A 230,686-nucleotide genomic window follows, 5' to 3' on the forward strand; every position below is an offset into this window, starting at 1 on the left:
GTTCAAGGGCGGGCATCAAACTTAAGACAAAAGCGGCCAACTGGTTTCAGAACAGCTTCATGAACCAGAACAAGCTGCCCTTAAGTTTTCTTGGGGAAAATTTTTTAGGTTGTATTGGCGGCCTTTTTCTTGACCGGCCGTTATATTACAATGCTTATGTATCCGGTGACCTGTACCGCAATTTCAAATCAATTTCAGACATTACAAAAACCAACACGGCCCTGGAACAGATAATGGCCCTGGATACGGTTTTAGGAAAACTTAATATTGATCTGGAATCTTTTAAAGAAGGTGTCTTAACCTATAAGACATTAATCCTTACCCTCTGGGCAAAGGACCGGTTGAAGCAGGCCATGAACCTTGAACCTATTGATATGGTTTTATTTAAAGAGTTCTTTGCGGCCCTGTTTTCAAAATCCGATTCTGATGCAATAGAACACATTCCGTTAAATGACCTGATTATCTGGACATGTGAAGCAACCGGCATGAAAGAAACAGATCTGCCGGAAAAATTCTTTGAAGTGTTAACGGCTTTGATCAATGAGCTTAAAGATGAATACGGTTCGGTTGATCCTGAAAATATTGATCCCAGGTTTATCCCCCATTTTCTTTTGCGCAAAAAGAAAAACAAAAGAAAAGACAAATGACGTTAACGTTTCAAAATAAAAGTTTCATAAACACCCTGACTTCAAAACCAGGCATAATCATCTGGTATTCCAGGATACCGGATATCCTCAGGTCAATCGTCAGCAACAGCAAGTATCACCACATCCGGCCACAGGCAAATGAAATATTTAAAAAAGAGGATTTTATTTGCCCTGTTTTCAGCAAAGAAGAAATCAACACCATCAATGGTTTCAAAGCCCTTAAAAAACAGATCGAATGGATAAGCGGCAGATACCTTATCAAACAGATGGTGCAGCACATTTTTTTAAAGACAACACGCCTTGATCACATCACACTTTCCTATCTTGATCAAGGAGCGCCTTATGTTACAAACTGCCCTGATATTCCTGTTTCATTGTCCCACAGCAACGATTATACAACAGTTGCATGCTGTAAAAACAAACACCAAACCATTGGCATTGATATTGAAAAAATAACCAAAAAACCGGATATTTTTTTTTTAAAAACCGCATTTACACAAAATGAGATTCTGAATTTAACAGACAATGCAGCCCATATTTTTAAAAACTGGACCATCAAAGAAGCCTATTTAAAATATATTAAAAAAGGATTTAATGAAAGCCTGCACAAAGTTGAGGTGATCAACAATGAAATCGTGCATAATCAAAAAAAAATTAATGTGGATGTATACTCAACCTTTCTTAACGAGTATGTTTTATCCCTTATTTCTGATTAGGCTTTCTGGTTAAGATTATGATCAAACAGATCATTTGTCATGCTCAAAAACATACCCCACAGACCTGCGGCTGATAAAATGAACCGGGGTTTTGGGATTTTTTTCAAAATATTTTCTAAACCGGACAATAAAATTATCCACTGTTCTTGTGGAAGTACCCCTTGAATATCCCCAGCCCGCAGTCAACAGCATGTCTCTTGATAACGGCTTTCCTTTATTGGCAATAAATAATTTTAACAGAACAATTTCCTGATCCGTTAAAACAATTTCACCGGCAGCACATCTGGCTTTAAAAGAGACAAAATCAATATGATTGTCACCAAAATCGTATTGATCGCCCTCAAAAATTTTATACTCCTGGGTTTTGTCTTGTTTATCCTCTTGATACCAGGTCTTTTTTTTGATTAACCGTTCAACCCTTAAAAGAAATTCTTCCAGATCAAATGGTTTTGACAGATAATCATCCACACCGTATCGAAGCCCTTTGACTTTATCCTTTGTATCACCCCTGGCAGAAAGGATGAGTACGGGAATTTTTTCATCTTCCCGGCGAATGGTTTTCAGAATAGAGAACCCGTCAATCATGGGCAGCATAATGTCCAGAATAATCAAATCCGGTTCCCAGGATCTCCATTGATCAAGCCCTTCAATACCGTCTGCGGCAATCTTCACATCAAACCCCTGGAATGAAAGGTTTAAACGTATTCCGTCTGCGATATGCGCTTCATCTTCTATTACCAGGATACGCTTTTTTTCAACCGTTTCCATAATTTTTTTTCCCTGACATTGGCAATGCTTGCCCTTGGAATTGTAATTTTAAAGGTTGCACCTTTTCCTTTTCCCTTACTTGTGACCGATGTTCTCCAGCCATGGATGCTGGCAATACTGGAAACAAGGTAAAGTCCAAGCCCCGATCCTGAAACATCGTTTTTATGGATTTGATCGGATTGATAAAACTTTCTGAAAATTTTTTTTGCTTCCTTTTTGTCAACACCGATTCCATTGTCTATAAATTCAATGGTAACTTTTTGTATAAAGCTTTTAAACCGGATAATGAGCTTTGGTGCCTCTGAATCGTTATATTTTATGGCATTGGAAATAATGTTCATCAAGAGCATTTCAAACAAAAACAGATTCACCGGATAAACAATCGGCTTGCCGGATTGATTTTCAATTTCTATATCCATGTCCCTGAACAAAGAGGCATTTTTTTTACAAAAATTTTCCACCAGTTTTACAAGACTGTCCCGGGTAACTTCAGAACCAAAATTTTGACTTTCAATCCTGGCAAGATTAAGGATACTGTTGATATTTTCCGTAAGCCTATTAATATCTTCCAACATGTTTTTACTGTATTTTTTGATATCATCCGGCTCCATGGGGTGGCGGATAAAGGTTTCAAGATAAATCCGCAACGAGGTCACAGGAGTTTTTAATTCATGTGTGAAATTATAAATAAAATTATGCTGGAGCCTGAAAAGATTGACTGTCTTCTGATAATAGATAAAGGCAAGTAAAATGCCGATCAATACCACGACAATCAGAGCGCTTAAAATCAGTATGGTCATACCGGTCTTTGAAGGAAAAATTGATGTTGGATCAATATGAAACTTTAGAATAATCACCTCAAGGGCAGAGGTGATTTCCATGTACCAGCTGACCGTCAGCACAAGGAATGTGGCCAGGGCAAAAATGGAACAGGCAAAGATAAAAACAGGGTGAAGATACCATCTGGAGGGATTTAAAATCTGCATATCAACCTGTCTTTCCAATGATCCTGGAATTTCACGGCAAAACAGATACCCTTGCCTGGACAACCTTTATTCTCAACCATGCTTTTCATTGATCTGCTGTTACCTGTTTCAAGTCGGCAATCCTTTATCCGGGCGCTTCTGTTTTTTTAAATTGCGATAGTTGATCCTTTGTTTTCTCAAGGGCTTCCAGAGTATCTTTCAATTCTTTCCTGGCTTTTTCAAGCTCTTTTTGATACCGGCGTCTTTCCTCCATAAATTCAGACCGCTCAAATGCCTTTTTCACAGCATGATATAATACATTCATATCCTGCATGGGTTTAATAATATAATCCCACGCACCCAGCCTTAAGGCTCCCATGGTATCTGAAATATTGCCCGCCCCGGAAATAATAATAATCGGAATTTTTGAATTGATTTGTATAACCTTTGCAAGAACTTCCAGCCCGTCCATTTCCGGCATTCGCAGATCACACAGCACAAGATCAGGGTTTTGCTTTTCAAACAGCTCCAAACCCATTTTGCCATTTTCAGCATCAATAACGTCAAATCCGAAATCTTCGAGAAACCCAATCATACTGTCCCGGATATATTCTTCATCGTCAATAACAAGAATTTTTTTTGCGTCCGTATTGTCCATGACTGTTCTCTTTTTGTGACTGTTATCTTTAGTGATTGTTATAATTAGTTTTATGATTATCGGCTTACCAGATCTAACACCAAAAGAACCTTATTCTTGGAATGGTTTGTCTGTCAAGGATTAATCACCTTGACAGATAAAAAATGGAGCATTGACACGCCCGGCATGGATATAGTATCACATACCGGTATTGGGTCAGTCTGTTTTCTTAACGAAAATTAACATTAACCTGTCTTTACAACAAATCCAATCGGAAAATAAAATATTGAATGGAGAAAAATGAAATTTTTTATAAAATATGCAGCAATTGCAGCAGCGCTTCTGGTATACCTTATGCCTTCAAATATTTTTGCAAAGTCCCTGGTTAAAGTTCATGTCAGCATCCTGCCTCAAAAATATTTTGTTGAACAAATCGGCAGGGACAATGTTAAGGTCGATGTTCTGGTAAAACCGGGTAAAAGTCCTTCCACCTATTCTCCCTCTCCTGACCAGATAAGAAACCTTGCATCGTCTGATGTCTATTTCAGAATCGGAGTACCCTTTGAAAACGGGATTTTGAACAAAATAGAATCAATTGCCAATGCAAGAATCGTGGATACCCGCAAAGGAATTGCTTTAAGGACTGTGGAAAAACACTATCACGGCAAAGCCGCCCACACCCATGACTCTGTTCATCAAAATGTTAAAAATGCAATCGGAAAAGACCCCCATATCTGGATGAACCCGTTAATGGTAAAGAAACAGGCCCATACCATATTTCAAACTCTTTCAAACATTGACCCTGATCACAGGAATATATATAAAACCAATTACGACCTGTTTTCTCTGGAACTTGATGCCCTTGACAAGCGGCTTAAAAAAATACTCAAACCTTTAAAGGGACAAAATCTGTTTGTTTTCCATCCCAGTTTCGGGTATTTTACGGATGCTTACGGATTGAAACAGGTTGCCATTGAAACCATGGGGAAAGCACCCAAGGGAAAAGAGCTTTCCAATATTATAAAACTTGCGAAAAAACAAAAAGCACGGATAATTTTTGTCCAGGCCCAGTTTGACCGGAATGCAGCAGAAAAAATAGCATCAGCCATAAAGGGTACGGTGGTATCCATTGATCCTCTTGCCTATGATTATCCGTCCAATATGGAAAACATAGCACAAACCATTATCCGGGCATTGAAAAAACAAACAAATGAAACTGAATAACGACCCTGAAATCATATTGGATAATGTCTCATTTGCTTACAAACAGCGCAATATTCTGGAGGATGTGAATCTTCAGATCAAGCAAAATGAATTTGCAAGCATTGTCGGCCCCAACGGCGGCGGAAAAACCACCCTTCTAAAACTGGTACTGGGCCTTATCAAACCGGATAAAGGCAAAATAAGCATATTCGGAAAAACTCCCGACCAAGTCAGACAAAGGATCGGATATATGCCGCAATACGCCCACCTGGACATGGATTTTCCAGCCAATGTCATGGATGTGGTCATGATGGGCAGGCTTTCAAAAACGACCCTGTGGTTTTCAAAAAAAGACCGGGTTGAAGCCTTAAATTCCATTGCTGAAGTGGGTATGACTGATTTTATTGATACGGAATTCAATGAACTTTCCGGCGGCCAGAAACAGCGCATCCTCATTGCCAGGGCTCTTTGCAGCCGCCCGGATATAATGCTGCTGGATGAACCCACCGCCAATGTTGATCTAAAGACAGAAGAAAACCTGTTTGCCATTTTACAAAAACTCAATTCAAACATGACCATTCTGCTGGTATCCCATGATCTGGGATTTGTTTCAAAATATGTCAAAAGCGTGATATGCGTAAACCGCCGGGTGGTAATTCACCCCACAACACTTATGGACGGGACATTGATAAAAGACATTTACCATGGCGATCTTAGAATGGTGCGCCACGACCACAGATGCAGTGAAACAGGACACACCTATGATTGAGATAATGCATGCTATCATGGACCCGGACAACCTGTTTTTAAAGTACGCGTTTATCATGGGCGGACTGGCCTCAATTTCTTTTGGCATCATCGGTACATTTGTAACAACCAAACGAATCGGATACCTTGCCGGAGCCATTTCCCATTCCGTGTTCGGCGGCATCGGGCTTGCACTTTTTCTGCAGGTAAGGGCAGGACTGACATGGTTTGATCCGATTTTAGGAGCTGTCCTGGCTGCGATTATTGCCGCCGTGATTGTAGGGCTTGTGAGCATTCATGCAAAAGAACGCGAAGACACCATTATCGGAACTCTATGGGCACTGGGAATGGCATCCGGAATACTGCTCATAGACAAGACCCCAGGTTATTTCAATCTCAGTTCTTACCTGTTTGGGGATATCCTGCTGATTTCAGGCAAAGACCTTTTGTATGTGGGGTGCCTGGACGCACTGGTTCTAAGCCTTTCCATTCTTTTTTTCAACCAGTTTTTCAGTGTTTGCTTTGACAGTGAGTTTACGTCTTTGAGGGGAATCAACACCACTTTTTTCTATCTTTTACTGCTGATTCTTACTGCTCTTACCGTAGTTCTCCTGGTCAGAATTGTCGGAATCGTGCTGGTTATTGCATTGCTGACCATCCCGCCTGCCATTGCCTCATTTTATGCCAGGCGACTGTGGCAGATGATGCTCTATTCCATTTTATTGTGTGCATTTTTCACATGGGCAGGCCTTGGATTGAGCTATTCATTCAGCCTTTCCAGCGGGCCTGCCATCATTGTTTTGAGCGGTTCGGTCTATCTTATTCTACTGGTTGTCCATAATGTATTAAAAAAATATTAAAGCAATCATGAAGCGATCGCCTTCCCCGGAACAATTGCTGCCGGCAGTTGCCGATCTTTATGCAAAAATATTATCCGGCTTGTAGGGATGTGTGCCTTCAATCACCTCAACCCCTGCTTTGGCTTTGATTTTATTAATGAGTACTTCTTTATGGGGACAATGATCCGTGATACAGGGTGCCACATGAACTTTAGTTATTTTTTCATCCATGGGTTTGTTCCATAAACTGATCTGGGCCAGGCGGGTGACAATGGTTGCTCCGGGGCAGTCCCCACAGTTTAAAAGTCCGATAAGCTGTGCATCCTGATCCTTGTATGCGGCAAACTCACCTTCTCTTCTGTTGAATCCCACCATGCATCTGCTGCATCCGATACAAACGTCGTCCATTGCTTTTTTACACCCAACTATAAGTATTTTTTCCATTTAACTCCTCCGAAAGAATAGCATTATTGATTGCTTTCTTGTATTTGCAATGCCTGTGCCAGTCAAAAAAAAGGAAAAAAATTAAAAATTACTCTTTTCATATCAAGCTGTTATCTCCTGCCCACCTTTGAAATAAGGCGTTACAAATTGATTGAGAAATCAAAATAGTCGCATAAGGGAAACTTAAATTCTCAATCTTGCAATCAATTAATGCACCAAACTTATGGATATTTTTTTGTCCGATATGGCTTTGAACTTGAAAATCAGCAGTGCAACCGGAGGATCAATAAATAAAAATTTTACGCTGAAAGGATTGCAACTTTAAGTTCTCAAAGTTGCAATCAGACGCTGCGGGATATTTAAAAACCCAAACATATCCAAAACATGCTTAATGACAAGGTCCGATGACAGCAAACAATCACAGGACAGTCCTTCCTCCTGCAACACGGCAATCCCGATGCAGGCCGCTTTAAGCATCATCCTGTCATTTGATCCGTTGCCAACGCAAAGGGTATGCTGTGTTCCAAGCTTTTGAATATAATCAAGCTTGCTTTGGGCCTGGTCTTTTTCCGGGATAATGGTCAGGGCACAGTCAATACCGTTCAATTGTTTTTTTACAAACCCGAAGGTGTCGGCTGTAATCACATGAAACCTGACCTTGTCTGAAAATTGTTTTATCCCATCTTTAACTCCTTTGATCAAAACACCATCTTTTGCAATGGTTCCATTATAATCAAACACAACATGCTCGATAGTCTGTTGACCGAATCCTGGAATATTTATATCTATCATAAGCAATCCTTTTTAAACCTTATAAAAGTCCTGTTTTATTGTTGTTTGAACTGCCGGTCAGATAAAACCAGCTTATTGTCGGCAATGCGTTTGACCTGATCCATATAATGTGACACCAGGATAATGGTACACCTGCTTTTTAATTCCAGAAGCAATTGCTCAATCACCCTGACAGATGTTTCATCCAGAGATGAGGTTGGCTCATCAAGCAGCAAAACCTGTGGTTCAAGAACCATTGCCCTTGCAATGCAAAGCCTTTGCTGCTGTCCGCCTGAAAGTGTCCGGGCGTCCTGGCAAAGCCTGTCTTTAACCTCCTCCCAGAGAAAAGACCGTTTCAATGCCTCTTCCACTTTTGCCGATATTTGATCCTGATCCTTTTCTCCCATAAGTTTTAAGGGAAAAGCAATGTTTTTATAAATGGTCATGGGCAGAGGATTGGGAACCTGGAACACCATCCCCACCTGCCGGCGAAGCAGGGAAAGAGAATATTTTTTATGATAGATATCTTGAAACCCATTCCCAAAATCAATTTCAACGGTTCCTGTTGCCGTGGCACCATCAACACTCTCCCAAAGCCGGTTAAGGGTCATCAAAAAACTTGATTTTCCCTGGCCTGACGGTCCGACAATAGAGGTTATCACGTTTTTCTCAATCTCAATATTAATATTTTCCAGTATGGATCTGCCATGATAATAAAACCACAGATCTTTTATGTGTATTTTTATTTGTTTTTTCCCCATTATGGTTAAAACCGATTTGGTATTTTTGTGGCAAACCTGTTTTTAATCCCGTATGAAACGCCAAACAGTCCGGCACTGATGATCAGCAAGATTAAAGCGGCCCCATAGCCTTGCATAAGTTCCGAATGATCGGCATATTCCGAGGCCATATAATAGATATAAAACGGCAGGGCCTCAAAGCTTGAAAAGATTGATTTTGGGACTCCCGCCGTTGCAACGGCCCCGGTGAGCATTATGACGGCCGTATCTTCCGCGCACCGTCCAATGGCAAGAACAATCCCGCTGATAATCCCGGACATGGATGAAGGCAAAAGTACCAGAAAAATATTTTCAAGTTTGGTTGCCCCAAGACAGGGTGCTGTCAGCCTTACCTGCAAAGGAAGACTTTCAAGGGACATCTGGGTTGTCCTGATGATATAGGGCAAAACAAGGAATGACAGTGATAATGAAGCTATCAAAAGGCAGGGAAAAATCTGCTCACTGAAAAAATGATGCAAAAATATAGTGATGGAAAACCCGAACAGCCCCACGACAATGGACGGTATTCCGGCAAGAATATCAAACAGCAGGCTGAAAAACCATTTTACTCGAAACGGTGCATATTCCGCCAGAAATATACCCGAGGCAAGCCCTAGGGGAAGGGCAAACCCCATGGATAGGACAACCAGAGACACGGTTCCGGCCATTGCCGGAAAAAGTCCGCCAAACACCTGGCGTTTAAGCAGCAGTGCATCAAAGGGACGGGTATCGGCAAAAATCAGTTCCAGGCTGACTGCCTTATATCCTTTTACGACAAGAAATCCGATGACCATAAAAACCGCCGTGACCAGCAAAAAGGTGCAGATCCACGAAAAAATTTTAAGCATCTTGTCCCAGCAGTTGTTTGCCATTATCCAGGTTTCCGGTCTAAGCTGCGTGCAAGGATAATACCGCAGCTTGTCATCAAATAAAGAGTGATCCCGCAGATAAAAAGAATTTTAAATTCAATACTGTCAAAATCAGCGGCAATGATCAAAGCAATGTGTGCGGTAAGGGTTCTGGCCGAATCCAGCACAGAGGACGGCAGAGCAACACAATTGCCGCTGATCATCAATGCGATGAGCGTATCTCCCATGGCCCTGCCAAATGCCAGTATAATCCCGGTCAATATGCCGCGCCAGGCATTGGGCAGGATCACATACCATAATTTTTGAACCATATTTCCACCCAGGGCATCCACTGCATTTAAATAACTTTGAGGAACCCGGGCAAAACTTTGAGAAAAAAGCAGGATCATTGTGGGTGCAATCAAAAGTGCCAGCATCAAGGAAGCCGACAGAATGCACATCCCGGAGCCGTAGACAAACCATTCGCGTATAATGGGGACCAGCAAAAACACCCCAACAAATCCATAGACGACTGTTGGAATAGCTGTCATGAGCTGAACGATTTTCTTTAACAGCCTGCCCGGTCCGTCCGGCCTTACAAGTTCAATAAAGATGGAGCATCCAAGGCTTAGCGGGAAACTGATCAACAAACTTACAAGGGAAATATAAAGGGTCCCTACAATCATGGGCAGAATACCGAACTGCCCGTGGTCCGGTGACCAGGGCGCTGTAAGAACATCAAAAAAAACAGCGCTCTTTAACACCGGCAGGCTCAACACGATCATAAAACCCAGTACGGCAAGGGTTACGGCAGCACTAAAAACAGATGCCCCTGAAAATACAAACCCGGCTATGGTGTCTTTACACCGCATCAGTTAACAGGAATAAATCCTTTTTCCACAACAATTTTGCGTCCTTCCGAGCTTAACAGATATTCCATAAACTTTTCAGCAAGGCCTGATGGTTCGCCTTTTGTGTTGCTGTAAAGCCCTCTTGCAACCTTGTATTCCCCGGATTTAACCGTATCCAGTGTTGGTTTCACACCGTCCAGTGTTACAGGTGCAACGGTTTTATCAATATACCCGACAGAAACATACCCAATGGCATAAGGATCATTGGTAACAGCAGATTTCATGGCACCGTTTGAGGTAACAAAATTGGCCTTGTCAGATATATCCCCTTTGTTCAAAGCTTTTTTCCAGAACACCGACCGGGTGCCGCTGGACTTGTCCCGTGTATAGATATTGATTGGTCTGTCATCACCGCCAAGAGCTTTCCAGGTGGCGATTTTCCCGGAAAAAATATCCTGCAATTGTTTGCCGGACAGAGCCTTAACCGGGTTTTTGGGATTCACCACTGTGGCAACCCCGTCAACCGCCCATTTGACCATGCCAAGCCCGTATTTTTCAATCTCTGCATCGCTTGCCCGTCTGCCGGAATTTCCTATATCAACCAGCCCTTCTCCCACCTGTTTGATCCCGGCCCCGGAACCACCACCTGCAATGGTGATCTGTAAATCCGGGTTAATGGTCATGATACGTTTGGCCGCCTCCTTCATGACCGGAATATGTGCGGTTCCCCCGGAAATCCGCAACACCTGCTTTTCTTCTGATTTAAAATCATCAAGAGCTGCTGCAAAACAAAAGCCTGCCTGAAAAACAATCATTGCCAGGATCAAACTCCATTTAATCGTGCGGTATCCTTTTTTCATTTTTTTCTCCTTTATTCAACACTTGATCATAAAATATCGTCATCCAATCCAAAGGGCTATTCAGTATCCACATCTAAAAAACAAATCAAATTGATTATTGTGATACAAATCAGGCAAACATATCAGATATATCTATACACCCCCACAAAAAAAACACTTGCCGGGTACCTGCAGTCTTCCAGAAACTCCCTGGCTGAAAAATTTGTCTATACTATACCTGGTATTCTTGCAAATTTTTAAATACCGAACTTAACACGGTCATATTATTGTCTGGATTAATTATTAGCCTGGATTACAGTTCCAAAATAACTCAACCTAAATTGAATTATCCAATTAAATAATTGGTATTGTTATTTGTTTAAAATATTAAAGATACAGTTTGAATTATTGAATATTGGAAGAGTCAACCTTAATGCAAGTATGTTTGACTTTTGGAATTCGAAAAAACTTCTATGTTGTGGTTTGAATGATTTCAAATTTTCAAATAAAGTGTGGACTGACAAAGATAGTCTGGGGGTGTTCATTCTGTTAAGAAAAAAGAACCTGTAGGTAAATATTCTTCTATCCAATTTACCTCGGTATGGTCAAACAAAACTTTAGATATTTGATCAATATTAAAATGGCGCCATGGGATTCTCCAAATTTTCGTCCCGGGAATTCGGAGAATCCGATGAATTATTATTTTACCGCAATAAGTTCAACCGTGAAAATCAATGTAGAATATGGTTCAATCATCCCCCCACTTCCGGTTGGACCATAGGCAAGTTCAGATGGAATATACAGCTCATATTTTGAACCCTCAGCCATAAGTTGAAGCGCTTCTGTCCAGCCTTTAATGACGCCATTCAATGGAAAAGTTGTTGTTTTTCCGCGTTTGTACGAGCTGTCAAAGATTTTACCTTCAAGTGTCTTACCTTCATAATGCGTTTCAACGGTATCTGTGGCGGCGGGTTTTTTTCCGCTTCCTTTAGTGATAACTTTATACTGAAGCCCGCTTTCAGTTGTTTTAACCCCCTCTTTTTTACCGTTTTCTTTCAGAAATTTTTCTCCGGCTTCAATGTTTTTTTTCCCGGCTTCCATCTGCTCTGCCTGCTTTTTGTCCTGCATGGCTCTTTGAAAATTTTGCATAATGTGCTGCATTTCACCAACAGGCATCTGGGGTTGTTCTCCTTTGAAAGCCGCAATAAATGAATCCACAAAAATCTCAGGATTTATTTCAAAGCCCTGTCTTTTAAAGTCACCACCGATACTTTGCCCAAGAACATAACTAACCTTATCTAAATCAACTTTCATTTTAATTCCTTATATACAAATATTTGATGAAAAGTTTATTAATATACACAAAAACCAATCAGATTGCATTATGCTAAAATTATTTTTCGACATAATTTCAAGAATGAATATACTTGGTAACCTGAAGATGTTCTGGCCGGCAATTTCACAGGCCCGGGCCATGCCTTTGATGGCATGGTTGTTGGCTTCAGTGCCACCGGATGTGAAAAAATTTCATCTGCCCGGCAGTTCAAAAAAGCGGCCACCTGCCTGCGCGCTGCTTCTACGGCTTTTTTGGCTTGGATGCCGTACCAGTGCGAGCTGGACGGGTTCCCGAATTCAGTTTCAATAAATGGCCGCATGGCGTCAATGCCCCTGGGATCATTGGGCGTCGTGCCGTTATAGTCAAGATAAACCGGATGTGTCATGGATGCGTCCCCTCTGATGGTTTGTCGATTATTATTGCGGCATTTTCCAGATCATCTAAAAAAGAGCAAAGATCCAGGCCGTATTTTGCTGCAAAAGTGTCAAGGGACTCGAACAGTGCATTGCAGCATATGCACTCCCCGGTTTTTTCTTCCCATAGCTTGAATACGGCTTGGGTCGATTTGAAAGTTGAAACAATATCCAGCACGATCATATTCTCCCGGATCAGGGTTGAATTGGGATGGGGGCAGTCGCTCATCTTTTCTCCTTCGATAGTCTGGGATAAGGCCTTTGGAATCTGGTCCAGAAAATAGACGGGCGGGGTCAACTGCCGGGGGGCCTTTGGACAACTCCAGGTCAAAAGATGCCTCCATCTCTTCCCTGGAAAGGTCCATGCCGTTGAATTCCATCACAACCTGGTCTTCACATAATACGCTGATTTTAAATTTTGAATTCATTTTTTTAACCTCTAATTTTAACCCCCTCATCCAGTATCCTTCCCAGGAACTGCCGGAGCCGTTCATGAGCCGGCCGGGCAAAAAAATCCCGGGTATTATTTTTTTCTACAATCCGGCCCTTGTCCATAAACACAATCTCATCGGCAGCCCTGCGGGCAAAGCCCATCTCATGGGTAACCACCACCATGGTCATACCGGACCGGGTGAGGCCGGCCATGACATCAAGCACCTCTTTGATCATCTCCGGGTCCAGGGCTGATGTGGGCTCGTCAAAGAGCATGACCTGGGGTTCCATGGCTAAGGCTCGGGCGATTGCTGCCCGCTGCTGCTGTCCGCCTGAGAGAGTGGCCGGATATTTGTTGGCCTGGTCCGCAATCCCCACCTGCTCCAGAATAGCCATTGCCTTTTTCCGGGCCTCGGTGCCTGTCATCTTTCTTACCTTAACCGGGGCAAGGATGAGATTGTCCAACACGGTTTTGTGGGGATAAAGTTCAAAATGCTGAAACACCATGCCTATGCGGGCTCTCAGATCATAGATATCCGTGTGCCCGCCCTGGACAGAAAAATTGTCCACAAAAATTTCGCCGGACTGGAACCGTTCCAGGCCATTGATGCACCGGAGCAGTGTGGATTTCCCCGATCCGGAAGGGCCGCATACCACCATGGTTTTGCCCTTTTCAACATGAAGGGAAACATCTGACAGGGCCAGATGATTGCCATAGCTAAGTCCCAGATTTTTGATTTCAATCACTGCGTATCCTTTACCCTGGGTTGGCTTTCCAGATAATAGCCCAGAAAAGTTCCCAAGGCACATAAAATAAAATAAACACACGCTGCAAACAAATAGAGTTCCACAGACCTTGCCTCCCTGGCATCCACAAGGTTGACCCGGCGCAAGAAGTCCCGAAGCCCAATGACATAGGCCAGGGAAGTGTCCTGGAACACCACAACACAATGGGTAACCAGGGCCGGCACCATTTTTTTCAAGGCCTGGGGCAGTACCACATGAAGGGTTATCTGTAGGGGCCTAAGCCCCGTGGCAAGCCCTGCTCTTTTCTGCCCCACAGGGACCGACTGGATGCCTGATCGGACAATTTCTGCAAAATAAGCTGCCTCGTAAAGGATAAACGAAAGAACCACCGCAGGCAGTTGACCCATGGACTTGCCAAGGAAGACCGGGACCAGGAAATAGATCCAGAAAATTACCAGAATCAGGGGAATTCCCCGGAAAAAATGAACATAAAGGCTGGCCGGATAGTAAATCAACCGGATGGAAGAAAGCCTGCCAAGCCCCAGAAAAATTCCCCAGGCAAGGCCGCCTGTAACGGCCATTACCGCTATCTCAAAAGTCAGCCACAATCCGCCGGCCATATAGTTCAGGTTGTCGGAAATAACGGAAAAATCCATAGACTTAGGAATTATCCTCTCCGCCGAATCAGGCCGGGAACGGCCAATTGCTTTTCCACCCGCCACATGCCCAGAGCCACAGCCTGAGCAATGGCCAAGTAGCAGAGGCTGGCGGCTGTTGTGGTTTCAAGGCCGTGCCAGGTAAAAGAGTCAATGACATAGGCCGTATGGGTAATTTCCATAACACCAATGGTCATGGTCAGGGCGGAGTTTTTAAAACAGGTGAGAAACTCTGTCGTAAAAGCCGGTATGATGATCCTGAACGCATAGGGCAGGATCACATATCTATATACCTGGCCCGGCCGCAACCCCGTTGCATATGCGGCCCGATATTGGTCTTCGGGGATGGCCAGAAGTCCGGCCCTGAACTGCTCAGCCACCCTTGATGCCGTATACATGCCAAGCCCCACTGCCCCGCATAAGAAGGCATAATCCGGAACCGTGTCATAGACCCAGGCCTGGACGGTCCGGGGCAAAAGCAGAGGAGCGGCAAAGTACCAAAAAAACAGCTGGACCAGGAAAGGAATATTCCTGAATATCAGGACATAGCCAAGGGCTAAGACACGGGCTGTCTTGCTGGGATAAACCCGGCAGGCGGCTATGCAGATGCCAAGGATCAAAGCCAGACACCATGCGACCAGAGAAAGTCCGAGAGTGGTCAAGATTCCCTTGATCATCATAGCGCCATATGGCTGGCACCACAGAACAGACCAGTCAAAAGTATAATTCAGCAAAACATATCTTTGAGCCTAAAGTGGCTATTCAGGATAGCTTAAGGATTTAAGCAGCACCTTGTATTCGTCGGTCATGGGCAAAGGAACCACTCCGTCTGGACCGAACCATTTGGTATACAGCGCCTCAAATCGACCATCCTTTAGCATGTGGATAAAGGCTTTGTTGACAAAGTCACGCCATTCCCCCTGATTTTCCGGCAGGATGATGCCGTAGGGTTCATAGGTCAGGTACTTGCCAACGATCTTCCAGTCTTCTGGTTTTTTGGCTTTGGCCCGCATCCCGGCCAGTTGACTGGCATCAGTAAAATAGGCATCAATCTTTCCCTGCTGGAGAGCAAGAAATCCCTTGTTATGCTCTTCAAACAGAATTTTTTGGCAGGCCGGCTTTATCTGCCCCTGGGCAATGGCACGGTCCATCCCTTTGATATTAGCTGTTGACCCGGACCCCATGCCTACCCTTTTGCCTCCGATATCGGCAAAGGAGGAAACAGGGCTGTCCCTGGGTACCAGAAGCCGGGTTCCCGTCAGGAAATAAGGCAGACTGAAATCTACAACATCTTCCCGGGCCAGGGTAATGGTAGTAGAGCCGATGCCCATTGCCACCATGCCGTTGGCCACCATTGTGATCCGGGTTTTCGGATTCATGGGATGCTTAACAAGTTTGATGGGTTTGTTAAATTTCTTCTCAAGTTCCCTGACCACTTCGGCTCCCATATCAAGACCAAAACCAACCCAGGCACCGCCCTTATCCATAAAACCAAAGGGAACCGATCCTTCCCGGAACCCCATGTGAACTTCACCGGAATCCTTGATGGTTTCAAGCAGGTTTTTGTTTCCGGCAGTTGCACTGTCAGGGATAATAGTAATTCCCAATATGAGTGTCAGACACCAAAGAACTGCAACAACACTATTCAACATTTTTCTCATGTTTTCTCCTATTTATATCAGTTATAAATCGATACAAAAAAAGGACAAACTCTTGGGCTAAGGCGCAGTATCAAATCAAAATGTTCCATCGGCTCAATTTGCTTATAAACGGTTTGGTCACAGCCCACTATTTCCAAATTTCAGACAGCAGCTACAGAATTTTCTTGCGGGCTATTTATTGATGATATTGCGCCTAAGAGCTTTCTAATTAAGATTCGTATTCCTTTTTTGTCAAAAATCAGAATTTATATGGCATAGAGAATAAGAATTATCCAATTGATAATTATGATGAACGTTTGTAAGATTATTGAATTCTCCTATGTAGGCAAGGCATCTGATCAGTTGTTTATCAGCACTTCCATACTAAAAATTGTTTTATCAACACTGGTGAGTTGGAAGCGATAGAGTGGGAATAGGAATTAAAAAAATCATCGTCAAATACTTTTAGTCAGGGCTGGTTCGGACAAAACAGCACTAATTCATCAATAATTATTATGTTGTGAAAAACAAATAAGTGATATTCTTTTGAATGGTTTTATAAAGAAAGTTGTGTTGACCATAATTTTTGATAACAATATTCATGGATTTTTCATAGGATAAAAGTGCCTCATCCCATGCACCAGATTGATAGTATAGTATGCCAAGGTTATTAAGGAGTTTGGCGACAAGGCATTCCTTTTTTAATTCCATGGCTAATGAAAGAGCCTGCTTGCAATTATGAAACGCTGAATCGAAATCACCATTATTCCCGGCAACCATACCTGAACGACTTAAGGTGCCGATCAATTTAAGCATTAATTTCAGTTTTTGTTTAGGCAATCCATAATTATTTGATTTTTTGTTAAAGGACATTGACGACCTCCTCTGACCATTTTTTAATTACCAGAACTTCAGGGGTACCATCAATTAGGAGTAAACTTCTATTACATCTAAAATACCACAAAAATAGGTATATGTCGATTCCTTATAACAAGGGCTTCATGGTGATCGCATATAAGTTTGGCATGGATTTTGAGAATGGATATGGATTTTGATATTTGTAAATTCATTTGAGTGTAACCTAAATGCGTAGAAGTTTAAAAAACAGGGCGTGTCCCACCTTTTACATAAGGGGATTATTGGGTTCGACAAAGCAGGCTCAAAATTAAAGACATAAGCAACTTTTATGAAAATTTGATCGTTTTTTCAACTGACTGAAGAAGATAAAAGGTACAGATATCGGTTCTGAGTTGCCTCGATATCTTTAATATTTTTCACTGAGGACTATGTCAAAAACAAAGTTGCCTCAATGCTGAATTTCAAAACCCCGGACTATTATTAAATAGTCTGGGATTTTAAAAACTGGAAACAAGTCCCGCATTTTTCGGTTGGTGGGGATTTTATCCATCAAACAGATAATCAACCTGTTAATAGAAAAAAAATTAGTGATTGATTACAGTTGTGACTAATTATACCTGCATTAACTACTTGAGAGCCTTAAGTATAAAAGATATCAAAAGAATACATCAATGGATCTTTCATATCCAAATAAAATAGATCTTTCTTGATATAGATCAATGCAAGACCAGTTAAAAAATGATAGTGTTTGATTATAATAATAAAAAAGATGCATTTATCTCCGGTTGATTTAAACATTACTATTGAGTGCTTTTATTATATTATGTTTTCCGCGTGAACTGAGAATGTTTTTACCAAGGGCTTAGACCCTTAAAAAAAAAGGTGCATAAGATGACTATCCCAGGCAAACTATTAACAACAGCAATGGCGGTCATGCCGCATACAGATATAAATCAGGCTCTTAAAACTGCTTTAAGCCTTGATATTCCATTCTGGCCACAGTTACCGAATTACAGTTACTATGAAGATATGTATGTGCAGGCAGCAGAACATTTTCCGGGAATACTGCTTGATATGGAAAACAAAACGTTACGGTTCTCCATGGATAAATTCATAGATGAATTTGAAGAGACCATGTCCCACTTTGAAGACCTTGAATATTTTGATGTCAGCCCTGCTTATTCTTCAGTGTATCACAAATTTTTAAACGTTGATCTCGTGGATAGGCCCGCGATCAGAGGGCAACTTGAAGGCCCTGTCAGTTTCGGCTTTAATGTTCTGGATCAGGATGACCGCCCGATATTGTTTGACGATAATATCAGGCCTTTCATGTTTGAAATCATGGCAAAACGGATTAATATCCAGCTAAAAAAACTGAAAGAAAAAAACAGCAATGCTTTTATGTTTATTGACGAACCCGGCATGCAATTCATCTTTTCAGCAATGTCCGGATATGGAGAACAAAAAGCCAAACAGGATTTAGATCTGTTTTTTTCCACAATTGATGGTCCACGGGGAATACATCTTTGCGGTAATCCGGACTGGGATTTCCTTTTAGGCCTTGATATGGATGTGTTGTCATTTGATGTTTATACCAATGCCCAGGTATTGGCATCCTGCCATCGTTCCATAAAAAGTTTTTTGGACAGGGACGGAATATTGGTCTGGGGGATAGTTCCAACCGGTATTGAAACCTTTGAAAAAGAAAATCTCGACCTGCTTGCATTTAAATTAAATACTATCTGGAATACGTTATCTAACAAAGGAGTGCCGCTGGATCAAATTTTGAATCAAAGCCTGATATCACCTGCTACCTGTTGCCTGGTCAACCAGGATAAGGAAAAAACAGTTGAAAAAGCATTCCAATTAACAAAAAGACTCTCTGAAAATTTAAGAGAACACCACAAATTAATATAAAAGGAAGTCTTCATATATGGACCAGAATGGAATCGAAAATATTAAAAAAAGAATGGCAGAACTTGAAATTTTGATTAACAAAACCAAAAACAGACTGCCTGCTCATTCAACCAAGCCTCCTGTCATGATGGATCTGCTTGAGTATGAAGATGAATATGATATGTTGTTTAAAAAGCTGAATGAATTGAAATCCGATCAATAAACATAAAAAATGACTCAAAATTATCCTTAGTATGTAAGAAAATTAAATTTTCTTGTTATTTCGATAGAGGGGTTGACAGACCCAGCCTTGTTCGGTTATTCGTCCCTTCAATAAAAACGACTGATATTGAAAGTTTAAATATAAGGTAAATTATGTTTGCTAAAACTGCTGATGAACTCAGGGAAATGATACGGCTAAACCCAGGTGCCTCCCCTTCCACCTTCCTTATGGACGATTCCTTTGCAGCCTGGTGCTATGACAATAGAGACCCTTTATGGCTCAAAGCTGCATTCAACCGGGATGCAGACCTGAATGACTGCCGCAATTGGGGTATTTCCGCCTCTGAGTGGAAGACCAACGTGGAGATGGCAGGCCTGGCCCTGGCGGGAAAATAATAAAAAAAAGGGCAAGAATAATTATCCCTGCTCATACGATTCAACCTGATAGAAGCCCATTATGAATCTTTGATTCAGGAGTGGAGCATTCACCTTCCTGTGTATCATAAGCTTGGTATTGCATTAATGAATAAACTTAAAAATAAATATATTCAGCAATGTTTTTTTCTGATATAAAAAGCATCCGAGTATTTCACAGCAAATTAATAGGAAATAAAAAATGAAAATATGTTTTCCGGTTGAATCAGATAAAGGATTAGAGAGTGAAGTTTTCGGCCATTTTGGTTCGGCTCCACTCTTTGTTGTTTTTGACACAAAAGCACAATCAACAGACACAATTAGCAATCAAGACTTAGGTCATGTACATGGCATGTGTAACCCTCTAAAAGCTTTAGATGGAAAAATGGTTGATATTATTATTGTTGGCGGTATTGGTGCCGGTGCTATCAACAAATTAAATAAAATGGGGATCAAAGTTTATAAAGCTTTAAAAGGCACGGTTCAAGACAATATCAAATTGTTTGAAAGTAACACAATGCCTGAAATGACTTTAGAACAAACCTGTGGAGGTCATACGGGTGGATGTGGACACCTATAAAAATATCTGATTTTCCACAGGCACTCAAAAACCCTGACCAAAGAGATATTTCTTTTTCTTGCAACCCACCCATTAGATATGGTAATTTTACCGTTTTTTTTGGAGCGGTAAAATGGTTCATCTGACAAACATCTCAAAACAGCACGGATCTCAGATTCTTTTTAAAAATGCCAGCCTGCAAATCTTAACCGGTACACGGACAGGACTTGTGGGTGCAAATGGCACAGGCAAGACAACAATCTTCCATCTGATCACGGGAGAAGAAGAAGCAGATGATGGAGAGATCTCCTGTTCAAAAAAAATAAAAATCGGTTACTTTTCCCAGAATGTGGGGGAGATGTCCGGCGGCTCAGCCCTCTGTGAAGTAATGTCTGCGGCGTCCGACGTGGTGATGCTGGGTGAAAATATGAAAAAGATGGAAGCCGCCATGGCAGAACCCATGGATGAAAGCGCCATGGAAGTCCTGCTTGAAAACTACGGAGATGCTGCCGAGGAGTTTGAAAACCGCGGCGGATATGATCTTGAAACCCGTGCCCAGACCGTTCTAACAGGCTTGGGAATAGGACCTGACGACTATAATCTTCCTGTGGAATCCTTTAGTGGCGGATGGAAGATGCGCATTGCCCTGGCAAAGATCCTGATCATCAGCCCGGATGTCCTGCTTCTGGATGAGCCCACCAACCATCTGGACATGGAGTCCATCATCTGGCTGGAGAACTGGCTGATAAATGATTTTAAGGGCGCCCTTCTGATGACATGCCATGACCATGATTTCATGAACAAGGTTGTGTCCCGGACTGTTGAAGTGGCAAACCACACCACCACCACCTATGGCGGAAACTATGATTTTTATATTCGGGAACGGGAAATCAGGTTAAAGCAACTTGTGGCAAGCCACAGGCGCCAGCAGGAGATGCTTGCCAAGGAAGAAAACTTCATCGCCCGTTTCAAGGCCAGAGTATCCCATGCTGCCCAGGTACAATCGCGTATCAAAAAACTGGAAAAAATAGAACGAATTCAACTGCCGGAACAACAGAGGGTCATTAAATTTGAATTTTCAGAGCCGCCACGTTCAGGTGATGACGTTGTACTTCTGGATAAGCTTGCAAAAACATGGGAAACCCCGGACAGAAAACCCAAAACCGTATTCAGTGATATTTCCGGGCTGATCAGCAGGCAGGATAAAATTGCCGTGGTCGGAGTCAACGGTGCTGGCAAATCCACATTCCTGAAGGTTCTGGCAGGAAAAACAAATCCGACACAAGGCATCGCAAGAGTCGGAGCAAGTGTCAATATCGGTTATTTCAGCCAGCACTCCATGGATATTCTCGATTCAAAGAGAACCGTTTTTGAAACTGTTCAAAATGCCCTGCCCCGTGCTGGAATGGGTGTGATAAGAAACCTGTGCGCCGCATTTCTCTTCTCGGGTGATGACGTGGAAAAACGGATAGACCAACTATCAGGCGGAGAAAAAAGCCGGGTGGTTCTGGCAACTCTCCTGGGACAGCCGATAAATTTTTTAATTCTTGACGAACCCACCAACCACCTGGATATCCAGTCCAGACAGATACTGCTCCATGCCCTGAAAAAATTTACCGGAACCCTTGTTCTGGTAAGCCACGACCGGCATTTCCTCCGCTGTCTTGTGAATCGGGTTTTCGAGATCGACCGGGGAAAAATGACTGTATACAAAGGTGATTATGAATACTATCTTTCAAAGACCGGACGGGATCACAGACAAATATAATCATCCTTCTTTGTAATTTCATTTTTTTTAAAAAGGTGCATTAATGGTTAAGTTAAATATTGTGTTATTAGAGCCGGAAATACCTCAGAATACCGGAAATATCGGCAGAACCTGTAATGCCATGGGTGCAGTTCTGCATCTGATAGAGCCTTTGGGATTCTCCATAGAGGATAAATATTTAAAACGTGCCGGGCTTGATTACTGGAAAGAGCTTAATGTTAAATATTATAAAAACTATGCGGATTTCCTTGCAAAAAACCCAAAGGGACAGAAAGTATTTATCTCGGCAAAAGCCAATAAAAGATGCGATCAGTTCTGTTATGAAGCTGAAGTCTACCTTATTTTCGGCAAGGAATCAGTGGGTCTGCCGGTCGAAATGCTGCTTGGAAATCAAGATTTCTGCGTACGAATACCAATGTTTGCTAACACCAGATCCTTAAATCTGGCCAACACCGTTGCGATCATAAGTTATGAGGTAATGCGGCAACACTCTTTCGCCGGGCTTAAGACCGAGGGCGGCTTACACCATTCTCACGGAAAAGTTCGGAAAAGCATTTTATGACCATTCCGGTCACACCATTATAGGTGGGATGCACCCTGTATTATACTTATATTTTTTCTGACTGATTATACACCTTTATACTGATGGTAATCTTAAACAATACGGTCAAAATAAACACTCCAATGGCAGTCACACCGGCTGAGATAATAAGTTCGTGCATTGTGGGCACATATTCTGTGACATGGTGCAGGGCCGAGGGCACAAATCCACCGGCAATCATGCCAAGACCTTTATCAATCCAAGTGCCGACAAAAACAAGGATGCAGGAAAAAAACAGGATAACACTGTTCTTTCTTGTCCTCGGGATGACCAGAAGAACAATGGCAAGTCCCATGCAAAAAACCGAAGTCCACATCCAGGGCACTAAAACACTGTGGCCATGCAGACCGACATACAGATATTTGATATGATCCATGTGGGATGGAATCCCTGAATAAAAAACCACAAACACTTCGCAGAAAAGAAAAAAAACATTGGCGATAAGACCATAGGCAACAATCAGGGCAAGGGTGTGGATGGCCTCTTTACCTGGATCGAATTGGGTCATTTTCCGGACAAACATGCACAACAGGATCAAGATGGCTGGGCCAGCTGCAAATGCAGAGGCTAAAAATCTTGGAGCTAAAACAGCTGTCAGCCAGAAGCCTCTTCCCGGCAGGCCACAATAAATAAAGGCGGTAACCGTATGAATGGAAAAAGCCATAGGAATAGACAGATAAATTAACGGCTTGATCCATACCGGCGGAGAGGAGCCATTACGTTCCGCTTCAAGAACATTCCATCCGATAATAATGTTTAATACAAGATATCCAAACAAGACATTGCCATCCCAGAAAAGCATGGAACCAGGGGTTGGATATAAAAAAATATTTAAAGCCCGCATGGGTTGCCCAAGGTGAACCAGAAGATAAAGCAGGCACATGACTATGGACGCAACAGCTAAAAATTCACCCAAAATCGTGATTTTACCAAATTTTTTATAGTTATGCAGATAATACGGCAGCACGAGCATCACCCCGCCAGCTGCCACACCGACAAAATAAGTCATCTGGGCAGTATAAAAACCCCATGATACATCACGGCTTTGACCGGTTACCATCAATCCGTATTTAAGCTGATCCGCATAATAGAATGCACCGGCTCCCATGACAGCCAGTAATCCTGCCATCCATATCCAATAAGTCCTGTTACCTTTTAAAGCAAGTTCAAGCATAATTATCCTCCCGGCTATTGGCGTTATCATATAACTGCTATGGGCAAATTTGGTCTTTCACCCAGATTTGTCCACAACAAAAATTGAAAGTCTCTGTGTGAATTTTTTAAGACTTTCATATAAAAAAATTAAATATTGAAATAGTATAGCCTGGAGGACTAAATTTTGACTAAACTGAAGGACTGGTCTGACAGATTTTTTTAACCCTGTTTATTCAGGAGGCCTGATTCAGATGGTTATACAGATCCTTTACATCAGAACTGACAGGGCAAGCTATCTGCTGAGTCATTGTTTTATATAAAGTATAAATTTTTTTTGTTTCAGGCAGGTTGTCTAATTGGGCGTAAAAAATCATCAGTTTTTTAAAAGCATATTCTTCAAAGGGATCTGCTTCCAGTATTTTTCTGGCGTACAGGATAGCCTTATTGAATTTTTTTTGAGTTTCATAAATGCTCACGATGGCCTTAAGCACTTTAAGATAATCACTAGAAAACACTTCTCTTATTTGAAAGCACCAGTCTTCATAGCGATCCTCTTCAAGAAAGGGTCCCCGATAAACTGACTGGGCCGCAAGATATGTTTCAAGGGCTTTTGCAGGGGGGAATTTTTTATTTTTTGTAAGATGATAGTGGTGTAAAAATTGTTCCGTATCAATACGGATTCTATTATCGCCATAAAGCCTGTATGTATCTTTTTTCCGCTCAATATAGGTGGACGGTGCTTTGGGCGAAAGATCAGGCTCCAGCGTTTTGCGCAAAGCACTCATGGCCATATTAAACCGGCTGCCTGTTTTTTGCAGGTTTTCATCGGGCCAGAGAATTTCAATGAGCATCTCTCTTGGGATAAATCCCCGACATCTTTTGGCAGCAAGATATTTTAAAATCATCAGGGCTTTTGAACTTTTCCATTGAGATAGAGGGACAACCCTTTTGCCAATGTTCAATTCAAAGTACCCCAGCAACTTGATGTCCAATAAAGGCGGTTCCTTTACTATATGATTTTTAAACAGCTGTTTCAAATAGGCATGGTTTTTTTGTTTGAGCGGAATCTGCTTTAACAACGGTCCGTTTAAAAGTGGAATCAGCCATTCTCGCTCCTTTTCAACAAATCGGTCATAATTCTTACTTTCAGACAAAGACAGGGCAGTTGATAAATGTTTTATTGCATGTTTGTTCCGGCCCAGTTCAAAAAAAGATCCGGCTGTCAACAGGTGGTTGTTAAACACATAAAATGCGGCTCCATCAAGCTTTGGCCTGGCATACGCCAGGCAGTCAAGACTCTGCTGATACTTTTTTTCGATCTTCAGAAGATTGGCACAACTATTATTAAGGATGCCTTCGGTCAGCGTCAGTTCAAACCCTTCTATAATATCCAGGGCCTTGTTTAACGTTTGTTCGGCCAGTTTAATTTTTCCCTGGGCAAGATAAACCAGGTGCAGACAATCCAAGGCATTGGCAATGGCCCATCGATTTCCCGGATCTTCAAACAATTCAATGCCGCAGCTGATCAGCTCGATTGCCCTATCATACTTCCCAAGTCCAAGACAGTTCTGGGCCCAGGCAATATAGATCCATCCCTTTTTGCTGTCCAGAAGGGATATCTTTTCACAGATTTCAATGCCTTTTTTTGCAAATTCTATCCCTTTTTCAAATGTTCCCAAAAAGAAGCCAGTAGCACTCAGTTGATAATAAACAAGGGGCAGGCATGGGGTAAGCTTAAGTTCAAGAACAGATTTTAACAGTCTTTTGTTAACCTGTTGGGCCGGCTCAAATTCTCCTTTGATATAAAGTGTATAGGTATAAGAGGTATTGATCAACGCATTTGATGTCAGACGTTCAAAATCAGGATAATATTCCATCTTTTCCCGGACGGTTTTATAGTAAGTTCCGGCTGTTTCAAACTCACCTAAAACAGATGATAAAAAAGTCAGATATGTCATTGCGATGATGTAGGTTGGGGACGAAGGTTCCAATTCATTGAGTACCTGTTCCATCAAAAGCTTGGCTTCCTTGACATGACCTGTAACATAATACTGGGAACCCAGTTCAACAAGGCATTTCACCCTTTCTTCCGTGGATTCTTGATTTTTAGACAACCGGCATGCCCGGGTCAATAGTTCAATTGCCTGCCGACAATTGCCAAAATAAGAATGGAGTTTGGCTTTTGCCAGCAGCAATTTCGGATGTTTTTCAATTATCTTTTTGGGAATTTTTTCCAGACACTGACCTAAGAAGTTAATTTTGCCTTTGATCAGAAATTTCATTTCATAAGATTCAATAAGCCGTATGGCTTCATCAAATGCATGCCCGGCAATAAAATGGTGAAGGGCCTGGAAAATATCATCTTCTTCAGTTTTGTGTGCGATCCTGCAATGCAACCGATCAATCTGAATTGCTGTGAAATTCTCTTTCAACCGGGTGATCAAAAATTCTTTGAACAGGTGGTGAAGATAAAAAACAGTAGCTGATTCATCCACAGGAAAGATCATCAAATGATCTTCAATCATCTGTTTTAAAATGGCATCCGGATTATCCATCTCAAAAATATCATTGAAACGCCGGGTGTCTATTTCCGGCAAAAGGGCTGCTTTCATCATGAAGGTTTGAATATGTTCCGGCTGGATATCAAAAATATTTTCTTTTAAATATGAAAAAATGTAACGGGGACTTTGTTTGAACGAGACCAGCCGTCTGGAAATAGCCCCGGGAACTTTTTTATTAAACGCATACCGCAAAAGAACCAGGCTTGCGGCCCAGCCCCCGGTACTGGCAAGGATGTCTTCTATATACGGATCTGTCAGCATGAGAGAATCCGCAAAAAACTGCTTAATTTCTCCGGAGGTAAATGACAGATCATGTTCACAGATTTCAATTAATTGATCTCGCGCCCGAAATGTTGACAATTTTAAAGATAGATTTTTCCGACCAATGATAACCAGATGAATGTTGTCCGGCAAACGGTTAAGAATAAACTCAATGGCATGATTGACCTGCTGACTGCTCTGTACCAGATGATAATCGTCCAAAACAAAAACGGTTGGCTGGTTGATATTTTGTTCAACAAAGGCCAGCCATTCAAGTAAAAGATCATGGTCTTTTTTTAAACATGTCATCGGCATCTTGTCATCTGTACGATTATCTTTAAGACCGGAAAAATGTTGTTGAACCGCAGAATAAAGATATGAAATGAAGACCGGAAAATCAGTATCCTGCTCGTCAAGCCGGTACCAGACAGGAATAACACCCTGCTTTGCCAGGGCATCCATGACAAGAGTTGTTTTTCCGTATCCTGCTCCGGCTGTTACTGCAATAATTTTTTTTTGTTGGATATCTTCAAAGTACCGGATAAGCCTTTCCCGGTGGAGGATATGCCGACGCCTGGGCGTTTGGAGTTTGGAATTTAACAAATTCATGATTTGATCCGTCAATTAAACTTGTTGCCAAACAAAGAAAATAAAAAAGGCTTTCAGTAAAAATGCCTGAAAGCCTTTATTTTTTTGGTTGGCTCCCCAGCACGGACTTGAACCGCGGACCCATTGGTTAACAGCCAATTGCTCTGCCAACTGAGCTACTGGGGAGCAGCGTCTTTCGAAGAAGACTCGCAATGTATATACCACTGAATTTTCTTTGTCAATAAAAAAATAACAAAAAAAATTGACATCAGTATCCAACAGGTTTATTCTTTGAAAAATAAAAGGCAATCATAACCTAAGGAAGGAGCATTATGAATATTAACAGCTTGCAAGGCTCAGCAGCCTATACAAACACTCTGAATGCAGCCCCCCCGGTTGACAACACAAAACCTGAAGATCAAAATACTGAACTTGACGGGACCAATCCCAATAAAAAAGAGACCGGTGCTTCCTCAAAAGCCTTTGAAGTAAGCATTACCCAGGAAGCTCAAAAAAAAATGGCCACTGAAACGATTCCAGCTGATACAACTCAAGCTCAAACTGCGCCCCAGCCCCTTGAAAACAAACAAGGACAAAATATGGCGCAGGCTTATGAAAGAAGCAGGATTGTTAATATTGTTGCCTGATATAAATTACCTGAGATAAAGAAGATTCAATAATGATTACTGAAAACGGAATAGTCACAAATGCAGACAAGTCCACTGCCTGGATAACAACAACCCGATCCGGTGCCTGTGAGGCCTGTGCTTCCAGGGAAAGCTGCGGAGCAGGAGACAATAAAAAAGAGATCACCGTTACAGTTAAAAACACCCTTGATGTTAAAAAAGGGGATCATGTGATCATTGGATTGGAAACAAAGCCCATTCTTTTTTTGACATTTCTTTTATATGTGTTCCCCATCATTTTATTGACCATCGGTGCTGTCATCGGCAATAGCCTTGCACCCTATTTTCAAATGAATCCATCCCTTGTTTCCATGATTTCAGGATTTTTCTTTTTTGGACTCTCTTTTTATTTTATTCGAAAAAAAAACAACTCGCTTGCGAATCGAGAAGAGTATAAACCCTTTCTTGTCAGAAAAAAATCACAAGTTATTCCAACCGCTTGTTCCATGCCTTAAATTTTTTTTTCTCTTGCCAATATAGCTGCAATATAATATAAACGCTGCCTAGTTGTGGGTTTGTCGGATGAACTGTAACCCCTAAAATAAGCGAGAAGTATTATGACATCACAACGAGACCTAAAAATAGCCATATATATCATGATCATATTTTTGATCACAGGGATTATATGCTATGCCTCTTTTACCTCCCCTGTACCTGAAAATCCAGTAAGGATGATGTTTCAGAACAAAGCCGGTAAAGTTTTATTCACCCATTCGGTACACTCAGACGATTATACCCAGGATTGTCTGGACTGCCATCACAACATTGAAGATGATGAAACCTACAACTGCAGTGAGTGCCATGAAGAAACAGGTGATGAAGACTTGCCATCGAGAGCTGACGCATTTCATGCTCAGTGTAAGGGATGCCATGAAGACCTTGGCGCAGGTCCGGTAGAATGTAATTCGTGTCATTCATTATAGTCAATTTAAGATTTTAACATCTTAAATCTTACTATATATAATGAATGATTTAAGCTTTTTACAAAACAAGGACTTATTATGATTAAACGATCTTTTTTCACGTTAACCCAACCAAGGCTTAACTATGATCTTGTGGAACCGGATCCTAAAGAGCCTGAGTTAATCCCTGTTCCGTCCAACCTTATTTTATTATTAAATGAGCCCATTAACAGCACAAAAGAAGCTTTAATAAAAAAAGGCAACACTGTTGAAAAGGGAGAAAAACTCTATCTTTATACTGACAGCACCGAGTACACAATATCGCCTGTATCAGGAACCATTAACACCATAGACACCTATTCAGATGTTTTTGGCAACACATCAACTTATCTTGTTATCAAAAATGATCAAACCCAGACAAACCAGATAACATATGATTTAAAAGATAATATTGCCTCTGCTGATGAATACTTGAGAACACTGCCGGGGGCTCCGCCGCTGAAACTGCTTGCAAATGATGACACAAGAATTGATACCATTGTCATTTCCTGTGGTGATACAGATCTTTTATCCACAACCAACCAGTATGTAGCCTCTAAATTTTTGGATGAGCTAAAACAAGGTGCCCAAATTTTAAAGGACATAACTAATGTGACAAAACTGTGTGTCACAGTCCCGGAAAACATTAATATTCAAGGAGGATTTGATGCAATTCAAGTATTGAAAACCTCAATTGAATATCCTTCCAATTTACCGGCAATGATTTTAAAAGACCATTTAGACTTGGCACTCCCACCTGGAAAAACACCGGAAGATATTGGGGTCTGCTTTATCAGCGCCGAAGCTGCGGTTTCTCTGGGTAAAGCATACAAAACAAAATCTGCCGGATTTGAAAAGATTCTGACAATTATTGGAAAACAGGGAATTAAATACAGGGTCAAGGCAACCATTGGAACGCCGATACGCAAAATTTTTGATGCCTTCAACCTTAATGTCAGTGAAAAGGACAGAATTATCATCGGTGGACCCATGAAGGGATTTTCAACATTTACCCCTCATCATCCTGTCCAACCGGATATGGATACGGTAATTATTCAAGACAAAAAAACAATACCTGAATTATCCGACAATCCCTGCGTCAATTGCGGCAAATGCCTGCGGATCTGCCCTGTCAATATTCCGGTGAACATCCTTGTCCGATATCTTGAAGCGGACCAGTATGAAGAGGCCGCCGACAAATATGATCTTGAGTCTTGTATTGAATGCGGTCTTTGTTCTTATGTATGCACCGCAAGGATACCCATATTCCAATACATCCGGCTTGGAAAACATGAGCTTTTTAAACTTAGAGCAGATGCTTGAAATGGAGACTGCGAATGAATAATTACAAATTAACAGTATCCCATGCTCCTTTCTGGCACGATGGAGACAGTCTTTTTCAAATGAACCTGAATATAATGATTGCCACAATTCCGGCAATCCTTTTCGGGATTATTCAGTTCGGCGCACCAGCCTTTGGTGTACTTTCACTGTCTCTTTCCAGTGCCATGATCTGGGAACTTATCATGAATCTTGTGTCCAAAAAGAAACTCACCATCGGCGATCTGGATGCTGCCGTTATCGGGCTTCTTTTTGGAATGATGCTTCCGGCTACCTCCCCTTGGTGGTTTGTCATTACCGGAACATTTGTAGCCGTCGTTATCGGAAAAACAATTTTCGGCGGTATCGGCGCAAATCCTTTCAACCCGACACTTATTGGAATGGCCTTTTTGATGCTTTCCTGGAAAACTTTTTTTGATTTTGATGCAGCATATGTCAATTATGAATTTGGTTTTACAGCACTGGCACCATTGGCAGCCCTCAAATTCCAGGGTGCATCTGCGGTTGCAGATCTGTTCCCCATGGGTGACCTTATTATGGGCAAGCAGGTGGGTGCCATCGGGTCCACCTTTGGGCTCGGCCTGATCATCGGCGGGATCTACCTGATCTTAAAAGGATATATCCGCTGGGAAATTTCGGTTTCCTTTATCGTGGGCATTATTGTCAGCGCCTTTTTTTTCAACATGGCAAACCCTGACACCTATGCCGGCCCAATGATCCATCTGTTTTCAGGATATACGCTGCTGGGTGCCTTCTTCCTTGCCACTGAGAATTCATCCTCACCGGCAAACAAGATTCCCATGTTGCTTTACGGATTTTTTGCTGCGGTAATGATCATCCTTATGAGAAACATCGGTGTTTATGAGGATGGTACTGTATTGGCAATCTTGTTATTGAACCTTGTGAACCCCCTCATCGACACAATTAGACCAAAAGTTTTGGGAAAGGGTGTAACCAATGCGTGAAATGATTAGTATGATTGTTGTTTTAACAGTATTGACCGCTGTTTCCGGTGGACTGCTGGCTGCGGTTCAATCGGGAACCGAGGTTCAAATTGAAAATCAGGTCTTGAAATTTCAGAAAGCACCGGCCATTCAAGATATATTTCCGGAAGTAACCAATGATCCATTGGCGGAAAGGTTTACGATCAAAGCTGACGACATTGAATTGCAGGTTTTCCCAAGTCTTCTTGCCGACGGTTCAAAAGCGGTTGCTTTTGAGACAAAAGGAACTGCTTTTAGCGGTCCCATCGGACTTATGGTGGGCATAAACCTGGATACGGATAAAATTATCGACGTTCGGGTAACCACCCATGCTGAAACCCCGGGTATTGGATCAAGGGCCAAAGAGGATCTTTCCTTTGTTTCTCAATTTTCAGGCCTTGCAATAGACACAAATTTTGCCTTAAAAGGTGAAGGCGGCTCAATTGATGCCATGTCCGGTGCAACGGTTACATCAAAAGGACTCAGTATTGCGGCAATCCAGGCAAAACAAATCTATCAGAAACTTAAACCTGAAATTGTCAAACAGATGAAATAAGGCGAACTACTTTAGGAGAAACTATACTATGGCACAATCCTTAGCAAAAGAATTTACCAAAGGACTCTGGGCTGAGATACCTCCTTTCAGGCTGGTATTGGGACTTTGCCCGACCCTGGCTGTAACAAAATCGGTTGAAAACGGAATCGGGATGGGGGTTGCAACCACCTTTGTTCTGGTTTTTTCCAACCTTTTAATATCTCTTCTCAGAAACGTTATTCCCTCAAAAGTCAGAATTGCCTGTTTCATTGTCATCATCGCTACTTTTGTTACAATTGTGGAGCTGATGATGCAGGCATATACATATGAATTATTCCTGAAGCTGGGTATTTTTATCCCGCTTATCGTTGTGAACTGTATCGTTCTGGGCCGGGCAGAAGCATTTGCCAGCAAGAACGGCCCTGTTCTGTCCATTGCCGACGGACTTGGTATCGGTATCGGATTTACCATGTCTCTTTCCGCTCTTGGAGCTGTCAGAGAATTTTTAGGTAACGGAACCATCACCATCTGGGGCGGAAATCCGATTTTTGAAATGGGAGCCAATTTTCTTCCTTTCCAATTCATGCTTGAAGCACCCGGTGCGTTTGTCGGCCTTGGACTGATGCTGTGCATGATGAACCTTATTGGTAAAAAATAAAAAGGAGATAATACTATGGGTGATCTATTCGTCCTTGCAATAAGCTGTATTTTTATCAACAACATTCTCCTTGCCCAGTTTCTTGGACAATGCCCCTTTATGGGTACATCCAAAAAAATGGAGACTGCCGTGGGCATGGCAATGGCAGTTGTGTTTGTCCTTGTCATGGCTGGTATCATCACATGGATAGTGGATGTTTACCTGTTAAAAGCGCTGAATGTTGAATATTTGCGAACGGTTTCCTTTATCCTGGTCATTGCATCCCTGGTTCAATTTGTGGAAATGTTCCTGAAAAAAAGCATTCCGGCCCTGTATGCAGGACTTGGAATTTTTCTGCCGCTGATCACAACCAATTGTGCGGTCATGGGTGTTTGTCTAATCAATATTAAAGAAGAGTATTCTTTTCTTGAAGCTGTTGTTTCTTCCTTTGCCTATGCAGTCGGTTTCGGCCTTGCCCTTATCCTTTTTGCAGGCGTCAGGGAAAGAATCAACCTGGCAAGAGTTCCCAAACCCTTACAGGACACCTCCATCGGCCTTGTTACAGCTGGTATAATTGCATTGACATTTATGTCCTTTAAAGGAATGGTTTAAAACAAATTGGAATAGTCCTGAGGCTGAGGCGATTCATGTCCAAGGATATGGAATATTTCAAAATATAAGGTGATATTATGATCCCAGCTTTATTGTTCATGTTAGGCATAGGTGCCCTTTGCGGTATTGTCCTGAGCCTTTCATCCAAAATATTTTATGTATATGAAGATCCAAGAATTGCACTTGTGGAAAACAATCTTGCCGGAGCAAACTGTGGCGGTTGCGGTTATGCGGGATGCTCTGCCGCAGCCGAAGCCATTGTAAACGGCATTGAACCACCTTCTTTGTGTGTCGTATCAGGCAAGGAAGATGTGGAAAAAGTTGCCAGAATAATGGGGGTGGATGCAGGCAGTGCTGAAAGCCCGTTATCTTACAATATGTGTGAAGGCGGTTTTCGTGCAGATGATAAATACCATTATATGGGAATTTCCTCCTGTAAAGCCATGGCAGCCATGTATGGAGGCAAACGGGTTTGCGGCGTGGGATGTATCGGCCTTGGCGACTGCGTAAAAGCGTGCCAGTTTGATGCTGTCAAACTTGGCCCCAAAGGTTTTCCCGTAGTTGATGATAACAAATGTGTCGGTTGTGGTGCCTGTCAGCAGGCATGCCCGAAAGACATTATCCAGGTAAATACCCTTTCTGAAAAACTCATGGAATTTAATCAGCTGCATGCACCTCTGGCACCGTGTGCCCAGACTTGTCCTGCTGAAATCAATATTCCAAGATATATCAATCAGATCAAAGAAGGCAAATACAAAGAAGCCGTCCAGACCATCCGTCTGAGAAATCCCCTGCCCCTGGCCTGTGGAAGAGTCTGCCCTCATCCCTGTGAAGACATGTGCAGAAGGGGAATTGAAGACGAGCCTGTCTCCATTAACCAGCTCAAACGATTTGCTGCTGATTATGAAATGAATTCAGGATCCAGGATTCCCATTACCTGCGCACCGGATACAGGCAAAAAAGTGGCTGTTATCGGTGGCGGGCCTGCCGGGCTTTCCTGTGCATTCTTCCTTAGACGGCTGGGCCATGAAGTCAATATTTTTGAAGCCATGCCCAAACTCGGCGGCATGATCCGTTACGGTATCCCTGAATACCGGCTTCCCAAAAAAGTTCTGGATTGGGAAATCCAGGGGATTTTAGATCTGGGCATCAAGTCGTTCTGTAACGTTAAATTCGGTATTGATTTCGGTCTGGGATCTTTGATGGCTTCGGGCTATAATGCGGTATTTCTGGGCGTTGGTGCCTGGGAGGATTATACCCTTGGCATTGAAGGCGAAAACTTGGACGGTTGTTTTACCGGAATTAACTTTCTGCAGAGAATTGCAGGCGGTGAAAAAATCAAACTGGGAAAAACTGCTGCGGTTGTAGGTGGTGGAAATACTGCTGTCGACTGTGCCAGAACTCTTTTAAGACTTGGTCTTGAAAAAGTGTACATGGTTTACAGAAGAACCAGAAAAGAGATGCCTGCCAATGAAGTTGAAATTGTTGCATCAGAAGAAGAAGGCATTGAATTTGTTTTTCTGGCCGCACCCACAAGGGTCGTTGGTGATGAGAACGACAAGGTCACCCATCTTGAATACCTTCAAATGCAGCTGGGAGAACCGGATGCCAGCGGCAGACGACGCCCCGAACCAATTGAAGGCTCTGAAACCCTCCTGGATGTGGACATGATTATCTCAGCCATTGGCCAGGCCCCGGAAACCTCTTTTAAGGAACTTGATCCCCATACAAGAATGAAGGAACTGGAAATAACCAGATGGAATACCATTGATAATGATCCGGCAACCCTTCAGGCCTCCATACCCTATATTTTTACAGGAGGCGATTCCGCTACTGGAGCTTCCCTTGTTGTAGAGGCCATTGGCGGCGGAAGACGTGCTGCAAGGTCCATTGACCTGCACCTGAAAGGTGAACCGGTTGAGCCGGTGCCCAACTCTTTACAGAAAAAGCACATTCCTGAATCCATTTTCTCAAAAGTAGACGGAATCAAAAAGAGCCCCAGAGCAAAAATGCCGGAAATTCATGTTGATCAGCGGCTTGATTCCATGATTGAAGTTGATCTTGTTCTGCCCGAAGAACAGGCTCTCAAAGAATCGGAAAGATGTTTGAACTGCTGCAGGATCTGCTATAACCCGGATACTGATTTTCCAATGGCAAAAGCCAACTAAACTATATACTGTAATTTAAAATAAAATAGCATAATAACAATAAAAGGGTATCTGAACAGATACCCTTTTATTGTTATGGATCACAACATAATATGGTCAAAACTAAATCAAAAATTATCATTATATTCAGTTTCATTTTTTTTGTCTGCCTGTTTGGCTGTGCGGGATTTTTTTTTCTTGAAATATCCTCTTTTATGAAAACCCCCTTCAACCCTTTGGCCAAAGAAAAGCTGTTTACTGTCAAGCCCGGTCAAAGCCTTAAAAGCATTGCTAAAAACCTTGAAAAAGAAGCCGTCATATCCAGTCAAACATATTTTATTGTCTTCACAAAATTTAAAAAAGCCGATAAAAAGCTTCAGGCCGGAGAATATAGCCTGTCAGGCTCTAAATCACCGGAACAAATCCTTGAGATATTTTTAACAGGGAAAGTAAAATTACACCGGATCACCATTCCGGAAGGCCTGAATATACGAGAGGTAGCCGCTTTGGTTGAAACGGCTGATTTTTGTACTCAGTCAAAATTTATGGCACTGTGCCGTGACAAAACATTTATCCGCTCTATAGGCATCAAATCCACAACCCTTGAAGGATACCTTTTCCCGGACACCTATTTTTTTCCTAATGCCGCATCCTGTGAAGATATCATTACCACTATGGTCGAACATTTTAAAACCGTTTTTACTGAAAAATGGCAGACCCGGGCAAAAACCATGGGATTTTGTGTCCATGACATTGTCACGCTTGCATCAATTATTGAAAAAGAAACCGGGGATGCATCGGAAAGACCCTTGATATCTTCTGTATTTCACAACCGTTTGAAAAAAAACATGCGCCTGCAAAGTGATCCAACCGTTATATACGGCATAAAAAATTTTGACGGCAACATTAAAAGAAAACACCTGAAGACGGTCACCCCATATAATACCTACCAAATCAAAGGGCTTCCCTTGGGTCCCATTGCAAACCCCGGCGCCCTGTCATTGCAGGCAGCCTTATACCCGGCGCAAACCGAGTATCTTTTTTTTGTGTCTAAAAAAGACACTACCCATCAATTTTCAAAAACAATCCAGGCCCACAATCAGGCGGTTAAAAAGTACCAGTTAAGAAAAAAATAATCATTCAAAACGTTCAAAGTGTTTTATATAAACAATCACAGCACCACTTTTTGATTTCTTTTTTTTATCCCATTCATACCAGATCACCAGATCCTGCTTTTTCAACTCCTGCAATACATCCTCTACAACATCGGGCAACACAGGCCCTATATCTGAATGAAGACCCTTTCCAACAATGATTCTTAAGGTAAAAATTCCCTGCTGCTTGCAGGTATGAATAAAGGACTGGGCTTTGACCTGGGCACCAATGGCAGTATAACCATGAAGATCCAACTCAATTTCAACCGGAGGATACCTCTTCAATCTTTTTTTGACCGGCACGGAGGGCGGTTTCTTTACCGGTTTTGCTTTCCCTTTTTTAAAAGAGGCTTCCAGTAATTGGATAAACTCTTCCCTGCTTGAAACCTCAGTAAAGTCATGTTCTACAGACAGGGCATCCAGCACCGGCATACCATGCTTGTCAACTTTATTTTTTTCACCGCAATCAATGGTATTTTCCGCCCCCCCTGTCTTTGCCTCCTCCTTTTTTTCAAATTCCTTCAAAAAATCATGGTTGGAATCAAAAACAGGCAGATCATTTTTATTCCGCTTTTTCAAATGTTTTTTCCCTTTGTTTTTCATGGCATTGTTTTATAATATGTTATGATAATTTTCAAGATTTTCAAGCACCTGTTATTTGACAATCCCCCCCCTTCCTGCTATGGTCGAAATCATGAATACAGGGAACATTGTAGAGTATATTGACCAGCAGAAAATTATTTCAGCGGTTATCATACAGGAAACAAAAGGCAAATTAAGATTACTGACCGAAAATAATCGGGAAGTCAATTCTTCCGAAAAAAGGCTATCACATGTATCACAGACATGTCTCGATACCCATGTGCCAAGGGATAGCATCGTTATCCAATTAAAACAGCTCACACAAAACCGTAAAAAACTATCCGAAACCATCAACATCAGGGAATTATGGGAACTGCTTCATGAAGAATCGGAAGACATTGATATTCCGACCATGACCCTTTTCTGCTTTGACCCCCCCCTGACCTGCGACCATGAAGCAGCTGTTATCCGGGCCTTTTTTCATGACAACCTGTATTTTAAATTCAACAAGATTATTTTCACTCCGTATACCCCTCAACAGGTTGAAGCTAAAAAAAGACAGATCAAAGAGGAAGAAAAAAGAGAACTCCTGATTCGGAAAGGCGCGGCCTGGATCAATGATGTCTTGAACAATAAAAACGGCAGTAACACTGAGTGTGATCAGGAAATTATTGATATATTAAAATCCTATTACCTGTTTAACAACAATTGCGCTTCCTATATGACTGCCAAACAGATCATCAAAAAATCATCTATAAATTCACCTGAACAATTGTTTAATATCTTTGTAAAGGCAGGCATCTGGGATCAAAATATAAATGTCGATTTGTTGGCCATGCAAATTCCCACTGTCTTTTCCAAAAATGTAATGGACCAGGAAAAAAACCTGGCCCGTACCCGGATTAACTTTTTTGATGACCCGTTAAGAAAGGATTTGACGAACCTTCCGTTGATCACTATTGACGGCCAGTCCACACTTGATTTTGATGATGCCATCAGCCTTGAGAATACCGAATCCGGGTATACACTGGGTATCCATATTATTGATGTGGATGCCTATATTAAATCCGATGATCCAATTGATCTTGCGGCACGGGAGCGTGCCAGTTCCATTTACATGCCGGACGACAAACTTCCCATGATCCCGCCCAATCTTTCCGAGGATCTTTGCAGCCTTAAAGAAAACGAAATACGACCGGGTATCAGTACCATTATTAAACTAAGCCGTTTTTTTGAAATCAGGGATTACAAAATTGTACCCAGTATCATCAAGGTTCACAAGCAGATGAGCTATTCCGAGGCAAACCTGTTAAACGGCAAGGATGACCCCATTACCACTCTTTATAAAATAGCCATCCGCCTGCGGGAAAAAAGACTTAAGGCAGGTGCAACTCAGATTACCCTGCCGGAAGTAAATGTATGGCTCGAGGAAAATCAGGAGATTGGATATTTAAAAATTGATCGGGAAAATCCGTCCCGCATGCTAATCTCTGAAATGATGATCTTTGCCAATTCCCTGATGGCAGAATTTCTTGCATCCAATAATGTCCCTGCTGTTTTCCGATCCCAGGCCCAACCGAAACAACGTCTCTTCAAAGGCATTGAAACCTCTTTGATCTTAAATTTCATGCAAAGAAAACAATTGAGCCGGGCCATAATCGGAACCGAGCCGGATATCCATTCGGGCCTTGGTGTCAAAGCCTATGCCACGGCAACCTCCCCCATACGAAGATATCATGATCTGCTGACCCAGCGGCAGATAAAGTCCATTTTCGGTTATGACAAAGCTTATACCAAGACCGAACTTGAAACGATTCTACAGTCCATTTCCGTAGCCATTGCAAATGCAGGCCGAGTACAGGCTTCAAGAAAGCGATACTGGATCATCAAGTACCTGGAATCCAAGAGGGGCAACACTTATGAAGCACTGGTGCTTGACTGTCACAGAGATCATTATAACGTGCTGATCAAGGAATTCATGTATGAAGCAAAGCTTCCTGTAAGCGGCGTCAAACTCAAGCACGGGGATATCATTCAGGTGACCATCCAGCATGCCGACGCCAGAAGAGACCAGTTGTCTTTATTCTTATAATTCAAATTGGGTTTTGAGTAAAGATAATAGAGCCGGAAGTTTTTGTTGTTGAAATTCCGGCTCCAAACAAATGAAATGTCAAATCTTAATGTTTAAAACTTCTCTGACCTGTGTAAACCATTGTTGCATCATTTTCATTACACGCTTCAATGGACTGGTAATCGTTTAAAGATCCGCCGGGCTGAACAACGGATTTGACTCCCTGCCGCAGTCCCACGTCAATACCATCCCGGAAGGGAAAAAATGCATCAGACACCATGGCAGATCCGATCAGACCGCCTTTGACGTCCTTTACATCCTTTTCAATCTGGACTTTCTTATCAGCATCCGTTAAATCCGCAAAAGAGACCTGATACCGTTCAAAGCAGTACCGGTCAGCCAGTTTTCGATAAGCCTTGTCAACGGCGATTTCCGCCACACCTACCCTGTCCTGCTCACCAGTGCCGATCCCGACGGTGACATTGTCTTTCACATAAATCACGGAATTGGATGTAATACCGGATTCCACAAGCCATCCGAACAGCATGTCTTCGTATTCCTGGGGGGTGGGTTCACGGTTGACCGTGTATGTTTTCCCCTTGTATTCGGTGGATGCCACAACCAGATCTTTTTCAGACAGGGTCTGGGGTACAAAAGACCACTGGGCTACCATCCCACCGTCCATAAGGGTTTTAAAATCAATGACCCGTTCGCCGATAAAACTCTGGAGCTTATCAATTGCATTGATCCTGATCACACGCAAGTTTTTCCGGGCTCCAAGGATGTCAATGACCCCGTCTTCAAATTCCGGGGCCACCACAACTTCTGCATACTGGTTGGCAATGGCCTCGGCCGTGGCCTTATCCACCGCCTTGTTCAACGCAATAGTGCCGCCAAAAGCAGCCACGCGGTCTGCCATATAAGCTTTGTTATATGCATCTTCAAGACTCTGTGCCCTTGCAGCCCCGCAGGGGTTGTTATGTTTGACAATCACGGCACAGGGGGTATCTGTAAAATATCGCAAAATATTCAATGCATTGTCTGAATCGGTCAGATTGGTTTTACCAGGATGCTTGCCGGATTGAAGCAGTTCAATGTCAGACACCAGATATTTGCCAGGAACAATGGTTCGGGCATCCCCCAAAACGAGATTTCCGTTGACAAGCCGGTAAAGTGCCGCTTCCTGTCCTGGATTTTCACCATAACGCAACCCCTTGTTAACCCCGTCAATTACCCATGACACCTTTTCATAAAACAGGGTCTGCCGGTTGTCACCATCCACAAAAGAGACCTCCAGCTGCGGGGTGAAATGATCATCCATAATTGTCTTATACATTTGTTTGAGATCTTTGGACATGGTTTATTCTCCTGATGTATAGCATGATTTAATGTCGTTGATAGATCTTGCGGCCAAATAATCAGCAATGGTGCGGTCATAGATTGCTGTATGCTCAAACGCTTTCTGGGCAAGCCCAAACCTGTCTTCAAGAGATAAAGCTCCGTTATTGACTTTAAGATTTTCCAGTATAGCCGGATATGTGGCAGGATCAACCACCGATGCCACCCGGATAAAATTTTTGGCAGATGCACGGATCATTGTAGGGCCGCCAATATCAATATTACCCCTGGCATCTTCACAGGTTACCCCCTCCCTGGCAATGGTTTCACTGAACGGATAAAGATTCACAACTACCATGTCAATGGCACTGGCATCGGTTCTTTTTAAATCGTCCTGGTGGGCAGCATTATAGGTTTCCGTCAACAGACCCAGATAAATTTTAAAATCAAGGGTTTTGACAAGCCCCCCCTGAGTTTCCGGCTGGCCTGTATAGTCAGACACCTGTTTTAAACATGTATCGGCTTTTTTCCCTAAAATCTCTTTTATCTTGCCATAAGTTCCGCCGGTTGACAGGATCAAAATCTCCGGGTTTAAATCGATCAGCCCCGGAATAAAGGTGTCCAAACCGGATTTATCAGACACACTCACCAGAATAGTCTTGATTTTCACCTGGTCATCAATTTTTTCGACCACATTCTTGCCCATAATTTTTCCTTAGATTTATTGTAAACAGTTAATATTTTTCTTTTTATGATCCAGATAAATAATATAATTAACCCCTTAAAGTCAAGTTTCTATACATCGGCGGAGTGGATAAGGGTCGTTCGATCGCACTATTGTTGAGGATCTTAACCTTCGCTACTTTATTAAAAGAGAAAATTTTCCGGTCCATATGACCCCGGATAATTATTCCGGTCTTTGAAGAATAACGACATATTCCGGCGTCATTAACAACGACATCCGTCGTGTCATGAATGTGAGGTTAAAATCACCTTGATTAGGGACTTGAACATGCTGAAAAAGAATTTAAACTTCTTGCCCAAGCTGTTGACCAGGAACTGAAACAGGGTGAGAGTCTTGCTGAACATGCTGCTAAAACCGCCAACACTGAAGAAGCCCGGGAATAATGTAAAAAAATTAATAACTCCCTGAAGGCTATTGAAAAATACCATACCAGCTATCAAGAACATGTCCACCAAGTATTTACCCTGATCAATAAAGGCAAAATTCATGAAGCAGAAGCACTGGCAGAAAAAATAGAAACAGAAGAAGAAAACCTTGACCATGAATTGGAACAATTCTTAAAAAAAGTTGAAAACTTCACACAGAAAGCAACTCTCAAAGCAGAACATGCCGGAAATGCGAATGCTCTGATGAAAGAAGCAAATCAAAGAATAAAAACAGCCAATGCATCCATGGATCAACTCACCCATTCCATGGAAGATATTTCCAGGGCCAGCAAAGAAACCTCTAAAATCATAAAAACCATAGATAAAATAGCGTTCCGGACAAATTTGCTTGCATTGAACGCCGCTGTAGAAGCAGCCAGAGCAGGGGAAGCGGGAGCAGGCTTTGCTGTTGTAGCCGATGAAGTAAGAAATCTTGCCATGAGAGCGGCAAATGCTGCAAAAAACACAGCAGCACTCATTGAAGGCACTGTCAAAAAAATGAATGACGTGTCAACCCTTGTGTCTATCACCAGTGAAGCCTTTGGCACGGAAGCGGAAAGTACGGGCAAGGTTGGACAGATAGTTGCGAAAATTTTTAGAGCATCCGAGGATCATGCCAATGGCATTGAAAAGATTAATATCGCCATCAGTGAAATGGACAAGGTGGGCCAGCAGAATGCTGGCCCATGCTGCAAAAGCAATACGACCGGAACAAATGATACCATTTGATGACGATGACAGCTTTAAAGATTTTTAATCAAGGCAGTCATTACCGAGTTAGAAGCTTTTTTGCCGCTGATGTTTGTTTAAAATTAAAAGAACATCTAAAGGGAAGAAAGCTTCTTCCAAAAAGACTTAACCCTTTCTCGATGCTCGAGCGGGATCATTAAAACCGGTATTTTTTCATTAAAAACGAATCTGCCGTCATCAGGTATCCCGGCTGGATCTGAAAATCTCATAAAAGTGTTGTCCGAGAGAAACAGAGTCAGCATGTCGGATAAATTCCCAAAAAATCCATTTTCATCCACATGCTCGATGACTTGTGAAAAAAGGGTATTGAATGTCAAAACAATAGGCGGGACCTGTGCATACCCTTTTTCACTGCAATGGACCTGGGACATCAATGCCCTACAGCCAAAGGGGCGGACCTCATACAAGACACACAAGTCATCCGCAAGCAATGGGCATTTTCCCCAGGAAGGGTCATTTTCTTCTTCAGGAACTTCTTTGCCTTCAACACACAGCCGGGCAAACCTGTTTGTAGTCATCTTTGGAATATATCTTTTTTGTGGAAAACAATGGTTGATCCGGGCCTGAAGCTCTTTTTTTTCCCGTTGGGTTAAAGCCTCAATCAAAAATTCAGCCTCAAGTGTTGTCAGGGTGACATTACAGGTACAGCAGGACGAACATTTTTTTTGGCATACCCCCTCCATATGATCCATGGCTTCATCATAAAGCGAATAAATTTTTTTCAACCGTTCAATACCGGGATTACTCATTTGCTTTTTCATTTAAAACTCTTTATTTTTTTGACAAACTTGATTATTTTTAAATTAATTTTGTATTGCATTGCATTTGTATATGAAAATATTAAAAAATTCAAACAGTGACTTTCATGTTTTATTGTGAGCAAAACAAGGCGAAATAACAACTCTGCCCTTGGCAGTTACTCTAATTTATTGAAACAGTCAAATTTCTTGCCCTGACTTGGATAAAAAAACTGGTTTGAATACAAGAACTGGTTTGAATACAAAAAAAGGATATAAAATATGATTCCATCAAGAATGCATCAGTTTCTGCACGATGCCCTGCCCGACCTTATCTGGAAAAACCGCCTGATCAAGGATGGTCCTTTCAGATTCCTTGAGTTCGGCCCTCTGGATGTTGACCGTCTTCAGCGCTTGGGGATTAAAGTGGACCGCTTGGGGCCACGGCTGGTATCCTGCATGTGGAATGATGAGAGCCCTGTGGAAATCGGCGGATTTCTTGTGGTGGACAACCTTGCCATGGGGCAGCCCTCCATGGGTGGAACAAGGATGTTGCCGGACATCACCCCGGATACCATCCATAACCTGGCAAGGGGTATGACCCTTAAAAATGCCGCTGCCGATCTTCCCTTTGGAGGTGGCAAATCAGGTATTATCCGGCCTGAAAATCTTAGCAAGGAAGATCGGTATGAGGTAATCAAAGGATTTGCCAGGCTGTTACGGCGGTACAAAAAAATGTATATCCCGGGTCCGGATGTGGGAACCAATGATGCGGACATGAAAACCTTTGCCATTGAAAACGGCCTGAACAATGTGGTCTCAAAACCGGCAGATATGGGCGGCAACCGGATTGATGAACTGGGAGGAGCCGCCAACGGCATTGTGGTGGCCACAAAAGCACTGCTCGAACAACTTCCCCGGTTGAAACAATTGCCCCAGTTTAAAAACCTGATCATCCCCAAACCGTCTGACCTGGATATTATTATCCAGGGATTCGGTGCTGTAGGTGCCAACGTGGCAAGGCTTTTCCATGAGTATGACCAGGACAACTGTCCTGTTATCAAAGGAATCAGTGACGAAAATGGTTATCTTTTAAATTCAAAGGGCCTGCCATGGAAACAGCTGTTTGACATGTGGAAAAAGGTGGGTGCCGTTACACAAAAATATTTCCATGATCACATCCTGCACAATAAGACCCCTGATTTAAACCGAATGGTATTTTCCAACTCCTGCAACAACCTTTTAACCGAATCCGCGTTTTGCATGATTCCTGCCTCGCCAGTATTTAATTATCTGGATGTGGATGCCTCGAGCAACCCCGCCATGACAACCGACAGGATGGGTACCTGGCAGATCATTGTCGAAGGAGCCAACACCTATTCACCGAACCCGGCAAGAAAAGCCGAGCGCAAAAGGATGGAACGTCATGTCTACAGGGACAAAGGCGTTCTGATTGCAACAGATTACCTGGTGAACTCGGGAGGAGTCATTTATGCGGCCCATGAAAGGATTATTCCCACACCGGATCACCTGCTTATTCCAAAAGATATTTTAGGCAACTCAACCGCCATTAAAGGCTGGCTTGAAAAAAACCGGGATGAGTTTGAAACGCTTGCGGAACGCCGCAGAAAAGCTGCAGTTGAAAAACTTGAAACAGTTATCCGGCGAAACATGAAAGAACTCATTGACGGCCTTTGCAAGGATGCCGACAGCCTGCCCTGTGAAATTGCAGAACAAATAAGTGTCCAGCGGATTGCCTCCATGGAAAAATCAAGAACAGCCCGGGATGTCATGGAAAATGCGCCTACCATAGGCGTTGATAAAAACATGACAGATGCAGCCCGTTTATTAGTAGATGCTCATGCTCCAATTGTTAACATCGTATCTGAAAACGGCAAACTCATAGGCATTGTGACCAACTGGGACATTACCAAAGCCATGGCATCAAACCTGCCCATGGATTCCCCTTTAACCCGCGTTATGACGGCTGATGTCATCACCAACCATCCTGATGCCACCATTATTGACTGTATCCGAAAGCTGGAACACCATGAAATTTCCGCAATGCCCATTGTTGAAGAAAACAAAGTCGTTGGATTTATTTCAGGTGACATTCTGGCCAGGCAGACCCTATTCAGGCTGTTGCAAACCATGAAACCATGAAACAAAAAATCTCAGTCCGCATCCGCCAAAGAACAATCGCTTGTCAGGTTGCTTTCCAGCATGTTAAGCAACTTGACTTGCCAATTCATTTTTTTTTTAATGTCACCATTTCTTATCCAAAATTTTTAGCCCCAACACTTATCCCCAACACATAGTGTTTCAATGCCATCCGGGATTTGTTTGCCTTATTTTTTCTATTATTCCGAAGCATTGGTACTGTTATTGCTCTTATAAATCACAGGTGTCAAAAAAACCTGTTTGTTGGGGTGGTAAATATTTATTCATGTAAGGAGAAAAAAATGAATCAAATTTCAGAAGAAACCGGTTATAAACCTGGATATTATGGCAAAAAAAGACTGAGTGCCGCAGCCTGGACAGATGCGAATATCAAAGAATGGAACAAAAATCAGGAAAACAAAAAACAGGAAGAAAAAACCCCGGCAACATACCATAATATTTGTTTTTCACGACAAATCGGAGTGGGGGCGCTGGAAATTGCAGACCTTCTGTCTGAAATCATTCACTATCGTGTGATTGACAGGGAAATCCTGGAGCATATGGCGCAGGATACCAATCTGACACAAAAAATAATTGGATTTTATGATGAACGTTACCCCGGAAAAATGAGTGAGTTGTTCTCCATGCTCATCAATGAAAAAACCTTTATAAAAAGTGATTATGCACGGCAATTGGTAAAGACCGTCACGGCCCTGGCCAATACCAAACCCACTATTTTTGTGGGCCGGGGAACCCATCTGATCCTTCCCCGTCAAACTGTTTTGGCGGTAAGATTTATCTGCAGCAAGGAATACCGGGTGGAACGTCTGGCCAAAATGATGGATATTGATCCGTCAAAGGCTGAAAAACAATTAAAGGTCATTGATAATGAACAACATCAATTTTTCAAGACTGTTTATCAAAAAAAAGAAGCCCCTGTCGAAGAATTTGACCTGGTGATCAACCGGGATCATATCAGCGGGGCAGCTCAGGCAGCTAAAATAGTGGCATGCGCTTATGAACAAAAGTTCGGATAATACCATCAAAAACCGGCACCTTCATTAAAAGGGCAGGAGTATCACTCTTGCCCTTTTGAAGGACAAGGCCATTGCAGGGTTTGCCCTCCTTGATAACCCGGTTGCTGCTATATGATTTTACCAGTCAATGGGAAAATAGTCCTTTAAAAATTTACCGCACCAGTGTTTTCCCGTCAGGATGCCGTGGAAAAACGGGTCGCAGATCCTTGCTGCACCGTCCACAATATCAAGGGGCGGCTGAAAATCATGGCGGTCTTGTTTGAGTCTTGCCAGGACAGCAGGATCTTCATCCGTTACCCAGCCTGTATCCACGGCATTCATAAAAATCCCGTATTTGGCCAGATCACTTGCTGCCGTATGGGTGAGCATGTTCAATGCAGCCTTTGCCATATTTGTATGGGGATGTCGACTGCCTTTTTTAAACCTCAAGAACTTGCCTTCCATGGCAGAAACATTGACAATGTGCTTTTGACCTGTGTAATCATGTTTCATCAAATCTGCCAGCCGATTGCACAAAACAAAAGGAGCCACGGAATTGACCAGTTGAATTTCCAGCATTTCCGAAGTCTGGATATCCCCCAGCCTCAACCGCCAGGAATTGGTTTTCCGAAGATCCACCTGCTGGAGGTCTGCATCCAGCTTTTCTGCGGGAAAGGCCTTTGGCACATCCAGGGTATGATCATAGGAATAAGGAATCTGGGACAACCGGGCAGACATGCGCAAACCCACGCCGGGCGCAGTGCCGTTCCAGGTAACAGGCAGTGCCTTTTCCGTACCCACATTTTCTGTCTGCCCGTATTCCAGCCGGGAAATACAGGTCTGGTACTGACCCAGAAGTGACTGGGCATCCTTTGGCAACTGGGTCACCGCTGCTGTTTCATTTTCCATGAGATGGGCATAAAACCCGGGTGGCCGCCTTACTGTCTGGGCTGCATTGTTGATGAGAATATCCAGGCGCTGATAGTTTTGCTTGATATAATCACAAAACAACTCCACACTGGGGGTGTGGCGAAGATCCAGCCCGTAAACCTGGAGCCTGTGTCCCCATTGGGAAAAATCAGGCTCCCTGGAAAACCGAAGGGCAGAGTCGTTGGGGAAACGGGTGGTGGCAATCACCCTTGCCCCGGCCTTGAGCATCATCAAGGTGGCCTGGTAACCGATCTTTAGCCGTGAGCCTGTTATCAATGCCACCTGCCCTTTTAAGGATGCCGTCTGGAAACGTTTCTGATAATTGAGTTCCGCACATTCCGGGCACATGGCATCATAAAAATGATGCAGCCGTGTAAATTCAGCTTTGCACACATAGCAGTTCCTCGGTGTTTCCAGATGCTGTTCATTTGCTTTTTTATCGGTTTGCCTTTCCTGGAATGAAATCTGCCGTGGAGCGATAAAAACATCAGTTTGCCTGGCCTTGCGAATCCCTGTACCCGCTCTCATCCGACGCTCTTTTTCCACAATGGCAAGGCGCTTTTGTCGTTTTCTGTCTTTTTTGCGTTTTTTAATTTCCGCCCGGTCAGGCCTGGATATTTTTCCGGCCGCAGTGATCAGGGCAATCCTTTCTGGGTCCGGCAGGCAAGCCAGAAGTTCAGACCGGTCCGCAAGTTTTTCCAAAAAAGGAATACAACTGCGCAAGGCTGCCAGAATTTCCAGTTCGTCTTTGTTCATTGTATCTGTACCATTGAGATTTGTATGATTAGGATTTGTACTGATATTGCTCACCTTATATTACATCCTTAGTTCCGGTCCAAAACACATAGTGACCTTGTTTAAAAGAATGAAATTATTATAGATTTTCAATGAATTTGTCAATCAAACTTATCACGAATATCAACACAAACCAAATGCCGGAGTATTAATAAATACTTAAATTCAATAATAATGCACGATAAAAAAAACAAGAGTCCAAATCAATCCTAAACAATTAATACCAACAATTAATACTTGACATGACAATTATTATTATATACTAAAATAGGCTAATAAATTCAGATATGAAATCTGGAAAAAACTAGTATTTTTTAAATAAGCAATATAGCCAGGAAGGCATTATACAATGAGTGTATAATTGTTTTCCCGGCTTTTTTTTTGTTAGGTGACTATACTATTATAAGCAAATTAGAAGGGCAGCCTTTCCTGGCGAGGATAAGCGGCTGCCCTCCATGGAAATCCCCTTGAAAAGGAATCCTTAAAGATTTTATAGAGGAATCTTGATTTTTGGTCAACGGCTTAATTCTTTATTGATCAAATTCATGGGGAATCAACAAAGGGGACCGGTAACTTAGGTATGGTACCCTCAATGCTTTATAACTGACTATATTTTCCCCTGATACAATGTTCACACCAAAATTTATGGAGAATAATTATGCCAAAAATCAGAACCTTAATCCTTTGTATAACGTTGACTGCAATTTCATTTTCCAATGCCTTTGCACACCACTACTGGATAAGCCCGGAAACCTTTTCACCAAAAGAAAACACCACGGTCAAAACCGCTTTCACCGCCGCTCATACATTTTTTACAAATGAAGAGATCCCGGATGTTACAAAATTTGAGATGTTCGTGGTCAACCCCATGGGAAGAGTATTTCCACTTGCCTATTCAAGGGCTACACCAGAAGCTGCCCTGGCAGACGTTGCAATATCTGGACAGGGCTCTTATATTGTTTGTGCCGTATCCACAAGCCCTGGGTACTGGAGCCAAACAAAGGAAGACTGGCAGCCCGGAAAAAAAAATGAGGTTCCAGGTGCCATCAAGGGCTGGAAATACGTCAAATCAATAAAAACCTTTTTAAAATGCAAAAAATCATCTGATTCCTATGATGATCATCTCGGATTTGAGATTGAAATAATTCCGCAAAAAGATCCGTCAACACTGAAGTCATCCGACTCCCTGCCGGTTCTGGTTGTTTTCCGGGGCAAACCGATAGAGAACACACAAGTGTCTGCAATTTACGAAGGATTTTCTTATAATAAAAACAAATCAAAATCACCGGTTGAAACAAAAACCAATTCCAAAGGCATGGCAATAATAAAGCTGAACAAACCTGGAAAATGGCTGATCTTTGCAAAGCATGAAGAATACACCCCCAAAAGTCCTCTGGCGGATAATGAAAATTACCGTGCTTATATGATGTTTGAGGTAAAATAAACCCAAAGCGTCTCTTGTAATCAAAAAAATTTAATGGTTCTAAATAGGTGCATCTAAATCCGTTATTTTTGTTTACTCAATTTTTGTACCTCTCTTTGATCGCTGAACAAACTTTCAGAAAAAGCATTCATTCAAAATTAGCATGCATACAAAAAAAATGAGCTATAAAACGGCTTTTTATACACCCAATCTATAAACATATCTGAATAATAAATTTATAGGATTAAGCCATTAAAAATGGGGATGATCTATTAATAAGGAACTTATCAAAATGAAATTCAAACGATTTTTAGTACCACTGTGTTTTAGTTTTATATTGTTCATAAGCTTTCAAATTCAAGAAGCCTTTTGCCAGGAAACAGATAAAAAAAATGAAAAGACAAAAACCACCTCAAAATCACCAGATGTATCATTTTCCATAGGAGAAATTGTTGTCACAGAACAAAAAGGGGTATCGGCTAAGATAGATTTACCCGGATCAGTAGATGTTCTCAACTATGACAAAATCAAGCATGAAAATGTGGACAATGCCATGGATTTGCTGTTAAAAATCCCTGGAATCGCTGTTGGTGATTATGGCAGCGGCGGTTATCCCAATGCGTTTACCCTCAGGGGACACGACATGATGAGCCACGGAAACCACACAGTTATCACAATTGATGGTATTCCCATCAGCACACATCTTGAAGGTGCAGATGGAGGATCAGACCTGAACCAGCTTGCACCAGAAGAAATCCAGAGCATGGAAGTTGTAAAAGGCCCCATTGACGCCCGGTATGGAAACTGGAACAGGGCTGGTGTCATTCATTATAACACCAGACAAAGAGGAGATTTTTTAAAGGCCAAAACTTTCATAGGCAGCTGGGATACGAAAAAACTCTATGGATCAATCGGACAGGAGCATTTGGACAACAAATTTAACCATATCTATTCTGCAGAGTATTATTCCACCGATGGTTGGCGGGATCACTCCCAGCGGGAAAGAAAAAACGGCTATGGAAAATGGTTTTACAGACCCAGCGACGAACTTGAAATCGGTTTTACCACACATGCCTACAAAGGCACATGGGATTCTGCAGGATATATTTCCCAGGAGCAATGGGACAAAACTCCCCGACAAAGCGCCTCTGATTCCGATGATGGCGGGTACAAGGAAATCCTCGAAGGGGCATTGCACATAGACTTGGATATCACACAAGCCATGATGCTTGAAACAAAAATCTGGATGATGGACAATTCATTTGCTCGATTTTCAAGCTGGGGGGAATCCCAAAGTGAAAGCTTCCGGGACAACAGAACCTATGGTTTTCTGACAAATCTGGCATGGGAACCTGCCATGAAAAACAATAAAAATCTGAGACTTGACTGGGGAGTGGATTATCGGAAATTTGATGATCATACTGAAAATTGGGATACTCAAAACCGTATGAGAATAAATAATACCGCCTATGGTGATTATATCTTCAATAATTACGGAACGTATTTTAAAGCTAATTATGACCCGGTAAAATTCCTGCGTATCTTTGCCGGTGTTCGGCAGGACTGGTTTAACGGAGATAAAACCGACAGCAGTGATCTGATAAAAAAAGACATGACAAAATTTGAAGTCACCTCCTGGAAGTCCGGTGTCATAATCACCCCTCTTCAATGGTTCAGTGTTTACGGAAATTTTGCAACCACTTTTCAGCTTCCCTATGGCACCCGCAAATATGATGAAAATTCGGGGGATTCACGAGAATTTTTTTTCTGGGAAACCGGCATCAAGGTAAACCCTGTAGAATGGCTTCTTTTAAGATATGCATACGCAGAACAGGAAGAGGAACGGTATACCCAGGACAATATCACCCTGGAATGGATATATGAGGGAGATGCCATACGCAAAATTCATGAGGCAGAGTTAAATTTGATTCCCCATCAAGACGTTGAAATTTTCACATCATATACATACCATGACACCGAATATACGGGTGGCTCCAATGCTGGTAACGATCTGGCTTACATACCAAATCATATCTGGAAAACAGGTGTCAACTATACCCTTCCCTGGCGAACAACCCAGATCCGGGCATGGTATAATCAAGTTGGCCGGTACTTCACTAATGCCGCCAATACTTATTCTTACGAAGGATACGGCACCATTGATCTGAAAATTATCCATCAGTTTAATGAGAAATGGACAGTGACGCTTGATGGAAAAAATCTGGCGGACAAAAAATATGCCGGATTTGTGTGGGCAGGTTCTAACGGTAACCAATATGCAGTCGGTAATCCAAGATCTGTTTACCTGACATTAAAATATGAATTTTAATGTCAATAACTGCCACAGGCAGATCTGTCATTTTGTCTTGGCTTGTACTCAAAAAAACATGAAAGCCGCTGTTAGTATTTTTTAAAACTTTCACATAAAAAATCTTTTACTGCTGGGATCTGCCGCTTTTCATCTGCGGCAGATCCCCATTTTTATCCCCCTGGCAAATCAAACTTGAGTACAAAGCAAAACACATATAAACCCAAGCAATTTCTTTAAAAATAACTGGAGCCATCCCAGCAGTGTGTACAAAGTTTATTTTTGGGAAGACCAATGGCAGCAACCAGATCATCCAGTTTCTGGAACCTGATGCTGCTCAGGTTTAACCGGTCAATAATTCTGCCGATCATGGCTGAATGTTTTTCAGATCCATCCACGGCATAATCTGTCAAATCAATATCTTCAGTTCCTTCAATATCATAAATAGCTTTCCTGCCCGCAAGGTCAAGGGTTGATCGTGAGGTTGAAAAATTCAAAAACTCACAGGGGTGTATAAGGCTTGGGCAGGCAACTCGCATATGAACTTCCTTTGCACCATATTCATATAAAATCTGTGTATTTTCTTTTAACTGGGTGCCCCTTACAACGGAATCATCACAAAATATAATACGCTTTCCCTCAATAAGTTCTCTTACGGGAATCAGTTTCATCCTGGCCACAAGATCCCTCATGTCCTGGTTCTGGGGCATAAAGCTTCTGGGCCAGGTGGGTGTGTACTTCACATAAGGCCGCATAAAAGGAACCTTGCTGGCATTGGCAAATCCAATGGCATGTCCGATACCTGAATCAGGTATACCCGCTACAAGATCCACGTTTTCAGTTTCTCTTTTGGCCAGGGCCGCACCACAATTATACCTTACCTTTTCCGTATTAATTCCTTCATAAGAAGATGCCGGATAGCCATAGTATACCCATAAGAATGAACAAACCTGCATCTCTTTACCCGGCGGCTGAACCTGTTCAATCCCTTCGGGTGTTATTTTTATGATTTCATTTGGGCCGACATAATGTTCAACCTCAAAACCAAGATTTGAAAACGCACTTGATTCTGAACTGGCTGCATAGGAATCCTCGCCTTTGCCTATCACAATGGGAGTTCTGCCCAACTTATCTCTGGCAGCATAGATTCCTGAATCGGTTAAAATCAGCATTGAACAGGAGCCTTTAATCTTTGACTGGGCATTTGCAATGCCTTCTTCAAAAGACCCTTTCTGGCTTATCAGAATTGCTACAAGCTCTGAGGGATTGATCTCACCCTGGCTGGTTTCCGCAAAATGAATATTCTGTAAAAATGCTTGCTGGGCAAGCTCATCAAGATTTGAAATCCTACCCACTGTAACAACGGCAAATTTTCCAAGATGAGAATGAATGATAATCGGCTGGGAATCGGTATCGCTGATGACCCCTATCCCCATATTTCCAGTGAGTTTATCAATATCCGACTCAAATTTTGATCTGAAATATGCATTTTCAAGGTTATGAATTGTCCTCTGAAATTCTTTTTTATCCACAGTTGCCATGCCACCTCGTTTGGTTCCTAAGTGTGACAAATAATCTGTCCCATAAAAAAGCTCTTTATTACACGACCTTTTAAAAGCACAGCCGAAAAAACCGCCCATAATGTCTCTCTTTCATTTTTTAAAATTGATCTTTCCCATTCTAGTTCACATTTCTATTTTCATACCACCCCGATCAATTAATCATTATTATTTAAGATGTCAAACAAATAAAACTCTTTAAACTGACTGAAACATGCTTTTATATTGTAATTCTCAACTGATTAACGTATTTAATAAGAGTTTGTATGGAACAAAACTAAATTGACAATATATTCTTACAATCGAACCATATACCCCCTGTCAGGAGAAAAAAATGACTGCCGATATATTTTATATGGATTTAGAGGCCACTTCCAGAGAAAATCTTCCCCAAAAGCTTTCAAGACTGATTAAAAAAGCAGGTATTGAAAACATTTTAAATGAAAAAGATCTGACTGCCATAAAAATCCATTTCGGCGAACAGGGTAATACAGCCTATATCAGACCGGTATTTATCCGGAAAATCATCCAGACAATCAAAGAATTTAAGGCAACCCCCTTTCTTACCGATGCCAACACCCTGTATGTGGGAACGCGATCAGACTCGGTGTCTCACATTCATACCGCCATTGAAAACGGATTTTCTTATTCCTCAATGGACGCCACCCCCATTATTATTGCCGACGGATTAAGGGGAAAAGGCGAAACACCAGTCACTGTTGACCAGAAACACTGCAAACAGGTTTATATCGGTTCTGAAATCATCAATGCGGACGCACTGGTTTCCGTGGCCCATTTTAAAGGCCATGAACTGTCCGGGTTTGGCGGGACTCTCAAAAACTTAGGTATGGGATGTGCCTCCAGGCGGGGAAAGCTTGATCAGCATTCCAATGTGAGTCCCAAAATCAAAAGGAAAACCTGTATAGGATGTGGAGAATGTGAAAAACACTGCCCTTCCGGGGCCATATGCCTGGAAGAAAAAAAAGCCTACATTGACAAAAAAAAATGTATAGGGTGTGGCGAATGCATTGTCAGGTGCCCGACTGAATCTGTAAATATCAACTGGAATCAGACGGTCCCTGTTTTCCTGGAAAAAATGATGGAATACACCATGGGGGTTCTTAAAAACAAAGAAAATAAAAAAATTTTCATCAATTTTATTACGGATATTGCCCCTAAATGCGATTGCCTGTCTTATACTGAATCCCCTATTGTAAGTAATATCGGAGTCCTTGCATCCACCGACCCTGTAGCCATTGACCAGGCAAGTGCCGACCTTGTCAACCAGCAGCAAGCGCTTCCCGGAACTGTTCTTGCGACAAACCTTAATCCGGGTGAAGACAAATTCAAAGGACTTTATCCGTCTGTTGACTGGGAGCATCAACTGGAGTATGCCGAGAAACTTAAACTGGGCACTCGAAAATACAAACTGATCAAATTAGAAACACTCTCATATAAAAAATAAAATCACGGATAAGGAGAGTCCCATGTCCATTATTAATTTTCTTGAACTCAAAGAAAAATTTGAGATTCAGGCCTACCGGAAACCAGACACACTGGATAAACGAAATCATATTCCATTTTCCGGTTCCCCCCGAAAACATCCATATGAAAAATTCAGGGTAATTTTAATTGCCGACCCGTTTACGGACAACACCTTTTATTATGAATTCAGAGTTGAAGATATTGCCTTTGCTGAAGAACTGCCCAGCATCGCCAACCTGGAAGGTGAATCTGTTTCAATGGTCCGTATCTGGGTAAAAAAACAGAGCATCGCGATTCGATGTACCCCGTTTATTGTAGATACGATACGTCGCAGATGATTTCAACAAATACCAACTAACGGCCATGGCAGATTAAACTGCCACAACAAACAAAAGAGATCTACTTCCAACAAGTTAGAAGTTCTTTCATATGACTGCCACGGGCAGACTTGTTCGTTCACCTTGGTTTGCCCACAACAAAGATTGAAAGTCGCTTTATTAATTTTTTAAGACTTTCATGTGAAAACGGTCTTAGCTATGTGTTTATTCAACATGATGAATCTTGCCGTTTATGACAAAAGACAATTGCCCGTTTTTTTCTTCCATGAATTTTGAAATTTTTAACAAAGCGCGCGGGGTAAATTTAACCATGTGTTCAGGGGTTTGAAAATAGAGGTTATCATCTTTGACAAAAAGTTGTTCCGAATCAAACTCAACTGTATCATTATTATTTAAAACAAAAATCATTCCTTCTTTTTCTTTTATATCAACCACAAATAGTGCTGTATCTTCATAGTGAAAATATACTTTTTCTTCAACCTCATCGCTTACCTGGTGAACATAGTAACCCTTTTCATCTTTTTTTATGGATGAATTAAAATATTTTATGATTTTAGGGTGTTCAAATTTTCCGTGTTCGTTATTCCAGTTGCCGTTTTTATCCATCCAGAAAACAGCTTCTTCTTTTGATACAATAATCTGTTTACGCATTTGTGACACCATCCATAGCACCTTCAATTTTACAATTTTATATCGTTTTGCTTACCATTACACCGGTGATATCATCCTCACTAGCACAAGGCAATTAAAACATTATTGACCGGAATAAAAACGGGTGCAAAAACAAGATATTTTTGCACCCGCTAAAATTCCGGATGGCCCGGTCAAAAAAATCAAATTTAAATCAAAGCATCAGGCTCCATAATACACCCGCAGCAATGGCTGATCCGATAACACCGGACACATTGGGTGCCATGGCATGCATCAGCAAAAAGTTAGTCGGATCTTCTCTTTGACCAACGATTTGAACAACACGGGCTGAATCAGGTACGGCAGAAACCCCGGCAGCTCCTAACAGCGGATTGATCTTGGATTTTAAAAACAGATTCATAAATTTTGCAAAAAGCAGACCGCATGCGGTTGCCAGCCCAAATGAAAACGCGCCAAGAGCAAAGATACCAACGGAACTTGGAGTAAGGAAAACATCACCCTGGGTACTGGCACCAACTGTAAGTCCCAATAGTATGGTGGCAATATCAATGAGTGAATTTCTTGCCGTATTGGCAAGCCTTTCAGTTACAACAGCCTCTTTTAAAACATTTCCAAAACAGAGCATTCCCAGCAGCGGAAGAGCGGCAGGTGCTATAAAGCAGCAAAGAAGAAATGCAACAACAGGAAAAATAATTTTTTCTCTTTTTGAAACTTCCCTGGGTTCTTCCATTCTGATCAGACGTTCTTTGCGGGTTGTCAAAAGCTTCATAATCGGCGGCTGGATAACGGGAACCAGAGCCATGTAAGAGTAAGCAGCCACGGCAATGGGACCAATCAAATGCGGTGCCAGTTTTGCCGTTAAAAATATAGCGGTAGGACCGTCAGCGCCACCGATAATACCGATGGAAGCAGCTTCAAGCGGCTCAAACCCAAGGGCAAGCGCCCCTAAAAATGTAATAAAAATACCTGCCTGGGCAGCCGCACCCAGCAGCATAAGAACCGGCCTGGCCAACAGGGTTGAAAAATCAGTCATAGCACCGATCCCCAGAAAAATGAGCGGGGGATAAATACCCTGGGTAACACCGAAATACAGGTAATGAAGCACTGAATTGGGTTCATAAATCCCTAATCCCAGCCCAATAAAAATCGGAATGTTTCCAACCAGCATACCAAATCCGATGGGCACTAAAAGCAATGGTTCATAATCCTTGGCAATGCCGAGATAGACAAACACCAGCCCAACAACGATCATGATAATATTACGGTAATCACACAGATAAAAACCTGTGTTTTGAAAAAAATCTAAAAATAACGCATCCATATTATGTCCTCTTAACTTATCAATTCCTTCAGATCAATTCCGTCATGAAACAGCTTTATCAAACCGCTCTTTATCCCAAGTGAAAAGCCCTGCTCCATCGGAAATAATTATCCGTGTTGCCAGAAGATTATTCAAATTCTCATGGGGATCTTTTAAATCACTGGTTTTGGCAAGATGAAGCAGCCTGGACAATGAAAAATGATCCTCCATTGTCCTCACAAGAAGAGAAAATTGTTTGGCAACTTCCTTGAAACCAGCCAGATCCTTGATATCCTCTATCTTCATTTCCGCTGGTATATCTATCGATACTTCTTCAAAATCATCTTCCGGCTTTTTTGCCGAAAAAAACTCTTTGATCAAAGAAGGGTTTTCCCACAAGGCAAGAACCTTGTAGAGTCTAGAGATCACCAAAGAAAGCGTGACCAGGCCTGAAAATACGATTGATACACCGACAACGGAAATAGCCCACCCGTTGTTGGCATTAATTGCTTCTATTCCGTACAAACGTATACCTCCATTAAAATTGTTCAGGAAGACTTATGTCTTCAATATTTTTTGCAAATGATGCGGTGTTATCAAGATACGCCTGCCAGGCATTCATAATGGCCTCTGCACAAGCCGAATCCTCCCTGATAACGGTTAAAAAATTCTTCCGCGACACCGCAAACACATATCCTTTTTCAAGGACGCTTAAAGTGGTTTTATATATCCCCTTGACAGACAAGAGTTCCATCCCGATAAAATCCCCGGGTGTTTTCAAAACAACACCCTTGCCTTTATCCATAGCCAGCAGAACAGTTCCTTTTCCTAATAGAAAAAAGTACTCTGCCTTATTTTCAGCTTGTGCAAGGATATCTCCCGGATGTATTTCACGTCTGTCAAAAAGTGCTTCCAGCCTTTCAATATCAGTTTTTTCAAGAGAACCAAAAACCAATGATGCGGTTAGAATGTCTTTAAGATCGTCCATGATTTCCTCATAAAAAAATTAACTGTTTTTTTTTTGCAAAAAGCGGTTTATTCAAACATATTTTATGGGTCCTGTCGATAGAAAATATTACCTTTTAAGCATATAATTTAATTTCACCGATTAAACGTTTATTTCCTATAAAAAAGTCCCTGAATCAAACAGATCATAACAGTTAACTGTCATCACTTAACTGTCTTATTTTTCAAAGAATTTTAATTATATCAGCAAAGAATTGGATAGGACGGGGTCAAAGATAACAAACCTTTTGACTTTTCATTAGATATTATTGATAATTAAAAGTCATTTTTCGTTTCATATAAACTGCCACGGGCAGAACTGGTATTTCATCCTGGTTTGCCCAAGACAAAACATGAAAGTCACTGTTTGGATTTGTGAAGACTTTCATATAAAAAAAAAGAATAAGGAGACACTATGTCCAAACCAATAATATCCATTGATGAAATCTCAAAAATATTTTTAAAATCCGCCCGACAGACCCTTGAAGCCACCACCAAACAGAATATAACCTATTCTTCAACCATCCAGAAAACACCTAAAATTTCCATGAAACCCGATCTGACCTGTTTTGTCCAGTTCAATGGAGATTATAACGGACTTGTGGTGATGAACTTTTCAGCTGATGCCGCATTTGCAATCTATGAATCCTATATGACGGCCATGGGAATACCCAAAGAGGAACTTGCCTCAACAGTTGCCTCCCCGGAAGTTACGGATACCATCGGCGAGATTACCAACCAGGTCATGGGTCATCTGATCCAGGAAGTTGAAGAACACTACAACCTGAATACCGTCTTGGGACAACCCAAAGCCCTTACTCTGAACAGCTCCATCACCCTTGTCATTGATTCCGATTACGGCGAAAACCGTAGATTGTCTTTTAAAATAGGCAATTACAGTTTCCGGATTGAAATTGCAATGGAACATACAGAATTTATAATCATTTAACTGAAATACCTTTTTTTATGAATCCCATTAAATCTTTTTTTATTTTTTTAAGCTTTCTTTTGTTCTTTTCATTTCCTTTGAGCAACAGCCTTGCCATATCCATTCCGGAAGAAAATGAAGTTGCCAAAAAATTCATGACAATGATACAAAAGCAACAGAAGATATTGAATGATCCCATTGCCAATCATATGATAAGACAGGTTGGCAACCATATCCTGTCTTTTCTGCCGCCCCAGCCCTTTAAGTATTCATTTTACATTGTAAATGATGACGTGTTTAATGCATTTGCAGGCCCGGGTGCCCATATTTTTGTCTATCGGGGGTTGATTACATCCCTTGATTCCATTGATGAGCTTGCAGGCATCATTGGACATGAGATTGCCCATGCTGCAAGCCGTCATGTATCCGAATCCATTGACCGCTCAAAATTTATCAGTATCGGGAGCCTTGCAGGAATGCTGGCAGGTGCCATCATCGGTAGCCAATCAGGTTCCGATAGTGATGCCGGTGCCACACTTATGAAAGGGTCCATGGCCATCGGCCAGACTGCCATGCTCGCCTTTACCCGGGAAAATGAAACAGAAGCCGATGAAAAAGGGATTATGTTTTTAAAAAGAAGCTGTTTCTCACCGGAAGGTCTTCAATCAGGCCTGATGAAAATCAGGGCCTTGGACTTTCGGGGAACAGAAGGAATACCGGATTATGTCAAAACCCATCCTGGAACAGCCAGCAGGATTGCCCATGTTGAAACTATTTTATCCGACTATATCCCGCCTGAAAACAAGGCTGACTGCGATACTGATTTCAGATTTGATATGGTAAAATACAGACTTTTAGGACTTTATGCAGAAATTAAGCCCACATTTAACACATTAACCACACAATTAAAAGACAACCCTTCAGGCACTGATGCTGCCGCTATCCATTATGGTCTGGGTCTTGTTTATGCCAGAAAATCCATGAGAGAACAAGCTATCTTTCATCTGAAAAAAGCGCTTTCCATTAATATTTTCGATCCAATGGTCCTTGTTGAACTGGGCAGGATCTATCTGATGAATGGTGAGCCCCAAAAAGCACTCAACACCCTTAAAGGAATTGAGTCAGAACCTGTCATGGGGGTGATGGCCAAATTTCATCAGGCTGCGGCACACCTTGAACTGCGTAATCTGTCAACGGCAAAAGATCTTTTCAATACTGTTTTAAACCAGGCACCTGAAACTTATCCCAAAGCATACTACCACCTGGCAAATATTTTGTCCCTTGAAAAGAAAAAAGGCCTTTCCCATTATTATCTGGGCCTGTATTATGCTGAAATCAACAATAATAAAACCGCTATTATCCATTTAAACAAGGCATTAGAACATTTAACGGATAAGGACGACATCAAAAAGGCAAAAGACCGCCTCCATCAATTGAAAAAAGAATTTTCCAAAAACCGGGAAAAAGAACAGCATTAAACCTTATAAAAGATCATTAAAACTTGTCAAAATTTATTAAACTTTGTCAAATCGGGAGAATTGCATGGAAAAAGTTCCCCTGCCCTGGCTGGCTGATCGAAGTGCTGTGGAATATCCAAACATTTTGGCCAGCGGCACCACGGCTTTGACAACTTGAATGCCTGCTTTTGGATTGATGGATTCCACCTTCCCCCCTCTTGCATTAAGATCTGATATGGCATCCCCCATGTGGGCGTCAGGAACAAATACTTCAACCTCCATGATGGGTTCAAGAAGACCTAAAGATGCTTTTTCCAAAGCATCCTTGCATGCCATGGACGCGCCTACGGAAAAAGCAAGCTCTGAACTTCGCTCATCAAATCCTCCGTCTTCCAGCACAATGGCGACATCAACCAATGGATATCCTTTAAGATATCCGCCGTCCAAACTCTCACGAATGCCTTTTTCAATGGCAGGAATATATTGCTCAGGAACCTGCTCCTGCGTGACTTTTGATTCAAATGTAACGCCCTCCCCCCGGTTTAACGGTGAAAGGCTGATACTGACACTTGCATAATGAGATTTTCCGGAAATTTCTCTTTCAAAAACAGCACTGCCCTTTGCCTTTGCAGTAACGATTTCCCTATACACGACTTGAGGATTTCCCACATTCACATTGGTTTTAAACTCTTTGAGCATCCTTGAAATAATAATCTCAAGATGGAGTTCGCCCATACCGGATAGAATGGTCTGGCCAGTCTCCTCATCCTTGCTCACCTTTAAGGTCGGATCTTCAATAGTGAACTTTTCAAGCACTGTATCGAGTTTTTCCTGGTCGGCATGGGTTTTGGGCTCAATGGCAATGGAAATAACAGGATCTTCGTATTCCATTTTTTCAAGAAAAACAGGATAGTCCTGTGAACACAGGGTATCCCCGGTTCCGGAATCCTTGAGACCGACAATCCCGATAATATCACCGGCTGTTGCCTCTTTGAGCCGCTCTCTTTTGTTGGCATGCATTTGCAGAATTCTGGATAATTTTTCTTTTTTCTTCAACAGAGGATTAAACACCTCTGACCCTGCCTCAATTCTACCGGAATAAATCCTTGCAAAAGAAAGTTTTCTGCCTTCAATCATGGAAACTTTAAAAATCAAGGCCGCCAGGGGACCGTTTTTTTTGGGTAAAAATTCCAGTTCTTCTTCCGTATCCGGATGCAGTCCTTTAACCGGGGGAACATCCAGGGGACTGGGCAGATATGCTACAATGCCGTCCAACAGCGGCTGAATGCCTTTATTTTTCAACGCACTCCCGCAAAAGACCGGTACAATCTGCCTTGAAATGGTGGCAGACCGTATGGCGCTGATCAACTCTACAGCGGAAATATCTTCTTCTGAAAGATATTTTTCCATTATTTCATCATTGACTTCGGATATGGCTTCAAGCAGTTTGTCCCGATAGTCTGCTGCAATATCTTCAAATTCAGGGGCAATATCTTCTGTTGAATACTCGGCTCCCTGAGTTTGATCAACCCATTTGATCTGCTGCATATGAACCAAATCAATGACACCGGAAAAATTATCTTCCGCCCCCATGGGCAATTGAAGCATCACGGGATTTGCAGCCAGTTTTTCTTTGATGGATCTGACAGCGGCAAAAAAATCCGCACCTGTCCTGTCCATTTTGTTGATAAAGGCCACCCTGGGCACCGAATACCGGTCTGCCTGACGCCATACTGTCTCGGATTGAGGCTCAACACCGCCCACGGCACAAAAAACCCCCACAGCACCGTCAAGGATTCTCAATGCTCTCTCCACCTCAACAGTAAAATCCACATGGCCCGGAGTATCAATAATCTGGATAAGAGATTTTCCCCATTCACATGTGGTCACAGCAGAGGTGATTGTAATACCCCTGTCCTGTTCATCCTGCATCCAGTCCATGACCGCTTCTCCATCATGAACTTCCCCGATTTTATAAGATTTTCCAGTGTAGTAAAGAATTCTTTCCGTTACAGTGGTTTTACCCGCATCAATGTGGGCCATGATCCCTATATTTCTAAACTGACTGATATTTTTTTTTTTGCTCATTTCACAATCATCATATTTGTTTGATAAAAAAATTCAAGGTCGATGTGACCGGCAAGGGTCAAGGCATCCTTACCCTGAATCAGTATTTTAACCATTTTTATTTTTGGAATATTCAAGGTCAGGGAATTCACCAGTGAATATATGGCCAGCAACTCTGACCCGGTATCCATATTTTCAATCATTTCCTTTTCCAGGTACAGATCAACATATGCTTTTCCGTCATCTGTAATAAAAAAAGAATTTATTTTTGCATCTCTTGGCCAGGTTGGCTCAAGCAAAGGCAGTGAAGGACCTGCAATCAGGGCTTTTATGATTTCCCGGCCCAGCTGGTGCGAATCCAGTGTTGAAGAAAATCTTATGTTTACTGATTTCAAGCCGGTTTTCTGCTGGTCTGCATAATAAACAAAGCCCTCAAAAAGATCTTCATAAGCCAAAATCCCATCCTCATCCACTTCCATGCCGTTTTGTGCAACACACACACCTGACAGCAAAAAACCGGTCAGAAAAACAAATAAAATAAATCTTTTTTGCCTGGATTTCATGCTTACACTCTTGATGGATACTTTACCTTAAAATGATATCTGATACAGTATTGCCTGATAGGTGTCAAGAAAATATCCCTTGCAAATCGGTTAAGGGTTTAATAAAATTATAAGCTTAAAAAATTGCATATCAAATATTTGATACTATAATTTAAGAACAGGAGTAAATAAAATTTTATGATTCCGGGATTTGAAGCAATTGTTGAAGAAAGAATAAAAAAAGCCCAGAAAGAAGGTGCGTTTGACAATCTGGAAGGTAAAAACAAACCATTGAAGTTTGAGGATCAGCATGTTCCGGAGGAGTTTCGTCTTGCTCACAAAATACTTAAAAATGCAGGGTTTCTTCCCCCTGAAGTTGAAATTAAAAAAAAGATTACACAGACTGAACAATTGCTTGAAGCAGCACAGATTGATTCCCCGGAAAGGATGAAAATCCAAAAAAAACTCAACTACCTTTTAACCAAACTAAACACCACAAGGGGAGACAGACAATGCTCTCCAATTCTGACCGATGCATATAGGGAGAATTTAATTAAAAAGATATCATGAATTTTAAAAATAAAGATAAAGACGGACTTTTCAAAAGTATTTTCACTGCCTATTTCATTTTGCTGTTACATGTTTTTTTACTGGCAGGCGTGGGTGTTTCCATAATATTGTTCAAAGGGGTATATCACTATCTTCCCTGGATAATGGCAGGTATCGGCATTTTAGTATTATCCATTGCCTGGATTTTCTACCGGCGGATGAAAAACAGCACAACCGACATTAAAGATATCCTGTCCATGCCGGAGTTTCAGGACAGAACAGTTGAAGTCAAGCTCATGGGGGGACTTGCATCTTTTAAAATAACTCCGAAAGACAATCATGCACTTCGCATCGGCCATCACATGCCAGCACATCCGAACAGACTGCTCATTGAAGACGCCGTCAACAGGACCGAACAAAAAATTCTTGAACTGACCGCACTTTTTGAAAAAGATCTCATCACCCGGGAAGAATTTGAGAAGGCAAAACAAAACCTTATCCAGGGATAAATCAGGAGTTGACAATGGAAAAAATCAGGTTGGCGCTTTTATCCGGTGGTGTGTCTTCAGAAAGACAGGTTTCCCTTAGCAGCGGCAAACAAGTATTGGATGCCCTTGACAAGAACCGGTACGATATCGCCTTGTATGATCCCAAAACCGATTTAAAACAGCTTGTTATTGATGCGGAACAAATCGATGCCGCCCTGATCATCATGCACGGTCCCTTTGGTGAAGATGGAACTGTTCAAGGACTTTTAGACCTGCTTGACATTCCTTATCAAGGTGCCGGGGTGTTAGGCAGTGCAATGGCCATGAACAAACTTGTGGCCAAAAGACTTTATGAAGGTGCAAAGGTTCCCACCCCCTCGTATCTGTCTTTTTCACTGACTGACAAAATCAACTTTTCAGCCATTGTGGAAGCCATGGGCCTGCCGCTGGTAGTAAAACCGGCCTGTGCCGGATCAAGCGTGGGAATGAGCCTTGTCAAACAGGCAAAAGACCTGGAATCAGCCGTTGCTTTGGGATTTGACCATGACGACTGCATCATCATAGAAAAATATGTCAAAGGTATTGAACTGACCTGTGGTGTTCTGGGCAATGACACACTTGAAGCGTTGCCGGTCATTGAAATCGTTCCTGGAAAAAATCATGAATTTTTCGATTACACAGCAAAATATACCGCCGGAGAAACCAAAGAAATCTGCCCGGCCCGCATTGATGAAACAACAAGAAAAAAAGTCCAGGAACTTGCCGTCAAAGCGCACAAGGCACTTTTTCTGAAAGGATATTCCAGGACGGACATGATCCTTCACAACTCTGAATTATTGGTTCTTGAAACCAATACAATTCCGGGAATGACCGCAACCAGCCTTTATCCCCAGTCTGCACAGGTTGCAGGATACACGTTTACAGAACTCTTAGACAGACTCATTCAACTTTCAATTAAAGAACATACAAAACAAAATCTAAGGAGATCAACATGAAGATTCTAGTGGTTGGTGGTGGTGGCCGTGAACATACACTGGTATGGAAAATATCAAAAAGCCCGATGGTGGAAAAAATATATTGCGCACCGGGAAACGCCGGCACCCAAACGCTTGCACAATCTGTCCCCATCAATGCCGACGATATTGACGCATTGGCTGCTTTTGCCCTGGAAAATGAAATTGATCTGACAGTAGTAGGCCCGGAAGGCCCCCTGGTAAAAGGCATTGCAGATGTTTTCCAGGAAAAGGGGTTAAACGTGTTCGGTCCCAGCAAAGCTGCTGCAAGACTTGAAGGCAGCAAAGTCTTTTCCAAACAGCACATGCAAAAGTACAATATCCCCTGTGCCGCAGGAAAGGCATTCACTGATGCCAACAAAGCCAAAACCTATGCCAAAGCCCTTGGGGCTCCCTGCGTGGTTAAAGCAGACGGCCTTGCAGCAGGAAAAGGCGTGATCATCTGTTCCACCCTTGATCAGGCCAATGAGGCAATTGATGCCATGATCAATGAAAACGCATTTGGAGAGGCCGGTGCTGTTGTGGTTGTAGAAGAATGCCTCAAAGGGGAAGAAGCCTCTTTTATTGCATTAACAGACGGAAAAACCGTTTTGCCATTGCCAGAATCACAGGATCACAAAAGAATTTTTGACAATGATGAGGGTCCCAATACAGGCGGTATGGGCGCTTACTCCCCTGCACCGGTTCTGGATCACATGCTTCGCCAGAAAGCCATGAACGAGGTTATGATCCCGGCTGTTCAAGGCATGGCAAAAGAAGGCACACCTTTTAAAGGAGTCCTTTATGCAGGCCTTATGGTGAATAAAGACCAGATAAAAGTCCTTGAGTTTAACACAAGACTGGGGGACCCTGAAACACAGCCCATTCTCATGAGACTTAAAAATGACCTTGTACCCTTGATGGAAGCCTGTTGTGACGGAACCCTGCACCAGCACTCCACCCAAATAGACCCGAGAGCTGCCATGTGTGTTGTAGTTTCTTCAGGCGGTTATCCCGGCTCCTATGAAACAGGAGAAGAGATCTTAGGTCTTGATGAAGCCGGCCAGGTTCAAGATACGGTTGTCTTTCATGCAGGCACTGCACTAAAAGAGGGAAAAGTCGTGACGGCAGGCGGCAGAGTCCTTGGGGTAACCTCCCTGGGCCAAACCGTCAAAAGAGCCATTGAAAAGGCATATGAAGCGTGTGAAAAGATTTCTTTTAACAATCATTTTTACAGAAAAGATATCGGGGCAAAGGCTTTACAAAGGCTGTCCATACCTCCTCAAGTGGGAGTGATCATGGGAAGCGACTCTGATTTCCCGGTCATGGAAAAGGCATTGTCCATACTGAAAAAATTTGATATCCCCTACACTGTCACAGTGGCTTCCGCCCATCGTACCCCTGACAGGGCAACCGAATTTGCAAGTGAAGCAAAAAGAAAAGGGATTAAAGTTATCATCTGCGGTGCAGGTCACGCCGCCCACCTTGCAGGTGTTATTGCAGCCCATACAACACTGCCTGTTTTGGGTGTTCCCATAGACTCATCCGCACTCCAGGGAATGGATTCCCTTCTGGCAACAGTACAGATGCCTCCGGGAATTCCGGTATCCACCATGGCCATTGGAAAACCAGGGGCATATAATGCCGGTATTTTTGCCGCCCAGATCCTTGCGGTCTCAAATCCCCTGCTTGCGGAAAAACTTTCAGCCTTTAAACAGGAAATGGCTGACAAGGTCAATAAAAAGGCGCAGTCGTTTGCATGATGCAAATAAAATAATTGCTGTTGATCCGGTAAATCCGGAACCCGAAAACATTATCAAAGCCGGGAAAATACTCCGGAACAATGGAGTCGTCATTTTCCCGGCCAAATGTCTTTATGGAATTGCAGCCAGGGCTTTGGATGAAAAAGCCGTAAAAAAAGTTTTTGACTTAAAACAGCGGCCGTTGAACAACCCTATTCTTGTCCTTATCCCTTACAGGGCAATGCTTAAGGATCTGGTCAAATCCATCTCAAAACCGGCTGAAAAACTTATGGACACATTCTGGCCCGGAAATATGACCCTTGTGTTTGAAGCCAAAAATAATATTCCAACTCTATTAACTGCCGACACAGGCAAGATAGGAGTGAGACTCCCCGTGCATCCGGTTGCCCGGGCCCTTGTTGAATTAATGGGCGTTCCCCTTACCGGCACCAGCGCAAATCTGTCCGGGCAGGCAGGCTGCAGCCGGGCTGACCGGCTGAATACTGCTGTGATTGACCAGGCAGACCTGGTATTGGATGCCGGTATTCTAAAGGGAGGGGCCGGATCAACCATTGTAGATGTTACCGGTTCAAACATTCATATTATCCGGGAAGGAGAAGTTACGGCTGACCAGATCAAAAAAATCCTGACAAATTGATATCACAATACAGCATAAATTCATTGACAAAGTTCATATTTTACCTTAAATAAGAAAACGATTCATGCCGGAGTGGTGGAATTGGTAGACGCAGAGGACTCAAAATCCTCCGGGCGCAAGCCCTTGCGAGTTCAAGTCTCGCCTCCGGTACCAGCTAATAACAAGGGTCTTGAGAGTTTTTAAATAATCCTCAAGACCCTTTTTTAATGTTTTGGTCAACGTTTGCCATTTTGGTCAACGTTTTTATTGACCCTACCCTCCTGTTCTGTCAGAAAAAAACTTAATGGATGCCCTGAAATATTCAATACAGATCAGGGAAGCCAGTTTACCAGTGAATCGTTTACAAATGTATTAAAGAAAAACAATATTAAAATTAGTATGGACGGCCGGGGCCGGTTCCAAGATAATATTTTTATTGAAAGATTATGGTGGACAGTGAGGACTGGAAACCGGATGAAATATATTTTATGAAACAAGAGTTAAAGAAAGTAGCATGAAAAACCTACGGCTTCTGGCTGACTTTTTCCACGCCCTGCGGGCGCATAAAAAGTAAGGCCAGACGTTGCAGTTTTTTCGATTTTAATTTTTTTTTAAAAAAATTTAAAGCTTATTTCAGCATTTAAGCTGTTCAGGCTTTGAGGTCCACCGTAGTGTTCAAGGCTTCTGCAAGCGCCCGTGTCCGCACATATCAAACTCAAGGAATGAAAGTCAAGCATAGACCACCGCTGTTCTTGGGCGATAAAGGCGGTTGCTGAACCGGATCTGAAAAAAACTTCAAAACTAAAGTTTTTTACCTATTTACGGGTGAGTGGGTTAGGTCCTTGGGCTTTCACCCCCATGGTGGCCTTGGGAGTAGGGTTCACTGTTTCTTTATTCTTTCCTCAAGGTTTGGTGGAGACATAAAAACAAAAGATTTGCCTGCTTTAAATTTAACAAGTAACTTAGTGTTATCAGACATAAATAGCAAATCTTTTCGTGCCGTCTCATATGATATGCCATGGGAATTTTTATGCTCATTGATTTTGTATGTAAAGCCTGGGTGCTTTAATGCGTGTCTAAGCAAAGCAAGTTGCCGAAAGTTTAGTTTTTTGCCAAGGTTTTTGGCATCTTGAAGCATGTCTTGTGCTTGTGTTATACCTTTTGTCTTTTTTTCTAAATAAAGGTGTAAATCGCTTATTGCTTTTTTAATAACCTCTAATTGATGAATTATAAAATAAGTAACATCATTGCCATCTGTTTCAGTATATAAAAAAGCTTTTCCATATTGAACAGGGGCCTGTTTTAAAATTCTTGATATAGAAATGAATTCAGCCAGCCAATACCCTTGATTTACCATGGACCAATAAAACAAGGCCCTTGCTGTCCTTCCATTTCCATCCACGAATGGATGATCATATGCTAACATAAAATGCAAAGCAATAGCCCGAACAACAGGGTGAATAAAAACCCCTTTAACATCTAATATTTTATTGGCAAAATCACATAAGATATCCAATCGCTTTTCTAAATCAGAAGCTTTTGGCGGTACATGCAATACTGTATTTGTCATCGTGTCAACCACCTCAATATCATCTTCTTCTAATCGCAACACACCAGCCTTATCAGGGTTCTTCAATGTTTTTTCTGTGAGAATCCTATGTAATTCTAAAATAAAAGATGGGGTTATTGCCTCTGTCTTGAAGTCTCGAATAAACTGCATTGCATGATAATTATTTAATATCATCTGTTCGCTTTTGTCTTTTGGCCCTCTTCTTTGTCTAAGCATTTCCTTTGCTACGTTTCGTGTTGTGACTGCTCCCTCAAGTTGACTGGAATTAATAGCTTCTTCAAACAGAGAGCTGATTAAATAAGTACCTTGCATGTTTGTGTTGATCATTGGTTTGTCCGCAGAAATCGTTCCTGCTGCATTCAGATCCAACCAATGCAAATCTTTTTGCATGGAATCAATTATACAAAACTTAAATCCGTCACCTGATTTATTTAGAAAGGGCAAATTTTTCGATAAGAGACTTCTCTGTATCTTTATTCCTGCCCACAATTCTTCAATACCAATCGTTTCAGGGGGGGATAAATGCCTAAGCTTATCCCAATGCAAATAACGCCCCTTATTATCAGTCGGGCCTATATTCATTTGAAAAATCTTGGGCAACACATCGAGATTTGCTTTGATTATTTGATCTAAATCAGGTGGTGTTACCGGTATTTTCAAAACAACAGCTCCTATATAAAGATTATTGGTATATCCTTCTCATTATGTATCAGAAACTTTTCCGGCTGTAAATACTAATTTTTGAAAAATAGTATTTGATCTAAGAAGCCTATAATAAAAGGGTCCCAACAATTCGTATTTTACCCTCAAATCGATTGAAACTATTTTTAGTGAATAAGACCAGGGGTGATTTTGGGAGTGATGGCAATTTTTTTCTGTCTGAAACATTCTTTCTTCACATGCTGAAAGTAGAGCATGTGAAATAATTCTAACTTCCCCTTCAAAATTCAAAGATGCAAAATTATTTGGAAATCCTTAATGAAGAACCTCAAATATCACAACCTGCCAACCCAGCTCCTACACCACTGTATAGTATCCATGAGGACATCCCATGCCCTGGCAAGCCAACAACCCCATAATTGAAGCGGTTAAGTGTGTGACGCAAATCGACACCCCAGGTCATCTTTTATATGGCACTCGGTCGTTTTATTCATTTATATAACGAATTAAAAAAGCTGATATTAACCGGGTAAGATTGAGTGACCGGGATTAGCAGGAACCGGAGCCGGTTAAAGTGGAGGATTTGCCATATTGGAATCATTCAAGGGGTGTCACTTTTTTAATTGTCCTCTCTCGGGACATTTGGATTTTAAACTTTTCTAATCAAAATATAACCGATTTAATAAAAGCATATCTTTTTACTTGGTCAACGTTTGGTCAACGATTACCCAAAAACATGTCCCTTTTTTTAGGTTTTTGTATGTTTTTGTTTTTGTCTGGATTATTTAGGTAAGATATTGATATTATAGAAAATAAATATTAATATTTCTCTGAATTTTTTTGTATCTATTTGTGATAAATTACCGTCAATTAGGACTCAAAATCCTCCGGGCGCAAGCCCTTGCGAGTTCAAGTCTCGCCTCCGGTACCAGCAAATAACAAGGGTTTGGGACTTTTCGAAAAAAAATTTCAAACCCTTGTTTTATGCCCGAAACAAATTCAGCCATCAAAGACCTCCATGAACCTTTCACAGACAGTTCTACAGCCCCAAGGGATAATACTATATTGTGGTTTGATTTTTTTAGAAAAGCCACACAGTCACGTTATAAATTCCACTACCACCTTGATCGCTTTTTCTTCCTTATCAAGACTGATTTCAGCCCTTCTTTTGCAACCCGTTTGCCTTGAGTTTCAATGGATAGTATAAAATTTACGGCATTTATCACATCAATATTTTTCTTGCTGTTATTCTCAAAAGGTTCATGATTCACAACTTCAATAAAAATAGCTTTAAATTCCAACAGTCTTTCGTTTGTAAAAATCTTCTTAAAAATATCTTGAGGCAGTCCTGTGTATCCTGACTCCATGAAACGTTTTTCTAAATATGTGAGCGTTCTGACCGTAGGTTTAAAGCCAAAAGTCTTTTTCAGCAAAACTGGAAATGCAGGGGTTATGGTTTCCTGAACAGGCACTTGGACAACCTTGCTTTTAACTTTTCGGGTTTTTGCTAACCTATGCGCCTCTGCTTGGCGGCATATATGCTCTGCTTGAAGGGCAGCGGCCTGAAGGTAAGCGCTCAAGCTATAAAAACCCGTGTGTATATACTCTGGAAGGTCATCTCCCCTTCGACTGAACACATATCTGTATTTATGATCAATTTCACCCCAGGCCTCCTCAAGAATCGTCCTCAATTGAAACTCAATCTGAAGTCCTTTCAATTCATCGTCAGCACCTGAATTCTCTCCCAGTTCGACTTGATAATGAATGGATGAGTATCCGCTGTATCGAAGATCAAGACCCTCGGGAATTGTCTTTCCGGGATCAACTGGAAGTATGAATGATCTTTTATGATCCGGTTCCCGGATGAATCTCAATATTTTTTCATCCGCCAATAGTTCAAGATACGTTTTGACTCTGTCGATATCTGAAAGTCGAAGACAGATCAGTCTGATACCCAGCAGGTCTTCGATTTTTTTTTGAAAATTTTTTTGTGTGATAACTGCTGTCTTATTCTCAGGTTTTTTGTTCTCTTCATCTATTTTCTCTATGAGTCGAATTTTATCTTTTATGCGGTATTTAATTGTATGAAGGCTTTCTTTCGGTGCTGAAGGATCATCTCCGATCAGAGAAACAATATACTCGGCCAGTTTTTCATATTTTTCTTTTTCTTTGAAAAATGAAATTAAAATAGCGTCTTTCTGACGTTTTCTCATGTATCCTTTGTCCTTTCAGTCGGTTCATCATATTACCTTGCATAGTAGAATTAATAAGCTTATCATACAATAAAAATCAAAGAACTATTCCTTTATTCTTTAATAAAAATCGGAGGTTTTGAGTGTCAATTTTTCAACGGGCCATTTTAACCCATGGCGGTGCAGGTTCGGACCCACAAAATTTCGATGGTCCCAAGACTGCTGCAAAAATAGGAATGGATTTAATGGCAAATGGCCAAACAGCTTTAAATGCAGTGGTTCAAGCGGTGAGATATTTAGAGGATGATCCACGGTTTAATGCCGGAATCGGTTCTCAAATCCGGGCCGATAACACCACAATTCAGTTGGATGCGTCATGTATGACAAGTATCGGCAAATTTGGGGCGGTTGCCTGTGTCGAAGGCATTCAAAACCCTGTTGATTTAGCCCTGGGGGTATTGATGCATTCCCCGCATTTTCTCATTGTTGGTGATGGCGCGAAAGCCTTTGCAGATGAAAACAATATTCCCATGATACCGATGGGGGATATGGATCGTAGCATTTCACTGCCTTCTTCCTGTGATACGGTGGGTGCTATTGCCTTTGATGGGACAATATTTGCTGCCGCCTTAAGTTCAGGAGGTTTGGAAAAAGCAGCTATCGGACGTGTTGGTGACGTGCCTTTGCCTGGATGCGGTCTTTTTTGCGGTCCATCAGGTGCTGTCGCCTGTACCGGAGATGGTGAATCCATAGCACTTAAAATCCTGGCAAAGGAAGTATACGGCTGGCTGGAAAATAATATTAGCCCCAAAAAAGCGGCACTAAAAGCCATGGGACTGTTTGATGACCGGGTTGATATCGGACTGATCATCTTAACCCAGACTCAATTCGCATTAAATTCCCGAAATGGCATGGCATGCTCTCATCTTATGGAGATCAGATAATTATGGCATTGAATCCTTTTTTTTTAGGACGTCTGATTGCAATTGGCGGGAATGAAGATAAAGCAAATGAATTGGTCGTCCTCAAAAGGGTTGTACGGGAAATTGGAAAAACCGATTATAAAGTTGGCGTTATCACTACGGCAAGTGAAGATCCCGAGCAACGGGGCAAAGAGTATCATACGGTATTTACCAAGCTCGGCGCTTCCAGCATTGAAATATTGAACATAACACAAAGAACCCAGGCAAACGATAAAAAATTGGTCAAAAGTCTTGAAAATACCGATTTGATTTTTATTACAGGTGGCGACCAATTAAGACTGACAACGATATTGGGAGGATCACAAGTCCTTGCCGCCGTTCAAAGCCGGCTTGAAGCAGGGGCTCTTATCGCTGGAACCAGCGCAGGGGCAACCGTGTTTTCAGATACCATGATCTATGAAGGAAAAAGTGAGGACGGTTTATTCAAAGGCAGCGTCCTCACCACATCAGGATTTGGTTTTGTTGAAAAAATTATTTTTGACACCCATTTTATGGCAAGAGGTCGTATTGGACGCCTGATGCAGATTATTACAACCAATCCAACCTGTATAGGGGTCGGTATCGGAGAAGATTCAGCAGTGGTTCTCAAAGGGGACGGAGTTGCCGAGGCGGTGGGTACAGGACAGGTCATTATCGTGGACGGCAGAGATATCGGGCATTCAAACATTATGGATATTAAGCCGGGTGAGCCCATTGCCGTTGAGAATGTTAGAATTCATTCGTTAGTGAACGGATATGGTTATGATTTCAAGAAACGACAATTTTTAACTTCCACAATAAAATAGAGGAATATGAATGATTACCATAAAAGAGTTACGGGCACTGCGAGGTCCAAATCGGCATACTCGCCATACAGCTATCTTCATGGTTTTGGATATCAATGAGTATGAGAGCCGACCTTCGGATAAAATAAAGGGATTCTCAGATCGTTTATTAACGCTTATTCCAACACTTCAGTCGCACGGTTGTTCCATTGGAAAACCCGGCGGATTTATCCAGAGACTTCAAAACGGAACCTGGGCCGGTCATATTATTGAACACATTGCCATTGAGCTTCAATGTCTGGCTGGAATGGAAGTTGGATATGGGAAATCGCTGAGTACACCCCAAAAAGGAACATATATTATTGTCTTCCGCTATCTTGTCGAATCCGCAGGATTAAAGGCGGCCAAAGATGCCGTATCCCTGTTCGAAGCGGTTGCGGAAGGCAAGGAGTTCGATGTCAACAAGATCGTATCCGATCTCAAGATTCTGCGTGAAGAAGATATGCTTGGTCCCACCACCTGGAGTATTGTTAAAGAAGCAAAATCCAGAGGCATTCCTTTTATTCGACTGAATCAAGACAGCCATATCCAGCTGGGTTATGGTGCCGGCCAAAAACGGATTCAAGCCTCCATAACCAGTAACACTTCTGCCATTGCCGTGGAAACCGCCGATGAAAAAACAGCAGTAAAGGTGTATCTAAAGAAAGCAGGGATACCGGTTCCCAACGGACGGGTGGTTACAACCCAGGATGAGGCCATGGATGCGTTTAATGAAATCGGCACGGCTGTTGTTGTAAAGCCGGATGTGGGGAATCATGGCAACGGGTCTACGATTAATATTACCAATCCTGATCAATTAAAGAAGGCTTTTCAAGCAGCGAAAGCTTACCACCCCGACGTGATTGTTGAAGAATATGTTCATGGTGGAGATTATCGGCTCTTGGTTATAGATGGAAAATTTATTGCGGCAGCCAGGCGGGAACCAGCCCATATCATTGGTGACGGAAAATCGTCCATCAACGATCTGATTAAACAGGTAAATTCAGATCCGCTTCGTGGATTTGGACATGAAAAAGTGCTGACACAAATCGAAGTTGACGAAATGACTGAAAGGCTCTTATCCTTGAACGGGCTGTCTATAAATTCCGTTCCACAAGAAAAACAGATCGTTTATCTTAAGGCCACAGCCAATCTCAGCCAGGGAGGGACTGCCACTGATGTTACAGATGAGGTGAACCCGGATATCCGGCTTATGGCGGAACGGGCTGCCCGTATCATCGGATTGGATTGCGTTGGCATAGACGCTCTGGCCGAGGACATATCTCAACCCCTTGGGCCATCCGGCATAAAAGTTGTTGAAGTAAATGCCGCTCCAGGATTCAGGATGCACCTGGAACCCACAAAAGGTCGGCCCCGGAACGTGGCAAAACCAATAGTAGACATGCTCTTTCCTGAAGGTTATACCCAAGTTCCAGTTTTGGCTGTAACAGGAACAAATGGTAAAACCACTACCTGTAAACTCATTGCCCATACATTGAAATATTCGGGGAAAAAAGTCGGCCTGACCTGCACAACCGGGATTGCAATTGATGGAAATTCAATTTTAACAGGCGATTACAGCGGGCCGGAGGGGGCCGGAATTGTTGTCAGGGAACCAACAGTAGACCACATTGTTCTGGAAATAGCCCGTGGTGGAATTGTACGCAGAGGCCTTGGTGTTGATGAAGTGGACGTAGGAGTATTGTTAAATATTGGAGAGGATCACCTTGGAACAGACTGGATTGAATCCCAGGACGAATTATGTATGGTAAAATCAACAGTGGTAGAAGTGGTCAAAAAAACGGGAACCTCTGTTTTGAACGCAGATGATAACGCTTCAATGAGTGTTCTTGAACGAGCCCGCGGAAACATAATTTTATTTTCCTTAGACCCCGAAAACCCGAAGATAAAAAAGCATATAAGGGAAGGGGGAACCGTTATCATCCTGGATGGGAGAAATGCTGTTATCAGAACGATGGTATTGGATATCATCGTCTGCACACTCGAAGAGATTCCCATTACATTTGGTGGTATCATTGATTTCAACACGGCCAACGCCCTTGCCGCCATTGGTGCCCTTCACGGACTTGGGCTGACCCTTGAACAGATTCGAAACGGAATCATGACATTTTATCCATCGGCAAACCAGAATCCGGGCAGAATGAATTTATTCGATTTCCAAGAATATAAGGTTTTATTGGATTACGGCCATAATACTGATTCAGCCCGTGCATTGGCAAGGTTATTACCCCGCCTATCGCCAGGAAGAAAGATTGGTTTATCCCATGGAACAGGCAACCGGACAAATGAACAACTGATAGATTATGGCAAGGCGCTGGCTCTGGTGTACGATTATATTATGCTGACTGATTTCGATCCCCGTAACAGACCTTTGGGAGAAACCCCAAAACTGGTTTATGAGGGACTCATCAGGGGTGGATTCAGCAAAGAAAATATTGAAATAATTCAAGACCCTGAAAAAGCAGTGGATTATATTTTTTCAAAGGTAAAAAAGGGTGACCTGCTCGTCATTCAGCCTGATGAACTCGAACCTGTCATGGGTCAAATAATGGAAAGATACCGACAGACGATCACGTTGCCAACTTGAAAATAATTCATTTTTTTTTTTGCTTGCTCAGATTTTTTTTTGACAAAATTTTGTGATCAGATTATTCTATTATGACTACGACGTGAAGGATTCATCAATGCCGGAAGTTTTTTTTGAGCAAAAAGCCTTTTTAGATATTTTCACCAAATTCCTGGATTCGATCCGCGAGCCTCTTTTGCTTCTTGATCCTGATTTAAAGGTTGTTAAAGCCAATCTCTCCTTTTACATGACGTTTTGTGTGAAACCTGAAAATACCGAAGGGGTATTAATATACGATCTTGGCAACCGGCAATGGAATATCCCCAAACTCAAGGAACTGCTTGAAGAAATTCTTCCCCAAAATACCGTATTCAATAATTTTGAAGTGGAACATGATTTTGAAATAATAGGGACTAAGGTTATGCGTCTCAATGCCAGAAGGATTTACAAAGACACAAAACATACCCAGTTGATTCTGCTGGCTATTGAAGATGTAACCGAACAGGAATATTATAAACGACATCTTGAAAAAATCGTTGAAAACCGTACTGCGCAGCTTGCTACTGCGAAACAAGAGGCGGAACAGGGGAGGCATGCCGCAGAAACCGCTCTGTGTGAAATAAAAGCGCTCAAAGAACAATTGGAAGCAGAGCGGGCGTACCTGAAAGAAGAAATCAAGCTTGAACATAATCATGAGAATATTATCGGCAACAGCGACGGGCTCAAATACGTCCTGTATAAAGTTGAGCAGATTGCGGACAGCAATACCACCGTACTGGTCCTTGGGGAGACCGGAACAGGTAAAGAACTGGTTGCCAGGTCCATTCACGGTTTCAGCAAGCGAAAAAACAGGTCGCTGGTAAAAGTCAATTGTGCGGCCTTGCCTCCGAATCTTATCGAAAGTGAATTGTTCGGTCATGAAAAAGGGGCATTCACCAGTTCTAACCGCCTGCAGCTGGGGCGATTTGAGATTGCCGATGGTGCTACCCTTTTTCTGGATGAAATAGGTGAACTGCCTCTGGAATTGCAGTCTAAACTGCTTCGTGTTTTTCAAGATGGTGAATTTGAAAGGGTGGGAAGTTCAAAAACCATCAAAGTGGACGCAAGAATTATTGCGGCCACAAATCGAAATCTCGAAGAAGAAGTTGAAAAGGGGCGTTTTCGAAAAGATCTGTGGTATCGGTTGAATGTGTTCCCGATTACAATGCCCCCACTTAGAGAAAGAGTAACCGATATCCCCCTGCTTGTTGATTATTATGTCCAAAAAATATCCAGACGGTTGGGAAAAACCGTTGATCTTGTTCCCCAAAACGTAATGAGTACAATACAAAACTATCACTGGCCCGGCAATGTCCGCGAGTTGGAAAATGTCCTTGAGCGCGCTGTGATAAATTCTTCGGGCCCAAAACTGCACCTGGTTGATGACCTTGACAAGTCTTATAAACATTTAAGTAAAAATCAAAAAACACTGAAGGCGTTGGAACGCGATTATATCTTGGACGTGCTTGAGCAGACCAATTGGAAAGTCAGTGGTGCCAACAGCGCCGCCCAGATTCTCGGTCTCAACCGCAGCACCCTTCGCGCCCGTATGCGAAAGCTTAACATCGTCAAACCCTGATTTTTTAATTCTGCCCGGCCATTTATTGACTGTCGTTCTGTCAGACCAATTAATTAATGGGTCATATATGACCGATTAATCAAATAAGACCTTTTCCTGGTCTTGACAGCATCGTATCAAAACAAACCCTACAAGGGCTTTATCTTAATAAATCAATATGATAGGAGAAATGAACCAAAGATCACACCCCTGGCACAATGATTGCCTTATATCCTTTTATTGAAGGTTTTACCCCCAGCAAATCGTATCATTTAAAAGGAAAAACTAATGAAACAAACAGATCAAAAATACAACTGTGACGTTTGCGGCAGTCAGATTGAAGTGCTCCGTGGTGGAGAGGGAAACCTTATGTGCTGTGGAGAAAACATGAAATTAGTTATGGAGCAAGCTGTTGATAATGATATGGTAAAAAAGGTGCCGATATTTGATATGATGAAAATCAGACCTGTATCAGATGTCGCCGGCACTGCACCGCTCATTGCTGAAAAACCGAATGTAACGGCATTAAAGGATCTTTTAATCTATGTGCTGACTGGATTGTCACAGGTTGTTCTATTCGGACAAAAATCAGACATTACCGATCATAGGATAAACAGGTTTACCGTCAAAGCCCTTTTCTCAACATTGACCGATGTAAACTATGATCCTGATCGATTTTTCAAGCTGATTCATGAAGCAGTTTTACTTCGAGATACCCTTAAATTAAAAATTCGAACCAATTTGATAGAAGGATTCCTGCCTGACGGCCCTGCCCGGTTTATGCCTTCATCTGGCCTTGAGAAAATGATCAAAATAGGAGAATCGGTCGGGATGCAAAATTACCGGTCAGATACACCGGATATTACATTGCTCAAGCAAACCGCTCTATACGGGATAAAATGGCTGAGTGCCTATGCGGATCACGCCCTGAGGATTGATCAGGAAGATGATCGTGTTTATGCATTTATTCATGAAGGATTAGCCGCTGTTCAACGGACAGACTTGACCCTTGAGGACGGGGTTAAGCTTTCACTTAAATGCGGAAAAATCGTTCTAATGGCAGTAGAGATGCTCAATTCAGGCATGATACAAGCCTATGGGCGTCCGATTCCGACAAAAGTACAGTTTGGGGTTAAGAAAGGTAAAGCAATCCTTGTATCAGGTTATGATCTCAAAAATCTTGAGCATCTTCTCAAACAGACTCAAGAAAAAGGAATCACAGTCTATACTCACGGAGAGATGCTTTGTGCCCATGCATACCCCAAATTAAAAAAATTCAGCCATTTTTTCGGTCAGTTTGGTGTCGACCGGCTAAAACAGATATCGGACTTCTCAACTTTTCCGGGAGCAATATTAATGACCACCCGTTGCAGTCAAAGGCCCAAAAAAACAATCCAAAACAATATTTTTACATCGGGAATGGTTGGCTGGCCTGGTATTCATCATATTTCCGGATTCAGCTTCCAGCCTTTAATTGACAAAGCGCTTTCCCTGCCCGGATTTTTGGAAGACAAAGTGCAAGGCGAGGTCATGGTTGGTCTTGCTGAAAACGCGGTTTTGAATGTGGCTGACATCCTGCCGGGATTATCTGCTCCTGCTTTCTTGTCTGAGAATATATTGGGAACGCTGGTCAAATCATTCGACATCAAGCCGGTCACCTGGCCTGACAGCGTTCAGATTCAGCCGGTGTGAAGAAGACGCAAACGGCCGGAAAAATAAAAATTATCAAAACCGTCTGTGACATATCAAACAGATTAACGCTTTAAAGAAAAGAGACAATTATGGGTGACAAGGGAAAAAGAGACAAAGGAAAGCGGGAAGAGCAAAAAAAAAGAAAAGCTGACACAAAAAGAAAAACAAAAGAAATGGCTGCCAGTAAATATTGGCACTAATTTATGAGGTGATCTTAATGATCGTTGTCAGAATAACGCTAAACGTGCGTGCCGAAAAGCAAATGGAACTTTTACAGACCCTTCTTTCGTTGATCGAACCTGTTAGAAAAGAAAAAGGCTGCAAAAGCTACGCTATCTTTTGTGACATCAAAGACAAAAACAGTTTTTGTATAATGGAAGAATGGACAACCCAAAAAGATTTGAACCGTCATTTAAAATCGCTTCGATTCGGAGTTTTGCTTGGAACAAAACCTCTTTTACGGAAACCGCCAATTGTCCGGATTCACACCAAAGCCGGTGTTCAAGGAATGGCCGCTGTTGAAGAGGCCAGGGCCCAAGGAGGAGAATAAAATGAATATCCTGCTGATTTACCCGAAATTTCCCGAAACCTTCTGGTCGTTTACATACGCTATTGGTTTTATCGGGAAAAAAGCTGCGTTTCCGCCACTGGGGCTTCTCACTGTGGCAGCCCTGTTACCGGGAAAATGGTCTAAACGTCTGAAGGACATGAATGTCGACCGCTTGAAAGACGAGGATATTTTATGGGCAGACCTGGTCTTCATAGGCGGTATGGCGGTTCAGCGCACATCCACCAGCCGGATCATAGACCGGTGTAAGTCCTTGAATGCAACCATTGTTGCAGGCGGACCGCTTTTTACATCGGAGCCGGATGCGTTCAAGACAGTGGATCATCTAGTCCTTGATGAAGCCGAACTGACATTGCCAAGTTTTTTGTCAGACCTTGAAAATCATCAACCCAAAAGAATTTACAGGGCCGAAGGGTTTTGTGATCTTACCCAAACGCCTTTTCCGCTATGGAATCTAATAAATATCAAGCGATATGCATCCATGAATATCCAGTTTTCCAGAGGCTGCCCGTTCAACTGTGATTTTTGCAATGTAACAGCCCTGTTCGGCCACAAACCCCGGTTAAAAACAACAGACCAGATCATTCTGGAACTGGATATTATTTATTCGCTGGGCTGGCGGGGCAGTATCTTCTTTGTTGATGATAATTTTATCGGCAACAAACGGTTTTTAAAAGAACAACTTCTGCCTGCCCTGGCCCTGTGGCGAAAGGATAAAAAAGGGTGCGTTTTTTTTACGGAATCTTCCATCAACCTGGCAGATGATGAAAGACTTTTATCCATGATGGTAAAAGCCGGTTTTGATTCTGTGTTTATCGGGATCGAGTCCCCGGATGAGGTTGCTTTGAGCGAATGTCAAAAAAACCAGAATAGAAACAGAGATCTGCTGGACAGTGTTTCCATTATCCACCGATCAGGGCTGCAGGTCATGGGTGGTTTCATTGTGGGATTCGACAGTGATAAACCCTCTATTTTTCAGCGACAGATCGAGTTTATTCAAAAAAGCGGGATTGTGACGGCAATGGTTGGAATGCTCCAGGCCATTCCGGGAACCCGGCTTTTTGAACGGCTTCAAGGGCAGAACCGTTTGTCAGAACAATTTTCCGGAGATAATGTGGACGGCACGACCAATATTCTTCCGCAAATGGGAATGGACACGCTTTTGAACGGGTATCAAATGATCATGAAACAAATTTATTCGCCCAAATACTACTACCGGCGGGTCCGAACCCTGTTAAAAGAACTCAAACCACCTGAGGTGGTTGAGCCTTTGGATCTTCAGCGGTTTTTATCCATTTTCCGTTCAGCAGTAAAGCTCGGTGTTTTCGGTAAAGAGCGCTTTCATTACTGGTATCTCATCATTTGGACGTTGATTCGAAAACCCAGGTGTATGTCAACCGCAATCACTCTATCCATATTTGGCTATCATTACAGGAAAATATGCGAACGATATATTTATTAAAAAAACCGCCTGCATAGACGGTATCTTTATAAAAGGAGTAACACCCCATGATAAATATCCAGCCGGATAACCTATCAATTTATATGAAGCAAATTAAAGAGGGAGGTGGCAAATTATCAAAATTTCTACGTCCTGGAAAGGCCTTAAAAATTCTGCTTGTACTGGCTGCCATTGCGTATCTATGCTTTGCATTTTTATTTGTGTATGTACAACCGGATGAATATGGCATCAAAGTGGTCCGGGTGGGCTTGAACAGAGGTGTTCAAAAGCAGATTTATCATGCCGGACTCACCTTTGTAATGCCTTTTGGCCTGCAGCAGATGTATCGCCTGCCCAAAGGAATCCAGGTACTGGAACTGACCAATTTTCCCGAAACCGCCGCAGGTGGGCCAGAAAAGACAGGGCCGCACACATCCAGACTTCGGATGGTTTTTTTGTAGATGTGGATGTGTCCATGCTTTACCACATCAAGGACCCCTACCTTGTGTTTACCACCATAGGTCCGGGAACCCTGTATGAAGACAACGGCATTATTCCCAAAGCCGAACCTGCCTTGAAAGAGACTCTGGGAAAGCTGACAACCGAAGAATTTTACAACAGTCCCATGCGGGTGAAAAAAGCTGAAGAAGCCAAAGACCAACTCAACATGGAATTAAATCTAAAGGGGATTGAGGTGGATCAGGTGCTGGTGCGTTATTTTAAATACAGCCCGGAAATCCAGAAAAATATTGAGGCAAAAAAACTCCAGGACCAGATGGTCTTTACTAATCGGGCCGCCGCCCGAGCCGCAAAAGAAGAAGCGCAGCTCAAAAAGATTGTGCAAGAAGGCATGGTGATTGCTGCAGTTGAAATGGAAAATGGAAAGGCGTATGTCACCCGGAAAATCGCGGAAAAGGATCTCTATGTCCGCAGCATTAAAGCCAATGCCGATCTTTTGGTAAAGCTTGCCGAAGCCGAACGGGTGCGTCTGAAAAATGCTGCCTTAAAAGGAATTGGTTCAGATCGTATGGTGGGATTGAAGATGGCCCAGGCATATAAGGGACTTGATCTGATCATCCTTCCCAGTGACGGGGCTCACGGGGTCAACCCATTGGATTTAAACAATACACTTCAATTGTTCGACGTTCGAAAGAGAGGTGAAAAATGAACCGCTTGTTAATTTTATTTATATACCTGATCCTTTTATTTACTTTCACCGGCTGTATACCTCATACCACAGGAGAAACCGAAGTGGGGGTCAGGACCCGTAAAATCGGACTGTTTGCGCCTAAAGGCGTGGAAGACCGGGTATATGCCCAGGGTTCCACCTATTTTTTTCTGCCGTTTATCAATGATTGGCATGTGTTTGATACCAAGCTGCAGAATCTGGAGATGACATTCTCCAAAACCCGGGGAGACCGCAGAAGTCAGGATGACCTGTTATTTAAAACAACCGACGGAAATGATATCAGCCTTGACGTGATCATTGCCTACCGTATTGATGCCGCAAAGGCCCCTTATATTCTTCAGTATGTAGCAAGGGACGATACCATTTTGCGGGATACCATTGTCAGGACCGTTGCCAGAAGCAAACCAAGGGATATTTTCGGGGAGCTTAAAACAGAAGCCTTTTATGTTGCAGAGGCCAGGGAAACTCAGTCTAACAAGGCCAAAGCAGCATTGGACAAAATCCTTGGACCCATGGGAATTGTTGTGGAAAAAGTGCTCACCAACGACTACCGGTTCAACGCGGAATACACAAAGGCAATAGAGGACAAGAAAGTGGCTGATCAGCAGGTGGAGAAAAACAAATCCGCCCAGCACGCAGCACTTGAAGAATACAAGCGAAAACTGGAAGAAGCCAGGGGCGAGGTCAATAAGATGGTTGCAGATGCTGACGGCCAATACCTTAAGGACAAGATTGAGGCTGATGTTTACCAGGAGCAGCAGCAGCTTCTTGCCCAGGCCATTGAAGCAGAAGGGATTGCCGAAGCCAAAGGCATCCGGGAAATGAACAACGCCCTGGAAGGAGAAGGCGGCGAGATCATAGTGAAATTGAAAATAGCCGAAGCGCTTGAAGGAAAACGGATCATACTGCTGCCGGTGTCCGAGGGGGGAATGAACCTGAAAACCACAAACATCAATCGGTTGATTGAAACTTTGGGGGTAAAGGCTTTGTCAAAAAATTAAAATTTATTAAGAAGGAAGGGGTACTGTCTTTGACACTGCGCAAGGCACTTGAAGCAAAACCAAAAGAAATATTGGTCAAATAAGACCTTTGCCCTCGAACGCCCTTTTGATGGCACCATCGTAAGGGCGTTTGCATTAGAAAAGATATGAAAGCATTGCATTCAACCCTTTTCAATGAAAATACAATAAAAAAGTATTGGCAGCAGTATTACGGGTAGTCTTTTTAAGCATCCTTTTTTTGATAATTTATACGAGGAAGAACACATGGGACAATATAACCTGAAAAACCTCTTTGATCCACACAGGATCGCAGTGGTGGGTGCCAGTGAAACGCCGGGAACCATTGGCAATGCATTGATGAAAAACCTTATCTGCGGGGGATTTTCCGGAAGTTTGCTGCCGGTGAATCCCAAACATAAGACACTGCACGAACATGAATGTGTTCAATCCATTCGCGATCTTGATACAGAGGTAGACCTTGCCATTATAGCCACACCCATTCACAGCACCATTGATATAGTGCATGACTGTATTGAAAAAAAGGTAAGGAGCGCGATCATTATCTCTGCAGGAGGAAAGGAAATCGGCAAACAGGGCAGAGAGATAGAAACCAAGATACAACATGCCGCCTCTGCCGGCGGGCTTCGAATACTGGGACCCAATTGCATGGGAATTCTCCGGCCCGGTATAAATCTGAATGCCAGTTTTGCATCTGAAATGCCCCTGACCGGGAACCTGGGATTCGTCTCCCAGAGCGGTGCCATCTGTTCAGCCATTCTGGATATGGCCTTTAAGGAGCGCATTGGATTCAGCCATTTTGTCAGCATCGGTTCCATGCTGGATATCGATTTCGGAGACATGATTGATTATCTTGGTAATGACCCAACAACAAAAAGCATTTTATTGTATATTGAAAACCTGACAAATGTTCGCAAATTCATGAGTGCTGCCCGTTCGGTGTCCCGTGTGAAACCCATTATTGTGCTTAAATCAGGCAGGAGTCCTGCAGGTGCCAAGGCTGCAGCCTCTCACACAGGTGCCATGGCAGGAGAAGATGCGGTTTATGACGCAGCCTTCAAGCGTGCCGGCATCGTGCGGGTGGAGTCTATTGCAGAGCTTTTTGACTGTGCAGAGCTTATGGCCAAGCAACCGCTTCCAATGGGTCCCAGGCTTGCAATTCTTACCAATGGCGGAGGTCCGGGTGTAATGGCGGCGGACACCCTTGCCAAGTATGGAAAAAATCCTGGAGCGCTTGATCCTGAAACCATGGCTGCATTTGACGCGTTTCTGCCGCCTTTCTGGAGCCGGGATAACCCCATCGACATCCTTGGGGATGCATCTGCCCAAAGATTTGGTCAAGCCATGGAGGTCTGCTTTAATTCAAATAATCTGGATAGCATCCTGGTTATTCTGGCACCCCAGGCCGTAACTGATCCGCTTTCAGTGGCCCAAGCTCTTATCAGTGCCTTTAGCAGCCGCAAATATCCGGTCTTTGCCTGCTGGATGGGCGGCAAACAAATAGAGGCGGCTGTTAATGCGCTGAATGAAGCCGGGATTCCGACCTATGATACTCCGGAACGGGCGGTTCGGGCGTTTTTATATATGGTTGAATATGCGAAAAATCTTGAAATGCTTTTGGAAGTTCCTCCCAAAATAATCGGGAATATGGATTTTGACCCTGAAAAAGCCAGCAGTCTTATCACCGGAGTAACAGATTTCATACCCGAAGCAGATGCCGCAGAAATTCTCAGGGCATATGGCATGCCCATGATCAGGATAAAAACTGCAAAGACAGAATCAGAGGCTTTGAGTATCGGCCGGAAAACAGGATTCCCCCTGGTCATGAAAATCATGTCCCCCGATATCATTCACAAAACCGATGCCGGCGGTGTCCAGCTTGATTTGCGGAGCGATAAAGATGTCTCCCAAGCCTACAACCGGATTATTTCCTCAGCCGCCAGGTATAACCCTGATGCAAAAATTGAAGGCGTAACAATCCAGCCCTATTTGCCTAACCCTGATTTTGAAATTTTATTGGGTACCAAGCGTGACCCCAATTTCGGCCCGGTGATCCTGTTCGGAATGGGCGGAATTTATACCGAAGCCTTAAAAGACAGGTCTCTCGGGCTTCCTCCCATGAATCGCCTTCTTGCCCGGCACCTCATGCAGGAAACCAAAGTATATGCGTTATTAAAAGGATTTCGGAACCGGCCGGCCGCAGATATGAAAAAACTCGAAGAAATGATCATCCGGCTCTCCCAGCTTCTGATTGATTTCCCTCAAATTGCCGAACTGGACATGAATCCTGTTCTGATCAAGGACGGCAGTCCTGCAGCAGTGGATGCAAGAATACGGATTTCCCCCATTGATGTGCCGTCCTCCCTGCATCTGGTCATCGGTCCATACCCTGAAGAAGATGAGTCTCATATGAGAAGCAGCGACGGCCGCAGAATTTTTATTCGGCCGGTCAAGCCGGAGGACGCCCCTATTTTTACGGAATTGTTCAAAAAACTTACCCCTACAACGATTTATTTCCGTTTTTTCGGAAGATTAAAAGAGTTAAAGCCCAAGCTTCTGGCCCGGTTCACCCAGATTGACTATGATCGAGAGATTGCCTTGGTCGCCCTGGATGAAGATGCTCAAACCGATATCCTGCTGGGGGTAGCCAGAATCATCAATGAACCGGATGGAGAGACCGGTGAATTTGCCATTCTGGTAGGAGATACCTGGCAAGGCAAGGGCATTGGTTCAAACCTGTTGAAAAAATGTCTGTCTATTGCTCAAAAACATGGATTAAAAAAGGTTCACGGCATCGTTTTAGCGCAGAACAGGAATATGCTGGCGCTGGGAAAAAAACTGGGGTTTGACATCAGCAGGGAGCCTGGCTCCAGCGACAATCAACTGGTCATCCATCTGGGAGATAACGTATAAGGAGAATTCTAATGAAAATTTCAAACTGGCTGGATAAAAAGCAGGAAGAGAAAATTGATGTGTCTCAAATTAAAGTGCCTTTGGAAATGTTCTATGATGAAGACCCGGATGAAATGATTTATTTTAAGGAGCATAAACCATGCGGGTATTTTTGTGCGCAAAATCACCCATTTTCTAAAGTAGAACGTTTCGGACACTGGTATTACTGTAAAGGGCAGGACAAGAAAGCCGGTATCCATTCATCAGACATGAAGTGGCATCTGTTTACAAAGGATGAAAAACTTGCTCTAAAAACAGCCAAAAAACACATAGAATAAAAATGAGGAATATTGCTGATGGGAATCTTTGCACATTTAATGAAATTGGTGATACCTATTTTAATTTTGATTGTAACCATTGAATATCAATTTAACTAAAGGAGAACAGATCATGGATCTTATGCCGTTCTTAATCACTTTAGCAATTATCGGGGCACTGCTGTGGGTTGTAAACGCTTATATCCCGATGGACAGGAAGATCAAGCAGATCCTGAACATCGTCATGGTGGTTGCTGTAGCACTATGGGTGTGCAACCTGTTCGGCGTGTTTGATTTCTTTCAAGGATTTCACATTGGCAAATAACCTGCTGCGGTGTGCAGTTGTTATACTTTAAAATTCTCCGAGGCCGAACAGATGTTTGTCTTTGATGCTGCAAGCGCCCATCGGCAGACGAATTATAAAATTAGTGCCTTTTCCTAATTCAGATTCAACTTCCATTGTTCCATTGTGATTCTTGGTTATGATAAAATAAGAGACAGACAAGCCAAGACCCGTACCAGAACCAATCGGTTTTGTTGTAAAAAAAGGTTCAAAAATCCTTTTACAAGTCTCTTTATCAATCCCAGGCCCATTATCTTTAACTTCAATCCGTAGCATATTGAATTCTCTTTCTTCTGAAAGCTTGAGACAAAATTTTGGTTGATAATCCTTTTCTGAAAATTGTTTTTCAAACATGGCATATGCACCATTATTAAAAACATTCAATAAAACCTGCTGAATTTCACTTCCTCTACAGACAATCACTGGCAGATCCTTTTCATACTTTTTTTCAATAACAATGGATTTAAAGTCAAATTTTTTCTTTAAATCATAGCCTGATGAAGCCAATGCCAAAATTTTTTCCATAAGAACTTTTGGGTTATGAGTTGAAAAAAAAGAGTCGCTTTTTCGTGAAAAACTCAGGATATTTCTCACTATATCAGCAATTCTTAAACCCGATTCTGTTATCGCCTCAAGCATTCGGGGAACATTACGGGCATGCATGAATTCATGAATAGCTTCCATTGTTGTTCCGGATGATTCCGCCGCTTTTATATTGGCAGGCATATCCTTCATGGTTAATCGATTTGACAATACATTTGTATTTTGGATAACACCGGCCAAAGGATTATTGATCTCATGGGCCATAGCGGCTGAAAAGCCGCCAAGAGAAAGCATCTTCTCTGACTGAACCATCATTTCTTCCAATTTAACTTGTTCCGTAACGTCATCAACCCTGACAACCGCACCTGCCCGCCCGTTAGCCGTCAAAGGATAGATGGTGATATTTTCAAATATTACCTGATCTTCCTCTTTTCTGAACTGCCGTGGATTTGAGCATATTTTCCTCATGCTAATGGCTTGTTTTAAACGCTCTGACTCACTTGAAAGAAGCGGGAAGGCTTTTTCAAATAATTGTCCTTTTGCTGATTCTTTTGATATCCCTGTTATTATTTGTGCTTTATGGTTCCATTGGTTCACTCGACCATCTTTGTCCACGCCGATTATCACCGAGGGCATGGAGTTGATAATATTGGAAAGATAATTGCGTAAATTACTGATATCTTCTTCATCTCTCTTTCGGTCCGTGATATCCAATATTGCTCCGATCAGGCCGATAAAAGAGCCCTTGTTGCCCGGAACAACAGATGTGCTGAAGATCACATCCCGCAGTTCGCCATTTGTATTTTTGACCTGAGATTCGTATTGCTGTTTACCACCGATCGCAAACAGCTCATTGTCTTGTGCAGTATATTTTTCCGCCAAATGCCTTGGGCTGATATCAAATACGGACTTGCCTATCAGATCTTCCCTCTTTTTCCCAAAAAAAACTTCAAACGCTTCGTTGAATTCAAGATATCGACCCTTTTTGTCTTTATAGAAAACCGGTATGGGTATCGCATTGATCAGCGTTTTAAGAAAAGTTTCCCTTTCCTTCAGGATATTTTCAACCTTTTTGCGCTCGGTGATGTCGCTCATCACCATTCGCCTTGATGTGATGCCTTCGGAATTCTGCACAACGGTTGTTGCCAAGCGCACCCAAATTGCCGAGCCGTTATTTTTCAGCATCCTGAGATCACACTCCTGCGGAACATCGGTTTCAAAAAGCTGTTTGTTATGCAGATAGTATATGTCTTGATCTTCTTTCAGGATAAACCGGGTGACAGGCTGTTTGACAATAGTACTCCGGGTTGTTCCCAGCATTTTGGCAGCGGTGAGATTGCATTCAAAGATCAGCTTCTGCTCGTTGATGCTAAAAAAGCCTACCGGGGCCATATTGTACAAGTCAAAATAGCGAGCTCGTTCAGTGTCCAATTCCGCCTGGAATCTTCTCAGTTCATCGTTCTGCATTTCCAGTTCGATTTGATGAACCTCAAGATCATGAATCAGAGTCTTCATTTCATCAGGAGAAAATTCAACAGGGCAGTCATTGTTAACAGATGATACTTTCAATGCCTTTTCGGCTCTTTGCCTGAGTTCAGAATTATCCGGAATTTCTTTCTTATTGCCCATCTTGTTCTCACTTATTTTTCGATCAACCAGGCAAGATTCCTTTCTGTTGTTGCAATCTCAATGGGCTGACCTGTTTCATCCATTAAAGCCGTGATAGTCAACCATACCTCCAGATTTTTCCCGGTACTTGTCTTCCTCCTGCTTTTGAATGGGGGGATGGGTTCATGTCTTTTTAATTTTTCAATGATCGAATTCAGTTCGCCTTGTTTGTCCTTGGGCAGAAATTCGCTGATATTCATTTTAAGCGCCTCAGATTCAGTCCAGCCGTACATTGCCTGCGCACCCTTGTTCCAGGCCCGTATATCACCGTTTAGGCCCAGAACGGTAATGGCATCATTAGAATCCTCCAAAACTGTTGCCAGCCGCCTGAATTTGTCCGCCTGTTTTATTTTGTTTACATTGATAAAGGTCATCACCACGCCATCAATGAGATTCTCAACCGTCCGATAGGGAATCATCTTCAAGGTATACCAGATATCATCCAAAGACAAGATTTCTATTTCAATGGTATTGAGATCTTTGAGGACATTTCTGGCCAAACCTACAAGATTGACATCCCCAAAACAAGTTTTGAGGTCATCGAGCGGCCTGCCGATATCGGTCCGGATCAGCTTTATTAAGTTGTCGGCAGCAGGGGTGTAGTTTTTGATACACAGGTTCGTATCAATGAAAAGTGTGGCAATTTCAGTAGCAGCCAGAAGGTTGTTCATATCATTTCTGGTCTTGGAGTACTCTTCTACTTTAGTTTGAAGCTCCGCATTGACTGTTGCCAGTTCCTCGTTTGTAGATTGAAGCTCTTCCTTGGAGGTTTCCAGCTCTTCATTGGAGCTTTGTATCTCCTCATTAAAAGATTGCAGTTCTTCATTGGCTGACTTAAGCTCTTCATTGGAAGTTTCCAGCTCCTCAATTGTTGCCTGAAGATATTCCCGGGTTGATTGAAGCTCCTGCTCAAGACTTTGCAGGGCCATACTTTTTTTTCGGGTCTTGACAGCTCCCATTGTTTTTTCACCTGACGCATCTGCAGGAATTTTATCGTCAAACATGATCAGCATAGATCCTTTTGGCAGCCCCTGGTCTGTTATCGGTCGAATCAATATGTCGATACTACAAAAAGTACCATTCCGGCTAATTTTCACATCCTTACAGACCGTGGCCGTTTTCTTTTGAGCTGCTTTGTGAAGGGCTATTGTCAGTTTGTTTTTTAAATCTCCGCAGGCCATATCCAGTACATTAAAGCTTGGTTTTCCAGTGGGCGGTGATAAGTATTTGGCTGTTATTCCTGCGAAATAAAGAATTTCATATTTGTCGTTTATCAAAACCCCGGCAGGAGCATAGACATCAAGAATCGTTCTTTCAATAACGGCTTGAATATCCGTTTTCGCAGACAGATGTACATCTTCATCCGCTTTGATTCCCGGCTGTGCATCATGGTAGATTTTACCGGAAAAATCTATCCCTTTGCCCACAAAGGAATTACTCCGTATAAAAATTTTCAATTTACTGTTGAACGGCTCAAAAAGATCCGTATGTTCCCCAATACTCTCTGATGTTCCCAGTAACAATATGCCTCCCGGATTCAAGGTGTAATGAAACAGAGGAATATTTTTTTTCTGGAGAGTGCTGTCCATATAAATCAAAAGATTCCGGCAGCTCACCAGATCCAATCGTGAAAATGGCGGGTCCTTAATGACGTTTTGAATTGAAAAAACAATCATGTCCCGGATCTGCTTTTTAACATGAAAGCCTTCATGGGTTTTTGTGAAAAATTGATATAAACGTTCAGGGGAAATATCCGCACCGATATTCTCCGGGTAAATTCCCCGACGGGCAATGTCTATGGCAGAAGGATCAATATCCGTGGCAAAAATTCTGACATTGAAATATTTTTTGATGTTATCCATTATTTCAGAAACAATTATGGCCAGTGAATATGCCTCTTCACCGGTTGAGCAGCCAGTAACCCAGAAACGGATTGTCGAGTCCGGTGGTTTGTCTTTTAACATATTTGGAATCACCTCTTTTTCAATGACTTCAAAGACTTCCGGGTCTCTGAAAAAACTGGTTACCCCTATGACAAGGTTTTTAAAAAGAGTGTCTATTTCAACGGGATTTTTCTGAATGAACTGAATATAGTCAGACAACCTTGTTATCTGATGAACGGCAAGACGGCGCTCAATTCTGCGGGAAATGGTGTTTGGTTTGTAGTGGGAAAAATCGTGGCCGGTTTTGCTGCGGATCAGAGCAAAAATTTTCTGAATATAATTTTTATTCGGAGAGTCTGTGATTTTGATTTTGTCCGGTAATCCAAGGTATGGATGCTGTGTATACCGGGTTAACGCTTCCGGCATTTTTTCAACCGGAAGGACAAAATCAATAAGCCCGGTTTCGACAGCACTTCTGGGCATGCCATCGTATTTTGCCGTGTCCGGCTGCTGGACCATGGCCATTCCCCCTTCACTTTTGATCGCTTTAATTCCCAGTGTTCCATCTGATGCCGTCCCTGACAGGATGATGCCGATGGCTTTTCCCTTCTGATCTTCCGACAGGGATCTGAAAAAGAAATCAACCGGCATATTAATGACACCAGTTTTCATCGGCTCTATTAAATGAAGGCTGCGATTGAACATGGCCACATTTTTGCCCGGGGGATTCAGATAAACATGGTTTGGCAAAACCTTTGTGCCATCTTCAATCTGCTTGACAGCCATACGAGTTTGCTTTTCCAGAAGCGATGCCATAATGCTTTTGTGCTGCGGACTCAAATGCTGAATGATCACAAATGCCATACCACTGTCGGGCGGCATGATGGAAAAAAAAACATTGAGGGTTTCCAGACCACCGGCTGAAGCACCGATCCCGACGATGAAGAAACGGTCGCTTTTTTTGATTTTTTTCTCTTGATCAACTGTTTCCAAAAATTTTTCTTTGGCTATAAGTACTTTTTTCTTCTTTGTCGGCATATTCACTACCTCAAATGAGCGGTAAAAAAAGTTAAGGCTACTATAATCGAAATACTTTAGTCTTGAACTTAACAATAACATGCATAAAGATTGACTGCCCCAATATTTAACAATTCAAATTATATCAAACAATCGGATATTGCAAAATTTCCAGAAGAATAAATAGGAATAAGGACATTTTATTTCATACCGGGAATCTTGCAATGAAAACTGCGGGATACTGTTGAATTAGGTTAAATATGACCTTTTGAGCGCATGTGACCGTTTTTTCAACAATTGACAGTGCTTAACAGGTGTTTTTAAAAGGCAATTATATTAACAAATCAAGCAGTTGCGATGTGATGTGCATATGATTGCAGTTATGGCACAAATGTTGAAACTCTAATTTTCTAAAGGGATGGAAAAAAAATTTTAATGTTCGAAAAAAGTGCGCTTTGAAATCAATCAGAACAAACTGGCCGATTAGTTTCATATTAATTTTTTTTTATGAGGTGAGTTATGACTTATGAAAACAGGCCCATTGTACCAAAAATAGTTGAAAATGGGGATGAAAACAAAAAGGGGCAATTAATCAAACAAGAAACAAAGCCTGATATGCTGTATCTTCTCCCCATTACAGGACGTCCCCACATGCCCGGACAAGTTCAACCTCTTATGGTCAATAAGAAACTATGGGAAGAAACGCTGAACAAGGTATCAAGTCAGGCGAAAAGCCTTTTGGGCCTAGCTTATTTAAAAAAGATAAAAAGCAAAGACGTTTATAAAGAAGATTTTCCCAAAGTCGGTTGTGTTGTCAGAATAGAGAATATAGTGAAAGTTCAAGAAAGTGTTCAATTTATTGCCCAGGGACTTGAAAGATTCCGAATAAAAAAATTTCTTTCTGATAAACCGCCTTTTGCAGTTCAGGTAGAATATTTTGAAAAAATTGAGGAAAATGAAATTGAATTAAAAGCCTATGCCATTTCAATTATTAACTCCATTAAACAATTGCTCGCATTGAGCCCTTTATACTCGGAACAGGTAAGACTATTCCTGTCAATGTTCAGTCCGGATAAACCGGCACCACTGACGGATTTTGCCACAGGCATTACAATGGCTTCAGGAGATGAATTACAGGAAATCTTAGAGTTACCTCTTGTTATGGATCGAATGAAAAAAGCAATGATGATGCTGCAAAAAGAGATTGAAATTGCAAAACTTCAAAATAAAACCAAAAAAGATCTCAACCATCAGATGGAAGACAACAAACGAAGATTTTTCTTAAAAGAACAAATGCGTGCAATTCAAAAGGAACTTGGACTGCTCAAAGATGATAAAACATCGGATGTGGATAAATTTAAAAAAAGATTTGCAGCACTTTTTCCAACAGACCAGGTGGTGAAGCGTTTTGATGATGAAATTAAAAAACTATCAGTGCTGGAGATAGGATCTGCGGAATATGGGGTCACTCGAAATTACCTGGATTGGATCACGTCTTTTCCCTGGGGAATCCATTCCAAGGACAATATCGATATTGAGCTGGCCCAGAAGGTTCTTGACCGGGACCATGCGGGCTTAAGTGATGTAAAGGACAGAATAATAGAATTTTTCGCTGTCGGAATTTACAGACAGGATATCGCAGGCTCCATTATCCTGTTTGTAGGGCCTCCGGGTGTCGGTAAAACCTCCATTGGAAAATCAATTGCACAAGCCCTTGGAAGAAAATTTTACCGCTTCAGCCTTGGCGGAATGAGAGATGAAGCTGAAATCAAAGGGCATCGAAGAACTTATGTGGGCGCATTGCCAGGAAGACTGGTTCAGGCATTAAAAGATACAGAAGTATCCAATCCTGTAATCATGCTCGATGAAGTTGATAAAATCGGGGTCTCTTACCAGGGAGATCCTGCATCTGCATTGCTTGAAGTGCTTGACCCGGAACAGAATGTCGAATTTATGGATCATTACATGGATCTTCGGATGGATCTGTCAAAAGTTTTGTTTATTTGCACGGCAAATCAGCTTGATACCATTCCAAGACCGCTTCTGGACAGGATGGACAAAATCAAGCTTTCCGGCTATATCACTGAAGAAAAAATTCAGATTGCCAGAAAACACCTGTGGCCAAAACTCTTAAGGCGGAACAACATGACTTCAAAGGTGATCACCATTACGAATCCGACTATCCGGTATCTGATTGAAGGATTTGCCAGGGAAGCAGGGGTCAGAGATCTTGAAAAACTCTTAAATAAAATAATCAGAAAGAGCATTGTAACCATATTGAAAGAAAAGAAAAAGAAAATCAGGATTAATATCGAATCGTTAGACAAGTTACTTGGGTCACCGACTTTTAAACATGAAAAACAGATGTCAGGAGTTGGTGTCGTAACCGGCCTTGCCTGGACCCAGATGGGAGGAGCAACCCTTTCCATTGAGGCTGTAAGAATTCATGAAAAAAAACCGGGATTTAAACTAACGGGAAAACTCGGTGAAGTTATGCAGGAGTCAGCAGCCATTGCCTACAGTCATGTCAGGGCAAACATGGGCTTGTTGAACATCAATAAAAAATATTTTGACAAAGCATTTATCCATATTCATGTGCCGGAAGGAGCAACCCCAAAGGACGGCCCCAGCGCAGGCATCACCATTGCAACGGCGCTCGTATCACTTGCAACCGGAAAAGCAATCAATCGACCTCTTGCCATGACAGGAGAAATTACGCTTACAGGCAAGGTGCTTCCTGTCGGTGGGATCAGAGAAAAAATCATTGCCGCAAAACGATCAGGAATAAATGAGATTATCATACCTGAAGGGAGTATGCCTCAGATAAAAAAACTTCCGGAGCACATCAAAGAAGGTATCGAGTTTCATTTTGCCGACAAATACAAAGATGTGTTTAAAATCGTATTTAAAAATCAACTTGGATGATAAAAGTTTGAGCCACATACCAATGACTTGGAAAGGCAATCGGAAAGTTGTTAATATCGCAAAAAAATGCTATCAAAAAGGGCTTAGCTTAATAAAAAAAGCCATGCGAAACATAGAGAGTTAAGATCTGCCGAATCAGTGACATTGAAAAATGGGCGGAAATTGAAAAATGAACGGTTGACATACTCTGCTATGATGTATAATTCGGACGATTTAATTTTGACTTCGTGCCTTATAAATTAAATTGTTACAAATTCATTTAGCAATTTATCTGATTTATTGCCAAAGCCGGGAGGAAAAATGAATAGGGTCATAACTTTAACGGTCATTGGTATATGCTTTTTATTAGCTGTGTTCCTGATTGATGCCTGTGCTCAAATGCCATTTGAGACTACCCCCACTACAAATAAAGGTAAGAAATGGCGCATTGGTTATCTTGAGGGGGGACCCTATGCCAATTACCAGTCGATTCTAAAAGCAATAACAAAAACACTTATGGATGCGGGGTGGATACAGCATTCATCAATTCCTGAATGTCGGAATGAAATTGAAACCAAAACATTATGGAATTTTCTTTCCACACAAATTCAAAGCAACTACCTTGAATTTGTGTCTGATGCCTATTGGTCTGCTGAATGGTGTGATGCAGAACGTGAAAATTTAAAACACGGCATCATAAAACGTTTGAATGACTCTAAAGATATCAATCTGATGCTTGCTTTTGGCACATGGGCCGGTCAAGACCTTGCAAACAATCAGCACAACACTCCCACCATGGTGGTATCGGCTTCCAATGCAATTCGTTCCGGCATTATAAAAAGTATTGAAGATTCCGGATTTGATCACATACATGCCTGGATAGATCCCAATCAATCCGAACGTCAGCTTCGCCTTTTTCATAAAATAACAGGTTTCAAAAAATTGGGCATAGCATATGAGGATGATTTGGATGGCAGATCTTATTCTGCAATAGAGGATGCGCAAAACTTATCCAGAGAACTTGGGTTCCAAATCATTGAATGTCATCTGCCTGGTCAGGCTTCCGGAACATCACATGAAGAAGCTGAATTAGTGGAATGTTATGAACAGCTTGCCCCGAAAATTGATTCAATGTATATAACCGATTATGCTGGATTAACAAAAAAAAACATCCCAAAACTTTTGTCTCCCCTGTTCAGATACAAGGTGCCAACCTTTGCCCAGACACGCTATGATTTGGTAAAATATGGAATTTTAATGGGTGCAGGAAGGTCTGATTTCAAGGCCGACGCACGATTCTATACTGAAATTTTTGCCGGAATATTGAATGGCAAAAAACCTGGAGATCTTCCACAGGAATTTAAAAGCCCCCTTAAAATCGTCGTCAATCTTGAAAGCTCAAAACAGATCGGATTTCGCATACCCCTTGACATCCTTGCAGGTGCATTTGAGATACATGAAATCATTCCATCCACTGAATATAAAAAATAAAAAACATAGAAAGCAAAAATACACTCAATGTTTTTATCAAAATTTAAAAAGAAAACGCGCCTCAAAACCATAAGATCAAAGATTCTCACCCTTATTATCGGCCTTATGGTTATCACTTCAATGGCGTTCACATTTATTACGACAAAAAATTATCAACGGGAACTAACCGCTCATTATCATAGACTGAGCAAAGAAACACTTGCGTCAACAATACGAATCATTGATTCTGAATACAATGATCTTCTATCTTATGAAATCAATTCCATAAAAACGCAACGGTTACTTATGGAAAACACAGGCACAAACCTTTTGTTAATGATCAATTCATTTTATGATCTTCATAAAACCGGATTTTTAACCGAACAAACAGCTAAAGAACTGTGTCTGAAAAACTTAGAGGAATATCGGTATCAGAAGAACAACTATTTTTTTGTTTATGATTTGAATTTGAATGGGTTATCACATCCAAACAAAGACATGGTGGGGAAAAACTGGTCCGGATTCGAAGATCTCAAGAAAAGAGATGCATTGCGCCTGGTTCGGGAAAGTCTAAAAACCGAAAAAAAAAAATTCACTGTTTTTATGTGGCCAAGACTTGAAGATATGAAACCGGTAAAGCAGATAGGATTTTTCATGTATTATCCCCAATGGAAATGGATCATCGGGACAGCCTTGGAAATGGGTTATATTGAAAAAATTTCTTGTGCAAAAGAAAAACAGATCCTTTCAAAGCTAAACAAAATACTGGGTCAGGTAAGCCTGAGCAACGTAGGTGGAATTCTCATTTTTAACAGCCATGGAAAAATTATCCTCCATACTTCAAATTTAAAAGATATTGATTTAAAGCCTTCAGGAAGAATGCTTAACCCATTGATTCAAGATTACTTGAAAGAATCAGCCGGTAATTTTAAGCAACCTGTTGAATATCCATATACTAATAAAAGCCAAGAGCAAATTACCCAGAGCGCTTTTGTAGATTATTTTAAATCCATGGACTGGTATGTTGCAGCTTTTGTTGATAACCACACATTAAAAAAACCAGGGTCTGCAATTGCTGCCAGACACTCTGCCATCATTTTTATAATTTCTCTGATTGGAATTGCTTTTGCTGTTTTTATCAGCACAAAAATAGCGTCTCCGCTTGCAGATCTGACGCAATATTCAAAAAATCTGGCAAACAGTAATTTTAAATTACACGACGATCCATTGCTGAAATCCATCAGAGCAAATGATAGGAATGATGAGATAAAGCAACTGGCAGATGCATTTGCATTCATGGAATCCGAACTTAAAAAAAATTTGCTGGATTTAAAAAACTATCAACAAAATTTAGAACATCTGATCGAAATAAGAACCAAAGCACTGTCAGATACGAATAAAGACCTTACAAAAGAAATTCAGGAACGAAAACGGTTAGAAGAAAAACATAACAAATTGATCAAAGAACTCCAAAAAGCACTTGATAACGTTAAAATGTTAAGCGGGTTACTCCCTATCTGTTCTAATTGTAACAAAATCCGCAATGATAAAGGGGATTGGGATGAGTTGGAAGACTATATTGAAAACCATTCCGATGTATTGTTCACCCATGGCCTGTGTACAGCTTGTGCTGATAAACTTTACGGCCATAATGCCTGGTATATTAAAAGTAAAAAAAAACAATTGAGAAACCAAGATCCGCCACATGAAACTCCATAGGAAAATGAAAGGAAACAATAGCGATGGAACTTACCCGAAAATTAGCTCAATTTGTATGTACCACCCGGTTTGAAGACCTTCCTGAACCTGTAGTGACCAAAGCCAAGGAGTGTTTTCTTGACTGGCAGGGAGTGGCATTAGCCGGCACCACTGACCCGGGCTCCAAAGTCATGATGCAGTATGTTACGGCCGTTGGAGGAAAACCGGAAGCCAGCGTCATTGGTTCATCCCTTAAAACAGATATAGCCAACGCCGCCCTGGCCAACGGTATGATCGGCCACGCTCTTGATTTTGACGACTATCATGATGAAACCGTCATCCATGCCTCTGCCGCCTGCGTACCAGCGATCCTGGCCATGGCGGAAAAATTAAATACCAACGGCAGGGAGTTTATCACCGCCATGGTTCTGGGAGTTGATGTATGCATCCGCATAGGATTAGCCCTGGGAGACTATCATTACCAGCGAGGCTGGCACACTACAGCCACAGCCGGTACCTTCGGAGCCACTGCCGGCGCGGCCAAACTCATGGGGCTCAATGCCGATCAACTGGTCACCGCCTTTGGCATCTGCGGCACCCAGGCCAGCGGACTGCGGCAAGTCTTTGGAACCATGTGCAAACCTTTTCATGCCGGCAAAGTCTCCATGGAAGGCATAATGTCTGCATCACTGGCTTCCATGGGATTTACCGCTTCCCAGAACATGCTTGAAGGGGAACTGGGACTGCTTGATGTGCTGACCGAGACACCTGACCAAGCAATCATGCTTGATCAGCTGGGTCAAAAATTTCATATTAACAGGTTGAGTATAAAACCTTACCCCACATGAGCCTGAACGCATTCGACGATGAATCTCCTGGAGGAGATCAGGACTCAAGAAAATATTGATATTGAAAATGTGGACCGCATTGATCTTGAAATCGGCCCTGTGGCCTCAACAGCCGCAACCATCAAAGCCCCCAAAATCGGCGTGGAAGGCAAATTCAGCGTATGGTTTCTGGCTGCCCTGGCCCTGGCCGAAGGCAATGTCACTCTGGCTAAATTTACCGATGAAAAAGTCAACTCCCCGCAAATTGTCACCCTGCGCAAAAAAATCCACACCTCACTTGACCCGCGAATCGGTTTTGGTGCCAGAGTACGAATTTTGATGAAAGACGGCACTGAATACGCCCGGTTTCTGGCCAAACCCAAGGGAGATCCGGACAATCCCCTGACCTTTGCGGAACTGGCTGAAAAATACCGCAATGCAGCCATTATGGCCATTTCCGAAAAAAAAATCGATATCCTGATCAAAAAAATTAAAACTCTGGAACAAATCAATGATATGAATGAAATCGTGGCATTGACAGTTCACCCCAAGGCCTGACCGTTGAGCTGCTCAAACCGTAATCAGTGTACACCACAGGTTACGGTTTGAATGATGTACGGTCAGGGTAAAGGCAGCACCTCCGGTGGCAATGATCACAGGGGCGGATGCATGGGTGCTGATTGATTATTTAGCCCAGTATTGACTTTTTAAATATGACTTCGAGGCCATCTGCCTTTTTGCCTCAAAGTCATATTGAGGGATTCCAGCTTGATAAGCAGCTTGTGTTTCAATTCCACACTGGTCTGATTAAAAGTGCGGTCATCGAACCATCCTCCGCAGTCGTTGCGGCGTTTCAATTCCACACTGGTCTGATTAAAAGCCGTCTGAGTCGGTGTACTTTATACTTTCCACGCTCGTTTCAATTCCACACTGGTCTGATTAAAAGTATTGGGCAAGGGACGTTGTAATCAATCCATTTAATGTTTCAATTCCACACTGGTCTGATTAAAAGCCGAAGTCGTTTATGCCGATGCTGGTGAGGCTTATGTGTTTCAATTCCACACTGGTCTGATTAAAAGGAGCCGGTTGGCCTTGCTCAGTTTTCCCCGGTCGAGTTTCAATTCCACACTGGTCTGATTAAAAGTTGCTTTTTCATTACTGTCTGATTCTGCTTGTTGTAGTTTCAATTCCACACTGGTCTGATTAAAAGCCTAAGTCAGGCCGCTGAATGGTGGTGTCAGATGTGTTTCAATTCCACACTGGTCTGATTAAAAGTCCCCATAGTTTTTATATCCACTATGGTTTTTACAAGTTTCAATTCCACACTGGTCTGATTAAAAGAATTTTCATTGAAGTCGCCACGGCTTTCCAATCCAGTTTCAATTCCACACTGGTCTGATTAAAAGCTTCCAGCGCCATTTCAGGCGTGAAGCATTCCACAGTTTCAATTCCACACTGGTCTGATTAAAAGTTGATCTGGTCCCAAGGGGTTACTTGTGTGTCTGCCAGTTTCAATTCCACACTGGTCTGATTAAAAGGGCTTCCCCCTGGCTGACCGGGTGGCCCTAAATGTGTTTCAATTCCACACTGGTCTGATTAAAAGAAGAGAGTTCGAAAGACTTTCAAACTTTGACTATGGTTTCAATTCCACACTGGTCTGATTAAAAGGTAACCACTCTCATCAAAGAAGTTATTAATCTATAGTTTCAATTCCACACTGGTCTGATTAAAAGCGGGGCTCTGAGTGAACTCAACACGGCAAACGGAGTTTCAATTCCACACTGGTCTGATTAAAAGGCAACATGGGGTGCTTGTCCCATTCCTCCCCTGTTAGTTTCAATTCCACACTGGTCTGATTAAAAGCCACCAGTTAAGATACTGACCGGGCTGTCCTTCACCAGTTTCAATTCCACACTGGTCTGATTAAAAGTGTGGACGCTCTCACTCTCCTTGCGAATGTAACCTCGTTTCAATTCCACACTGGTCTGATTAAAAGCCATCAAAAAAACAATATAAAATTAACGGGTTGTATTAATAAATCAAACGGTTTTTTCCGTCAACCCCCAATAGCGTAAAATCATAGGAAGATCGACGGATTTTTATAAATTGTCAAAGGACAAGCACTCATAAAAAATTATCCGTATCATCTTTTTCAAATCCGCAGATATCTTTGTCCATCCATTTGATATCCCGACTTTTGAAAAAAATAACCGAATCTTTTGAGCTATCAATAATATCGTTGACTTCATACTTCATTTTCTCAAATTTAGCTTTGGTAAGCTCCCCCTCAAAGACAGAATTCTGAATACGGATAAGGTATTTTTTCAATAATTTAAACATATGTCTTAATCTTTTCCGACCCGCCTTTGTTTCAGTATTTATATCATACATTGCAATAATATACATAATTACCACCACATCTTGAACCCGGTATATTTTTCTTCACCCAGAATATGTTTAACAATTTTATAACACTCCAGCCGTATAAGCCGTTTGTAAGAAACATTGCGATTGAGTTTCTTATGTTTAATAGTCTTTTTCAGCCTTTCATCATATTTTCTTAAAAATTTCATCCGGCCCTGATCTTTCAGATAACAATAGTTAAGGTCTTTATCCGTATCTTTTTCCGTTAATTCCTTTTTGTTGATCATGGTAAAGATCATTCTATCAAGGAGGATGGGCTTAAAAATTTCCGATATATCAAGGGCAAGGGAGTACCGCCTGTAACCCGGCTCATGAAGAAAACTCACGGTAGGATCAAGCTGGGTTCTATAAATTTCAGACAGAACCGTTGTATAAACAAGGGAATTACCAAATGAAATCAGGGAATTTATAAAATTATCCGGCGGTCTTTTAATACGTTTTTTAAATTCAACCTTATTTTGAACAATTTCATTAAAAGCAGAATAATACAAATCCCTGATATTTCCTTCTATGCCCATTAAATATGAAATTGAATCCGCATTTTTTAATGATTTTTTTAACTCTTTTATCTTTAAAATTTTTTCACCGATATCTCTTTCCCTGTTTTTATAATAGGTTAAATTGGTGATAATATTTGAAGCTGCGGCATTCAATAATTCATAGGCCAAAACCATTCTTTTTTTATCATCAAGATAATGCTTTGCCTGACTGATGGTGACATGCCCTGAAAGATATTGCTCTCTTGGGACAAATGAACCGGAATAAAATCCGTAATAATTAAAAATATGAACGGGAATTTTTTGTTGCCCCAGAAAATTCAGCAATTTTGTATTCAGAGTATGTTCATTGAAAAGAAAAAGGTCACAAATTGATTCAACAGGACGGTATTTCTTTTCTCCGTCAATTTCAAACATCAAAGAATTGTCTTTTCTTTTGATGGTACTATTTGAAAAAAGATATAAGGATTGTTTCATATGACACCTTTATATAAAAATATTCAAAATCAAAACAGCGACTTTAATGTTTTTATTATTGGCAACCCGGATGAAATATCAGGTATTCCCATGGCAGTTAGACAAAACAAAATTCATAATAAGCGCATTTTTTACAATACGGTTTGTTTATTATTGCCGGAGGTTTTTTCCTGTCAAGGATTTCATGGATATCAGAAAAAATAGCCTTAAATTCCATTTCATCTTCAGCATCCAATATCACTTTTTGTCTTTGCTTCAGTTTTGGATAATCTATTTCACCGATTATGTTTTTAACCCCCATTTTATTTAAAAAATATATATAGTACTTCAGCTGATAAATATGGGCTTTTTCAATCTTGTTTGATTTCTTGATTTCATGAATAACCCCCTTATTATCAATGAAATCAATTTTGATATTGCCGATTTCAATCTGCTTTTTATTGCGTTTATAAGTGCTTTCATCAATGAGTTTTCCCAACTGCACATATTCATTTTCATCTTCAAACCGAATAGCTCTTGTAAACAACCAGAGTTTTCGCTTACAGACAAAATAATAATTAATCTGTGTGCCGGTAAAATTAATATTATCCATATTTTCTCCCATTAAAAACCGGTTCAAAATGAATTTTATTTTGCTGCTTTTTCAACACAACCAAAACCGGCGCTGTTTTTTTCACCCCATCCGCAATCATACCCGATTTTAATTAACTCAGGATCTGCCTCTATATAAAAAGGGGCTTCCATGGCTTTGACTTTAATATTATTTTTAAATTCAATCAATTTTGATATTCTGCCATTTCTTTTTACGATATAGTTGTTTTCAAAATGAAACTGAAAAGGAAATTTCATATTTTCATATGGGATATTATTGATGGTTTCATATTTGTTAATAAGATTTTTCTTTAAATTTTCAACAAAATGATCTCTTTCCGCGGGCACCATATAGTTTAAAAAATGTTGCACCCTTTTACCTTTTTCTTTGATCATTATGCTTGAAACGGTTATGGGCGACAAACAAATAAATTTTTCAGTATTGGTAAACTGACAATCTTCCTGAATATCAACATTTACAATATCAAAAAAATGTCTTTGCCCGCTCAAGTTTAACATCATTTTCTGATTTGAAAATATGCCGAGGATTAAATGTCTCATGCTTTTTTCCATGATGGTGGAAAACACAAATTGTATTTTTGAAACCTTATGAAAACCGCCATTCCCATTATTTTTAGGACTAAAGTTGAGCTTTGAAAAGGTAAATAGTTTAAAAAGCTTATTGATGCCATCTTTTACATACCCTTTATCATGTAAAAAACTTGAATAGTTTGCTGATGATTCTTGAATTAAAGAGTACAAAGCTGAATGAACTGCATATTGATAATTATAGGGAAAAAAGGCCGGTTGATTCGTTATTGCTGTTATTTTTATACGCAAAATCATACCTTTCCGGAAGGCTTCAGGGTTAGTGAAGCCTGCAATCATTTAAAGTTAATCATTTATTTTAATAATCTGGTCTTCATAGTCAAAGGCCATCATTCTGTCTATTAAGTTTTTTTCTGCATCTTCCAGGGCTTCCGCAGTTTCAGACTTTGTCAGAAAATACCCCCCTGCAGAAAGGGTCACAAAAGTTTCAACACCTTCCAGGTCCTCTTCAATGACAGGAATTGCTTTTTTGTCATCTTCTTCACTTAATTTTGCCCTGATACTGCCGGCGATTTTATTGGCATTGGTGCTGATGGAAACGGCCAGGGTCTCCATGAGACTGAAGGTTCTTGACTGGTTTGAGGTGATACGCCAGTTGATGATTGCTTTTGCAATGGCCGGTATAAGTTTGTTCCTTGTTTCAGGCGGTGCAACAAGGCAGTTTCCAAAAATATTGTTGGATTCAAGCCAACCGGATTCTTTTAATCTGTCTTCGGTTTCCTTTGTGATTTCCGGCTCAAAAACACTTTGAGTAACACAAAAAAGCCGCCTTAAATCAATGGCAATATCCTGCACAAATAATCCTGTTGCCCTTTTATTATCCGGTATCCATTTTCGTATCAAACTCCTGTCCTTATCCTGAAGCAATGTTATGATATCATCTTCACAAAGCTCTTTCCCATTTGGGTCCCTGACAATGACCGTGTTATTGGGCCGGTCACTGCGGTCAAAGGTTATGTTTTCCCTGTCTATACCGGCAAGCAAAGGGTGCAAAGCCCGCATGGCTGATATGGAAAGCGGGCTTCTTCGTTTTATGGTTTTTTCCTTTCCCCCCTTGGAAGCTTTCATCCAACCGCCCAATAATTGATCAAAATGAGAAGGATCACATGTGCCGAAAACCTCTCCTTCCGTGATCTCTTTTTTCTTTGTAACATCAAATATAAAGGTTGTGGGTGCAGGCAATTGGTTTAACTGGCGAGCCAATGTATCGATTAAAGACCGCTTTATCTGCTGTCCGCTTGAATATGGGATATACCGGTTAAATTGAGGGTCATAGTAGGTTTTCTGACCATCGGCCACACAGAACACAGTATGTTCCGCCCGTTTTAAAGTTCTTATATATATGGTGTTCATAAATTTCTCCCTGAAATTAACTATTGATTATAAAGTGGTTAAATATTTCTCTCCTCATAAGCATAATCAAACCGCAGCAGAACAACAAAATAAGCAAAATCCTCGGAAGTCATCAAATGCACCCTTTTTTTCAACTCCCTGATAATTTCCAGATATTCGCTCTGAACATCTTTGACAACCACTGCCAGGGCATCTATGAACTTTTTCCTGGATGCGGCAATGAGCAGTTCTTTTTCAATGAGGTTTTTTCGATCTGTTTTGCGGCCGTCTTCACGATACTCATGGAGTGCCCTGGCAATTTTCTCTGTGTAATCCAGCATGTCTTCCTTGTTTTTTGTAAGCATAGCAACCAACCATGTTTTATAGGTTCTGAACAATATTACTTTTTCATACTCTTTATTTGACGCCTTTTGTTTCCTTGTTTGAAAGTCCTCTTCAGACTCTCCTTTTTTTAAAACGGGAATCGCCGTCTTCTTGAAATTCGGGATTTTGCCCTGACCAAAATACGTTTTAAGATCTTTGGGCTGCAAGGCATGAAGCCCTATTGCCCCCAATTCACAGGCCCTTTTGATATGGATGCCAAACATCTCTTCATAGGCCCTGCTGTCTTTGATAGCGTTGTTTTTTCCAAATAAAATTTCGTAAAAGTCCTTGATTCTTCTGGCCTGCTGAAAATAAAAAGGGATAAATCCAATGGTTTTGTTGGTTTGTCCAAGACTGTACAGATAGCCCATCAAGGTCTGGTCTGGAAATTTGCTTGAAAGATTAAAAAAAAGTTGACTCCATTTAACAGTATTTATGAGAATGTTTCCTTGTTTATCATGGCTGAACATTTTCATATTATCCAAAACTCCAAAATCAAAACCTTTTCTAAATTTTTTTCCATGGTAATAATTAAGCCATTGACCATTCCAGGTGTTGATTTTATTGGGAGCCAATTTATCAATGCTATTATCATTGAGAAAACCACGATACACCTGCCAGCCGTCATAGAGGGTTAAAAGAATTTCAGGATCATTAAAAAAAATGCAATACCCCCCTGAAACACCAATACCCAGACCAGCACCGATCCAGGAATCGTAAATCCCGAATTCATCTGCAGGAATATCAATATCACTTACAAGCCCCGAGGTAGTGGCAAATTCATTGGTTTCCGATGCAGGAAAACCAATGGCAATACTGGCATCCCTGTCTCCGGTTGTTATCTTTTCCGCCAGATTATTTAATTTTTCAATTCTATCTTCTTCTCTCAGAAGATGCGGTTTTTGACCCTTTTTCATCTGCACAAAAGGTGAATTGGTTTGCCAAAGCATGTATTTTGGATGATTGAAAAACAGCTCAAAAAATACTGTTTCAAAAAATTGCTTTGACGTATAGGACTTGTTGTACTTTTTGTTAAATGCCGTCAAAAATGTCCGGCCAATAGTCATGGAAATCATAATAAAATCTTTTCTATAAAAAATTTAAGTCCGCTTTTCTATCGTTTGCTTTAGCCAGATCCAACCCAGTTTCCCGGCTGTATCCCGAGTCCGGGATAACAAAAGGATTGCTGCCGAAATTGAGTTGAAAATAATTTTTTACTGCATAATATCGCACTGGAATTTCCAGCATCATCTGGTCTTCAAAACCTGCTTGTTCATAGGCTTGGCAATCCGAATCAACAATACAGTTCACGCTGTCCACCTCAAGAAGTTCAAGTAGTATGGACCGATCCCGGTGGGTGAGCATTGGTACATTCCATCTGCCGTTTCCTTTATAGGCAGTGTGATTTTCAATGCTGGTATAAGACAAATCAGGATAAACACAATTGATTTTTTCCTGATAATCCGATTCATGTAGAACTTGATCATGATCCAGTACAGCATAACTTTTCCTTAAAATTTCAAGCTCATATGGCCGGGCTGCTTTTTCATCCTCTGGCGGAGCTATGACATAAACAGGTTTATATGTGCCGATGGTGGCGGGTGTCCGTTTTCTATTAATCCTGCCAAATCTTTGGATCAAGGAATCAATGGGGGCTGTTTCGGTTATCATCAGATCAAAACTGATATCCAGACTGACCTCAACCACCTGGGTGGAAACAACAATGCAGGCGTTTGAAGAGGTATTGAATTCAAAGGTAGTATTTCCCTGGCTGTCCAATCCCAATAGACTGGCTTCCTTATCCCGCCGGTCTCCCCGTTTAAACCGGCTGTGAATAAGAAGCAAAGGAATGTCAGAGAATGCCTCTTTTACAATTTCAAACATCTCCTGGGCTGAATCCACACGGTTACAAACAAGCAAAATTTTATTATTTTTCTTGATGGCCTCCTTGATAACGGCATGGGCATCATCCCAAGAGCCGATCTTATGCAGGATATGGCGGTCTAATTTTTCAAGTTCAATGGAATCCAGCGAAATTTCAGACACAAAATCCCTGCCCAGCAAATCAATAATTTCATTATACAGGGAAGAGGACATTGTGGCGGTGCCGATATGAATCCGGCAGCCAATATGGTTCAACACCTCAACTATTTTTAATACGATTGATTTTGAAACATTGTCATAGGTATGAATTTCATCCAGAATAACATCACATCCTTTTAAATCTTCAATCATGGACTCAAATCCCCTGGTGGCAAAAATAATTGACGCCAGTTGATAAGGGGTAAGCACCTTTACGCTCGACCCCACAAGCCTTTGAAGAAGCATATCTTCATGGGATTCAGCACCTGATGAAATTTTGGAAGATGAATGAAGAACCCGGATATCCAGATTGGGATTCAATTTAATCAAATCTGTTTTCACCCTTTTGAACATGGCGTTGATGGAGGCTTGAAACGGCAATGTATAAAAAACCCTGCCCCTGCAACGGCGAAAAAGATAATCGGTTTTCCCCATACCAGTACACGCCACCACCATGGTATGGGGTCGATTGGATGAGGCTTTTTTTAAGGATAAGGGATAAAGTTGGGACGTTCTGTTGTAAAATTCCAGTATGGGTTTTTTAAATGTATGAGGCAGATAATCGGGTGCGGCAGAAGATAAAGCCGATGCAAAATGATCAGCCGACATCAGAAGACCGCGCCATTCTGAATAGCCGTTATTCATAATTGTATTTTCACAATATTCCAGAACCTTGAAATAATTTTCCTTTGCTTCGTCATAGCCAATGTCCCTGGAATTAATTCCAAAACCTGCGAGAATCTTTAAGGCATCAAGCTTCCAAACATCCCAGTGTTCAATATGAAACTCAAAAATATCATCTTCATTTTCTTCAAGATCAAGAATGCCTTTTAACCCTTTGTCATTTTCAATAGACTTATGATGGGCGATGATCATTTCAATGAGTTGGGGATGATATGTTTTTTCAACCAGCGAGAGAAAAAAACAGGACGCAATTTCATGACGGAATGTTGATTGCCCGGTTTTATATTTAGATACAAGCCGTTCTTGAAAAATCGGACTTGCTTTTCCGATATCATGAAAAACCGCCCCCAGTTTTGCAGTTTCAACGTCAAAATTCAAATAACCGGCAAACACTTTAATGGCGGATTTAACATGACAAAGATGAGCATATAAAGTCGTAAACTCAGGAGCGCCCTTGGCTTTTATGTGATCACAGACATCCATGATCAACAGATATGTTTTACAGGATTACCAACGACCTTCAGCCAGCCGTACATGGGCGAATTATTATCAAAACGGTTATATCCTACCAAAAAAGATTGATCTGTTTGTTCAAACACCAACTCAAACCCGTTGAAAAAATCCTCTTGGGTATCAAATTCTTTTTCAGGCACTTCAAGAATTTTTCTGCCTGGAAATAATATATCTTCATTCCTGCAAAGACAGATGTGCTGTTTTGCCGCATGAACAGCATCTTGTTCATTGTCAAACCCAAGATATAAAACAGGTTCGATAAGAACGCCCCGAACGATTATCGAGTATTTCCTGAAAAAATTGTTGTTTTTTTTATTCCATCCCCTGGGCTGAATCTGTTCCTGCTGATGAGAGATCTGTTTATACGATAATCTGTGTCGTTTAATTTTATACAGACCATAAGTCTCGGATAAAAGATCGGGAAACAGCTTCCTTTCCATACCCGCCACGATTGAAGGAGTCAGGAACTGTTGACTGAAAGTTTCGCTGTCCCTGACTGCTGTCCAGGGTTTGATGAATCCAAAGGGGCCGGTATAATTAACAAAATACATAATGGCATAAGATCCTTTTATTTTTCATTTACGATAACTTTTGCATATTACGATACCTTTGCATATAGCCGATTCATTTGTGCATATAATAGCCGATTCCTGTATTTTGTCTTACTATTTGCACTGATTTTTCGCAATATGCGAAATATATAGCTTATATATTCTTTTCATCCATTGCTTCAAGAGATTAATTTATTTTAGAGTAAAAGCTGCCTGTAAGGTAAAATCAGATTTTAAAACCAATGCATATAGGTGCGTCAGGTATTTATTTATCAGTCCCGGCCACCCCAGGATATTGTTATAATATACCCCCCAAGGCTTAAAATCATCAAGGCGTAAATCGTAAAAAAGAATATATTCAAAGGGTTATCCGTTATTGTCAGCTTCACCCCGACGCGATCCTGGTTGTCGGCTTTTTTAACAATAAAGTCCGTCAAGGTAACCTGGATGGATCCATGCCGAAGCGGCGACAGCATCATCACTTTTTTTGTTTCCAGAAGTGTTGAGGCCTGATAAAGCGATATTATGGCAAAATTTTGTTTGCGATGAATATTGTCCCGTGTCATCATTATTCGCTGCTCTTGTTTACCGGCTTTTAAAATATTAATATCATCCTTGAACACGATATCAGAAACTTCAATGAGATATTGGTTTTGAAACAGCATTTTTGAATTGGAAAAAAGTGTGATATTGCCCTGCTTGTGACCAACCACAAGGATGAGCCCATGACATGCCAGTACCACAATAAACAGGCAGTGAAGCACAAAAAACAGCCATTTTTCAAATTTGCCTGATTTTCTGGCCACCTGGATCTGTTTTGTAAAACTGCAGCAAAGTGTATTCACAAAAAGCAAACCAGCACTCAGACACAGCAGTGCAAACCATACCACCAGAACCGGGGTTTGTGACCAGGCTGATTTAAGCCATTCAAAAATAAGGGTCTCATTCATTACCTTGAAATCGTTTTTATACCAGCGGCTCAAATAAACTCCTGCCCCCATAAAGCAAACCAGGCAAACAAGATTATAAAAAGCAAATTTTATGGAGCTTAGTTTTTGAATCATAATGGTTTTCCTCTAATGATAAAATATCATCCACAGGGCAAAAATCCCGGGAAGCGACCCAGATAACGTTCGTATCAACCGGTTATTTCCAAAAGCCGGAGGCATATGACAGACAATCATAACCAGCACAAACAACAAAGAGGCTTTAAAAAATCCATTGCTCCATTGCCAGGAATCCCCGAACCAGTTCAGGCACCAGACTGATCCTGACCACTCGCCGCAAAGATAAACAAGCGCGCCCACAAGGATTTTATGCCGTGCCTGTTTTAACAAGACCGCCTTTTCCCTGAATCCTTCAAAAAAGCAAGTCAGATGCAATACCATGACATGAACAAAAAAGGCGGCTGCCACAAGTCTTAAATCAAAAAACAGCATCACCCATATATTGTCATACATATAATAGTCATCATTTACAGCCATGGGCTTTCCCAGCACAAGTGCCAATATCAGCAAAACAACAATTGAATTTACTAAAAAAACATTTCCTCTGCACCCTCTTGCCAGCAGTACCACGACAAATATGATGTAAACACAAGCCTCAAAAGGTCCGAAAAGCGGAGGCCGTCCAGTGACAAATACAATGAACAGCACGCCTGCCAGGCAAGTCAAGATCTCCAAGTGCCTGAACCACTTTGCGATCGTATCTTTTTTCAGCAAAAGGAGTACAAGTTCTCCTGCAAACAGCAGGAACATGATCCAATAGACAAGGGTTGGAAATATCTGTATCATTTTAACCATTTTCCTGATCCTCTAATATATGGCTTGGAAGAAATATTTTTTGTTGAGCATTCAGCCGGATCTCAGATGTATTTGTGCCATAAAGTTCTGAAATATTTTTTGTTGTCATCACCAAATTTTTATCTCCCTGGACCATGATTTCACCGTTTTTCAACATGATCACATCATCGGCAAACAAAGTTGCCATATTGGGATCATGCATGGAAGCCACAATACTGATACCTTTTGAACGGCAAAGCTGTTTGATGGATGACAGCAGATGATACTGGTTATTAAAATCAAGGTGATTTGTTGGCTCATCTAACAGCATGATCTTTGTTGTCTGGGCAAGGGCACGGGCAAGCAGGGTAATTTGACGCTCTCCTCCGGATATCCGGTTGAAATTTTTATGGGCCAGCCCCTGGGCGTTTAATTCCCTAAGGGCATTTGCGGCAATCTGATAATCCGTCTCATCCGGCTTGGCCGCAATCTTTAAAAAAGGTGCCCTTCCCATTACCACCACATCAATCACCTTATAGGGAAAAACATCAATATGCTCCTGGGGCACCAGACTGATCAATTGTGCGATCTCGTTCTGGGCAAGGGACATCAACGGTCTTCCATGAACCAGTATCCGGCCTGAAATTTTTGTCAGTATCCTGTTCAGGCAATGAATCAAAGTGGTTTTGCCGGAACCGTTTCTGCCCAGAACGGCACAGAAAGTGCCCGATTGCACCTGAAAGCAAATGTCTTTCAAAATCTTTTTATCCCCGTAATCAAAACCGAGGCCGCAGCATTCTAATGTTACAGCCATCCGGTACTCCGGTTCTTAAACATAAAATAACCGAAAATCGGGGCTCCTGTCAGTGCGGTAAGAATCCCCACTGGAATTTCAGCAGAAGAGACACTTCTTGCGGCAGAATCTGCAATCAAAAGAAATAAACCGCCCATGAGCGCTGTCACGGGAATCATCTTTTCATGCTCCGGCCCCACAAAGGATCTTGCCATATGGGGGATCACAAGTCCTATCCAGGATATCTGCCCGCAGGTTGCAACGGAAACAGCCACCATGAATGAACTTGCCGTAATCAGAATAATCCTGAAAAAAGACGGGTTCATACCCAGGGATTTTGCCTGGACATCCCCCAGGGAAAGAATATTAAGCCTGAAACTCAGCACAATGAACAAGATCAATCCTGCCAGGGTAAAAGGTGCCATCACCAGAATAGTATCCCAGGTCACCCGGCTTAAACTGCCCATGACCCAGAAAACAATGCTGGGAAGCTCGTCATAGGGATCTGAAAAATATTTGATCGCCATGAGCAGGGCATTAAAAAAAGACAGCACAACCATACCTGCCAGCACCAGGACAATCATTGGTTTAATGGAAATCACCTTTGCAAGTCCCACACTCATGGAAACCGCCAGAATCCCGAATCCAAAAGACAGAATATGGACAAGAGAAAAAGAGTCAAAAGGAAGAATAAGCCCCAGGGCCGCACCAAAGGTGCATCCTGCCGACACCCCCAGAATATCCGGTGACACCAGCGGATTTCTGAACAACGCCTGGTAAACAGCTCCCGATACGGCAAGACTTGAACCCACCAGAATGGCCATAATGCATCTGGGCAAGCGTATCCATAAAAAAACAAGTTCCTTTGGAATTAAATCTCCCACCGAATCCCTGCCATTATACAGGTTTGAAAAAATAGCCGTCAGATCGCAAATTTTGATTGTCACCCTGCCCGATATAGCGGATACGGCAAATGTAGCCGTTAAAATAAAAATCAGCGAATAAATCACTTGCCTGGATGAAGAAAAAGTTTTCATTTTTTTTAATTGTCTGTGTCGTTACGATCTGTGACGTGATAATCTGTTTCGTTATTAACAGTATCACTGAGGGTGCCGCCCATTTGAGTTAATGTTTTTCCAAAAACAGCCTGGTGAAATTCATCTGCTTTTTTTTCAATCTCAAGGTCTGAAAACCTTTCAGGATAAACCTTTTTAGCAATCCAGAGGCTTGCCAGCACCGACAATGGAGAAGGAAAATCCCACGGGGCAATACTTGACGGGCACCTGTAAACATTTTTTTGAGATATGGCTGTTACTTTCTGCAGGGCTTTATCAAAAATTCGTTGATTCTCGCTCTTTTTCATGTGCTGGGACAAAACTATGATATCCGGGTTCCATTTCACCAGTTGCTCAGGAGAAATATTCTGGAAATATCCGGTTAAGTGGCTGGAAACATTTTCAACACCGGATGCGTTAAAAATTTCATTCTGAAGCATATTGCCGGTGGTCGTACTGAAAATTCCCTTGGATGAGGCAAAATATCCTGTTTTTTTCAGATTTTGTGGCACTCCTGCCAGCCTCTGTGACAACAAATCTAAAGTTTTATCCATCTGTCTTTCTATAATCCGGCTTTTTTCCGGTTCTCCTGCTGCCAGCGCAATTACTCGCAGGGACTTCTTTATACTGTCAAATGTTTCCGGCATGATCACAATGGAAGAAATACCCAATGTACTCAAACGGTCGGCAAGGGCAAGACCGTCTTTTTGCGAATAGAGAATCACAAGGTCGGGTTTCAAAGAGACCAGGGTTTCAAAATTAATGCCCATGGTTTTTGACCCCACCCCGGTAAGCATTGCCACATCCGGAAAAACAGATAGTTGCAGACGGTCCTGTTTGGAATGAGTGTCAATGCCGACCAGCTTGTGCGCAAGCCCCAGGGAAAGCATACAAAGACTTGCTGGCTTGAACGTGGTGACGATTTTCTCAACCGGATCTTTAATCAAAACTGTTCGTCCTGCCATATCTGTTATGATGCGGGACTTTATTTGTGTAGCCCCCAAAATGCCCGGGATAAGCAGCAGGACAACCCCCGATAAAATAATACCCGATAAAATAATACAGGATACAAACCCTCTTTGATCTCTTGTTTTTTTATGTCTCATATTTATCCTCACTTATAGCTAAATTCAAATATGCTTTCTGGTTTGTCTTGTCAAGGATTGAACAAAAAACATCCAGCAATAACTGCCAATGGCAACTTATAACCACCAGCTTAGAATATATTTATCAATATTTGCTTACAAAGGTATTGATATCAGAGAAAATTCAATCAAATGTTGTTTTTGAATCCAAAGCATCTTCTATTTCATCCAAAACCCAGCCTGGCAGCAAAAATCTTCTTGGCATCATAATATTTTAAGCACGAAAAAATTAGTGTGCCTGCAACTTTGATGTGCAAAAAATGTTAGAAAAATCAAATCAATACAGATAGCGGTGGCCTATCGTTATTTTGAGTAATACATTAGCAAGATCCAAATAACAACCGTATAATCATGATTTAATTGACAAATACAAACAGATATGTTTGATACTGTGGTTTAATAAAAATATTAACATCAAAAAGGAGACTAAAAAATAATGACAGGGTCAAAATTTTATCAATTTTTATTTATCATCTGGATAGGGATGAACCTTTCATCTGCCCAGGCAAGCCAAACCCCGGCAGATACAAAACCCTATTCTCTGGGTGAAGTGGTCGTATCAGCTGAGATGCCGGGCAAAGAGACTATTCCCACCATAGAAGTTACTGATGTGGAAATCAAAAACCGGAATGCCAAAACCCTTGACAAGGCATTGGAACTTGTGCCCGGCCTGAATGTGAGTGTTCGCGCCAAAGGCACCCCCAGGATCGACATGCGGGGGTTCAGAAGCCGTCACGTCATCCTGCTTTTAAACGGCATTCCCATCAATTCAACCTATGACGGACAATTTGACCCTCACCTCATTTCCACAGAAAATATTTCAAAAATAAAAGTTTCCTATGGTAACAATTCCGTGCTTTATGGACAGGGCGGCTTGGCAGGTGCCATCAACATCATCACCAAACAGGGCACCCAAGGGCTTCATACGGATGCCTCCGCCCAGATAAATGAGCGGGGCAACCACTACACCCAGGCCAATATTTCCGGGGGCAAAGAAAAGGTCAATTTCTTTTTAAGCGTCAACAATACGGATTCAGACGGATTTTCCCTGTCGGACAGTTTCACGGACGCCGAATATGAAAACGGTGGCCTCCGGGAAAACAGCGATGATGAAAGGCTTTCCTTTTTCGGAAATATCGGTTTTGAGGTGAATGAAAAATTCGAACTGGGCCTCACCCTTGAAAAATCTTCCGGAGAATTCGGAATACCTCCAGTTACTCAGTATATCAACAACAATGATGACTCCTATTATAAAAAAATAAAATACGACCGAACAGAAGATTTCGACACCCTGTCAGGCCAGATATCCATGAGCTACGACCCAGACGGCATAATGGGTTTCAGAGCCTGGGCCTTTGCCAATGAATACGAGGAAGATACGGCCAGATATGATGACGACACCTACAGCGCCATCACCAAGAGCGGCTCTTATACACAGAACAGCAAAACATCAATTCAGGGAGTCACTCTTCAGACAAGCTTTGATTTTGAAGCATCAGGTGAGGCAGTGTTCTCTTTTTCAGGTGAAAAAGATGAATACACATCTGATCTGGATGAGGTTGATAAAAAGCTGAATATTGTTTCCTCACATGAAAAACATGATCTTGATATCTACTCGGCAGCATTTGAATATAAAAGACAACTTTTTTCCAGCCTGGACTTTGTATTGGGATACAGTCATCACTGGCTGTCCAAAGAAAGCGGGAATGACGATGATAAGGGCAGCTACATGATCGCCACTGCCTATAATCTGACCGATGAGACCATCCTGCGCGCCTCTTATGCACGAAAAATAAGATTTCCCTCCATCAAACAGCTTTATGGCAGTGATGGAAATGAAGACCTGACAACGGAACAGTCAGACAACTATGAGGTGGGTATCACCCAGCAACTGCCCTGGGAGATGCAACTGGATCTGGCGGTTTATCAGAATAATGTGGAAGATTTTATTGAAGAAGACAGCAGTGGAAACACTTCAAACTACGATGAATATCAATTCAGGGGGATTGATTTCCGCCTGTCCAAGCATTTCCTGGAAACCGGCTCCATGGCACTTGGCTATTCATTGCTGGACAGCGAAGACCAATCAAAGGATTCATTGAGAGATGAACTCCAGAACCGGCCGGAACACAAGTTCACCATTGAACTGAACTACACATGGGATTTTGGCTTGAGCGCCCATGCCGATTTCATTCACATTGCCAATCAATATTATTACAACAACGACGAGACTGTACAAAGTGAACTGGATGACTACACAGTTGTCAACCTGAAACTGGAACAAAAACTGTTCAAAGAAAATTATTTCGTCTATGTCGGGGTGGACAACCTCTTTGATGACGATTATGAAGAAACCATAGGATATCCCCGTGAAGGACGCACCGCCTATGCAGGAGTCCGGGTTAAATTTTAAGATGCAAAACAGCCCTTTTGCAAAAAAGGGCTGTTATTTTTTTTATCGCAAGCAAAGGAAAGAACAATGAATTACCTGGTCTGTATTGATGACACGGACATGCCCGGAACCAAGGGAACCGGATGGCTGGTTGAGGAATTATGCAATATAATTTCAACAAAAGGGTTGGCAGACTGTTCAGCCATCAGCCGCCACCAGCTCTTTGTCCACGAAGACATTCCCTACACATCCCACAACTCTTCCATGTGTTTTGAACTGACCCTTAAAAACGGGACCATTGACCCTGTCATAGAGCTTATGGCAAATTTTCTGAAAACCCGCGCTGAAAAAGGCTCGGATCCAGGGCTTTGCGTGGCAGGCCTGACTGAAGATCTTGATCAAAACAGCCTCATTGAATTTGGTAAAAACGCCAAACAAAACGTATCTTCCAAAGCCGCAGCCTATGCCCTTGCCGAAAAAGTCGGAATTCACCTGTCAGAACACGGCGGCACAGGCGACGGTGTTGTCGGGGCTGTTGCCGGTATCGGTCTGAGGATTTTTGGGGATGACGGCAGGTACAGGGGATGGTATCACCTGGGCCGACCGGGAGATATTGTCGGCGTTGACGAGTTGTGCAAGCATCCGTTTATCGACCAATTGGTAACCCGGTCCGGAATCGTGTTGCCGCTTGATTCCCAGGTTCATATTGGATCGGAAAAAACAAAAACCGTCCGCATGGGCAGCCGCCAGGTATTGATAGCAGTGGCAAATGAAAACTCAGATCAGACGGGCATTTTCTACCGTACCATTACAAAGCAGGAAGCAAAACTGTATTAAGCAAATCATGATGAAACAATCAAACAGCTTGAGCCGAATACGCTTCTATATCCTCATTTTTGGGTCACCTCTTGTTCTGATTTTCATTTCCGTTTTTCTGGGCCGTTATCCAATATCCATTTCAGACATTTTAACCATCCTGGCCTCGCTCTTCACCGGCCAGGATGTCAATGCCACCCATTTTAGCATCATCTTGCATGTCCGGCTGCCCAGGGTTCTGCTCGGAGCCATGGTGGGCGGTTGTCTTGCAGTCAGCGGAGCGGCTTTCCAGGGGCTTTTCAGAAATCCCCTGGTCAGTTCCGGTATGCTTGGAGTCAGCTCTGGTGCAGGGTTTGGTGCGGCCCTGGCCATTATTTTGTTTAAAAATTTTTTTTATGTATATCCGTTTTCTTTCGGATTCGGCCTTGTTGCCGTATTTCTGTGCTTTTTTATCGGCCGTATCACATCTTCCACCCAGGCCATTACCCTGGTGCTGGGCGGAGTTATCGTTGGTTCCATATTTTCAGCCCTGATTTCATTTTTAAAATATGTTGCAGACCCTTACGATGAACTGCCGGCCATTGTGTTCTGGCTCATGGGAAGCCTTTCCCGTGCGGAATACAGCCAGATCCTTACGGCGGGAATACCAATGTTTATGGGATCTGCCGGGCTGATGATAATCAGGTGGCGTCTGAATGTTCTTGCCATGGGAGACAAAGAGGCACAATCTCTTGGGGTAAAGGTCAATCTCAACCGGGTATTCATTATTATCTGCGCCACCCTGGCCACTGCAGGAGCGGTTTGCGTCAGCGGAGTTATCGGCTGGGTAGGTCTTGTGGTGCCTCACATGGGCAGGATGATGATTGGAAACAACAACCGGGATCTCATACCGGTCACCTTTTCCATTGGTGCCACTTTCCTGGTTATTGTGGATGACATCAGCCGGTTGATCAGCACCAGTGAAATGCCCCTGGGAATTTTAACCGCTTTGATCGGCGGCCCGTTTTTTATTTATCTGTTAAAACAGACCAAGGGCCGGGAATGGTGATGGTAAAGAATAAGGAGTGCATATGACCATTTTAGCCTTGAAAAACGGCAAATTTTCCTTTGGAAAAACCCAAATCTTTACAGAGGTTAATTTCAGCGTATCAAAGGGAGAAACCCTTTGCATACTTGGCCCCAACGGATGTGGAAAAACCACCCTCATCGACTGCATTCTCGGCATCAACACGCTGCACAAAGGAGAGATAAGGCTTGGCGACAATCTTGTCACAGGGCTTTCCCCCAGACAGATCGCACAAATGATCGCCTATGTACCTCAAAAACATGTCAGACACTTTTCCTTTTCCGTTATGGATATCCTTCTCATGGGCCGGGCACCCTATACCTCTTTTTATTCAGCACCGGATGCTGCAGATATTGAAATAGCAGAAGATATCCTTGACTCATTGGGTCTTTATCACCTGAAAAACCGTGACTACACCCGCCTGAGCGGCGGAGAAACCCAGCTTGTAATGATCATGCGGGCCTTGATCCAGGATACTCCCGTGATTGTAATGGATGAACCCACAGCCCATCTTGATTTCAAACATGAACTCATCGTGCTGGAAACCATTGTCAGGCTGGTTAAGGAACGAGGACTGACTCTTGTCATGGCCACCCATTTTCCCAACCATGCTTTTTATCTTGAAAATGAAGGCATCCCGGTTCAAGTGGCATTCATGGACAGGCAAAAGGTTCACCTGGCAGGTTCCCCCTCTGCAGCATTGACCGAAGACAATCTTGAATCTTTTTACAGAGTAAAAACATCAATAATGACCCATACAATTCCAGGCAAAGGCCTTGTAAAACAAATTATTCCCATTCAAACCATGGACACGGACAAATGAAAAAAATCCATCTGCAAGTCAAACCCCTGTTTTTTTTATGCCTCATGATCTGTCTTGCTCTTCCGGGTACAACCATGAGTTTTAATACAATTACAACCATTGACTCCACCGGCAACACCGTAACCATCACTCGGCCACCCCAAAAAATTGCCTGCCTGTATGCATTTTGCGGACATGTGGTCACAATGCTGGGCAGAGGTAACGATATGGTGGCCATTGTCAACGGATTAAAAAAAGACTTGCTTCTGCAAAAAATCGTTCCAGGCATCAAGCAGATGGCGGTTCCGGCAAACGGGGGAATCATCAACATTGAAGCCCTTTTGAACACAAAAGCTGACTTTGTATTTCTCAAACCTGAAACCGCTGCCAACACAGCGGAAATAAAGAAACTGGAACGGTTCAATATTCCTTATTTTGTGGCAGGCTACCACAGCATGGCAGAACAGATGACCATTATTGAAATGATGGGCAAGGCCATTGGCTGCCACGAAAAAGCCCTTGAATACACCCGGCATTATAAAAAAATCATTGCCATGGTCAGCGCAAGAACATCCCATCTTTTGCCAAACAAAAAAGTGCGCCTGTACCACTCGGTAAACGAAGCCCGCAGAACCGATGCTCCGGGCACTATTGAGGCTGACTGGACCCGTGCCTGCGGCGTCAACAATGTTTCTGTCGGAGCATCCTTGAATGGAAAAAACAATAAAAAATTTGCAGACATTGAACAAATCTTGATGTGGAATCCAGAAGTGATAATTGTCAATGAAGAAGGAGTGGATCAATTGATAATGAACGACAAAAAATGGTCTCCCATTCAAGCGGTTCAAGACAAAAAAGTATTTGCCATCCCCGTGGGCATCTCCAGGTGGGGACATCCGGGGGGACTTGAGACTCCCCTGGCAATTTTATGGACTGCCAAAAAAGTCTATCCTGATCTGTTCCAGGATATTGACCTGAAAAAAGAAATTACTTTATTTTATAAAACTTTTTTCAATCTTGATCTGGACAAAACCATGGTCAATAAAATCCTGGGCAACAAAGGCATGCGGCATCCCACATCTTAGCAAATATTAAATTTCAACAATCTGCTTTATTTCTTTGTTCACAAAGCTATTAACCCCAAACTCTGAAACTGTGTTTGCCATAAATGCCTCACGGTTCCCCACTTGTTTTCAGCTAATATTTCTGCTAATGCTATATGCATTAATAAGATTCATGTACAGGCTATCCAAGTTACACCGAAAGTGTAGTAAACTCATTGAGATTATTAATAAAAGGGGTAGCAATGCTACCATGGTCTCAATACAATTTTACTTCTAAAAAAGGGAGACAAGCATGAAAGAGAAATTAATCAGCCGTGTTGGCCGGATTATCAGCGGCAGCGTTCATTCCCTCATTGATTCATTGGAAAATGCAGCACCGGAAACGGTTTTGTCAGAATCCATCCGGGAAATCGAATCTGCAATTGATGACGTTCAAAACGAGTTGGGACTGATTGTTGCAAAAAAACATCTTGCCACCTCAAAGCTCATGGAAGAGAATAAAAAACATGAGGATTTGAGTGAAAAAACCAAAATAGCCATCAAGGAAAACCGGGATGATTTAGCAGAAGCCGCCATAGCAAGGCAATTGGATATTGAAGCTCAGATCCCCATACTTGAAACCACTGTTGATGATTGTAAAACCCAGGAAAAAGAGCTTGAAAACTATATCCATGCGTTGCAGGCGAAAAAACGGGAAATGAAAGAAGAGCTGATCCAGTTTCGAAAAACAATCAAGGAAGCTGCCAAGACATCCGGGTCCGGCGGATCATCTGAAACCCCGGAAAGAGTGGAAAGTAAAATCGCAAAAGCTGAATCAGCTTTTGAACGAGTAATTGAAAAAGCAACCGGTATTCCAGGATCAAATGGAATATCTGAAAGAAAATCAGCTGCCCAACTGGCTGAACTCGAAGAAATTGCCAGGAAAAATAAGATCCGGGAAAGATTGTCTAAAATCAAGGGAGATCATCAATAAGAATGATTGGGTTTATGCTGCAAAGCCAGAATTGGCCCTTTATGGTCTCCTTGACCATTATGGTCATGATTGCCTGTTTGGAAGGTGTTTCAACCCTGATCGGCATGGGATTTTCAAGTATGATAGAATCTCTTATACCTGATTTTAATATGGATGTTGATGCAGATATGGATGTTGATGCCAATGCTGGTGCCAATTCTGGTATTGGTCCGGACCATCCCAACATCTCAACAACAGGTATATTAACCAAAACCTTTGGCTGGTTACGAATAGGCCAAATACCTGTTTTAATCATACTGATTGCTTTTCTGACCATCTTTGGCCTGGTCGGTTTTTTTATCCAATCAGTTGTCGTTAAAATAACCGGTCATCTGTTACCCGGCATCATTGCATCGGCAATCTCATTTTTATTGACATTGCCCCTTGTACGTGCAGCGACCGGCATAATCGTAAAGATAATGCCAAAAGATGAAACCCAGGCGGTTGCTGAAAAAAGTTTTATCGGACGTATTGCCGTCATTACTTTGGGCAAAGCATCCAAAAACAACCCTGCCCAGGCCAAAGTAAGAGATAAATTCGGAACGGCCCACTATGTAATGGTTGAACCGGACATTGATGATGAAAATTTTGCACAAGGAGATCAGGTTTTGATCGTGAAACAGACAGGTTTCGGGTACAAAGCAATCCATAATGCAACAGCAGCATTGCAGGAGATGGATGAATAAAACAATCTTATAATCAATAGTTGAAAAGGAATAACATAAAATGCCGAATATGATGAGTATCCTTGTAATTGCAGGTGTTATTTTAATCGCCTTAATTGCAATGGCATTGATTTTTGCCAAATTATACAAACGTGCCACCAAAGAAATTTCATTTGTCAGGACCGGTATGGGCGGACAAAAAGTGGTCATGAATGGAGGCGCACTGGTTTTGCCGGTATTCCATGAATTAATCCCGGTCAACATGAATACGCTCAGGCTTGAAGTTCAGCGCAACAATGAACAGGCATTGATCACCAGGGACCGTATGAGAGTTGATGTGGCTGCCGAATTTTATGTCCGGGCCAAACCCACGGAAGAAGCCATTGCAAGCGCGGCTCAAACCCTGGGGTTGAAAACCATGAATCCCGAACAATTAAAAGAGCTGGTGGAGGGCAAATTTGTAGATGCCCTGCGTGCTGTTGCAGCGGAAATGGCCATGGAAGAACTTCATGAACAGCGGGTTGATTTTGTTCAAAAGGTGCAGCAGGTTGTTACCGAGGATTTATTGAAAAACGGTCTGGAACTTGAAACGGTTTCACTAACAGGTCTGGACCAGACCAGTAAAAAACATTTTAATCCTGACAATGCATTTGATGCTGAAGGATTGACCAAACTGACGGAAAAAATTGAAGAAAGACGAAAAAAAAGAAATGATATTGAGCAGGATACAGAAGTTGCCATTGCCAATAAAAATCTTGAAGCCGAGCGCCAAAAACTTGAAATCATCAAGGAAGAAGAGTACGCAAAATTAAAACAGGAAAGAGAAATTGAAATCCGGCGGGCCGCTCAAATGTCTGAAATTGCAATGGAGCAAGCTGAAAAAAAGCGGGAAGCCGAACAGTCACAGATCGAAGCTAAAAAGAATGTGGACATGTCAAGTATCCTGGCGGAAAGATCTGTTGAAGAAGAACGCATTGATAAAGACAAATTGTTAAAAGAAAAAGAAATTTTAAAAGAAAGAGCCATTGAGAGTTCTGAAATTGAAAAAAAGAAAACCCTGGAACTTGCGGAACAGGATCGGGCAATTGCCATTGCCCAGAAATCAAAAGAGCAGTCGGAAGCCCAGGCTGATGCGGACCGGGCAAGAGCAGTTGCCGTTAAAGAAGAAGAGGCCGTTACAACGGTGCGCGAAACTGAAGTTGCAGAACGGGCAAAATCCGTTGAACTGGTCAAAGCCCGGGAAAATGCGGAAAGAGAGGCCATAAAAATTAAAATTGCCGCTGAAACTGAAAAAATTTCCGCCATGGATAATGCTGAAGCAGTCAGAACAACAGCCAATGCAAAAGCTGATGAGCAAAGAATTAAAGCCCAGGGCGAAGCAGACGCTGAAAAATTAAAGGCTGATGCTGCGGCAAAGCGGTATGCAGTTGATGCTGAAGGGCGAAGAGCAATAAATGAAGCCCATAATATTCTTTCCGATCAACAGATCGCCATGCAGGTTCGCATGGGCTTAATCAAAAACCTGCCGGATATTATCAAAGAAAGTGTCAGGCCAATGGAAAATATCGACGGCATAAAAATTATTCATGTGGATGGTCTGGCAGCCGGCAACAATGGCACTTCAAACGGAGAATCAACTGTGCAAGGCGGCGGCCAGTGTCTTTCAGACCAGCTTGTCAACAGTGCGCTCCGATACAGGGGACAAGCGCCTCTGATTGATTCTTTGATGGAAGAAATTGGAATAAAAGCCGGGGATATTAACGGCCTCACAGCCGGATTAAAAGATCAGGATCCCCCGAACTGAAGATTTCCGGGCTTGTAATCAATTTTACAAGCCCGGTTGATAAACCTGAAGACAGGTATCCTCTGAAAGAAGGACTGAGGCTATGGAAAAAATCAACATATTGATTGTGGAAGACGAATATATCATTGCCAACGACATACAGACCAGCCTGGAAAGCATGGGATACGAGGTCTGCGGAATGGCCGCCTCCGGTAAAAAAGCCCTGGCTCTTGCAAAGGATCTTTCCCCGGATCTCATCTTGATGGATATCATGCTCAAAGGAAATATGGACGGTATTGAAACCGCTGCAAAAATCCAAAAAAAATTCAATATCTCCGTTATTTTCCTGTCTGCCTATTCAGATGACGGGATACTGCAACGGGCAAAGGAGACCCTGCCTTTTGGATACCTGATCAAACCGTTCCGGGACAGGGAGCTGAAGGCTGCCATTGAAATGGCAATATATAAACAGAAAATGGAAAAGGAAAGAGAACAACTGATCAGGGAATTGAAACAGGCCCTTGAAAAGGTCAAGCTTTTAAGCGGCCTTTTGCCCATATGTTCCTTTTGCAAAAAGATAAGGAATGATAAAGGGTATTGGGAAAAGGTGGAAAGCTTTATCCATAAGAATTCCGAGGCTACTTTTTCCCACGGAATCTGCCCTGATTGCATGGACAAACAGTATGGCGATGAGAACTGGTACAGGGAAATGAAAGACAAGGACACCCTCTCATGAGAATATTTCACCGGTTTGGATTCCTCGTGCATATGGCTTTGGCAATATCCGCAGTCTGTGCCTTCAGTGCCACGGAAACCCTGGCAGCCGGCGAAAAAAAAATTCGCATCCTTCTTGTGGAAACCATGCCAGTACCGGTTGTGACCGATCACAGTCAATGGTTTGTCCGGCAACTGGAAGAATTGGGGTATGAAGATAAAAAAAATATGGATCTGATCATCCTCAAGGTCAACGGAGATAAAAAACGGGGGGAACACCTATTAAAACAGGAATTAAAACAGGCACGGCCTGATCTTGTGGCCACCTGCGCCACCCTTGCCTCCCAGATCGCCCATGACCTGCTACATGAAAAAGATATTCCCCAAATTTTTTTTACGGTTTCCGACCCAGTGGGTGCCGGGCTGATCAAGGAGATCGGGAAGCCCACCCACAACCATATCACCGGGGTGGTACATATGATTGAACGAAAAACCAGGATTAATATGGCCATGCGCCTTCTGGAGAACAGAAAAAAACAAGGCCGGGTTAAAATCGGATTTATCCACAGCACATACCCGTCCTCTGTGGGGGATTTAAAACAGCTTCAACTGGCAACAGCCGGCAGAAAGGATATTGAATTTGTACCCTATGGCCTTGATTACCGGGAAATGCCCAAAGGACTTGACCCTATGCTGTCGGATGTAAAAAAAGGAATCCAGTCCCTTCAGGGGCGGGTGGACTTCTGGTGGGAACCCTCAGGCCCTTTAGGGGAGCTATTGGCATATACCAGACTGCTGCTGGAAAAAAGCAACATACCCGTGATCATGGGAACCAAACTTGAAAGTGTCCGTCTGGGGGCATTGTTTCACTTGACTCCTGACCCGGAAAGTTCCGGACGGGAGGCGGCTTTGATGGCTGACGCCGTTTTAAAGGGCCTGCACCCAGGTAACATTTCGGTAAAACCGCCTCAAAGCATATCTCTTGGTATAAATATCACCACGGCATTGGCACAAGGGATTGTCATCCCTCCGGATATTTTGAGCCTGGCCGGTGATCAGGTCTATCGTTAGCATCTATTATGCATTTTCAAACCAAAATCTGCCTGATCATCTTGCCCCTGATGGCATTCTCTATTTTTTTTATGGGATTCTGGTCTTTAAGAACTGCTCAGCAGCCTATTGAAGGCGCTATTCACCGGTTAATGATCCAGGAACTGGAACATTTTGTGAAATTCAACATCCAGACCCATTATAAAGTGCTGCAAAAAAACAGGCTGGAAAATGTGGGCTCCTTTGTCACCAACTATCAGCAGAAAATATTTAATTCTCTTGATGACTTTCATCTGATTAAAACCGGAAGCCTGATCATCCTGGATACCAAAGGAAAAGTTCTGGCAGGTACTGTCGATGATAAAACACTTCCAAACGCATATCTATCAACATCAAAAATTATGCCATCCATGATAAAATCAGCAGCAACCGACAGAACAACCATCATGGAGCCAGAAACAGGAGAAAGAATTTTTGCAACCCAAACCTTTGCGCCCTGGAACTGGCACCTGGTTTATTCCGTGTCCCGGGAATTGATCCTGATACCCCGGCAAAAAGTTCGAAATACCGCTATTTTAATCTCGATTGCCTGTATTGCCACAGGATCATTTTTTATAATTTTATGTTTCAGGATTTTTTTTGGCAGGCCGATGGACAAACTGAAACAGGCGGCTGAAGACATTGCCGATTTAAAGGATGTCAGAAAAATTGATATCCATTCAGCAGATGAACTCGGAAATCTTGCACGCAGCATGGAACGTATGGCCGCTGCCATCAAGGAGTACCGCAAAAAACAGCACAACTGGCATTTTTATCTTGAATCCGAAATTCAGCGAAACACAAAAAACTTGCACAGGCTCAATGCCTCCCTTGAAAAAGAAATCAAAATAAAAAAAATTTCCGAGGCCGATTTACGGCAAAGTGAAAAACGAATTTCCGAAGCACTGAATTTCAACCGGGAAATTATTTCCGCCTCAAGTCTCGGCATCACGGTCTACGATGGAAAAGGAAAGTGTGTCCTTGCCAATGATGCTGCCTGCAAAATTATTTCCGGAACCCAGGAGCAGTTATTGAGCCAGAATTTTTATAAACTCAAGTCCTGGAAAACATCCGGTCTTGCCCACATGGCGGACAAGGTACTCACAGACGGCCGGCAAAGATCCATGGAAGCCAGAACAATCAGCACATTTGGCAAGGATTTCTGGATAGAATGCCGGTTTTCACGATTTACCATGGAAGGACAACCCCATCTATTAATAATTTTTGATAATATATATATGCGCAAACAGATGGAACGGCAGATCAAAGCATCCCTGAAGGAAAAAAATATCCTGCTCAAAGAGATTCACCACCGGGTGAAAAACAATTTACAGGTGGTATCAAGTCTCCTGAAAATGCAGTCCAGGCTCATAACCGATGAACATATTATACGGATATTTCAAGAAAGCCAGAACAGAATTGCCGCCATGGCCCTTGTACATGAACAGCTCTACAAATCCGACAACCTGGCTGTCATTGATTTCAGCACCTATATCTTTGACCTTGTCCACAGCCTTCAATACTCTTTTGGCACGGATAGCAACCTGATTCGCTTAACAGTGGATATCCGGCACAAATCCATGGGGGTGGACACGGCTGTTCCCTGCGGCCTCATCGTCAATGAACTGATTTCCAATGCCTTTAAATATTCCGTTAAGCCCGGAGAAAAAGGTGAAATTTCAATGTTATTTCAATTGCATGACAAACAAACCGCCCAGATGATAATTGCAGATACCGGACCCGGAATCCCCAAGGACTTTGATATTGATGCAAACCAAAGCCTGGGCCTTAAGCTTGTGAACAATATTGTGACTCACCAACTGGAAGGCAGCATCCAATTTATCTGCGACAAAGGCACCCGGATTGAAATCCTTTTTCCCTATTCCAATGAAAAAGAATTAAAGCGGTTGACGGCAGGAGAAACTGAAACACCCTTATAACAATGTTTAGTCTTAAAAAATATCGTCATATTGTCTTGATGTATTAATTGCTTACAATTCAAAATATGATTTGATACAGTATCAACATAGTGTGGTATGGCCACAAAAGTTTGATACTACTATTATTAAAATAAGGTTTTGTTCATTAAACGATTGCTTTTATAAAATAAAATGTCAGTTCATTAATATAGTACTTTAACAATCAATGAGTGCCAAGGAGGATAATGGAGTAATGAAAGCTTTCAGAATAAGTCGATATTTGCTGTTTACCGGGGTTTGCCTGCTTGTTATGTTCAACCATGGCCTGCTGGCCGCTGAAAACGCATTAAACTCCTTTCCTGAACGAATTGTGCTAAACATCACTCAGACCCCACACAACAGCCAGGCAATTACCTGGAAAACCCGAGAAACATCAACCTATCCCAGAGTCCAGGTTATCCGGGCGGCTGAACTGTTGAATCCGGAAAGCACATCAAAAATATTTTCAGCCCGGACAACTGCCGTTGATCTTGACAAAAAAACCACTGCGTATCACCATTCAGTGGTATTGGGTTCATTGGAGCCCAATACCTTGTATGCCTATCGTGTGGGAGACGATTCTTGCTGGAGTGAATGGAACCAGTTCAGAACAGCTTCAAACATTTCAGAACCGTTCACTTTCCTGTATTTCGGTGATATTCAAGAACAGGTTCACTCCATGTGTTCTCAGATCTTCAGGGTGGCTCTTCAAACACACCCTGAATCAAAATTCTGGCTGTTTGCAGGAGATATGGTGAACAACGGCCCGGATGATATGGAATGGGAAAAATTTTTCAATGCTCTGGGCTGGATTCCCAGAACCGTTCCATTTGTCCTGTTGCCGGGAAACCACGAGTACCCGGACAGGCGGTTTATCCTTCCAAAAGACTATCACATCACAAACCTGTGGAGACCCCATTTCACCCTGCCTGAAAACGGTCCAAAAGGACTGGAAGAAACCGTATTCAGTTTTGATTACCAGGGAGTTTGCTTTATCATGCTCAATGGAAATGAACAGATTGAAACACAGGCCGGGTGGCTGGAAAAAATATTATCACACAACAAACAGCCCTGGATCATTGTGGCCATTCATCAGCCAGTATATTCCATTTCCAAACGAAGAAACAGAACACAATTCCAGGAAATACTGGTGCCGATATTTGACCAATTTTCAGTGGACCTGGTACTGCAGGGGCATGATCACGGCTACTGCCGAACCTTTCCATTAAAAAACCACCTGCAGGTGCCGGATGGAAAAAAAGGAACCGTCTATGTCATATCCAATGCCGGTCCCAAATTTTATCCGCCCAGTTCAAGGTATGATCATCTTATGGCGAAAACCGGCAGCCGGGAAATGCTGTTTCAATCCGTCCGGGTGGACAAAAACACATTGCACTACACTACACGTACCGTCACAAACAAGGTGTACGACACCTTTGAAATACACAAATAGACTTACCTTTCATGGTGTTCCATATCAAAAGAGGCCCATACCAGACACGGCTATCGGCAACACCATCATCATCTTGATTGTAAAATTATTTTAAATCAAATCCGGCTCCGCCTTAAAAGCTTGGCGGAACCGGCAATGATTTTCCGTTAAATTCACGCGACAACACAACTTCAACAGGCTTGCTTACATTAGCATATAAGCAATTGGGCCACTTGACAAATGGAACAGGGCATATTAAACAATTTCGTTATGTCAATCATGACATAACGATAAAGGAGAGTATTATATGGATTACAAATGTGTGAAAACCACCTGCCCTTATTGTGGTTGCGGGTGTCAGATGCTGCTTGAAGTTCTTGACGGACAAGTGGTGAACACCCTGCCCTCAAAAGAACCCCATATGAACCAGGGCAAATTATGTATCAAAGGACACACAGCACATGAATTTGTCCACAGCAAGGATCGGCTCACCCATCCCCTGATCCGAAAAAACGGCAAACTTGAAAAAACGACCTGGGAAGATGCTTTTAACGTAATATCATCAAAATTTTCCCAGATCAAAAATCAATATGGCGGAGACAGTATTGGTTTTTTCAGTTCAGCTCGCAGCACCAATGAAGAAAATTATCTTTGTCAGAAACTTTGCAGGGCCGCCTTTAAGACAAATAACGTTGATCACTGCGCCCGGCTGTGACACGCTCCGACTGTGGCAGGTCTTGCCGCAGCGTTTGGAAGTGGGGCAATGACCAATTCTATTGCTGAAATTGAAGATGCAGATTGTCTGCTTGTGGTCGGATCAAATACCACGGAAGCGCATCCATTGATTGCATACCGAATATTCAAGGCAAAGGCAAAAAATGCAAAACTCATTGTTGTTGACCCAAGAAAAATACAATTAACAAATATTTGCGACATCCATATCCGGTTAAAATTTGGAACAGATATCGCTTTTATAAACGGGGTAATGCATGAAATCATTAAAAACAACCTGCATAATGAAAAATTCATAGCAAATCGTACCGAAGATTTTGAAGCTTTAAAAGAAACCGTTAAAAAATACACCCCTGAACATGTATCTAAAATAACCGGGGTCAGTGTTGAAGACATCAAACAAATGGCAAAAATATATGCAACATCAAAAAATTCCAGTATACTGTACACCCTTGGCATCACAGAACATTCACACGGTGTAGATAATGTAAAAACCCTTGCCAACCTTACAATGCTTACCGGTCAAATCGGTAAAAAATCAAGCGGAGTCAACCCTTTAAGAGGGCAGAACAATGTCCAGGGTGCCTGCGATATGGGGGCATTACCCAATGTTTATCCCGGTTATCAGGCCGTAACCGATCAAAGTGTTTGTGATAAATTCCAGGAAGCATGGGGAACTGAGCTTTCAAAGGAAGTGGGCAAAACAATCCCGGACATCATGGACGGACTAATTGACGGTTCTGTCAAGGGATTATATATATTTGGTGAAAATTCGGTTGAGGGTGATCCCAATACGGATCATGTTCGCCGGGCACTTGAATCCGCAGAATTTCTGGTTGTTCACGATATTTTTCTCACATCCACGGCCCAAATGGCAGACGTTGTCTTGCCCGGAGGCTGCTGGGCAGAAGTGGACGGAACTTTCACAAATAGTGAACGCAGAGTACAGCGGATTCGCAAAGCAGTTGAACCGCCGGGAGAAGCCCTGCCGAACTGGAAAATTTTTTCAGAATTAGGAACACGATTAGGTGTTGAAATGAAATATGACTCTGCCGAAGAAATATTTGAAGAAATGACAAAGCTGACCCCTAGTTTTGCCGGGATATCATACGATCGCATTGATACTCAAGGTATCCAATGGCCGTGTCCGTCTTCTGAGCATCCGGGTACTACATTTTTACACCAGGGAAAATTCACCCGTGGCAAAGGCAAATTCCATGCCATTGAACATCAAAAATCAAAAGAAGAGCCGGACAGCCAATACCCGTTCACCCTGACAACAGGAAGGCGATATGCGCACTATAACACAAGTTCAATGACCGGCAGATGTAAAACATTAATCAACGAATTTCCTGCACCGGTTGCACAGATAAATATTGAAGATGCAAAACAGATGGGACTCAATAACGGAGATCAAATCAAAGTCTCTTCACGGCGTGGGGAAGTTGTCACACCCATATCCATTGGCGATGTTGTTCCCAAAGGTGCCATATTCATGGATTTCCATTTTAAAAATGCAAATTCAAACAAACTGCTGGGTACTTTCCTGGATCCTGTGTCCAAAACCCCCGATTATAAAGTATGCGCGGTTCAGTTTGAAAAACACACCCCTTAAAACTTTAAAAAAAATATAAGCATCAATGCAAGGCTCCAAAGTTTAAATACATCAGACAATAAATGATCCAGCCACCCGGAAATACAATTAATAAATTTCCGGGTGGCTGGTTTTGTTGCCACCATTACAACATAAGCTTGATTACAATATCTTCTCTAACTGAACTGCACAGGCCTTGTATTCCGCCGTCAAGGTAGACGGGTCCAGGGCAGAGTTGGTTAACCAGTTGGCATTGCCTTCGGTAAAATGAAAAGCCATCCAGACCATTCCCAGGGGGACTTCATGGGTAACATTGGCAGATACACACACCTCGCCCCGCCTGGATCGGACCCTTATCCGTTCACCCGGGGCAATTCCCATTCTATCGGCATCTGCCTGTGAAATATCGGCTGTTTCTTCACCCAGAAGGTCGTTTAATCCTTCACACCTGCCGGTCTGGGTCCTTGTGTGGTAATGATAAAGCCGTCTGCCCGTACTCAGAACAAAGGGATATTCCTCATCCGGGACTTCGGCCGGCGGGGTCCATTGCGCCGGCATAAAAACACCTTTGCCATGGGTAAAATTACCGTCCTGATGAAGGTATGGCGTACCCGGATGGTCAAGTGTGGGACAAGGCCATTGAAGACCGTCCCGGCCGATCCTGTGGTATTTGATACCCTCCAGAGCCGGGGCAAGAGGACTGATTTCTTTGTCCCATATTTCCCTGGCGCTTGATGCAGACCAGTCATGGCCGAACCTTTTGGCAATCTGTTTAAAAATCCACCAGTTGGGTCTGGCAAGTCCTGGCGGCCGACCGGCGGTTCGAACCCGGCTCACCCGGCGCTCACTGTTAGTAAATGTTCCGTTGTTCTCGCTCCAGGCAGCTGCCGGTAAAACCACATCGGCAAACCGCGTGGTTTCCGTCAGGAACAAATCCTGGCATACTGTAAATTCTGCGGCTTCCAGCTCTTTTGCCACCTTGTTCATATCCGGTTCCGTATTGGCAAGATTTTCTCCGAATATATAAAATGCCCTTACTGATCCATTTGTCAGGCCATGCATCATCTGGGGAATCATAAGCCCCGGCTTTTCAGGCAGATTTGTAACCTGCCATGCAGTTTCAAATTTTTGGCGTGCCTTGGGATCAGCCACATTCTGATACCCGTGAAAAACATTGGGCAAAGCCCCCATATCACAGGCACCCTGGACATTGTTCTGCCCCCTTAAAGGATTTACCCCGCCAAGTTCCATACCCATGTTTCCCAGAAGCATCTGCAGGTTGGCAACGGTCATGACATTGTTTTTCCCGCAGGTATGCTCTGTGATGCCAAGTGTGTAGCAGACCATGGCCGGTTTGACAGATGCCAGAAGCCGCGCGGTTTGAATAATTGTGTCTTCATCCACTCCGCTGATCCGGGCCGCTTTATCAGGAGAATATTGGGCCACAGTCTTTTCAAGGTCTTCAAATCCCGTACACTTGTTCAAAGAGAACTCTTTGTCGTAAAGCTCTTCTTTGATCAATACATGCATAATCCCGTTCAGCAGGGCAATGTCACTTCCCACCTTCAACTGGAGGTGAATATCGGCAAAATCCGTCAACCTGTGTTTCCTGGGATCCACCACAATAAGCCCGGCTCCGTTCTGCACGGCATTTTTCACAAAAGTCGCTGCAACCGGATGGGCCTGTGTCATATTGGACCCTATCACCAGGATCATTTTTGCCCTGGCAAATTCTGAAAACGAGTTGGTCATTGCGCCTGAACCAAATGTGGTTGCCAGCCCGGCAACCGTTGGAGCATGTCAGGTGCGGGCGCAATGGTCGATATTATTGGTCTTGAACACGGCCCGAAACAGTTTTTGCATTTGATAGGAATCTTCATTAATGCTCCTGGCGCAGGAAACGCCTGCCAGGGCATCGGGCCCGCTTTCTCTGATAATTGTCTTGAATTTTTCAGCCACAAGGTCCAGGGCTTCATCCCAGGATGCTTGTTGAAATGCGCCATTTTTTTTGATCAAGGGAGTTGTCAGTCTTTCTTGTGAATAAATAAAATCAAATCCAAACCGCCCCTTTACACACAGCCTTCCCTTATTGGGAGCGGCATCTTCCACTCCAGTCACCTTGAGAATTTTATCTTCCTTGACATGAAGCCAGAGCTGACACCCCACACCACAATATGGACAGGTTGTCCTGATTTTTTCAATTTCCCAGGGCCGCCATTGATGCTCGAATTTTTTTTCCACCAGCGCTCCAACCGGACATGCCTGAACACACTCTCCACAAAAAACACAATCCGAATCTTTCAAGGCCACATCGTCCATACCGGCAATAATCCGCTGATTTTCCGTTTGTTTGGGCATTCGTATAGCCTGGTTGACCTGGATATCATTGCACGCTGCCACACACCTGCCGCACAAAATACATCTGGAAAAATCCCTTATGATCAGTGGATTAACCGTTTCCCTGGGAAACCTGCAATCTGAAAGAGAGGTGCGATTCCATTGAACCTGGTAGCGATAGGCCAGATCCTGGAGTTCACAATCCCCCCATTTGGGACAAAGCTCATGATGATTTTCCATCTGCATTACGTCCAGTTGAAACCGGGTCCAGGAATCTCCCTGGGAAGCACCGATACTGCAATTGTGATTACCGGACTCAAGAATGGCCTTCAATGTTTTTTTCCTGGCAGCCACCACACGGGGAGATTCGGTCCGAATATCCATCCTGCCCATAATTTCTGTGCTGCAAGCCGGCACAAGATCTTTGACACCTTTTACTTCCACCACGCAGATATTGCAAGAACCTTTGGACACAACGCCTTTGAAATAACAAAGGGTCGGAATATCAATCCGATTCTGCCTTGCCACATCCAGAATGGTTTGCCCCTTCTTAAATGGGTATTCCCTGCCATTTAAAACAATGCCGCCGCTTATCATGAGCTTCTCCATATTATTTCATTGCTTAGTGTTATGTCAAATTTGACATAGCGATGATTATTAGTATGAGTGTTTGCATTTGTCAAGTATCGGAATCAGCAGAGTTAAAACAGGCGGGTCAAATAAACAAAGGTGGCCGGCAGAAACAGGTTGGCCACCTCCAGAAAAACTATGGAATATCCAAAGAATTTGCTTCTTCTTTGTCAGGTGGCTTTAAGGCAGAACCTGTCCCATCCCATGAGTTCGGCAGCCCCGGCAATGGTTGTGCCGTAAAACAAAATGGGTTTGCGGTTTAAAAACAATTCAATGGAGCCGTTGGCAACCGTGGTGCCGGTGACCAGGAGAAGATCGCACCAGTCAATGGCGTCATCCGTGGCATCAGCTCCTTCGATCAGTACTCCCTGTTTTTTCTGCCCGATATTCTCCGGGTCAAGATCAATCAAGCGCAAAGGAAAAACAGGGACCAGGTGCTGGGCCATTCTCGGTTGAAATCCGATCTGGGTTATTTTCACATCCCCGTAGTGTTCCCGGATATAGGCAACAAGTTTTACGGCACAGGCCACAGGTTCCTCATCATGGCAATGAATGGTTTTATCAGCTTTTCCCTGAAACCTTAAAACAGCATTCAAAGCGGATATAAAAACGGCTTTTTGAAAATTATTGGTAAGAGGCATATCAAGGATATCTTTTAAAGTGCCTTCAAAATTACCGAAATGATCTGTGAATGCCTGGCCGCACGAACCTTTGAATTCAGCCTGCATCAGTTTTTCATTTCCCTTCTGGATGGGGTAATCATCATCTTCAGGATTTCCAATGGCTTCCTGGGTTGACAAGGCCCTGGCCGTGATCACGATTTTTTCATTGAGCAGATTTTCAGGTTCCCATAAGGTTTGGGCGCGATTTTTCAACTGGGTATAAATATCGGTCATAACATGCCTCTCTATGGTTATCAGACCCTTTATCATACATAAGTTTCAGATATAAGTCAGACCCTGTAAAAAGATCTGTTGGCTTTTTTTGCATCAAAGGGTCGATTAAAAAATGCAGTATAAAACCGATTGGCTTCTTTTTCCATATCAAAATTAAAAATTTGGGGGTGAAGCGTATTGGCAATGTACATCAACCCCAGCATCCACCGAGGGCTGCCAAAATCCCACAGCGGGAAATGGTCATATATCCGGTTGTTTTCAACTGCGCTTACCCGAATATCATGCTTGACGCAATAGTCATAAAAATCAGACGCAGGACAGGACAAAAAACCTGAAATAAAAATAATATCCGGGTTCCATGCCATTAATTCCTCACGGGTGATGGTCACGCCGGGTTTGCCTTTCCGGGTCAGGCGTTTGTTCAGGCAGTTGCCCCCGGCAGCCTCCACAAGGTTGGTTTCAAAGCGTTCCGCATTCAGGGCAAACAAAGGGTATCCCATTGCATAATATACGGTTGGCCGTTCAACATCACGGGTTTTTGAGGAGATCAAATCCAGGGTTGTGTTGATGGTCTGTTTGAGCCGGTTGCCGGTTTCAACACAATCGGTTTTTTGCGACAGCCGGTCAATAATATTCCCATATTCTCCCGGCAGCTGTACGGTCTCATGAAATTCTTTAAGATAGTTTGATTCAAAAAGATCAAACCATAATCGGGATACCTTTTCAGGGTCATCAGCACCAATGCAGACCATTATGGCATGCAGCATTTCAAATGCCCTGGTCGTACGGTATCCCCCGAAAAAACCGTGTTCATCATACCGCAGTTGTGCGATATCTCCTTTGATAACAGGCTGCCGGCCACATTGGCAGATCGCATCCGGCAGGGTTTTAATGATCCTGGAGCCCATTGGGCCGAAAAATTCCCGGGTGATCACAGTTGTGCCACAGTCCGGGCAGCATGTGTTCAGCAGCTCAGTACCAGGACAATTGAACAAATATACATGGTTCAATTGTTGTTTCAGATCCAGGCACAGAGCCTCGGATTCCCGGATGGTGGGTTCAAATTCAATATCCGCCTCTCCAAAAGGCACAAAACGCATCACCTGGAAAGGAATATCTGCTGACAATGATTCCACAAACCGTGCAATCTGCCTGACTTCGTCCTCATATCCCTTCATATGAATGGCTGCGGCTTCCACATGGACACCCGCCTCAAACAGGTGGGTTAAATTCCTGAAAACAGGTGCGGATGAACTCACCCCGCAGGATTTATACCGGTCGTCACAAAACCCTTTGAAACCGATATTGACAAAATCAGTAAACTCAATAAGCTGCTCAAGCGCGTCTCGGGTAAAATAACCGTTGGTTGAAAATCCCACCAGAAGGCCCTTTTTTTTCGCCGCCTTTGCAAGCTTAAGAAAGGTGAAAAAAGATACGGTGGGATCATTGATGCAAAAGGCAATGCCCTTGCAGTTTTCTTTGATGGCCTTTGCAATGACCTTTTCAGGCGGCAAATGTTTCAATGCGGCACAGATGGTTTCCGTTCCCATGGTCAGGACCTCGGAAATACATCCGGGACAGGAAAAATTGCAGCCAATGGAAGACACCTGCAAAAATTTATGCCTGGGGTAGAAATGCAGGGTGGGCATGGTCTCAATAGAAATGGGAAACAAGGTGGAATAGCGGTCGGCAAAACGTTCTTCAATGGCATCGTCCCGGTTGGTCATCATCCGGCACCGGCCGTATTCCCCTTCTTTAATATTACACCCCAGTTCACAAACAGGGCATTTCATAAGTTTTACTCCTTTGTAATGTGAATCCAGAATCCAGCATCCGACTGTGTCATGTCATATTGAGACGCATGGGAGTTGTTCAGGGCGGTCTTAATCCTTTTCATATTTTCAGGATTCATCCGGCCTTTGCTTTTTTGAGCAAACTCACCATCTTTTTTGGCCATTTCCATGAAAATGGATTTTTTCAGTTCAGCAGAACCAAATCCGCCGCCTATATGAGTTTTCCCGCCGGGTTTAAGTACCCTGTAAATTTCGTTAAACGCAGCTTTCAGATCTTCCCAGAAAAAAACAGAACCCCTGGAAACAATAAGATCGGCATAATTATCATCAAAAGGCATGTCTTCTACATTTCCTCTCACCGGGGTAATCCTTTCAGCCAGGCCCTGTTCTTCAATATTGGCAGTTGCAATGGCATAGCTGTGTACTGACTGATCCAGGGCATACAGGTTCAGATCCGTAATCCTGGCAAGAGCAATGGACAGGGCTGCAGGGCCACTGCCAAGATCAATGCAGTTGCCGGTGACAATGCCGTGTTTGGATTTGATCTGTTCGGCAATCAACGGATAAATAGGTGCAAAAACGGTTTTGACAATCTCATCCATTGCTCTGGCAGCTTTACGATCTTCAGTGTCATCTTTGTATGGATTCTCGGTCGTCATTTAATCTTCCTTTTTATCCGGCATTTTGCTGCTGATTTTTTTTCCTGATTCGGAATGGCAGGTGCAGGGATGGTCACCTGTTTTCCCATGGCATTCTTCTACCTGTTGGGGCGTACAGTTTTCAGGTTTGTCTTTGAGTTTTTCCGGGTGTTGGCAATTGCAATCACACATGGTTATCTCCTTTTTATTATTATGGTTAGATTTGATCCCCGGACGTGTGACGGGAATCGTTTGAACGATCAGCATTGCGCTTATTTTACTTTACTCTTTTTCCAACAAAGTTTCTATGAGAAAAATGAAACAGGTCATGGGCGATTTTCCTGATTTCCGGCGAACAGTCTGCTTGTCTGAATTCCCGGTCAGCAGCAAACTTGCGCCAGAACGGCGGCAGGCTGTCAATGCGCGTCACCATCCCCCCCTGTTTGTCTTCCACCACATAAAGAACTGTTTTGATTCCTGAATTGATGATTCGTGTCAGGCACATGGGACAGGGTTCCACCGAAGTAATCAAAACAAGATCTTTACAGTCCCTGGGAGTGTTATCTTTATTTGATGTCCGTTTTTTTTGCACCCTGTCTTCATACCTGTTAAGAAGATCCATTTCAGCATGAAGATCACTGCGAAAATAAGTCGTATACTGGCGGTTACGGCCATATTCCACAACCTTGCCGGTTGAACTGTCCACAAGACAGGCCCCGATGCCGCCGGAGCCTTCTTGAATTGACACAAGAGCATTTTTCACAACGGCCAGACCGAATAAATCGTCTTTAAAGGAATTATTTATGGAGTACGACGCGATTCTCTTTTCGAGTGTGATGAGCTTTTCTTTGTCTCCGTCAAATGCCCAGGTGATACCGGCAAAAAAAAGAACAACAAAAAATAACATATAAAATCTTTTTATCATTTTGCCTCTCCTTTAAACTACTTGTCCTTATTGTGAATAACAGCCATACAGCCCTGATTGAACAAATTTCTGGCAAAGCACTCAACAGCAATATCCACCCCGAACACCATGTGCATGAAAATACTGCGATTGCCCACGGCAATGCTTTTAACAGCATGGTCCAGGGCCAGGGTATTTTCCGGGATGTTGGTCATGTACCCGGAAAAAGGAAACCGGATGTTTTCCACATCCTGATCAAAATAACGGTATCCGGCAGGATAGGCAAAGGGCTGATATTTGCCTGTGGAGAGAGTCAGGTAAAATGCGTCTCCTGGTTCATTGCAGAACCATCCAGGACCGTTTCCGCATAAAAAGCTGTTGCCTGGAAAATACTCTTGACCCACTCCCTCCACCAGAATCAAAGCAATTTTATGATGACCCAGGTTTGACCGGATCAAACTTTTGATCTGCCTTAAATCTTCAATCCTTCCCAAAGGGGTGTAAACGGGAATTTTAAAATTATTTTCCGGAACATTGACAGGCTTTCGCAAGGTGGTTCCCATGGTTTTAAAGGCAAACCCCTGGGTTGATACAACCAGAAAATCCGGCATGAGACCTTCATCCTCAGCCCTGTCCAGATCCGTCTGAACCGATGCAAACAGATTTATCCATTCTTCTTTTGAAATGATCCTCTCAATGAGACCCTTTGATTTAAGGGACTTGAGAAACACCATGTCGGCAGAACTTGGAGAATGCACTCCGCAGTACCGGGCGGACCAGTTGGAGGAAATGGCAAGGCCGTCCAGCCCTGACAGATCAATATCCCCTTGCAAAGGAACCATACCGCCGGTTCCGACAATAACAGGAGTGTAGCCGGATGTTTCAATAAACTGCAAAGCCTCTGTCATGGCAGCACAAAACATCCTGTGCTTTTCCGGTTTCGGATGATCAAAATACCGGTTGGCAAAAAACTGCTGAACATAACTCAAGCATACCAGGCCGGGGTCATAACGTTCAATCAGGTCCAGGGCGGTTTTGCTGACCCATTGATTGGCTTTTTCATCAATATCTCCGGGATAAGGATTATTGTCCAGCACCTGGCTGACCATGGAAACAATAGGGCTGTCATCCGCCCTTTTTTGACCGGTTTCAAGGTCAAACAGGTTCTGCCATTCCCTTGCGTCAATCATTGCCAGGCTCATTTAACCCACCTCCTTTACCGTATGGTTTTTTGCATCCCCGCTTTTTATATTCCCGCTTTTTTCATCCCAGGCCACCTTGGTGCCCAGCATGGCAATCTTTGTGCAGCAATTTATGCAGGTGTTGTCAGGGGCTAAAAATTCATCCAGCTGGTCCCCGGAACATCCCAGACTGAACCGTTTAATAACTGTTGCACCGCAATTGGGACAAAGAGTGTTAACCCAGTCAGACCCCACAAAATTATGAAAATAGACATAAGGCAACAGATTTCTGGAAGATTCAAGGGCCTGGTTCATCCGTTCGATATTCGGATACACCGAACCCTTCATATTATGCTCCGGCAAAAGCCTGAACACATGCCAGGGGATATGGGGATGAATATCATGAATAAATGTTGCAATATCAAATAATTCATGATCATTGACATCTTCGATCACAGGAGAGGCAATCTCCAAATGGCAACGGTCTGCAAAAAATTTTATATTGCGAAGAATGGGCTCAATGCTGTCCACTCCCACATATTTTTTATAAAATGCATTGGAAAATCCTTTAAGGCCCACATGAACAAAAGAAAAAATATCCGCCATCATCCGGGTGGACTCTTGCGTGGTATACCCATTTGTAAGACATCCCATGGGTATACCCGCTTTTTTGGCATACGCTTTTACCCGCAAAAGACTTGGCAGGGACACAGCCGGTTCATTTACATTGAAAACAATATTGTGGCATCCAAGCTTTTGGGCCATGGCCACCAGTTTTTCAGGGGAAAATTCATACATCACATCCTGGACATCGGCAGGGTTACGGCAGGCAATAAATCCGTTGGAACAGTACCTGCAACGAAAATTGCAGCCGGCCGTCCCGATGATCATAGACCGGGAACCTGGATAGGCATGGTAAAACGGGACAGATTCAACCCGGGATACAAAATAGGTACACCATTTATCAGGATAGGTTTCAACCACCCGGCCCCCATCTTCTCTGTACATACCGCAAAAGCTGTTGCCTGCCGTAAGGTCACATCTGCGTTCACAAAAATTGCATTTCATATCTTCACCTTTATACCTGAGTTATTATTTGGGGAATTTATCTGTTTCGGGGTAACTACAAAAACACCTTTCAGGGTGACATCACACTGGATATTGTCTCCCAGCACCCTGGACAGAACATCATCCGTCATGGTCGTCCGGGTTTCTCCTGAAGCCACCACACCGCCATTGTGAAGAAGGACCACTTCATCACAATAATAATAGACCAGATTGGGATCATGCAGGGTGATTAAAACCGTTGTCTTCCTTTTTTTCACAAGCGTCTGCATCAGAGCCATGATTCTGTGCTGGTTGGTAAAATCAAGGTGGGAATTGGGTTCGTCCAGGAGCATAACCGGCGTGTCCTGGAACAGCCCCCTTGCCAGCATGACCAGCTGGCGTTCGCCGCCGGATATGGAATTAAAAGCCCTGTCGGCCATATGATCGATACCTGCTTCAGCCATCACTGAAAAAGCCTTTTCCCTGTCTTTTTTTGACGGGGCTGACCATGCCTTGATCCGTGACGCCCCGGCCATAAGCACCATATCCATGCAGGAAAAGGAAAATGGAGAAAAGCTTACCTGGGGAACCACGCTGATCATCCCGGCAATCCGGTCCCGGGAAAGCCTGCAAATATCCTTGCCCATGATCGAAACCTTGCCTTCAAACGGGGAGATAACTCCGTTAATACAGCGTAACAATGTGGTTTTCCCTGATCCGTTTCTGCCCATGAGGGCACAGATCCTGCCCGGCCCGACAGCCAGGTTGATGTTAGAAATCACCTGGGTTTTCCCGTATCCTGCGCTGATATTTTCAACGGCCAGATTCATGTCCAAACCTCGCTTGACCGGCACTGATAACCAGATAACCTAAAAAGGGTGCGCCAAATATGGATGTGACAATGCTGATAGGAATTTCAGACAGCATGACACTTCTGGCAACGCTGTCCATGACCATGAGGAAAACCCCGCCTAAAACCGCCGTAACAGGAATCAGCCTGCTATGTTCCGCTCCGGCCAGGTATCTTGCAATGTGAGGTACAATCAGCCCGATCCAGGCAACCGTTCCCACGGATGCCACGGCACAGGCCACCATAAGCGTGCTGACCAGGACATAAAAAATCCGCCACCGAAAAATATTGATTCCCATGGACAATACATCTTCTTCTCCCTGGGTCATGATGTTCAGGCGCCAGGAAAAAATCGTCATCAAAAAAATACCTGGAACCAGAACCGGAAGGGTCACCTGAACCTTGGTCCAGGACGCCATATGGAAACTGCCCATGATCCAGAATACGATCTGTGCCATCTGGTCATATGGATTGGCAAGGTACATTATAAAGGAAAGTCCTGCCTGGAATACGGCTGAAATGACAATCCCGGAAATCACAAGTACCGAGGGAGAACTGTCCCGGCTCCAGGACGCCAGGATATAGGCAAGCGTCACCGCTACAATACCGAATATAAAGGCACTGGTTTGGATGACCCAGGCAAGAGGAGTTAAAAACATGATGGCCAGGGCCGCACCAAAACAGGAGCCAGCCGTCACCCCCAGAATATCCGGTGCGGCCAGGGGATTCCTGAAAAGCGCCTGGAACACGGCCCCTGAAATGGAAATCCCGGCACCGATCATAATGCTGAGAAGGATTCTTGGCACCCTGATGTTCCAGAAAATCATCATCATTTCCGGCGGAGCAGCAAAGCCATGGCTTTCAATTCCAGCGCCCGACAAAAGCAGTCCAACAACATGCCCGGGACTTATGGGATAGCGTCCGGTACACAGACAGATAAACACTGTCACCAGGAAAACCAGGATCATGAGACCAAACTTTTTCATTGCTCCAGCCTGCCCCCCAGCTCTTCAAAGGTATACCCCATAAATTTTTTATAAAACCGGTTGGCAACCATCATCATGTCAATATCTGAAAAAAGTTCCGGGTAAAGAGTTTTAGCAGACCAGACCACCCCCAGTACACAATGGGGAGCCGGGTAATCCCACCACCCGATTTCGGAAGGAAATGAAAAGACTTTTTTCTCTTTAATAGCTTTGACGGTCTGGAAATGAGAATTTTTAAAAATTTTGTCTTTGCCGTAAGCATCAAAGGATGAGCCTAAAAACACAACATCAGGATTCCATTTTGCAATCTGCTCGGGTGACACATCAGCCCAAAAACCTTTTAATCCGGCAGCCACGTTTCTGGCACCGGAAAGTTCCAGAATCCGGTTTTGAAGCATATTGCCCGTGGCCACGGAATAAATGCTTTTGGGTCCTGAAAACATGACATTCAAAGGGGGTGCCCCATGTTGCTCCAGCCTCACCCGAACCAGCTCGATAAGACGATTGCACTCTTGAATATAAACTTCCCCCTGATCCCGGCATTTCAGGACGTCGGCCATCAGTCGGATCGCCTCAAAGCTTTCTTCAAAGGTCTCACCTTTTACGCCGATAACCGGGATACCGGCATTTTCAAACTGTTCTATCTCGCCCTGGTCGCTGGATGCATATAAAAAAACGACGTCGGGATTCAGGCTGACCAGACTTTCAATATTATAACCGTGCCCCTGTGCCATATTGGGCAGAGCGGCAAAGGCTTTATCAATCCTGTTCAATGCCAGGGCCTCCCTGCCGTAGATACTTTTTTCAACCAGCAGGTGCTGCTGATTCAAGGCATAGACGAGTTTGCCACCAAAATGGTGAAAGGCTGCCATTCGTTTGATCTGTGACGGAATCTTAACCTTGCGGCCAATTTGATCCGTGATGGTGATAAAATCCTTTTGGGCTTTGCCTGAAAAATCACACCCTGCAACAGAACCGAACACAAACACACAGATAATAAGGCTCCTGAAAAATTTAACGGCAGCCATCACACCTCCCAGTACACAAGGGCTGAGCGGTTTCCGGACGGCCAGACAAATTTACAGTCTTTCAAAATAAGATGTTTTTCCAGCAAATCTGAAAGAAAATCATCATATTGTGATGTATCACAAATACCAAGGCGATTTTTCAAATCGTCCAGGGCCTCTTCAAAAGAATCATGTGTCCAGGCAGGCCAGGTGCCGGCTTCTTCCATGATCACGTCAGGATAAATATCCATGCCCAGAAGGGCATTATAGGCAACCTGAAAGTTCGGGCTGTCATAGGGCTGCCCCAAAACGTGCCGGGAGGCTATTGCCATTACGGAATCAGCAAAAGGCGCCCGCAGCAGCATAATACAGGCTTTGGTGGCCGTGGCCGACATTTTGTCTACAAAGGCTTTAAAATCAGCCACACCATACATGGAATGAGATGCCAGGACAAAATCATGGGATGCCACATCATCCTCGGGCCAGATCCCGGTAACAATATCAATATTGTTAATCCCCTGTTTTTGAATCTTTTCCTTCAAGATTTCCTGCATGGCCAACGAAGGGTCCAATGCCGTGACTTTTGCCGCATAAGGGGAAACAAGAAGGGACCATTTGCCGGTGCCTGCACCGATATCCAGCAAGGTTGCGCCTGGATTGTCCTTTAATTTTTGAATCAGAAAATCCCTGGACGAATCCGGCTTTTCCCATCTTTCATCCACCATTTTATCAAAATGCCTTGCCTTGTGCTTCCAGAAGTCATCCTCCGCGTATTCCTTTTTTCTGCCAAAGGCCTTGTTCTGAATCTCACAAAGCTGATTCCACAATTTATACCAATCCGTCAATGCTTCCATTTTTCACCTGTTGTTTTGTTTTCTTCTGATTTAAAACCGGGACGCAGATTTTTCGATTAATCCCTTCGTCTATCGTGACGATTTTTATGGTGATGCCATACGTTATTTCAAGAACATCTTCAGACAACACCTTGTTTGGATCTCCCAGGGCAATCATGGTACGATCCTTTAGAATTCCAACCTTATCAGCATTCAAAAAGGCATGATCCGGGAAATGGGATGCCATGATAATGGTGATGCCCTCTTTTGCAAGACTGTCCACCACCTCTAAAATTTTTATCTGGTTGCCCAGGTCCAGGTGGGAGGTGGGTTCATCCAAAAGCAGAACCCCGGGCGACTGGGTCAGAGCCCTTGCAATCAATACCAGCTGCCACTCCCCGCCCGACAGCCGGTTGCATGGCCTTTTGGCCAGATGGGAAATCCCGATCCTTTCCATTGATTCAAACGCCTTGCGCCGGTCTGTTTTGGAAGGAGAAGAGATCATGCCGATCCTGGATGCCCGTCCCATGATCACTATATCTTCCACAGTGAACGGAAAAACACAAACAAGACTCTGGGGAACAAACCCGATCTTTCGGGCGATTTTCCCGGCACCCAGAGTGTTCAAGTTTTCACCGTCAAGGCAAACACTGCCTTCAAGTGGGTTCAGCAGCCGTGCCATGCATTTGAGCAGGGTGGACTTTCCCGATCCATTGGGCCCGAGAAGACAAAACACTTCTCCTTGTTCCAGATCAAAACTGATCTTTGAAAATACCAGGTCTTTTTCCCTGCCCGTATACCCGAAACAAAGATTGCTGATGTTCACCCGACCTGTCATGATTTAATCCGCTTTCTGACTTTTTCGAAGTAAAAAGGCAAACACAGGGGCACCAAAAATAGCCGTCAGAATGCCAATGGGGATTTCCGTCACAAGAGCTGTTCTTGCAATGGTATCAACTGCCACAAGATAAGCGGCACCGATAAGCATGGACACGGGCAAAAGATATTTATGGTCGGGCCCCACAATCAAACGGCCGATATGGGGGATCATGATGCCTATCCAGCCGATGATTCCGCTGATGCACACTGCTGATGCCGTGGCAATGGTGGCGCTGACAATGATGACGGCTTTTAAGGTTTCCGTGTTGACACCCAGGGATTTTGCATCCTCCTCTCCCATGGCCAGAAGATTGATCCTCCAGCGCACCATGAGCAGGGCTGAAATACAGACAATAAAAACCGGTGCCGTAATCAACAAATCTTTTGACGAAACATGGTTTAAAGAACCCAGCAGCCAGAAAACAATTGCAGGCATTTTGTTCATGGGATCGGCAATATATTTTAAAAAAGAGGTCAATGCGGAAAAAAGAGATCCCACCACAATGCCGGAAAGCACCAGCATAAGGATCGGGGTAATCTTGTAGACTCTTGACAGGGAATAGGTCATGCCCACGGACAAAAGACCGAAGAAAAAAGACACCAGATGAATCATCAATATATTGTCAAACAAAAGAATGGCCAGAGCTGCGCCAAACCCTGCACCGGACGCCACCCCCAGGATATGGGGGCTTACCAGGGGATTCTGGAAAACCCCTTGAAAGGATGCACCGGATATGGACAAAGCGGCTCCCACAAGAATGCCTGCCAGGATTCTGGGCAGTCTGACATCAATGACAACGGCATAGGTTGTCACGGACCAGTCCGGTTCCAGGGGAAAAACAGATGAAAACAAAATTTTCAGCACTGTCATACAGGAAATATCCACCCGGCCAAGGCTTAAGGAAAACAAAATCACCAGAATAAGAAGGCCCCAAAAAAAACGTATCCAGGATTCGGGAGTAAGGGATTTGCCAAACCGCTTGCCATATGGTCTGTTATCCTCGATTTTTAATTCCTTTCATCATCTTGAATTCATAAGTGCCCAGCAAGATATCATGAACCTGAAGGTCTGTAAGGTCAAAATCAAAAATTTCCCGGTAAAAAGTTTTGACAATACCGTTAATGGAAATATCTTCAAACAGGTCGGGATAAGCAATGGCGGCCAGCCACAAGGGAAAAATCACTGCAGATTCCGCCGTGGGGCGGTTGAAAATAAAAACACCTGCCGGCTGGGAATAAATTTGTTTATTTCGAACCGCCCGGATATTTCTCCACTGGGGATCTTTGTACAGGTCGGCTGGTTTTCCGTAATTGATCACCAGAATATCCGGGTCCCATTCCAGAACCTGTTCCATGGAGACTTCGGCCAGGCCGGAATGCAGCCCGGTTCTTTTGCCGATGGTAGTGACGGTTTCAGCGGCATTTTCACACCCGGAAAGCTTGATGCGTTCCTGCATAAAGGTATCTCCGCCCAGGGTCACAAGATGGCTGGGGCTGAACCCCTGAAAAACATTTTTCCTCTTTTGGACCGGAATATCACGGGTTCTCTGTTCTATCAGATGCATGACCCGTTCTAAAAACGCAACATATTTTTCAGCCCGGTCCGGGGCTTGGAAAATGGTTCCGTAAAACCGGATTTCCCTTTTAATATCCTCAATGCCCTCGCCCATGCCGTCTTCAAGAAAGGCAACCGGTATACGGGTTTTATCAAGCACGATTTGACCGTCAATATCTCCTGCAATGGCGATATCCGGGTTTGAATTGATCAATTCCTCTATATTGATATTGCCCGAAGTGGTCCTTGGACCGGGCAATGCTTTGATGGCCGGATACATTTCTTGGACAAGTTTTGACATTTTAAGGGTGTTGGTCACGGCGCACAAATGATCCTGTACCCCCAGTATAAAAGCCACCTGCCCTGTGGGACCACCCAGCAGTGCAATGCGCCTTATGGGATCTGCAACTTGAAATGCGCGGCCTTTCATGTCGGTGACAATGCGGGTGCGATCATAATTTTCGCGGGCTCTGGTTTCAGGATGATGATATATTCTGTAAAATAAAAAAACAAAACATGCTGAAAACAGAAGCAGAAAAATTCTTTTTTTTGTCATGATATATTTTAAAAACGCAAAAACCGACAGGTTCCCCGGATGCCCCGGAGAACCTGGGTATAGGCTAATGCCGGATAATTAAAATTCTCCTTTAAATCCAATAAAAAAACTTCTTCCCTGGCGGGGGTATCCCACTTCCATCTCATAATTTTCATCAAAAAGATTTTTAACGCCGATTTCAAACACAAAAGATTGATCAAGTCTTACCATGGTTTTAAAATTTACAACCCAGAATCCGTCAAGTTCAACCTCATCGTAATTAGCATCCTCATCGTATCTTTTTGAATTGTATTCAGCACTCCCGAAAACGGAAAACCGATCATTGAATCTGTACAAATCACTCAGGTAAAGTTTATGCTCGGATATACCCTCGAGATGATCGTTATCTGCACCGTCAGACTCATTTTTTGCATCCAGATATGTATAATGCAGTTGAAAATCATTATCAGCAATCATATAAGAGGTGAAGGTGAATTCAAGGCCTTTGAAACTTGATTCATCAATATTCTGGTATTGCTCGATATCATCCCCGGAAACAGGATCAGTACCCACAACCACATCTTGAATCAAATCTTCAACCTTGGAATAAAAAAAGGTCAACCCTATACGATTATTTTTGGGAAGGGGTTTTTCAAAACCCAGTTCATAATTGGTTGCCACTTCCTCTGCCAAGTCGGGATTGGCTATTCTGTCATTGTCCAGTCCATCTGTATAAAGTTCCTGGAGGGTGGGCCATCTTGATTTTTTCCCCAGGGAAAAATGCATGTCAAGATCTTCAAGAACCGTCAGCAACACACCTGCCTGGGGATTGAAGGCTGATTCGGAGTCCCTGACAAACCCGTTGTTCACACCGTCATTGGCTTTCTGGGGATTCTGGATGTCATAACTGCTTCCCAGAACAAAGGCAAGATTATCCGTAAGTTTAATATCATCTTCAATACCAAAGGAAACCATTTCCTGTTCATAGTTTTCCCATGGATCGCCTATGTCATCTTGTTCTTCATGAACGTCTTTTTTATAATGAAAAGAACAGCTTAAAGTGTTTTTAGGTATGTAGTCAACCCTGGCCACCAAAGAGCCTCCATAGCTGTGGTCGTCATAGGTGGAGTGCCAGCGGGCATTTGAATATGTGTTGTCACTATAATCTTCCAGCGCATTATAATAGGTGTCGTAAAACACTCTTGTTTTAACGGATAATTGATCCGTCAGCTCCGTGTTCCCGATAAAATAAATGGTTTCCTTGTCCCAGTCCGTAAACCGCCAGTATTTTACCCTTCTTGCCGATGTATCGGGATCTGCGGTGGGAGGAAGCCCTTTTTCCTTTTCAATGGTGTTGAATCCAATTGCATATTCATGGCCTTGTGCCGGTGTCCACCCTAATTTTGCAGCCACATTCCAGTCATCAAGATCCGAGTTCTCCCTTGTGTCGCCGTCTTCATACTGGTTTGCATCAAAATCATCCGACACATCCCATCCATTGGAATTTGTGAACCCTCCTCCCAGGGTAAAATAAAATTTATCCTGGCTTGATCCTATATTGACATTTCCTTTTACCGCACTGTTATCAGTAACTTCCACCCCGTAGGAGCCTTCAAATTTTTCCTGCGGTTTTTGGCTCACAATATTAATTACCCCGCCCATGGTATTAAACCCGTAGAGAACGGAACTGACCCCTTTGCTCAAATCAATCCTTGAAATATTATCCGTTGTAAGGTTACCTGCGTCCACATATCCGTCATTGGGAATGTATAAGGGGATACCATCATAAAAAATAGGGACATACCGAGAACCAAATCCCCTGACATTAATAGAGCTTTCCGCTTTTCTCCCTCCGTTGGACAAAGTAACACCGGGCAAACCGGAAAGAGCTTGTGATATATTTTTTGAATTGGTCAGTTCAATTTGTTCCAAATCAACTGTTTCCACCGTACTTACCCTTGTAATGGTTTCAGCCTGTCCACTGACAACGACCTCACCAAGATCAAAAACATTTTTGTCCGCCCCAGCCGTATCCTCTGCCCATGCGCAATAAGGACTGAAGCATATTAACAATATTAACAAAACATAAAAACTCCCGAGCCTGCTCAAATTTTTCATTTTTTCTCCTTTAGGTTGATTTTTTTTACTCATGGATTCATTTTCTATCCATCCCATCTCTTTGACTGCACCAGCACCCAACAGGCTGTCTGATATTGCAATCAATCCGTTTTTTTAAACGGTTTATTTTCCCTTAAAACAAACAAGTTACTTCATAATTACATTGTAGCCTCTTGTCAATGATATACTGTAATTATTCATCATTTTGCAGCAACAAATAACTATTGCATTGCAAATAAAAACCGAAAACAACATATAAACACTCATAAAAACCACACAAATCACCACACTGAAAATATGCTTGACTTTTCATTGCTTATTCTGTAGCACAAAGTAAATTTTATCTGGTGCCATCGGCTTAATAGGGAATTTCGTGTAATTCGGAAACGGGCCCGCCGCTGTAATCGGGGACAAATGCTGCAATATGCCACTGTTGATATAATGGGAAGGCGCGGCATGAGGATGATCCGCAAGTCAGAATACCTGCCTGGTAAAACATAGGAAAACCGTGTACGGCAATGCCGGTTTCCATTGGATCTATTGGATAAAAAAGGGATATCCCCGGATCGTAAACTATTTACGGTTCGGGGATTTTTTATTTTGGGCAAAGAAATAAAAAAATGGAAAAAAAATTAAAACGTCACACGTTGGATTCTTTTCCGGTAAAAAAAGGCAATTTTGAGACCTGCTGGAAACTACCCCACAAAATAGGCAAAGGAACCATAAAAGAGTTCAGATTAAAAAGTGGTATCCAGGTATATATCTGTAATTACAACAAATCAAACAGACTCAAAGCCAAACACTATGGAGAAACCCCCAAATTCGGTTTCAGATTTTGTCTTTCCGGCACTACAAAATTAACTCTGCATTGTTTAAAACAAAGCCTGACCATAACCCATGGAGAAAGCGGATTTTTTTATTTCCCGAACCGGGATGGATTTTATGAAGATATACCCGGGACTCCGATATATATGGTTGTAATATTGATATCCCCCTCTTATTGGGACATATTGATGGAAGATGAACTGCACGACATCCCCATAAAATTTAAAGCCCCGTTAACAGATAACAAGAACAGCAGCGATCCTTTTAATTGTACGGAAATCATCACCCCTTCCATGCACATGATACTGCAACAAATCATCCACTGCCCTTATGAAGGAGCAAGCCATCGCTTTTTTATCGAAGCCAAAGCAATGGAACTTATTGCTTGCAAACTAAATCAGATAAAACCTGCCTCCCACAAGCAAAAACCGACTCCACGCTTAAAAGCCAATGATATCGATAAAATACATTATGCAGGGCAATTATTGTCCAATAACCTTCAAACCCCTCCAAATATAATTGAACTGGCCAAGACCGTCGGTGTCTCCCGCACCAAGTTTTACAATGATTTCAATCAATTCTACGGCACTTCCCCCATAGAATACCTTCGTTTCAAACGCGCTGAAAAAGCCAGAACCCTTGTTAAAGACGAAAGCTTAAGTATGACTCAAATAGCTTATTCCCTTGGTTACTCAAGTTCCAGCCATTTTGCAAAGGCCTTCAGGGATTATTTTGGCATACCCCCCAGCCGGTATCGTCAAAATGAACGATGGTGATAAAAAAATGAACGCAAGTGATAGCCATAAATATTTTTTTTATGCATATAGATATCTGCAAGATTGCTTTGAACCTGTTCGGTCCTGTGGCTTATGAACAAAAGTTCCATTGTGATCCATATTGACGGCATGCCCATGACACTGCCGATAATTTTAACCTGAACCCGAATCATACAATATCAAGGAGCAAGGAGTGACTATTCAAACAAAAAAATACCATACAATTTTTGTTCTCTTTTTCAGTGTTGTACTGCTGACCTTTTTCAATAAAGCAAATGCAAATGAAAGCAAAACACATGCTTTTGATGACATAACGGTTACAGCAAATAAACATGAACAAAAAATCCAGGAAATCCCGGCAGCGGTAAGTGTTTTTACTCAAACAGATATCAAAGATGCAAATATTAATAATTTATCCGACATTATGAATTTAGTACCCAACCTTAAAGCAAATGACAATGGCGGGTTTAGAGAAGTGAGCTTCAGAGGATTAAGCAGCAGCAAATACACATTTAAAAATCCCGTGGTCATATATATTGACGGTGTTCCCAACGATAAAGTGCCGTTTATGGATATAGATCTGAATAATGTGGAAAGAGTAGAAGTATTGAGAGGCGCCCAGGGCGTATTGTATGGGAAAAATGCCATTGGAGGAATCGTTAACATCATCACCAAGCAACCAGGCAATACTATGGAGGGAAAAATAAGCACTGAGATTGCTGAAGATCAAACATATGGGGTAAAAGCGTATATAAACGGCCCCATCATCAATAATAAATTATTTTTCAGCCTTTCGGAAAACTACAGGCAAACAGACGGATATATGACAAATGATCATCCTGATGAAGACACCTATGACGGCTTTCATAAAAACAGCTTTAGAGCCAGGCTCAACTGGATTCCAACAGATAAAATGGAAATGGATTTTAATACATCGTTTTCCAACCGTTCAGGCGGACACACACCGACAATTTACAAGACTGAAAATCAAGTCAGCTATCACTCATATAAAAACCCAGATGATGAATTAACAAAAGACATCTTTAATTCCAGTCTTGGCATAAATTACAGCCTGGAGAATGCAGAACTCAAATCAATTACCACATACAGTGATTCAAAAATTGAACGATTCAGCGAAAGACTGCATGAAGGGGCATCCATGATTGACGGGGGTATGGACCAGGAGGTGATCGGTTTTACACAGGAACTGCGTATTCAATCACCCGGCCCCAATGCTTTAAAATGGATGGGCGGACTGTTTTTCTCAAAAGAGGACGTGGATAATAAAAATATGTTTGCCGCATTTAATACCACTGCTATGCTGGGCTATGATACATATATGGATTGGCCTGCAAAAACATATAATGATACTCTGGCGGCATTTGGAGAAGTTACCCTGCCCTTTGGAAAATTCAATTTCACCACCGGCCTGAGATATGAGCAAACAGATATTGAAATGGATTACAAATATGAAGAAAGCCGCACAGATACCAAAGAGCTTGTAAAAGATCCTGTAACCTATCATGCTGAAGATGACTGGGATACCTTTATTCCCAAAGGCGTTATTTCATGGAATTACAATGACAATTTCATGGTTTATACAAGTGTGGCCAAGGGGTATCTGGCCGGAGGATACAATTTTTGCGAGGCAAATAAAGATTTTGCAAGAATTGATAATCAAACATCCGTCAATTATGAGATGGGAATTAAAACAAAAAGTTTTGATAACAGACTCATATTAAATGCAGCCATGTATTATATGGACATCAAAGATATACATGTTCTGATAGAAGGCATTGACAGCGGAACATTTGTGGCATCAAATGCAGGAGCGGCACACAGCCAGGGCATTGAAATTGAAGCTATATTGGATGTGATGAACGGCCTTGATATTACGGCTGCTTTAGGAATGATTGGCGGAGAATATGATGAGTATATTTTTGATGAAACCACGGATTATTCTGGAAAAAAATTGATCCGAACACCGGAATACAGTTTTAATTTTGCCATTTCATACCGTCACGACTCAGGCTTTTTTGCCCGTGCTGATATTATCGGCTATGGTGACAGCTATTTTGACTCGGCTAATACAAAAAAACAAAAAGCTTATGAGATATACAATGCAAAAATAGGATACGAAGCTTCATCATGGGAACTATATTGTTATGGTAAAAATATCTTTGATCAGGAATATTTTACAAACATAGGAGTTCTCAATAATGTTGGCTCTCCCAGAGTATTTGGCCTGATAGCCGCTCTCAAATTTTAAAAAACCAAAATATAATTTAAAATAAACGAAGAAAGCATAAACCAAGAAAGCATAATGAACTGATGCGGTGTGAAAAATAAAAAAACAACCACACAAAATAAATGCCGATGATAACAGTGATAAAAGCTTAGGAATCAAAGTGCATCATTTAAGGAATATAAAAACGAGGTGGTGTTATGAGGCGAAAATCAATTTGCTTAACACTTTGCTTGTTATGCGTACTGATATTTTGTTCAGCAATCGCTGCAAATGCAGATTATAATAGCACAAAAACAACCTTGACCGATGCTCTGAATCGGGTTGTTACAATTAAAAAGCCTGTGCAAAAAGTGGCCTTCACCGGCATTTGCCTTACAGATGCCCTTAAAATAGCCGGGGCCTGGGATAAAATCGTTGCCCGGGAAATTGTTGTGTTAAACCCTGGTTTTTATCCGGACATTGATCGCATTCCCGCTTCCAATACAACAAAAGGATCTCCTTACAGCCTCAATTTTGAAAGACTTTTAGAGCTGAATGCCGATTGTTTTCTGACCTTTAAAGCTCCCATGAAGGGATTTGAAGAAATGGCCGAAAAAATCCAATCCCATATCCCGGTGGTTGCCCTGAATCTGTTTGATCGTCATACCATAAAAAGAAATTTTGAAATTCTGGGCACAATATTCGGAAAAACCGATAAGATTTCAGAATATATAAGTTGGTATGAAAATGTGCTGAAAAGAATTCTTGATAAAACTTCAAAACTTGCGACCGAACAGAAAAAAAGATATTTTTTAAAATGGAGTCCGGGAAAAGTTGAAAAATTCACGACCATGTCCAATCAATTCATCGGCATGACGACAATCAATGAAATCGCAGGCGGAATAAATGTTGCCGCGGATTTAAATGCCTATGGAGGATGGATACAATCAATTGATCCTGAATGGCTGACACAGCAGGACATTGATATTATCATCTGTGAAGATTCAATTTCAAATGGTTTTGGCCCGGATATGGTTGACAGCTCAATTGTTTCTTCTTACAGACAACAGCTTATGCAAATTCCTTTTCTGGCCGAGTGCAAAGCAGTCAAAAACAATGCCGTGTACATGATAAGTCCGCATTTTCTTTATACACCCGCCTTTGTCATTTCCCTTGCATATCTTGCCAAATGGTTTCATCCCGATCTGTTTTTAAATTTTGATCCGCGTTCTGTTCACCAGGAATACCTTACCCGGTTTATAGGCACAGACATTGATCTTAGCAAACGCGGAATCTTTGTTTATCCCGGATTCTAATCTTTTTTGCCGGTATCAAAATTTTGACCGAATTAATGTTATTTTAAAAATACCGAGATCTGCTTGAAATGAGATTATAGGTCGTCACTATAACTAAATTTGTGCGAAAAACAACAACATACTGTCGTGTTTTGATGGTTTCACATAGGCTGTAAACAATCTTTGCCGTCAGTTTGTTATGAATCGATGCCACCTGATCCGGACGGCAGCGTTAAAAAAAATATTGCCAAAATAGTTAAGGTGCTTTATTATCTATTTTATGAATCAGGAACTGAAAAAAAAAGTTATAAATACTCTCATGCAGATTACCCGCAAGTTTGCCGAGGTGGAAACATTGTCCATTGGCGTTACCTGTGATGTAAGTGTTTCAACGCGTGAAGCCCACGCCATTGAAAGCATTGGTGAAAAAAAGTGTACCAATGTGACAGAAATCGCCAAATACTTCGGTTTTACCAAAAGCGCAGCTTCCCAACTGGTCTCCAAATTAACTATGCAGGGATTTGTGATCAAAAAACAGGCCGGCCACAGCAATAAGGAGTTACAGCTTTCCCTGACACCTCTGGGTTGGCAGACCTTTGAAGCGCACGCCAGGATGCATAGCCAGGATCTTAAACGTATTCTGAAAACATTTGACTGTGTGGAAATTGACGTTCTGATACGGTTGAACGAATTATTGGACAACCTTAATTCTATTATGGATGAACGGTTGAACACCAAATAACGGTGCTATATTTTTTTATAAAAATAGTTAAGTAACTTAATAAACTTACAAAAGGAAATAATCATGAAAAAAACAATCGCATGTATAGTCGCTTTAGCGCTGCCGGCTTTTATACTGCTTTTCCCGGGCACTGAAGATCTGCTGTTTTCCAAAATCATTTCTGTGCAGAATCAAGCAGAAAAACACATTGTCCAACCGATTCCAACGGCCCTGGCAAAACCATACCCGAATGCACAGAACTTCCGGTTTCCAGGCAAGGTTAAAGCTGCTCGACGGGCTGAACTGTCTTTTCAAATAGCGGGCCAGATCGAACAGCTGAACATTCTTGAAGGACAACAGGTAAAAAAAGGATATTTGCTTGCATCTCTTGAACATAAGAATCATCTATACGCAGTCAGGGCGGCAAGGGCCGGATATCAGGCTTCAAAACTGAATTTTCAGCGTACTTCAAAGCTTTATAAGGAAAATGTGGTGAGCAAAGCCCAGTTTGATACTGCGCAATCCGTCCATGATATCGCCCGGGCTGAACTGGACATGAAGGAAAAGGCCCTGACCGATACCCGGCTTATCACTCCCTTTGACGGCCTGGTATCAAAACGCTATGCAGAGAGAAAAGAGCATGTGAACAAAGGAGAGCCGGTTCTCCTGCTGCAGGATATTTCCGGAATAGAAGTTGAAGTGCAGTTGCCGGAACAACTGGTTGCCCTTGGAGGGACAGAGATACTGGATCAGCTGAATGTCTGTTTTGATGCAAATCAGGATCTCACATTTGCAGCCGAGGCAATGGAGCTGAGAATGGAATCAAGCAATGACACCCGCACCTACGCCTTGATTATCAAACTGCCCTCTCCGGCAGATATGCATATTCTCCCCGGCATGACGGCAACGGTCAGCGGTATTGTTAAACAATCTGCAAAAAACAAGGTGGAAAATTTTTCCGTACTGATTCCGGTTGAGGCCGTGGTTTTTGATCCCAATGCTGATCCATATGTCTGGATTGTCGATCCACAAACACAAAAAGCCCGAAAACAGCAGGTAGTTATAGGCCCAATGCATGGCAACAGCATCGAAGTGACCAAAGGGATAAGATCTGATGAACTGGTGGCAACCGCCGGTTTACACAGCCTTGACGAAGAACAACGAGTTCGCCCGATGAAGGCCGGTAAAAAAGGACTGGAAGGATGAATAATCTATGTTTATATGCTGTCCGCTACAAAGTGGTCACCCTGGTTTTCAGCACCATTATTGCCCTTGGCGGAATATTCAGTTTCCTGAATATCGGACGCCTGGAAGACCCGGAATTCACCATCAAAGAAGCAGTGATCCATACCCATTACCCTGGAGCGTCTGCAAAACAGGTGGAGCTTGAGGTGACCGAACCCATTGAAACTGCCATCCAGCAATTAAAACAGCTCAAGGAGGTCCGCTCCATATCCAGAGCAGGCGTTTCGATTATTTTTGCAGAGACACAAGAAATTTACGACAAACACAATCTTCCCCAGGTATGGGACGAGCTGCGCCGCAAGGTGGGTTCTGTCAACGGCCAACTGCCTGCGGGATGTCAGACGCCAATAGTCAATGATGATTTCGGTGATGTTTACGGGGTACTTTTTGCCATCACCGGAGACGGATATGATAAAAAGCAGCTTAAGGCATATGCGGAAGATTTGCGCCGGGAACTGCTCACCTGCAACGATGTAGGCCGAATTGATTTCTGGGGTCTTCCCAGAGAAGCTGTTTTTATCGAAATTGACCGGGCCAAACTGACACAACTTGGCTTGAATCCCAACACAATCTTTGACACTCTCAAAGGTCAAAACAGCGTCACCCCGGCAGGAGCCGTGCAGGTAGGTTCGGAATACATCCCTTTTCGCATTACAGGAGATTACACCTCAATAGAGGATATCGCCAACCAGCTCATAAGCGGCTCCGAAGGTAGCATGATCAGGCTGAAAGAAATTGCCAGGATAAGACATGACATTATCACACCGGCTGCGGAACTCATGTGCTACAACGGAAAAGAGGCCGTGGCCATAGGCATCTCAACCATATCCGGCGGCAATGTCATTTCCATGGGCGACTCCATTGATCAACGCCTTCAAGAACTGCAGGCAAATACCCCCTTTGGCATAAACATCCATACCATCACCAGTCAATCCAAAATAGTTGAAAAGTCGGTTTCAGGATTTGTCTCCAACCTTATCAGTGCAGTTGCCATTGTTATTCTGCTGCTGGTTGTTTTCATGGGCTGGCGCGAGGGTATTATCATCGGTTTTGTGCTGATTCTCACCATTTTTGCGACCCTGATGGTCATGAAATCCTATGGCATCACCTTGCAGCGAATCTCTCTGGGTGCGTTGATTATCGCCCTTGGCATGCTGGTGGACAATGCCATCGTTGTTACGGAAGGAATCATCATCAAAATGCGCCAGGGCATCGGGCGAGAAGAAGCCGCCGATCAGTCGGTCAAAGAGACCATGTGGCCCCTGCTGGGCGCGACCATTATCGCCATTCTGGCCTTTGCCGCCATCTCCCTGTCCAAGGATATGACCGGCGAATGGCTGGCCAGTCTGTTCCAGGTGATATGTATCTCTTTGGGACTGAGCTGGTTTTTCGCCATCACCACTGTACCCTGTTTTTGTGTCATGATATTGCCTGTTCCCAAAAACAATGGCAAAAAAAAACATTCACAACGCTTTTTCAAATATTACAAAACCATTGTCGGAAAAGCCATTGATCACCGGTGGCTTACCCTGACAGGAGTCATAGGATTGCTGGTGGTCGCCGTGTGGGGCTTTAGTCATGTTAAGCAGGATTTTATGCCCGATACAAACCGCTCACAGTTCACCGTTGATATCTGGATGCCCCAGGGGACTCATATCAACAGCACTGAAAAGCAGCTTGAACAGGTTGAAAAATACGTTGCCCGCCTTGAAGGAGTACAGAATATTTCAGGCTTTATCGGTCGGGGGCCGCTGCGCTTTCTGCTGACCTTTTCCCCGGAGATGCCGGACAGTGCATATGCTCAACTGCTGATTGATGTGGATGATTTCCGCCGAGTTCCTGAACTGAAAAAAAACATTCAACAATACCTGGACAAGGAGGTTCCACAGGTCATAGGCAGTGTAGACGCCTTTAAACTCGGCCCGGGTGGCGGTGCCGTGATAGCCCGTCTGAGTGGGCCGGAAACAAAAATTCTGCGCAATCTTGCCGGGCAGGTCAAAAAAATCATGGCTGAAAATCCCAACAGCCGCAGTATCCGTACGGACTGGGGCAACCAGATCAAGGTCAGCAAAGTTGATTTTGCAGACCTTCGGGCACAGGGTCTGGGGATTTCCCGTCCGGAGATTGGCTCCTCCATTGCCATGAACTTTACCGGCTCTGTTGTTGGCCAGTACAGGCATAGAGATGATTTGCTCCCCATTATCCTGCGGCCGCCGAAAAAGCAGCGTAATAATATCGACTTTTTTGATGAGGTGCAGGTGTTCAGCCAAGCAAAAAATAAATGGGTGCCCGTGCAACAGGTGACCAACAGGAAAATCACCGGGGTGGAGGACAGCGTCATCCACCGCCTCAACCAGAAACGCACCCTGCGGGTCCTCTGTAAACAGCGTGAAGGCACAACTGACGCGCTGTTTCGCCAATTATCCCCGATCATTGAGAAAAAATTAAAACTGCCTCCAGGCTACAACCTGGAATGGGGCGGCGAACATGAGGAGCAAATCGAAGCCAACACCAAACTGATGTCCAATTTTCCAATTGCCTTTGCCGGGATGTTTCTTGTCACCGTTCTTCTCTTTAACAGCCTGCGGTATCCCCTTATCATTTTCATGGGACTGCCGCTTGTTGTTGTGGGCGTAGCCCCCGGCATGCTCATTGCCGACAAGGCATTCGGATTCATGGCCATGCTCGGTTTTTTAAGTCTGTTTGGCATGTTGATCAAAAACGAAATCGTCTTGCTCGATCAGATCAAAGCGGAACTCGCCGACGGAAAGGAACCTTTTACGGCTGTGGTTGAGTCTTCCGCCAGCCGTATCCGCCCGGTCACCATGGCGACCTTCACCACCGTACTCGGCATGATTCCGCTGCTGACAGATGCCTTTTTCAGCCCCATGGCCGCAACCATCATGGGAGGCCTCAGCTTTGCCACGCTGCTGACCCTGTTTGTCGTGCCGGTGTTTTTCAGCACGCTATTTTCAGTCCGCAGGCCTGGTGTTAAGCATTTTTAGGAACAGATCATATGAATTTATTTTTCATAAATTACTGACTACAAATACTTGGGCTTCTCCTCATGTAACGACAAATTTGTTGTGGATATTTCTAAAAATGATACAATGAAGTTCATGAATATTACGATGCGATCAAATAATAAAATCGAATATTTGCTGTATTGGATTAGATAAAAACAAGCAACACTGACAAGAAAGATCAAGGAGAATACAAAGTCATGACTCTGACGTTAAAATCCACAATTTTTGGCCTGCTTGCAAGCCTCTTTTTTTTGAGCGCCTGTACCGGTCTAACCCTGTCTGTTCAATTCAAACAAATTGACGGTCTTACACAAGATGACCCGGTGATCTTCAACTCAACCACCATAGGTAAAGTCAAAACCATATCCTATACCAAGGATGCCGACTTTCTTGTCTCAATCCAAATCCAGAAAGAATTTTCCCATGCAGCCACCGAAGATACACAGTTTTACATTGATGTATCGCCTCTTTCCTCAAACTCAAAATCAGAATCAAAAGCTGTTTTTTTGGAACAGAAGAATCCGGGCGGCAAAAAACTTGACCCAGGCACAATTGTTCAAGGCACCTCTAAACGTACTCTCATCCCTTATGCCAAAGCCCTTGAATCCCTGGGCCAGACAATTGAAAACGCTTTTTCCAAAATGCTTACAGACATTGAAAAAATCCCGGAATCAGACCAATACAAAAACTTGAAAAAAAAATTATCAGAACTTAAAACCAGGCTTGAATCATCAAGCAAAGAGATGCAGGAAAACATCCGTAACGATATTATTCCAAAACTGGAAGAAAAATTCAAAGAAATCATCAAAAGCCTTGAGCAGCAGGGACAAAACGACAAGGCCAGGGAACTGGAAAAAGAGTTTGGCAAGCTTCAGGAGATTTAACAGGGAAAAATACAGCGGCGGCTTTGCCTGAAGTCTGCCAGCACCCGTGTTGGCCTTGTCGATATTTTCATGTGTCTGTGCGAACAGGACCGGATAGAAGCAGTGAGGCGAGTAGACGCACGGAAGGGATGCCTTTTTCAGACAAAGCTCGCCAGAAATTAATCAAAAAGATTCAAAATCATCATCTTTGACAAACCGTATCTCCTGGTCCGGCCGGACTTCCTTTGCACCGGACAATATTTTATTGCCCTGAACTGAAGCTTCGTCATGTTTTGCTGAAATCTTTCGGGTTATTATTCCATAAGACCTTCCAGAGCTTCTATTCTTGTCCCCGGTAACAAGAGAAACAAGGTCTGCTACAAATTCTTTGAGATGTTCTGCCTTGGCACTCAACTCTTCTGATGCAGAAGCAGATTCTTCAGCATTGGCCGCATTCTGTTGAATAACCTTATCCATCTCACCGATAGCACTGTTAACCTGCTTGATTCCATCAGACTGCTCTTTGGAAGCATTTGATATCTCTGATATTAGAGCAGCTACCTTTCCTGAACTTTCAGTAACTTTACAAAATGCTTCATTGGCAGTTGAAACCAGCCTGGAAGCATTATTGACCTTGTTAACGGTTCCTTCTATCAGCGAAGAAGTTTCATTTGCAGAATCTGCGGCCCTCATGGCCAGGTTTCTTACTTCATCTGCCACAACATCAAATCCTGCGCCTGCTTCTCCTGCTCTGGCAGCCTCAACAGCAGCATTAAGCGCCAGAAGATTGGTTTGAAAAGCAATCTCATCAATGGTTTTTATGATTTTAGAAGTTTTTTTACTGGCGTTTGAAATCTCTTTCATGGATTGGGTCAGTTGAGTCATTGATTCATTGGCAGCGCTGACAACCTTACTTGAATATTTCATGATCGCATCGGCCTGTCCTGCATTTTCAGCATTTCTCTTTGTCATTGAAGACATTTCCTCCATGGATGACGAAGTCTCTTATATGGAAGCTGCTTGCTCTGAAGAGCCCTCAGCCAGTGACTGACTGGTTGAAGACACTTGGCCAGAAGCTGAGGCAACTTGGCTGGCTCCTTCGCCCAGGCCCTGGATTACTATGTTCAGTGGCTTGGTAATGATTCTTGTAATAATGAATACAAATAAAAGACCCAGAAAAATCGCAATAATTGTTCCGGTTAGCATGATGCTATTTGCAGTTGAAATCTGCCGTCCCATTTTTGCCTTTTGATCCCCCCTTGCTGCCGTACAGACTTCATTGACACCCCTTGCTGACTTGACCATCCTGTCATCGGTAATTTTTTGTATTTTCATAAGTTCTGCAAAATTATTAATAAGCTTTATCATATTGCCGGATAGCCGCAATAACAGAATTTATCTGTTCAATATTCCGGCTTTGTTTAAACCGTAATTTCAAATCATATGACAACGCCAGGATCTTTGCCAGGTTTGTATCAACATTCTCCCGCCACTTGTTTTCTCCTTTGGATATGATGAATTCTTTTTCGTTTTTACGACCGTCCATAAACCATTTGATCAGCCTGTTGGCATCATCCGCTTTTTTAAGCTTATCATTGATAACATCATCGCCGGCAAATTTTTTCATTGCTTGAGTCAATTGTAGTTTTTGATCTTCCCTTATGGCTTCAGACTGTGCTAAAAATTTTCGTACCAAGTTTCATGTTTTTAAACATTTGCTCTTCTCCTTTTTATGATTTTAAGTGCTTTGATAAAACTCAATTGTCCGGTTTTTAGTAAACTGAAAAAGGCTGGATAAACAGTTGTTTTAAAAAATCAGAATAAAAAAAACGGAGCTTTGAGTAAAATATAATTATTTACAAGTCTCCCTCAACGGATGAAATCGTGTTTGTTGTCAGCACCTAATCAATATTTTTGAATCAGCGGATCAATTTGTGAGCAATATGAACTGGAGACATGAAATAAAATTGATTTCATATGTATTATAAATATATTATTCGATTGTCCAGTTTTTAATGCGTTATTTTTAGTGGAACGAGTTAATTTCAAACGCTCTTTGACGATTTTACTTGATTTAGAGCGAAACTCTCCTTTTGGTCGTGCTTCTAATTTTCTATAAATGCCTATTTTAAGGGGCTTTACGCCGTTGAGACCTTTGAATCCGTTTTAACTCTTTTGACGGACAGCGGCTGCAATATTTGTCGGCCATGGCGTATCGTAAAGATCGAGAATTGCAGTTGCTCAACTTTTGAAAATATCGTATTAATCCATTTTTCTGCGGCAGAGGGTTTGTCTTGCATGGCTTCATATTCAGATACACCCAAAAGGACTGCAACTCCTTTTCCATGCTGGGTAATAATAACGTTTGGTATAAGGGAAGTGCTTAAGGCGAAGCAAGAGCGTCTTAATCACCTCCATAAGCAGTGCCCCATTCAAACTTTCAAAAGTAATGATCATCTTTATTTGTATTCTTTATAAATTTCAATAGCCCAGAATAATTATAAAAAAGGGAATCCATCTGAACAATTTTTAAATTTTTTCTGGTGAAAGATCATCAAGCGCTATCTCATGTATCTTGAATATACCTGTCCCGTATCGGTTTCCACAATTGAAATTGTGACAATTTCAGCCGGTATCTGGCCACGCTTCCTTCATGCATGCGCTGCAAGCTGTCATGCACTATTTTGCCAAAGGCTTCCCTGTCATTTTCCGACACCTTGTCATCCACTATTTGCTCAATATTATTTATGGAAGGAACCCTGCACTCCAGGACAATTTTCCGGACGGTGAGGATTAATGCCTCCCGATACCGAATGCGAAGCGGATCAGGTTCAGCCATGGTTTGAGTGATCGCGAGGTAACGCTGACATGAGCGTTCATAGGCCCATACAAATACATCCCGAAGCAAATCAATCTGATTGAATTCATACACGGCCAGAGTGCCTTCCGTATAGGCCTGCTCAGGCACATCAACAAAAGAAAGGGGACACAGATTGTGTCGAATCAATGGGATATTCGCCCCTAAACGGGAGACACGCTTGTTAACATCTTCAAAAGGCTGGAGATATGGCAGTTGCACCATAATAAAAAAAGCCTGTTCAAATGGATCGGAAATGGCTGAGGCTTTCAGCAACACCAGATAAAAACACTCCTCCAAAACCTGGGGCATTGCCAACGGATGGAAAACCGACCCGGAAATGCTTACCGGCCTGCGGCGCAATCGACCGCATGCATCTTCGTTGGGAAGAAGGTTATCCGACAGGATAGCGTGCAGGTTGAGAAAGGTGAAAGGATTAAACCCGATCTGATCAGCCGATTCAATGAGCATTTCAATGGCTGCCTTGTGATTCAGGATCATCTGGGTTTCCCGGATATCCTTGCCCTCTGCCGCCTGGCCGAATTCGATCAAATTCAGTGTATCAAGGCGGTTGTAAGTATTTCCCTCCAAAAGGGAAGAGGCCCATGACAAGTCAATCAACAATCGGTTCAGAATTTCCCTGGCATAAGTGCCTGCAGGATGTCCCCCTGTTGGTGTTCGTCCCATTTCATGGAACTGGGTGCGCAGAGTTTCGGAAAGATAAAAAGTGACGCCAGGCTCATAGTCTTCCAAAAACGACCGATGATATCCCACTGGTTTTCGCCGCATCAGGGGTTGCTGCACAAGGTCTCGAATAATAGCACCCTCCGGGGAAACCGGGACGTATTCTTCCAATCCATCCCGAATGGAAGGTTCCACAGCTACCTGCACGGAAGCAAGAGACACACCCGGACTGGGTTTGTAAACCAATGCAATACCCTTGCCTTTTGTTATGATGCGCTTGTCTGCCAGAAGACGACTTAAACGGCGCTGCAAGGTGCGGCGAGTGAGAGCCTGGGACAGATGATTTGCCAGGACGCTCTCCAGCAATGAAATTCCTATTCCTTCGGGATGATTTAAAATCACCCGTTCGATCAGATCCAACTCTTCGGCAGGCATGACACGCGACATACATTTTTTCCTTTAAAAAATTTATGAAAAACAAATTTATCTGTCACACACCACGCTTTGTGACACTAAATCGCGACACTAATATGTCACGACTTTGTGTCGTGCGTCAATATGAAAATTTCTTAAAACAAACACACATGAACTTGATCTTTATTAAATTCGAGTATTCTTGAATCCCTGGCCCTCAAAATAATATTTAATCTGGCCTGAATATTGCTTTTTTTTTACAACAGAAGGACAACCCCCAAAAAAAGGAGAACAATATGACCATTGAAACGGCTTCATTTGCTTCAGGATCGCTACCGTTGACGACCCAAAGTTCCCATGGCCAAAAGATAACAGACACATTAGGCCAGTTTGCCGGGCTTTTGGAAAAGCAGATGGAAAATACTGTCAATACCGGGCAAAACCAGGCAGATAATTCCCATGCGAGTGACGATGTCGCCATCATCAAAGAAAAAGGGTTTGCCGGCTATTTCAAGGAACTTCAGCTCCGAAGAATAGAGAAACTCAGAGATGAAATCCTTATGGCAATGGGGATCACACAAGAAGACCTTGGCAAAATGTCGCCCAAAGACCGTGCCGCCATTGAAAAAACCATCTCAGAAGAGATCCAGAAACGTCTTGCGGCTGAATCTGCCATGCAGGATGATTCCGCCGGGAATGCGACTTTGACAGGATCTGAATCCATTTGGCAAAAAACAGCCTCAAAATACGACGTCCGCAATATAACTACGGATGAGACCGCTGAGTTGTCGCAAAAATTATATGATGCCGGTGAAATATCCTTGCTTGATCATGCAATATTGTCCTTTGATCCAAGTCACCTTCACTATGGCACAACTTTTCTAACCCAGGCAGATAGTACAGGGCATCGTGACTTGATTTCAGAATATGAGACCCGAATCAACATGAATAAAAAAATGGGAGACCGCCAAAGCCTTATGAATAACGAACAAATTCTCGAATATCTAAACCGTCTTGATAGATAAATTTAAAAAAAAGAGCCAGCCTGAAAAATATTCCCGTCAGGCTGCCTCCCTTTTGATACCCAGGTCAAACAACCGGACGCCATGCCCTACACCGCAGGCCTGGGCAACATCCCCGCCCGTTCGGCGATTTCAGGCATCTTGTGTTCCCATTCAATGGCCATCATGTGTACCCCTGAAACCCCTTCCATCTGTTTGAATTCTTCCACCTGTTCCAGGGCGAACTTGATGCCCTCTTCTGCCTGGTCACGCTTGTCCACACCCTTGAGGCGCTTGATCAGAGAATCGGGAATGTCCATGCCAGGCACGAATTTTGACATGAAATTGGCCATACCCGCATTTTTCATGGGGGTAACTCCGGCCAGAATATAGCAGCGTTCATGAAGCCCCATGTCCACAGCCTTTTTCATGAAATCCCGGAACTTTTCCATGTTAAAGATACACTGGGTCTGAATAAAATCCGCCCCGGCTTCTATTTTATTGGCCAGCCGGTATACCCGGTATTCATAGGGGTCGGCAAAAGGGTTGCATGCCGCACCAATGAACATCCGGGGTGCAACATCAATTTCCTCACCGTTAATGAACTTTTCCTCATCCCTCATCTTTTTTACTACTGAGATAAGCTGCATGGAATCAATATCATGAACATTTTTGGCTTCAGGATGGTTGCCAAATGTCTGGTGATCCCCGGAAAGACACAGCATATTCCGAATACCCAGGGCATAGGCACCCAAAATATCGCTCATGATGGCCAGGCGGTTGCGGTCCCGGCAGACCATCTGAAAATTGGGTTCCAGCCCTTCTTCAACCAACAGAGCCGACCCTGCAAGAGAAGACATCCTGACCACTGCTGTCTGGTTATCGGTCATATTCACAGCATCCACATTGCCTTTGAGATATTGAAATTTTTCTTTCAGATGCCGGACATTGGCACCTTTGGGGGGGCCGCACTCTCCTGTGAATGCGAAATAACCGGCCTTTAGAACCTTTTCAAGATTACTTCCCGACTTAAGATCATTTCCTGGTTTAAATTCGCTGCCTGACTTAAGCTCATTCATTTGAGTCTTCTCCTTTGTCAGTTTTTATCTAAAACTTCTCAAAAAATTCAAACAAAAAACGTTACATCTTTGGTTTCTGCCCTTTAGGATATTGCGGACAGATCCAAATAAAATCCCGACTCTGCCTGTGGCATTTATATGTTGCCCTTGACCAATTCTTCGCGTATGCTTCTTCTCGGTCCGCCATCCCGTGCCGTGCGCCAGTTTTTTATCCCCTTGAGACCCATCAGGTCTTCGAGTTTTCCAGCCTCCATTTTTTTGCGGACAATCAAATCCCAGACACACACCGTGTCTTTGTTTACCTCGCAAATCCCGTTGGATGATCCGCCGCAGGGGCCGTTCATAAGGCTTTTGGCACACCTTGATATGGGGCACAGCCCGCCGAAATCGTGAATCACACAGGTGCCGCAGCCCGCGCACCGCTCCTCCCAGATCCCGTGCTGAGTGGCACCGCCGAAAAAGGTGGTGTTGACCCCGGGATAAAAGGTCTGGTCTTTGTACATTTCAGATAAAAACTGGGGCCCCACGCCGCAGGCAAGGGATACAACCGCATCATAATCCCCTACGGTATCGCTTATCCCGGCCACATATTCGGTGTCGCACTGTCTTTCCAAAACCTGAGTATCAATTTCAATGTCGTTTCCATTTTTCTTTCTGGCGATTTTAATTACCGAGGCCAGTATTTCAACCTCCTTTAATCCCCCGACATTACAGACAGTAACGCACCCTTTGCACCCGATGATGAGAATTTTTTTATCATTTTCAACCATCGCCAATATCTCAGGAAGAGATTTTCGATCTGCTACTATCATGATTCACCTCTATTGTTTTTTTAACCATTCCAAAAACTTGAATTTTTTTTGGCACAATTTAACAGTATGAAAATTTTTGTTTCGCTTAAAACTTCACGCTGCATGGTGTTTTTTCACCGGACTTGGCCCCAACTCCCTGATGCAGGCCACCATCTCATTGGCAATCTCGGCAAATCTCGCACCCTGGGCCGACGAAAGATTGTACATTTGCACCCGTTCAGGCTCAATGCCAAGCTCCGTCAATGTCCGTTGAACATATTCCACTTTTTTTCGGGCCTTAAGATTGCCCTCTTTAAAATGGCACTCTCCTTCAAGGCATCCCGCCACATAAACCCCGTCCGCTCCGTCTTCAATGGCATTCAGCAGGTGAAGAATGTCCACCCGTCCCGTGCAGGGCACCTGAATAATTTTAACGTCTGCTGGATAGGACAGTCTCATGGAACCTGCCAGGTCCCCGGCTGCATAAGCTCAATACTGGCAGCAGAATGCGATTATCCTGGGTTCAAATTCCCGGGTCATGTTTAACCTCCGTTCATCAACGCTTATGAAAATTAAAAACTTATAAACATACAAATTTTACAACCGTTCAAATTTTACAAACATTCAAAGCTTATAAACACTAAAAGCCTGCAAACAATCAAACATCATAAACCTTTTATGCATCTTCAAAAAGCGCATCCGTCTTTGCCATTATCTGCTGATCCGTAAAATGATCCAGCCGGATTGCCTTGCCCGGACACTCCGCCACACAAGCCCCGCATCCATGACACTCGGAAGCATCAATCTGAGCATATCCGTCCTCATGGATATAAGGAATACCATAGGGACAGGTCCTCACACAGGTAAGGCAGACCGCGCATTTTTCAGGAGTCACCCTGGCCACCACACCGCCCACCATCAACGAGTCCCTGGAAAGAATGGTCATGGCCCTGGCAACCGCCGCCCTTGCCTGGGCAATACTCTCTTCAACAGGCTTGGGATAATGGGCCAGGCCCGCCACAAACAGCCCGTCCGATGCGAAATCCACGGGCCGCAGCTTGGCATGGGCCTCCACCAGGAACCCTTCAGCGTTTGTCGGCACTTTTAATTTTTCAAACAATTTTTTGTTGTTTCCAGGCACAACCCCCGAAGCCAGAACCACCAGGTCAGGATGAATTGTCACCGGCATCTGCAGAATATGGTCAATCACGGACAATTCCAGCAGTTTATTGGCATTTTCCCTCAAGACCGGCATTTTTTCCAGATCATACCGGATAAACAAAATGCCCAGGCCCCGTGCTGTCTGGTACAGGTCTTCTCTGAAACCATAAGAGCGAAGATCCCGGTAAATAACATAAACTTTTTTTCGCCTGTCCATTTCTTTTAAGGCAATGGCACTTTTCAGGCTATGGGTGCAGCAAACCTTGCTGCAATAAGGGTTCTGCTCATTTCTGGAGCCTACACACTGGATAAACACAACAGACTTTGCCTTTTCAATTCGAGAGTCCTTTTCCCGCAATGCCGCATCCATATCCAGATGAGTCAGGACATCGGGGTGTTCGCCGTAAAGATATTCATGGGGCTTGTATTCTTTTCCGCCGGTGGCAAGAACGGCGGCCCCATGTTCAATGCTGCTTTGCTGTCCGGTTTCATTGTTTTTAACGATGGTGATAAAATTGCCCATGGAGCCTGTAAAGGATGCGATTTGAGAATCCAGATACAGATGAATAGCTTCACTTGCATGGGTTTTGGCAATCAGGCTTTCAAGATAATCAGGGATATTTTCCCCTTTCCAGGTGGCATTCAGATTCCTGGCAACACCCCCCAGAACTGCTGTTTTTTCCACCAGATGAACATCAACTCCCTGGCCGGCTGCACAAAGAGCTGCTTCCATACCGGCCACGCCGCCGCCCACCACAAGCAAAGATTTTTTAATCTCCAGGGCCACCTGGTGCAAGGGTTCTACAAATGCGGCTTTGGCCACTGCCATTCGAACAAGATCCTTGGCTTTTTGAGTGGCTTTATCCGGGTCGTTCATGTGAACCCAGGTATTTTGATCCCGGATATTAGCCATCTCAAACAGATATTTGTTCAGGCCTGCATCCCTTATGGTCTCCTGGAACAAGGGTTCATGGGTTCGAGGGGAACAGGATGCCACCACCACCCGGTTAAGATCATGCTCTTGAATCACCTGTTTCATGTGATCCTGGGAATCCTGGGAACAGGTAAACAAATTGTCCTCCACATGGACGACATGGGGCAGTTTTGCCGCATAATCCCTGACTGCCGGAACATCGGCAATACCGCCGATATTGATGCCGCAGTTGCACACAAACACACCGATGCGGGGAGCCTGCCCTGAAAAATCGCTCTCCGGCGGCAGTTCTTTGGTTCTGGTCTGGCTCCACCTGGCATCCTGTAAGGCCATGGATGCACTGGCCGCAGCCGCCGAAGCTTCCATAACACAAGCGGGAATATCCTTGGGCTCCTGGAAAGTGCCGCACACATAGATCCCTTTTTTGCTGGTACACACAGGCGACAGGTTGTCAGTACGGGCAAACCCGTGATGATTCAGTTCAATGCCCATTTTATCCGCCAGCCTTTGGGCGTCCTTATTGGGTGAAAGCCCTATGGACAGCACCACCATGTCAAAAATTTCCTCAACCATGTGACCGGCCTCAGAAGAGTACACAATCCTGTAGAAATCTCCGGGTTCGGGAAATACGGAATGAATTCTTGACCGAATAAACCGGACCCCGCTGTCATCCTGGGCTCTCATATTATACTTGTCAAACTCTTTTCCATGGGTTCTCATATCCATGAAAAAAATTGCAGTATCAAGATTTTTGCCACTGTGTTCCTTGGCAATCACCGCCTGTTTGTTGGCATACATGCAGCAGACTCCCGAACAATATGAATGATCACCTTTATTGATATCCCTTGATCCCACGCACTGAAGCCAGGCGATCTTTCTGGGTTCCTCATTGTCTGAGGGCCGGACCAGGTGACCGTCATATGGCCCGGAAGCCGACAAAATTCTTTCAAACTCCAGGCTGGTCATGACATTGGGGCTGTGGCCGTAACAATAGGAGGTCATCTGCGTTGGTTCAAAAGGGGTAAACCCGGGAGAAAGAATAACCGCCCCCACGTTGATGGTGTGGGTTCTGCCGGTCATGGAATGATCCACTGCATTGGCAAGGCAGGCATCCACGCACTGCATGCATTCGGAACAATATCCGCAGTTCAGGCACCTTGCCGCCTCTTTTCTGCCTTCTGCCTCACCTAATCCCAGCTCCACCTCATTAAAATTACCGGCCCGGTCTTCCAGGGCAAGTTCAGGCATTTTATAACGGTTTTCAGTTTTCATATCTTCTGCAATCGGCTGGAACTTTGGATTTTCAACCACTGGCAGTTGTCTTCCCTCTTCCATATCCAATCCTTGAAGATACCGGAAAATGGATTCAGCCGCCTCCATACCGGCTGCCACGGCTGCAATGGCGACACTGGGACCTGTCTGAAGATCCCCGCCCGCAAACACCCCTTCCCGGTCCGTGGCAAGGGTCAACGGATTCACCCGGGTGGTGTCCCATTTGGTGATGTTCACACCTGCCATATCTTCCAGGGCGGTAAGATCCGGGCGCTGACCGATTGCGCAAATAAGCTGATCAATTTCAATATCGTACTCACTGCCCGGCACAGGGATGGGACGTCTTCTGCCCGAGGCATCAGGTTCGCCCAGTTCCATTTTGATCACCCGCACAGCAGCCAGTTTCCCGTTTTCTTCCATGAGCTTCTGGGGGGCGGCAAGATAGACGATATCAACGCCTTCCTCTTCTGCAGCCCGGATTTCCTCTTCCCAGGCCGGCATCTCTTTTCTGGTTCTGCGATAGAGGATGGTCACCTCTTTTGCCCCCAGCCTGACCGCAGACCTGGCCACGTCAATGGCCACATTACCGCCGCCGACAATCGCCACTTGCTTGCCCACCCTGGTTTTCCCGGACAGGTTGAGTTCCCGCAGAAAATCCACGCCCTGCCTCACCCCGTCAAATCCTTCTCCTGGAATGCCCAGGGCAATTCCCTTATGAGCGCCCAGACCGAGGAAAACCGCATCAAAACCATCCGCCATGAGGCTGTCCACGGTAAAATCCCTGCCAAGACAGACATTAAATTTAATGTCAACACCCAGGTTGGTGACCACTTCAATATCTTTGTCCAGTACCTCCCGGGGCAGGCGATGGTCGGGAATGCCCACCCTCAGCATACCTCCGGCCTCGGGCAATGCTTCAAATATGGTGACATCCACCCCTTTTCTGGCCAAATGATATCCTGCTGACAAACCGGCCGGGCCGGAACCGATGACAGCCACTTTTTTGCCGATCCTGAGCGCACACTCAATCTTCACATCCCTTGGATCAAAACTGTCTGCTGCAAGCCGTTTCAAATCCCGGATGGCCACTGGCTCATCCACCTGGCACCTTCGGCAGGCATCCTCGCATTCATGAGGACAGATACGACCCAGCACTCCGGGCAGGGGAAGCTGTTCCATGATGATTTCCAATGATTCTCTGTACTTGCCCTGCTTGACCATCTGGACATATCCTTGAACATTCAGCCCGGCAGGACATGTCAGACGACAGGGGGCCTTGTCTTTTTTCTCAATGGCATAACCCGACGGCATGGCCTGGGGATACAGTTTAAACGCGGCCTTGCGGTTTCCCAGCTCCTCGTCAAACCGGCTGGGAAGCTCCACCGGGCAGACAGCGGAACATTCCCCGCAGGCCGTGCATTTTTCCAGGTCAATAAATCGCGGTTTTTCCTTTAATGTTATTGTAAAATCCCCTTCAACGCCGGTAACTCCCTCAATCTCGGTCATGGTTAACAATTTTATGTTCAGGTGTCTGCCTGCTTCAACCAGTTTTGGCGAAATAATGCACATGGAGCAGTCATTGGTGGGAAAGGTTTTATCCAGTTGCGCCATTGTTCCGCCGATGGCTGTGTTTTTATCCGCAAGGTATACAAAATATCCCGAATCCGCCAGATCCAGTGACGCCTGGATACCTGCAATGCCGGCACCCACAACCATTACCGACCCTCTACCTTTTTCGGCCATTTGGATTCCTCCTTTTTATAGTCCCACGCCGGCCAGATCCGGCCCAAGATAGGTTCGTTCCGTATCGGCAAGCACCCCCATGGCAAGGCAAATGATAGTCCACAAATGAACCACATGATAATTGCCGCCAAATTGCTCACCAATATCTTCAATCTGGCCGTGACAATTGTGACAGGGTGCGATCACATAAGTTGCACCGGTTGCCGCAAGCTGATTGAATTTGGTTCTGCCGTAGGCCCTTCTCTGATCGGGAAATCCAGCCTGCAAAGCACCACCGCCGCCGCCGCAGCAATAGTTGTTCTCCCGGTTGGGAACCGTATCAATAAAATTTTGCTCACCCACAACGGTTTTAATGACAAACCGCAAATCATCCACAATTTTATTTGACCCGGTTTTTCGTCCGATATTGCAGGGGTCCTGCACTGTAAATTTAGCGCCGATCTCTTTATTCCAGTCTGAATTTACCTTGAGTTTGCCTTCTCTGATCCACTGGGCATAGAGTTCAATAATCGTAACAAGTTTAAACTTATGGGGAATGTTAAATCTTCGCAATCCTTCCAGGATCGCAAAATATGAGTGACCTCACTCTGTATTGACCACAAGGGGGCTTTTCAAGTTATTGTCCACATGATGAACAAATTCCTCGATAATATATTTCCATCCCTCATTATCAGCCATGAACATGCAATAATTTTCTCCGGCCCACATCACCGAAGGATAGGTCCAGTCAGCACCCACCGTATGAAGAATTTTCCATAACGGCCCCATTTCCTCGGGTTCGGTCACAGGCTCTCTTGAGTTCTGGTTCAAAACCATTGCCGCACCTTCCCTGTCCACAGACACCTGAAGATCTTCAAACCCGGGATGGTCTTCCCTGATTTCGTCGGCCACATCCAGAACGGTGAATTCAAAATCATCCTTTTTCGCGCCCATGGCACTGCCCGTCTTGATATGCTGGTCACAGGACCCGAGAATCCCCTTGGGCCGTTTTTCCCGTGGAACCATATTGCGAATATTATAAACCAGAGCCGGAATATTGATGTTCATGGGACAGGCTGCCACGCATCGTGCGCACATGCTGCACACCCATTTCCAGTCGCTTTTGAGAATTTCATCGTCCATGCCCAGATTCAGCATCCGAATAAGTTTTCTGGGGTCCATATCAAACAGTTCCGAGGCTGCACACCCCCCGGTACAGGTTCCGCACGTCAGACAAAGATCAAAATTTGCGTCCGGCACCTTTTCCAGGACGGCATCTTTAAGTTCAATGTCCAGTTCATCAATCTTAATTGCCTCTGCCATTTTAAAAGTCTCCCTTACTTAATAATTCTCCCTTGTCTTAATTCTTTCTTGTTCTGATGTTTCTTGTTCTGATGTTTCTTGTTCTGATGTTTCTTGTTCTGATGTTTCTTGTTCTGATGTTTCTTGTTCTGATGTTTCTTGTTCTGATGTTTTCTTATCTTAATTTGGCAGCATTCAAATACTGCACCAGATTATCAACCCCCCCAATGGTTACGATATGAACCCCCTGGCAGATATCTTTCAAACTTTTAACCGTGTCGGCGAAAAGCTCCATACTTGCCTTTTTTTTGTTTGTTGCATTCATCAGCTTTTGGATAACCCATTCAGGCACAAGTCCGGATTTAAAATGGCGATTCAAAAATTTTCCCATTCCTGCTGTTCTTAGAATCATGACTTCGGCAATAACCGGAACTCTAAAAGGCTCAACCTGCTTCATGAACTTTGCAAACTGGTCAATATCAAAAATAGGCGTCGTCAAAAAATATCCCGCCCCCACATTCATCATATCTTCCATTTCCTCCATGCCGCGTTTTGGCATGCTTTTTCCCCAGGGGGTTTCAATCCCGGAGCCAAGGGAAAATTCAACTTTACTCTCAAGCTCTTTTCCTTCAATGGTCACCCCTTGTTTCAAGTGATTCAGGACTGATCCCAGTTTGCCGGAATCAACATGAAAAAACATGGATTCCTGAAGCGTATCCCCGGAAATCCTGTAGTCTTCCGTAAACACCAGAAGATTGTCAACACCTGTTTCATGGGCCAGTGTCAAATCCTTTTGCAACTGAAACCGGTTTTTATCCCTTGTGGTGGTTTGATAAATTGCATTCAGGTTGTTCTCTTTTAACAGACCGCAGGTTTTAATGGTGTCGCTTACAACACCTTCAAGTTCTATTTCAGCGATTGACAAACCATCCACGCGGCCTTTTACCCTTCCAAGGCTTTCAACCAGCCCCTCGGACTCTTCATCACCGAGGGGAACCTGTACTTCGGATGTCACGACAAATCTCTTTTTTTCTAATGATTCCTTTAAATTCATGATCTGCCTCCTTCAGCTGTTAATCCAAGCAATTTAGCCACTTCTTTTTTGAGCTTGGGCAGGGGCAACGGCTTTGAAAAACAAACATCAGCACCATACTCTTTCATACGGGCAAATTTATCGTCATCCAGGTATGCTGATAACACGATAATCTTGGTATGTTTTGTTTTTTCGTTTGCCTTGATCTTTTTACAGACATCATAGCCTTTGATATCCGGCATCATAATATCCAGAATCAACAGATCCGGATGAAAATGACTGACTTGAAGCCCGGCTTCAAAACCGTCCGAGGCTGAAATAACTTCATAGTCAAATTCATCTTCTTCCAATGCCTGTACGATTGACTCTACAATGATCATATCGTCATCCACAACAAGAATCTTTTTTCCGGAGCCGCCTTCTTTCGCCTCAGGAATGGGAATTCCCTGGCTTTGCATAAACGCTTCAAGATCAGATTTTTTGATCCTGCGATGTCCGCCAACAGTGCGATACGCCTTAATATGACCGGCTTCCACCCAGTTGATGATGGTCTTAGACGAAACATTGCAGTATTTGCTTGCAGTGAATACAGTCAACGTGTCTTCCATAACACCTCCTTCTCGACGATTTTTATGGGTTCAGTTATTATAGTTATTTTATATAATATACTTTGTCAAGCATTATTAATTCCTATAATAACCATAGCTTACACAACAAGCACCCGATTCGACGAAAAACACAAGACCACAAAGGCTTTTCATGAAAACAGCAAACATAAAAAAAATCAAATCTATTTAAAAAAAACCAACCGCCTGTTTTTTTTAAACAAATCCATGACACGAAGAAATCTTTTCGCAAATCAGCCGCCAAACAAGCCGTTCACGGCGATAATCAGGGCCGTGGCGAACTGATTGTCGCCTATTTGCCCGCAAGGGGAAGCATAATGGTAAACTTTGTCCATTTTCCCTCTTCAGATTCAACAACAATCTCGCCACCATGATCCTTGATAAACCCATAGCAGACGGAAAGGCCCAGCCCAACGCCCTGAACATTCTGTGTTTTGGTAGTAAAAAAAGAATGAAATACCTTTTCAATATGCTCTGGCTTTATTCCTGTTCCCGTATCCTTTACCGTGATGTAAAGCTTTTCGGAAACAAGTTTGGTGGAGATTTCAAGGGTGCCGCCGTCGGGCATGGCATACATGGAATTGGAGAACAGGTTGATAAACACCTGGCGCAATTGATCTCTGGAGGCCAGGATTTCTTCCGAATCATGGACAAGATCAAGCTTTAATTTTATGCCGCTTTCCCTGAACCGTTTTTCGTAAAGCAACAGCAGCTCATCAAGCACAACATTAATATCAATCTTAATGCGTTTGTCCTGATCCGGTTTTGAAAACGACAGCATTTTTTTGAGCATATCCGCCAGCCGTTCAATTTCCGACAACGACATGTCCAGAAGTTTTCTTCGCTTATTTTGAGGTGAAATCTCGGTTTTCATCAACTCCAGGGTGTTCATGATGCCAAACAGCGGATTGTTCAGTTCGTGTGCGATCTGGGAGGTGAGCCGACCCATGGCAGCCAGTTTTTCCGACTGAAGCAGGTGCTGTCTTGCCGCACTGAGTTCTCTTTCCGTTTTAAGCCGCTCCTTTAAATCCACAAACAGCCCGACCGTTGCCCATTCATTGCCTTTTTCATCATAAATAATGCCTGCAGAAAGATTTCCTTCAACCAATTCGCCGTCATCGCGTTCAAAATTCAATGGATAGGAGTTCAGTTTTCCTTTGCCCCCATAATTTTCGCTGCGCATCATTTCCATAACCGTTTTAGCCAGTTTTTTTGAAAAAATCTGCTGAATGGTCATTTTTTTAACCACCTGGGCAGCCTTAAACCCGAAGATATCTTCAGCACTCTTATTCCACAGCCGGATCACTCCTTTCAAGTCCATTGCCATAATGGCATTGGGAGAACACGAAATGATCTTATCCAAAAAATCATGGGCTTTTTTGATCTGGTCCTCGTGTTTTTTTCTCCGGGTCTGATCCACGACAATGCCTTCATAGCCAAGACTTTCCCCATTGGCATCATAACGGACAGTGCTGGTTAACAAAATATGGATAATATTCCCGTCCCGCCGCCGCCATTTTAACTCGTAATCAACAACATGACCTGTTTTTTCTATTATCTGTGTATATTTTTGTCTGTCTCCGGGCGTCAAATAAACGTCCCTTGCAAGATCAAGCAAAAGAAACTCTTCCTTGTCCGTATAACCGAGCATTTTCAACAAAGCAGGATTAACATCAAGGAACCGCCCCTCCCGGCTGCTGATAAACACGCCACACCCCACATGTTTAAACAGCCGCTGATAACTTTCCTCGGAGGATTTGAGTTTTTCCTCCTGCCGAACACTGTGAGTAATATCCCGGTATATGGACAACTTGGATTTGGTTCCGTCCTGATTGGTTACAGGAAGTTCAGACAGGGCAAATATTTTATCAACCGATTCAATATGCACCTCGCTGTGATGGGTTTCATTTTGGTCAAATACTTCAGTATATTTACACCAGGTGCAAGGGATGCCAGATCCGATCAGCACCTCATGGCATTTTTTGCCCACCCCGTCCCCAAACAGCTCTTTCATGAATTTATTCATGTATTCCACGGTATAATCTTCATTGATGATATAAATACCTTCCTCAAACGCATCCAGTGCATCCAGGAGCTTTGGAGTGTGATCAGCCATGAGATATCTCCTTTAAACGAAAAATGTAAGTATGACTTCAATTAATACTTGCCGCCTTATTTTTTGTCAAGATCCCGCATGTTCAATACTGACACAAACCAAACCTTTTGTTAAGCTTATGAGACGGTTGACTAAAGCCTCCGGCTATATTAAAAGTGAAAACAAATAATTATTTTCACTTTTCAAAGAGCAAAACATTAGGTTTTATGGTTAAGCGGAATAAATAAAGGAGAAAACATGACGGATATAAAAACAGATAACGAACAAATAGCTCTGGTAACGGGTGCCAGTGGAGGGATTGGAAAATCAATCGCCCAGGCCCTTGCCCGGACCGGACGGTTTGTGTACCTTAATTTCCATTCAAACCGGGAAAAAGCGGCTGAAACCCTGGAAGAGATCATACGAAACGGTGGAAACGGGGCTTTGCTTGAATTTGATGTCACCAGCCAGGAAGAATCTGAACAGGCCATTGAAAAAATCATCAAAGAAAAAGGGAAAATAGATATTTTGGTTAATAATGCCGGTATCAGAAATGATATGCTCATGGTCCGGATGAAAAAAGAAAACTGGCAGACCGTTCTTGACACGAACCTTACGAGCTTTTTCAATGTCACACGGCTTGCCGTTAAAAACATGCTGTCCAAGCGGTTTGGAAGAATCATCAACATCTCTTCCACATCCGGGCAGACAGGTCAGGCAGGCCAGGTTAATTATTCCGCATCAAAAGCCGGTCTTATAGGAGCCACCAAAGCCCTTGCCCGGGAGATTGCAAAAAGAAACATTACAGTGAATGCCGTGGCACCCGGATTCATAGAAACCGAAATGATTGACGGCCTGCCAGTGAAGGAAATAGCCGAAACCATACCTGCCGGCCGACTTGGCAAACCCGAAGAAGTTGCCGCCGCAGTTGTTTTTTTATGTTCAAAAGACGCCGGATATATTACCGGCCAGGTGATAGGTATCAATGGAGGCGTGCTGTAAAATGGACTTGATCTTTATCCGTAGGTTTTCTGACCATGACTTGCCATGAAAAAAAACAGATATGATAATTTGTGATCTTCCGTTTTAAACCAATTGCTCTTTTTTAACTTGATTGCTTTTGAAGCCATTTATTAATGGTCGTGGCATACACAATATTTTCACATGGTTTGGACACATAATCCATATTTTTATCGGTTTTTAACAACTCTTTTATGGATTCCAGGAAAGCGAAATTTCCAGACACAAAAACAATGGGGAGATTCTTATCTTTTGTACGAATATGCCTGTATATGTCAAACCCGTTAAAATTTCCCGGCAGTAAATAATCCAGGCTGATCAGATCAAATTCACCGTTATCATATTCATCCATGGCTATTTCACCGGTTTGCGCAATTGTGATCTTGTGACAAAATGGCTCACTTGATAATATTTTATATTGAACTTTTGATATGGAAGGCTCATCTTCCACCAAAAGGATTCTTCTTCCTTTGATGACTTTTTTTTGTAAAACAAGGCGTTTTTCATTTTTTGTCAGGTCTTTTTTAATGATAGGAACGGAAATAATAAATTTGGTTCCTTGATTTGTTTTGCTTTCAAAACAAATGCTGCCCTTATGTTTTTCAATATACTTTTTAACATTGGACAGGCCATATCCTGTCCCTTTGATACCAACTCTGTATGCCCCTGTAAAATCTCTGCTGCCTTTCAAGGTAAATGATGGAGAATAGATATCCTCATGATATTCATCAGGAATCCCGCACCCATTGTCAATGATCTCAACAAACAGATTTTTTGATCTGACATATGTTTTTATGGTAAGCTCCGGTTTTTTTACAAGACTCATGGCATGAATCGCGTTCTGAACAAGGTTAACCAGCGCATGCTCGATCATACCGGGATCAGCCAGCAGTTCAGGCAGATCAGAGTTAAAGTTTCTCACGACAACTGTATCGTCAAGATCTTTGTCCAGCAAGTGAATTACCAGATTGATCATTGAATGAATATTAAAATATTCTTCTTTAATTTCCTGGTCTTTTGCAAATGCCACAAGGTTCCGGGTCAGATTTTTCCCCCGTATTGTCTGTTCCAGGATAATTTGCAAGTTTTCTATGGTCTCTTCTTCCCGGCAATCCAGAAGCGAAATCTCAGCATTTCCCATGATGGCCCCCAGTATATTATTAAAATCATGAGCCATTTTCCCTGCCACCTGACCGACCAGAGCATATTTTCCCTGATCAAATGAAAACTTCAATGCATCAACCTTTTCTTTTTCCCTTAATTTGCGTTCTGTAATATCCGTTGCAACACTCAATTTTACCAACCTGCCATCTGACCACTGGATGGCCTGATCTGTAATTTCAAATACTCTATTTAAATATCTATTTTCAAAGTCACGGACATGAAGCCCGGTTGGCTGACCGTTTTTATCCACCATTTTCCCGTTAGTACAATACCTGCATGGCGTTTTCTTATTTTCAAAAAACACGTCCCAGCAGATCCTTCCCATCAAATCAGATGCACGCTTTCCAATATATCCTGCAAGAGTTTTATTGACAAACAACAATTCATAAGTATCCATGTCCACAACAGATATGGCGGAATTAAGATTATCCAGAACATGGATAAACTGATCACCTGAATTTTTTAACTGATTTTCAATATCTTCTCGTCGATAAGTCATATTAAATATCCTGTTATAATATTTTTAAGAATTCCTATTCAGCCATTTTCATGTGAAGGTGAAATTGAAATAAGCGCGATATCTTAAATAGAAAAAGGCCAATTGAGAATCACGTTAAAGGATTTTTTATTTTTAAAGAGTGATTTTATTTATTTAAACTATTTTCATAATAAAATCCATATAAAAATCATGGTCATACAATATTTAAAACGTTTATAATACATCACCCTCTAATCCTGCACCCCTTTGGATAATTAACCCTGGCCACAGCATTGGTTCATTAAAACCATCAATTGTTCTTGAAATTATCATAATTTAGTGATAATTCATGCCATTTTGGGGTTAACGATTTAAAAGAAGAGATAATATGGGAAACGACGATCAAACATTTAACACAAAAATCATTCCGTTACGAACAAAAATAGATAACATTGATTCACAAATTCTTTCCCTTCTCAAGCAACGCCATGCTCAGGTTGAACATGTGGTCAAGCTAAAGAAAAAACACCAGATACCCGTATATCATCCTGCCAGGGAAGAAGATCTGATCTCAAAACTGAGAATTCAGGCACAAAACGCCAATCTTGACCCGGATTTCATGGAAGACCTTTACCGGGTGATTTTAAGGCAGTCCCGTGTCGAGCAGACCGGCCAGATGGAACACAAAGGCATCAGACCGGGTGCCAAGGTACTGATCGTCGGGGGGGCGGGCCAGATGGGAAGATTTTTTGCTTCACTGTTTCTCAAATCCGGTTATGACGTTAAAATCCTTACAAGACAAGATTGGGACAATGCAAAACAACTTTGCAAAAACGTTGATCTTTGCCTGATTTCAGTTCCCATTGAAAAAACCGAAACTATTATTGAACAGATCGTACCCTTTCTTGAACCCAAAACCCTTCTTGCGGATCTGACCAGCATAAAAACCAAACCATTGGAAAAAATGCTTGCTGCCCATCCGGGACCTGTGACAGGACTTCATCCCATATTCGGACCCACGTCGGGTTCCCTTGACAAACAGATCATTGTGGTCACACCGGGAAGAGATTCAGACAGCTGCAAGTGGCTGAAAGAACAGCTTACGCTATGGGGGGGGATTATTGTTGAATCCAGCGCTGCAGAGCATGACGAAATAATGGAAATTGTCCAGGCACTTCGCCATTTCGCCACGTTCTGTTTCGGGCAGTTTTTATATGAACGGGGCACACCTCTTGAAAGAACCCTTGAATTTTCAAGCCCGATTTACCGCCTTGAGCTGGGAATGGTAGGGCGCTTATTTGCCCAGGACAGCTCGCTTTATGCGGAAATAATTTTTGCGACCCCGGAACGTCGGAATCTTTTAAAAGAGTTTATTTCTTCTTTAAGCCAGCATTTTGAAATGCTGGAAAAAAATGATAAAGACCTCTTTATTTCAAAATTCAAACACATTGCCCGGTGGTTTGGCCCGTTCAGTGAACAGGCCATGCGTGAAAGCACATTTTTAATCAACAAGCTTACGGAACGGTTTTAACTTTATTGGTCTTTTTTTTCCTGCCGTTCCATTTGAATAAATTCAAGTATTTCCTTTAGCACGAAATACTTTGATAGTGCTGCGGCAATTTCTTCTTGTTCAGGTTTTGTCCCTGTTGTCCGGGTGATAAAGTCTGATATGCCCCCAATGGCTTCAACCATGCAGTCCTTAAGTTTGATATCTGTTTTTAAAGTCTTCATTGATTTAGATTTTCCCATATTGTTTTAATTTTTTAAATAAGGTTTTTCTTGTAATCCCAAGTCTCCTGGCCGCCTCACTCTTGTTGCCGCCGGCGGATTCAAGAGTGGAAAGAATGGCTTTTTGCTCTACCTGTGACAGCCTGATGTTTCCAAAGTCCGTTCCTGCATCAATGCTGTCTGCTTCTTTGATTGTGGCAAAGGACAGATCTTCCAGACAGATAAAATCGGACCTGGCAAGCACAACCCCCCTTTCCACACTATTCATCAACTCCCTGACATTGCCTTCCCACCCATACCTGATCATGGCATCCATGGCATCGGGTGAAAAACCTTTGATATCACGTTTGTTTTTCTTTGCAAACATTTCCAGAAAATGAAGGGCAAGGGTTGGAATATCTTCTTTTCTTTCTCTCAACGCAGGTATTTCAACAGTCACAACATTCAGCCGATAATATAAATCCTGTCTAAATTTTTCCTGTTCAGACCATTTTTTTAAGTCTTTATTGGTTGCCGCAATAATCCGAACATCCGTATTAATGTTTTGATCACTTCCCACGGGTGTAATTTCCTTCTCCTGGATCACCCTCAACAATTTTGCCTGCATGCCAAGACTCATCTCACCAATCTCATCCAGCAGAATACTGCCCTTGTCAGCCAGCAGAAACTTTCCTTTCCTTCTTCTGTCCGCACCGGTGAAGGCTCCTTTTTCATGACCGAACAGCTCTGATTCCAGAAGGGTTTCCGTGATGGCAGCGCAATTGATTCGCACAAAAGGCTGATCTTTTCTCAACGAATTAAAATGAATGGCAGATGAAACCAGCTCCTTGCCGGTTCCGGATTCCCCTGTAACCAGCACATTGGCATCCGTGGGGGCCACCATATGGATGGTATCCAGCAAAGAAAGTATGGCAGGGCTTTTGCCGATAATATCATGGTCAAAGGATCGCGCCTTTAACCGGGTTTTCAAATCCTGATTTTCGGTTTTCAAAAAAATACTTTCAAATATACGTTCAATGGTAAGTTTGAGTTTATCAAAATCCAGGGGTTTGGTCAGATAGTCATAAGCACCTATTTTCAAGGCCTTTATAGCGGTTTGAACCGATGAATAGGCAGTCATGATAATCACCGGCAGGGACGGATTATAAGCTTTTATATGCTGCAAAGCTTCCATTCCCGACATTTTCACCATTTTCATGTCCATCAAAATCAAATCAAAAGGCTGTGCTTTTACCATTTCCACGCCAATTATCCCGTCATCTGCCAGAAGAACCTGATACCCCCAATCCGTCATCAAGGTTTTGAGCATCATGGCATGTGCCCTGTCATCGTCAACCACAAGTATTTTTTTCATTTGTTTTTTATCCTCTGAATTTTATCCTCAGGCTGTTATATCCGGCTTTTTTTCTTTTATGAAACCGGCAAATTAATAATAAAACAGGTGCCGCGCCCTTTTGTACTTTCCACACGGATGCTGCCGTTAAGGTTTTCAATTATCCTGTGAACAATTGAAAGCCCAAGCCCCGTTCCTGTGGAGCGGGTTGTAAAATAAGGATCAAAAACCAGGTCCATATCCTGTTCATCAATACCGCTGCCGTTATCCATCACCCTTATTTCAATGTGTCCCGGTATTTTGGCAGCATCCTGCACCCGGATTTCCAGTCGCCCCCGGTCCCCCAATGCCTGAATGGCATTGATATATAAATTTAGCAGCACCTGATTCATACGGTCGCCATCCGTACAAATAAACGGTTGTTTTAAATCAATATCGACTTTGGTGTCTATTTTTTTTTGAACCAGGTCATGGTGAACGAGTTTGAGGGAATGATCAATCAGATCATGTAGATCCACCTGTTTTTTTTCAACCACCATGGGTTTTGCAAATTCAAGCAATTGAGTAATGGACCGGTTTATCCGTTCAACTTCCTTGACCATTATCAGGGCTGTCTCACTATCTGTGGCATTATCTTCATACCGCTTGCTGAAATAGGTGGCAAAGCCTTTGATGGAACTCAAGGGATTTCGGATCTCATGGGCAACACCTGCTGCAAGCTTTCCGATGGCGGCAAGCCGCTTGTTTGTTTCCACCTGTTTTTTCAACTCCCATATCTGGGTGAGATCCCTGAAAAGAAATAAAAATCCCATGACTTGATTTTCACTGTCCCTGATAGGAGATGCTGTGACATCCAGGCGAATATTACTGCCGCTAACACTTTTAAGAGAGATCTCCCGGTTGACCATCTCCTGGGAGCTGGTCATCTCATCAATCAATTCAATTAATTCAACCAATTGCGGAAACGACGATGTTAAATCCCCGCCAAAGATTTTTTTTGCAGACCGGTTAACCGAGGTGATGTCATGATCTAAATTCATGGTCACCAGTCCTGACGGCATGTTCTGGATCACAGTATCGGAAAACGCCTTTACGCTGGTCAAAGATGCCCTGGCAGAACGGTATGCCTGGAATGCGAACAATGCAACCATTCCGGTACATCCCAGCAGAAAAAAGAATGTCCCGCGCCATACCGTCTCCTTTAAAAGCCTGGTCCGTGCAAATTTTTCTCGTTCCATGGAAAGCCCTGCAAAAAGATAATGCTCCGCCATTTCCGTCAGTTCTTCACCATGGCCCTGAAGATACGGCCGGCTCCAGTCCATTGTTTCTCTTTGCCTCTCCTGCCGGTCCTGAAAGCTCTCCTGCCGGTTTGGAAGGTTATCCTGCGGATGAATCGGCATGCCGTGCATCCGCATATGTCCGCGCTTGAATCGTGGACGTACCGGCACAAACCGCTTGAACACTTCAAATACCTCATCCTTGTCTTTTTGCTGCCTGACCCTGTGATAGACCTTTGCAGTATCTTCATTTATCTTAGCCGTATCCGGCATGGCATCAAAAATTTGCCCTACCATGGAGGCATCCGAATGTGCCAGTATACGGCCATCTTTTGAGGTGATCATCATATAAACAACTTCAGGCTGAAACGAGGTTTCCAACAGCATTGCCTGGATTCTTTGTGCCCCCCACCGCATGGTGAACATCCCGGTTCTTGTTCCTGCCTCAAAGGTCCTGATCAAAGAGACTCCCTTTTCCAGCAGCCTTTGAAAAGAAAATTCCTTTTGCCGTTCAAGCCGGTCCAGGGTCATAAGTGTAAAGATAGGCAGCAGGATCAATAGCACACCTGCCATCAAAAGGGGTGATACAAAAAAAACCGCATGTTTTTTCATTTTTATTCAAAGTCTCCATTAATTTTCAGACACCCTGATTCCGGGTATTTTATATCCAACTGGATACATTAATATGGGTAAAAAGTATACACTACACCAAATTCACTATCAATCTCTTATTTCACATTATTTTCAATATAACCTTGGAATTCAATAAATTAGGAAATATTATTTTTCATGGCACACCATTTGCTTTAATCTATTTCAGAAAACGATCAAAAAGATCACTTGACAAACAAACCAATAACAACAGGAGATTATTATGAAAAAACTAACTCTTATCATCAGTTCTTTACTTATGGTTGCCATGGTGGCAGGAAGCGTATTTGCATGGGGACCGGCCAAAGGCCAAAGAATGGGCCAGGGTTTTAATCAAAACTGCCCGGGATATGGAGGACAGGCCATGTGGAACGATCTGTCCAAAGAACAAAAAGATGAACTCAACACCCTTCGGCAAAAATTCATTGACGAGACCTATGCACTCCGGTCTGAAAAATTTCAAAAACAGCAGGAAATGAGACTGCTTATGGAAACCTCCCAGCCTGACAGAGCAAAGCTGGACAGCTTTTCCCAGGATCTTGCAGACCTGCAAAAAAAGTTAAGAGATAAACAAATCGACTTTCAACTGGAAGCAAAAAAGATCGCTCCCGGACTGAATATGGGTCAGGGTTTTGGCCGGGGACATGACGGATGGTCAGGCAAAGGCTGCCATAGAGGATTACAGGGACAGGGCTGTGGAAGGTATAACAATTAAATGCTGATATGATTTGCGATATTAACCGCCCGAAAGGATGACACCATCTTTCGGGCGGTTTTTTTATTCTTGTTCAAGGCGTGTTTATTCCCGGTCAAGGCTTATCTGATTTTTCAGCACACCGATTTTTTCGATTTTTGTTTCCAGCACATCCCCGGGAGCAAGATAAACCGGCGGTTTTCTGGTAAATCCGACACCGCTGGGAGTTCCCGTAAGAATAAGGGTTCCCGGAACCAGGGTGGTTGACTCAGACAGATAAGAAATGATTTGGCCCACTGAAAAAATCATGTCGCTGGTATTGCTTTTCTGCATGGTATTACCGTTTAACACACATTCAATATCCAGGTGATCCGGGGCGTCAAGTTCATCTGCAATCACAAGCCAAGGGCCAAGGGGACAAAAGGTGTCAAAGCTTTTCCCCTTTATCCATTGCCCGCCGCCGCCATGCTTCTGCCATCTTCTGGCGGATATATCATTGGCGCAAGTGTATCCCAGGACATGATCCAGCGCCTTTTCCGGAGAGACATTTCTGGTTTTTTTCTTGATGACCACGGCAAGCTCGGCCTCATAATCCACTTCCGGAACTTTTACGCAGGAGGCCGGAATCCTGACATCCTCCAGATGGCCTGCTGCAGAACTGATATTTTTCATAAAAACCACCGGATATTTCGGCAATGCCATGCCGGTCTCTTTTGCATGGAGCTTATAATTCAAACCAATACAGAAAATAACAGCCGGAGAAATCGGCGGTAAAAATGTTTTAACCGGTTTTTGTTTTTCCGTAATGAAAAAATCAGAATAAATATCCCCCTCAATCACGGATGCTTTGCCGTTATCAAAGTCACACCCTGTATAGATTTTATTGTCATCACTTTCAAACCTTAATATTTGCATGTTTATTTTCCCCTGATAATTTTATATACAATTAAAAACAAAATAGTTTTGATTCCAACTATTTATAAATTCCTTCAGATAACTGCCACGGGCAGACCTGGTATTTCATTCCGGTTTGCCCACAATAAAACATGAAAGTCGCTGTTTGGATTTTTGAAGACTTTCATATAAAAATAAACCTGTGAGCGGAAATTTTAAAAAACTATTGACCGGTCTTTCCTTAACCGGAACGTCAAATTTTCTAATATTACAAATATTTGATATGCCTATATCTGAATTGTTGCAATATAATTTTTAATACTGTCCCGGACATCAACAGGAACATTATCAAACTGAACACCGTAGGATACGGACAGACCTTTCTTTTGGACATTTCTGACGATTCCGGCAATCATGATATCCCGGCTTGTTCCAGGCAAGCGAATGGATATTTTCAAAGCGTCTGACTTCCTTGCAATATGATTTTTCTCGCTGGGCTTATATGTGACTGCAATACGACAGCCTGTCATATTAATATCCCGGATAACAACATTCTTGGGCGTACCTTTAAAAACGATACCGGCTGCAAGACTGCAACCGGCCCTGTCTTCCGAACGAAGTTTTCGCTCAATAACCCTGGCAGGGTATTCTAAAATAACAACACGGATCGGTTTGGAAAGAGTCTCAATAATATTACTGGCAAAAACATATATCATACCATTTGACAGATATTTAACAATCAGCTGATTACCGGGAAAAAGTTTAGGCTTGATAGTGGAAAAAGGAGACGGTTGTTTGAGTATAAAATATTCCCCTTTTTCCATACCCACAAAGCTGCTGGTAATGGGAATTGCAATGTCTTCAATCTTAATGCTAAGTTTGGTTCCAATATCAATATCACAAATCAGGTCCCTGCCGTTGTTTATTCTTTTTTCCATAATAGAATCAATCTTTTTTAAAAATAAAAGTATGATAACTTTGAAAAAATAACCATGATTTTCATCTTCTCATCAGTTAAAAATAGTTTATACACCCAACTAAAATCAGGTATCACATTTTATTGTATTACACCAGAATTGATTACCTGTATTATAAAAACCACAATAATTTTGTTCAATAAGCAATCCCTTGAGGTTTGCTATTTCAAATCAGCAAAAAAATACACCTTATCAATTTTATTGCCATTAATTTTAAATCCGAATATTTGCATATTTCTTTTCTCCTGATAATCTTATATACAATTTAAAATGAAAAACACTGTTTTAAATTATAGTAAAGTCTTAAAAAGACCAAATATGGCCGTGGCTATCATTTTAAAACCATTGCTCCAAAAGAGTAAAACCCTTTAACCCATGAGCAAGGATTTAGAAAAGTTATTTGCCGGCCTTTCCGGCGAAAAGGCAGATCTGATTATCCTGATTTTGACTTCTCAAAATATTAAGGCACATGCAGAAGGTTTACACAAATCCTTTGATATCCTGGTAAGCTCCAAAGACCGACAAAAAGCCCTGGCAACGATTGAGGCATATTATAAAGAAAATAAATATAACAGGCTCAAACAGCAATTGCAGCAAATTCCAATATCTTCCTTTAAATCAATTCCTGCTTTTTTTATCATGGGGCTTCTCTGCCTGATTCATGTGAGCTGCCTTGAATATCACATCCACGAGGATATGATATTCAAATATGGAGTATCAGCTCTTTTCATCCTCCAGGGAGAGACCTACAGAGCTGTTACAGCCCTGATGCTGCATTCGGATGCCCGTCATCTGCTGGGAAATATGGCAGGCCTGCTCATTTTCGGGGCACCTGTCATAAGTCTTTCAGGATTTGGCGCAGGACCTTTTATGCTGTTGTTTACCGGAACCGCCGGTAATCTTATCAATGCCCATTTTCATAAAACCGCCCATCTTTCCATTGGCGCATCCACATCCGTCATGGGAGCAGCCGGGCTTCTTGTGGCCTTCCGGATAACGCAAACAGGAAAACCCTTTCGCTGGAACACGCTTTTGCCCATGATTGCCGGTGCCGTTCTGGTCGGCATGTTCAGCCAGGGAGAGCGAACAGATGTGTGGGCACATGTTTTTGGTTTCCTTTGCGGAGTGTTGTCCGGCATCTTTTTTTTTCCTTTGAACAGAACGATCAATTTTCCTCAAAAAAATACCATGGCACTGTTCATCTCCCTGCTTATAATTGCAGCAGCGCTTTTATCTGCAACGCAGATGTAGGACACCCGGACTTGAGGCAACAGTTTATTTTATTCTGTGATCCATGGGCAGTTTCAGACAAAAAATCCATTCAAATGTGTCCCTGAAAACAAAACAACAACGGCCTCAAAAAAAAATTTGAGACCGTTGTATCTAAAACTTAACGCAAGCGAATTCAGATGAATTCAGGATCAATAATACTGATCATGGCATGGCCGCCCTGAACATTTATTGTATTGGTAAATCCGTTGTGGACAAACAGGGTCTGGCATTCATAAGAGCGGGCCCCTGTACCGCACACAAGACATACAGGATCTGTTCTTGACACTTCATTAAATCTTTCCCGCAGTTCAGACTGGGGAATATTCATCCAGCGGTCCCGGTATTTTTCAACAAACGGTTCCGCCTCTTTAGGCTCCCTGACATCCAGTACCTTGATTTCATCATTTTTAAACGCTTCCACAAAATCAATAACATCTATGGGCTTGTTCAGATTTTCCAGGATATTGTCCAGCGCATTGCCCGCGTTGTTGATAATGTCCATGGCAGATGCAAACGGCGGTGCATACCCTGTTTCAAGCACACACACATCATCCACATTCAGACCGAGCTGCAATAAAGGCGCAATCGCATCAACACGGGCCTTGATGGCATCGTCCTGTCCGCCCACAGCCTCGATTCCTAAAATTTTTCTAGTCTTACTGTCCGCAATCAGTTTGATGAACATAAGCTGGGCAGAAGGATAAAAATGAGCCCGGTCAGGCTGTGATACAATGGCATGAACCGGATCAAAACCGTTTGCCTTTGCCTGATCAGATGTCAACCCTGCTGTGGCAACCCCCATGTCAAAAACCTTGATGCAAAAAGTCCCAACGGTTCCGTTGAACTGACTTGCCCTGCCATGAATATTGTTGGCAATGATCCTGCCCTGCCTGTTGGCAAGAGATCCCAGAGGCATGGTCATATTTTCGCCGCTCACAAGATTTCTAAGCTCGACGCAATCCCCCCCGGCATAAATGTCGGGATCAGTTGTCTTCATACACCTGTCCACCAGCAGGGCACCGGAAAGGCCCACGGCCAGGCCCGAATCTGCGGCAAACTTCGTATTTGGCCTGACACCCGCAGACAGCACAACCATATCACATTCCATGGTGCCGTTGCTAGTTTCAACCGAGGTGACCTGTGAGTCGGCATCACCATTGATGCATTCCACCTTTTCAGACAGCATTACTTTGACACCATGTTTTTCAAGCTGATTTTCCACAACTTTTGACATATTTTTTCCCAGGGCCGTAGGCAGAACCTGATCCGCCATTTCTATGATGGTGGTTTCAACCCCCCACAGATCGGTAAGCGCTTCAGCCATTTCAATACCAATGGCACCTGCACCGATGACCACGGCTTTTCCCACATGGCCCTTTGAAATTTTATCCTTGATGTCCTTGGCATTATGAAGATTTGACACCGTGAAGACCATGGGAAGGTCTGCCCCGGGGATTGGTGGTCTGAAGGGTGTTGCACCTGTGGCAATCACGAGTTTGTCATATTCCAGGGATTCTTTTCTCCCGTCTGACAGATGTTGAATATCCAGTTTTTTTTCTTTTCTGTTGATACCCATGGCTTCAACCCCGGGCATAATTTTAACACCTTTACAGGTTCTGAAAAATTCAGGGTCTCTTACAACATGGGATGAAGTTGAACAAAGCCCTTCTATGTCAGCAATATCCCCACCCACATAATAAGGAATGCCGCAGCCCCCGTAGGAAATAAGGTTATCCCGGTCTACAACCGTAATCTGGATTTCAGGATCAAGTCTTCTAAGTCTGCAGGCTACTTTGGGCCCCAAAGCAACCGCTCCGACAATAATAACGCGTTTCACCATTCTACTCCCTTTTGTCACTCTGATTAAAACCATGTTTTTACAAAACAAGTGACCTTTTTATTGTTATTCCATATTTATTATAATCAAAGATTTCAAATTTGAAATCTCCATAAAATAACACATCCGATTTAAAAACAATAATCGTTTGACATCATACCTGTTCTTTTTATATTTTGGAAATGCCATCTTAAAGCACATGATCTCTTTTAAAAAACAAATTTTTAAAACCTCTGGATCGGTAAGGAAAATTCATATGAAAAAAACAACCCCGAGTATCCTGATTATAGGAGGGGGCGTTGCAGGAATATCTGCGGCGCAAACCCTTTCCCATCAGGATGTTATCGTACACCTGGTGGAAAAAGACGACACCCTTGGCGGGCATGCCGCCCTGTGGGCATGCATGGCAACCGGCAGCTGTGAAAACTGCGGGGCATGCCTGAGTATTGAAATGGCAGATCAGATCCTGAAACAGAAAAATGTGACTTGTCACCTTGATGCCATGGTTGAAACCCTGATCAAAAAAGACCAAGGGTATGAGGTGGGCCTTAACAACAAAGAGACCTTTTTTGTTGAAAAAATCATCTTGGCCACAGGATTTTCACCTTTTGATCCTGTTCAGATCAAGTCCCTTCACCATGATGTATATGAAAACGTAATTACCACGGCCCGGCTAAATACCCTTTTGAAAGAAGAAACCCTTTCAGAATACTTGAACGGAAAAGCTGACCCAAAAATCGCCTTTATCCAGTGCGTTGGGTCCAGGAATCGTGAACAGGGAAAAGATTATTGTTCCCAGGTCTGCTGTAAAATCTCCATGCGCCATGCCAACAAACTGGTTCATCTTTACCCTGAGGCCGATATCACCCTCTTCCACATGGATCTTCAGATCATTGGCAAAGAGGTAAGACCCCTTTTTAGCACCCTTTCTAAAAATATTGAGCTGATCCAGGGCGTTCCTGCTGAAATACTTGAAGATGCGGAAACCAAGATGCTGACCATCATGACGGAAGCCAAAGAGAACCAAACTAAAAACAATCAAGCCCCAAAAAATCAAACCCCAAAAAATCAAACCAGGATTGCCAGAGCCTTTGATCTTATTGTTCTGTCCGTTGGCATGCAGCCGTCCCAGAACCTTGAGAACACAGCAAAGCTGCTGGGCATAAGCCCCAATTCATGGGGTTTTTTCAATACAGACCAGGCAATGCTGTCAGCTGATGTAAGTGTTGCAGGGTGTGCCAAGGGCCCCAAAGACATACTTGCCTCTCAACAGGATGGCAGAATGGCAGCAGCCAGGATAATTGACGAACTTGGGTTGACACACGACAAGAAACCGGGCATTGCGGTTTTCGGACAAGGTTCACAGGCCGACCAGACCGCAATGGCGATCGCTGCAAAAGGATATAGCACCTATCTTTTCGGACCGGGAACAAATCTTTGCGATGATACCCAGGTAACAATATTGAACAACAGCAAACTTATTTCCATATCCGGCACTGCCGGAAACTTTTCCATCTTTTATGAATCTCCTTTTGATGAATCCTCTTTTGATAAATCTATTGGGAGTAAAAAAACAACATTGACCTGCGCCGCCATCATTGCGGCCCATGAGCCCATACAGTCACAAAAGCCGCTTTCAGGCCTGACCAACAAGCCCGCAAGTCTTGATGCACTCTCCCAAATGATTGAGAAAACACCTGATGATTGCCCGGACAACATTGCCGTCCTGCTGGATTATCACGGCCCTGAATTCAAATCATCTGCAAGGCTCGCCCTTAATACTGCCATCAAAGCACGATCGCTGGGAAAAAACATCTCTGTCATCATGAACAAAATGCTGGTACACGGAGAATCCGGCCAGCGCCTCTACGACACGGCCAGACAGCAAGGTGTTGATTTTCTCAGATTTGAAACCAGTGATGACATTGATATCCGGGATTCAGGCAACGGCTTTTCAATCAAACTCAAAGAGGCCACCCTGCCTTTCATTGAGCTGAACCTCAATTGTGACTGCCTTGTATTGCCCCCGGTCGTCCTTCCCGGCACAGAATTTAAAGATGCTGCAGCCCTTCTACGGCAGCCCCTTGACAAACAAGGCTTTCTGCAATCTGCCAACACCCGCCACAGGTTGACCAGGTCTTCCAGAAAAGGCATCTTTTTTGCCGGAAGCGGTCATGACGAGACAGACCAGGAGGATTTAAACAATGAAATAAAAGATATTTTATCTGAACTTTCTTCCCAGGCCCCTTATTGGACTAAATTGGATCAGGCCAAATTGGATTCACCTCAAATAGATACCGGGGTTGAAATAAATCAGAAAAAATGTGCCCAATGTCTTACCTGTATACGGATCTGCCCTCATGGCGCCATTGTCATGAATGAAAAAAACCGGCCCCAGATTGTACCAAACTCATGTTTTTCATGTCATCTTTGTGTGTCCAACTGCCCGGCATATGCCATTGAGTCAAAAGAACTGAGCAATGACCTGATTGCCCGAAAAATTGAAACAAACAAAATTGTCATCCTGGCCTGCGAACGGTCGGCTGCCCTTGCTGCAAACAATCTTTGCCTGCCGGATAATATCACATTGATTAAAATTCCCTGTGTCTGCAGAATCAGCAGCGACATCATTTTAAAAGCTCTTTTAAACGGTGCTGCACAAGTGATTGTCAGCGGGTGCCACGAAGAAAACTGCCGTTCTTTTGCTGGCAGCCGTGTTGCCGAGACCAGCGTGAACAACGTATCGCGTCTTCCGGGAGTTGCGGCATCCAAAATAATGTGGGAACCTGTTGCAGCCAATGAAACCGCAAAATTCAAACGCATTATTGCAAATGCATCAGAATAACTGCCATGCGCAGACCTGGTCTTTCATCTTGGTTTGCCATAACAAAGATTGAAAGTCTATGTGTGGATTTTTAAAGACTTTTTTATAAAAAGGAAAAACATATGGATCATGCAACGATAAATAAAGATTCTGTTCTGTATACCCTGCTCAAACAATTGTCTCCGGGCCACAATAGTCTTGAATGCCTCACCTGCGGGGCATGTACCTCCAGGTGTACCTGGTTTGAAGGGGAAGGCGGCCCCCTGCCCCGCCAGATCATCCGCATGGCCGCCCTTGGGCTTGACGAACAGCTTGTAAACAGCCATATGCTCTGGGACTGCCTGATCTGCAACCGCTGCACCCAGGTTTGCCCCATGGGGATCTGCATGGACAAAATTGTAGCAAAAGCCAGAAGCCTTGCCATTGCAGATGAGAAAATCCCTGAAGATCTTAAACAAGGAATTAAAAACCGAATGGAAGTGGGCGATGTCAACGGTCTGAGCAAAGAAGAATTTGTAGAAACCGTTGAATGGGTCAGCGAAGAATTTGCTGATGAAATAAATGATCCTAAAGCTAAAATCCCCCATGATCAAAAAGGTGCAAAGCTTCTCTACCTTCCCAACCCAAGAGAACTGGGCGTCAACCTGCTTCAATTGACGGCCATGGCAAAACTTTTTTATGCCATAAAAGAACCATGGACCATGTCTGCCCGCCATTCAGACGTCACCAACTGGGGATATTTTGTGGGCAAGGATGACATCACAAAAAAAATGGCACTGATGGTGGTTGAACCGGCTGAAGAACTCGGCATTGAAAACCTTGTGCTTGGAGAATGCGGCCATGGTTACCATGTATTAAAATACCTCCTTGAAGACATTATCGGAAGAAAACCAAAATTTGAAGTTGTCAGCATGCCCGAACTGGTTATGCAGTATGCCCGAAAAGGAATTCTTAAATTTGACCCCGGCGTACATCCCTATAAAATCGCATACCATGATCCCTGCAACATTTCCAGAAAATCAGGAGGATATGACGCCCCGAGACAATTGCTTTCCATGGTCTGCCAGGGAGTTGTGGAACTTACCCCCAACAGGGAAGACGCAATCTGCTGCGGCGGAGGAGGAGGCATGTTGCAGGACGGTAAAAGCACAAAAAAAAGAATGATCACAGGAAAACCAAAAGCCGACCAGATAAAGGCAGCCAGTCTGCCTCATCTTGCCACGGCATGTCTGTCATGCCACCGGCAGATAGAAGAATTGTCCGCTCATTATAATCTGGGCATAAAAATCCATACAGTGGCTTATCTGGCATCTGAGTCTCTGATAATGTAAGCTACTCAAATTTCGGACTTAAGCTTAGCAGACGCTCACTTACTTGGTTTAAAGAGTCAAACAAGTTGATGCGAATTAAGCTGATGCTATATTATGTGTTACAAATAATTTTCAAACAGACTTTCAAAAAACATGATCATCGCGTATATTACTGACGTAATAACGGCCATGGCAGTTCACTCTGCCACAACAAATAAAGAGGAATCAAATGGATCTTACCGACATCACTTCCATAGAAAAATGGGAAGCCTTTGAAAAAGAATTACACAAGCGCTCCGGAATGAATTCATGTGTGTATGACAAAAACGGAAACCGCATAACATCCTATGCAAACTGGGCGAATGAAGTCTGCCCGACCGTCAAGTCTTATCCTGAGGGGATTGCCGCCATATGTGCAATTGCAAATCAATATTTTACATCAGAAACCCAAAAAACAAAAGAACCTGTTGTGGATGAATGCGATGCAGGGTTTGTTAAATTTGCCGTCCCGATTTTTTATAAACAGGAATTTTTGGGTACTGTTGGCGGCTGCGGCCATCTTCTCCCGGATGGTGAAGTTGAGACTTTCTTTATTGAAAAAGCAATTGACAAAGATGATCTGAAATTGGAAGCAAAAGTCGATAATGTTAAAAAAACGTCTGAACAAGAGATAAAAACATTCATTGATTTTGTTCAATCATACCTGGAAGACATCATGCCGAAATAACCAGGCACAAGGATAGTAACAGGGTTAATTTTGGCTGCCTGAAATTAACCCGCCTGAAATTAACCCGCCTGAAATCAAAGCACCTGGTATTGAACCACCAGATTAAAAAAACTCAAACTTCAGGGTTTCAACTCCTTGTTTCAAATTCTTATCCGCCCCTCAAACACCTTTGTGGCAGGACCGGTCTTAAAGACATGGTTGGTCTCTTTGTTCCAGTGAATGTCAAGGTCTCCGCCATCAAGATGAACAACAGCGCTTTTTGACGTCCTGCCCGTCAGGTTGGCGGCAACCAGAGCGGCACAGGCACCTGTACCGCAGGCCAGAGTCATCCCCGCCCCCCTTTCCCATACCTTCATTTTTAATTCCTTATCATTTACCACTTCAACAAACTCAACATTTGTCTTTTCAGGAAACCTTTCATGGGTCTCAATTGAGCGGCCGATTTTTTTGACATCCACTCTTTCCAGATCATCAACAAACATAACGGCATGGGGGTTTCCCATGGACACAGGGATAATGCCATGCTCCTTGTCCCCTACGGTCAAAAACTCTTCTACGGCAATCTCATTGGGGCTTTTAAACGGAATATCCCGGCAAAAAAGCACGGGTTCGCCCATATCAACCCTTACCGAACTTACCCGACCCGCCTCATCTGTGATCACCTCGGGAATAACGATGCCGGCCTTTGTATCCACACGCATTTTCTTTTGTGGCAATATCTTGTTTTCATACAGAATCTTGGCAAAGCAACGCATGCCGTTGCCGCACATCTGGGCCTGTGATCCGTCAGAATTATATATCCTGAATTTAATATCTTGGACCACGGATTCAAGAATCAGGATCATACCGTCGGCCCCAATGCCGAACTGCCTTGAACAAAGTTTTTTTGACAGATCTGGATAAGGATACCTGATGTCACCTTTCCTGTTATCCAGAAGAATAAAATCATTGCCAAGGCCCTGCATTTTAATAAATTCAATTTCCATATTTTCCGTCCGTCATGCCCTGCAATATCCAAGCAGTGAAATAATATCCCGGCCCATGGCTTCCACCTGCCACTGCCGGACCTGTTCAATTTTTAAAAGCTCTTCAGGTGTTGCAGGATTTTCAGCCCCAATACATGAAATCACTGCATTGTTCAATAAAAACCCAGGTTCAATTCCCAAGGAACCGCTTAATTTTTCTCTCATCTTTTTCAGCCGTTTGATCCGTTCCTGTATCAAATCATCCTTTTTGGGTCTTCTGGTTTTCGGATATGAGGGCAACGCCCTATGCTCCAATTCCATGGCCTTAACCACAGCCTCCACACAAAGGTTTCCATACATGTCCGCCTGTTTTCTGCTCAATGCCCGTATCTTCAGGATACGATCGATTGTCAAGGGTTTCTCGCAGGCCATGGTCATTAACGAGGGATTTGAAATAACTTTAAACAAGGGCTGATCTTTTTTTTGGGCAATGGAAAGCCTCATCTGCAGCAGATTTTCCAGAACAGCAAGGCTCCTGTTGTCCATTTTACCGGCACCCTTAAATTTTTTAAACAAGGGAAAGGTATGATTATTTTCATACCGGACCTGTGCCTGTATTTCAAATTCTTCTTTTGCCCAGGCAAGACGTTTTTTTTCCTTAAGCCGTCCATGAATAATATCCTGCAGTTCTACCAAGTATGCCACGTCCCCCACGGAATATTCAATCATTGCCTGCTTTAGCGGACGTTGTGCCCAGTCCACCTTTTGAAATTTCTTGTCTGCATCAACGTCAAAATTTCTTTTTAACAGGGCTGCAAGCCCCCGCTCTTTGATGCCTAAAAACCGGCAGGCGATCTCAGTGTCAAAAAGATTATTCACCTGCACATGATAATCCCTGTCAAGACTTCTGATATCAAAATCAGACCCGTGAAACACTTTCATAACATCATTATTTTCAAGCACGTTTAAAAAAGATGAAATCTTCTTGATTTCAAAAGGATCAACTAAAAACGCTTCTTTTGCAGAGGCAATCTGGATCAGGCAGATTTTCTCCTTAAAACAATGCATTGAATCCGCTTCCAGATCAACAGCAATTATTTTTTCCTTTAACAGATCATCACAGACATGGTTCAATTCTGATTCAGATTCAATAAACTTGTAATTCAATATTTTTTCCCTTGATTGTTTACACCAGTTCTTCTAAAATTCATGTTTTATTTTAACAGACAACAAAACCCAATGGAAAACAAGATGATTAACATAACATTTCCAGACAATAGTATAAAGAGCTTTGAAAACATCCCCACAGGCATGGATGTTGCCAAAAGTATTTCAGACGGATTTGCCAGAAACTGCGTGGCAATGAAAATTGATGACCGGCTTTTGGATTTAAACGGACAAATCACAGAAGACACCGCCATCAGTTTCATTACTGCCAATGACGATGAAGGGCTTGAAATCCTGAGACATTCGTCTGCCCATGTCATGGCGGAAGCCGTATTAAATATTTATGCGGATGCAAAACTGACCATCGGTCCTGTGGTGGAAGACGGGTTCTACTATGACATCGACATGGAACCGATTTCAAAAGATGACCTTGGTGCCATTGAAGATGAAATGAAAAAAATCATCAAGGCCAAGAATACCTTTGAACGACAGGTGGTTTCAAAACAAGAAGCCCTTGAAATATTCAAGGACAACCCGTTTAAACTTGAAATAATTAATGACCTTGACGAAGCACAGGAAATATCCCTTTACCAGAACGGCAAATTTATTGACCTTTGCCGGGGCCCCCACATTCCCCATACCGGCATGATCAAAGGATTTAAATTATTAAAAATCTCAGGTGCCTACTGGAGAGCGGACCAGACAAGAGAACAGCTTCAGCGGCTTTACGGCATATCCTTTTTTGATAAAAAAAAGCTCAACAAATATATCCACATGATTGAGGAAGCAAAAAAAAGGGATCACCGCAAGCTTGGCACCAAACTGGATCTTTACTCTTTTCATGATGAAGCAGCCGGCATGCCCTTTTTCCATGCAAAAGGCATTGAGGTATGGAATACACTCCTGGACTACTGGCGCGAAGAACACAAAACTGCAGGGTATGTGGAAACAAAAACTCCTGTCATGCTCAACCGCAAACTCTGGGAGCAAAGCGGCCACTGGGAAAATTACAGGGAAAACATGTACACCTCGGTCATTGATGATGAAGAATATGCCATCAAGCCCATGAACTGCCCAGGCGGCATGCTGCTGTACAAAACAAAAGCTTACTCCTACCGGGATCTGCCCTTGAGGGTTGGTGAAATCGGCATGGTTCACCGCCATGAGCTTTCCGGTGCGCTTTCCGGCCTTTTCAGGGTCAGGGCTTTTCATCAGGATGACGCCCATATTTTCATGACACCGGATCAAATCGAAAGCGAAGTTCTCAGGGTATTGATACTGGCAAAGGTAATCTACAGCCGGTTCGGCCTGAATTTTCATCTGGAATTGTCAACCCGGCCCAAAAAATCAATCGGGTCTGACGAGCAATGGGAAAATGCAACAAACGGTCTCAAATCCGCCTTAGAGCGTTATGGCCAGAAATTTTTCATCAATGAAGGGGACGGCGCATTCTACGGTCCCAAAATTGATATTCACATCAAGGATGCCTTAGGAAGAACCTGGCAATGCGGAACTGTGCAGCTGGACATGTCGTTGCCGGAACGCTTTGACCTGACCTACAAGGGCAAGGACAATGAAAAACACCGGCCAGTAATGATCCACCGTGTTATTTACGGATCTTTGGAACGGTTTTTCGGTATTCTTGTGGAACATTTTGCAGGCAAATTTCCCTTGTGGCTGGCACCTGTCCAGGCAATCCTTTTGCCCATCAACCAGGATCTGGCGGATTATGCCGACCAACTCAAATCAGAACTTGAAACGTATCAAATCAGGTGCGAGGTAGACAAACGAAGCGAGACCCTAAAAAAGAAAATCAGAGATGCCCAGCTAAATTACGTTCCGCTGATCCTCACCATAGGGGACAAGGAAAAGGAAACCAAGACACTTTCCGTGAGAACCCTTGACGGAGAGGTCAGGATGGGAATCGACATGTTTGATTTTGTTGCGCCTGTGTCGCACCATATCAAGGAAAGAACCCTGAATGAGCCCATTTTCTAGAACCCTGGGCAGGATTGTTTTTTACAGACTGCCGGTAATTATGTTTTGTACCTTAATTTTCTGGCAGTCTTCCTATCCGGGTGTGGTTTCAGGGTCTTCATTCCCCCATGCGGACAAGGTGCTTCATTTCGGGGGGTATGCCTTTCTGGCCATCCTTACTGCCATAAGCCTTAAAGAAGGAAAACCCCTCTGGTCCCCCTTAAAAATCAAGATTGTTACCATTCTTTTTGCCTGCTTTTACGGATTATCAGATGAAGTCCACCAGGCATTTGTAGCGGCACGGTCTGCCTCTGTCTATGACTTTATAGCAGACTGTGCCGGAAGCATATTGGGCTGTCTTTTTTATATGAAATTTTTATCCCGCCGCAAATAAATCCTTATTTTTCTTCAAAACATGAATTTTCCACTATTGATTCTTTTCAAAACCTTTTATATAAAACCGTCATGAGTAAAGTTAACTCTTTCATTTTAAATTTACTCATAACAAAGATTAAAAGTCTTTGTGTAAATTTTTCAAGTCATAAATTTTACTAACTGCCACGGGCAGACCTGGCCATTTTATACAACAATCTGGTCATATTGTTTTGCCCACAACAAAATATGCAAGTCACTGTTTGGATTTTTCAAGACTTTCATATGAATTAGGGGGAATATGAAAAAAATAAAACGTCTGATTTTGTCATTTTTGATGGGCTTTGTATTGTTTTTTGTACCATCTTGTGCGCAAGCAGACAATATCTTAAATCTTCTGACCTGGGATGGATATGCGCCAGACAAATATGTGGCTGAGTTTGAGGCCTTTATTGAACAAAAATACGACAAAAAAGTAAAAATCAATCGGACTTATCTTCAGGATACAACTGAAATCTTTGTTCCGGTCAGGACAGGTAAGGCAGATATTTTTGTACCGACCCAGCATATTTTAAATGACGGGCGCTGGAAATTCGTAGATAACAATCTGGCTCTCCCCCTCAACCTGGAAAACATTCCCAATTATAAATATGTGCTTAAATCATTTGAACCCTATACGACCTTCAACGGAAAAGTGTATGCCGCACCAATTGCCCATGGTGCATACGGCTTGGTGTACAATACCAAATACTTTCCCACACCGCCAAAAACCTGGAATATACTGTGGGATGAGCAATACAAGGGGAAATACACCATCACCAAAGGCACAACAGAAGTCAATATTTATATCACAGCCCTGGCATTAGGATATGATGTGGATGACATGTCTGATTTTGCAAAACTTAACAATGAGACTTTTCATGCAAAATTAAGAACCCTGGTGGAAAATGCACATTCATTCTGGCCGGGTATTGATTCTCCGCACCACTTCAAAGGATTGTATCTTGGCACATCCTGGGGCTGGTCCCTCTCCGGTCTTAATCAAAAAGACGATACATGGAAGATGGTGGACCCCCAGGAAGGCTCTCCTGCCTGGATTGACTCCCATGCCATTGCTCATTCGCTGAAAAACAAACCATTTTTAAAAAAAGTGGCTGAAGAATGGATTAATTACACCCTTGGTAAAAAATATCAGATAGAGGTGGTTGTGAACTATCTGACCTCTGCGCCGGTCACCCGGAATATTGTGGACGGGCTGCCCCAGGAAAAAATAAAAGAGTTCCACCTTGATGACCCTGACTATCTTGCCAAATACCATCATTTTTATCCCACAATCAAAGAAAAAAGAGATCGCAACGGCTTAAAAGTTTTATGGAAAAACGCCAGCAAAGGCGTGGCATTAACAGAGAGTAAACAAGAATAAGCATCCATGAGCAAATTCGAAAACTACACAAAAACTTCCAGAAGCTATGATAAAACCCGTATACCGGCAGGTGTGGAAATCATACTCGGTGTTCTTGCAAAACCGGGCCGACCCCTTGATCAGATAAAGCTCCTGGACGCCGGGTGCGGAACCGGTAATTACTCCCGGTCAATCTTGCCTCATGTAGGCCAGATCAAGGCTGTCGATCTTAACCAGGGAATGCTTGACATTGCAGCGGAAAAATTTAAATCCAATGCTGACCAGGGGCGGATTGAATTCCACCAGTCAAGTATTGATCAAATACCGTTTGAAAACAAGAGTTTTGATGCGATTATGGTCAACCAGGTGCTGCATCATCTGGAGGAGATGCAAGATGCTGACTTTCCAGTCTGCCGCAAGGTGTTTATGGAATTTCATCGGGTATTGAAGCCCGGCGGCAGCCTCATTATCAACACAAGCTCCCATGAACAGATAAGGAATGGATACTGGTTCTACAAACTGATTCCGGAAGCTGTGGAAAAACTATGCCGTCGTTATCTGCCTCTGGACACCCTGGCCATGTTGTTGACAGAATCAGGATTTTCCATAAACGGCCGGTTTGTGGCGCTGGATGCCATGTGCCGCGGTGCCGACTATTTTGACAAACTGGGACCCTTGAAAAAAGAATGGCGGGATGGGGACTCCACATTTGCACTGGTTACTGACACAGAATTGAAACGCATTAAAAATGAGGTCTCCAAAATGGAGGCTGACGGAACACTTGCATCTTATGTTGAAACCCAAGACCGGTCAAGGAAACATATCGGCCAGACCACCTTTGTTGCTGCTGCCCGAAACTGACTCACAGCCCAATGTTGCAATGAAAGACAAAATTTGCAGATTAGGCTGCTGGAAAGGAAACGTTACCCCTGAAGAGATAAAAGGGGGACACAGCAACCACAACTTTTTTGTTGAGGATGGGGGAGAGTCTTTTTTTGTACGCCTGGGGCATGATCTGGATGTCCATTGCGTGATGCGGTCCAATGAACTGGCAATTTCCAGGGCAGCACATGCAGCAGGCATTTCTCCTGAAGTCGTCTGGCACGAACCCGGTGTCATGGTAACCCGGTATATTCAAGGAAAAACCCTTACAAAACAAGATATTGCCAAACAAAACAATTTAAATCGCCTGGTCCCGTTGATTCAAAAATGCCACCGGCAGATTATCCATCACATCAGGGGACCTGTTCTCATGTTCTGGGTATTCCATGTCTGCCGTAATTATGCCGCCATCCTCAGGGATTCAAATCATCCGCTGTCTGTACAACTACCCCGTCTTATGAACATAAATTCGGCTCTGGAAAAAGCGGTTGGAAATATTAAACCCGTTGTGACTCACAACGACCTTTTGGCATCCAATTTTATTGATGACGGGGAAAAGTTCTGGATAATTGACTGGGAGTATGCGGGATTTAACACGGCGTTATTTGATCTTGCATGTTTCTGTTCTTTTTGCGATCTTCACCCGGATCAAGAAGACCGGATTCTGGCAACCTATTTTAAATCAAGGGTGACAGATGAATTGCGCCGGCGTTTTATTGCCTTTAAATGTGCATCAGAACTCTGGACATACCTGTGGAGCCCGGTTGCGGAAAGTCACTATGCCCTTGATCTGGATTATCAGAAAATCGCCAGGGGCCATCAACTGAATTTTGAAAGACTCTGGGTGGAGTTTAACCAAATATAAGCGGGACAAAGATGCCATTTTTCACATAACGGCATGGTGTTCCGAAAAAGAGAGGGAACTATCAGTTATAATAGAAAAGACAGCTATTTAAGAGTTTCACAAGCCACGGACACTGATGATAAATATGTCTGCTATTATCTTGACCACACCTTTGTTGATCCCAAAAAACTTGCTTTGCTTTCCTCAAGAATAAAACAGAACAGCCGGGATCATTTTAAAGATGCCCTGCTGGTATGCACATGCCACAGAATAGAGGTCTATTTTTCTTGCCCCCCCCAAAAAGACCCTATTGAGGCTGTTCTGGGAATCAAAGCCAGACGTATCAAAAAAAAATTTGAGCTTGAAAACCGTTTGATAAAAATCTGCTGCGGGGTGAAATCCATCATCCTGGGTGAAAAATTCATATATCACCAGGTTTCTCAGGCAGTTAATTCATTGCCTTCCGGCCATATCATGCAGCAGTTCGGAAACACAGTATTAAAAAAAGCCAGACAGATCCGGGAGAATCGCAATTTTTATGCAGCAGACGATTATGAAGGCCTTTCCCTTTCCCTGATCAATAAATGGGCGGACTGCAAACAAGACAATACGCTTGTTGTTGTAGGCGCAGGAATGTTGTCCCTGCAGGTCGCCCTGTATGCAAGTGCCAACAATTATGAAAACGTGGTAATGGTTTCCAGAGTTGCAAAAAAATTCCGCAAAAAAAACAGAGAAAATCCCTACCCCTTCAGGATATGTTCTTTATACACACTGCCAGAAACAATCTTTGACAACCCTTTTCACTGTTTTATCGCAACTACCAATATAGATGACACCTATCAGACGCGTCTTTTTGACATCATTACCCGGGATAGTTGCAAATCCGTCATTGATATGTCCTCCATACCGGCGTTTCAACCGGAAACGGTCTGCGGCAAATCATATATTACCATGTATGATGATCCATATCTAAACGAGGTGACCCGTTCCAATCAAAAATTATTACCTGTAAAAAAAATTGTTGAAACCGACATTCAAATAACAACATCAGGAGATGCCCAATGAACCGGAATTTACTCATACAATTGCCCCCAAAACCAGGTATTCTTATTTTGAAACTTTTGCTTGTTTTTTTTCTCCTCTTTACCAATACCCCTGCCCATTGCTCTGATACAGGGCATGACCCATTGCGGCAAGTGGGTCGGCAACAAGACGGAACCATTGTCCTGCCCACCAACAGGATACTGAAACCCGCCGGCCGCCAGGTGGAATTTGAAGGACGTCCCAACGGTATTGCCCTGAGTCCGGACAGCACAACCGTAGCACTGCTCAACGCCGCAAAAAACAATATCATTGTCATGGATTCCAGGACAGGAGAAATCAAACAAATGTTTGCACCGGACGGTTTCAAAGCCTCCTCCAACGGTATTGTCTATTCCAAAGACGGCAAATTCCTGTTTGCCTCCCAATCGGACGGGTATCTGCTCATTGCAAACGTCCTTTCCGACAATACACTGTCCCTTGAGCAGCAGTTAGCCCTGCCCCTTAGCAAGATACACTATCCAGGGGCGGATTATAATCCCAACCCCATAGGGCTGGCCGTTTCCGATGACGGCAAAACCCTTTATATTGCCCTGAGCCGCAACAATTCTCTGGCTGTATTTGATATCTCAACCCGGGCAGTGCTGAAGGAGATTGCTGTGGGTAATGTCCCAACAGGCGTGGTTGTCGGTAATGGTAAGGTGTATGTGTCCAACAGGGGCGGACGTCCTGCAAGGCAAGACGATTTTACAGTGGATTCAAGCGGCACGTCCATTGTTGCGGACCCGATATCAGGCGGTGCCATCACAGGAAGCGTATCTGTGGTGGATATCAAAACAAATCAGCAAATCACATCCATACCGGTGGGGCTTCACCCTTCAGGCCTGCTGGTGGCAGGCAAGCGCCTTTTTGTGGCCAATTCAAACAGCGACAATGTCTCTGTAATTGATATTGAGTCTGACAAGGTAATCAAAACCATCTCCATAAAACCCTTTGAAAATGCATTATTCGGCAGTTCTCCCAATGCCCTGGCTATAATGGACAACCGCCTGGTGGTCAGCCTTGGAGCCGGCAACTGCCTTGCTGTCTACGCTCTTGGGCATCGGTTCGGCGGGGTGGAATTTCAAGGATTGATTCCCACAGGCTGGTATCCTTCAGGAATCGCTGTGGACAATGAAAAAAGACAACTTTTGGTTGCCAATACAAAAGGGGTGGGGGCACTGGGGCCTGCAACCATCTGGAAAAGCCCTGCGGGAAGTCCTCCCACAAAGGGGAAAGGCCATAACTCCATGGCCTATATGGGAAGTGCCTCCATGATAGAATTTCCCGATTACCATACCCTTCAGGCCCATACACGCCAAACCCTTGAAAACAACTCCTGGATTGCTCTGTCCAGGAGAAAAGATGCAAAAAAGACCGGCACAAAAAAGCCTGATCCTGTTCCTCTGCCTGAGAAAACAGGCGACCCGTCTGTTTTCAAACATGTGTTTTATATCATCAAAGAAAACAGAACCTATGACCAGATTTTCGGTGATTTTAAAGATAAAAACAAAAAGCCCAAAGGCAACGGAGACCCGAAACTTGTACAATTCGGCCAGGATGTAACCCCCAACCACCATGCCCTGGCCCGGCAGTTTATGCTGTTTGACAACCTTTACGACTCAGGATCAATTTCTTCTGAGGGGCATCAATGGATTACCCAGGCCTTTGTGGTTGATTATCTGGCAAAAGATCTGACCACCTATGCCAGAACCTATCCGTTTAACGGGGGAGATGCCCTGGTATATGCACCAAGTGGTTTTCTTTGGGAAAACGCTCTGAACCTGGGTAAATCCGTCCGTGTCTATGGAGAATATGCCAACGGACTGACCGCCAACGGACTGGAAATGGGGCCGTGGGTCAATCCCACTGTAAAGCCGCCGGCAAAGGTCAAGGCTCCCTGGCTGGGCGGCGGTGTAACCAATGCCGGCAGCTGGGCAGCCTTTTGGCAAGACACCAGTATCCTTGCCGGCGAGGAAACCGGCGAACTTCATGTCAAATTAAGATCCTCATCTGATATTCCCTCCCTGGACAGGTTGCTCTGCAGGGAGTTTCCTCCCTTTAACACGGGAATTCCAGATCAGTACAGGGTGCAAGTGTGGATGAAAGAGTTTGACCGATATGTGGCAGACAATAACCTGCCGAACCTTTCCGTTATGCTGATATGCCAGGATCATACCCAGGGAAACCTTCCGGGTTATCCTACACCTGAAGCCATGGTTGCGGATAATGACCTGGCACTTGGCAGAATTGTGGAAAAAATCAGCCACAGCCCTTATTGGAAAAATTCAATTATTTTTATTATTGAGGATGATGCGCAAAACGGGGTGGACCATGTGGACGGGCACAGAACCCTTGGATTTATAATAAGCCCTTATACCAGAAGAGAAGTGGTAAACAGCAACTATTATACCCAGCTGGATATCACCCGGACCATTGAACATATTCTGGGACTGCCGCCCATGACCCAGATGGATATGGCCATTGATCCCCGGGCCATGAAGGCCGTGTTCACGGACAAGCCTGACTTTACGCCTTTTAAGGCAAAGCCGGCCAGAATTCCCCTGGACACGATGAACAAGCCTCTGACCGCTATGAAGGGCCTTGAAAAAGAATGGGCACTGGCCATGGCTGAACAGAACTTCTCAAAACCGGATGCCGCAGACGAAGATATGCTGAACCGGGTAATCTGGTACACTGTAAAAGGGTATGACACCCCTTACCCCGGAGACCCCAGAGTCCTTTCCCCCCATGAACTGGAATCAGAACATGGAAGGAAAATTGATGATGACTAACCCGACGGATTAGTTTTTCAACACCCGGTCAAAAAAGGCCCCGGCAGCTTCAAGGGTGCGAACCCAGTTTTCGTGCAGAACAAAATCATGGTCTTCGCCGGGAAGAACCATGAATTCAACAGGAACACCCTGTTTTCTTAAGTCCTGGACAAGATTCACGGTCTGAGCAAAAAGAACGGAACGGTCGTCATCTCCATGGACAAGCAGCACAGGAGATTTCCAATTCTCCACATCTGCAACCGGCGAAGACTGAAAGGCAATTTCCAGGCCTTCGGCACCCTGAAGTCCCCATTCTCCTCCCGGAACAGACATATTGGTGGCCCTGAAGGAAAAATCATAAATGCCGGCCAGAGCCACTCCGGCGGCAAAGAGATCAGAATTTCTGGCAAGGGAAAGGGCGGTGAGATACCCGCCGCAGGACTCACCCCAGATGCCGATCCTTTTGGGATCAACATTTGGCAGACGGCTCAGACGGGCCAGGGCCGCCTGGATATCTCTGTATTCCGAAGCTCCCCGGGGACCCTGATTTTCAGCCTGGCGAAAGGCACGTCCGTATCCCGTGCCTGAACGAAAATTGACACAAAGCACTATATAACCTTTATTTGCAAGGTATTGATTCATGGCATAGGTTTTGGAATAGCTTGGCCGGTGACTCCATCCCAGGAGCATCTGACGAAAAGGTCCGCCATGAACAAAAATAATTGCAGGCAGTGGATCACCGGGTGCTGCATATTCAGGCATGAAAAGCTGGCAGTGGATCTGGAAATCATCTGAAGGAAAAATCATCTCCCTTGGTTTAACAAGGGTATCAGGGAACTTTTGGGGCAGCGGGTTGGGAGAGATTGTCCTGAACTTGTCGGCATTGATTTTCTGAACAGTAACGGCCTGAGGCGTCACCCCGGTGGCCCGCCGGTATGCAATAAACCCGCCCTTGCCAGGAATAACCGGATTGGTTTCAACACTCTCCCCCCTGGTGACCTGAACCGTGTCGCCACCACTGGTCGGTGTCTGCCAGATATGCCTGTAATCAGGAGTGTTCCGGTTGCTGCTGTAATAAAGCATGGTTCCGTCCAAAGTGAGTGTACTGCCCCAAACCTGGGATTCACCCGGTGTCAGATCCTTGAGATCTTCTCCCGAAGGTGTTGTTGAATAAATGTGCAGCCTGCCCTGGTGTTCTGAATAAAAGAGCAGCCGGTTGTTTTGAGTCCACCTTAAAGCGGAACCGAACCAGTCTGCATAGGGCGGATACCACTGGGCCCATCCTCCGGTTTCCGGGGTCTGCCAGATGATATCCCCTTTGCCGGTGGCCACATCGGCTACACATATGGAAAATGTAAACTCTGCGGTCAAATCAAACAGCTCATGTTTTGTTTTGCCGGGCACACGGGCAAAGGCGACCCTTCTGCCGTCGGTTGACCAGACAGGACTCATATCCCGGTCAACACCGGGCATGATCCATTGAATCTGCCTTGTTTTCCTGTGAAACAGCCCTATAAGGCTGTGGGAGTCACGGTCACTGACAAACATCAGGGTTTCACCGTCAGGAGACCATACACCATTCTGATTTGTGCCCTGGATGGTGAACATGGGTCGGGGTTCAGGCATTGTATCCCGGACCGATGGATCAAAAGCAATCTCAAAAAACTGTCCCTGGCTGTTGAACGTGACGGTTTTCCCGTCCCGGGATACCATAGGATTGTTTCCCTTTGCCAGTTTCCAAGGCAACCCTCCTTTAACAGAAACCGCCCAGATGGCGCGCTCTGTTTGCACAGGGCTGTTGGCAGGGTTGGACGGCGTTGCAGCACCCTGCCTGTAAACCCCGATGGACCCGGAAGGCCCTGAAACAATGTCGGTTGTTTCCAGTTGCATGGAGCCTGAGCCCCGGCTGTAGAGGATATAGGCATCATCAGGGGTCACCAGAAGATTTGACAGCTTTATGCCGTTGTCGCCAGTGTACGGTGTCACCTGCACAGGAGTGAAGTCAGGCCCGGAGGCCACCCAGATATTTCGCGCCCCCTCATCATTAAGGGTCCATGCCAGCAGATTTGATCCGGCCGTCAGATTTTCCGGGTAGGGAGCACTCAGGATATCCTTAACGGTAAAGGCATGGGCAAAACCACAGAAAACCACAAAAACAGTCAAAAAACAAATCAGGATAAAACAACGGGATAAAGGTTTCATTCTTCCTCCTTGTTACGGTTGAACGTCCGCTAAAACCTGACTTTGGTTTTTTCCTGTATAGGTTGCCGCGATATACAGCCGTTCGCCTTTAAAATCACTCTCCTCAAGATCAAGGTTATCAAACATCCCAAGCACGGAAAAGCCGCTTTGGGAAAGGTAATGTTCTATTTCCAGAGGAAAGAGCATTCTGAATTCCAGATAATCTTCCACAGGGTCATGATCTTGAATATACCAGGTTCGTTTCCAGACCCAGAGCTGTTTTGCACGATTGAAGGTCCGGCTGGTAACGGATTTGCCTTTGAATTCATCTGTGTTGATCTCTTTTTCCACCTTTTCTTCCACTGAGTTGTCGACAAATCCCATAAAATTCTTGATATCCAGTATAAGTAGGCTTCCTCTGTGGGAATGTGCCGCAAAGGTCTCCAGGGTTCTTTCAATATCAGAGTTTGTCAATGCGTGCAGAAAAGTCGAGCCCATACAGATCAGCAGATCAAAGGTTCGGTTGAGGCGAAATTCTCGCATATCCCCCTGAAAAAAATCAATGTGATCATATTGGGATCCTGCAAAATCAACCATGGCAGGCAGAAAATCCACACCAATGCAATTTTTACAGCCTTCAGATAAAAAGTTAAGGTAACGCCCTGTTCCACAGCCGATGTCTAAAATTGATTGTGGGCCGGTCTTTAAAAAAGCATGGCAGATTTTGTTACAGATGGCGGGACTTGCATAAGTTTTCTGATCCGGTGTAGGGTAGAGAGCTTCATACAGGTGAGGGTGTCTGTACAGCAGACTTTTTGCATTTTGATCCATGGGCGGAGTTCCTTTTCAAACGAAAAAATCAAAAAAATGTTTCAATGACCAGACCGGCAGATTCGATCTCTTCCAGCAGACTGGTCTCCTTCTGACAAAAATGATGTTTTAACTGAGGGGCACAGGCCCCTTGGGCCACTTTGGCATTCCAATTGTCCTGAAAAGTTCCGGGAGCAACCTGCTTGACTACAGACCGGGCCAGCCGCCCTGTCCTGATCCTTGCCTCATATTCCGAATTAAGATAGCCCAGGGCGAGGTCAAATTCTTTGGGCAGTCCGGCCATACTCGAAACTGGCCAGTCTGATCCGGCCTCGACAATTAATACATACCGTGGCGGATTTGACCAGACAGGAAAGCATGAATAAAGAACAGACGGCAGCCCCAACTGCCCCAGAGCGGCCTGAAAAGCATCCATAACCTGGGTTTCCGTCAATTTCTCTCCGTTAAAAGAACTGTATACACCCTGCCTTCGGACAAAGGCCAGGCGGGGAACCCGGCCATGGTAACCAACCACCTGGTAAAGATCTCCAATATCATAACGATACAGCCCATTGGCCTGGGTTGTGATCACATTATAGATTTTTCCCACGGTCAGCTGGTCATAAGAAAGAGTTTCAGGATTTTCTTCAGAAAAATCAGGATTTTCATCGTCATGGGGAATGAATTCATAGATTCCCTGGGTGAGAGTAAGAATGCCTGCTTCAGGGTGATCATCAACAGGACAGGTGACCATTGCTTCGGTTGACCCTGTTAGCAGGGGCAGAATTTTCGTGTCAGGAAACAACGCCGGTATCTGTTCAAGATATAAACCAAGCTGTTTTGACTTCCAGCAGGCAATCAAATCCAGATTCGGCCATACAGACTTGGGAAGCAAAATCCCGTCTTTTAGCACCAGTTTTTCAAGCCGGGCTGAAAGTTCCGGTTTGGGTTCAAACAAAGGTTTTCCGCATAATTCACCATTATGGACATCCTCGATCAAACGTTCGGCCATGTCTGACAGAATCTGCACCATTAACAGCAGCCGGTTGGGCTGAATAACGGCAAGCATTCTCAAGTTTTGTCCGATAAAATGCCGTATTCTCAGATATATGCGTTCCATAAATCCGGAACTGTCATCTGTGAAATCCACCCAGGGAGCATTATACCACGGAGGTGTAAAATCTGTTTTTCCCAGAGAAATCTCCCGGTTGGTAATTCCCTGATGAGGGATCTTTCCGATAAAGTCCTTTGGAAGTTCGCGTTCCCACAAGAAATCAAGTGTGGCGTAAGGATGATCCCAGAGCTGGGGGAAATATTTCCCATAAGCCCCCCACAAGGCATAAATAATCGGCCCGCGATACCTGTATCGCCAGTGGGCTGTATGGGGAATGGCTTTTGAAGAACCGGTTGTTCCGGAAGTTTTCAGCATGGTATAGGGAGCATCAACGGTTAATACACGCTCTTTACCTTCCAGAATCTGTTGTATCCATGGTTCAAGATCAGCGTATTGATGAATGGGTACTGCGCGGCGATAGTCCGTAAGAGTTTTGATCTGTCCAAAATTGTGTCGCCTGCCAAAATCGGTTTCCCTGTTGCGGGAAACGCAATCGGAAAGTATTTGAGCCGATACCGCATCCGGTTCTGAACAGGTTTTGAGCAATTCATTGTGACAGATTCGGCATTTGTCTATAAATTTATTTCTTTTCTTGATCCAGTTTTCCGAATTTAAAATTAACATTATTTACTCTCGTAATATTGAAGATGTTTTATTTTAAAAAATAAATTTTTCTAAATTGACTAATGATTATCGGTTAATATATAGTTCATTCTCAATGCAGTTTAAAATTCAAGATCTTTAAATTTTTCCAGATAACGTGGTCTAAAATATAGTATAATTACTCAATTGGAAAGAGATAAATGAAAAAAGAACAGACTGTTACATTAAGGAATTCGGTTGCTTATCAACTCTTAAAAATTGTTTTTGCCATTTACTTTATTATCTCTATTTCCATTACCTTGGGACATATGGTCATGGAATACCTGTCGGCAAAAAAAATGGTGAAGGATGAACTTGTTCTTCTTCAAAAGACATTTGAGGACGGACTATCAACCTCTTTGTTTGACATGAACGATGAACAGCTCAATTCCATTGTAGACGGCATGTATAATGTCCCGATACTTGTGGGGATTAAAATTGAACCTGTAAATCCCGATATCCCGGTAACATCCATTGCCATCGGCTCGGTGATCGGACCTGAAGGACAACAGATTAGCATCAATGCAAAAGAGAAAAGCCGATCTTCATCAGATGCTGCAAGCAGTCTCATTGACCATTCCTTTACCATTTATCAACCGGCATCACTGGTAAAGATTGGCAGGGGAACACTTTATTCAAGTAAAAAAATTATTTTTGCCAAGGTAAAAGACGGATTCATCCGGATCATTATCTTTGCCATTATAAAAACAATTTCTTTGTGGTGCCTTTTTTTATGGGCAGCCCACGGCCGCTTGAGCCAACCTCTTCGCCAAATGGCCATGGAAGTGTCACGTCTGGATTTAACGAATCTTGAAGGGATTAAAATCAATATCAGGGCCAAAGCGGGAACTGAATTAAAGATTCTCGAAGAGAGCTTTAACCAGATGATTCAAAATTCAAGCCGGTTAACCAAATCCATTATGGAATCTGAAAAAAAGTATCGGAAAATATTTGAAAATGCCAGTGAAGGACTTTTTCAGGTTTCTCCTTCCGGCGGAATCATCAGCGCCAACCCGGCCATGGCCAGAATGCTGGGATATGCAGATCCGGACGAAATGATACGCCTGGTCAATGATGTTTCAAAACAATGCTATGCAAATCCTGACGATCATGCCGATTTCACAGATATGGTTAAAAAAGAAATCAGGCTCACGGGTTTTGAGAGGCAGTTCAAACGCAAAGACGGCAGTATATTCTGGGGAGTGGCATCGGGACAGTCTGTGAAAGATTCACACGATAACCTGCTCTACTATGAAGGCTCCATGGTGGATACTACCGGACAAAAAGAAAAAATAAAAGCGGAAAAAGCAAGGGTTGCGGCTGAAGAGGCATCCCGGTCCAAAAGCGAATTTCTGGCCAATATGAGCCATGAAATCAGAACCCCGATGAACGCAATTATAGGTCTTGCCCATCTTGCACAAAAAACAGATCTGACACCCAAACAAAATGATTACCTGCATAAGATAGAAGCATCGGGACTCTCGTTGCTCGGCATTATCAATGATATTCTGGATTTTTCCAAAATTGAGGCAAACAAACTGAGCATAGAGTCTATTGAGTTTGATCTTCAAGCCGTTCTGGACAATGTGGTCAACCTGATCAATATTAAAGCGGAAGAAAAAGGTCTTGAGCTTCTGTTTGATGTCAGCCGGGACGTCCCCCTCGGTCTTGTGGGTGATCCACTCAGGCTGGGCCAGATTTTGATTAACCTTGCCGGAAACAGTATCAAGTTCACCCTTAACGGCCAGATTCTGATCAAAGTGGCCCTTCTGAACGAAGATCCTGACAAGGCCAGAGCCAGATTGCAGTTTTCAGTTTCAGACAGCGGTATCGGCATGAGCCAAGAGCAGATCAGCAAACTTTTCCAGTCTTTTAGCCAGGCAGACGGATCAACCACAAGACAATATGGAGGAACCGGTCTGGGGCTTACGATCAGCAAGCAGCTGGTTGGCATGATGGGAGGTGAAATATCAGTAGAAAGTGTTTACGGGGAGGGAAGCACCTTTACCTTTACTGCTGAATTCGGCGTTCAGACCCAAAAGCCCTGTATAACGATGATAGGCCCTGGAGAACTTCACGGAATGCGGGTGTTGATTGTGGATGACAATGAAAAGTCACGGGAAATTCTCAGGGATCTTATGGAAGAATTCCACTTTAAAGTATCAGAGGTGCCGTCTGGAGAAGCAGCTATTTCAGAACTCAAGACAAGCTCGAAAAACGCGCCCTACGACCTTGTACTCATGGACTGGCAGATGAATGGAATGGATGGTATCGAAACGGCAAAACGTATCAAAGAAGACAGCGGCATAGCAAAAATTCCGGCAATTCTCATGGTCACTGCATTTGGCAGGGAAGAGGTAATGAGTCAGGCACAAACGGTCGGCCTTGACGGTTTTCTGATCAAACCGGTCAATCGCTCGTTATTATTTGATGCCATTATGGACCTGTTCGGCAGATCAAACATGCCTGATCAAGATATTATCAGCAGGGAAACCACTCGAATCAATGGTATAGACTCTGTCTGCGGGGCCAGGATTCTTCTGGTTGAAGATAACAAGATCAATCAGCAGGTGGCAACCGAACTGCTTGAAAGTGCAGGGCTGATTGTGACCGTGGCCGGAGACGGGCTTGAGGCCCTGGCTGTTTTAAAAGATACCGATTCTGTATTCGACGGTATTTTAATGGATATTCAAATGCCTAATATGGACGGATTTGAGACCACCCGGATGATCAGGAAAAACCCGGCTCTTTCTGAACTGCCCATTATTGCCATGACAGCCAATGCCATGGCAGGTGACCGTGAAAAATGCCTTGATTCAGGAATGAATGACCATATTCCCAAGCCCATTGAACCCGATATCCTGTTTAAAACCCTTATCAAATGGCTGCCTGAAACAGCTCCAAGATCGCCTCAGCATACAAATTTTGCCGATCACAAAAACAAAACAGACCTCCCCGGACACCTGAACGGCATTGATATGCAAACCGGCCTTCGAAGAACCGGCAATAATCCCGGTTTTTATTATAAGTTGCTGAAAGATTTTCTGGCAGGCCATGGAGATGATGCTGAACGCATCTTAGATGCCTTTGAAAAACATGATTTTGATCTGGCCCTGAGACTTATTCACACATTAAAAGGCGTTGCCGGTGGAATCGGTGCAATTTCTTTATATGAATCCTCTCAAAAACTTGAATTATCCCTCAAAGAAAACCAGACCGATATCCAAAACGATTTATTTTCTCAACTCAGAAAAGACCTGCAACATTTGGTTGACGGACTCACACCCCATATAAAAGAACCCCTGAATAAATCATATGCGGATAGCGCTCCTGTTGATAATGCTGCAATAGATGCACTGCTTGAAAAAATCCGGCTCATGATCGAAGAAATGGATCCTGATGCTGAAGAAAATGCAGGGAAATTACACCAGATTCTCAAACAAAATCATATTGCAGGTGCAGATCTGGCCGAAACACTGTTAACCCAATCAGGTGATTTTGATTTTGAGGCAGCCCTTATCACTTTTAATGAACTAAAAACCATTCTGCTGTCTAACATGCATGACCTTCAACACGAAACTTGTGAAGAGGCATAAAATGGGCTATGCTTTTCCATTTATTTTTTATAAGAAAGTCTTTAAAAATCCAAACAGTGACTTTCAAACTTTGCTGTGGGCAAATCTGAGCGAAAAACCAGATCTGCCCGTGCCAGTTATATGAAAGAACTTTTAACCTGTTGAAATTAAATATCTTTCATTATTTGTTGTGGCAGATTGATCTGCCATGGCCGTTATTAAGGGAAAAAAATGAGGAATATGGAATATGGATGAATTTAATCGAATTTTGATTGTTGACGATGAAAGACAGAATATTAAAATTTTAACCGAATTCCTCAGGGATGATTATAAAATCATGGCGGCAAAGGATGGGGAAACCGCTATTACGGCCTTGACAAAATCTACCTTGCCGGATCTGATCCTGTTGGACATAATGATGCCGGGAATAAATGGTTATGAAGTGATTAAACAGCTGAAGTCAAATGAGAGAACCAGAGAAATTCCTGTTATTTTTATCACAGCCTTAGATGCAACCGATGACGAGAGCCTGGGATTTGAAATGGGAGCTGTGGATTATATTACCAAGCCATTCAAGCCTGTTATTGTCAAGGCAAGAGTCAAGACACATTTACAGCTGAAGCAAAAAACAGATCTGCTTGACCGCCTGGCGTCATTTGACGGCTTGACTCAGATTCCCAATCGCCGGAACTTTGATATGGTCCTTGAAAAAGAGATAGGCAAGACATTAAGGAACGACTCTTTGCTGTCATTGCTTCTCATGGATATTGATCATTTTAAGAAGTTTAACGACAATTACGGCCATATTGAAGGAGATGCATGTTTAAAAAAAGTGGCTCTGGCTTTGAAGGAAGTTATTTCAAGACCGGGAGACTTTGTGGCCCGTTACGGCGGAGAAGAATTTGCCATGATTCTCCCGGAAACAGACTTAAAAGGCGCAATCCATATCGCCCGACAGGCACAACAGTCAGTACAACTATTGTGTATTCCTCATGCCACGTCCAAGGTGTCGGAATATTTGAGCATTAGCATTGGTGTGGCAACAAAGCTTTCAAGCAAGAAAGACAACCCAATTGAATTGATACAAAAAGCAGACACAGCCCTTTATCAGGCCAAAGCCAATGGCCGCAATTGTGTTGTTTCCGCTTCCCAATAGAGTCAAAGGAATGAAATGGACAAACAAAATCGAATCCTGATTGTAGATGACGAAAAAATAAACATTAAACTATTGACCAATTTTTTACAGGACGAATATAAAATTATGGCTGCCAGAACAGGCAAACAGGCCTTGAAAGCAGTCAGAGGGCCGAACCCGCCGGATTTAATTCTTCTTGACATCATATTGCCTGAAATGGACGGATATGAGATATGTACTGCCATTAAAAAAGATGAAAAAAACCGCCATATCCCCATAATATTTGTCACGGCCGTATCCGAGGTAATGGATGAGGCCAAAGCGTTTGACCTTGGAGCGGTAGACTATATTACAAAACCGTTTAACCCTATTACGGTAAAAGCCAGAGTTAACACGCATATCCAACTCAGCACAACTATGCGTGATTTAAAAGCAGCTCTGGCAAAAGTCAAAAAATTAAGCGGTCTTTTACCCATCTGCGCAAAGTGTAAAAAAATCAGGGATGATCAAGGGTATTGGAACGAAGTTGATCTTTACCTGGAAAAAAACTCAAGTGCAAAATTCAGTCATGGAATATGCCCAAACTGCTCAGACGAACTATATGGGAATCATGACTGGTATCAAAAAAGAAAAAAAAACAATGATCTTCCTTAACGATCAACACGTTTAATTTTCTGATGTCAAAATGTGTGCGCCTGGAATCAGAACTGTCCTGGCGTACACAAGGAATCAAACTTATAAAAAAACTTCCCTGCTATTGATAATTAAAGATAACTTATTCCAACAGGTTATCAATTCTTTTCTAATGATTGCCCCCTCCCATATGTTTCATTTTGAAACAAGGCGTCCCATTGTGAAACACATCTTTGAATCCTTTTATACACCTGAAAATATCATCCTTACAAAAAAATAAAACAATTCAACTCAAGCACCCTTAAATAAAAATTTAAAACAAAGGACATATCCTTACCTTTAAATATTATGCCTCTGCCGGCAACGATAAAGCAACTCCATGAAAAAGGTCAAGAAGATCTATTGGCATTGAATTTGCTATGCTATAAAAAGCATAAATAGTGAACGATTGACAGACAGTATGGTCGGTTTACGATTGTGTAAAAAAGAACATTTTTTTTAAATCAATCTATCAGGAGGGAACAAAAATGACTATCGAATTAAAATGGAAAAACTATACATGGTTAATGGCCTTGCTGGCATGGGCTGTTTTCGCCTTTACCGTACTCATATGGAGTTGGCATGTAATGGGAGAGGTGTGGCACACTTCTTATTTTATTCCCCTTCTGGGCTATTATGTTTTTGTTTCAATCTGTCAAAGCCATTATTTCAAAGCAACAATGACCCCAAACTGGACAGGACTTAAGAGGCAATGGATTTCTCTGTCAAGTGCTGTTTTCATTTTCATCATTCACGGATGGATAATGAAGGATATGATCGGCATACCGGACAACCTGATCATGGCCGGACAGTTCATTTTTATCGTCCTGGGTTTCTTTTTCTTTGGCTGGGATGATTTTCTGTTCAAAGGCCAGCTGTCCAAATGGATAAAACATGAAAGCCTGAAAGCGGTCTTCTGGTATGTAATCATGTGGCTTATCTGGTATCCGCTGTTTGCCATGGACGGAGGGATATGCTCGGCTCTGGGTAATTTCAAAGGCACGACCTTTAACTGGCTTCTGGGATCATTTCAATGGGTTATTATGATGTCTATGATGATTGCCATTACATGGAATGATTTTCTGGAAACCGTTTCTTTCCCGAATAACTATGTCAGGGGTGTTTTACTTTTTTCATTCTGCCTCGTAGCGGGTTTTACCATCGCTTATCTGTGTTATTCACTTGTCAATATTTTTGCCCCAAGCATTAAAGAATCCGGCAAATGGCATCATGTCCTTTATATGGGAACCTATCCGCTCATTCCCATGGTCTTGTTTGGCATATATTCGAATCATTTTAACCATATTCAGGATATTAAGAAAAAGACCCTGGCCCGGACAGCCTTTATCGCGGTAATGATTGTAATGGGATATCTGATATTCCATTTTGCCATTGCCCCTACCGGCATATTTGGCGAACATCACTGGACCCACCATTTTGACCTGGCGTTTAACTTTACTATAGCCATAATGCTTCTGACCCATCACTGGTTCAATGGCCGACTGGGATTTGTGGCGCTCAAAAGGCAAGAAACATAGACTTCTTATCAAATAATTTGGGCTTGATCCCTACCATATAAGTATTGCCATGCGACATGGAATCTGATAATAACTACCTAAAAAAATAATAACTTTTGAATCATTTTTCAGGTCGTTATGGCAAAAACAAAAAGCAAATCAGAAGTACTTAAACAAAGAAGTAAAAAAAAAGAAAAAAACATTATCCGCTCTCTTTTTAAATGGTTTTTTATTCTATTGATCCTTACATCCCTTTTGGGATGCGCAGGACTTGCCGGGCTTTACTATTATCTTAGCCAGGATCTGCCCAAAATAAACACATTAGAAGATTACCGCCCCTCCACAGTGACCAATGTGTTTTCAGATGATGGGAGGAAAATAGGAGAATTTTATGAGGAACGGCGAATTGTAATCCCCTTGCCTGAGATGCCTGACAACTTGATAAATGCATTTGTAGCAGCAGAAGACTCAAGGTTCAGGGAACATCCTGGCATTGATATTCTTTCCATATTCAGGGCCTCTTTAAAAAACTTTAAAGCCGGCACCATTGTTCAGGGAGGGTCCACAATCACCCAACAGGTCACCAAATCTTTTTTACTGTCTCCGGAACGAACCTATGAACGAAAGCTTAAAGAAGCCATTTTGGCCTACAGAATTGAAAAAAAATTCACAAAAGATGAAATTCTTTTTCTTTACTTGAACCAAATCTATCTGGGCCACGGTGCATATGGTGTAGAAGCGGCTTCGGAGAACTATTTTGGCAAACACGCCAAAGATCTCAACCTGGCACAATGTTCCATGCTGGCAGGGTTGCCCCAGGCACCCAGCAGATACTCTCCTTTCAGATTTCCCGACCGTGCAAAGCAGCGGCAAATCTATGTGTTGAACCGGATGAAAGAAGACGGCCTGATAACAAATATTGAGGCCACCGCAGCCATTGATCTGAAACTGGATATCAAACCCAGAAAAAACTGGTTTATTGAAAGAGTGCCCTGTTATACCGAGCATGTCAGAAGATATGTGGAAAAACATTATGGCAAGGATGCCCTATACAAACAAGGGCTTCAAATCCATACTGCCGTCAATATTGAACTTCAGAAAATTGGAAGGGCGGCCGTCAACAAAGGACTGATTGAACTTGACAGGCGAACGGGGTATAGAGGACCATTGAAGAATATCTCTACACTTAAAATAGAAGCTTTTTGTGCGCAAATTTCAGAAGAACTCGACAACCGACTAATTGAAAAAGGCAAAGTCTATCAGGGGGTTGTATTAAGCGTTGATGATGAAAACAGTGTCACTAATGTCAGGGTAGGAAATTTCAAGGGTATAATTAAACTTGAAACCATGGAATGGGCAAGGAAACCAGACCCAAAGCTTGCTTATTATGAAACCAAAATCCAAAAACCTTCCCAGGTGCTTAAATCCGGGGATATCATTCTGATTAAAGTCGTCAATGACAGTGTTGAAGACAACCTGCTTGAATTTACCTTGGAACAGGAACCCATTGCTCAGTCTGCCTTATTGAGCATCGAGGCGGAAACCGGCCATGTAAAAACAATGATTGGCGGACGTGATTATAGAAACAGCCAGTTCAACAGGGCTTATCAATCCAGGCGTCAGCCGGGAAGTGCATTTAAACCCATTATTTATGCCGCAGCGCTGGATAAAGGGTATACGGCTGCCAGTATTATTATTGATTCACCAGTTGTCTACGAAGATACAAAACGTGATTTCACCTGGAAACCCCGAAATTATAAAGAGACTTTTTTCGGCCCGACCCTGTTCCGGGAAGCCCTTGTAAAATCAAGAAATATTGTAACCATTAAAATCCTTAAAGACATCGGTATTGAGTATATAATTGATTATGCCAGAAAGCTTGGCATTCATTCGGATATCAGCCGGGATCTTTCCATTGCACTGGGGTCATCCGGACTCTCATTGCTTGAAATTATCAATGCCTACTCCGTGTTTTCAAACCTGGGTTACCTGATTGAACCGGTATTTATCACAAAAATTTACGACCGGGACCAAAATCTGCTGGAAACATCCAAACTGATTAGAAAAAAAGTCATTGATATGAGTACGGCCTACATCATGACCAATATCATGGAAAGCGTTGTAAAATCAGGAACCGGTTGGCGCATCAAAGCCCTTAAGCGCCCGGTGGCAGGAAAAACAGGAACAACAAACAATCTGTTTGATGCCTGGTTTCTGGGGTATACGCCAAGATACACAACAGGGGTGTGGGTTGGTCTTGACCAGGAAGCCCCTCTTGGAAAAGGAGAGACCGGTTCCCGTGCCGCCAGCCCCATCTGGCTGGAGTATATGAAAAATGCCCTGGAAGGAAAACCTGTCAGAACTTTTAATGTTCCAGAGGGTATTGTTTTTGGCAAAATAGATGCCAAAACAGGTTTGCTTCCCACTGAAGAATCGGAAAAAACAGTCTTTGAATGCTTTAAGGAAGGCACCATACCCACTGAATTTAGCCCGAAATCAGATACTGCTTCTGATACTGAAGAGCTTTTTAAACAAGGGATTTAATGGGTGTTGGATATACTGAGTATTGAATCTTTATATTACAGCCGTTTTCCTTTGGTGGTGCTGTTAATCTCATTGATTTCCACCTGGTTTTCGGCTATTGCTTCATTTAAACAAAGAACGAAATCAAACCCGGGATACCGTTGCTTAATTTTTTTTAAATTGAAATTTTTATCGCCTCTCAAGCGCGATTCTGATTTTGGATGAATTGTCAGGGCCAGTTTCCGGGAGTTCAACATGTCCGGGTATTGATCAATTTTACAACAAACCGTATCATATAAAATTTGAGAAAAAACCAGATGACCAAAAGCCGGATGCCATGGACCGGCAAGCACCATTGATTTATCTTCCATGATATCAGATGCCTGCAACCCCATGCGAATGACATTAACACCGGCGTTCTTAAATATATGAAACATTTTTTTAACCGATCTTACACTCTCCTCAAGGCTCAACGGCTGATATCTGCCTTGATCATACCATTGCGCCATCAGGCTGTGTTTCAACACCACCAAAGGATAAATTCTTGCAAAATCCGGGGCAAGTTCGGCCAATTCTTTTGTACTGTCTAACAATAAAGCTTCCGTATCCCCGGGCAGCCCCACCATGACTTGAACACCAATGGTGAGAACATGTTCTTTCAACAAGTGTATGGCATTAAGGGTATCCATACGGGTATGTCCTCTTTTTGAATTTAACAGAACCTCATCATTCATTGACTGTACCCCCAATTCAACAGCAGAGACAGTATACGGTTTTATAAGATCAAGTGTTGTTGGGGTGATGGTATCCGGCCGGGTGGAAAACCTTATGCCGTCAATTTTGTTTGCATGAATATACGGTTGGACCAAATCAAGCAATTCAATGATGTTGTCGTGATCCAATCCCAGAAAATTCCCTCCGAAAAAGGCAAGTTCCACCTGTTTGCGCCTGCCTTTGTACCTGGAATATTGTGTCACAATATCATGAATAACCTTTTTATCCGGCAGTATTGATCTTTGATTGGGAATAAAACCTTGATTGGTAATAATGGTTTGATTACAGAATGCACATTGATGGGGGCATCCTGAATGGGGAATAAACACTGGAATAACAAGAGGTTTTATTGTCTGGTCCATGGTTGAGAAATCAGGTGAATCATCAAAAAAGTGTATTGTTAAAAGGCTAAATCATCAAAAATGTATTTTTTTAAGCATCTTCAGGGCTTTTTTAGCACAGTCCTGTTCTGCTGCTTTTTTTGTTTTGCCAAGACCAGTGGACTTGATACCAAAAAGGTTCAAACTAATCTCAAAAGTTTTATCATGATCAGGACCGGTTTCATTGATAACGACATATTGAGGAGTTATGCTACCATGCTCCTGAGAAAATTCTTGCAACAGACTCTTATAATCAATGATTTTTTCATTGGACAAAAGCTCGTCAAGACTGTCGCTGAAAAGATCATGAATCAGCCGGTAGGCATTATCAAATCCCCCGTCCAGATAAACGGCTGCAATTACGGCTTCAAAGGCATCGGATAATATGGAATTTTTATCAAACCCCCTGGAAAGCGCTTCTCCTTTTCCAAGCCGGATAAAACGGCCAAGATCAATGCATCTTGCCATATCTGCAAGAGCAGGTTCACTGACGAGATTGGATCTTAATTTTGACAATTCTCCTTCTTTTTTAGAAGGACTTTTTTCCATTAACAGGTGTCCAATACAAAGCCCCAGGACAGCATCTCCCAAGAACTCAAGCCGCTCGTTATCACCAGTGCAGGAATCCTGGTTTTCATTTAAATACGACCGATGGCACAATGCAGTGTTCAAAAAAGATATGTCTTTAAATGCATACCCGATATTATTTTCAAGGATGCTGACCAATGTATGTTTTTCTTTGACATATTCTTCTTTGATTGATTCCAGGCGCACAGTTAATGCTTTAAACAATGAGTATCCAATATTAAGATTATTATCTTTTCCCGTACCAATTTGGACACCTTCATTAAAATCTCCATGAAAATCTGAACCGCCTGTCATCATAAGATTCTTTTGAATTGCAAGCCGTTGGCAATACGATGTCATTGCAGCATCATGATCCGTATAATACACCTCCATGCCTTCCAGGCCATAAGCGATAAGGACATCAATAAATGTTTCCATCTGATGAGTTTTATTGAACGTCAACAGACCAGGATGCGCCAGCACAGAAATCCCGCCTGCCTGTTGAATTGTTTGAATTGCCCTTTGGCAGGATACTTTATATTTATCCACATACGCCGGCTTATCTTTGCCCAGGTACTTGTCAAAAGCTTCTTTAAAGGTTTTGACATACCCCAGCTCCTTCATCAGCTCTGCAATGTGAGGACGGCCTGTCTGTGTTGCACCAAAGTGCTGTTCAACCTGTTCGATAGTGATGCCAAACCCCAGGCTGTTTAATCTCTTGATAATCTCCGGGTTTCGTTGAGCCCTGGCCTTTTTTGCTTCATCAAGAATAGCATTGAGCTTTTTATCATAGACACTGAACCCGTATCCCAGCAAATGAATGCTTCCCAAATCTTTGAATTCAGTTGGCGGTTCACAGCTGATCTCAACCCCGGCAATAAATTCCGGATAAACGAACAAAGGATGTTTTTGGATTTCTTTGATACCGTCCAGGGTATCATGATCGGTTATAGAAATTGCCCTGACTCCGGTTTCTTTGGCCAGAGTCATAATTTCCAAAGGAGAAAATGACCCGTCTGAAGCTGTTGAATGTATATGCAGATCAATCAACGAACTATCTTGAACCGTTTACATGCCAAGAGCTTTCTCCATATCTTCTTCCCGTGTTTTACAATCAATGCATTGAGTGGTTACCGGTCTTGCCTTCAGCCGTTCAATGGAGATGTCTTCCTCACAAACCTCACATATCCCAAAAGTACCGTTTTCAACACGCGCGAGCGCTTTTTTGACTTTCTTGATCAATTTGTGTTCACGGTCGCGAATACGAAGTTCAAAGCTTCTTTCGGCTTCATGGGATGCCCTGTCCGTTGGATCGGCAAAATTTTCTTTTGGCTTGGTCATACCGGTCACAGTGGAATCTGCATGGGAAAGAAGCTCATGAAGCCTGTCATTTAAAAGATTTTTAAAAAATTCCAAATCTTCTTTTTTCATTTTATTTGCCCTTTATCTTACTTTTTATAAGAACATCCGAAGTACATTATTATACTAAAATCCATTAAAATGTAAAGAATTAAATAACACACTCAGCCGGGTGACACACCTGCCGGGATCTAATTTTTTTATTCTTCTCCGGGAATATCCAGGTTAAACAACTGGCGGGTGGCATTCAGATAAAGGGAATCATCTCTATGGTCACCGGTATTGCGTAAAAAAATAATGGGATCATGAATGGTTCTACTGGCAATGGCCCTGGTCATGCGTTTGATTGCCCTAATATCTTCTTGGGAAAGGTGCTTTAAGTGCGAAAGGGTTTTTTTACACTCAACATCAACAATGGAAGACATTTTATCGTTCAATGCCTTAATCGTGGGCACTATGGAAAGACCCTCCAGCCATTTGCGAAATTTCACAACTGCTTCTTCGACATATCTTTCCGCCTTTACAGTCTCTTTTCCCCGTTGCTCAATATTTGACTCAACAATATTCTTCAAATCATCAATGTCATAGACATAGGCATTGGAAATCGTGTTGATGTCCGGATCAATATCCCTTGGAACGGCAATATCAATGAAAAAAAGGGTCTGATGATGTCTTTTTTTCATAACCGGCTTAACCTGATCCCGGGTCATTACATAATCGGTTGCACCGGTTGAACTGATAATAATATCAACATCTTTTAACGCATCCACCCTTTCTTCAAACTGGACAGCCTGCCCATTGAATTTGCCTGCAAGGTCAACGGCATTTTTAAAGGTACGGTTGGCCACCAGAATCTGCTTGACTTTGTGTGATATCAGATGTTCCACAGCCAGTTCAGCCATTTCACCGGCACCCAGCAGCATAACACTCTTTTGGGATAAATCCGAAAAAATCTTATTGGCAAGCTCAATGGCTGCATAACTTATGGAAACCGCATTATCACCGATTCCTGTCTCTTTCCTGACTTTTTTTGCAATACTGAAAGATTTGTGCATCAAACGGTTCAGCAGCACGCTGGAAGCATTATTTTCAACAGCGACCCTATACGCCTGCTTTATCTGGCCTAAAATCTGCGGTTCCCCCACCACCATTGAATCCAGGCTTGATGCAACCCTGAACAAATGCCGGATGGCATCATCTTCCCGATAAACATATAAAGCGCTTTTAAACTCTGATATATCAATTTGTTTAAGTTGTGCAATAAGCTTGATAATTTTATCCACCTGTTCTCCGGTTTCCGGAATATAAACCACTTCCGTCCGGTTACAGGTAGAAAACACAAGCCCTTCTTTTATGTCCTTGTCCTGCTTTAAAAATTCAAGTGCGGCAATAGTCTCTTCATCAGAAAACGATAGTTTTTCCCTGAGTTCTACGGGTGCGGTTTTATGATTTGCGCCGATTAATATTATTTTTGACATTATTCTTTCTTTATGTTTGCTCTTTCTTTATTTTGTAAAGACTTGATGATGCCCGCCTATCATCATATTTACCCCAAGAAACGTAAATATGATGATAAAAAAACCGATAATGGTCATTATGGCTGATTTTCTGCCCCGCCATCCTGAATAAAGCCGAAGATGCAGTAACGCCGCATACACAAGCCAGGTTCCCACTGAAAAGACCTCTTTGGGGTCCCAGCTCCAGAATCTTCCCCAGACAAACTTTGCATACACAAAGCCTGTCACAAGCCCAATGGTGAGCAAGGCAAATCCCGTGCTTAAACAGGTATACCCGACATTATCCAGAAGATCCAATGACGGCAACCTTTTAAAAAAGAACCCCGGACTTTTTGTTTTAATCCCCTTTTCCTGCAGCAAGTATAAAATCCCTGCCCCGCATGCCAGTGCAAGGGCGGCATCGCCTGTAAAAACCAGAATAATGTGGGAATAAAACCAGAACCCTTTTAAAACATCATTTGTTTCAACCGGCACATCAGGCAGAATCAATACCATCAGCATAATGCCGGACAACAAAACAGAGACAAACACCCCGAGAATTTTAAGATCAAATTTGTACTGGAAAAACAAAAACATGCTGCCCAGAGCAAATGCCGCCATTGACAAGTTCTGGGACAAATTCAGGATGGGCACATGCCGGGTTGCCGCCGTGTAAATCACCATGCTGATCAAATGAAACGCAATGGCCGCTGTAATCAGGCGAAAGGCCGCTTTTTGATAGACTTTCTTTTGATTGAACAAAAACAACACATACCCTGCCATGCTGATAAAATAGAGTACGGTTGTTATGTGTAGCACCATTCCAGCGGTTTGAAGATTCATTCATCGCTCCTTGAAGACACTAAATCTTGATATGTATATTCTTTTCCAAGAACATCCCATAAGATTGCATTTATGTTTATTTCATCATTTGATTCAATCAGTTCAAGGATTCCCTTCCCGATAAGGGTGTGGAATACCTGTTTATGATCATCCGGGGCATGCCCCGATGATAACAGTTTTTTTCGAATATTTCCCATAAGCTGCAATAATTTTGCATACTCCGGTCCAAAATGACATTCAAGAGCCTGCCTGATTTTTTTTGCCATGGCAGGGCTTGAACCTGATGTTGAAACCGCCACCATCAGATCCCCTCTGTCCACTATCGAAGGAAGTATAAAATCACTTTTATCCGGTGCATCCGCCACATTACAAAGTATATTGAGCTTTAAAGCATCTGCTTTTATCTGCCGGTTTAAATCCGCATTATTGGTTGCAGCAAAAACAAGAAACATTCCCTTTGCATCTTTTTTTTCATATTCTTTTTTTTCAAGACAAATGCGGCTTGACTTTAAACGATCACATTCAGCTGAAAACCGGTCGCTGATAATTGTCACATTTGCCCCGCATTTTTCAAGGGTTACAGCCTTTCTTGCACCGACGGACCCTCCGCCGACAACCAGGCAGTCCTTATCTTTTATATCAAGAAATATGGGATAATACTTCATTTTTATCCTTTATATAAGCCCTTGTCTGCCAAAAAAAATTAATATATATATTGCCCCATGACATTTTTCAATATCTAAACCCATTATTTAGGACAATTGATATGATTATTGATTCACACACCCATATTTTCCCGGAAACCGTAAAACAGAACAGATCACGGTATTTTGATAATGAACCTGAATTTAAACTTCTTTATGATTCACCCAAAGCCAAAATCTGCACTATTGATGATTTAATCGAATCAATGGACACTCACAGAGTGGATATCTCGATCATTTGCGGATTCCCCTGGAGAAATCCTGAATTTGCTGTCCAAAATAATAACGTTATCATTGAGGCTGCTCAAAAATATCCTAATCAAATTAAGGGTCTGGCATGTTTTGATGCAGCGTGGGAAGGTGCGGCAAATGAAACCCGACGATGTATTGATGCAGGTCTTTGTGGAGCAGGAGAACTGGCTTTCTATCTTTCCGGGATTGACAAAGCAGCATTAAAAGCTCTTGATCCTGTCATGGCCGAATTAAGGGATAACGGCAACCTGCCCTGCATGATCCACACAAATGAACCTGTGGGACATTATTATCCCGGCAAAACCCCCATTACCCTGGAGCAGATCTACACGCTTGCCAAAACCTTTCCGGACAATAAGATCATACTTGCCCACTGGGGCGGTGGAATCTTATTTTATAATACCATGAAAAAAGAGACAAAAGCCGCTTTTAAAAATATCTGGTATGACACTGCAGCTTCACCGTATTTATATGATTCACAAATCTATAATATTGCAGTTGATGCGGGAGTTGCCGACAAAGTTCTTCTGGGCACTGATTTTCCTCTCCTGACACCTGCCAGGTATTATAAGGATATTGACAACTCCACTATCAATGAAATCCAAAAAGAACAGATACTGGGAAAGAATGCAGCCCTTCTATATGGATTAATATGAGGTGAGCCTGAAAAACTGCTGCACCGCCATGGTCTATTTCATTGGACCATTTCATTGATACTTTTCATTTGAAATTGACAATTAAAATTTAAGATACATCTTAAAATAACCCTTACGCCTATCGGCATAACAAAACAGGAGACACGGTTGGGAAAATGCAAGAGCCATCCGCATCGGGAAACTTCTTACCGATGTGCAAAATATGATATCTATCTTTGCCGGGAATGCCTTGAATGCAAAGACCCGAAACTTTACTGCAAACACAGGGCTTCATGCCCTATCCATTTTATCACGGAAAAAGGGTTTGGCCCGGAGGATTGATTTAAATGAAAAAAGATACGCACAATTTTATTCAAGAATATAAAGGCCTGGGAGCTTTGGGTCTTGACCGGGAAACAGATGAGGAAACCATAATGTTTTATCTTCAAAAATTTTCTGAAGATTCTTTTTTAAAAGCATTTATCCCAAGATTGTCAGACCATGAATTAGAAGAGATATACCTGTTCATTAACAATAAATTGAAGCAGCATATTTGTGAAGATGAATATCATGATCTTTTTTTAAAAGACAGGTAGGTGGGTGCTGTATTTTAGGTTTTGGGTATTGTATTTTGGGTAAGCTTTGGTTTTTATTGGTAAGTTCTTTGCTTTTTATCTGTATTCTTAAGCATTTTTATTGACTATTGGCCATTTTTGACATATTTCCCTACTATTCTAGTAGGCAATTTAATCCCAAAATTTAATTACTTAAGAATAAGGAGAGTTAAAAATGATTAAAAAGAAAATTTTTATTAATTTGTTAGCAGTCGCTTTTGTCATGACCCTGGCATTCAGCGCACAGGCTCAAAATAAGAGCCTGATGATGGCAACCACCACCAGCACCGACAACACAGGACTTCTGGACTATCTGATCCCTCATTTTGAAAAAGAAACCGGCATAGCCCTGAAATGGACTGCCACGGGAACCGGCAAGGCATTAAAGCTGGGCCAGAACTGTGATGTTGATGTGCTGCTGGTTCACGCACCGCCCGCAGAAAAAAAATACATTGAAAACGGATATGGAAAAGACAGAAGACAGGTCATGTACAATGACTTTGTCATCATTGGACCTGAAACCGATCCGGCAGGGATTAAAGGCAAAAGCATCTCTGATGCCTTGAATGCGGTCAAAAGCAAACAAGCCGTGTTCATGAGCCGGGGGGATGATTCCGGCACCAACAAAAAAGAAAAACTTTTATGGAAAAATGCCGGTATTGCACTGCCTGACAAAGAAAAATGGTATGTGCAGACAGGACAGGGAATGCTGTCAACCATCCATATTGCCCAGGAAAGAGAAGGGTATACCATGACGGACCGAGGCACATACATCAAATACCAGTCCCAGAAAGGCGGTAATGCCCCTTTAAAAGTCCTGGTGGAAGGGGATCAAATCCTGTTGAACCAATACAGCGTATTAACACTTGCCCCTGAAAACTGCCCCAAAGCAAAATATGACCTGGCACTCCAATTCTCGGACTGGATGGCTTCACAAAACGCTCAGGATCTGATCAAAAACTTCAGACTGCTTGGACAAAAGCTGTTTATACCCAACGCAAAATAGTTTAAAGGACTTTATGGATTTTATTGTTGCAGGCTTTATCAAAGCCATCGAGCTTCTGGTAAGCGGCGACAGCTCAACCTGGACTGCAGTCTGGGCCACGTTACAAGTATCCACCTGCTCCATGCTGCTCAGCATGGGAGCAGGTCTGCCCTTTGGGTTTGTTCTCGGATATTTTGACTTTAAAGGGAAAAAACATTTAAGAACACTGCTGGATACAATGCTGGCGCTTCCAACCGTTTTTGTGGGCCTTGCAGTTTATGCAGTCATCTCCCGCCAGGGACCTTTGGGTGAACTGGGACTGCTGTTCACACTCACAGGGATTGCAGTCGGCCAGACCATCCTTGCCTTCCCCATTGTCGCAGCCATTACAGCGTCTACCATTGAGAACATTGACCAGGACCTTAAATTGACCCTTGTCTCTTTAGGGGCAGGCAAACGCCATATCATGGCCACCTGTCTTTGGGAAGTGAGGTACGGCATCCTGGCAGCCTCCGTCACAGCCTATGGCAGGGTATTGACAGAAGTCGGCATTTCCATGATGGTGGGCGGCAATATCAAGTACCACACCAGAACTGTAACCACGGCCATTGCCCTTGAAACCAACAAGGGAATGTTTGCCGACGGCATTGCCTTAGGACTTGTGCTGATCACCATTGCCTTTATTGTGAATCTATTGCTCTCTTTTTTAAGGAAACAATGAAAACATCCCATCCGTCATACCATTTGAAAAATATCCGACACTATTACGGCAGCAAAAAAGTGCTGGATATTGATGACCTTAAAATCAAGACCGGGTCAATTACAGGATTGCTCGGACCCAACGGCAGCGGCAAAAGCACTCTTTTAAAATTATTGGCCTTTGCAGGCAAACCAACCTATGGACAAATCTTTTACAAAGGCCGCCCCGAAGTTCCCTTTTCACCCGGCATCCGCTCAAAGGTAACCCTTTTGACACAGAAGCCCTACTTGCTAAAAAGAACAGT

General features: G+C 43.0%; 193 protein-coding genes, 2 tRNA genes, 3 pseudogenes, 1 CRISPR repeat array and 1 riboswitch (2 of these 200 only partly in view). Of the genes and pseudogenes, 102 read left to right on the forward strand and 96 right to left on the reverse strand.

The window, feature by feature from the left end; genetic code table 11:
- Positions 1 to 647 carry the end of a DUF6178 family protein gene (locus BLT94_RS07435; RefSeq protein WP_092232276.1) on the forward strand. The gene continues 1,138 nt to the left of window position 1, outside the view, so the window shows 647 of its 1,785 coding nt (coding positions 1,139–1,785); its start codon lies off the left edge, out of view; it ends in the stop codon at positions 645 to 647.
- Positions 644 to 1,363, forward strand: a complete 720-nt coding sequence (locus BLT94_RS07440) for a 4'-phosphopantetheinyl transferase family protein (protein WP_092232278.1) — start codon at positions 644 to 646, stop codon at positions 1,361 to 1,363. Before BLT94_RS07435 ends, BLT94_RS07440 begins: the two co-directional genes overlap by 4 nt.
- A 30-nt stretch (positions 1,364 to 1,393) precedes the next feature.
- Here the strand turns inward: BLT94_RS07440 and BLT94_RS07445 are convergent, their stop codons facing one another.
- From BLT94_RS07445 to BLT94_RS07455, 3 genes are all read right to left on the reverse strand, one after another.
- Complete coding sequence (locus BLT94_RS07445) at positions 1,394 to 2,131, reverse strand: response regulator transcription factor (protein ID WP_014956561.1); 738 nt, start codon at positions 2,129 to 2,131, stop codon at positions 1,394 to 1,396.
- Positions 2,098 to 3,117 carry a sensor histidine kinase gene (locus BLT94_RS07450; protein WP_041279836.1) on the reverse strand — a complete coding sequence of 340 codons (1,020 nt, stop codon included), beginning with the start codon at positions 3,115 to 3,117 and terminating at the stop codon, positions 2,098 to 2,100. The genes BLT94_RS07445 and BLT94_RS07450 overlap by 34 nt, the downstream gene beginning before the upstream one ends.
- 124 nt (positions 3,118 to 3,241) lie before the next feature.
- The gene (locus tag BLT94_RS07455; RefSeq protein ID WP_014956559.1) at positions 3,242 to 3,754 is read right to left on the reverse strand and encodes a response regulator; all 513 of its coding nucleotides are present in this window, start codon (positions 3,752 to 3,754) and stop codon (positions 3,242 to 3,244) included.
- 279 nt (positions 3,755 to 4,033) lie between these two features.
- Between BLT94_RS07455 and BLT94_RS07460 the strand changes: the two genes are divergently transcribed.
- Genes BLT94_RS07460 through BLT94_RS07470 form a run of 3 tightly spaced genes read left to right on the forward strand, consistent with a single transcriptional unit; the run spans position 4,034 to position 6,543 of the window.
- Positions 4,034 to 4,957, forward strand: a complete 924-nt coding sequence (locus BLT94_RS07460) for a metal ABC transporter solute-binding protein, Zn/Mn family (RefSeq protein WP_092232279.1) — start codon at positions 4,034 to 4,036, stop codon at positions 4,955 to 4,957.
- Positions 4,944 to 5,705, forward strand: a complete 762-nt coding sequence (locus tag BLT94_RS07465) for a metal ABC transporter ATP-binding protein (RefSeq protein WP_014956557.1) — start codon at positions 4,944 to 4,946, stop codon at positions 5,703 to 5,705. The genes BLT94_RS07460 and BLT94_RS07465 overlap by 14 nt, the downstream gene beginning before the upstream one ends.
- On the forward strand, positions 5,698 to 6,543 hold the full coding sequence (locus tag BLT94_RS07470) for a metal ABC transporter permease (RefSeq protein WP_092232280.1): 846 nt from the start codon (positions 5,698 to 5,700) through the stop codon (positions 6,541 to 6,543). The genes BLT94_RS07465 and BLT94_RS07470 overlap by 8 nt, the downstream gene beginning before the upstream one ends.
- Positions 6,544 to 6,600: 57 nt before the next feature.
- Here the strand turns inward: BLT94_RS07470 and BLT94_RS07475 are convergent, their stop codons facing one another.
- From BLT94_RS07475 to BLT94_RS07540, 14 genes are all read right to left on the reverse strand, one after another.
- Positions 6,601 to 6,966, reverse strand: coding sequence for a CGGC domain-containing protein (locus BLT94_RS07475; RefSeq protein ID WP_014956555.1), 366 nt, complete (start codon positions 6,964 to 6,966; stop codon positions 6,601 to 6,603).
- A gap of 321 nt (positions 6,967 to 7,287) precedes the next feature.
- On the reverse strand, positions 7,288 to 7,758 hold the full coding sequence (locus tag BLT94_RS07480) for an HAD family hydrolase (protein ID WP_014956554.1): 471 nt from the start codon (positions 7,756 to 7,758) through the stop codon (positions 7,288 to 7,290).
- A gap of 35 nt (positions 7,759 to 7,793) precedes the next feature.
- A complete protein-coding gene (locus tag BLT94_RS07485; RefSeq protein ID WP_092232282.1) occupies positions 7,794 to 8,498 on the reverse strand; it encodes a phosphate ABC transporter ATP-binding protein in 705 nt (234 codons plus the stop codon).
- Positions 8,499 to 8,503: 5 nt separating this feature from the next.
- Positions 8,504 to 9,388 carry a phosphate ABC transporter permease PstA gene (pstA, locus tag BLT94_RS07490; RefSeq protein WP_092232284.1) on the reverse strand — a complete coding sequence of 295 codons (885 nt, stop codon included), beginning with the start codon at positions 9,386 to 9,388 and terminating at the stop codon, positions 8,504 to 8,506.
- Positions 9,388 to 10,236: a PstC family ABC transporter permease gene (locus BLT94_RS07495; RefSeq protein ID WP_092232286.1), complete on the reverse strand. Its 849-nt coding sequence runs from the start codon at positions 10,234 to 10,236 to the stop codon at positions 9,388 to 9,390. Before BLT94_RS07495 ends, pstA begins: the two co-directional genes overlap by 1 nt.
- Complete coding sequence (locus BLT94_RS07500) at positions 10,236 to 11,075, reverse strand: phosphate ABC transporter substrate-binding protein (RefSeq protein WP_092232288.1); 840 nt, start codon at positions 11,073 to 11,075, stop codon at positions 10,236 to 10,238. Before BLT94_RS07500 ends, BLT94_RS07495 begins: the two co-directional genes overlap by 1 nt.
- A gap of 678 nt (positions 11,076 to 11,753) precedes the next feature.
- Positions 11,754 to 12,368 carry an FKBP-type peptidyl-prolyl cis-trans isomerase N-terminal domain-containing protein gene (locus BLT94_RS07505; RefSeq protein ID WP_014956549.1) on the reverse strand — a complete coding sequence of 205 codons (615 nt, stop codon included), beginning with the start codon at positions 12,366 to 12,368 and terminating at the stop codon, positions 11,754 to 11,756.
- A gap of 68 nt (positions 12,369 to 12,436) precedes the next feature.
- A complete protein-coding gene (locus BLT94_RS07510) occupies positions 12,437 to 12,775 on the reverse strand; it encodes an aminotransferase class V-fold PLP-dependent enzyme (RefSeq protein ID WP_245743023.1) in 339 nt (112 codons plus the stop codon).
- Positions 12,772 to 13,134, reverse strand: coding sequence for a hypothetical protein (locus BLT94_RS07515; protein WP_245743025.1), 363 nt, complete (start codon positions 13,132 to 13,134; stop codon positions 12,772 to 12,774). The genes BLT94_RS07510 and BLT94_RS07515 overlap by 4 nt, the downstream gene beginning before the upstream one ends.
- A gap of 101 nt (positions 13,135 to 13,235) precedes the next feature.
- Positions 13,236 to 13,982, reverse strand: coding sequence for an amino acid ABC transporter ATP-binding protein (locus BLT94_RS07520; protein WP_092232290.1), 747 nt, complete (start codon positions 13,980 to 13,982; stop codon positions 13,236 to 13,238).
- The gene (locus tag BLT94_RS07525; RefSeq protein WP_092232292.1) at positions 13,979 to 14,638 is read right to left on the reverse strand and encodes an amino acid ABC transporter permease; all 660 of its coding nucleotides are present in this window, start codon (positions 14,636 to 14,638) and stop codon (positions 13,979 to 13,981) included. Before BLT94_RS07525 ends, BLT94_RS07520 begins: the two co-directional genes overlap by 4 nt.
- Positions 14,639 to 14,649: 11 nt before the next feature.
- Entirely contained in the window at positions 14,650 to 15,372 is a 723-nt protein-coding gene (locus tag BLT94_RS07530) for an amino acid ABC transporter permease (protein WP_092232294.1), read from the reverse strand.
- 24 nt (positions 15,373 to 15,396) lie between these two features.
- Positions 15,397 to 16,299: a transporter substrate-binding domain-containing protein gene (locus tag BLT94_RS07535; protein WP_092232296.1), complete on the reverse strand. Its 903-nt coding sequence runs from the start codon at positions 16,297 to 16,299 to the stop codon at positions 15,397 to 15,399.
- 492 nt (positions 16,300 to 16,791) lie between these two features.
- Positions 16,792 to 17,151: a tetratricopeptide repeat protein gene (locus BLT94_RS07540; RefSeq protein WP_014956545.1), complete on the reverse strand. Its 360-nt coding sequence runs from the start codon at positions 17,149 to 17,151 to the stop codon at positions 16,792 to 16,794.
- Between the two features lie 876 nt (positions 17,152 to 18,027).
- Between BLT94_RS07540 and BLT94_RS07545 the strand changes: the two genes are divergently transcribed.
- The 6 genes from BLT94_RS07545 (at position 18,028) to BLT94_RS07570 (ending at position 22,557) form a co-directional block, all read left to right on the forward strand.
- A complete protein-coding gene (locus BLT94_RS07545) occupies positions 18,028 to 19,053 on the forward strand; it encodes a uroporphyrinogen decarboxylase/cobalamine-independent methonine synthase family protein (protein ID WP_092232297.1) in 1,026 nt (341 codons plus the stop codon).
- A 16-nt stretch (positions 19,054 to 19,069) separates the two neighbouring features.
- Positions 19,070 to 19,255 carry a hypothetical protein gene (locus tag BLT94_RS07550; RefSeq protein WP_041279302.1) on the forward strand — a complete coding sequence of 62 codons (186 nt, stop codon included), beginning with the start codon at positions 19,070 to 19,072 and terminating at the stop codon, positions 19,253 to 19,255.
- Positions 19,256 to 19,407: 152 nt separating this feature from the next.
- Positions 19,408 to 19,650 (forward strand): hypothetical protein, encoded by a 243-nt coding sequence (locus BLT94_RS07555; protein WP_014956543.1) that lies wholly within the window; start codon positions 19,408 to 19,410, stop codon positions 19,648 to 19,650.
- A 220-nt stretch (positions 19,651 to 19,870) separates the two neighbouring features.
- A complete protein-coding gene (locus BLT94_RS07560) occupies positions 19,871 to 20,248 on the forward strand; it encodes a NifB/NifX family molybdenum-iron cluster-binding protein (RefSeq protein ID WP_014956542.1) in 378 nt (125 codons plus the stop codon).
- 112 nt (positions 20,249 to 20,360) lie between these two features.
- A complete protein-coding gene (locus BLT94_RS07565) occupies positions 20,361 to 21,995 on the forward strand; it encodes an ABC-F family ATP-binding cassette domain-containing protein (RefSeq protein WP_092232299.1) in 1,635 nt (544 codons plus the stop codon).
- 43 nt (positions 21,996 to 22,038) lie between these two features.
- Positions 22,039 to 22,557 carry a tRNA (cytidine(34)-2'-O)-methyltransferase gene (locus tag BLT94_RS07570; protein WP_092232300.1) on the forward strand — a complete coding sequence of 173 codons (519 nt, stop codon included), beginning with the start codon at positions 22,039 to 22,041 and terminating at the stop codon, positions 22,555 to 22,557.
- A gap of 46 nt (positions 22,558 to 22,603) precedes the next feature.
- Here BLT94_RS07570 and dsrP read toward each other — a convergent pair whose 3' ends face one another.
- The 3 genes from dsrP to BLT94_RS07585 form a co-directional block, all read right to left on the reverse strand.
- Positions 22,604 to 23,770, reverse strand: coding sequence for a sulfate reduction electron transfer complex DsrMKJOP subunit DsrP (gene dsrP, locus BLT94_RS07575; protein WP_092232302.1), 1,167 nt, complete (start codon positions 23,768 to 23,770; stop codon positions 22,604 to 22,606).
- Between the two features lie 214 nt (positions 23,771 to 23,984).
- Positions 23,985 to 27,182: a BTAD domain-containing putative transcriptional regulator gene (locus tag BLT94_RS07580; RefSeq protein ID WP_245743027.1), complete on the reverse strand. Its 3,198-nt coding sequence runs from the start codon at positions 27,180 to 27,182 to the stop codon at positions 23,985 to 23,987.
- A gap of 89 nt (positions 27,183 to 27,271) precedes the next feature.
- Positions 27,272 to 27,347: transfer RNA gene (locus tag BLT94_RS07585), tRNA-Asn, on the reverse strand.
- Positions 27,348 to 27,493: 146 nt separating this feature from the next.
- Between BLT94_RS07585 and BLT94_RS07590 the strand changes: the two genes are divergently transcribed.
- The 10 genes from BLT94_RS07590 (at position 27,494) to mltG (ending at position 36,179) form a co-directional block, all read left to right on the forward strand.
- A complete protein-coding gene (locus BLT94_RS07590) occupies positions 27,494 to 27,808 on the forward strand; it encodes a hypothetical protein (RefSeq protein WP_092232306.1) in 315 nt (104 codons plus the stop codon).
- A gap of 32 nt (positions 27,809 to 27,840) precedes the next feature.
- A complete protein-coding gene (locus BLT94_RS07595; RefSeq protein WP_014956536.1) occupies positions 27,841 to 28,302 on the forward strand; it encodes a SoxR reducing system RseC family protein in 462 nt (153 codons plus the stop codon).
- Positions 28,303 to 28,404: 102 nt separating this feature from the next.
- Positions 28,405 to 28,770 (forward strand): cytochrome c3 family protein, encoded by a 366-nt coding sequence (locus tag BLT94_RS07600; protein WP_014956535.1) that lies wholly within the window; start codon positions 28,405 to 28,407, stop codon positions 28,768 to 28,770.
- A gap of 78 nt (positions 28,771 to 28,848) precedes the next feature.
- Positions 28,849 to 30,111 carry a 4Fe-4S dicluster domain-containing protein gene (locus BLT94_RS07605; RefSeq protein ID WP_092232308.1) on the forward strand — a complete coding sequence of 421 codons (1,263 nt, stop codon included), beginning with the start codon at positions 28,849 to 28,851 and terminating at the stop codon, positions 30,109 to 30,111.
- A gap of 14 nt (positions 30,112 to 30,125) precedes the next feature.
- Positions 30,126 to 31,094, forward strand: coding sequence for an RnfABCDGE type electron transport complex subunit D (locus BLT94_RS07610; RefSeq protein WP_092232310.1), 969 nt, complete (start codon positions 30,126 to 30,128; stop codon positions 31,092 to 31,094).
- Positions 31,087 to 31,668 (forward strand): RnfABCDGE type electron transport complex subunit G, encoded by a 582-nt coding sequence (rnfG, locus tag BLT94_RS07615; protein ID WP_092232312.1) that lies wholly within the window; start codon positions 31,087 to 31,089, stop codon positions 31,666 to 31,668. The genes BLT94_RS07610 and rnfG overlap by 8 nt, the downstream gene beginning before the upstream one ends.
- Before the next feature lie 28 nt (positions 31,669 to 31,696).
- Positions 31,697 to 32,305 (forward strand): electron transport complex subunit RsxE, encoded by a 609-nt coding sequence (gene rsxE, locus BLT94_RS07620; RefSeq protein ID WP_092232314.1) that lies wholly within the window; start codon positions 31,697 to 31,699, stop codon positions 32,303 to 32,305.
- Between the two features lie 15 nt (positions 32,306 to 32,320).
- Positions 32,321 to 32,896 carry an electron transport complex subunit RsxA gene (rsxA, locus tag BLT94_RS07625; protein WP_092232316.1) on the forward strand — a complete coding sequence of 192 codons (576 nt, stop codon included), beginning with the start codon at positions 32,321 to 32,323 and terminating at the stop codon, positions 32,894 to 32,896.
- Positions 32,897 to 32,973: 77 nt separating this feature from the next.
- A complete protein-coding gene (locus BLT94_RS07630) occupies positions 32,974 to 35,064 on the forward strand; it encodes an FAD-dependent oxidoreductase (protein ID WP_092232318.1) in 2,091 nt (696 codons plus the stop codon).
- Positions 35,065 to 35,156: 92 nt separating this feature from the next.
- Positions 35,157 to 36,179 (forward strand): endolytic transglycosylase MltG, encoded by a 1,023-nt coding sequence (mltG, locus tag BLT94_RS07635; protein ID WP_092232320.1) that lies wholly within the window; start codon positions 35,157 to 35,159, stop codon positions 36,177 to 36,179.
- Here the strand turns inward: mltG and BLT94_RS07640 are convergent, their stop codons facing one another.
- Positions 36,180 to 36,776: a Smr/MutS family protein gene (locus BLT94_RS07640; RefSeq protein ID WP_245743029.1), complete on the reverse strand. Its 597-nt coding sequence runs from the start codon at positions 36,774 to 36,776 to the stop codon at positions 36,180 to 36,182. It lies immediately after the preceding gene.
- Positions 36,777 to 36,891: 115 nt separating this feature from the next.
- Here BLT94_RS07640 and BLT94_RS07645 point away from each other — a divergent pair, with 115 nt between their 5' ends.
- Positions 36,892 to 38,871 carry a ribonuclease catalytic domain-containing protein gene (locus BLT94_RS07645; protein ID WP_092232323.1) on the forward strand — a complete coding sequence of 660 codons (1,980 nt, stop codon included), beginning with the start codon at positions 36,892 to 36,894 and terminating at the stop codon, positions 38,869 to 38,871.
- Positions 38,872 to 38,956: 85 nt separating this feature from the next.
- On the opposite strand, the gene BLT94_RS07650 is transcribed toward BLT94_RS07645, so the two are convergent.
- Complete coding sequence (locus BLT94_RS07650) at positions 38,957 to 40,207, reverse strand: IMP cyclohydrolase (protein WP_092232325.1); 1,251 nt, start codon at positions 40,205 to 40,207, stop codon at positions 38,957 to 38,959.
- A gap of 3 nt (positions 40,208 to 40,210) precedes the next feature.
- A complete protein-coding gene (locus BLT94_RS07655; protein ID WP_092232327.1) occupies positions 40,211 to 40,894 on the reverse strand; it encodes a hypothetical protein in 684 nt (227 codons plus the stop codon).
- A gap of 656 nt (positions 40,895 to 41,550) precedes the next feature.
- Between BLT94_RS07655 and BLT94_RS07665 the strand changes: the two are divergent.
- Positions 41,551 to 42,039 (forward strand): annotated as a pseudogene (locus BLT94_RS07665) (methyl-accepting chemotaxis protein); the annotation flags it as partial.
- 143 nt (positions 42,040 to 42,182) lie between these two features.
- On the opposite strand, the gene BLT94_RS07670 reads toward BLT94_RS07665, so the two are convergent.
- Positions 42,183 to 42,869 carry a hypothetical protein gene (locus tag BLT94_RS07670; RefSeq protein WP_092232331.1) on the reverse strand — a complete coding sequence of 229 codons (687 nt, stop codon included), beginning with the start codon at positions 42,867 to 42,869 and terminating at the stop codon, positions 42,183 to 42,185.
- Between the two features lie 258 nt (positions 42,870 to 43,127).
- Here BLT94_RS07670 and BLT94_RS07675 point away from each other — a divergent pair, with 258 nt between their 5' ends.
- Together BLT94_RS07675 and BLT94_RS07680 are read left to right on the forward strand one after the other, a co-directional pair.
- Complete coding sequence (locus BLT94_RS07675; protein WP_245743031.1) at positions 43,128 to 45,008, forward strand: Glu/Leu/Phe/Val dehydrogenase dimerization domain-containing protein; 1,881 nt, start codon at positions 43,128 to 43,130, stop codon at positions 45,006 to 45,008.
- 299 nt (positions 45,009 to 45,307) lie between these two features.
- On the forward strand, positions 45,308 to 46,042 hold the full coding sequence (locus BLT94_RS07680) for a cytidylate kinase-like family protein (RefSeq protein ID WP_092232334.1): 735 nt from the start codon (positions 45,308 to 45,310) through the stop codon (positions 46,040 to 46,042).
- A 117-nt stretch (positions 46,043 to 46,159) separates the two neighbouring features.
- On the opposite strand, the gene BLT94_RS07685 is transcribed toward BLT94_RS07680, so the two are convergent.
- Entirely contained in the window at positions 46,160 to 47,761 is a 1,602-nt protein-coding gene (locus tag BLT94_RS07685; protein WP_245743033.1) for an SDR family NAD(P)-dependent oxidoreductase, read from the reverse strand.
- A 643-nt stretch (positions 47,762 to 48,404) separates the two neighbouring features.
- Here BLT94_RS07685 and BLT94_RS07690 point away from each other — a divergent pair.
- Both BLT94_RS07690 and BLT94_RS07695 read left to right on the forward strand, forming a co-directional pair.
- Positions 48,405 to 49,190 carry a DUF4198 domain-containing protein gene (locus BLT94_RS07690; protein WP_092232337.1) on the forward strand — a complete coding sequence of 262 codons (786 nt, stop codon included), beginning with the start codon at positions 48,405 to 48,407 and terminating at the stop codon, positions 49,188 to 49,190.
- A gap of 271 nt (positions 49,191 to 49,461) precedes the next feature.
- Positions 49,462 to 51,498: a TonB-dependent receptor gene (locus BLT94_RS07695; RefSeq protein ID WP_092232339.1), complete on the forward strand. Its 2,037-nt coding sequence runs from the start codon at positions 49,462 to 49,464 to the stop codon at positions 51,496 to 51,498.
- A gap of 215 nt (positions 51,499 to 51,713) precedes the next feature.
- On the opposite strand, the gene BLT94_RS07700 is transcribed toward BLT94_RS07695, so the two are convergent.
- Positions 51,714 to 53,117, reverse strand: coding sequence for an amidophosphoribosyltransferase (locus BLT94_RS07700; RefSeq protein WP_092232342.1), 1,404 nt, complete (start codon positions 53,115 to 53,117; stop codon positions 51,714 to 51,716).
- Between the two features lie 253 nt (positions 53,118 to 53,370).
- Between BLT94_RS07700 and BLT94_RS07705 the strand changes: the two genes are divergently transcribed.
- Together BLT94_RS07705 and BLT94_RS07710 are read left to right on the forward strand one after the other, a co-directional pair.
- Complete coding sequence (locus BLT94_RS07705; protein WP_092232345.1) at positions 53,371 to 54,501, forward strand: DUF362 domain-containing protein; 1,131 nt, start codon at positions 53,371 to 53,373, stop codon at positions 54,499 to 54,501.
- Positions 54,502 to 54,523: 22 nt separating this feature from the next.
- Positions 54,524 to 54,859 carry an inorganic pyrophosphatase Ppa gene (locus BLT94_RS07710; RefSeq protein ID WP_092232348.1) on the forward strand — a complete coding sequence of 112 codons (336 nt, stop codon included), beginning with the start codon at positions 54,524 to 54,526 and terminating at the stop codon, positions 54,857 to 54,859.
- Positions 54,860 to 55,063: 204 nt separating this feature from the next.
- Here the strand turns inward: BLT94_RS07710 and BLT94_RS07715 are convergent, their stop codons facing one another.
- The 4 genes from BLT94_RS07715 to BLT94_RS07730 form a co-directional block, all read right to left on the reverse strand.
- Entirely contained in the window at positions 55,064 to 55,510 is a 447-nt protein-coding gene (locus BLT94_RS07715) for a DUF1285 domain-containing protein (protein WP_245743035.1), read from the reverse strand.
- A gap of 193 nt (positions 55,511 to 55,703) precedes the next feature.
- On the reverse strand, positions 55,704 to 56,831 hold the full coding sequence (locus BLT94_RS07720; RefSeq protein ID WP_092232354.1) for a sodium ion-translocating decarboxylase subunit beta: 1,128 nt from the start codon (positions 56,829 to 56,831) through the stop codon (positions 55,704 to 55,706).
- 42 nt (positions 56,832 to 56,873) lie between these two features.
- Positions 56,874 to 57,335, reverse strand: a complete 462-nt coding sequence (locus tag BLT94_RS07725; RefSeq protein WP_092232356.1) for an OadG family protein — start codon at positions 57,333 to 57,335, stop codon at positions 56,874 to 56,876.
- 13 nt (positions 57,336 to 57,348) lie between these two features.
- Positions 57,349 to 57,798, reverse strand: coding sequence for a Crp/Fnr family transcriptional regulator (locus BLT94_RS07730; protein WP_092232359.1), 450 nt, complete (start codon positions 57,796 to 57,798; stop codon positions 57,349 to 57,351).
- A gap of 432 nt (positions 57,799 to 58,230) precedes the next feature.
- Between BLT94_RS07730 and BLT94_RS07735 the strand changes: the two genes are divergently transcribed.
- A complete protein-coding gene (locus BLT94_RS07735; RefSeq protein WP_092232362.1) occupies positions 58,231 to 58,764 on the forward strand; it encodes a DUF3334 family protein in 534 nt (177 codons plus the stop codon).
- Positions 58,765 to 58,781: 17 nt separating this feature from the next.
- Positions 58,782 to 60,221: a M48 family metallopeptidase gene (locus tag BLT94_RS07740; RefSeq protein ID WP_092232365.1), complete on the forward strand. Its 1,440-nt coding sequence runs from the start codon at positions 58,782 to 58,784 to the stop codon at positions 60,219 to 60,221.
- Between the two features lie 36 nt (positions 60,222 to 60,257).
- Here the strand turns inward: BLT94_RS07740 and fusA are convergent, their stop codons facing one another.
- Positions 60,258 to 62,288, reverse strand: coding sequence for an elongation factor G (gene fusA, locus BLT94_RS07745; RefSeq protein WP_092232372.1), 2,031 nt, complete (start codon positions 62,286 to 62,288; stop codon positions 60,258 to 60,260).
- Positions 62,285 to 62,830 carry a GerMN domain-containing protein gene (locus BLT94_RS07750; protein ID WP_014956506.1) on the reverse strand — a complete coding sequence of 182 codons (546 nt, stop codon included), beginning with the start codon at positions 62,828 to 62,830 and terminating at the stop codon, positions 62,285 to 62,287. Before BLT94_RS07750 ends, fusA begins: the two co-directional genes overlap by 4 nt.
- A gap of 177 nt (positions 62,831 to 63,007) precedes the next feature.
- Between BLT94_RS07750 and BLT94_RS07755 the strand changes: the two genes are divergently transcribed.
- From BLT94_RS07755 to BLT94_RS07785, 7 genes and pseudogenes are all read left to right on the forward strand, one after another.
- On the forward strand, positions 63,008 to 63,379 hold the full coding sequence (locus tag BLT94_RS07755; protein ID WP_014956505.1) for a DnaJ family domain-containing protein: 372 nt from the start codon (positions 63,008 to 63,010) through the stop codon (positions 63,377 to 63,379).
- Positions 63,376 to 63,867, forward strand: coding sequence for a hypothetical protein (locus BLT94_RS07760; RefSeq protein ID WP_014956504.1), 492 nt, complete (start codon positions 63,376 to 63,378; stop codon positions 63,865 to 63,867). Before BLT94_RS07755 ends, BLT94_RS07760 begins: the two co-directional genes overlap by 4 nt.
- A gap of 14 nt (positions 63,868 to 63,881) precedes the next feature.
- Positions 63,882 to 64,841 carry a D-alanine--D-alanine ligase family protein gene (locus BLT94_RS07765; protein ID WP_092232375.1) on the forward strand — a complete coding sequence of 320 codons (960 nt, stop codon included), beginning with the start codon at positions 63,882 to 63,884 and terminating at the stop codon, positions 64,839 to 64,841.
- Positions 64,838 to 66,601, forward strand: a complete 1,764-nt coding sequence (purD, locus tag BLT94_RS07770; protein ID WP_092232379.1) for a phosphoribosylamine--glycine ligase — start codon at positions 64,838 to 64,840, stop codon at positions 66,599 to 66,601. The genes BLT94_RS07765 and purD overlap by 4 nt, the downstream gene beginning before the upstream one ends.
- Positions 66,594 to 67,238 (forward strand): L-threonylcarbamoyladenylate synthase, encoded by a 645-nt coding sequence (locus BLT94_RS07775; RefSeq protein WP_092232383.1) that lies wholly within the window; start codon positions 66,594 to 66,596, stop codon positions 67,236 to 67,238. The genes purD and BLT94_RS07775 overlap by 8 nt, the downstream gene beginning before the upstream one ends.
- Before the next feature lie 66 nt (positions 67,239 to 67,304).
- Positions 67,305 to 67,391, forward strand: a tRNA-Leu gene (locus BLT94_RS07780).
- 132 nt (positions 67,392 to 67,523) lie between these two features.
- A pseudogene (locus BLT94_RS07785) lies at positions 67,524 to 67,679 on the forward strand (IS3-like element ISAcsp5 family transposase); the annotation flags it as partial.
- A gap of 418 nt (positions 67,680 to 68,097) precedes the next feature.
- Here BLT94_RS07785 and BLT94_RS07790 read toward each other — a convergent pair.
- Both BLT94_RS07790 and BLT94_RS07795 read right to left on the reverse strand, forming a co-directional pair.
- Positions 68,098 to 69,447: a Fic family protein gene (locus BLT94_RS07790; protein WP_092232390.1), complete on the reverse strand. Its 1,350-nt coding sequence runs from the start codon at positions 69,445 to 69,447 to the stop codon at positions 68,098 to 68,100.
- Positions 69,448 to 70,562: 1,115 nt separating this feature from the next.
- Positions 70,563 to 71,660 (reverse strand): RelA/SpoT domain-containing protein, encoded by a 1,098-nt coding sequence (locus tag BLT94_RS07795; protein ID WP_092232393.1) that lies wholly within the window; start codon positions 71,658 to 71,660, stop codon positions 70,563 to 70,565.
- 122 nt (positions 71,661 to 71,782) lie between these two features.
- On the opposite strand from BLT94_RS07795, the gene BLT94_RS07800 reads away from it, so the two are divergent.
- From BLT94_RS07800 to BLT94_RS07855, 13 genes are all read left to right on the forward strand, one after another.
- Positions 71,783 to 72,583 (forward strand): isoaspartyl peptidase/L-asparaginase, encoded by an 801-nt coding sequence (locus tag BLT94_RS07800; RefSeq protein ID WP_092232396.1) that lies wholly within the window; start codon positions 71,783 to 71,785, stop codon positions 72,581 to 72,583.
- Between the two features lie 2 nt (positions 72,584 to 72,585).
- Positions 72,586 to 73,407, forward strand: a complete 822-nt coding sequence (locus tag BLT94_RS07805) for a cyanophycinase (RefSeq protein ID WP_014956498.1) — start codon at positions 72,586 to 72,588, stop codon at positions 73,405 to 73,407.
- Positions 73,408 to 73,417: 10 nt separating this feature from the next.
- Positions 73,418 to 76,033: a cyanophycin synthetase gene (gene cphA, locus BLT94_RS07810; protein ID WP_092232399.1), complete on the forward strand. Its 2,616-nt coding sequence runs from the start codon at positions 73,418 to 73,420 to the stop codon at positions 76,031 to 76,033.
- Between the two features lie 97 nt (positions 76,034 to 76,130).
- Entirely contained in the window at positions 76,131 to 77,630 is a 1,500-nt protein-coding gene (locus BLT94_RS07815; RefSeq protein WP_092232404.1) for a sigma-54 interaction domain-containing protein, read from the forward strand.
- A gap of 267 nt (positions 77,631 to 77,897) precedes the next feature.
- Positions 77,898 to 79,301: a hypothetical protein gene (locus BLT94_RS07820; RefSeq protein WP_092232991.1), complete on the forward strand. Its 1,404-nt coding sequence runs from the start codon at positions 77,898 to 77,900 to the stop codon at positions 79,299 to 79,301.
- Positions 79,302 to 79,518: 217 nt separating this feature from the next.
- Positions 79,519 to 79,851, forward strand: a complete 333-nt coding sequence (locus BLT94_RS07825; RefSeq protein WP_175530300.1) for a putative quinol monooxygenase — start codon at positions 79,519 to 79,521, stop codon at positions 79,849 to 79,851.
- A 1-nt stretch (position 79,852) separates the two neighbouring features.
- Entirely contained in the window at positions 79,853 to 81,331 is a 1,479-nt protein-coding gene (locus tag BLT94_RS07830; protein ID WP_092232407.1) for a B12-binding domain-containing radical SAM protein, read from the forward strand.
- A 47-nt stretch (positions 81,332 to 81,378) separates the two neighbouring features.
- A complete protein-coding gene (locus BLT94_RS22315; RefSeq protein WP_245743037.1) occupies positions 81,379 to 81,771 on the forward strand; it encodes a hypothetical protein in 393 nt (130 codons plus the stop codon).
- A 14-nt stretch (positions 81,772 to 81,785) separates the two neighbouring features.
- The gene (locus BLT94_RS22320; protein ID WP_245743039.1) at positions 81,786 to 82,478 is read left to right on the forward strand and encodes an SPFH domain-containing protein; all 693 of its coding nucleotides are present in this window, start codon (positions 81,786 to 81,788) and stop codon (positions 82,476 to 82,478) included.
- The gene (locus BLT94_RS07840) at positions 82,475 to 83,500 is read left to right on the forward strand and encodes a prohibitin family protein (RefSeq protein ID WP_092232410.1); all 1,026 of its coding nucleotides are present in this window, start codon (positions 82,475 to 82,477) and stop codon (positions 83,498 to 83,500) included. The genes BLT94_RS22320 and BLT94_RS07840 overlap by 4 nt, the downstream gene beginning before the upstream one ends.
- A 264-nt stretch (positions 83,501 to 83,764) precedes the next feature.
- Positions 83,765 to 86,431 (forward strand): bifunctional acetate--CoA ligase family protein/GNAT family N-acetyltransferase, encoded by a 2,667-nt coding sequence (locus BLT94_RS07845; RefSeq protein WP_092232413.1) that lies wholly within the window; start codon positions 83,765 to 83,767, stop codon positions 86,429 to 86,431.
- A gap of 11 nt (positions 86,432 to 86,442) precedes the next feature.
- Positions 86,443 to 86,748 carry a hypothetical protein gene (locus BLT94_RS07850; RefSeq protein WP_092232416.1) on the forward strand — a complete coding sequence of 102 codons (306 nt, stop codon included), beginning with the start codon at positions 86,443 to 86,445 and terminating at the stop codon, positions 86,746 to 86,748.
- A gap of 112 nt (positions 86,749 to 86,860) precedes the next feature.
- Complete coding sequence (locus BLT94_RS07855) at positions 86,861 to 87,052, forward strand: Thivi_2564 family membrane protein (RefSeq protein ID WP_092232419.1); 192 nt, start codon at positions 86,861 to 86,863, stop codon at positions 87,050 to 87,052.
- A 27-nt stretch (positions 87,053 to 87,079) separates the two neighbouring features.
- On the opposite strand, the gene BLT94_RS07860 is transcribed toward BLT94_RS07855, so the two are convergent.
- The gene (locus BLT94_RS07860; RefSeq protein ID WP_092232422.1) at positions 87,080 to 89,242 is read right to left on the reverse strand and encodes a PAS domain-containing sensor histidine kinase; all 2,163 of its coding nucleotides are present in this window, start codon (positions 89,240 to 89,242) and stop codon (positions 87,080 to 87,082) included.
- A gap of 11 nt (positions 89,243 to 89,253) precedes the next feature.
- Complete coding sequence (locus tag BLT94_RS07865; protein WP_175530301.1) at positions 89,254 to 92,202, reverse strand: chemotaxis protein CheB; 2,949 nt, start codon at positions 92,200 to 92,202, stop codon at positions 89,254 to 89,256.
- Between the two features lie 498 nt (positions 92,203 to 92,700).
- Between BLT94_RS07865 and lon the strand changes: the two genes are divergently transcribed.
- From lon to BLT94_RS07890, 5 genes are all read left to right on the forward strand, one after another.
- Positions 92,701 to 95,106 (forward strand): endopeptidase La, encoded by a 2,406-nt coding sequence (gene lon, locus BLT94_RS07870; protein ID WP_092232428.1) that lies wholly within the window; start codon positions 92,701 to 92,703, stop codon positions 95,104 to 95,106.
- Between the two features lie 300 nt (positions 95,107 to 95,406).
- The gene (locus BLT94_RS07875) at positions 95,407 to 96,576 is read left to right on the forward strand and encodes an ABC transporter substrate-binding protein (protein WP_092232431.1); all 1,170 of its coding nucleotides are present in this window, start codon (positions 95,407 to 95,409) and stop codon (positions 96,574 to 96,576) included.
- Positions 96,577 to 96,603: 27 nt separating this feature from the next.
- Positions 96,604 to 98,274: a cache domain-containing protein gene (locus BLT94_RS07880; protein WP_092232435.1), complete on the forward strand. Its 1,671-nt coding sequence runs from the start codon at positions 96,604 to 96,606 to the stop codon at positions 98,272 to 98,274.
- A gap of 23 nt (positions 98,275 to 98,297) precedes the next feature.
- On the forward strand, positions 98,298 to 99,101 hold the full coding sequence (locus BLT94_RS07885; protein WP_092232438.1) for an MmgE/PrpD family protein: 804 nt from the start codon (positions 98,298 to 98,300) through the stop codon (positions 99,099 to 99,101).
- 18 nt (positions 99,102 to 99,119) lie between these two features.
- Positions 99,120 to 99,638: an MmgE/PrpD family protein gene (locus BLT94_RS07890; protein WP_092232441.1), complete on the forward strand. Its 519-nt coding sequence runs from the start codon at positions 99,120 to 99,122 to the stop codon at positions 99,636 to 99,638.
- Positions 99,639 to 99,864: 226 nt separating this feature from the next.
- Positions 99,865 to 101,076: a CRISPR direct-repeat array (repeat unit 30 nt; unit sequence GTTTCAATTCCACACTGGTCTGATTAAAAG).
- Positions 101,077 to 101,204: 128 nt separating this feature from the next.
- On the opposite strand, the gene cas2 is transcribed toward BLT94_RS07890, so the two are convergent.
- From cas2 to BLT94_RS07955, 13 genes are all read right to left on the reverse strand, one after another.
- A complete protein-coding gene (gene cas2 / locus BLT94_RS07895; protein ID WP_014956481.1) occupies positions 101,205 to 101,486 on the reverse strand; it encodes a CRISPR-associated endonuclease Cas2 in 282 nt (93 codons plus the stop codon).
- A 2-nt stretch (positions 101,487 to 101,488) separates the two neighbouring features.
- Positions 101,489 to 102,478 (reverse strand): type I-B CRISPR-associated endonuclease Cas1b, encoded by a 990-nt coding sequence (gene cas1b / locus BLT94_RS07900; protein WP_014956480.1) that lies wholly within the window; start codon positions 102,476 to 102,478, stop codon positions 101,489 to 101,491.
- A 97-nt stretch (positions 102,479 to 102,575) separates the two neighbouring features.
- Entirely contained in the window at positions 102,576 to 103,070 is a 495-nt protein-coding gene (gene cas4 / locus BLT94_RS07905; RefSeq protein ID WP_175530302.1) for a CRISPR-associated protein Cas4, read from the reverse strand.
- Between the two features lie 35 nt (positions 103,071 to 103,105).
- Positions 103,106 to 103,957: a CRISPR-associated endoribonuclease Cas6 gene (gene cas6 / locus BLT94_RS07910; RefSeq protein WP_092232447.1), complete on the reverse strand. Its 852-nt coding sequence runs from the start codon at positions 103,955 to 103,957 to the stop codon at positions 103,106 to 103,108.
- A 6-nt stretch (positions 103,958 to 103,963) separates the two neighbouring features.
- Positions 103,964 to 105,031, reverse strand: coding sequence for a CRISPR-associated protein Cas7 (locus BLT94_RS07915; RefSeq protein WP_092232450.1), 1,068 nt, complete (start codon positions 105,029 to 105,031; stop codon positions 103,964 to 103,966).
- Between the two features lie 38 nt (positions 105,032 to 105,069).
- Entirely contained in the window at positions 105,070 to 106,470 is a 1,401-nt protein-coding gene (locus tag BLT94_RS07920; RefSeq protein ID WP_092232453.1) for a hypothetical protein, read from the reverse strand.
- 13 nt (positions 106,471 to 106,483) lie between these two features.
- Complete coding sequence (locus BLT94_RS07925) at positions 106,484 to 108,643, reverse strand: CRISPR-associated helicase/endonuclease Cas3 (RefSeq protein WP_092232456.1); 2,160 nt, start codon at positions 108,641 to 108,643, stop codon at positions 106,484 to 106,486.
- 2 nt (positions 108,644 to 108,645) lie between these two features.
- Positions 108,646 to 109,224 (reverse strand): hypothetical protein, encoded by a 579-nt coding sequence (locus BLT94_RS07930; protein ID WP_092232459.1) that lies wholly within the window; start codon positions 109,222 to 109,224, stop codon positions 108,646 to 108,648.
- A gap of 272 nt (positions 109,225 to 109,496) precedes the next feature.
- Entirely contained in the window at positions 109,497 to 110,288 is a 792-nt protein-coding gene (locus tag BLT94_RS07935) for a hypothetical protein (protein ID WP_092232463.1), read from the reverse strand.
- Positions 110,289 to 110,300: 12 nt separating this feature from the next.
- On the reverse strand, positions 110,301 to 111,017 hold the full coding sequence (locus tag BLT94_RS07940) for a hypothetical protein (protein ID WP_139169003.1): 717 nt from the start codon (positions 111,015 to 111,017) through the stop codon (positions 110,301 to 110,303).
- A gap of 1 nt (position 111,018) precedes the next feature.
- Positions 111,019 to 111,819, reverse strand: coding sequence for an ABC transporter ATP-binding protein (locus BLT94_RS07945; RefSeq protein WP_092232469.1), 801 nt, complete (start codon positions 111,817 to 111,819; stop codon positions 111,019 to 111,021).
- Positions 111,810 to 112,835 (reverse strand): FecCD family ABC transporter permease, encoded by a 1,026-nt coding sequence (locus BLT94_RS07950; RefSeq protein ID WP_092232472.1) that lies wholly within the window; start codon positions 112,833 to 112,835, stop codon positions 111,810 to 111,812. The genes BLT94_RS07945 and BLT94_RS07950 overlap by 10 nt, the downstream gene beginning before the upstream one ends.
- Positions 112,836 to 112,840: 5 nt before the next feature.
- A complete protein-coding gene (locus BLT94_RS07955; RefSeq protein ID WP_092232474.1) occupies positions 112,841 to 113,959 on the reverse strand; it encodes an ABC transporter substrate-binding protein in 1,119 nt (372 codons plus the stop codon).
- 475 nt (positions 113,960 to 114,434) lie between these two features.
- Here BLT94_RS07955 and BLT94_RS07965 point away from each other — a divergent pair, with 475 nt between their 5' ends.
- The 13 genes from BLT94_RS07965 (at position 114,435) to fdhF (BLT94_RS08025) (ending at position 131,138) form a co-directional block, all read left to right on the forward strand.
- Positions 114,435 to 116,411, forward strand: coding sequence for a TonB-dependent receptor plug domain-containing protein (locus BLT94_RS07965; protein WP_092232480.1), 1,977 nt, complete (start codon positions 114,435 to 114,437; stop codon positions 116,409 to 116,411).
- A 66-nt stretch (positions 116,412 to 116,477) separates the two neighbouring features.
- On the forward strand, positions 116,478 to 117,227 hold the full coding sequence (locus tag BLT94_RS07970) for a hypothetical protein (RefSeq protein WP_092232483.1): 750 nt from the start codon (positions 116,478 to 116,480) through the stop codon (positions 117,225 to 117,227).
- A gap of 7 nt (positions 117,228 to 117,234) precedes the next feature.
- A complete protein-coding gene (locus tag BLT94_RS07975; RefSeq protein ID WP_245743043.1) occupies positions 117,235 to 118,254 on the forward strand; it encodes a FecCD family ABC transporter permease in 1,020 nt (339 codons plus the stop codon).
- Positions 118,255 to 118,276: 22 nt separating this feature from the next.
- Positions 118,277 to 119,095 (forward strand): ABC transporter ATP-binding protein, encoded by an 819-nt coding sequence (locus BLT94_RS07980; protein WP_092232486.1) that lies wholly within the window; start codon positions 118,277 to 118,279, stop codon positions 119,093 to 119,095.
- Positions 119,092 to 120,159 (forward strand): ABC transporter substrate-binding protein, encoded by a 1,068-nt coding sequence (locus tag BLT94_RS07985; RefSeq protein WP_092232489.1) that lies wholly within the window; start codon positions 119,092 to 119,094, stop codon positions 120,157 to 120,159. The genes BLT94_RS07980 and BLT94_RS07985 overlap by 4 nt, the downstream gene beginning before the upstream one ends.
- Positions 120,160 to 120,430: 271 nt before the next feature.
- Positions 120,431 to 121,111: a PspA/IM30 family protein gene (locus tag BLT94_RS07990; protein ID WP_092232492.1), complete on the forward strand. Its 681-nt coding sequence runs from the start codon at positions 120,431 to 120,433 to the stop codon at positions 121,109 to 121,111.
- A gap of 2 nt (positions 121,112 to 121,113) precedes the next feature.
- Complete coding sequence (locus tag BLT94_RS07995) at positions 121,114 to 121,836, forward strand: YqiJ family protein (protein WP_092232495.1); 723 nt, start codon at positions 121,114 to 121,116, stop codon at positions 121,834 to 121,836.
- A 40-nt stretch (positions 121,837 to 121,876) separates the two neighbouring features.
- The gene (locus BLT94_RS08000) at positions 121,877 to 123,619 is read left to right on the forward strand and encodes a flotillin family protein (RefSeq protein WP_092232498.1); all 1,743 of its coding nucleotides are present in this window, start codon (positions 121,877 to 121,879) and stop codon (positions 123,617 to 123,619) included.
- A gap of 82 nt (positions 123,620 to 123,701) precedes the next feature.
- Positions 123,702 to 124,334 (forward strand): response regulator, encoded by a 633-nt coding sequence (locus BLT94_RS08005; RefSeq protein WP_092232501.1) that lies wholly within the window; start codon positions 123,702 to 123,704, stop codon positions 124,332 to 124,334.
- Entirely contained in the window at positions 124,331 to 125,383 is a 1,053-nt protein-coding gene (locus BLT94_RS08010) for an ABC transporter substrate-binding protein (RefSeq protein ID WP_092232503.1), read from the forward strand. The genes BLT94_RS08005 and BLT94_RS08010 overlap by 4 nt, the downstream gene beginning before the upstream one ends.
- 8 nt (positions 125,384 to 125,391) lie before the next feature.
- Entirely contained in the window at positions 125,392 to 127,341 is a 1,950-nt protein-coding gene (locus BLT94_RS08015) for a histidine kinase dimerization/phosphoacceptor domain -containing protein (protein WP_092232506.1), read from the forward strand.
- Positions 127,342 to 127,573: 232 nt separating this feature from the next.
- Positions 127,574 to 128,812: a purple acid phosphatase family protein gene (locus BLT94_RS08020; RefSeq protein ID WP_092232509.1), complete on the forward strand. Its 1,239-nt coding sequence runs from the start codon at positions 127,574 to 127,576 to the stop codon at positions 128,810 to 128,812.
- A gap of 286 nt (positions 128,813 to 129,098) precedes the next feature.
- Complete coding sequence (fdhF, locus tag BLT94_RS08025) at positions 129,099 to 131,138, forward strand: formate dehydrogenase subunit alpha (protein ID WP_092232512.1); 2,040 nt, start codon at positions 129,099 to 129,101, stop codon at positions 131,136 to 131,138.
- Between the two features lie 141 nt (positions 131,139 to 131,279).
- Here fdhF (BLT94_RS08025) and fdhF (BLT94_RS08030) read toward each other — a convergent pair whose 3' ends face one another.
- From fdhF (BLT94_RS08030) to BLT94_RS08100, 16 genes are all read right to left on the reverse strand, one after another.
- On the reverse strand, positions 131,280 to 134,051 hold the full coding sequence (gene fdhF, locus BLT94_RS08030; RefSeq protein WP_092232515.1) for a formate dehydrogenase subunit alpha: 2,772 nt from the start codon (positions 134,049 to 134,051) through the stop codon (positions 131,280 to 131,282).
- 203 nt (positions 134,052 to 134,254) lie between these two features.
- A complete protein-coding gene (locus BLT94_RS08035; protein WP_014956450.1) occupies positions 134,255 to 134,980 on the reverse strand; it encodes a Rossmann-like domain-containing protein in 726 nt (241 codons plus the stop codon).
- Positions 134,981 to 135,036: 56 nt separating this feature from the next.
- Positions 135,037 to 136,773 (reverse strand): radical SAM protein, encoded by a 1,737-nt coding sequence (locus BLT94_RS08040; RefSeq protein ID WP_092232516.1) that lies wholly within the window; start codon positions 136,771 to 136,773, stop codon positions 135,037 to 135,039.
- Positions 136,774 to 136,778: 5 nt separating this feature from the next.
- Complete coding sequence (locus tag BLT94_RS08045; RefSeq protein WP_014956448.1) at positions 136,779 to 137,432, reverse strand: class I SAM-dependent methyltransferase; 654 nt, start codon at positions 137,430 to 137,432, stop codon at positions 136,779 to 136,781.
- Positions 137,433 to 137,603: a hypothetical protein gene (locus tag BLT94_RS21965; protein WP_173391115.1), complete on the reverse strand. Its 171-nt coding sequence runs from the start codon at positions 137,601 to 137,603 to the stop codon at positions 137,433 to 137,435.
- A gap of 85 nt (positions 137,604 to 137,688) precedes the next feature.
- Positions 137,689 to 138,336 (reverse strand): nucleoside deaminase, encoded by a 648-nt coding sequence (locus tag BLT94_RS08050; protein ID WP_092232519.1) that lies wholly within the window; start codon positions 138,334 to 138,336, stop codon positions 137,689 to 137,691.
- Positions 138,337 to 138,353: 17 nt separating this feature from the next.
- Positions 138,354 to 139,517, reverse strand: a complete 1,164-nt coding sequence (locus BLT94_RS08055; protein WP_092232522.1) for a hypothetical protein — start codon at positions 139,515 to 139,517, stop codon at positions 138,354 to 138,356.
- Entirely contained in the window at positions 139,518 to 140,564 is a 1,047-nt protein-coding gene (locus BLT94_RS08060) for a radical SAM protein (RefSeq protein WP_092232525.1), read from the reverse strand.
- Positions 140,561 to 141,373 (reverse strand): ABC transporter ATP-binding protein, encoded by an 813-nt coding sequence (locus BLT94_RS08065; protein ID WP_245743045.1) that lies wholly within the window; start codon positions 141,371 to 141,373, stop codon positions 140,561 to 140,563. The genes BLT94_RS08060 and BLT94_RS08065 overlap by 4 nt, the downstream gene beginning before the upstream one ends.
- Positions 141,357 to 142,379, reverse strand: coding sequence for a FecCD family ABC transporter permease (locus BLT94_RS08070; protein ID WP_014956443.1), 1,023 nt, complete (start codon positions 142,377 to 142,379; stop codon positions 141,357 to 141,359). The genes BLT94_RS08065 and BLT94_RS08070 overlap by 17 nt, the downstream gene beginning before the upstream one ends.
- Entirely contained in the window at positions 142,376 to 143,407 is a 1,032-nt protein-coding gene (locus BLT94_RS08075) for an ABC transporter substrate-binding protein (RefSeq protein WP_014956442.1), read from the reverse strand. The genes BLT94_RS08070 and BLT94_RS08075 overlap by 4 nt, the downstream gene beginning before the upstream one ends.
- Positions 143,407 to 144,240: a class I SAM-dependent methyltransferase gene (locus BLT94_RS08080; protein ID WP_245743047.1), complete on the reverse strand. Its 834-nt coding sequence runs from the start codon at positions 144,238 to 144,240 to the stop codon at positions 143,407 to 143,409. Before BLT94_RS08080 ends, BLT94_RS08075 begins: the two co-directional genes overlap by 1 nt.
- Positions 144,215 to 145,057 carry an ABC transporter ATP-binding protein gene (locus tag BLT94_RS08085; RefSeq protein ID WP_014956440.1) on the reverse strand — a complete coding sequence of 281 codons (843 nt, stop codon included), beginning with the start codon at positions 145,055 to 145,057 and terminating at the stop codon, positions 144,215 to 144,217. The genes BLT94_RS08080 and BLT94_RS08085 overlap by 26 nt, the downstream gene beginning before the upstream one ends.
- 3 nt (positions 145,058 to 145,060) lie before the next feature.
- Positions 145,061 to 146,014: a FecCD family ABC transporter permease gene (locus BLT94_RS08090; protein WP_281243363.1), complete on the reverse strand. Its 954-nt coding sequence runs from the start codon at positions 146,012 to 146,014 to the stop codon at positions 145,061 to 145,063.
- Between the two features lie 79 nt (positions 146,015 to 146,093).
- Positions 146,094 to 147,209, reverse strand: coding sequence for an ABC transporter substrate-binding protein (locus tag BLT94_RS08095; RefSeq protein WP_092232533.1), 1,116 nt, complete (start codon positions 147,207 to 147,209; stop codon positions 146,094 to 146,096).
- Positions 147,210 to 147,287: 78 nt separating this feature from the next.
- Positions 147,288 to 149,306 carry a TonB-dependent receptor plug domain-containing protein gene (locus BLT94_RS08100; RefSeq protein ID WP_175530303.1) on the reverse strand — a complete coding sequence of 673 codons (2,019 nt, stop codon included), beginning with the start codon at positions 149,304 to 149,306 and terminating at the stop codon, positions 147,288 to 147,290.
- A 328-nt stretch (positions 149,307 to 149,634) separates the two neighbouring features.
- A riboswitch (cobalamin riboswitch) is annotated at positions 149,635 to 149,811 on the forward strand.
- 115 nt (positions 149,812 to 149,926) lie between these two features.
- Between BLT94_RS08100 and BLT94_RS08105 the strand changes: the two genes are divergently transcribed.
- Positions 149,927 to 150,907: a helix-turn-helix domain-containing protein gene (locus BLT94_RS08105; RefSeq protein ID WP_092232538.1), complete on the forward strand. Its 981-nt coding sequence runs from the start codon at positions 149,927 to 149,929 to the stop codon at positions 150,905 to 150,907.
- Here the strand turns inward: BLT94_RS08105 and BLT94_RS08110 are convergent.
- Positions 150,889 to 151,080 (reverse strand): hypothetical protein, encoded by a 192-nt coding sequence (locus BLT94_RS08110; protein ID WP_092232541.1) that lies wholly within the window; start codon positions 151,078 to 151,080, stop codon positions 150,889 to 150,891. The two genes, BLT94_RS08105 and BLT94_RS08110, sit on opposite strands and share 19 nt — an antisense overlap.
- 20 nt (positions 151,081 to 151,100) lie before the next feature.
- Here BLT94_RS08110 and BLT94_RS08115 point away from each other — a divergent pair, with 20 nt between their 5' ends.
- The 6 genes from BLT94_RS08115 (at position 151,101) to BLT94_RS08140 (ending at position 160,305) form a co-directional block, all read left to right on the forward strand.
- Complete coding sequence (locus BLT94_RS08115; RefSeq protein WP_092232544.1) at positions 151,101 to 153,176, forward strand: TonB-dependent receptor; 2,076 nt, start codon at positions 151,101 to 151,103, stop codon at positions 153,174 to 153,176.
- 176 nt (positions 153,177 to 153,352) lie between these two features.
- Positions 153,353 to 154,450, forward strand: coding sequence for an ABC transporter substrate-binding protein (locus BLT94_RS08120; protein ID WP_092232546.1), 1,098 nt, complete (start codon positions 153,353 to 153,355; stop codon positions 154,448 to 154,450).
- Positions 154,451 to 154,709: 259 nt separating this feature from the next.
- A complete protein-coding gene (locus BLT94_RS08125) occupies positions 154,710 to 155,171 on the forward strand; it encodes a MarR family winged helix-turn-helix transcriptional regulator (RefSeq protein WP_014956433.1) in 462 nt (153 codons plus the stop codon).
- A 63-nt stretch (positions 155,172 to 155,234) separates the two neighbouring features.
- Positions 155,235 to 156,356, forward strand: a complete 1,122-nt coding sequence (locus BLT94_RS08130) for an efflux RND transporter periplasmic adaptor subunit (RefSeq protein WP_092232549.1) — start codon at positions 155,235 to 155,237, stop codon at positions 156,354 to 156,356.
- Positions 156,353 to 159,400 (forward strand): efflux RND transporter permease subunit, encoded by a 3,048-nt coding sequence (locus BLT94_RS08135; protein WP_092232552.1) that lies wholly within the window; start codon positions 156,353 to 156,355, stop codon positions 159,398 to 159,400. Before BLT94_RS08130 ends, BLT94_RS08135 begins: the two co-directional genes overlap by 4 nt.
- 218 nt (positions 159,401 to 159,618) lie before the next feature.
- Positions 159,619 to 160,305: an MlaD family protein gene (locus BLT94_RS08140; RefSeq protein WP_092232555.1), complete on the forward strand. Its 687-nt coding sequence runs from the start codon at positions 159,619 to 159,621 to the stop codon at positions 160,303 to 160,305.
- A 162-nt stretch (positions 160,306 to 160,467) separates the two neighbouring features.
- On the opposite strand, the pseudogene BLT94_RS08145 reads toward BLT94_RS08140, so the two are convergent.
- The 4 genes and pseudogenes from BLT94_RS08145 to BLT94_RS08155 form a co-directional block, all read right to left on the reverse strand.
- Positions 160,468 to 161,469, reverse strand: a pseudogene (locus BLT94_RS08145) (methyl-accepting chemotaxis protein); the annotation flags it as partial.
- A 166-nt stretch (positions 161,470 to 161,635) separates the two neighbouring features.
- On the reverse strand, positions 161,636 to 161,911 hold the full coding sequence (locus BLT94_RS22740) for a hypothetical protein (RefSeq protein ID WP_245743049.1): 276 nt from the start codon (positions 161,909 to 161,911) through the stop codon (positions 161,636 to 161,638).
- A 511-nt stretch (positions 161,912 to 162,422) separates the two neighbouring features.
- Positions 162,423 to 162,656, reverse strand: coding sequence for a type II toxin-antitoxin system prevent-host-death family antitoxin (locus BLT94_RS08150; protein WP_092232558.1), 234 nt, complete (start codon positions 162,654 to 162,656; stop codon positions 162,423 to 162,425).
- Positions 162,657 to 162,850: 194 nt separating this feature from the next.
- Positions 162,851 to 164,272: a Fic family protein gene (locus tag BLT94_RS08155; protein WP_092232561.1), complete on the reverse strand. Its 1,422-nt coding sequence runs from the start codon at positions 164,270 to 164,272 to the stop codon at positions 162,851 to 162,853.
- Positions 164,273 to 164,535: 263 nt separating this feature from the next.
- Between BLT94_RS08155 and BLT94_RS08160 the strand changes: the two genes are divergently transcribed.
- The gene (locus BLT94_RS08160) at positions 164,536 to 165,264 is read left to right on the forward strand and encodes a hypothetical protein (RefSeq protein ID WP_092232563.1); all 729 of its coding nucleotides are present in this window, start codon (positions 164,536 to 164,538) and stop codon (positions 165,262 to 165,264) included.
- Between the two features lie 86 nt (positions 165,265 to 165,350).
- On the opposite strand, the gene BLT94_RS08165 is transcribed toward BLT94_RS08160, so the two are convergent.
- The 8 genes from BLT94_RS08165 to BLT94_RS08205 form a co-directional block, all read right to left on the reverse strand.
- Entirely contained in the window at positions 165,351 to 166,319 is a 969-nt protein-coding gene (locus tag BLT94_RS08165; RefSeq protein ID WP_014956425.1) for a methylenetetrahydrofolate reductase, read from the reverse strand.
- A 134-nt stretch (positions 166,320 to 166,453) separates the two neighbouring features.
- The gene (locus BLT94_RS08170) at positions 166,454 to 167,131 is read right to left on the reverse strand and encodes a methylenetetrahydrofolate reductase C-terminal domain-containing protein (protein ID WP_041279273.1); all 678 of its coding nucleotides are present in this window, start codon (positions 167,129 to 167,131) and stop codon (positions 166,454 to 166,456) included.
- A 93-nt stretch (positions 167,132 to 167,224) separates the two neighbouring features.
- Entirely contained in the window at positions 167,225 to 167,650 is a 426-nt protein-coding gene (locus BLT94_RS08175; RefSeq protein ID WP_281243364.1) for a hydrogenase iron-sulfur subunit, read from the reverse strand.
- A 136-nt stretch (positions 167,651 to 167,786) separates the two neighbouring features.
- Complete coding sequence (locus BLT94_RS08180) at positions 167,787 to 172,220, reverse strand: NAD(P)-binding protein (RefSeq protein ID WP_092232569.1); 4,434 nt, start codon at positions 172,218 to 172,220, stop codon at positions 167,787 to 167,789.
- Between the two features lie 15 nt (positions 172,221 to 172,235).
- On the reverse strand, positions 172,236 to 173,522 hold the full coding sequence (locus BLT94_RS08185; RefSeq protein ID WP_014956421.1) for a (Fe-S)-binding protein: 1,287 nt from the start codon (positions 173,520 to 173,522) through the stop codon (positions 172,236 to 172,238).
- Between the two features lie 154 nt (positions 173,523 to 173,676).
- Positions 173,677 to 174,555, reverse strand: coding sequence for a methylenetetrahydrofolate reductase (locus tag BLT94_RS08190; protein WP_092232572.1), 879 nt, complete (start codon positions 174,553 to 174,555; stop codon positions 173,677 to 173,679).
- Positions 174,552 to 175,142: a response regulator gene (locus tag BLT94_RS08195; protein WP_092232575.1), complete on the reverse strand. Its 591-nt coding sequence runs from the start codon at positions 175,140 to 175,142 to the stop codon at positions 174,552 to 174,554. Before BLT94_RS08195 ends, BLT94_RS08190 begins: the two co-directional genes overlap by 4 nt.
- Before the next feature lie 310 nt (positions 175,143 to 175,452).
- A complete protein-coding gene (locus tag BLT94_RS08205) occupies positions 175,453 to 177,276 on the reverse strand; it encodes a PAS domain-containing sensor histidine kinase (RefSeq protein WP_092232581.1) in 1,824 nt (607 codons plus the stop codon).
- A gap of 237 nt (positions 177,277 to 177,513) precedes the next feature.
- Between BLT94_RS08205 and fabG the strand changes: the two genes are divergently transcribed.
- Entirely contained in the window at positions 177,514 to 178,257 is a 744-nt protein-coding gene (fabG, locus tag BLT94_RS08210) for a 3-oxoacyl-[acyl-carrier-protein] reductase (protein WP_092232584.1), read from the forward strand.
- A gap of 103 nt (positions 178,258 to 178,360) precedes the next feature.
- Here the strand turns inward: fabG and BLT94_RS08215 are convergent, their stop codons facing one another.
- Positions 178,361 to 179,938, reverse strand: a complete 1,578-nt coding sequence (locus BLT94_RS08215) for an ATP-binding protein (protein WP_092232587.1) — start codon at positions 179,936 to 179,938, stop codon at positions 178,361 to 178,363.
- 367 nt (positions 179,939 to 180,305) lie between these two features.
- Here BLT94_RS08215 and tyrA point away from each other — a divergent pair, with 367 nt between their 5' ends.
- Positions 180,306 to 181,448 (forward strand): bifunctional chorismate mutase/prephenate dehydrogenase, encoded by a 1,143-nt coding sequence (gene tyrA / locus BLT94_RS08220; RefSeq protein WP_092232589.1) that lies wholly within the window; start codon positions 180,306 to 180,308, stop codon positions 181,446 to 181,448.
- 2 nt (positions 181,449 to 181,450) lie between these two features.
- Here the strand turns inward: tyrA and BLT94_RS08225 are convergent, their stop codons facing one another.
- From BLT94_RS08225 to BLT94_RS08235, 3 genes are read right to left on the reverse strand one after another with little or no spacing between them, the layout of a single operon-like run.
- Positions 181,451 to 181,648, reverse strand: a complete 198-nt coding sequence (locus BLT94_RS08225; protein WP_139169004.1) for a hypothetical protein — start codon at positions 181,646 to 181,648, stop codon at positions 181,451 to 181,453.
- 4 nt (positions 181,649 to 181,652) lie between these two features.
- Positions 181,653 to 182,999 carry a sigma-54-dependent transcriptional regulator gene (locus BLT94_RS08230; protein ID WP_092232595.1) on the reverse strand — a complete coding sequence of 449 codons (1,347 nt, stop codon included), beginning with the start codon at positions 182,997 to 182,999 and terminating at the stop codon, positions 181,653 to 181,655.
- A gap of 56 nt (positions 183,000 to 183,055) precedes the next feature.
- Positions 183,056 to 184,867, reverse strand: coding sequence for a PAS domain-containing sensor histidine kinase (locus tag BLT94_RS08235; protein WP_092232598.1), 1,812 nt, complete (start codon positions 184,865 to 184,867; stop codon positions 183,056 to 183,058).
- 262 nt (positions 184,868 to 185,129) lie between these two features.
- Here BLT94_RS08235 and BLT94_RS08240 point away from each other — a divergent pair, with 262 nt between their 5' ends.
- On the forward strand, positions 185,130 to 185,621 hold the full coding sequence (locus BLT94_RS08240; protein ID WP_092232601.1) for a Spy/CpxP family protein refolding chaperone: 492 nt from the start codon (positions 185,130 to 185,132) through the stop codon (positions 185,619 to 185,621).
- Positions 185,622 to 185,705: 84 nt separating this feature from the next.
- On the opposite strand, the gene BLT94_RS08245 is transcribed toward BLT94_RS08240, so the two are convergent.
- Both BLT94_RS08245 and BLT94_RS08250 read right to left on the reverse strand, forming a co-directional pair.
- The gene (locus BLT94_RS08245) at positions 185,706 to 186,515 is read right to left on the reverse strand and encodes a fumarylacetoacetate hydrolase family protein (protein ID WP_092232604.1); all 810 of its coding nucleotides are present in this window, start codon (positions 186,513 to 186,515) and stop codon (positions 185,706 to 185,708) included.
- Positions 186,516 to 186,781: 266 nt separating this feature from the next.
- The gene (locus BLT94_RS08250) at positions 186,782 to 187,432 is read right to left on the reverse strand and encodes a flagellar brake domain-containing protein (protein WP_092232607.1); all 651 of its coding nucleotides are present in this window, start codon (positions 187,430 to 187,432) and stop codon (positions 186,782 to 186,784) included.
- A 414-nt stretch (positions 187,433 to 187,846) separates the two neighbouring features.
- Here BLT94_RS08250 and BLT94_RS08255 point away from each other — a divergent pair, with 414 nt between their 5' ends.
- Positions 187,847 to 188,722: a rhomboid family intramembrane serine protease gene (locus BLT94_RS08255; RefSeq protein WP_092232611.1), complete on the forward strand. Its 876-nt coding sequence runs from the start codon at positions 187,847 to 187,849 to the stop codon at positions 188,720 to 188,722.
- 154 nt (positions 188,723 to 188,876) lie between these two features.
- Here BLT94_RS08255 and BLT94_RS08260 read toward each other — a convergent pair whose 3' ends face one another.
- A complete protein-coding gene (locus tag BLT94_RS08260; protein WP_092232614.1) occupies positions 188,877 to 190,583 on the reverse strand; it encodes an FAD-dependent oxidoreductase in 1,707 nt (568 codons plus the stop codon).
- A 253-nt stretch (positions 190,584 to 190,836) separates the two neighbouring features.
- Here BLT94_RS08260 and BLT94_RS08265 point away from each other — a divergent pair, with 253 nt between their 5' ends.
- The 3 genes from BLT94_RS08265 (at position 190,837) to BLT94_RS08275 (ending at position 195,441) form a co-directional block, all read left to right on the forward strand.
- Positions 190,837 to 193,425, forward strand: a complete 2,589-nt coding sequence (locus tag BLT94_RS08265) for an FAD-dependent oxidoreductase (RefSeq protein WP_175530304.1) — start codon at positions 190,837 to 190,839, stop codon at positions 193,423 to 193,425.
- Positions 193,426 to 193,526: 101 nt separating this feature from the next.
- Positions 193,527 to 194,735 (forward strand): (Fe-S)-binding protein, encoded by a 1,209-nt coding sequence (locus BLT94_RS08270; protein ID WP_092232620.1) that lies wholly within the window; start codon positions 193,527 to 193,529, stop codon positions 194,733 to 194,735.
- 208 nt (positions 194,736 to 194,943) lie between these two features.
- Positions 194,944 to 195,441: a PocR ligand-binding domain-containing protein gene (locus tag BLT94_RS08275; protein ID WP_092232623.1), complete on the forward strand. Its 498-nt coding sequence runs from the start codon at positions 194,944 to 194,946 to the stop codon at positions 195,439 to 195,441.
- Between the two features lie 140 nt (positions 195,442 to 195,581).
- Here the strand turns inward: BLT94_RS08275 and dapF are convergent, their stop codons facing one another.
- A complete protein-coding gene (gene dapF / locus BLT94_RS08280; RefSeq protein ID WP_092232627.1) occupies positions 195,582 to 196,427 on the reverse strand; it encodes a diaminopimelate epimerase in 846 nt (281 codons plus the stop codon).
- Between the two features lie 12 nt (positions 196,428 to 196,439).
- Positions 196,440 to 197,573 carry a ribonuclease D gene (locus BLT94_RS08285; protein ID WP_092232628.1) on the reverse strand — a complete coding sequence of 378 codons (1,134 nt, stop codon included), beginning with the start codon at positions 197,571 to 197,573 and terminating at the stop codon, positions 196,440 to 196,442.
- Positions 197,574 to 197,657: 84 nt separating this feature from the next.
- Here BLT94_RS08285 and thrS point away from each other — a divergent pair, with 84 nt between their 5' ends.
- The 7 genes from thrS (at position 197,658) to BLT94_RS08320 (ending at position 206,925) form a co-directional block, all read left to right on the forward strand.
- A complete protein-coding gene (gene thrS, locus BLT94_RS08290; RefSeq protein ID WP_092232631.1) occupies positions 197,658 to 199,571 on the forward strand; it encodes a threonine--tRNA ligase in 1,914 nt (637 codons plus the stop codon).
- Positions 199,555 to 199,944: a VanZ family protein gene (locus tag BLT94_RS08295; protein ID WP_139169006.1), complete on the forward strand. Its 390-nt coding sequence runs from the start codon at positions 199,555 to 199,557 to the stop codon at positions 199,942 to 199,944. The genes thrS and BLT94_RS08295 overlap by 17 nt, the downstream gene beginning before the upstream one ends.
- Positions 199,945 to 200,223: 279 nt before the next feature.
- Positions 200,224 to 201,345, forward strand: a complete 1,122-nt coding sequence (locus BLT94_RS08300; RefSeq protein WP_092232634.1) for an ABC transporter substrate-binding protein — start codon at positions 200,224 to 200,226, stop codon at positions 201,343 to 201,345.
- A gap of 6 nt (positions 201,346 to 201,351) precedes the next feature.
- Positions 201,352 to 202,185 (forward strand): class I SAM-dependent methyltransferase, encoded by an 834-nt coding sequence (locus BLT94_RS08305; protein WP_092232637.1) that lies wholly within the window; start codon positions 201,352 to 201,354, stop codon positions 202,183 to 202,185.
- Between the two features lie 19 nt (positions 202,186 to 202,204).
- Positions 202,205 to 203,071, forward strand: a complete 867-nt coding sequence (locus BLT94_RS08310; protein WP_175530305.1) for a choline kinase family protein — start codon at positions 202,205 to 202,207, stop codon at positions 203,069 to 203,071.
- A gap of 33 nt (positions 203,072 to 203,104) precedes the next feature.
- Positions 203,105 to 204,115 (forward strand): Rossmann-fold NAD(P)-binding domain-containing protein, encoded by a 1,011-nt coding sequence (locus BLT94_RS08315; protein WP_092232642.1) that lies wholly within the window; start codon positions 203,105 to 203,107, stop codon positions 204,113 to 204,115.
- Complete coding sequence (locus tag BLT94_RS08320; protein WP_092232645.1) at positions 204,112 to 206,925, forward strand: alkaline phosphatase family protein; 2,814 nt, start codon at positions 204,112 to 204,114, stop codon at positions 206,923 to 206,925. The genes BLT94_RS08315 and BLT94_RS08320 overlap by 4 nt, the downstream gene beginning before the upstream one ends.
- Positions 206,926 to 206,934: 9 nt before the next feature.
- Here BLT94_RS08320 and BLT94_RS08325 read toward each other — a convergent pair whose 3' ends face one another.
- Genes BLT94_RS08325 through BLT94_RS08335 form a run of 3 tightly spaced genes read right to left on the reverse strand, consistent with a single transcriptional unit; the run spans position 206,935 to position 211,633 of the window.
- The gene (locus BLT94_RS08325; protein ID WP_092232648.1) at positions 206,935 to 209,106 is read right to left on the reverse strand and encodes a S9 family peptidase; all 2,172 of its coding nucleotides are present in this window, start codon (positions 209,104 to 209,106) and stop codon (positions 206,935 to 206,937) included.
- A gap of 12 nt (positions 209,107 to 209,118) precedes the next feature.
- Positions 209,119 to 209,916 carry a class I SAM-dependent methyltransferase gene (locus BLT94_RS08330; RefSeq protein ID WP_092232651.1) on the reverse strand — a complete coding sequence of 266 codons (798 nt, stop codon included), beginning with the start codon at positions 209,914 to 209,916 and terminating at the stop codon, positions 209,119 to 209,121.
- Between the two features lie 28 nt (positions 209,917 to 209,944).
- Positions 209,945 to 211,633: a GH3 auxin-responsive promoter family protein gene (locus BLT94_RS08335; protein WP_092232654.1), complete on the reverse strand. Its 1,689-nt coding sequence runs from the start codon at positions 211,631 to 211,633 to the stop codon at positions 209,945 to 209,947.
- A 179-nt stretch (positions 211,634 to 211,812) separates the two neighbouring features.
- Between BLT94_RS08335 and BLT94_RS08340 the strand changes: the two genes are divergently transcribed.
- From BLT94_RS08340 to BLT94_RS08365, 5 genes are all read left to right on the forward strand, one after another.
- Positions 211,813 to 215,247: a PAS domain-containing hybrid sensor histidine kinase/response regulator gene (locus BLT94_RS08340; RefSeq protein ID WP_092232657.1), complete on the forward strand. Its 3,435-nt coding sequence runs from the start codon at positions 211,813 to 211,815 to the stop codon at positions 215,245 to 215,247.
- Positions 215,248 to 215,473: 226 nt separating this feature from the next.
- On the forward strand, positions 215,474 to 216,382 hold the full coding sequence (locus tag BLT94_RS08345) for a diguanylate cyclase domain-containing protein (RefSeq protein ID WP_092232660.1): 909 nt from the start codon (positions 215,474 to 215,476) through the stop codon (positions 216,380 to 216,382).
- A 15-nt stretch (positions 216,383 to 216,397) separates the two neighbouring features.
- Entirely contained in the window at positions 216,398 to 217,015 is a 618-nt protein-coding gene (locus BLT94_RS08350) for a response regulator (protein WP_092232664.1), read from the forward strand.
- Between the two features lie 506 nt (positions 217,016 to 217,521).
- Positions 217,522 to 218,571 carry a hypothetical protein gene (locus BLT94_RS08360; RefSeq protein ID WP_092232670.1) on the forward strand — a complete coding sequence of 350 codons (1,050 nt, stop codon included), beginning with the start codon at positions 217,522 to 217,524 and terminating at the stop codon, positions 218,569 to 218,571.
- Between the two features lie 117 nt (positions 218,572 to 218,688).
- Positions 218,689 to 221,094 carry a penicillin-binding protein 1A gene (locus tag BLT94_RS08365; protein ID WP_092232673.1) on the forward strand — a complete coding sequence of 802 codons (2,406 nt, stop codon included), beginning with the start codon at positions 218,689 to 218,691 and terminating at the stop codon, positions 221,092 to 221,094.
- A gap of 35 nt (positions 221,095 to 221,129) precedes the next feature.
- Here BLT94_RS08365 and BLT94_RS08370 read toward each other — a convergent pair whose 3' ends face one another.
- The 6 genes from BLT94_RS08370 to BLT94_RS08395 form a co-directional block, all read right to left on the reverse strand.
- Positions 221,130 to 222,209, reverse strand: a complete 1,080-nt coding sequence (locus tag BLT94_RS08370) for an elongator complex protein 3 (RefSeq protein ID WP_092232676.1) — start codon at positions 222,207 to 222,209, stop codon at positions 221,130 to 221,132.
- A 54-nt stretch (positions 222,210 to 222,263) separates the two neighbouring features.
- Positions 222,264 to 223,844 (reverse strand): ribonuclease III, encoded by a 1,581-nt coding sequence (gene rnc, locus BLT94_RS08375; RefSeq protein WP_092232679.1) that lies wholly within the window; start codon positions 223,842 to 223,844, stop codon positions 222,264 to 222,266.
- 18 nt (positions 223,845 to 223,862) lie between these two features.
- Entirely contained in the window at positions 223,863 to 224,225 is a 363-nt protein-coding gene (dksA, locus tag BLT94_RS08380; protein WP_014956386.1) for an RNA polymerase-binding protein DksA, read from the reverse strand.
- A 128-nt stretch (positions 224,226 to 224,353) separates the two neighbouring features.
- On the reverse strand, positions 224,354 to 225,631 hold the full coding sequence (gene hemA, locus BLT94_RS08385) for a glutamyl-tRNA reductase (RefSeq protein ID WP_092232682.1): 1,278 nt from the start codon (positions 225,629 to 225,631) through the stop codon (positions 224,354 to 224,356).
- A 27-nt stretch (positions 225,632 to 225,658) separates the two neighbouring features.
- On the reverse strand, positions 225,659 to 226,492 hold the full coding sequence (ccsA, locus tag BLT94_RS08390; RefSeq protein ID WP_041279265.1) for a cytochrome c biogenesis protein CcsA: 834 nt from the start codon (positions 226,490 to 226,492) through the stop codon (positions 225,659 to 225,661).
- Positions 226,489 to 227,157: a precorrin-2 dehydrogenase/sirohydrochlorin ferrochelatase family protein gene (locus BLT94_RS08395; protein ID WP_092232685.1), complete on the reverse strand. Its 669-nt coding sequence runs from the start codon at positions 227,155 to 227,157 to the stop codon at positions 226,489 to 226,491. Before BLT94_RS08395 ends, ccsA begins: the two co-directional genes overlap by 4 nt.
- 101 nt (positions 227,158 to 227,258) lie before the next feature.
- On the opposite strand from BLT94_RS08395, the gene BLT94_RS08400 reads away from it, so the two are divergent.
- From BLT94_RS08400 to BLT94_RS08420, 6 genes are all read left to right on the forward strand, one after another.
- On the forward strand, positions 227,259 to 228,104 hold the full coding sequence (locus tag BLT94_RS08400; protein WP_014956382.1) for an amidohydrolase family protein: 846 nt from the start codon (positions 227,259 to 227,261) through the stop codon (positions 228,102 to 228,104).
- Positions 228,105 to 228,251: 147 nt separating this feature from the next.
- Positions 228,252 to 228,425: a hypothetical protein gene (locus tag BLT94_RS21970; RefSeq protein WP_041279264.1), complete on the forward strand. Its 174-nt coding sequence runs from the start codon at positions 228,252 to 228,254 to the stop codon at positions 228,423 to 228,425.
- Positions 228,426 to 228,430: 5 nt separating this feature from the next.
- Positions 228,431 to 228,679 (forward strand): hypothetical protein, encoded by a 249-nt coding sequence (locus BLT94_RS08405; RefSeq protein ID WP_014956381.1) that lies wholly within the window; start codon positions 228,431 to 228,433, stop codon positions 228,677 to 228,679.
- Positions 228,680 to 228,872: 193 nt separating this feature from the next.
- Positions 228,873 to 229,703, forward strand: a complete 831-nt coding sequence (locus BLT94_RS08410; RefSeq protein ID WP_014956380.1) for a substrate-binding domain-containing protein — start codon at positions 228,873 to 228,875, stop codon at positions 229,701 to 229,703.
- A gap of 13 nt (positions 229,704 to 229,716) precedes the next feature.
- Positions 229,717 to 230,403 (forward strand): ABC transporter permease, encoded by a 687-nt coding sequence (locus BLT94_RS08415; RefSeq protein WP_014956379.1) that lies wholly within the window; start codon positions 229,717 to 229,719, stop codon positions 230,401 to 230,403.
- Positions 230,400 to 230,686 carry the 5' end (the start) of an energy-coupling factor ABC transporter ATP-binding protein gene (locus BLT94_RS08420; protein ID WP_092232688.1) on the forward strand. It continues 778 nt past the right edge of the window, so 287 of the gene's 1,065 nt are visible here — the first part of the coding sequence; it begins with the start codon at positions 230,400 to 230,402; its stop codon lies off the right edge, out of view. Before BLT94_RS08415 ends, BLT94_RS08420 begins: the two co-directional genes overlap by 4 nt.

The sequence above is a fragment of the Desulfobacula phenolica genome, assembly GCF_900105645.1.
GTDB lineage: Bacteria > Desulfobacterota > Desulfobacteria > Desulfobacterales > Desulfobacteraceae > Desulfobacula > Desulfobacula toluolica.

Excerpts from the sequence above, each read along its gene's own strand:
- BLT94_RS08310 (WP_175530305.1), top strand. The coding sequence starts at position 202,205 with ATGAAAGACAAAATTTGCAGATTAGGCTGCTGGAAAGGAAACGTTACC.
- BLT94_RS07480 (WP_014956554.1), bottom strand. The coding sequence starts at position 7,758 with ATGATAGATATAAATATTCCAGGATTCGGTCAACAGACTATCGAGCAT.
- BLT94_RS08240 (WP_092232601.1), top strand. The coding sequence starts at position 185,130 with ATGAAAAAACTAACTCTTATCATCAGTTCTTTACTTATGGTTGCCATG.
- BLT94_RS08205 (WP_092232581.1), bottom strand. The coding sequence starts at position 177,276 with ATGGCTGATCACACTCCAAAGCTCCTGGATGCACTGGATGCGTTTGAG.
- BLT94_RS07760 (WP_014956504.1), top strand. The coding sequence starts at position 63,376 with ATGAATTTTAAAAATAAAGATAAAGACGGACTTTTCAAAAGTATTTTC.
- BLT94_RS07505 (WP_014956549.1), bottom strand. The coding sequence starts at position 12,368 with ATGAAAGTTGATTTAGATAAGGTTAGTTATGTTCTTGGGCAAAGTATC.
- rsxE (WP_092232314.1), top strand. The coding sequence starts at position 31,697 with ATGGCACAATCCTTAGCAAAAGAATTTACCAAAGGACTCTGGGCTGAG.
- BLT94_RS08350 (WP_092232664.1), top strand. The coding sequence starts at position 216,398 with ATGGACAAACAAAATCGAATCCTGATTGTAGATGACGAAAAAATAAAC.
- BLT94_RS07915 (WP_092232450.1), bottom strand. The coding sequence starts at position 105,031 with ATGAACACCATATATATAAGAACTTTAAAACGGGCGGAACATACTGTG.
- BLT94_RS07550 (WP_041279302.1), top strand. The coding sequence starts at position 19,070 with ATGGACCAGAATGGAATCGAAAATATTAAAAAAAGAATGGCAGAACTT.
- BLT94_RS08095 (WP_092232533.1), bottom strand. The coding sequence starts at position 147,209 with ATGACAAAAAAAAGAATTTTTCTGCTTCTGTTTTCAGCATGTTTTGTT.
- BLT94_RS08170 (WP_041279273.1), bottom strand. The coding sequence starts at position 167,131 with ATGATAGTAGCAGATCGAAAATCTCTTCCTGAGATATTGGCGATGGTT.
- rnfG (WP_092232312.1), top strand. The coding sequence starts at position 31,087 with ATGCGTGAAATGATTAGTATGATTGTTGTTTTAACAGTATTGACCGCT.
- BLT94_RS08010 (WP_092232503.1), top strand. The coding sequence starts at position 124,331 with ATGAGAATATTTCACCGGTTTGGATTCCTCGTGCATATGGCTTTGGCA.
- BLT94_RS08305 (WP_092232637.1), top strand. The coding sequence starts at position 201,352 with ATGAGCAAATTCGAAAACTACACAAAAACTTCCAGAAGCTATGATAAA.
- dsrP (WP_092232302.1), bottom strand. The coding sequence starts at position 23,770 with ATGCTTGAACTTGCTTTAAAAGGTAACAGGACTTATTGGATATGGATG.
- BLT94_RS07630 (WP_092232318.1), top strand. The coding sequence starts at position 32,974 with ATGATCCCAGCTTTATTGTTCATGTTAGGCATAGGTGCCCTTTGCGGT.
- BLT94_RS08110 (WP_092232541.1), bottom strand. The coding sequence starts at position 151,080 with ATGATTCGGGTTCAGGTTAAAATTATCGGCAGTGTCATGGGCATGCCG.
- BLT94_RS08400 (WP_014956382.1), top strand. The coding sequence starts at position 227,259 with ATGATTATTGATTCACACACCCATATTTTCCCGGAAACCGTAAAACAG.
- BLT94_RS08075 (WP_014956442.1), bottom strand. The coding sequence starts at position 143,407 with ATGGCTGCCGTTAAATTTTTCAGGAGCCTTATTATCTGTGTGTTTGTG.
- BLT94_RS08250 (WP_092232607.1), bottom strand. The coding sequence starts at position 187,432 with ATGGAAAAAAGAATAAACAACGGCAGGGACCTGATTTGTGATATTGAT.
- BLT94_RS07595 (WP_014956536.1), top strand. The coding sequence starts at position 27,841 with ATGATTACTGAAAACGGAATAGTCACAAATGCAGACAAGTCCACTGCC.
- BLT94_RS08125 (WP_014956433.1), top strand. The coding sequence starts at position 154,710 with ATGAATCAGGAACTGAAAAAAAAAGTTATAAATACTCTCATGCAGATT.
- BLT94_RS07500 (WP_092232288.1), bottom strand. The coding sequence starts at position 11,075 with ATGAAAAAAGGATACCGCACGATTAAATGGAGTTTGATCCTGGCAATG.
- cphA (WP_092232399.1), top strand. The coding sequence starts at position 73,418 with ATGATTACCATAAAAGAGTTACGGGCACTGCGAGGTCCAAATCGGCAT.
- BLT94_RS07985 (WP_092232489.1), top strand. The coding sequence starts at position 119,092 with ATGAAAAAAATCCATCTGCAAGTCAAACCCCTGTTTTTTTTATGCCTC.
- BLT94_RS08050 (WP_092232519.1), bottom strand. The coding sequence starts at position 138,336 with ATGATAAAAAGATTTTATATGTTATTTTTTGTTGTTCTTTTTTTTGCC.
- BLT94_RS07565 (WP_092232299.1), top strand. The coding sequence starts at position 20,361 with ATGGTTCATCTGACAAACATCTCAAAACAGCACGGATCTCAGATTCTT.
- BLT94_RS07455 (WP_014956559.1), bottom strand. The coding sequence starts at position 3,754 with ATGGACAATACGGACGCAAAAAAAATTCTTGTTATTGACGATGAAGAA.
- BLT94_RS07495 (WP_092232286.1), bottom strand. The coding sequence starts at position 10,236 with ATGCGGTGTAAAGACACCATAGCCGGGTTTGTATTTTCAGGGGCATCT.
- BLT94_RS07555 (WP_014956543.1), top strand. The coding sequence starts at position 19,408 with ATGTTTGCTAAAACTGCTGATGAACTCAGGGAAATGATACGGCTAAAC.
- BLT94_RS08395 (WP_092232685.1), bottom strand. The coding sequence starts at position 227,157 with ATGAAGTATTATCCCATATTTCTTGATATAAAAGATAAGGACTGCCTG.
- BLT94_RS08315 (WP_092232642.1), top strand. The coding sequence starts at position 203,105 with ATGGTGTTCCGAAAAAGAGAGGGAACTATCAGTTATAATAGAAAAGAC.
- cas6 (WP_092232447.1), bottom strand. The coding sequence starts at position 103,957 with ATGATTGCAGGCTTCACTAACCCTGAAGCCTTCCGGAAAGGTATGATT.
- BLT94_RS07610 (WP_092232310.1), top strand. The coding sequence starts at position 30,126 with ATGAATAATTACAAATTAACAGTATCCCATGCTCCTTTCTGGCACGAT.
- BLT94_RS07860 (WP_092232422.1), bottom strand. The coding sequence starts at position 89,242 with ATGGGCAATAAGAAAGAAATTCCGGATAATTCTGAACTCAGGCAAAGA.
- BLT94_RS22320 (WP_245743039.1), top strand. The coding sequence starts at position 81,786 with ATGCTTTACCACATCAAGGACCCCTACCTTGTGTTTACCACCATAGGT.
- BLT94_RS08000 (WP_092232498.1), top strand. The coding sequence starts at position 121,877 with ATGCCGAATATGATGAGTATCCTTGTAATTGCAGGTGTTATTTTAATC.
- BLT94_RS07805 (WP_014956498.1), top strand. The coding sequence starts at position 72,586 with ATGGCATTGAATCCTTTTTTTTTAGGACGTCTGATTGCAATTGGCGGG.
- BLT94_RS07995 (WP_092232495.1), top strand. The coding sequence starts at position 121,114 with ATGATTGGGTTTATGCTGCAAAGCCAGAATTGGCCCTTTATGGTCTCC.
- BLT94_RS07580 (WP_245743027.1), bottom strand. The coding sequence starts at position 27,182 with ATGAATTTGTTAAATTCCAAACTCCAAACGCCCAGGCGTCGGCATATC.
- BLT94_RS22315 (WP_245743037.1), top strand. The coding sequence starts at position 81,379 with ATGATAAATATCCAGCCGGATAACCTATCAATTTATATGAAGCAAATT.
- BLT94_RS07865 (WP_175530301.1), bottom strand. The coding sequence starts at position 92,202 with ATGCCGACAAAGAAGAAAAAAGTACTTATAGCCAAAGAAAAATTTTTG.
- BLT94_RS07460 (WP_092232279.1), top strand. The coding sequence starts at position 4,034 with ATGAAATTTTTTATAAAATATGCAGCAATTGCAGCAGCGCTTCTGGTA.
- BLT94_RS08105 (WP_092232538.1), top strand. The coding sequence starts at position 149,927 with ATGGAAAAAAAATTAAAACGTCACACGTTGGATTCTTTTCCGGTAAAA.
- cas2 (WP_014956481.1), bottom strand. The coding sequence starts at position 101,486 with ATGTATATTATTGCAATGTATGATATAAATACTGAAACAAAGGCGGGT.
- BLT94_RS08300 (WP_092232634.1), top strand. The coding sequence starts at position 200,224 with ATGAAAAAAATAAAACGTCTGATTTTGTCATTTTTGATGGGCTTTGTA.
- BLT94_RS08265 (WP_175530304.1), top strand. The coding sequence starts at position 190,837 with ATGAAAAAAACAACCCCGAGTATCCTGATTATAGGAGGGGGCGTTGCA.
- BLT94_RS07645 (WP_092232323.1), top strand. The coding sequence starts at position 36,892 with ATGAATACAGGGAACATTGTAGAGTATATTGACCAGCAGAAAATTATT.
- thrS (WP_092232631.1), top strand. The coding sequence starts at position 197,658 with ATGATTAACATAACATTTCCAGACAATAGTATAAAGAGCTTTGAAAAC.
- BLT94_RS07560 (WP_014956542.1), top strand. The coding sequence starts at position 19,871 with ATGAAAATATGTTTTCCGGTTGAATCAGATAAAGGATTAGAGAGTGAA.
- BLT94_RS07450 (WP_041279836.1), bottom strand. The coding sequence starts at position 3,117 with ATGCAGATTTTAAATCCCTCCAGATGGTATCTTCACCCTGTTTTTATC.
- BLT94_RS07705 (WP_092232345.1), top strand. The coding sequence starts at position 53,371 with ATGACTGCCGATATATTTTATATGGATTTAGAGGCCACTTCCAGAGAA.
- BLT94_RS08045 (WP_014956448.1), bottom strand. The coding sequence starts at position 137,432 with ATGACGACCGAGAATCCATACAAAGATGACACTGAAGATCGTAAAGCT.
- BLT94_RS08065 (WP_245743045.1), bottom strand. The coding sequence starts at position 141,373 with ATGAATCTGGCCGTTGAAAATATCAGCGCAGGATACGGGAAAACCCAG.
- BLT94_RS08015 (WP_092232506.1), top strand. The coding sequence starts at position 125,392 with ATGCATTTTCAAACCAAAATCTGCCTGATCATCTTGCCCCTGATGGCA.
- BLT94_RS08190 (WP_092232572.1), bottom strand. The coding sequence starts at position 174,555 with ATGAATTTAAAGGAATCATTAGAAAAAAAGAGATTTGTCGTGACATCC.
- BLT94_RS07540 (WP_014956545.1), bottom strand. The coding sequence starts at position 17,151 with ATGTCCTTTAACAAAAAATCAAATAATTATGGATTGCCTAAACAAAAA.
- BLT94_RS08180 (WP_092232569.1), bottom strand. The coding sequence starts at position 172,220 with ATGGCCGAAAAAGGTAGAGGGTCGGTAATGGTTGTGGGTGCCGGCATT.
- BLT94_RS07880 (WP_092232435.1), top strand. The coding sequence starts at position 96,604 with ATGTTTTTATCAAAATTTAAAAAGAAAACGCGCCTCAAAACCATAAGA.
- purD (WP_092232379.1), top strand. The coding sequence starts at position 64,838 with ATGAAGATTCTAGTGGTTGGTGGTGGTGGCCGTGAACATACACTGGTA.
- BLT94_RS07830 (WP_092232407.1), top strand. The coding sequence starts at position 79,853 with ATGAATATCCTGCTGATTTACCCGAAATTTCCCGAAACCTTCTGGTCG.
- BLT94_RS07650 (WP_092232325.1), bottom strand. The coding sequence starts at position 40,207 with ATGTCCAAAGATCTCAAACAAATGTATAAGACAATTATGGATGATCAT.
- BLT94_RS08255 (WP_092232611.1), top strand. The coding sequence starts at position 187,847 with ATGAGCAAGGATTTAGAAAAGTTATTTGCCGGCCTTTCCGGCGAAAAG.
- BLT94_RS08085 (WP_014956440.1), bottom strand. The coding sequence starts at position 145,057 with ATGACAGGTCGGGTGAACATCAGCAATCTTTGTTTCGGGTATACGGGC.
- BLT94_RS07535 (WP_092232296.1), bottom strand. The coding sequence starts at position 16,299 with ATGAGAAAAATGTTGAATAGTGTTGTTGCAGTTCTTTGGTGTCTGACA.
- BLT94_RS07965 (WP_092232480.1), top strand. The coding sequence starts at position 114,435 with ATGACAGGGTCAAAATTTTATCAATTTTTATTTATCATCTGGATAGGG.
- BLT94_RS07890 (WP_092232441.1), top strand. The coding sequence starts at position 99,120 with ATGAATCTCCTGGAGGAGATCAGGACTCAAGAAAATATTGATATTGAA.
- BLT94_RS08295 (WP_139169006.1), top strand. The coding sequence starts at position 199,555 with ATGAGCCCATTTTCTAGAACCCTGGGCAGGATTGTTTTTTACAGACTG.
- BLT94_RS07930 (WP_092232459.1), bottom strand. The coding sequence starts at position 109,224 with ATGTATTTTGTTAATTATACCGGCCCCTTTGGATTCATCAAACCCTGG.
- BLT94_RS07590 (WP_092232306.1), top strand. The coding sequence starts at position 27,494 with ATGAATATTAACAGCTTGCAAGGCTCAGCAGCCTATACAAACACTCTG.
- BLT94_RS08155 (WP_092232561.1), bottom strand. The coding sequence starts at position 164,272 with ATGTCGCGTGTCATGCCTGCCGAAGAGTTGGATCTGATCGAACGGGTG.
- BLT94_RS08005 (WP_092232501.1), top strand. The coding sequence starts at position 123,702 with ATGGAAAAAATCAACATATTGATTGTGGAAGACGAATATATCATTGCC.
- BLT94_RS08070 (WP_014956443.1), bottom strand. The coding sequence starts at position 142,379 with ATGAAAAAGTTTGGTCTCATGATCCTGGTTTTCCTGGTGACAGTGTTT.
- BLT94_RS08225 (WP_139169004.1), bottom strand. The coding sequence starts at position 181,648 with ATGAAGACTTTAAAAACAGATATCAAACTTAAGGACTGCATGGTTGAA.
- BLT94_RS07990 (WP_092232492.1), top strand. The coding sequence starts at position 120,431 with ATGAAAGAGAAATTAATCAGCCGTGTTGGCCGGATTATCAGCGGCAGC.
- BLT94_RS08325 (WP_092232648.1), bottom strand. The coding sequence starts at position 209,106 with ATGAAACCTTTATCCCGTTGTTTTATCCTGATTTGTTTTTTGACTGTT.
- BLT94_RS07655 (WP_092232327.1), bottom strand. The coding sequence starts at position 40,894 with ATGGGCAAGAATGTGGTCGAAAAAATTGATGACCAGGTGAAAATCAAG.
- BLT94_RS07875 (WP_092232431.1), top strand. The coding sequence starts at position 95,407 with ATGAATAGGGTCATAACTTTAACGGTCATTGGTATATGCTTTTTATTA.
- BLT94_RS07980 (WP_092232486.1), top strand. The coding sequence starts at position 118,277 with ATGACCATTTTAGCCTTGAAAAACGGCAAATTTTCCTTTGGAAAAACC.
- BLT94_RS08040 (WP_092232516.1), bottom strand. The coding sequence starts at position 136,773 with ATGAAATGCCCTGTTTGTGAACTGGGGTGTAATATTAAAGAAGGGGAA.
- hemA (WP_092232682.1), bottom strand. The coding sequence starts at position 225,631 with ATGTCAAAAATAATATTAATCGGCGCAAATCATAAAACCGCACCCGTA.
- BLT94_RS07675 (WP_245743031.1), top strand. The coding sequence starts at position 43,128 with ATGATTCCATCAAGAATGCATCAGTTTCTGCACGATGCCCTGCCCGAC.
- BLT94_RS07940 (WP_139169003.1), bottom strand. The coding sequence starts at position 111,017 with ATGATACAGATATTTCCAACCCTTGTCTATTGGATCATGTTCCTGCTG.
- BLT94_RS07955 (WP_092232474.1), bottom strand. The coding sequence starts at position 113,959 with ATGAGACATAAAAAAACAAGAGATCAAAGAGGGTTTGTATCCTGTATT.
- BLT94_RS07600 (WP_014956535.1), top strand. The coding sequence starts at position 28,405 with ATGACATCACAACGAGACCTAAAAATAGCCATATATATCATGATCATA.
- BLT94_RS07825 (WP_175530300.1), top strand. The coding sequence starts at position 79,519 with ATGATCGTTGTCAGAATAACGCTAAACGTGCGTGCCGAAAAGCAAATG.
- BLT94_RS08055 (WP_092232522.1), bottom strand. The coding sequence starts at position 139,517 with ATGAGCCTGGCAATGATTGACGCAAGGGAATGGCAGAACCTGTTTGAC.
- BLT94_RS07475 (WP_014956555.1), bottom strand. The coding sequence starts at position 6,966 with ATGGAAAAAATACTTATAGTTGGGTGTAAAAAAGCAATGGACGACGTT.
- BLT94_RS08360 (WP_092232670.1), top strand. The coding sequence starts at position 217,522 with ATGACTATCGAATTAAAATGGAAAAACTATACATGGTTAATGGCCTTG.
- BLT94_RS07680 (WP_092232334.1), top strand. The coding sequence starts at position 45,308 with ATGAATCAAATTTCAGAAGAAACCGGTTATAAACCTGGATATTATGGC.
- ccsA (WP_041279265.1), bottom strand. The coding sequence starts at position 226,492 with ATGAATCTTCAAACCGCTGGAATGGTGCTACACATAACAACCGTACTC.
- BLT94_RS07510 (WP_245743023.1), bottom strand. The coding sequence starts at position 12,775 with ATGACACATCCGGTTTATCTTGACTATAACGGCACGACGCCCAATGAT.
- BLT94_RS07840 (WP_092232410.1), top strand. The coding sequence starts at position 82,475 with ATGAACCGCTTGTTAATTTTATTTATATACCTGATCCTTTTATTTACT.
- BLT94_RS07440 (WP_092232278.1), top strand. The coding sequence starts at position 644 with ATGACGTTAACGTTTCAAAATAAAAGTTTCATAAACACCCTGACTTCA.
- BLT94_RS07525 (WP_092232292.1), bottom strand. The coding sequence starts at position 14,638 with ATGGATTTTTCCGTTATTTCCGACAACCTGAACTATATGGCCGGCGGA.
- BLT94_RS07885 (WP_092232438.1), top strand. The coding sequence starts at position 98,298 with ATGGAACTTACCCGAAAATTAGCTCAATTTGTATGTACCACCCGGTTT.
- BLT94_RS08365 (WP_092232673.1), top strand. The coding sequence starts at position 218,689 with ATGGCAAAAACAAAAAGCAAATCAGAAGTACTTAAACAAAGAAGTAAA.
- BLT94_RS07720 (WP_092232354.1), bottom strand. The coding sequence starts at position 56,831 with ATGGATGCGTTATTTTTAGATTTTTTTCAAAACACAGGTTTTTATCTG.
- BLT94_RS08130 (WP_092232549.1), top strand. The coding sequence starts at position 155,235 with ATGAAAAAAACAATCGCATGTATAGTCGCTTTAGCGCTGCCGGCTTTT.
- BLT94_RS08415 (WP_014956379.1), top strand. The coding sequence starts at position 229,717 with ATGGATTTTATTGTTGCAGGCTTTATCAAAGCCATCGAGCTTCTGGTA.
- dapF (WP_092232627.1), bottom strand. The coding sequence starts at position 196,427 with ATGGAAATTGAATTTATTAAAATGCAGGGCCTTGGCAATGATTTTATT.
- BLT94_RS07850 (WP_092232416.1), top strand. The coding sequence starts at position 86,443 with ATGAAAATTTCAAACTGGCTGGATAAAAAGCAGGAAGAGAAAATTGAT.
- BLT94_RS07920 (WP_092232453.1), bottom strand. The coding sequence starts at position 106,470 with ATGATTTCCATGACTATTGGCCGGACATTTTTGACGGCATTTAACAAA.
- BLT94_RS07765 (WP_092232375.1), top strand. The coding sequence starts at position 63,882 with ATGGAAAAAATCAGGTTGGCGCTTTTATCCGGTGGTGTGTCTTCAGAA.
- BLT94_RS08410 (WP_014956380.1), top strand. The coding sequence starts at position 228,873 with ATGATTAAAAAGAAAATTTTTATTAATTTGTTAGCAGTCGCTTTTGTC.
- BLT94_RS08135 (WP_092232552.1), top strand. The coding sequence starts at position 156,353 with ATGAATAATCTATGTTTATATGCTGTCCGCTACAAAGTGGTCACCCTG.
- BLT94_RS07855 (WP_092232419.1), top strand. The coding sequence starts at position 86,861 with ATGGATCTTATGCCGTTCTTAATCACTTTAGCAATTATCGGGGCACTG.
- BLT94_RS08060 (WP_092232525.1), bottom strand. The coding sequence starts at position 140,564 with ATGAAATGCAATTTTTGTGAACGCAGATGTGACCTTACGGCAGGCAAC.
- BLT94_RS07545 (WP_092232297.1), top strand. The coding sequence starts at position 18,028 with ATGACTATCCCAGGCAAACTATTAACAACAGCAATGGCGGTCATGCCG.
- BLT94_RS07735 (WP_092232362.1), top strand. The coding sequence starts at position 58,231 with ATGTCCAAACCAATAATATCCATTGATGAAATCTCAAAAATATTTTTA.
- BLT94_RS07845 (WP_092232413.1), top strand. The coding sequence starts at position 83,765 with ATGGGACAATATAACCTGAAAAACCTCTTTGATCCACACAGGATCGCA.
- BLT94_RS08160 (WP_092232563.1), top strand. The coding sequence starts at position 164,536 with ATGACCATTGAAACGGCTTCATTTGCTTCAGGATCGCTACCGTTGACG.
- BLT94_RS08120 (WP_092232546.1), top strand. The coding sequence starts at position 153,353 with ATGAGGCGAAAATCAATTTGCTTAACACTTTGCTTGTTATGCGTACTG.
- BLT94_RS07820 (WP_092232991.1), top strand. The coding sequence starts at position 77,898 with ATGAAACAAACAGATCAAAAATACAACTGTGACGTTTGCGGCAGTCAG.
- BLT94_RS08215 (WP_092232587.1), bottom strand. The coding sequence starts at position 179,938 with ATGACTTATCGACGAGAAGATATTGAAAATCAGTTAAAAAATTCAGGT.
- BLT94_RS07925 (WP_092232456.1), bottom strand. The coding sequence starts at position 108,643 with ATGGATGTCTGTGATCACATAAAAGCCAAGGGCGCTCCTGAGTTTACG.
- BLT94_RS07485 (WP_092232282.1), bottom strand. The coding sequence starts at position 8,498 with ATGGGGAAAAAACAAATAAAAATACACATAAAAGATCTGTGGTTTTAT.
- BLT94_RS08370 (WP_092232676.1), bottom strand. The coding sequence starts at position 222,209 with ATGGACCAGACAATAAAACCTCTTGTTATTCCAGTGTTTATTCCCCAT.
- BLT94_RS07795 (WP_092232393.1), bottom strand. The coding sequence starts at position 71,660 with ATGAGAAAACGTCAGAAAGACGCTATTTTAATTTCATTTTTCAAAGAA.
- BLT94_RS08270 (WP_092232620.1), top strand. The coding sequence starts at position 193,527 with ATGGATCATGCAACGATAAATAAAGATTCTGTTCTGTATACCCTGCTC.
- BLT94_RS08165 (WP_014956425.1), bottom strand. The coding sequence starts at position 166,319 with ATGAATGAGCTTAAGTCAGGCAGCGAATTTAAACCAGGAAATGATCTT.
- BLT94_RS07445 (WP_014956561.1), bottom strand. The coding sequence starts at position 2,131 with ATGGAAACGGTTGAAAAAAAGCGTATCCTGGTAATAGAAGATGAAGCG.
- dksA (WP_014956386.1), bottom strand. The coding sequence starts at position 224,225 with ATGAAAAAAGAAGATTTGGAATTTTTTAAAAATCTTTTAAATGACAGG.
- pstA (WP_092232284.1), bottom strand. The coding sequence starts at position 9,388 with ATGGCAAACAACTGCTGGGACAAGATGCTTAAAATTTTTTCGTGGATC.
- BLT94_RS07605 (WP_092232308.1), top strand. The coding sequence starts at position 28,849 with ATGATTAAACGATCTTTTTTCACGTTAACCCAACCAAGGCTTAACTAT.
- BLT94_RS08100 (WP_175530303.1), bottom strand. The coding sequence starts at position 149,306 with ATGAAAAATTTGAGCAGGCTCGGGAGTTTTTATGTTTTGTTAATATTG.
- BLT94_RS07950 (WP_092232472.1), bottom strand. The coding sequence starts at position 112,835 with ATGAAAACTTTTTCTTCATCCAGGCAAGTGATTTATTCGCTGATTTTT.
- BLT94_RS08020 (WP_092232509.1), top strand. The coding sequence starts at position 127,574 with ATGAAAGCTTTCAGAATAAGTCGATATTTGCTGTTTACCGGGGTTTGC.
- BLT94_RS07935 (WP_092232463.1), bottom strand. The coding sequence starts at position 110,288 with ATGATTCAAAAACTAAGCTCCATAAAATTTGCTTTTTATAATCTTGTT.
- tyrA (WP_092232589.1), top strand. The coding sequence starts at position 180,306 with ATGGGAAACGACGATCAAACATTTAACACAAAAATCATTCCGTTACGA.
- BLT94_RS07715 (WP_245743035.1), bottom strand. The coding sequence starts at position 55,510 with ATGCGTAAACAGATTATTGTATCAAAAGAAGAAGCTGTTTTCTGGATG.
- BLT94_RS08235 (WP_092232598.1), bottom strand. The coding sequence starts at position 184,867 with ATGAAAAAACATGCGGTTTTTTTTGTATCACCCCTTTTGATGGCAGGT.
- cas1b (WP_014956480.1), bottom strand. The coding sequence starts at position 102,478 with ATGAAACAATCCTTATATCTTTTTTCAAATAGTACCATCAAAAGAAAA.
- fusA (WP_092232372.1), bottom strand. The coding sequence starts at position 62,288 with ATGAGCAAAAAAAAAAATATCAGTCAGTTTAGAAATATAGGGATCATG.
- BLT94_RS07975 (WP_245743043.1), top strand. The coding sequence starts at position 117,235 with ATGATGAAACAATCAAACAGCTTGAGCCGAATACGCTTCTATATCCTC.
- BLT94_RS07740 (WP_092232365.1), top strand. The coding sequence starts at position 58,782 with ATGAATCCCATTAAATCTTTTTTTATTTTTTTAAGCTTTCTTTTGTTC.
- BLT94_RS07465 (WP_014956557.1), top strand. The coding sequence starts at position 4,944 with ATGAAACTGAATAACGACCCTGAAATCATATTGGATAATGTCTCATTT.
- BLT94_RS08345 (WP_092232660.1), top strand. The coding sequence starts at position 215,474 with ATGGATGAATTTAATCGAATTTTGATTGTTGACGATGAAAGACAGAAT.
- BLT94_RS08330 (WP_092232651.1), bottom strand. The coding sequence starts at position 209,916 with ATGGATCAAAATGCAAAAAGTCTGCTGTACAGACACCCTCACCTGTAT.
- BLT94_RS08275 (WP_092232623.1), top strand. The coding sequence starts at position 194,944 with ATGGATCTTACCGACATCACTTCCATAGAAAAATGGGAAGCCTTTGAA.
- rsxA (WP_092232316.1), top strand. The coding sequence starts at position 32,321 with ATGGGTGATCTATTCGTCCTTGCAATAAGCTGTATTTTTATCAACAAC.
- BLT94_RS07690 (WP_092232337.1), top strand. The coding sequence starts at position 48,405 with ATGCCAAAAATCAGAACCTTAATCCTTTGTATAACGTTGACTGCAATT.
- BLT94_RS08405 (WP_014956381.1), top strand. The coding sequence starts at position 228,431 with ATGAAAAAAGATACGCACAATTTTATTCAAGAATATAAAGGCCTGGGA.
- BLT94_RS07670 (WP_092232331.1), bottom strand. The coding sequence starts at position 42,869 with ATGAAAAAGCAAATGAGTAATCCCGGTATTGAACGGTTGAAAAAAATT.
- BLT94_RS07470 (WP_092232280.1), top strand. The coding sequence starts at position 5,698 with ATGATTGAGATAATGCATGCTATCATGGACCCGGACAACCTGTTTTTA.
- BLT94_RS07700 (WP_092232342.1), bottom strand. The coding sequence starts at position 53,117 with ATGGGCGGTTTTTTCGGCTGTGCTTTTAAAAGGTCGTGTAATAAAGAG.
- BLT94_RS08260 (WP_092232614.1), bottom strand. The coding sequence starts at position 190,583 with ATGGTGAAACGCGTTATTATTGTCGGAGCGGTTGCTTTGGGGCCCAAA.
- BLT94_RS07750 (WP_014956506.1), bottom strand. The coding sequence starts at position 62,830 with ATGAAATCCAGGCAAAAAAGATTTATTTTATTTGTTTTTCTGACCGGT.
- BLT94_RS07570 (WP_092232300.1), top strand. The coding sequence starts at position 22,039 with ATGGTTAAGTTAAATATTGTGTTATTAGAGCCGGAAATACCTCAGAAT.
- BLT94_RS07815 (WP_092232404.1), top strand. The coding sequence starts at position 76,131 with ATGCCGGAAGTTTTTTTTGAGCAAAAAGCCTTTTTAGATATTTTCACC.
- BLT94_RS07710 (WP_092232348.1), top strand. The coding sequence starts at position 54,524 with ATGTCCATTATTAATTTTCTTGAACTCAAAGAAAAATTTGAGATTCAG.
- cas4 (WP_175530302.1), bottom strand. The coding sequence starts at position 103,070 with ATGGATAATATTAATTTTACCGGCACACAGATTAATTATTATTTTGTC.
- BLT94_RS21965 (WP_173391115.1), bottom strand. The coding sequence starts at position 137,603 with ATGTGTGATTGCAATTGCCAACACCCGGAAAAACTCAAAGACAAACCT.
- BLT94_RS07970 (WP_092232483.1), top strand. The coding sequence starts at position 116,478 with ATGAATTACCTGGTCTGTATTGATGACACGGACATGCCCGGAACCAAG.
- BLT94_RS08320 (WP_092232645.1), top strand. The coding sequence starts at position 204,112 with ATGAACCGGAATTTACTCATACAATTGCCCCCAAAACCAGGTATTCTT.
- BLT94_RS07695 (WP_092232339.1), top strand. The coding sequence starts at position 49,462 with ATGAAATTCAAACGATTTTTAGTACCACTGTGTTTTAGTTTTATATTG.
- BLT94_RS22740 (WP_245743049.1), bottom strand. The coding sequence starts at position 161,911 with ATGAAAAAATTTGCCGGCGATGATGTTATCAATGATAAGCTTAAAAAA.
- BLT94_RS08195 (WP_092232575.1), bottom strand. The coding sequence starts at position 175,142 with ATGGAAGACACGTTGACTGTATTCACTGCAAGCAAATACTGCAATGTT.
- BLT94_RS08335 (WP_092232654.1), bottom strand. The coding sequence starts at position 211,633 with ATGTTAATTTTAAATTCGGAAAACTGGATCAAGAAAAGAAATAAATTT.
- BLT94_RS08035 (WP_014956450.1), bottom strand. The coding sequence starts at position 134,980 with ATGACCGATATTTATACCCAGTTGAAAAATCGCGCCCAAACCTTATGG.
- lon (WP_092232428.1), top strand. The coding sequence starts at position 92,701 with ATGACTTATGAAAACAGGCCCATTGTACCAAAAATAGTTGAAAATGGG.
- BLT94_RS08080 (WP_245743047.1), bottom strand. The coding sequence starts at position 144,240 with ATGGAAGCATTGACGGATTGGTATAAATTGTGGAATCAGCTTTGTGAG.
- BLT94_RS08230 (WP_092232595.1), bottom strand. The coding sequence starts at position 182,999 with ATGAAAAAAATACTTGTGGTTGACGATGACAGGGCACATGCCATGATG.
- BLT94_RS08245 (WP_092232604.1), bottom strand. The coding sequence starts at position 186,515 with ATGCAAATATTAAGGTTTGAAAGTGATGACAATAAAATCTATACAGGG.
- BLT94_RS07755 (WP_014956505.1), top strand. The coding sequence starts at position 63,008 with ATGATTCCGGGATTTGAAGCAATTGTTGAAGAAAGAATAAAAAAAGCC.
- mltG (WP_092232320.1), top strand. The coding sequence starts at position 35,157 with ATGGTCAAAACTAAATCAAAAATTATCATTATATTCAGTTTCATTTTT.
- fabG (WP_092232584.1), top strand. The coding sequence starts at position 177,514 with ATGACGGATATAAAAACAGATAACGAACAAATAGCTCTGGTAACGGGT.
- BLT94_RS07945 (WP_092232469.1), bottom strand. The coding sequence starts at position 111,819 with ATGGCTGTAACATTAGAATGCTGCGGCCTCGGTTTTGATTACGGGGAT.
- BLT94_RS07730 (WP_092232359.1), bottom strand. The coding sequence starts at position 57,798 with ATGGACGATCTTAAAGACATTCTAACCGCATCATTGGTTTTTGGTTCT.
- BLT94_RS08340 (WP_092232657.1), top strand. The coding sequence starts at position 211,813 with ATGAAAAAAGAACAGACTGTTACATTAAGGAATTCGGTTGCTTATCAA.
- BLT94_RS08140 (WP_092232555.1), top strand. The coding sequence starts at position 159,619 with ATGACTCTGACGTTAAAATCCACAATTTTTGGCCTGCTTGCAAGCCTC.